Here is a 230,686-nt window from a genome sequence, read left to right on the forward strand (position 1 = left end):
ACGCTGCATGCCCCTCAAACCCCGAATACGCCGCGGTGTATTCACCCTTGCGGAAGTACTCCCGAATCTGCGACACATCCACATCCGGGTGCATGCGCGCGCCCTCGGAATCGGCCACGCAATGCGCCGGCCACGTATCAACAAAATCAGGCTGCTCGGAAAAGTGCGTTCCCGGATCAATATGCCAATCCTGCGTCGCGACAATCACGTCATAGTCGTGCTCAGACTGAAGCAGCTCATTAATTCCGTGCGCCACCTCATCACCGCGTTCGGTGCCCAAGGAACCACCAGGGCAGAAATCATTTTGGACATCAACAATAATCAGTGCTTTGGACATACTTTTAGGGTAGCCACCTCGTGCACTTTGTGCCGCCTGTGGATAACTTCGGCAGTTGCGTGACGCGTCAACGTAGTTATCCACAGATTTTTGAGCTTGCACTAGCGCGGGCTTGCGTTCGCCTTTTAGTGTCGAAGTTATGAAAGGTCAACAGATTTTAGAACTCTTCACCACCAGCGGAGTAACCATCCTCCGCGATGTCTATGAGTGTTCCCCATACGATTTAGACAGTGGCGTGATGAAGCTTTCCACTGCCAGAAAATACGTCAAACTTGCCGATGTACTCTTCGGCCCCACCGACTCTCCCCGTGTCCAGCGAGACGCTGTCGCTCTCGCAGAGCAGAGGGGATTAAGCATCGAATATTTAGAGATAGTCGACAAGCACGCTAAGAAGCTCAAAACCCGCGGTGCTGCCTGGAAACTGCGCGCAGAACTCATCGCTTACGAAGGCACCCTGGACGAAGTTGACGAGCACGGCAAACAGCGTGTCACCGAAGAAGGGGGCGACAAACCCAAACAACGCGGCGTCCGCGTCGGCCGCGCTGTAGACGGACTACGCACGATTAGCATCACCGATACTCAGCGCCGTATTACTGACTTAGAAAAGACCCTCGACGCTGCCATCAAAGACGATGACCAGCCACGCTCCGAGGCATTGCTCGAGCCCTTCTGGGACTTAGTCGAAGGACACGGCACCGGTCTCATCAAGCCCGAATACCGCACCGTCATCGCTATTGGTCTGGATGACTTCGCCAAAGTCTCGTGCGGCAATGGCGACGACGTCATCGTCGCTTTATCCGACGGCACGACGATGACCGGAACTGAGTTCATCAATGCTGCGATGGAAGGCGCTCTGGGCGACAAGCTCTATGTAGGGCTCTTCCATCCCACTGCTGGGCCGGTCAATCTCTACGAAGCACGGTTCGCGTCAGACAAGCTGCGCACTTTAGCCATGGCAGAAAATCTCGTCTGTCCCTGGCCCGACTGTAATATCCCTGCCGATAGGTGCCAAGTCCACCATATCGATGCCCACAAACACGGCGGGCATACGAAACCGTCCAATCTGACGATGTTGTGTAAGTACCACAACGGTGTGAATGATGATGACGGCCCAGCAAAGCCCGGCCGCAAGAAACGAAAACGACCGAGTCGCGGCAGGATGCGCCGCCACCGCGGCAAAGTCCGCTTACAGACCCCAGGCGGAAAACTTCTGGGCAACTCGCACCACCTGAGCAGCATGGGAGCGATGGACCTCATCTAACCGCCTCCGCGCCGCAAGGAGGCAATCACGCGCACCCCGACGAGATATCCGGTCTGGTCGGGCAATTCGGTGATCGCTTTTTAAGAATGCGAACCAGGACAGACCTACTGACGTTCTGGAGGAGCGGCTAAAGCGGGGCATTTAGCGCCCGAGAAACTCGTCCATATATAATGATTCCAGCGTGCACGCCGACGGGTGTTTTAGCCCAGTTGCGCTGCTACGTGCTGGGGCTATAGCTCAGTCGGTTAGAGCCGCGGACTCATAATCCGCTGGTCGCGGGTTCGAGCCCCGCTGGCCCCACAAAATCCCCCTTTCCACAGGTCAGGGGGTTTACTTTTGAGTCGTGTGCCCATGTGGGCAACCTAGCTGCGGAGCCTAACATTCTAGTGAAGCGGCAGAGGGTGAGATTTTGGATTGGCACTGGACGGGCTTCCAAAGTCTACCCTGCGCTTATTCTCAAAATATCTATCTGGGTCGTTCTGAAGAAGCTTGATTCGGCCGACTCTGTGGGCGCTGGTTATGTGCTCAGTTGGTCTGCGCATTGTTGCTCGCTTTCCAGTACAGAAAAGTCGCCCTTGACCGCGTATAGGGGAAGCGGTTCAACGACGATTAGAAAAGCCTAGGCGCACTGTCTGGATAGTGTCATGGTGTGCGCCTAGGCAAGTTTCAATGGGCTTAGCTAAAGGGCCTAGTTAATCAGCCAATCATTAGGGCTGAAGAGTTCAAACTTCACAGATGCTGGCTGCGCGTCAGGCTCAAGGCTGTCGATATTGCTGCGGATTGCCTGGAGGAAGTTGGTGCCGCCGCAGATGTAGACGTCGGCGCCGCCGAGGTTGTGGGCGGAGACATCAAGAAGCTCGCCGTTGCTACGCACTGCCGAAACGAGCTCGCAATTATCCAGCTGACCAGCAAGCGCGCGGATGTGGCCTTCTTGTGCCCAGGACTCGGCGGAGTCATCGGCGTGCAGGTAGAGCACCTCGCGGCTGGTCCTGTTCTGCGCCAGGTGCGCAAGCATGCCCACCATCGGGGTCGAGCCAATACCGGAAGAAATCAGCACGGCTGGGCGGTCGGAATCCTGCAGCACCAGCTCGCCGGCCGCAAGGGTGGCTTCGATGGTGTCACCGACGTCCACGGCCTCACGCAGGTGGTTGGAGACCTCGCCGTCAGTTTCTACGGCGATGCGGTACTGAGTCGAGTCGCCACCGATAATTGAGTACTGGCGCAACTGGCGTGCGCCATCGGGCAGCTTGACGCCCACGGAGGTGTACTGGCCAGGCTGCGGTTCGGTGAAATCGCCTTCGAGGACGTATTCGGTAACGCGCTCGGTCAGCTCGTTCTTTTCGATGACCTTGGCTTCACGGAATACGTCACCTGGCTCAACGCCATCGGATGCGTACAGAATCTTCTCGTGGTCGATGAGGATTCCGGCCATAATCCAGTACACCGCAGACCATGCTTCGGCGACCTCTGGAGTGACGGCCTCGCCAAGGACTTCCGCCACTGCAGCTAGGAGGTGATCGTGGACAATCGGGTACTGGTCTTCGGTGATTCCCAGAGATACGTGCTTGTGAGCGATGCGGTTGAGGAGTTCGACTGGATCCGGTGCGTTGGGATCAACCAACATGGTTGCAAAGGTTGCTACCGATGCAGCCAGAGCCTTTTGCTGTTCGCCAGACTTTTGGTTGCCGCGGTTGAAAGTATCGCGCAGCAGCTCTGGGTGAGCCGCGAACATCTTGCCGTAGAAGGTATGCGCGATGAGCTCAATCTTTTCGCCGACTGCAGGGAGTGTGGCTCTGACGATTTCTTCGTGCGCAGGGGAAAGTCGCTGGGCCTTGGTGCCGGGCTTTGACGTGACGAACATGAAACTCCTCCAAAAGTCAGAAACAAAAGATTAAGTACGACTTTATTCGTGTTTATTAATTCTTCAATATGGGCTTGGTCATATTTGCCCCCGTTGCTAAACATGTGAAGCTTCTTGGAGTGTTTGCACACGAAGAGATTGTGCATGGGCGCAGGACTTTCGCTTTAGTTACCTCGGACGTTCGATTCCAGGAAAATCACCGTATGAAATGTCGCCTGCTGGAAAATATTGATGAGGCTTGCCCCCGGGAATTGGGGGAGAGCACGGGGAAACTGGTCTCGCGGTGTCGTCGATAAGGGCAGACTGGATTCATGAACTATCTACATCCCGATGCCCAAGCCTTCCTGGATTCCACGCGTGATGCGCCGCAATTAGATACCCAAACGCCGGAGAAAAACCGGCAGGACCAATTACGAGCAAGTAGCTCGCGGGGGACAAAGACGGAACTAGCCTCAGTCTTTGATTCGACTATTCGTGGAGTCAACGTGCGGGTATATATCCCAGAAGCTGCCGAGAAAACTGCAGAGGACCAGCCGGTTTTTATTTACTTCCACGGCGGCGGTTGGGTACTAGGGGATGTCGAGGTTTCAGATCCGGCAGTCCGCGATATCGCCGCGGCATCGGAAATGGTCTGCATTAGCGTGGATTACCGTCGTGCGCCAGAGCATCCTTTTCCTGCTGCGTTGGATGATTGCCTGGCAGTAGTCGATGGCGTGCTCGCCGGTGAAACGATGCTGGGAATTGAGCCGAAGCGAATTGCTATCGGAGGTGATAGTGCCGGTGGCAATATTGCGGCGGTGATCGCGCAGGAGCGACGTGAGCAGATTGCGCACCAAGTACTTGTTTATCCGGTCATGGATTTATCAAGCTTGGATACCCCGTCGCATCAGAAATACGAGGACGGCTATTACCTCACGCGCCGGAGGCTGGAATACTTTTATGACGCTTACGCTGGCGGAGCGGACCGGAGCAATGTTCGTATGTCGCCGGGGCTGAACCCGGATCTGGCAGGGCTGCCGCCGGCGACAGTGATTACGGCTGAACATGATCCGTTAGTTAGCGAGGTAAGCAGCTACGCGCGGCGGATGTTGGAGGCCGGCAACACCGTGAATGCCGTGCAATTTAATGGGCAGGTTCATCCATTCGTGCAGGTTGGTGGAGTTATTCGAGATGGGAAAGTAGCGCGCCGGGTGATTGGAACAGAGCTTAAAGCAGCGCTGCGATAGATCTAGTGTGGGTAAACATTACGAGGTAAAGCCTTGGCCCTTACGCCAGGTCAGAGTGATTTTATCGCTAACGGGAGCTTGCGGGTCACCGATGGCGTTGACGCGCAGCCAGTGCATCTCGGCTTCCTCGCGGCGAATCGTCACATAGGAATAGCCGTGGTGGACGAGGTTGACGTGGCGGCAATGTGGGTTGGCGGCTTGGATAATTTGCTGCGCCGCTAGGGTTAGCGGATTGTTCGGTGGAATGCCCAGAATCTCATCCACATTGGGTGCAGATACTGAAGAGCAGACTAGTTCCGCACCCAGTGGGCCGGCGTCTGCAGCTTGGTTTGGTGCATGGAGGGTGTGCGCCCACTCGGTGTGAATATCGCCGGTGAGAAAAAGCGGGTTAGCGCCGGTGTTGTGATGGTGTTTTTCTAGAACCTGCAGCAAGTTGGCGCGTTCGGTGGTGTAGCCATCCCACTGATCGCCATTGAGCGGCAGGTTGTTGATATTGGAACTCAGCGCGTTGGAGACGGAAGAAACATCCGGATTATTGTTTAGTGCTACAAGGTTAAGCGGGGCGAACATCACGGAATTGCCGAGAACATTCTAGGCGACATGAGAAGATTCAATCTTATTGATCAGCCAGTTATATTGTTCACTGCCTAACAATGTGCGCGTCGGGTCGGTAGCAACAGTAGGGGACTTTGTTTGCTCATCGCGGTAGGTGCGCAAGTCCATCAGCGTTAGTTCGGCTAGATCTCCGAAGGTAAACGAGCGGTAGATATGACCGTTTTCAGAAGGGCTCGTTGCACGGACCGGCATCCATTCGAAGTAGGCCTGCATGGCGGCATCGCGCCTAGTGATCCACTCACCTTGCGTGGTCGGGTCGTGGTTTTCGGCGCCGTGGGCCCAGGAATTATTAGCAGTTTCGTGGTCATCCCACACAGCAATCCAGGGTAGGGCGGCGTGCGCTGCCTGGAGATTATCATCGGTGCGGTAGCGCGCATACCGGCGGCGATAGTCATTGAGCGTGCGCAGTTCATGTGCTGGATCGTGCAGACGGACAGGCCCGTTGCCGGCGTATTCACCGGAGGCGTATTCGTAGATGTAGTCGCCGAGGAATAAGGTGGCATCGAAAAGCTCTGCTCTATTGGACATATCCCGATATGCGCTGAAATACCCAGATTCCCAATTGGCGCACGAGGCCACGGCCAAGGTCAGCTGGTCCACCGACGTGCCCGGGGCAGGGGCGGTCTTCGTGCGACCGGTGGGAGATACCTGTCCGGAATAGCTGCCGCTGGTGACAATAAAGCGATAGAAATACACCGTGGCTGACTGCAGGCTAAACGGATCCACGTGGATGGTGTAATCGCGGCTAGAATCTGTGGTGACATCGCCCGTGGCCACGATGGTGTGGAAATCTTGGGTGGAGGAGATTTCCCAGCGCACGGTGACTTGTGCCTCTGGTGCGGTAACGCGCGTCCACAACACCACCGAGTTGGAGATGGGATCGCCCGATGCCACACCGTGGGCAAAAGGCGGCGGTGCCAGCTGCGGCTGTGGCCGATTGGCCAAAGCAGTGGGGATATTGCTGGCGGTAAGCGTGGCCGCAGCTGCGGTGCCAGCAGCCGTGCCAGCGGCGTAGATAATCTTGCGTCGCGAAATCTTTCTCACATCGATATGATGTGCCACCTGTATAAACCCTGCAACCGGACAAGCGGAAGTTCTTGTGTCATTAGCGTGGCGTTAACCTGCTGGGGGTCTTCGACCCGGAACGTCAGGTGTTTACCTAGGTAAGGTTTAGGGCATGAGCGCACTAGACAAGATTTCACAATGGCCAGTAGACAATGTTGCCGGTGCCTTAATCGGACCCAACGGGGTGGAAGCCTTGGGCGATACTGCCCGCGAGTATGACATCAAATCCGTGACCAAACCTGTTGTTGCCCTGGGCGTGATGTTGGCAGTAGAAGAAGGTGCAGTCGAGCTGGACCAACCCGCTGGCCCGGAAGGATCCACCTTGCGACACTTGCTCTCGCATGCCTCCGGCGTGGATTTTGACTCGCGCGAGTCCAAGCGCCCAGTAGAAGACCGCCGCATTTATTCTTCCGCCGGTTACGAGTGGGCTGCCGAGATTGTTGCCGATGCCACCGGCATGGATTTTCCGGTCTACCTCCAAGAAGGCCTATTTGAGCCATTAGGCATGAACTCCACCCGTTTGAAAGGAAGTGCTGGGCACGGGCTTATCTCCAGTGTGGATGACCTGGTGAAATTTGCCTCTGAGGTGCTCAACCCACAGATTATTCACCCGGATACTTTGGCGGAAATGCGCACGGTGCAATTTCCAGACCTGCGCGGCATTGTCCCGGGTTATGGCATGCACCGCCCGTGCCCGTGGGGCTTAGGCTTTGAAATCCATGGAGAGAAAGACCCGCACTGGATGAGTACTAATATGCCTGCCGATGCCGCCGGGCACTTCGGCATGAGTGGTACCTACCTGTGGGTCGCCGATGACTACGCCATGGTCGCACTTGCTGACCGCGACTTTGGCGAATGGGCTAAATCGCTGTGGCAAGAAACCAATGAAGCTATCTGGGCAGAGTTACAAGGCTAGTTTTATGTGGGGTTCAGGACGTAGTCGATGCGGGGGAGTGGAGGAATAACAAAGCCGCGGTGCGCACCTTCGAGAATCTTGATGTGTGCGAGCCGCGGCGATGCTATTAATTTATCTACTTCGTGGAGTACTCCTCGAAGGTTTCTACTGGTGCCTCTGGCTCGTCACCGGTGACTTCTTCCACTGGGGCATCGACAGGCGAAGTGCCTTCGATTGGTGGGGTAATCACGGTGTCACTGAGTGCTTCCGCAGAGTAGCTAAGGAAACCCAAGTGGGACTCGAAGCGGTCAAGGACGTCATCGATGACCTGCTGCTTGTCCACGCCATAGAGGTCGTAGCCTTCAGAACCGGTGTGTGTGAAGACTTCCATGCGGAAGTACTTCTTCATCTGCGGAGCCGGACGGGCACCGAAGATTGGCACGGGGGTTTCTACAGGTGCGACTTCGTAGAGGAAGCTGCGGTGGTCCGGGATTTCTACCTGGAAGGAAGCTTCGGTTAAACCGGTGCCTTCTTGGTAGCGGGTCTCCACGGTGACTTCATAGCCTTCCTTACGGAATTCCTCGGCGGCAGTGCGCAACGCGGGGACCACGGTCTTGGTGCTAAAGCGGTCGGCAGCATCAGTATCTGGGTAAGAGCGCAAGCTGGCCAGACGCTGGCGGATGGTGCGATCCGGGGTGTGACCACCGGTGGATGCTTCGCTGCGGCGGCGACGGGTGTGGCCTTCGCGGTCGGCTCGTTCCATACGCAGCGCGCGGGTAAAGGAAAACATCACCAGATAAGCGACGATGGTTACCGGTAGTGCGAAAATCAGCGTTGCGTATTCCATGGTGACTACGCCACCTGCCATGAGCATGGCAATAGTTAATACTGCGGTGACTATGGCCCAGAAGATGCGCAACCATTTTGGTCCGTCTTCGCCAGGATCCGGAATGGAGGAGGAGAAGTTGGACATGACCATCGCACCGGAGTTGGCAGAAGTCAGGTAGAACAGCAGACCCGACAAGGTAGCCAGACCAACCAGCAGCATGGCGCCGGGGAACATTTCCAGCAAAGCGTACCAGCCCTGCTCAGGGCTTTCGAGCGCGAGGTCGGCGAACTCAGTGTTGTTTTTGAACACGGCCTCGAAGATTGCGGAGTTACCGAAGAGTGAGACCATAACCAGGTCGCACAGGACTGGGATGGTGATTGCGGCGATGACGAACTCACGTAGCGTGCGGCCGCGGGAAATGCGCGCGAGGAAAAGTCCCACGAAAGGACCCCAGGCCAGCCAAAAGGCCCAGAAGAACAGGGTGTTACCGGACATCCATTCAGCGCCGTCAAGTTGGTAGCCCATGGTTTCAGTTAAACGTTCTGGCAATGTCCAGAAGAAGCGGCCAACGTTTTCTACCAAGGTGTTGAGCAAGAATGCGGTCTGGCCAGTGACCAGGATGTAGAGCATCATCGCACCAGCAACCCACAGGTTGAGTTCGGAGATCAGGCGAATTCCTTTGTCCATGCCGGAGGTGCATGCAGCGATGGTGACCACCACGGCAACCAGCACCAGCGCGATTTGCAGGCCCAGCCCCTGCGGCAGGCCGAATAAAATGGAGATGCCCACATTAAGCAGAACCACGCCGATGCCCATGGAAGTGGCAACGCCCATCACGGTGCCGACCAGCACGATGATGTCTAGCACATCACCGGTGCGACCGCGTACACGCTTGCCCAGAAGTGGATACAGGGCGGCGCGGATGGAAAGGGGCATGCCCCATCGATAAGCGAAATAGCCCATCGCCATACCAAGAAGTGAGTACATGGCCCAGCCGCCCATGCCGTAGTGGAACATCGTCCAGATGACGGAATCCTGCAGGGCTTCAGGGCTGCGGGGCTCCGCGTTTGGTGGATCAACATAGTGGCTGATCGGGCCGCCGACGGAGTAAAAGAGCATGTCGATGCCCACGCCGGCCGCGAAGAGCATTGCTGCCCAGGTTAAAAGATTGTATTGAGGTCGGGAGTGGTCTGGTCCCATGCGAACCTTGCCCTCGGGGGAGATCGCCACCCAAATAACAAAGCCGATGACAACGGTAACAGTGACGACATAAATCCAACCGACGTTGACGCCAACCCAGCCCACGATAGTCTTCATCGTGCCGGCAGCGTTGTCAGGGGCGAAAATTGCCCAGATGGAGAAGGCAAGGATGATCAGTGAAGAGGTAACTAGAACTTGCCAGTTAACTTTGGAGCCATTGCGGTCAGCAATCGTGGGACCGTCTTTGAGCATTTCCGCACTGGTTTTGGGAGGACGCTTGTCTTCGCGATCTACCCCTACATTGCTGCGCTGGCTTCCGCCGAGTTTTTCCCTGTTCACTTGTGGTTTGGAACGTTCGTGCTCAGGGAGGCTTGGATCATAAGACTCAGCCATGCATACACACTCTCTTTCCATTATTCAGTATTGAGCTTTTATTGCCGGTGCCAAAATCCAACTCCCCCGTCAATTGACGAGGGAGTGGTGCACGGGCATGCGAGCTAAGACATGTTAACGCCATTGGCGATTAATCAGCAAAGATTAATAAGCTCTTCGCCAAAGTTAATTGATACTATTTTTCGGCCCTTATGTCCTGTATGCGGGGCATAACGGCGTGCTTTTTGGACTCTCAAGTTGGCATTTTGAACGTGAGTAAACTCACCTATCGGCGATTCGTTATTATTCACTTTTAACGTGTATAAGCTCTGCTTTTCGATGCCTACCATGCCGCCCCAGGTAGGGTTGAGGGCATGTCTGCATTAGAAAAGATTGTGCAATGGCCAGCTGACAATGTTGCTGGGGCTTTAATTACGCCTGCGGGGATTGAAACAGTAGGGGACACTGCTCGCGAATACGACATTAAATCTGTTACGAAGCCTGTCGTGGCCATGGGTATTATGCTCGCTGTCGAAGAAGGCGCGGTCGAGCTCGACCAGCCCGCGGGCCCTGAAGGATCGACGCTAAGGCACCTTCTGTCACATGCTTCCGGGGTGGACTTTGATTCCCGCGATGCCAAGCGCCCGGTTGAAGATCGTCGTATTTATTCTTCCGCTGGCTATGAATGGGCGGCGGATATTGTCGCCGACGCCACCGGCATGCCGTTTGAGGAGTACCTGCAGGAAGGTCTGCTGAAGCCGCTCGGGATGAACTCCACGCGCCTAGCGGGAAGTGCCGGGCACGGGCTTATCTCTAGTGTTGGTGACCTAGTGAAATTCGCATCTGAGGTGCTCAACCCTCGGATTATTCACGAGGATACTTTGGCCGAGATGCGCACCGTGCAATTTCCTGAGCTGCGCGGCATCGTGCCCGGCTACGGCATGCACCGTCCATGCCCGTGGGGATTGGGTTTTGAGATTCATGGCGAAAAGAACCCGCACTGGATGGGCGCAAACATGCCGGCCGATGCCGCCGGTCACTTCGGTATGAGTGGCACCTACCTGTGGGTTGCCGGTGATACGGCCATGGTCGCGCTCACTGACCGTGACTTCGGCGAATGGGCCAAACCGCTGTGGCAGGTAACCAACGAAGCGATCTGGGCTGAGATTCAAAGCTGAGATCAATGCCTGACAATTAGCTCCTGGTGAAAACCGTGGCGGTCAGGGTGACGGCAATCCTCAACCTGAACTTTAAGTTTAATAAGTGGGGGTTAAACCGGTTATTGAGGGTTGCCGGTGGGACGCAAGTGGGGCGACAATGCGTTAGAGCACGAAGTTATTCTAAGTGACTGATAGTAACTGATGTTGAGCACAAACAAGCTCAGTCTCGGCTGGTGTCGGGTGGTTTAAATTGCTTCTTCGCTGTGAACGTATATGAGCTCGTAGGGGAAGACGAAGCTCGTCTTGCGTCGTATTAACGCCGTGGTTTCCAAGGTGTCTGTTTTCAACGATCCGCAGACACAATAGGGCCTTAGGCGGCGGCGCCCTATTGCCGTAAGGAGATTCGGCACGTGTCAACAGCAACAGACTTTGCTCAGGCCAATTACATAACCCAGCATGACATGCATGCTGAAAACGCTTGGGCCTTCGCGGCACAATCGGCGCAGCCAGCTGGTGCTTCCAGCTCTGTGCTAGACACTTTGATCGCGGAGGGGAAGCGCGATCAGAGCATGGACGTGCAAACCGCGGTGTTGCGCGTCAGTGGCATGCCCACGCGCCTGCGCCCGGCAATTGAGCGCGCCATGGTGCAGTGCATTTCCACGCAGCCTGAGTACGTCGTCCCCGGCGATGATCCTTTGACCGCGCAGTGGTGCACGCGCTGGTACCGCGATACTGGTTTTGATGATGACCTAGCAACCCTGGCAGCATTTCCAGGCGTAGAGCTGCCTGCACCCCGCGCGGAAAAGTGCGTGGGCTGCCGCCAGGTAATCACCGGCACGGCGCATGAGCTGCGCGCGCTTAATAGCGTTGTGGCTACCTTGGCCGAAGAATTCGGGTTTAGCGCGCGCGTGGATGCGGCCTAAGCGAAGGGATCGAAAATGCGGTCTGGCAAATCAGCGACTGAATCCAGTACGCGCGTCGGGCGGAAAGGGTAGCGGGAGATAGCCGCATCATTCATGATGCCCGTGCGCACCAAAATCGTGCGCATGCCAGCTTCAAGCCCGGCCTTGACGTCGGTGTCCATGCGATCACCTATCATCACGGTGTTTTCGGAGTGCACGCCAATATTATTTAACGCCGAGCGCATCATCACCGGATTTGGTTTGCCCACGTAATAAGGCTCGCGGTTGGTCGCCGCAGTAATCAGAGCAGCGACAGAACCGGTGGCCGGCAAGATACCTTCCGGGGCAGGGCCTGTGACATCTGGGTTGGTTGCAATAAAGCGCGCACCATTGCGAATAAGGTTAATCGCGGTGGTTATGGCCTCAAAAGAGTAGGTCCGCGTTTCGCCTAAGACTACAAACTCAGGATCGTTATCCGTAAGAATCCAGCCTTCCTCGTGCAGCGCAGTCGTCAGTCCGGACTCGCCGATGACAAAGGCAGTGCGGCCGGTGGATTGCTGGGATAGGAACTTCGCCGTCGCCAACGCAGAGGTCCAGATTTTCTCCGGCGCAATATCTAAGCCCTGCGACTTCAACCGCGCGGAGAGGTCTCGCGCGGTCGCCATGGAGTTATTGGTCAGCACCATGAACTTAATGTCATTGTCTTTTAAGGTCTGCAGGAATTTATCTGCACCGGGAACCATCTCACCTTCTTTGATGAGCACGCCGTCCATGTCAGAAAGGTAAGAAATCATTGGTGTGCCTCCACAAATTTGGCTACATCGTCAAGCGTTTCAAGCGCTTGTGCATCGGATTCTTCAAAAACTACGCCCAAACGATCTTCGGCCCGCACGGCAAATTCGATCATATTCAATGAGGTCAAACCCACATCAGCCAAGCGGCGGTCAGGAAGAAGCTCTTCCGTGTCTTCTCCGGTAATCTCGGAAATGAGCGCCAGATATTCTGGTACCCCGGATTTAGCGGTGGAGGCTTGCGGCTGGCCTTGCAGGTGAGCGCGTAATTGAGCACTGAGGTCATTGGACATGGCTTCAAGTCTAGCTTCTACAATGGATGTCCATATGTATCAACGAAATAGGATTGCGGCGGGGTTTCGCGGGCAGCGCCGGAAAAACCGTTCCGCGCAGCGCCTTGTGTATCAGCGATTGCATGATCATGAAACATCACCTGGGCTGCGAAATCTTGATGCCACTGGGGAAGTGGACAATGATGGTGTAGATATCGCATGGTTTGAGGTGGGCAATCCCGATGCCGATGTCACGGTGGTTTTTATCCACGGATATTGCCTCTCCTCGGAGGCGTGGTGTGACCAGGTAGAGCATCTGCGTCCTCGTAGCGACGTTCGCAGTTTGCTTGTCGATGTCCGCGGTCACGGACTTTCTTCTCGCGTCGCGGCGAAATCCTGCACCATTGATGGTGCGGCCGATGACGTGCTCGCTGTGATTTTAGAGCGATTGCCGAAAAACGGCGGGCGCATCGTGGTAGTGGGGCATTCTTTGGGCGGGATGATCGCGCTGAATCTGATTCGCCGTGCTCCTGAGGATATTTTTGAGCGTATTTTCGGCGCTTTGCTGATTTCGACGTCGATGCGTCGGTTCTCCGATAAAGGTGTAACCCGCATCTTGCAATCTAAGCTCGCGAAGTCGTTATATTCAGCCATCGATCGCGTGCCGGATAAATTCAACCGCATTCGTTTTGCAGCCGCGCAAGTTATAGCTCCCACCATCGCCGCGCTAGTTGCGGGCTTTCCACAAATGGAGCGTTTGCAATTCCACGCCGCCATGTTGCTGGACACACCTTTGGCGAGCTTCGTCGGTTATTTTGATGACTTGACTGAGCATGAAGAATTCGCTGCTCAAGACTGTTTACAAAAAATTCGAGGGCAAGCGGTGATTGGTTCCATGGATATCGTCACGCCCATGAGTCAGTCAGAGCTTATCAGCGAGAAGTGGGGCAACGGCGATCTCAAAGTTATTGAGGGATCTGGTCACATGGTGATTTTGGAAGAACCGGGGCAAATCTCGCAGGCTTTAGACGAAGTGCTTGCCGAAGTCTCGCCCCGGCTTCCCTAGGAATTTCCTTAGGCCTTGTTGACAAAACTAGTTTCTCGCGCTTGACTGGTTTCCAATACCTCAACGGGTGCCCAATGCATTGGGCTGAGATGAACGCTGACGCAGCGTTGGACCGTTTGAACCTGTCTGGTTAACACCGTCGAAGGAAGCGAGGACATCGGTGAACTATCCTGCCCACCTTGATTTACGCTGCTATGTAGTTACTGGTTCAGGCACAGACGATGACATTGTGGCAACTGCTGCTAGGGCCGCCGCGGGTGGCGCTGGAGTCATCCAAGTCCGGTCCAAACCGATTACTGCCGCGCGCCTTTTGGGCTTGGCGGAAAAAGTAGCATTGGCGGTCGCCGAGGTAAACCCTGATGCAAAGACACTTATCGATGACCGCGTCGACACCGCTGCTATTTTAATGCGCCGCGGGATTCCCATTTACGGCGTGCACGTTGGCCAAGAAGATATCCCAGTTGCAGCAGTACGCGAGCTGCTTGGACCCGATGCGATTATCGGGCTGACCACGGGAACAGCAGACCTTATTCGGCAAGCCAATGCCTATGCGGACATCCTCGATTATGTCGGCGCTGGGCCTTTCCGTCCCACGCCGACCAAAGACTCGGGGCGCAAACCTATTGGGCTTTCCGGCTACCCGGAATTGGTGGAACTTTCACAGCTGCCGATCGTTGCCATTGGCGACGTCCAGCCGACAGATGTGCGTGACCTTGCAGCGACAGGTATCTCGGGAGTGGCCATGGTGCGTGCTTTTAGCGAAGCACATAAAACCGGCTCGGCCACGCAAGTTGCCGAGCAAGTAATTGCCGATTTCAAGGTTGGAGCGCAAGCAATGGGGGTGCGAGCGTGAGCCGGCACGCGGTAGTGATCGGCGGCGGCATCATTGGGCTTGCGACCTGCTTTGAATTCCAAGAAGCAGGTTTTGAGGTCACGCTCATTGACCCCGATCCGATTTCCGGAGCCACGCATCACGCCGGCGGCATGCTGGCTCCCACGGCGGAGGTGCAGTACCAGCAGCATGAGCTCGTGCCGCTCATGCGCGAGTCTGCCCAGCTGTACCCAGACTTAATCCGACGCGTTGGCCAGCACACCGATTTGCCGACCGGTTATCGCACCGAAGGCACGCTGCTTATCGGTGCCGATAGAGCAGACGGGCAACATCTCACTGAGCTCATCGAATATATGAAAGCAGCGGACCTGGACATTGAGCCGCTGACTACTCGCCACGCACGGCAGCTCGAGCCAGGACTATCGCCACGCATTGTGAAAGTTGCTGCTATCGACGGGGACCACCAACTTGACCCGCGTCTCTTTGCGCGCGCTCTTTATGACGCAGTGCTTTCTCGCGGCGCACAGCACATTCGCGAGGCCGTTGAAACCATCACACCGCAGGCCGTGGGACTGACATCGGGCAAGCGCGTTGCGGTGGAATCCACGGGCGTCGTTGTCCTAGCCGCTGGTTTAGGGGCTGCAAAAATCACGGGCTGGTTCGATGGAGAGCATCCTTTGCAGCTCCGCCCTGTCTACGGCGATATTGTGCGCGTGCGGGTGCCGGAAGCGCTGCAGCCGCTGACCAACTGCGTTATCCGCGGATTCGTGGAAGATCGGCCCATCTATGTCATCCCGCGTGATGATGGCACCGTCACCATCGGCGCCACCAGCCGCGAAGATTCGCCGCACCCACGCACTTCTGCCATCCATGACCTTCTGCGTGATGCGATTCGCGTGGTGCCGGGAATAGAAGAAACTGAATTTCTAGAAGCCACCTGCGGTGCGCGTCCGGGCACCCCGGACGATTTGCCGTACTTGGGTTTGGTGCGCGAGGGCCTGATTATTTCGACTGGGTATTTCCGCCATGGCATTTTGCTGGCAGCTTTAGGCGCGAAATCCGCGGTGGAGCTTGCCACCGGTCAGGAGGCATCGACAAGCGTTGCGGCATGTAACCCTTTTCGGCACGCAGCAAGCACAATCAACGTCTAATTTTTCAAGGAGATTTTTAGTGATTACCTTTAATTTCAATGGCGAGATGGTTGAAACTCAGCCGCAGAGTATCGAGCAGTTCATAAATGAGCGCATCGGTAGCGATAAAGGCGTAGCGGTCGCTGTGGGCGGGGCAGTGGTTCCACGCTCGCAGTGGGACAGGGATATCCAGCCCGGCGATGCCGTTGACGTTCTTACTGCAGTACAAGGCGGCTAGAACGTGTTAACAATTGCGGATAAAACCTTCGCCTCGCATTTGGTGATGGGAACCGGTGGGGCAACTTCGCAGGCGCTGCTGGAAGAATCTTTGGTCGCGAGCCACACCGAGCTCACGACTGTCGCCATGCGCCGTCATCGCGCCACTACCGGTGCGGGCGAGTCCATCTTTGAGATGCTGCGCAGGCTCAACATCGACCTGCTGCCCAATACCGCTGGCTGCCGCACGGCTCGCGATGCTGTACTGACGGCACAGCTCGCGCGCGAAGCCTTGGGCACCTCGTGGGTAAAAGTAGAAGTCATCGCTGATGAGCACACGCTTTTACCCGATACCACCGAGCTTCTCGAAGCCTGCGAGCTGCTGATTAATGATGGCTTCACGGTTCTGGCCTATACCTCGGATGATCCCGTGGTGGCATCACGTTTGGAAGATGTCGGGGTCGCGGCAGTGATGCCTTTGGGCTCACCGATTGGCACCGGCTTAGGCATTTTGAATCCGCATAATATTGAGCTGATCTGCTCTCGTGCTTCTGTGCCAATTCTGCTCGATGCCGGCGTCGGCACTGCGTCCGATGCCGCCCTTGCGATGGAACTGGGATGCGACGGGGTGCTGCTGGCCTCTGCAATTAACCGCGCGCAAGACCCCGTTGCGATGGCCACCGCGATGTACCACGCGGTTGAGGCAGGCCGCCTGGCTGCCACGGCCGGAAGGATTCCGAAGCGGGAGCACGCGGTGGCATCGTCAAGCTTTGATGGCCTGGCAACCTGGTCAGAGCAGGTGCTGTGATGGCCCTGCCTGATTATGAACTACGCCGCATCGCCCGGCACTTGGCCCTGCCCGGATTTGGGCTGGAACAACAAAAACGCCTTCACAATGCGCATGTTTTAGTCATCGGCGCCGGCGGATTGGGATGTCCGTTGATGCAATCTTTGGCATCGGCAGGCGTTGGCACGATTACGGTGATTGATGATGACACCGTGGATATCACCAATATCCACCGCCAGATTCTTTTCGGCGCGGATGATGTGGGCAAGCTGAAAGTCGAAGTTGCTGCGCAGCGCCTAGAAGAACTCCAACCTGGTATTACCGTCAACGCTTTAGCTCAGCGTCTTAACACGGACAATGCTGTGGAGCTGGTGGGTTCTGTTGACCTGGTACTCGATGGCTCTGATTCTTTTAGCACCAAATACCTGGTGGCTGATGCAGCGGAGATAACCGGCACGCCATTGATTTGGGCAACGGTGCTGCGCTTTCATGGCGACCTGGCGCTATTTCACTCCGGCCCGAACTTCCGCGGCGTCGGTCTGCGCGACCTCTTCCCCGACCAACCTGATGCCAACTCCGTGCCCGATTGCGCGACCGCCGGCGTGCTCGGCGCAACCACGGCGACCATGGGTGCCTTGATGGCAACCCATGCCATTGGATACTTAAGCGGGATTGGCGCAACGGAACCGGGGGAAATACTCAGCTATGATGCTTTTCCGCCGATGACGCGAACCTTTAAAGTAGCTGCTGACCCGGAGCGGCCTTTGGCCACTGAGCTACTTCGCACCTACGGCGCCGCGGAGAGCCAAGCCTGCGCTTTAACAACGCGCGCTGCAGAACTGCTTGGCCAAGCTCGGCGCGGGGAATGCATCGCCGTAGATATTCGCGAACCACACGAAGTAATGCTGGCTGATTTACCGGCAGAGATTACAACGCAGAAGCTGCCGTTGAGCTCCATCAACTCCGACGATGAGGTAGCTGACTTCTTCTCCCAACTAGGAGACAGCCAGGTCTTGGTTTACTGCGCGGCCGGACAGCGCAGCAAAAACTTCGTGGAACGCTACCAAGCGGTTGCTCAGCGCACCGGGGTTGTTCTAGAAAGCCTGCCTGGTGGTGTCAACGGGCTATAGCGGCGGTTTTAGAAGGCGTTGTCATCGAAGCTCCAGTGCGTTGCTGGTTGGCCTTCGACCACGGTGAGGCGGCCCCGGTTCTTAGATTTCAATTATTTTCACAATTATAGAGCAAGCTTTCTGGGCGGAAAAGCTATGCGATTGCAGTGTTCGTTTGCGTGAGCATATTCGGCCGACGGAACCGCCGGTAGACAAAGCCTTGGCGTTGATATTTCAAATTCCGTCGTACGGCGAAAAGCAAAGCGCCTGTGCTTCTAAAGGAGAAGCACAGGCGCTTTTTCGCTATTCGACGATTGTGCAGCAGCCACGAGGGACTATCGTGTCGAATATGAGAGCCTTAGTCGATGGCAGGAGCCTCGGTGGTATCTACCGTTGCGGTTGGGTCATCAAGCTTGAGGTCCTTAGCAGCCTTTTCAACTACTGAACGCTCAACCTTGCCATCGCGAGCCAAGCCTTCTAGTACAGCAACGACCACAGACTCAGCATCCGAATTGAAGAAACGACGAGCCGCAGCGCGGGTATCGGCGAAGCCGAAGCCGTCGGTACCCAAAGCAACATAGGTGCCAGGGACGTACGGACGAATCTGCTCGTGCAGGTCGGAGACGAAGTCGGAAACGCCGACGAACGGGCCTTCGACAGATTCCAGCTGCTTGGTCACAAATGGCTTTGCTGGCTCAGCGCCGTGCTGCAAAGCTTCCTTGTTCAAGCGCTTACCTTCACGCGCCAGCTCAACCCAAGAAGTGACAGAGAAGAGGTTAGTCTTCACACCGTATTCCTCATCCAGAATCTTCTGCGCACGCAGGGACTCGTGGACACCGACACCGGAGGCCAAGATGTTGGCTTCCAAGTCGCCATTGCCGACAGTGTTGAATTGGTAGATGCCGCGGTGCAGGCCTTCGACATCCAGGTTCTCTGGCTCTGCTGGCTGGTGTACAGGCTCGTTGTACACAGTGAGGTAGTACATGACACTCTCACCATTTTCACCGTACATACGGTCAATACCACGTGTAACCAGGTGTGCAATCTCGTAGCCGAAAGCTGGGTCGTATTGCAGAACCGAAGGGTTGGTCGACGCCAAGACAGGGGAGTGTCCATCCATGTGCTGCAGGCCCTCACCGGTCAGGGTGGTGCGGCCAGCGGTTGCTCCGATGATGAAGCCACGTGCCATCTGGTCTGCAGCTGCCCAGAATGCGTCGCCGGTGCGCTGGAAACCGAACATCGAGTAGAAGATGTACAGCGGAATCATTGGCTCACCGTGGGTGGCATATGAGGTTGCTGCCGCGGTGAACGATGCCACAGCACCAGCTTCCGAAATGCCTTCGTGCATAATCTGGCCATCGGTTGCCTCGCGGTAGCTCAGCATCAAGTCGTGGTCGACTGGCACGTAGTTTTGGCCACGTGGATTCCAAATCTTCAAGGTTGGGAACCAGGAGTCCATACCGAAGGTACGAGCCTCATCCGGGATGATTGGAACTACGCGCTTGCCCAGTTCCTTATCACGCATGACTTCCTTGAACGTACGAACCAAAGCCATGGTGGTAGCAACTTCTTGCTTACCAGAGCCCTTGCGAACGCTCTTGAGCTTATCGATGCTCGGTGCCTGCAATGGAGTGAAGTTAACACGACGCTCCGGCAGGAAGCCGCCGAGTTCTTTACGACGTTCCAGCATGTACTTAATTTCTGGCGCATCATTGCCAGGGTGGTAGTACGGAGGAACCGCTGGGTCCTTCTCCAAAGCCTCATCGGAGATTGGAATGCCCTGCTTATCGCGGAAGCTCTTGAGGTCTTCCAAGGTTAGCTTCTTCATCTGGTGGGTCGCGTTGCGGCCCTCGAAGTTGTGGCCCAGACCGTAGCCTTTAATGGTAAAGGCCAAGATGACGGTTGGCTTGCCGGTGCCCTTGTTTTCCATGACGTGGTTGTAGGCAGCGTAAATCTTGCGGTAGTCGTGACCACCGCGGCGTAGCGCCCAAATCTCGTCATCGGTCATGTCTTCAACCAGCTTCAAGGTTCGCTCATCGCGACCGAAGAACTCCTTGCGCACATATGCGCCGTCGTTAGCCTTGAAGGTTTGGTAGTCACCATCAGAAGTGGTGTTCATGATGTGGACAAGTGCGCCATCCTTGTCTGCTTCGAGCAGCTTGTCCCATGCGCGACCCCATACGATCTTGGTGACGTCCCAGCCAGCGCCGCGGAAGAAGGACTCCAGCTCCTGGATAATCTGGGTGTTACCACGTACAGGGCCGTCAAGACGCTGCAAGTTACAGTTAATAACAAAGGTCAGGTTGTCCAGCTCGTAGAGCGTTGCCTGGTGGATAGCGCCGCGTGATTCTGGTTCATCCATCTCACCGTCGCCCAAGAATGCCCAGACGTGCTGATCGGAGGTATCCTTAATACCGCGCATCTGCAAGTACTTGTTAAAGCGTGCTTGGTAGATAGCGTTGATTGGGCCTAAGCCCATGGATACGGTTGGAAATTCCCAGAACCATTCCATGCCATGTGGGTGAGGGTAGGAAGGCAGGCCATTGCCTGGGCCACGGGAGACTTCCTGGCGGAAACCGTCGAGGTCATTTTCATCCAAACGGCCTTCCATGAAAGCACGTGCATACACACCTGGGGAAGCGTGGCCCTGGAAGAAGACCTGGTCGCCGCCTGATGGATCGTCTTTGCCGCGGAAGAAGTGGTTGAAACCAACTTCATATAGCGGCGCCGCACCCGCGTAGGTGGAAATGTGTCCACCGACGCCAATGCCCGGACGCTGTCCACGGTGCACCATGACTGCAGCGTTCCAGCGGATCCAACGACGGTAACGCTTTTCCAGTTCCTCATCGCCAGGGAACTCTGGTTCCATGGTGGTAGGGATGGTGTTAACAAAGTCGCTGGACGTGAGTGAAGGAAGGGGCACGCGCTTTGCGGTTGCGCGCTCCAAGAGGCGCAGCATCAGAAAGCGTGCCCGCTCGGTGGATGTTTCATCCAGCAAGCCATCGAGCGATTCCAGCCACTCTTTAGTTTCCTCTGGGTCACTGTCGTGCAGGTACGAGGCAACGCCGTCGCGAATGAGTGGGAAATTGGAATCGCCCTGTAGGGCATCCTTTTCAGCCATTCCATGAACCTCCTGGTTAGGTAAAAATGTTTTGTTCTCCACGATACTCGCAAGTAGGTTACATCGTCGAAAAGTGGTGTGCTTAATCACTAAATATGTCGCGCATTTCACTGTAACTGCGCACGGGTTTGGCGTCAGCCTCTAGCTAAAATCGCAGCAATCGATTAACTTTTGGTTGTGTAAGTGAGAAATCTTGCATCTTTAAAGGTAAGGTGCAATGCAATTGCGAAATGATTTCGTAACTTGTTTTCAATACTAAAGGAGGAATACCACGGTGGCTGACGCTACTGGCGTAACCAAAAACTATGCATCCACGCTCGGCATTACTGAGGGCATGATTGCGCTCGAGACTGGCTGGGACGAAGACTGCGATCCTGCAATCTCTGAAGCTGTTGAGGCTGTTCTGGGAGAAGACTTTCTAGAAGAAGAGACTGATGAGCTCGTTGACGTGGTTGTCATGTGGTGGCGCGAAGATGACGGCGATCTCGTGGACGGCTTGGTTGACGCCCTCCGCCCATTGGGTGATGGTGGCACCATTTGGCTGTTGACTCCTGGTGCAGGAAAACGTGGAACTATTGCTCCAGGTGAAATTTCCGAATCCGCACAATTGGCAGGCCTCGTCCAGACCACCGCAGAGCGTCTCGGTGATTGGCAGGGCAGCTGCTTGGTCGCGCGCGGCGCGATGAAGAAGTAAGAATTAGCCGAAAACACCTTCCAGCCAGGCGATTTGTTTAAGTTAGAAGGTGTGGCTAGTATTCTAAGAGTGCTCATGAGGAAGCGGAAAGCTTTTAAGAGAGCATGATGCGGCTTTAGCTCAGCTGGAAGAGCAACTGGTTTACACCCAGTAGGTCGGGGGTTCGATCCCCTCAGGCCGCACAATTTGAAATCTCGAGACATCCGTTCTACTCACGGTGTCTCGAGATTTTCTTCTTCTGGGGGTTTATTTCGAGGTTGTGGGTCAGCTTCGGTGGATAGATTTGGAAAGCATCTACTGGCGGCGTCAAGTTCGTATTTTCCCAGATTACGCGAGCGTGTGGGTCTATGGCGGTGATGTCGTTGGCGAGGCAAACGAGGACGGCTTCAGGGCCGCCGTGTCTTTCGCCGACGTAGAGCTTTTCGGGCTTACCTTCGTAGTGGAATGTGATTTTCCTTCATTGCCTACTTTGTCTTGATGTAGAAGGTTGTCGGTACCCGTCGAGAAACAGTTGTAGGCCTAGTGTGGTGCGCGACCTTTTAGTGGTCGGGGCGTTTGTTGTTGGAGGAGTTGATGAGCGTGGAGACCTAGTGGTTTAGCCCGCCGACGATTGGGCTCGAAGATGATGGCTGTGCAGACCAGGGTGCGGCGGGAGTGGGCCTCGGCGACGGCCACAATTGGGACGTATCATTTGTGCGGGTGCTCGGGCGTAGTGATATCGGGGCAGAGGAGCGTGGAGTTGAAGTATGCGCTTGATGGTACGTGCGGTGTTCTTCCCGCACTACCGAGTTATCCGTCTCGGTGCACCGATTTAACAATGAAACGTAATGTTAGGTGCCAGAAACGTGAGGCTTCCATTTGCACACGACCATTCGTTGTAGCCTTGGCGAAAAGAAACCGCGGCGCCCTTCAAGACACTGGTCTGTCGGGGGCCGCGGGCTCAATGGTTACTGACTAGCGCTCCCAGACGCGGTGGGAAGCGAGCAGCTCCTCTACCGGCGCAGCCGCCTCGGAGGGAGATGCGACGGCCACGATTCCGGGCTGCTTGACGGCCACACCGGCTGTGTCAAGTGCGGCGGGGGCGTCGTCGCCTGCCAGTACGATTGCCTTCTTGTGCCGCTCGAATTCACCTAACATTGTGGTCACCTCTGGGATAGCAGGCGGGTTTACCACTACGACAGCATCAAACTCAACGGATCGCGCAGTGAGGTACGTGCGGGAGACTGACACTTCTTCGCCGTCAAGGGTGATCGTGCCGCCCTTTGTGGAAACGACCATAGGGATGGTGCCGGCGTCAAAAAGCTCGTTGAGGAGCGAGCCAACTCCCTTCAGTGCTTTCTCCGGACTAACTAGGACCGCTACCTGACGGCCGTCGACAGGCCAAGCCCCGCCCACCTGGGACAGCACGGGCGACGGGCTGACGTCCGCGAGTTCCTGCGGTTGCGGGTGTGGCAGACCTAGGTTGTCTGCGACTGTTTCGGCTAGCCCTTGGTCCACGTGAGCAAGGACGTCGAGGTAGCGCAGCTTGATCGACTCCTCGTAGCATTTGCCCAGTTCGAAGGAGAATGCCTGGGCGAGATGCTGCTGCTCTACTTCGCTGAGCGAGACGTAGAACATGCGAGGTTGAGAGAAGTGGTCCTCGAAGGACGCCGGATTATCCCGGGTAATGTGGCCCTCGACAGGGCGCGGCACGTCGATCAACGCACCCTCGGAGACCGTGGCCTCGGTCGGGTTGCCGGCATCGAGGCTGTTCGGCTTGTAAGGGGCGACGCCCGTGTGGGCGCCCTGTTGGTACATGCCGTCGCGCAGGTTGTCGTTGACTGGGGCGTGGGGACGGTTGATGGGGAGCTGACCGAAGTTCGGCCCGCCCAGGCGGCTGATTTGAGTGTCCAGGTAAGAGAACAGGCGTCCCTGAAGCAGCGGATCGTTGGTGACGTCGATGCCTGGAACCAAGTGCCCCGGGTGGAACGCGATCTGTTCAGTTTCCTCGAAAAAATTGCCAGGATTCTTGTTCAGGGTCAGGGTGCCGATGATCTCAACGGGCGCGAGCTCCTCAGGAACAATCTTCGTCGGGTCCAAAAGATCGATGCCTTCGAACATCTCCTCCTTTGTATCCGGGAAAACCTGGACGCCAAGGTCCCATTGGGGGAACGCGCCAGCCTCGATGGCATCGGCGAGGTCGCGGCGATGGAAATCAGGATCCACACCGCCAGTGATCTGTGCTTCCTCCCATACCTGGGAGTGGACACCGAGACGCGGCTTGAAGTGGAACTTTACCAGGGTGGTCTCCCCGGCATCGTTGATCAGACGGAAGGTATGGACACCGAAGCCCTCCATCGTGCGGTAGGAACGAGGGATTCCACGATCCGACATGTTCCAGAACGTGTGGTGCGTGGCCTCGGTGTGCAGGCCTACGAAGTCCCAGAACGTGTCATGCGCGCTCTGCGCCTGGGGGATCTCCCGGTCTGGGTGCGGCTTGGCAGCGTGGATGACGTCCGGGAACTTGATGCCGTCTTGGATGAAGAAGACGGGGATGTTGTTTCCCACTAGGTCCCAAGTGCCCTCGTCGGTGTAGAACTTCACGCCCCAGCCGCGCGTGTCGCGCACGGTGTCGGCAGATCCGCGGGAGCCGAGCACGGTGGAAAAACGCACGAAGACGGGGGTCTCTTTGCCCTCGGCGAACACTCCGGCCTTGGAGATCGCAGAGGCGTTACCGTTGGCTACGAACACGCCGTGGGCGCCTGCGCCGCGAGCGTGGACCACGCGCTCCGGGATGCGCTCGTGGTCGAAGTGGGTGATCTTCTCGCGGAAGTGGTGGTCCTGCATGAGTAGGGGACCGCGCTCACCCGCACGCAGCGAATGGCTGGTTTCGCTCACCCGGGCGCCCTGGGCGGTGGTGAGGTACTCGCCTTGTTGTGCGCGGGGGTCAGGGTCGCCCGCACCGATGTGGAAAGGGCAGCCAGTAGGCGAGTAAGCGGCCGGGGAAGCCTGCGCATCCGTCCGATTTGGGGGAGCGGTGGGTGTGCTCGGCTCGGGAACCTGGGGGGTGTGGCCGCCTGGGGTGCCGGGGGCCGTGTCGCCTTGTGGGGATGCGGCGGGTTGAGAGGACTCGTTCGTGGTCATTACCTGCTCCTATTCGAGATGGGTGATGTACCTCTCAATACTAGGCACGTCTTAAGGCCGTGTATAGAGCAAACGAAAATCGGGGGCATCTTGCGGGGAAACGAAAGGGGAGACTAATCTGCGACATTAGGATGAAATTGCGTGGTCTCGCTCAGCGTTGAAGCGACCGCACTCACTAGCACAACAGGAATTTCTCCCGCTTCACGAAAGGTCACGGGGGTGATTCCAGAAATGGAAGCGCTGAAAAGGCCGGCGCGTTTCATGGAAATGTCTTGGGGGTTTGCTCCATGTGGGTAGAGGAAAGAACCTGGAGCAGGACAATGAAATCTGCCCGGACAGACAAGACCGCTTTGACCTGACCGGCACTAGGCACAGCAAGCCCGCCGCGATGGTCCCCTCTCTCGAAGATCGGCCAGAAGATTTAGCCGCTGAAGGCGCCAATTTGAGCCACGGACACCGGAAGCCGAGACAACAAACAATCGCTCTAGGAGGCATCGGCTTTTTCACTGTGGAACGCGGCCTAAAATGACCTGGGATGTTTCGGTTGATAGTCGAACGCCGCAATCGTTCTTTGCACACTAAGCTCTTGGGCAAGACGTAAAGAAGGCCTGTGAAAGCGGTTTCAGTACCTCCCGTAGCTATCGCGAATCCACGACGTGCGGCTCAGCTCACGTAGTTAACGGGTTGTCCGTTTTGTTAGAGCACACCGGCGTGATCCTGGCTGAACACTCGAGCATCACTGGGGTCGGCACAATGTGGCAATTTCTTCGCCTGGACCGAGTAAACCGCGACTTTAAGTCACAAGAGCCGAGCCCACGACGGGCGCCTGTCATCGCCTATGCGCGAACACGAATAGACTTTGTGACGGCTTTCTTCTCTGTCTGGGGTCGCGGATGGGCCTTGTCTGACGCGATACGGAGCGAAGTATTGCTTTTGCCGGCCCTTAGGCTAGTGATTGCGGGTGCCAGGAAAAATGAGCCTGCTTGTCACTCAGACCACTAATCGCAGCATCTCGACTAATCTATAAAAGCCGTCTTGCTGATACTAAAACCGATGTTTTCACAGGCGTTGGCGGTTCTCATACCAATGGCCTAGCGGAAGACTTGAGCGGCTCTTGCGAAAATGAACTCATTCTCATCGGCACGCGGGCCGTGGTCGTGGATAACATGGTCTTCACTTGAAACTCCCATCTCAATCACGACCCGGGTTTCAATGACGCGGCTGGAAGGGGCCAAGACCGAAAATCAAAGTAAATGATGACGTAACGCATGTGGCCTGACAATCTCCACGCCCATGGGCCGTACTGTCGGATAGGAGACGGACTTTTACCTTCGACTTAGATGCTGATGCGCCACCGAACCGGGCCGATTTAGCGCCTTTGCTTAAATGATTAAGCCTACGGGAATTAATCACATTACTTAGGGCTGTAGAAACCGTGAGTTTATGCTGGAAGTAACCATCTTCAAAGGAAGGACTGTCGATGTCAGAGTTAAATCGATTACTAAATGATGAATCGATAAATTTACACGCCCGCGCGGCTAGTTGGCGTGAAGCTATCACCAAAGCCGGAGAGCTCTTGGAAAGCAGCGGGGCAATTACTGATGCTTATACACGAGCTATGATTGAGTCTGTTGAAGTCAACGGTCCTTATATCGTTGTCGCGCCAGGTTTTGCTTTTGCCCATGCGCGTCCGTCGGAAGCTGTCAAACGCACCGCTATTTCCTGGGTGCGGTTAGAAACCCCGGTCGCTTTTGGCCACGGCACCAATGACCCAGTTAACCTTATCGTCGCACTCGCTGCCCAAGATGACAAGGCACACACTGCATCCATGAAAGAGCTAGCGAAGCTTTTGGGCAAGAAAGATACCCGCGCCAAGCTAGACACTGTCGCTACTGCCGATGAACTCCGTGAGCTCCTAGAAGGACCGGGGGAAGCGTCGAAACAAGCAGCTGCGAATCCCCAAGGGGCACCAACTGCATCGACAAGAGGTGCATCGCTTAGCGATGCACCGAAGACCGCAACTGTGGAATCGAAAGGCAAAGTGCTCACCGTATGCGGCAATGGTCTGGGCACCTCACTGTTTTTGAAAAACTCCCTGGACGAAGTCTTAATCGATTGGGGCTGGGCGAAACTCATCAACGTCGAAGCCACCGACACCATCTCGGCGAAAGGCCGCGCGAAAGAAGCCGACTTCATCTTGACCTCCGGCGAAATTGCCGCCACCTTGGGCGATGTTGGCGTGCCGGTGTGGGTGATTAAAGACTTCACATCTTTAAGTGAAATCGATGCCGCTCTGCGTGAGCTGTATGCGGTTTAAGTAACTAACAGAAAGAAACGACAATGGATGTAGTTCTTGCCATCGCGCAATTTCTGGTCAATGAAATCCTCGCCGTGCCTGCCTTCCTCATCGGTATTATTACCGCGATTGGTATGGCAGCCATGGGCAAAGGCATTGGCCAAGTACTTGGCAGCGCGATCAAAGCCACCCTGGGCTTTTTACTTATCGGCGCCGGTGCAGGTCTGGTCACCGCGTCTTTGGAACCTTTAGGCGTCATGATTGAAGGCGCCACCGGCATGCGCGGCGTGGTTCCGACCAACGAAGCCATCGCCGGTATCGCCCAAGCGGAATACGGCAGCCAAGTCGCCTGGTTGATGATTTTAGGCTTTGCGGTCTCGCTGCTGCTTGCACGATTTACCCCGCTAAGCTACGTATTCCTCACCGGTCATCACGTACTCTTTATGGCCACGATGTTGACCATCATTTTGGCCACTACGGGGTATAGCACGTGGGTAGTAGTTACCGTCGGCGCAATTCTGCTGGGCATTTTGATGGTTGCGCTACCTGCAATCGCACACCCATGGACCCGCCGCATTACTGGCAATGATTCCATTGCTATCGGCCACTTTGGCACCCTGGGCTATGTTGCTGCTGCTGCCACCGGCAAGGTCGTCGGCGGGAAAGACAAAGCGAAGCAAAGCCCTTCGACCGAAGACCTGAAACTGCCTGAGGGCCTACGCTTCTTGCGTGACTCGATGGTTTCTACCGCGCTATCGATGGCGATTATGTACATCATTTTGGCGCTGCTATTTTTGGCCCGCGCCGGCAAGGAAGAAGCCTTCCAAGCTTTTGAGGGCGGTGCCACTAACGTGGGCAACTTCATCATGCAGTCCGTTACCCAGGGTCTGCAGTTTGGTGTGGCCGTTGCGGTCATCCTCTTTGGTGTTCGCACTATCCTGGGTGAGCTGGTCCCAGCATTCCAGGGCATCGCCGCCAAGGTTGTGCCCGGTGCTATTCCGGCTCTCGATGCCCCAATCGTGTTCCCTTACGCGCAAAATGCTGTGCTGATCGGCTTTATTTCTTCGTTCATCGGTGGTCTAACCGGCCTGGCACTTTTGGCCGTATGGCTCAATCCGATGTTCGGTGTTGCGCTGATTCTGCCGGGCCTTGTTCCGCACTTCTTCACCGGTGGTGCAGCAGGTGTCTATGGCAACGCTACCGGCGGTCGCCGTGGCGCGATGCTGGGTGCGTTTGCCAACGGACTTATCATCACTATCTTGCCGGCCTTCTTGCTTGGTGTGCTCGGCACCTTCGGCGATGCCAATACGACCTTCGGTGACGCCGACTTCGGCTGGTTCGGCATCCTCATTGGCTGGTCCGCGCAGCTTACCGGTGCGCTAGGTCTTATCCTGTGCGCCATCGTAGGTCTTGCAGTACTCGCCCTGGGCTGGTGGTCACAACGCAAGCTTGTCGATGGCAACTGGGACCCCACCCCGTGGCGCGACGTGCCAGCAGGTGCTGCTGAAGCAGCAGGAGATCCGAACGCCGCTTCTGATGGCAACGCGTCCAAGTCCGTATCTGCTGGTCTGACCGCCGCATCGGCGAAATACCCGAAGGTCGCCCCACCACAGGGCGCGCCAACCCCGCCAGCGCCGCAGTACTAGAGGCACTCTCAACCCAGCGCTAAATAAGTAGAACGTGCAGCCAAGAATTCTTAGGCTGCACGTTCCTTTTGCGTAACGCAAGTAGTGAAGTGAGGACGATACCTGCAGTTCCGTTCTTTGCGTAATGCCCGCAGCGAAGCGAGGACATTACGCGCGGTCTTGGGAGCGCTTGTTGAACTTCGCGTAGTGGTCTGGGTGGGAGTCGCCGTAACGTGCACGGCGGCGCCTGGATGCGGCGGTGGTGTGGTTTTCTATTACGGGCTCTGCGTCAGCAGGTTGCGCAGGCGTTTGCTCTGCCGGCGCCTCTTTGGCGTGGGTCTCGGTGGTAACAGGTGCGGCGTGGGTAGAAGCAGTCTCGGTGGAGGTCTCCTCGGAGGTGGCTTGCTCAGCGGGGGTATCGGAGGTGCGGAGGGCTTCTAGCTCTGCTTGTTCTTTCTCGGCGCGGCGACGCTCGCGGATTTCAGAATAGACAAACCAGCCCAAGCCAATGGGTGCGAGGATTCCAAAGGCAATCCACTGATAGCCATAAGACAGGTGGTTTCCGCGATCCATTGACGGCAGTGGAATGGTATTTAGTCCGCCTGGTTGGTCATCGGAAAGCTGCACGAAAGCACTGCTTAAACCTTCCACACCAGTGAAATCCATGATGGTCTCAGCGTTGATGGAATACACCTGCTTGTATCCATCGCGCTCAATGGGGGCATTCGGGTGGATTGCTTCGCCTAGGCGGGCAAAGCCGTTGAGCTGAACTTCGCCGGTGGGAGCAGATTCCAGGTCATCTGGTACTGCGTTGGCTTCACCAGCGGGAATCCACCCGCGGTTGACTAAAATGATGTCGCCTTCAGTGGTCTCAAAAGGCACCAAGGATTGATAAGACGGACCAGAGCTCACCGGGCGCATGCGCAACAAGGTCTCATAGTCATTGAGGTACTGACCCGTAAGAACTACGCGCGTCCATTCTTTGTCTGCGTCGAGCGAACCATCAGCGTTGATAGCTTCTTTGTAATCCACTGGGTCTGCTTCAAAGGCAGCTTCTAGTTGGTGGTTGCGCTCGACGATGTCATCGTCTTTATGCAGCTGCCACGGCGAGAGAATCGTGATGGAGACATAAGTAAAGGCAATGACAAAAAGAGCTAGAAGAATCCAACTCGGCCGAAACGCACCGAGCCACCCAGAGTTCTTCTTTTTTACCTGTTCGCGCATAATGCCCCTAGTCTAGCTGTTGAGAAGGTCTTTAACCCACTCGATAAGCCCAGGCACAGACGCTTCGATTTCTGTTCGCGTGCGGGCAAAATCTGCCTGTGATCCGTAATACGGATCCTCCACGTTTGACCCCTCTGGCGAGCGCGGATCGAAAGAGCGCAGCATACGAATTCGCTCAGGTGAGATGCCCTCGGCCAGAAGACCATCGACGTGGCTATCGTCCATCGCGACGAAGATATCTGCATTGTGGTGCTCAGGTCCCAACTTCGCGGCGCGGTGCTTATCACCGTCGTGGCCAGATTGGCGCAATTCTAAAATGGTGCGCTCATCTGCCTTTTGTCCTGCATGCCAGCCACCCAATCCACAGGAGGAAGTGCGGGTTAAATGTGTAAGACCAGCGGCCTCTAATGCGTCATGTGCAATGACTTCTGCCATGGGAGAACGGCAGATATTGCCAGTGCAGACAAAACAAATATGCAAAGGGTGTGAGGTAGGGGAAGATGACGAGGTAAAAGCATCGGACATATGGCTGTGTTTACCAGCATTGCTGCCAAGTAAGCAATTGGAAGTGGCATATAGGATAGGAGACTATGAGCTCACTTACTTCCGATGCGATGACCGTGGCAGATATTCGCCAGATCCTAGAAACCGCCTACCCGCCATACTTGGCAGAAAAATGGGATGCGGTGGGCCTAATTTGTGGAGACCCTGCAGCGAAGGTAAGCAAAGTCGCCTTTGCTCTAGATTGCACCCAAGCGGTTGCCGAACGCGCCGTGGAAATCGGTGCTGACATGCTCGTTATTCACCACCCGTTGTTGCTGCGCGGTGTGGAATCGGTGGCTGCTGATACCCCGAAGGGCAAGGTTATCCACACGCTGATTCGTGGTGGGGTCGCACTATTTGCCGCTCACACTAATGCTGATTCCGCACGACCGGGAGTCAATGACCAGCTAGCTGAACTTGTCGGCATCACCCCGGGACGTCCAATTGTGCCCAAGGACCCCAAGATCATTGATAAGTGGGGAATGCATGTGCCAGCCGATGCTTTAGAAGCAGTCAAAGCTGCCGTCTTTGAGGCCGGTGCAGGAGCTATTGGAGATTACTCAGAGTGCGCTTTCCAATGGGAAGGCCAAGGTCAATTCACCCCAGGACAAGGAGCAGATCCGCATACCGGAACGGTGGGGAAGCCCTACACCGGTAGTGAGATGCGGGTGGAATTTGTGGCGCCGTCGAATTTGCGGGCACGGATCATCGACAAGCTGCGATCTGCTCACCCTTATGAAGAGCCTGCCTTTGATGTCGTGGAGATGGCACCGACTGCCGACTTAGAGACTGCCTGTGGTTTGGGCCGGATTGGGGAGCTAGATGAGCCCATGACGTTGCGCGAATTTACTCAGCAAGTAGCCGATGCGCTTCCGGAAACCGCGTGGGGTGTGCGCGCTGCCGGTGATCCGGAACGTATGGTCAAACGCGTGGCGGTGTCTTCAGGCTCGGGGGATAGCTTCTTAGATAACGCGCGGGCTTTGGGCGTAGACGTGTATGTCACTTCAGATTTGCGCCACCATCCGGTTGATGAGCACCTGCGCGCGGGCGGTCCGGCGGTTATTGATACCGCGCACTGGGCGAGTGAATTTCCTTGGACGCAGCAGGCTTCGGAAGTAGTTGCTGCAGGCGCTAAAGTGGAATGCGAGATTATTTCACTGCGAACTGACCCCTGGACTATTTCGGCGCACCCGGACGGCGCTTAGTCAACGCATGTGCAATAACGCGGTGTGGTGTACGTGCTGCGCTTGCACAGGGCCGCATTTTAACTAAACAAGGATTTGAAGGAGACCATGATGAAACTGGAACCGAAGAAGCAGCAGGTGCTGTTAGAACTCTCACGCACGATGCGTCTAAACGCCGTTGGCGCGCAGGCACCAGAATTAGCCGAGAAGGCTGATTTAGAAAAGGCTGAAACTGAGCACAAGCGTGCACTTGATGCTGCTGCCGCAGCGCAGATGGCTGTCGACGATGTGGAAAATGACATCCTGCGCATCCAGTCTGATGAGCGCAAGCTGCGCAAGCGAGAGCGCGACGACAAAGCGCAGCTGTCCGCTGCTACCGATCCTGATGTGCGCCGCGAATTAGAACATGACCGTTATGCAGCTAAGTCCCGCATTGCGGATTTGATGAGCGAATTACAAGAAGCGCACAACGAAATCCACGCCCTGCGCAATAACCGCGACGTGCATGGCGCACGCGTGGATGAAGCAGCACGCAAGGTTGAAACCGCGCGACGCGCATTTGAAGCAGCACAGGAAGGAGTTCCTGTCGAACCAGAACGTGATATTGACCGTGAAATCGCCGAGTTGCGCGCACAGTTAGATGACGATGTCTTGGCTGAATTTGAGCGTCAGCGCTTGGAAAATGGCGTCGGTGTTGAAGCATTCAAGGCAGAGAAGACCTGTGGTTCCTGCTCGATGGTGCTGCCACCAGCGGAGCGCGCTGCCATTTTGAATGCGCCCAAAAATGAGATGCCGCAGTGCTCTGACTGTGGTTCCTATTTGGTTCGACCTGCCTAAAGGCACCTCGTCGCACACTTGGTGCGGCATGCGTCGCCAGAGAAATATTTAAGGATTGAATTTAGTGAAGGTCATTATCTACGCAGACGGCGGCTCCCGCGGCAACCCCGGCGTTGCCGGTTCCGGCATCGTTATCTACGCAGCTGACGGTTCGACGATCCTCGATGAGATCGCCTACGTCGTGGGCAAAAAGTCCACCAATAATGTTGCCGAGTACTACGGGCTACTACGAGGGGTTGAACGCGCAAAAGAACTGGGAGCCACCGAGGTGGAGTTTTACATGGACTCCAAGCTTGTGGTGGAACAAATCAATGGCCGCTGGAAAATTAAACATCCAGATATGCAAAAGCTGGCGCTTGAGGCGAAAAAGGTCATCAACTCCTTCGATTCCTTCACCCTTGACTGGGTAGCGCGTGCCAAAAACTCTGTCGCCGATAAATTATCCAATGACGCCATGGACGCCTGCGCTGCGGGCCACCCAGTCGGCATCGTGCGCGACAAGGAAGAAGTGTCGCAAGAGGTTGAGGCGGCACCTGCGGTAGAAGCTGGTGTGAACGCGACTGCGGAGCGCACAGCGGAGCAGTCCTCGACGCTGGATCCGAATGATTGGATGGGAGACCGCGGAGATATCACCCGCTTTGTGCTGTTGCGCCATGGGCAGACACAGATGAGCGTCGACAAGCAATACTCGGGTCACACGGATGTCGAATTGACCGAGCATGGGCAAAAACAAGCCCTTGCGGCAGCCCAGATGCTGGCCAGTCGCGGTATTAAATTCGATGCTATTGTCGCATCCCCGTTGGCCCGTTGCCAGCAGACTGCGAAGGCAGCGGCGCAAGCATTGGGCATTGACGAGATTGAAACTATCGAAGACCTTATTGAGTTGGACTTTGGACAGTGGGAAGGCGAATCTTTCCACGCGGTGGATAAACACGACGGGCGTCGGTTGCAAGAATGGATGAACGATAGCTCAGTCGAATGCCCTGATGGTGAATCCTTACAGCAGCTGCACCGGCGTGTGCGCCAAGTACGCCAGCAACTACAAAAGCGCTATCCCGGCAAGACCTTGCTGGTGGTTACCCACGTGAACCCTATTAAATCCTTTATTCGGCAGGCACTCGATGGCAACGCTGCGGTGTTCGAGAAGGTATTTTTGGGGTTGGCATCGATTAGCGATGTGGAATTTTGGCCCGATGGATCCCTTGTACGCTGCGTAAATGATATTGGGCACCTGGGTGCGCTAGAATAATTTCTCGAATGAGTCGGCCGGGTGAACGCGGCAATCGAACCATCCTGCAGGCCAGGACAGGCGAGCGCCGAGGAAAGTCCGGACTTTATAGAGCACGGTGATTGCTAACAGCAACCCAGGGTGACCTGCGGGCAAGTGCAACAGAAAGTAGACCGCCACGCGCAAGCGCGGTAAGGGTGAAACGGTGCGGTAAGAGCGCACCAGCGTCCCAAGTGATTGGGGCGGCTGGGTAAACCCCACTGAAAGCAAGGCATCATGGCCCGTTACTGGCGGGCCTGATCAGGTGTTTGAGAGCTGCTCGCTCGAACCTGAAGGTAGCCGCTTGAGGCGTATTGGCAACGATGCGTCCAGATGGATGTTCACCGCTGTCCTAGGCTTTGAGCTTGAGGCAGTACAGAATCCGGCTTATAGGCTGGCTCATTCTTATACTTTTTCTTCTCTTTCGCTTTTTGCTTTTGCCCCGCGAAAGTAGGAAATTCTGGAACAATGGGACAGCATGAAGTTATATGCTGCGCACCTCGATTTAAGCTCCATCGCCAACGAGTTTAAAATCCCTCTGGCCTTTGACAACAGTGTTACTGATGCAGCGGCGCATGCGCACGATAGGTTCTCTGCGCTGCGTAAAGATATGCGTGATATACCCCTGGTGACCATTGATCCAAAAGGTTCGATGGACTTAGACCAGGCCGTCTTTATAGATAAACCAGCGAGTGGGGCAGGCTATATCGTCTCCTACGCCATCGCGGATGTTGCCGCGTTCGTCGAACCCGGCGGGGTCATTGAGCGTGAGTCTTTAAGTCGCGGACAAACTATTTATCTGCCCGCGGAGCCGGCACGCCTGCATCCACCGGAGCTTTCTGAAGGGGAAGCATCGTTGCTTCCTGGTGTTGACCGTCCCGCAGTGATGTGGACTTTTCACCTCGATGCAGCCGGTGAGGTAGAAAATTTTCATGCAGAACGCGCGCTGGTGCGCTCGCGTGCGCGCCTAGACTATGAGCAGACCCACCAAGATTTAATGAAAGGTCAGCTGCATTCTTCCATCGCCTTGTTGCCGGAGGTGGGTAAATTACGTCAGGCATCCTCTTTGCGCAGGCACGCGATTTCCTTGCGGTTGCCATCGCAAAGCGTTGAGCTTAACGATGACGGACAATACGAATTAATAATCGAGCCTCGCCATGAAATCATGGACTACAACTCAGAGATCTCACTGCTTACGGGCATGTGCGCGGGCCAACTCATGGCTGAACACGGCGTTGGTTTCTTGCGTACGCTGCCTGCGGCAACGCCGGAAGCAGAGGGGGAATTTCGCCGCGGTATTGCAGCATTAGGCTACGACATCGGCGAGCACAGCATCACGGAATTTTTGCTCTCGATTAATGCCGACGAACCCCGCGGTATGGCGGCGATGCGCCTTGCACAAAGGTTGCTGCGCGGGGCCGATTATGTGTGGCTCGGGGAGGGGGAAGCGGAAATCCATGCGGGCATCGGCGGCTACTATGCCCACGTCACCGCGCCACTGCGCCGATTAGTAGACCGCTTTGGCTCTGAGGTGTGTCTCGCGTTGTGCGCTGGTGAAGAGATTCCACAGTGGGTTGCGGACAAAGCCGACGAAGTTATTTCCTCGATGCGGCGAAGTTCGCAGCTAGCATCGCAGGTGGAAAAGGCCGTGCTGAACTGGCTGGAAGCCCGCGTCCTGCAACCCTGGGTCGGACACAACTTTGAAGCTGTGGTGCTTAGCGCGGATCAGGAAAAGAACAAGGCGTCCGCGTTTCTCACCCAGCCGCCAGTGCTTGCCGATGTCGTGGGCGCCCCGCCCGAGGGCCACAGCGTCCACGTGTCACTGATTACTGCCGATCCCGATGCCCGCGAGGTGAAATTCGCGTGGCCTGCTGATTAAGCTACTGGGCTGCGGATTCAACCACGGCTTCGGTGCCGTGGACAACGGGAACCACGATAAGCCCATCGGCAGCAAAGTCAGCGGCGAAATTCTCCGCGCGCTCACTTGGGACAAAAGTCAACACGGCGTTGGACGTGCCAGCTGAGGCCGCGCGTGCTGAGAGCGCGCGCCGGGCAATGGCTAATTCACCCAGTGCATCCGAGTTGTCGAGACCGTAGTAGGTGCGCAGATCCTGCTGCGAGAGAGCCAAGATAGTGCCAAGATCACTCCACGCACCTGAACGCAACGCACGTGCGACCTGGTGGGTGCGGGTGGTTTCTGCTTCATAAAAGCGCAGCCATCCGGATGCTTCGGCAATAGTGGGCTGGCCTTTGGAACCATGAACCTTGTGCACGGCGTTGAGCCAGTCCAATACCCGCTCTGGAGCATCGGGCAACAGACGCAAAGATTCGGTGCCAAAAGCGTGGCTGGCGTCATCGACGAACTGGCGGCGCTGCGCAATGCCTGCGGCCTGGTCAGGAACATCCGCACCCGCGGGGAAGAGCACAAAAGCACGCTGGGCCCCGGAGATAGGCGCGGCAGCCTTAGTGACCGAATGATCGGCGTAGTCAACGATGCTGACCGAACCTTCTTCGGTGCGCAGTGCCGCAGTATGACGTGCTGGCAAGGAAGGTAGCGAAGAGAAGGTGTCGACTGCCTGCGTGCAGACTTCTGCAATTCGTGCGCGGGTGGGCGGATCTAGCTCGACGTTTTCCGGCAACATCGCGAGTGCTACTGCGACATCGGCAGCTGATAGTGCACCCATGCCGGCATCACGCGGAATATCGCAGACGATCGTAACGTCAGCGCCTGCGGTCTCACGCGAGAGCAGCTGACGGTTAATCATTGTCCAAATAACTCCGCCGACGCGCGCGGCTAAGCCCCCCTGGGGCAGTGGCGGAACCGTCGGGCGGCCTTGCTCATCGATACCTGGCTGTTGTTGGGCAAAGCGCTTGGCCAGCTCATCTAGCTCGATAGCGTCATCGGTGTGCTTTTCACCTTCTGGAGTGGTCTCAATGAGACGCACTTGAACTTTGCCATCGGTACGAGGGGACACTGCGGCCGCGGCACGCAGCTCTGAAATTCCCATGACCACGATGCCGCCGAAGTGCCCCGCGTGCTCACCTGCAATTGACCATGTGCCCGGGGCGCTAGCAACCGCCTGCGCAGTATGTCCTGCGTGTGCGGTGTGTGCTTCCTGCGCGCGCGCGGAAGCTAAAGAAGTGGGTGCGGGCCACATCGGCATGCTGATCGGGCTCCTTGCATGTGGGATAAAAAATTACTGGGTCGAGCTAACTACCTTAATAGTTTAGCGGGCGCGATAAATACCGCGGCGGTAGTGTGGGAAAGCATAAGCCATCAGGTGGCTTTTCTAACAAAGATAACGACCGATAGTTAATTGAGAAGGAGATGCTCATGGCCGCAGAAGGTAGCCAATGGTACTTTGACCCATCCACCGGTGACGTCTCTCAAGGCAAGCAAGCCGGATGGGAAAACCGCATGGGCCCTTATGATTCTGAATCAGAAGCCCGCTCCGCGCTCGAAATTGCAGCTGCCCGCAATAAGGCAGCTGATAACGAAGACGACGAAGATGATGACTGGGGCGAAACCCCATCCTGGAAGAAGTAGCGAAAACTACTTTTCCATCTGTTTCTTTAAAGGTTTGAAGGCTTGCTTGATGTCTTTGATGCAAGCCTCATAATCTTCTAAAGCTTCCAAGCCAATCGCGCGCTCACGCTGATACAACAGGCCGTAGCCAAAGGTATCCTCGCCGCGACGACGTGCGGCTTGCGCTAGGTGCAGTAGTTTGTCGCGCGATGTTACAGAATCCTGGAAATCTCCAAGTACTGACTGCATCTTCTTACAGGCAGCATAAAGCCCCTTGGTTTTCAGCTTGGTAGCAGCACCTGCCGCCTCTGCGGCATAGCGCAGTTTCTTCGCGGCCTTGCGCATGTCGTGGTAATACTCTTCGCGCTCATGCAGCGTCAGCTCATCATTATGCCAATTCTTGCTCGCTTTCTTATGGCGCTTGAGCAGTTTCTGGTAGGCCTCATCCAAGTGCGCAGCTAAGACCCGCTCCATCTCCTTGGCAGCCTTTTTAGCCGCTGCTTTGGCCTCAGCCTTTTCTTCCGTCTCAGACTTCTGCGGCTTTTCGCTTAGCTCTTCAGCTGCTTTATCTTCGTCACCTTCGTGCTCACCATCGGCCTCGAGAGCTTCAGGTGTCTCGAGTGCCTCGGGGGTCTCGGGAGCTGAAGGAACCACTGAGTCGGTGTCTTCGGAGGCGGCATCAACCAAAGGAGATTCAGAATCTTGCTCAGATTCAGGCGCAGCCGTTTCAAGAGGAGGGTGCGCTAAAAGCTCATCGAGGGAGTCGAGCAATTCCAGGTAGCGCTCGGAATCAAGGGCGGCTACAGCCTTGCGGTGTGCGCGGGTGTACTCGCGGCCCATATCGTTGGCGATGTGGTTGCGGGTGTTTTCATCTAAAGTATCGGAATCTTCAGCGGCAAGAAGCGACTGCCAGCGCTGGTCAACAACTTCCGCATCACGGGCAAGACCAAGGATGCTTGCGAGCAACTTCAATTCGGCTTCAATGTGCGCAATCTTGTCGCCACTAATGACACCGTGGAAAGTTTCCATGTGGCTGCGCAGCTCCCGAGTGGCCACGCGCATTTGGTGGATGGAATCCCACTCATCGGCGCGCACCTTCGGGTCATAGGCCACCAGCTTGTCGCGATTTGCAGCAAGTGCTTTGACTACTGCTGCAGCCGGGGACTTTTTATCAACGTCGGGTTTCAGAAGCGATGGTGGCAGGGGAGCGTTATTAATCGAATCGCCCAAAGCCGAAGCGAGTTTGGAAGGTGATGCAGAGACCCGTGCTCCGGCGGCAATAAATTGCTTGGTGGCAGTGCGGATGAAATCGGTACCTTCCTCTGAACCAGGAAGATCGCCAGCCAATTCAATTTCCCACTCGCGCCAGGAGGTTTGCTTACCACCGGGAAGAAAAGAAAACGCGGTGACATGGTCATCACAAAACTCTGCGCGGGCAGCACCAGAAGCATCCACTAAGACTTGTTCGGTGCGCTGGTTATCGACTTGCGCAATAGGCTCGACTGGGTGATTACGGATGATACTGCGCACGTGGGCGAGAAGCTGCGTGGGCACGGTATATACGCCATCAACTGCTTCGCCTAGATCGTGATGAAGTTCCGTGCGACCAGCAGAGCTAGGTAGTTTAATGTGCCAGCCGTCATCATGCCCACCGGTGCGCCGGCGCAACGTGATCTTGGCGCGGGTTAAACGCAAGTCCTTGGTGTCGTAGTAAATGGCAGACAAAGACTCCGAACGCGTAGCTCCGATATCCTCAATACCTGGAAGATCGGTCAACACTGGGGTGGGTAAGTCCTGCGAGACGGAAAATTTCGCTTCAACTTCTAAAAACTTCGAAACTGATTTAGCTGACTTTTCCGTCTTTCCTGGTTGTGCGGACATTGACCCACCCTCTGCTATAAATGCGCTGTTGTAATAGACGTGCTTTCTTTTACCAACCTTACCGTGTCTCATCCCAACTGGCTGGGCGAAGAAAGCTGAAGCGAAAGCTTAGGAAGCAAGCTGATTGCGGCTGGTACGAATGCCAGATTTATCACCGCCAAGGTGCAAGCGCTCTGCGGCATCGACACCATCGATAATGCCGCGCATGTGGTTCATCGAGAGATTCATGCTCGACAAATTAGGGAAGAGGTCTTGGAGGGCTTCTTCTGCATTGGTTTGGCGGCGCGCCAGCGCAGGAAGTGCCCGGGAGGTGATTTCATATTGGCGCTTGTCAGAGCTTTCCTGCTCATCCCGAGTGCTGTTATTAGTACTTTCCTGGTGTTGTTGTGCAGCGGCAATGTTGGCCTCATGCAGCAACTCATGAATCTTGCCGGCATAGGCCAACATGAAGCTGCGCCGATAGGAAGCAGTTTGGCCCTCTTCGGCGGCAAGCTTGGCGCCTTCAGAGTTGGTCATAAACCAGGCCCGCTGGCGATTAAGCGAAGAGAAAAGATCGACGATGTGCTCAGCATCATCGCGGGTCGCCATGACAGTGCAAATACCCAGATCTGATAGCAGCACGGCTGTTCCGCCATTGGCGCAAGCTACTGATGACAGAAGTGACATTTGATGTTTGACCCAGGGCGCAGCAATACGCACGCGCACAGCGACGACTTCTTCGGCGGAAGTTTCTAGCTCATCTAAGACTTGGTCAATGCGATATTGCTGACGCAGATTCTGCGCCTTCGCAATGAGCGCATCTGCTTCATCTTCAAAATGGGTGGACTCGGCCTTCGCTAATAAGCCCTGAATCTTGTCATGCATCTTCTTTTGCTTCGGGTCGCTAAATTGCGGTTCAGCGGAGGAGACCACCTCGGCATCGCGTAGAAAAGGCAGCCGGTAAAGCTTATCCATCCACGCGTGAATCGTGCGCGGCTTTAACGTGGTGGCTAAAGACAAATCGAAGTCGCTGGGACGGTAACTCAGCCAGGCGTAGCGGATTTTCCCAATCCCAATGCGCGCGGGGATTTGGGGTGCGGCTTTTTCTAACACGGCCGCTACTGCAGGGCCTAAAACGTGTTGTAAGTCCAGTGGCATCCAGCCACGTTGAGCTACGGTAATAATGTCGTGGATGAAGGCACGTACTAAATGCGGGTCTAAATGGTGCAGGCGGTTCATAGTAAAATTCCTTTACTTTTAAAACGTTGGGTCAATCTATTTAGACTGCGCACATTCTTTAAAGGTTCACCAAACTCTTTCGGGGTTTTACGTCACCTCGGGTGGGTAGTTTCTACTAAGGTCAAAACTATGAGTAGCCAACACGAATTCGTCCTGCGCACCGTTGAAGAACGCGATATTCGCTTCATTCGATTGTGGTTTACAGATCTCATGGGCGGATTGAAATCGGTGGTAATGAGCCCATCGGAGCTGGAATCAGCTTTCGATGAAGGCGTGGGCTTTGACGGCTCTTCCATTGAGGGCTTCTCACGGATTTCGGAATCGGACAATATTGCGATGCCAGATCCGTCGACTTTCCAGGTCCTGCCCTTTGAACAAGAAGTACCGGATATGCAGGCAGCCCGGATGTTTTGTGATGTGGTCATGCCGGATGGCCAGCCTTCCTTGATCGACCCGCGCCATATTTTGCGCCGGCAAGTCCAGGCCGCGGCAGGCGATGGGTTTACGTGCATGGCATCACCGGAGATTGAGTTCTTCCTTCTCAAGCAGACCATTGATATTGAAGATTTGCAGCCCACCGATAACGGCGGCTACTTTGACCAGGCAACCTACAATGATGTGCCGCTGTTTCGTCGAGAAGCAATCTTAGCGCTGGAATCGATGGGGATTGCGACAGAGTTCTCGCACCATGAAACAGCGCCTGGGCAACAAGAAATCGACCTGCGCCATGCCGATGTCATGACCATGGCCGATAACATCATGACCTTTCGCTACATCATCAAGCAGGTAGCAGTACGTCAAGGGGTAAGTGCGACCTTTATGCCTAAGCCTTTTGAACAGTGGTCTGGTTCCGGCATGCACACCCACCTGTCGCTATTTGAAGGCGAATCCAATGCCTTCCACGATCCAGATGATGAATTTTCTTTGTCTGAAACCGCCAAGCAATTTATCGCGGGCATTTTGGAGCACGCCCCGGAATTCACGGCGATTACCAATCAGTGGTCGAATTCCTACAAGCGCCTGCAATTTGGCAATGAGGCTCCGGGGGCAGCGACCTGGGGAGTCTCAAACCGTTCGGCGATGGTACGGGTTCCTACCTACCGCCTGGGCAAAGAAGAATCTCGCCGCGTGGAAATTCGCTCCGTTGACGCGGGCGTAAACCCTTATTTGGGCTACGCAGTGCTGCTGGCAGCCGGGCTCAAAGGCATTCGCGAAGGCTATGAATTAGGCGATCCAGCTGAAGACGATGTGCATTCACTGACCCGCCGTGAACGCCGCGCGATGGGGTATAAGGATCTGCCCACCTCGTTAGACCACAGTTTGCGCATGCTGGAAGGCTCGGACTTTGTGGCTGAGGTTCTCGGTGAGCACGTCTTTGAATTCTTCCTGCGCACCAAATGGGATGAGTGGCATAGCTACCAAAAGCAGATCACCAAATATGAATTGGCTAATAACCTCAATCTTTAAAAGGACTATTTTTTAATGCGCATCGATTTGCCTTCGCCCGCTACCTTGGGTTTATCGCGTCCTACCGCCGCGCAAGATCTGCAAGATCTGGGCTGGGACACAGATGAGGCCTTGCCGTTGGTGTGGTGCATTGCCTCGGCTGGGGACCCAGACTTGGCGCTTAACACCATGGTGCGCATCTACGCCGCTTTAGAAGACAAAGAGAAAAAGCGTTTGACGCAATCGCTTATCGATGATGAAGCGTTGCGCGTTCGCCTCATCGCGCTCTTAGGCGGCTCAACTGCGCTTGGAGACCACCTCGCAGCGAATCCACACTTGTGGGAGAAACTCGCTTTGCCGCTGCCGGAACCCACCGAGATGATGCAGGAGCTCTTGGGTGTCATCAAAGCCCAACCCGCACGTTATCTGGACGTTGACGCAGGTGAGGGTGCCTCCACCGATCCGGCACAGACGGATCTGTCGACCCCGGGGACGTATCGCGCCGGGATGGAAGAGACAGAAGCACGCCCACTGTTGAAATCGACTTATCGCACGTTAATCATGCGCCTGGCTGCCCATGATTTGGCGGGCAGTTTCTACTCCCGCAAGGGTCAGACGGAAGGCCAACCGACGGTGGAGTTTCGGACGGTCACGGCGTTGACCACCGCGCTTGCCGATGCCGCCTTGACTGCCGCCTTAGCCCTTGCCGTGCGCATGGTGTGTGGCGAGGAGAAATTACCGATGCAGCTGGCGGTTATCGCCATGGGCAAGTGCGGTGCGAAGGAATTAAATTACATCTCTGATGTCGATGTCATCTTTGTGGCGGAGCCCATCGAGATGGGTGATGACGCCGGGCAAAAGGCGATGCGTAAGGCCACGCGCGTGGCGGCAGAATTTAACCGGATTGGCACCAGCTGCTTTTTTGAAGTGGATGCGAATTTGCGGCCCGAAGGAAAATCCGGGGCGCTGGTGCGCACCTTGGATTCGCACATTAAGTACTACACGCGCTGGGCAGAGACCTGGGAATTCCAGGCCCAGCTCAAAGCTCGCCCGCAGACCGGCTTTATGCCACTGGGTAATGCCTACGCGAAGGCTATTGGGCCGATGGTCTGGGAGGCATCGAAACGCGAATCTTTCGTGGAAGATGTCCAAGCTATGCGCCGGCGCGTGCTCGAAAGCGTGCCGGATTCGCTGAAAACCCGTGAGCTCAAACTCGGTGTCGGTGGTTTGCGCGATGTGGAATTTGCCGTGCAGTTATTGCAATTAGTCCACGGCAGGTCTGATGAATCCTTGCGAACGCTTGCCACCGTCGATGCCCTGGATGCGCTTATCGCCGCGGGCTATGTCGGCCGCGATGATGGTAATCAGCTCATTGAGGCATATGAATTCTTACGGCTTCTAGAACATCGTTTGCAACTGGAACGTTTTCGGCGCACGCACACCATGCCGGCCGATGATGATGAAGACACTCTAGAGTGGCTTGCCAGTGTCTCTGGGTTTATGGCCCAAGGCGCAAATTCTGCGGCGACGATGATGAACAAGTACTTAAAGACGGTGCGCCTGCAAATCTCGGAGCTGCACTCGCGCTTGTTCTACCGCCCGCTCCTGAACTCTGTGGTCGCAATGAGCCCGGCCGAACTCAAACTCAGCCCGCAAGCTGCGAAACTGCAGCTGGCAGCACTTGGTTACCAAGCTCCAGACCGCGCCTTCGAGCACCTGACAGCACTGGCTGCTGGTACCTCGCGCAAAGCCCGCATCCAGGCGATTTTGCTACCGACCTTGATGGAATGGCTAGCTGAGACCGCCGACCCGGATGCTGGGTTGCTGAATTACCGCAAGCTGTCTGATGCCGCCTTCGACCGCACCTGGTTCTTACGCATGTTGCGTGATGAGGGCATCGTCGGCAAGCGCTTGATGAGTATTCTAGGAACTTCGCCTTATACCGCGGATTTGATCATCGCGGCCCCTGAGGTAGTCAAGCAGCTCTCGGACGGCTCCGATGGTCCAAAGCTGCTTGACACCACTCCTGAGCAAGTATCTTCTGCGCTGCTTAATGCGGCAAAACGCCACCGCGACCCAGACAAGGCCGTGCATGTGGCGCGCTCTTTGCGGCGGGTAGAATTAGCGCGCATTGCCTCCGGCGACCTGCTGGGTTACTTGGATGTTCAGCAAGTCTGCCGTGAGCTTTCCACCATTTGGGCAGCGGTGTTAGAAGCTGCCTTGCGCGCAGAAATCCGCGGCTGGATGCATGGCGAGGCCCGCCGGTTGGACGAAGCCGGCGAGGAGAGAAAGCCCCGGCCTCTCGCGCGCATTGCCGTGATCGGCATGGGGCGTCTTGGAGGCATGGAATTAGGTTTTGGTTCCGATGCTGATGTCATGGTCGCAGCCGAGCCTGCCCCAGGTATCGAAGAGCCAGAAGCGTTGAAGTGGGCGATAGGGATCATCGATAAGATGCGAACCCGTCTCGCCAAACCCTCCGGTGACCCGCCTTTGGAGGTCGATTTGGGCTTGCGTCCGGAAGGTCGTTCCGGTGCGATTGTGCGCACTATTGAAAGCTTTGACCGCTACTACCGAAAGTGGGGCGAGCCCTGGGAGATGCAGGCGCTGTTGCGCGCGGCATTTTTTGCCGGTGATGAGGAAGTAGGACAGCGGTTTATGGAAGTCATCGATAAGTACCGCTACCCGGAAGACGGTGTTTCTGCCTCTACTATTCGTGAAATCCGCCGTATGAAAGCGCGCGTGGATAATGAGCGGCTGCCGCGTGGGGCTGACCGCAATACCCACACCAAGCTGGGCCGCGGCGGCTTAAGCGACGTTGAATGGACAGTGCAATTGCTCACCATGATGCATGCCCATGAACACCCGGAATTACACAATCCGTCGACTCTGGGCACATTGGACGCCCTTGAAGCAACCCAGGTGCTGCCGGCGGAACAGGTTGAAAGCCTGCGCGAGGCCTGGCTGATGGCGACCGATGCGCGCAATGCGCTGGTACTTGTGCGCGGCAAACGCGTCGACCAGCTGCCGACCCCTGGCCGCCAACTCGCGCAAGTAGCTGGTGCTGCTGGCTGGGACCCCGATGAAAACCAATACTTCCTCGATGCCTACCTCAAAGCCACCCGGCATGCGCGCCGGGTTGTAGACGAGGTCTTTTGGGGCGAAGCGGAATCGCTCGAGCACGGATAGTTGTCCTCGGACCTTCGGTCCTGCGGGCGGCTATCCACAGAAATAGGACCTGCGGGCAACTATGCGTAAGTTCAGCTTCGGCGCAGAGTCTGTGGGACTGTTCGCCCCCTGAGAAATACTCGGATTTAACCCTGATCTTTGCCGCGTACCCTTTCAGGTTGTCGCGAGAGTGCTTAAGCTGGGCAGTGAAGACAAAGACACAGCGGCACTGACACAACTGCACAGCATTTTTGAGCATCCGTTTCATTTACGGAGAAATCCCAGCGGAAGGATTACCGAACACCATGGCACTAATCGTTTCCATCGAGTTAAACAATGCCACCTTTGAAGACCTCGCCACCTTAGTATCCACCGCGGGTGCGGCCGGGGCAGATGAATCCACCACCATTGAAATCGATGAGGAGCAGCAGGTGCTGCGCGTAATCATTGAGGACCCCATCGCACCGGATATTGATACCAGCGACCCAACCTTCTTCACTTTCTTCGATAATGACACCGACGATGACGAAGATGAGGATTTTGGTGAAGACTTCGACGATTCACGCAACTTTGAAGGCTTCGAACCAGACTATGGTCGCCATTCAGGAGGGCCGAGGCCTTTTGATTTGTCTACGGCCATCAATGATTTCATCGACAATTTGAAAGATGAATTGCCGTTTGGACCACCGCGGAGAAATAATCCTGGGCGCTACGAAAGCGATTGGAAGAATCCCAACAAGTTTCCACCGGCGGACTTTCTTTACGGACTAGCTGAGGACTACTTCCGCGATTTTGGTTATCGCGGCAAGAACCGTGGTGACTCTCCCGGTGATTCTCGTGGCAATTTCCGTGGGGAAGACCGTGGCGGGCAGCACCGCGATGATCCAATTCAGGATGATTTTTACACCGACGAGCCTCGGTTCGAAGATTTCGCTGGCAAGAAGAATCCCTTTGGCTCAGCAGGCGGAGGCGACTTTAGCGAGCTGCGTAATGCCGGCGAAGGCTTCTTTAAGGGGCTTTCAGATTTCATCAACGAACAAGTTGATCGCCGCACGGAAAACAGCAAAAGCCGCGGCGGCAGGCGCGGGCGCGGGCCAGTAAATGGCTACGGCAGCTTTACAAATCCTGGTGCTTATGACGATCATCCGGAAGGTACCTCACGCGATGATCAAGACACTGAAGAAAAGCTCAAGGACTTTCGTGATTTTCCAGGGCAGGACTTCTCGAGCGAAGATTTCTCTGGGCTTAGCTATCTCAACGAAGACGACATCGATGGCTTGGATGCCGCTGGCGAAAATGAGGGACAGTCGCGCCGCGGCAATGACGGGGAGTACAGCCCGGGGGACGGCAACCGTCGCGATGAAGACAAGCGTGATGAGGGCACCGATGATGAGAATGAAAGCTAAGTCGGCGTTGGCGTAGAGGCAGCTGAGAGTATCATGCAGGCCTAGAACAAGCTGGAGGCGCGGGAGTATACTTACCCTCGCGCCACCAGCGGCGTCTTATACACCTTGTCTTTACTGACAAAATTTCTAGGAAAAGGACAACGGCACCGAGGATGGCTTTTTCTTCCACAGCCCCATCAGGAAGCCCGCGAAACAGCGGCGGGCAAAACAGCCGCACTAACCGTCACATGGTTACGCAGGCGGTATGGCTGTGGCTGGGTGGAGTTATTGTAATTTCCGTAATTCTTTTTGCCATGATGTCTTACTACGCGTCGAACCATTCGGAAGAAGGCACAGTGACGGTCGGCGAGGCAATCGCGGGGACGCAGTCGGCTGCCGATGCTGATTCGGGTGAGACTGAGAAAGAAAACTCCCAACAGTATCCGGGCTACCGCTTGGTCGAACTGGCAGCAGCGCTGGGCCTGCCAAATGGGGCGGCGCCAGAAGGAGCCTTTGAGATGGGCATGAGTCATGATCAAGCCCGGCTTTATTTGATGGAGTTGGTCAACCAAGCTGTGACCAACGGAGTCTTAACCCCGACTGAGGCCGATGGCGTGATGAAGGCATTTGAAGCGGGGCTAGTCAGCGCACCGGTTAATATCACCGGCGATGATGAAGAAGATGACGCTGAGGACACTGACGATGCCAGCTCCTCAAGTAGTGTCGGCAGCAGCCAGTAAGTTCACTATCGAAAAGAGCTAGGTTTATGATCCTGCGGAGTCTGAAATTTTTATCTTCACCCGAGTCGCCGCAGGAGGTGGGAGAGCAGTCTCCCTATTTTGATGCCGCAGCAACTATCCCCGGTGTCCGTCGTGCCCTAGAACGTGAGCAAAGGCGCGGCGCGCAGCATCTGCGGTGGAAATTAGATCAGGTGGTTCCTGCTGACGCTTCAGGTCAGCGCGTGGACTCGCCGTGGGCGTGGAAACTACCACTGATCAAACATATTAAAAGCCGCGGGGGCATGCGCTTTACCCGTCCGGTGACCTTGATTGCCGGCGACAATGGTTCCGGGAAATCGACCTTTTTAGAATCATTAGCTCTGAATCTGGGGTTTAGTGTCATCGGCGGGCGCTTTGGAAACCCCTATGCACCGAAGGCTACGGGTACAGAAGCCGCATTGAGTTGGTATCTGCGCTGCGAGCTGGATGAACCTATTTTGCGTGGGTACTACCTGCGCTCAGAAACACACCAGCAGATGCTCGCAATAGATAGCGTTGCGGAAGAGGTCGCAGGCCGTAATCACTTGGATCCAACGATGGATCTAAGTTCGCGCTCCCATGGTGAGTCCATCTTTGATGTCCTCGGCGAGCACGTCGATGGCAAAGGCTTGTATATGTTGGATGAGCCTGAAGCAGGCCTATCAGCCGTTCGCCAGATGGCGTTGCTCGCAGAGATTGAGCAGGCAGCAGCACGCGGTGGACAATTTATTATTGCCACCCATTCACCGATTTTGTTGGGAGCGCGCCAGGCTCAAATTCTTGAAATCGGGGAGGATAACGTCGGCTATCCCACATGGGAAGAAACCGAAGCTGTGCGCGCGACGAAGGAATTTTTCACCAACCCGCGCGCTGCGTTGGACTTAGTCTTCGGTGACAGTCTCCATCCGGATCTTCCGGGGGCGAGTGCCGCCGCGCGTTATCAAGATGCCGAGGAGACCGATCGTCCACACAACAAGCACAGCTAGCGCGGCGTAGCGGAAATCCCCCCACACAAAGGCAGTGCCGCCGGAGTGCTTATCCAGCATGATGCCGAAGATCTGCGCGGCAATCATGCCGGCGGTAAACCCACCCATATTGGCAAGACCGGTGGCTGTTGCCACGACATTGCGGTCCAAGGTTTCGCGAATCTGGTCGAAACCATAGTTCGAGGATGGCGAGGACAGCGCCATCAGAATCATCATCGCGATGATAACGGCGAGCCCGCGTGGGCTTGGCGAGGAAAAGAACCACAGCCATGCCAGAAGGTGCAGCAGGGAAAGGACAAACGCGGAGATGTCGCGGTGACGGCCTGACAGTGAAGACAAGCGACCGTGGAATGGGCTGACGATGATCATCGCAATGGAGTTAATGGTCAACACTACGCCGGCTTGGGCCGACGAAAAGCCCATGGCTTCGGTCATCATCGGCACGCCCCACATCATGATGAAGACGAGGTTGGCGTGCAGGCCGGCGTAGTGAATGAAAAAGCCTTGCCACGTCGCGCGCGAGCTTAAAGCCAGCTTCATGCGCTGGCCGATGGACAGTGCGGGCTCGTCTTTTTCTACCGATGGTTCGGAGTATACGCCGGCAGATTCAGGCGAGTCCGCCACCGCAATCGCAGCCACGATGGCAATAAGAATGACAACAGAGCCCAAAGAAACAAAGGCAATGGTCCAGCCAGTAGCGTGCAGTAGCCACAAAAATGGCACGGCAGATAAGAATTGGCCCAGCTGGCCAAAGGCTGCTGTTACGGCCGTAAACATCGGGGTGCGATGCAGAGGGAACCAAAATGGCAACAGCCGCATAACCGACAGGAAGGCGGTCGCGTCACCGGCACCGATGAGCACACGCGCGCCGATAGCAACACCATAAGAGGTAGTTAGGCCCAGGATTAGCTGGCCGATGCCCATGATGATGGCGCCGATGACTAGGAGTCTGCGCGGGCCGAAGCGGTCGATTAATATTCCTGTCGGAACTTGGGCGAGCGCATAAGTACCAATCTGAATTGAGGCAAATACCGCGATGCGGGAGGCATCGACATCGAAACGCGCAATAGCTTCAACACCTGCAACACCGAAGGATGTACGGCCAAAAATAGCGCCAACATACACAGTTAGCGCGGCAATCCAAACGGTTAAAGCTTTAGTCGTTACTACTTCACGAGGGTTGGGGCGGGGATCTTTCTCAAATTCAGGGGTAGACACGTGTGGTAAGTGTACTCCGAGTAAGTAAGGTAAGGAACGTGGACTACATTTCAACGCGCGATAGCACAGCGACCCCAGCGAAGTTTACTGATATCCTGCTCGGCGGATTGGCCCCTGACGGAGGCCTGTACCTACCCACCGAGTACCCACAACTTGATGCCAAGACCCTGGAATCTTGGCGCGAGTTGGTCACAAGCGATGATGAAGCTGGCTACGGCAAGCTAGCTGCCGAGGTACTGAAGCTTTTCATTGATGATATTCCGGCAAAGGACATCGAAGCGATTGCTGCCCGGGCTTATACACACCCGAAATTTAGCTCGCAGGAGATTGTTCCTGTTACCGATCTCGGTGATTCCTTGCTGATTGGTCACCTCTCGGAGGGACCGACCGCAGCGTTTAAAGATATGGCGATGCAGCTTCTCGGTGAGCTTTTTGAATATGAGCTCGCACGCCGTGAAGCTACTTTGAATATCTTGGGCGCAACCTCTGGTGATACCGGTTCTTCGGCGGAGTACGCCATGCGTGGACGCAAGGGCATTCGCGTATTCATGTTGACCCCTGCGGGCCGCATGACTGCTTTCCAGCAGGCCCAGATGTTTGGTCTGGATGACCCTAATATTTTCAACATTGCTCTCGACGGTGTCTTTGATGACTGCCAGGACGTGGTCAAGGCCGTATCTTCTGATGCGCAGTTTAAGGCCGAGCACCGCATTGGTGCGGTCAACTCCATTAACTGGGCACGTTTGATGGCGCAGATCGTCTACTACATCAACTGCTGGCTAAAGGTCACCGAGTCTAATGAGCAGAAGGTGTCCTTCTCCGTTCCAACCGGTAACTTCGGCGATATCTGCGCAGGCCACATTGCGCGCCAGATGGGCCTGCCTATTGACCGTCTGATTGTGGCAACCAATGAAAATAACGTGCTTGATGAATTCTTCCGCACGGGCAACTACCGTCCGCGTCCAGCAGAAGAAACCTTGGCGACGTCTTCGCCATCGATGGATATCTCCCGTGCCTCGAACTTTGAGCGCTTTGTCTTTGACCTCGTCGGCCGCGACGCGGAGAAGGTCGCAGATCTCTTTGGCACCAAGGTCAAAGAAGGCGGCTTTGTCCTTGATACAGAGCTCATCGACAAGGCACGAGAAGAATTCGGTTTCGTTTCTGCTACCTCAGTGCACGCGGACCGTTTGTCCACCATCAAGGACGTGCAGGAGCGCTACAACTACCTGGTGGATCCACACACGGCGGATGGTGTGAAAGCAGCCCTCGATACCCAGGCAGAGCACAATATTGAAACGCCAATTATCGTTCTGGAAACTGCACTGCCGGTGAAGTTTGCACAAACCATCGAAGAAGCCATCGGTGAGGTGCCGCAGACGCCAGAGCGTTTTGCGCACATCATGGATGCAGACCGCTTTGTTACCGACTTGCCTAATGATGTTGGTGCGGTCAAAGACTTTATCACCAGTTCCATTAAGTCTACCGAGGTATAGGAGTATCCCATGGGCCAAGAGCAATCATTGCCGGAGGACTATAACACCGAGTTCGATCCGGAAGCTTTTCTGCAAAAGCTCAAAGAGCAAGCAGCAGCAGAAAAGGCCGGCGAGCAAGAACCAGATAGCGATGAGGGCAAATAAAGCACAAGGTGCCCAAGGGGATAAGCCCCGAGTACTATGAGCTGTGTGATACGGCGCCGAGCATTAAAAGCACTGCAGATTTTCGCAGTTGCTCTAACTAGCCTGCTCATAGCAGCAGGGCTAGTGGCATGCTCGGCGCCGTTTGCTGATCCCATCCAACCGCCCGCTGATGTTGCCACCAATGACACAGGCGAAGAGAACACGGAAGATTCACCGGTTGCAGACGCTGCCAGCGAAGAAGAGCTGCAGGTGCCAAGAGAGCCAATAGAGCTTGCCGATGCCACCCTGACCCCTGAATATTCCCCACTTGCCCCAGGAACCGCAATCGATATTTCTGCGGGCTATCCGCAGCCGGGGCAGTATTTTAACTTCAGTTATTGCACCGTGGCTTATTCTTTCAGCACCGAGGACGGCCGTTCCTTTGCGGTTACGGCCTCACACTGTGGTCAAAAAGGAAACTTGGTGTGGGCAGGAACTCCAGATAATACCTTCGGCTACCCAGCGGAGCCCATCGGGACTTTTATCTACTCCAGCTTGTATTCAGAGAGCGCGAAAAACCTTGATATAGGGTTGATTGAGCTCAACGGGAATCTCGCTAATATCTATGCGCCTCAAGAGATGGATACCCATATCGCTGGCAGGTTAGAAGCGCTCCCAGACTATGTGTGCAAGATGGGGAGGATGACCTATCAAACCTGCGGAGATTTAACCCATCAATCCGCGTCTTCAATTTTGCGCTATGGCGAAGAAGAGATTTCTTCCACCGCCGCACGTGCTGCGGTATGCGCGCGCAATGGGGATTCCGGCGGGCCGGTTTACGCGATGGTGGAGGGCCAAGACATTATCGTAGGGCTTGTCTCTGGAACCACGGTGCATATGGAAGAGGGACAAACCTGTGCGGATGTAGGGGAGATGGAGCTGTCTTTTGTCTCTATCCTGGATATCCACGCAGTGCTTGACCAACTACTCGATTCCCCTATGCAGCTGGCTACACTGTAGGACATGTCTACTCCTGAATACATCCTCAATCTGCGCAAGAACATTGGCCACCAACAGCTCTTCTTGCCGTCCTGCACCATGATTATACTGCGCCCGGCTCCCGCCGGCGCTTCCATCTGGGAAGTACCCAAGGCGCTGCTGGCGCGCCGGGCTGACAATGGCAATTGGGCTCCAGTGACTGGTATTTGCGAACCCGGCGAAGAGGTCGCGATAACGGCTGTGCGCGAGGTCAAGGAAGAAGTCGGCGTAGATGCCAAGGTCGAAGCACTCCTCGGCGTCGGCCTGGTGGGACCTACAACTTTTGATAATGGCGATGAGTGCTTGTTCATGGATACTTCCATGCGCCTTTCGGTTCCTGACGATGCCGAGCCTTTTCTAGCCGATGATGAAAATAGTGAGGTGGATTGGTTTTCCGTCGCGCACCTACCAGATAGCGTTAACCGCCAGCACCGTTTGTTAATTGCGGATGCAGTCGCGCAGATGAAACACCCCGCTGGTTTCCGTCCGCGCATGGGGTATCGCAAGCGCAACGCTTAAAAGGCCTGCTAGCTATCGACTTGTTTTCAATAACGGGATACTATTGAAAATATGTCTACTGGGCACTCTTCTCATCACGACCATGGTCATGGCCACGGACACGGTCATGACCATAGTTTTGTTAACACTCCGCTGAAGGCTTTGACCATCGCATCGGTGGTCACTGGCGTGATTTTCTTCGCGGAATTAATCGGTGGTTTGATATCAGGCTCGCTGGCCTTGCTATCTGATGCCATGCATATGCTCTCCGATGCCGCCGGGCTCATCATCGCGCTAATAGCCGCGCTGATTGGAAGCAAGGAAGCATCGTCACGCGCAACCTATGGCTATCGGCGCGTGGAGGTGCTCGCGGCGCTCTTTAATGCCATCGCCGTGACCCTCGTGGTCATTTTCATCATCGTTCAAGCAATTCGCCGCTTGGGCAGTGATTATGAAATTGACACCGGCATGATGCTGGTCGTGGCATTTATTGGCCTTGTAGCCAATGCGATTTCCGCCTGGGTTCTTTCTTCCCAGCAAGAGCACAGCCTGAATGTTAAAGGTGCATTCTTACACGTGCTGGCAGACCTATTAGGTTCAGTGGCAGTGATTATCGCCGGCCTGATTATCCGCTTTACCGGCTTTACTTTTGCCGACACCATTGCTTCTTTGGCCATTGTCGCTTTTGTTCTGCCACGCGCCTTGGGGCTGTTGTGGAAGACCATCGAGGTCTTACTAGAGCGCGTACCGCGCGACTTGGACCTGCATGAGATTGAAGCTGCTTTGCAAAAGTTGCCCAGCGTGATGATGGTGCATGACTTGCATGTGTGGACCACCGACGGGGTAGAAGCCCTTGCCACCGCGCACCTGGTGGTGGCCCAACACGACTATCAAATCCTGGACCAGGCGCAAGCTACGCTGCGAGAATTCGGCATTGAACATTCCACCATCCAACTAGAACCCGAAGACCACATTCAGCACGAAGACTTCTGTGATTAGCGCGGGCTAATTAAGCGGTGGCTTTCTTCTTAGACTGGTGAAGGTCGAGGAAGCCAAATGCTAGTGAAATAACGCAGACGGTGGTAATCATGGCAAAGCCAACCATGATGGCGTGTGGCCATGCTGCTGAGGTCCCGCGCAGCGTGGCAAAGGCCGCTGCAGTGACCACAGCTAGACCAATCGCTGTACCGATGCGCTGACCCGTTTGCAGCACAGCGCCGGACGAGCCGGCATATTCCTGCGGCACGCTTGCCAGCGACAGCGTTTGGTTGGGGGAGATGACCGAGCCTTGCCCCGCACCAGCGAAGGAAAGAGTGAGCACTAGCCACCATTCAGAGATATCCCACTGGGTAGTTGCCCAGATGAGGATGATTGAAGAGATGAGGCCGAAAATAGCAACGAACATGCCGCCGATGACCACCTTGCGCCCATGTTTAGAGACCAAGCGGCCCGCCACCGTGGATGAGACTGAGTTCAACAACGCTGAAGGAATACCCACGCAGCCGGCAATGAGCGCCGAATAGCCCAGCCCGTTTTGGAAGTACAAGGCCACCAGCACCCAAATGCTGGTAGCGCCCATAAACCACAGCGTCGCGATAATCGTGCCGTTGCGAAAGCTTGAAGCACGGAAGATCTTCAGATCCACCATCGGTTGATTACCCCGTGCGCGGTGGCGACGTTCCCACGCAACCCAGAAGGCAGTAAAGAGTACTCCCAGCGGCAGCAGCGCCCAGCTCCAATTAGAACCGGTGGATTCTACGAATGGGAACAGGACCATGAATACCGCAAGGCCCAAAAGCAATGCGCCAATCGGGTCAAGGGATTTTAGCGCGTTCCACGTGCCGACCTTCTTGCCCGTGCGCATGTCACGCACGCGTGAGAGCAGCGGCCGTGGGAACCACATAAACGCCAAGGCAATGGCCAACATGCCGATGGGGACATTGACCAGCATGGTCAAGCGCCAACCCAGATCAGCCCCGCCTAGTTGGATGAGAAAGCCACCAAAGACTGGACCAATTGCCACGGCAACGCCCACGGTGGCACCGAAGTAACCAAAGGCGCGGCCACGTTCTGGGCCTAGGAAGTATTGCTGAATCATGCCCACACCCTGTGGGTTTAAAAGCCCCGCGCCCACGCCTTGGACAAAGCGCGCAACGTTCAGTGCTTCTGCTGAAGGCGCAAAACCCGCCATGACTGAGGCCAGCGTGTAGACGGTCACACCGATGATAAATATCCCGCCGCGGCCGACCAAGTCACCAGCGCGGCCAGCAGCTACCAGCACCACGCCGAAGGTCAGCGCATAGCCAGAAAGTACCCATTGCACATCTGAATCAGAAGCATCAAGCCCCGCCTGAATAGAAGGCAGGGCAACGTTCACGATAGAAACGCTAATCAACGACATGAATACCGCGACAAGCAGGATGAGCAGGATACGCCAGCGAGCCGGGTCTTTACCGGCCGGATATTCAGTGGTGTTTGCTTCCGATGTCGAGGTATGTGGGGGTCGTGCTTGCGTCATTCTTTACACCCTACTCCAAATCTTTGTTTAAGGGGAAGGGGAGAAAAGCGTCATATCCTGCATTTTTGCGCAGTGCAATTGATTAGCCGAAGGGAAGCCCGCGTACCAACATAATGCGGTACGCGGGCTACAAGATATCTTTCGGACTAGCAGTCGAAGTACATCTCGAATTCTAGTGGGGTTGGACGCAGACGAGTTGGCTCAATCTCGTTTTCGTACTTGAACTTGATGTAGGTATCAATCAAGTCCTCGGTAAAGACATCGCCCTCGGTAAGAAAGTCATTGTCTTCAGAAAGTGCCTGTAGGGAAGCTTCCAAGGAAGTAGGTGCCTGTGGGATGGAAGCTGCCTCTTCTGGTGGCAACTCGTACAGGTCCTTATCAACAGGCGCATGTGGCTCGATGCGGTTCTTGATGCCGTCGATACCAGCCATCATCATGGCAGCAAAGCCCAAGTATGGGTTGCCTGATGGGTCCGGAGCGCGGAACTCAATGCGCTTAGCCTTTGGGTTAGAACCAGTAATTGGGATACGTACCGCAGCGGAACGGTTGCGCTGAGAGTAGACCAAGTTGATTGGTGCCTCAAAGCCCTTGACCAGGCGGTGGTAAGAGTTCAAAGTCGGGTTGGAGAACGCCAAGACCGCACCGGCGTGGTGCAACAGGCCGCCGATGTAGTAGCGCGCGATATCGGACAGTCCTGCGTAGCCAGCTTCATCGTGGAAGAGTGGCTTGCCGTCCTTCCACAAAGACTGGTGCGCGTGCATACCGGAGCCATTGTCACCTGCAAGTGGCTTGGGCATAAAGGTTGCGGTCTTGTTGAAAGCTACCGCGGTGTTTTTGATGACGTACTTGAAAGTCTGGATGTCATCGGCCGCATGCAGCATGGTGTTGAAGCGGTAGTTGATTTCCTGCTGCCCGCCGGAGCCGACCTCGCGGTGGAAGCGCTCAATCTGGAAGCCGACTTCTTGCAAAGCACCGACCATGGCATCGCGAACTTCAACGGTCTGGTCATATGGAGGGGTAGGGAAGTAGCCGCCCTTTTCGCGGTTCTTGTAACCGAAGTTTGGGGTGCCATCAAGGTTCGTGTCCTTACCGCGGTTCCACCAACCCTCGTTGGAATCAACGTGGTAGAAAGCTTGGTGTGCATCCGCCTGGTACTTGACTGAGTCGAAGAGGTAGAACTCTGCTTCGGCACCGAACTGACAGGTATCGGCGATACCGGTGGAGATCAAGTACTCCTCAGCCTTGCGCGCAACGTTACGAGGGTCGCGGGAGAAAGGCTCATGGGTGAAAGGATCATGTACAAAGCACTTAATGTTCAGGGTCTTTTCCGTACGGAAAGGATCGATGTGTGCCGAGTTAGGATCCGGGAACAAGGTCATGTCAGATTCATCGATGGTGGTAAAACCATCAATGGAAGAGCCATCAAAAGCCATTCCTTCTTCAGCGGCGTCCTCATCGAACTCGGAAGCAGGGATGCTGAAGTGATGTTCTTTGCCTGGGACGTCGGTAAAGCGGATGTCAACAAATTTTACGTCTTCATCAGCGATAAACTTCACAATCTCCGAGACGCTGGAAAATGCCATGGTTGCTCCTAAAAGGGTTATTTGTGCGGTAATTTCTACCTCACAAGTCTACGCGCGTCACCGAGTAGACCGTGATAAAACGTGCGCATTATTGCTTAAGTACAATGTCTATGGGTCATTTTAGCGGATTATCTATCACACACTAGAATTTAGCCCTGTCGCCGGCAGAAAATATGCGGATTTTTTGGTGCTGCCCTGGCAAAAGTGGGCTACATCATGTCTGGTGCGAGCAGACTTTCAACTCTTGGCATCGCCACGTAGATTAGTGGCTATGGCGAATAATAAGACGTGGTTGGATGGGCCTAATATCCCAGGTGAGAATGACTTTGACACAGTAGGGCGCTATCCAGGTGAAAACCTTGGACTGCCAGAATCAGGCTCGGGTGCATTGGCCTCGGTGTCCCGACGTGCAGGCGGAGTGTTCATTGACTGGATATTGTGCCTTCTCATCGCCAGTGTTCTTACAAAGTTCACACATATATTAGGCGGAGTATCCACCGCGACCTTCATTTTGTGGATCCTGATGGGCATTGTCTGCGGCATCCTATTTGCCCGTACCCCCGGCATGGCTATGCTGGGCATGGGCGTTGCGCGTATCGATGTTCCAGGAACCACCGTCGGGATTTGGCGCGGCGTTGTGCGCACGCTACTGACCGCGTGCCTATTCCCAGCAGCCATGGTGGACTCCGATGGCCGCGGAATTCACGACCGCGCGACTGGCACCGTCGTTATTCGCGATTAAGCACTGCCCACAGGCCAACGCTTAATCGGCAGGACAAACCGGGCAAGGCAAAAGCATCCCGCTTCACACACTGTGGCTTAGAAACTTCCTTGTGGAAGTTTTGCACAAGGTCTTTAGTGTGAAGCGGGATGCTTTTAAAGTTTTAAGTGCAGCTACCTGCTGGTTAGCTAACTAACCAGCATTACTCTAACCGGTATTACTTGCCTTTGCGCTCTTGAGCGCGACGCATACGACGGTTCATACCGGCCATATTCTGCGCCTGGCGGGGCATCGGACCCTTCGGCATACCTGCGACCTGTCCAGGAGTAGCGTCCATAGCCTCAATTTTGCGGGCTACAGCGTAAACCTCATTTTTGTTGTAGTTACGAGGAAGACGAATCAAGTGGTTGCGTAGCTTGCCCACTGGAACTTCATCTTCGCCGTCGCCAACGTAGACCTCATAGATAGGAACGCCGCCAGCGAGTTTATCGACGCGACGCTTGAGCTGAGTCATCGTAGGCTTGAGACGGTTCTTGTTGCCCTCAGCAACAAGGACCACGCCAGGGTTACCAATAACGCGGTGGATGATGTCCTGCTGGCGGGTCATCGCAATACCTTGCTCGACCTTCCATGCCATACCCACGGAATTCTTCAGCTGATTATCCAGAGCCCAACCGGCGACACCAGGCTGATCTTCGACGCGCTTGTACATATCGCGTTCCAAGCGGCGAGTAAAAATAATCATGGCGATAAGGAAGCCAACGCCTAGGCCCAAAATCAACATGAACCACTGGCCGTTGAATAACAGACCAATTAGGAAAAACAGCAAGCCCATGCCCAAGATGGACAGCAACATCAGCGGGATAAGTGCCTTATCCTGCTTGCGCTGCATCTGGAAGGCTTGCCACATTTGACCGCGGGTTTCCTTGCGCTTAGCGCGCTTTGCCACGCGCTCTTCCTTCTTTGCAGCCTTCACCGCTGCTTTATCTTGACCTTGTGCCATAGTTCCTACTTTAGGGTGGTGGAGGGTGGAAAACAAAAAATCTGCGGCGACCAACCACCCATTCTATAAACAGGCGGCGAACACCGCAGATCTTCTTCTATTGCTTAGCGGATGCTAGCAGTAAATTTATCTGCACCCACTGGGGTCTTTGCCATGCGGGAAGTAACTGGCGTTTCCTCGGAAGGGCCGTACTTCTTCAGCAGAGACGATGCTTCCTGAGCGGTTGCGCCATCAGAAGTTTCTTCCAGGTGCTTGAGATTTTCTGGCAGCTCCCAGCCACGTGCCTTCATCGCCTGGGTGTAGAGCTTGCCCGCGCGGTAAGAAGAACGAACCAAAGGACCAGACATAACGGTAAAGCCCAATTCCTTGGCGTACTCGGAGTGCGCAATGAACTCCTCAGGGCGAACCCAACGCTCAATTGGGTGGAAACGAGGACCAGGACGCAGGTACTGCGTAATGGTGATGATGTCAGTGCCTACGGAGCGCATATCGCGCAGAGCTTCCTGAATCTCTTCCTCAGTCTCACCCATGCCCAAGATCAGGTTGGACTTGGTGATCAGACCGAAGTCGTGTGCCTGCTGCAAAACATCCAAAGAACGCTCATAACGGAATGCCGGGCGGATACGCTTGAAAATACGAGGAACGGTTTCCAAGTTGTGAGCGAAGACCTCAGGGCGAGCCTCAAAGACTTCCTGCAGCAAGTCTGGCTTGCCGGAGAAGTCAGGGGTGAGGTTTTCTACACCCGTGTGAGGGTTCTTCTCGTGGATCTTGCGAACCACTTCAGCATAAAGCCATGCCCCCTCATCTGGAAGGTCATCACGGGTAACACCGGTGATGGTGGCGTAGTTCAGATTCATCTCTTGGATGTTTTCTGCAACGCGACGCGGCTCATCGGTGTCGAGTGCCTGCGGCTTACCAGTGGCAATATCGCAGAAGTCACAACGGCGAGTACAACGGTCACCGCCGATAAGGAAGGTGGCTTCTCGGGACTCCCAGCATTCGTGGATATTAGGACAACCCGCCTCCTGGCAGACAGTGTGCAGGCCAGCGCCAGCAACACGCTTTTTCATGTCCTCATAGCCAGGGCCGGTGCGGACCTGGTTGCGGATCCACCTCGGCTTCTGCTCAATGGGTGACTCCGCATTCTTCTTTTCAATGCGGAGCATCTTGCGTCCTTCAGGCATAATAGTCACAAATTCCACCCTACGTGTTGTGTGATTTTAAATTCAACTAATTATGATACTGACCTCGTATTTTTGACCCCTTGATGGGTGCGCTTAAGGCCTTAATTCTTTCAATCCCACCGGTTGCTGAAATATTCCGAAAACGGACATCGCTACCCGAATAGGGGCAGACTTAAGAACCAGCGTGATCAGCCAAGGAAGACTGCGCGCGTGCTTGGCGCGCTTTCTCATTAGCTAGTTTGATGGGGTCTGCGGCAGAGGCGAAAGTGTGGTCGGCGACGACCATGCGGCCGGCCAAGGCATCGTCAAGCGCAATGAGCAAGGGCTCAACCGCATCATCTACGGTGACATCGCGGCCCAACTCTAGTGCCAGGGTGGTGATATCGGCATCATCAATACCGCAGGCAATAATGTGCTCATAGTAGTCCAAGATATTGTCGCAATTGAGCGCCAGACCATGCATGGTAACCCCACGCGTAATGCGGATGCCTAAGGCCGCAATCTTGCGGTCTCGGTGCGATGCTGCCGGGTCTTTCGCAGCGGTAGTCGATGGCACCCACACGCCTGAGCGACCATCGATACGCCCAGCAGTTGTTACCCCCATTTCCCGAACGGTATGAATAACAGCTTCTTCCAGACGGCGGACATAATCGACGACATCGACAGGCTCTGCCAACTTGATAATCGGGTAGACCACCAACTGGCCCTCGCCGTGCCAGGTAATCCGGCCGCCACGATCAACATTGATAACCGGAAGACCGTTGGTGGGCATATCTTCGGGCTGCGTGCGCTTGCCCGCCGTATACACAGCGGGGTGCTCAACGACCAGCAACGTGTCTGCAACTTCGTCACGTGCGCGCTGCGCTGCGACTTCTGCTTGATAGCCCCAGGCTTCTTGATAATCCATACGACCTAAACGTCTCACCTCTACCGGGGCAGTAGAAGCGCGAATAGAACGATCAGCGGGGAAAAACGGGTCACGCGGAGCAGTCATGTTTTCCCAGTGTAGTACTTGGGGCAAACTGCTCCGCGCTTAAAGGTGCGAAAAGTAAAAAAGGCTTAGATGCCGTTTTCTGCCGCGTATTCATCAGCGGTCATAACCTCGCCGAGTTCTTCAACCTCGACCTCAAACAGCCAACCTTCACCGAAAGGATCATTGTTGATGATTTCATAATCATCATGCACTGCCTCGTTCACAGCGGTCACGGTACCGGTGACAGGGCTGTACAGGTCAGAAACGGACTTGGTGGATTCAACCTCACCACAGGTTTCACCTGCAGTGACGCTATCGCCAACTGCTGGAAGCTCAGCGAAGACAACCTCACCAAGACGGTCTGCGGCAACAGAAGTGATGCCGATGCGAACAGTTTTGCCAACGATTGCGTCCTGAGCGGCGTTAATCCACTCGTGGTCTTCGGAGTAAGTAAATTCTGCAGGTAGGTTAGCCATAGGAACTATCCTTTCATTGACGTGCCTGATCCGCCGGGAATGCAGCGAATAGGTGCATGGGTTGAAGTATCGCTTTCACTTTAGCGCAGCGAAGCACTTTACATGCCACTATCGCACGTTGATATTGCCCCTTCGGGGGTTAAGAGTTTGCCCCCATCGGACATTGAGCAGTGCCTAGGTGCCAGATTTCAGGTCGCGGGCAATGCTGATGACGGCAGCTCGACCTGCCCGGTTAGCTCCTACTGTGGATTGGGAAGGGCCATAGCCAATGAGGTGAAGATTCTTCTTTCCCTTTACCTTTGTGCCCTCAATGTTGATCCCGCCCTTCTCGTTATAAAGGTTCAGCGGGTCCAAGTGCGCCAGGCTGGGACGAAAGCCAATCGCCCAAATGATGGTGTCGACTTCAACTTGGGTGCCATCTGCTTCGATGATGCCGTTTTCGTACAAGCCCTGAAATATCGGCCGGCGATTCAATGCGCCATTAGCGTGTGCTCTTTTTGCATCTTGGTTAAAGATCAGGCCGGTATAAGAAACAATGGAGCGCGGTGCGTTTCCTGCCTCGGTGTGCTTGGTTACCTTGTCGATGGTCTGTCTTCCGCCTTCTTCGGCGGTAAACGATGCCCGGAAGAAAGGCTTGGAGCGGGTGTACCAGTAAGTTTGTTTCGCGACATCGGAGGCTTCAGCCAGTTGCTGCACCGCGGAGATTCCACCGCCGACTACTGCCACGCGCTGGCTGGTGAAATCTTCCATGCGGACATAGTCTTTGGAATGCAACTGGCGGCCTTGGAATTTCTCAATGCCCGGGTACTGCGGCTGATTCGGGTTATTCCACGTTCCCGTGGCGTTGATGACAGCGTCAACCTGCCACGTGGAGCCGGCATAAGGAGAATTTGTACTATCGCTGGTGGATTGTGCCGCTAGTTCGATGCGATAGCCATTCCCAGCCTCATTAACGCTAGCGACAGAAACTGGGCGAATGATGGGCAAGTCCATCTTGGCTTCATAGTCTGAGAAATAGTTCGGGACTGCCTCACGCGCGGGCGTAGTTTTCTTGATTTCGGATTGTTCCATGCCGGGTAAGTCAAAAATCCCATTGACGGTTGCCATGGTCAGTGATTCTTGACGGTGGCGCCAGGCGCCGCCAGCGGATTCTTCTGCATCGAAGACGACAAAGGTGCCCGGGGAGGATTCCTTGCCCCCTTGAGAGGCGGAAGGATTGCCGAGCGCGCTGACAAAATCGCGGCGGGTTAGGTGATATGCGGCTGAAAGACCGGCCTGACCGGCACCAATTACCGCGACAGTTGCATGGAAATTCATAGCTCTCAGCTTACCCGAATTATAGTTGATGTGTCACCTATGTGGGGTGGGTGGGCTGGGAGCTTAAAATGTCAAGGCCTAGTGAAGCTCTATTGGACTGGTGGTGCTGGTTCGACCTCGTCGAGGTTAACGATTTCAAATTCCAGCAAAGTTGCACCGGTTGCTACCGGCTGACGTCCGGTAGAGACGTGCGAAGGCTGACGCTGAGAGCTCCACTGCTGAAAATCTTCCTCAGTCTCCCATTCGGTAACGATGAAGTAGCGATCTTCACCCTTGGTAGGGCGTAGCATCTGGAAACCCTTAAAACCCGGGGCATTATCTACCGAGTGCTTGCGCGCAGCAAAGCGGGCTTCGAGCTCCGGGCCTTGTCCTGCAGGGACTTCAATGGCGTTAATTTTGATTACAGACATGGACACGCTCCTTAGTGCGACTGTTCGACGTCCTAGAAACTTCAAAACCTCAACTAAGGTTTGATGTCCAGCCTAGCGAAAGTTTGATGACCCGTGGGTGCTTGGAGGTGTGAAAACAAACGCACTCCACAAGCATGGCCGCAATCGGTGATGAAGCGGGGCGCTCGTGGAGTGCGAAAGCTAGCTGCGGGTATTACTTCTCGCGGCTATAGAAAGGCGTCTTGGTAACGGTGAAGGGGTAACGCTTGCCGCGAATATCCACTTCTACTTCTGCGCCTTCTTCGAGGTTTGCTGCAGTATCTACCAGTGCCAGGGCAATAGGGTGTCCCAGCGTCGGCGATGGCTGACCCGAAGTTACGGTGCCGACCAACTGCTCGCCGGCATAGATTTCAGCACCGGTGCGCGCTGCACGGCGCTCAGAGGAGGTCAAAGCCTTGATAACTTGCTTAGGGCCTTCTTCCAAGCGTTGACGCAGGATCTCGGCGCCGACGAAGTCAGCGGTCTTCTTCTTAAACGCCACACCCATGCCTGCCTCGACAGGGGTGATATCGCGGGAAAGCTCATTGCCGTACAAAGGCATGCCAGCTTCCAAGCGCAAGGAATCGCGTGAAGCTAAACCGCATGAAGTAACACCATCTTGGTCGATGAAAAGCTGCCAGAGCTTGGTCGCATCGGCGTTGTAGATCATCAGCTCGAAGCCGTCTTCGCCGGTGTAGCCGGTGCGCGCGACGATGGTGTCAACGTCTGCGACTTTGGCCATGGTTGCGGCATAGTAAGGAAGGTTTTCTACTTCTTCCTTGGACTCTTCAGCAACCTGTTCAACTAGAACCTTGGCTGCATTGGGGCCCTGCAGGGCAATCATCGCAACATCCAAGGACTCATTGTTGAGTTCTACATCGAAGCCTTCAATGCGCTGATTAAAAGCTTCCCAAACCACATCAGTGTTGCCAGCGTTTGGCACTACCAAGAACTTGGTATCGGAGAAACGGTAGGAAATTAGGTCATCGATGATGCCGCCGTCTTCAGCAACAATCATGGAGTACTTCGCCTTGCCATTTTTCACGGTCTCCATGTTGGAGATCAGCGCATAGGACAAAAATGCAGCGGCGTCTGGGCCGTTGACCCAAATCTCACCCATGTGCGAGAGGTCAAACATGCCGACTGCATTACGCACTGCGTGGTGCTCATCGAGCTCCTTGCCGTACTTTAGTGGCATATTCCAAGGGCCAAAAGCGGTAAAGGATGCGCCGAGCTTTTCGTGCTCTGCGTGCAGTGGGGACTGGCGTAGTTCTGACATTGATTTAAGCCTCCTCGGTGGAATCGGTGTCGGCATCGAAGTCGAATGCCTCTGGCGGTGGGCAGGAGCACACCAGGTTGCGGTCGCCGTAAGCTTCATCTAGGCGGCGTACCGGTGGGAAGTACTTGTTCAAACGCAGTGAAGGAACTGGCCATGCGGCCTTTTCACGGCTAAAGGAGTACTCCCAATCATCGCTTGAGACTGACAGCGCGGTGTAAGGTGCGTGGCGGATGACCGAATCTTCATATGCGATCTTGCCATCGATGATTTCCTGAATCTCCGCACGGATGGTGCGCATTGCTTCAATGAAACGATCCAGTTCAGCAATATCCTCAGACTCAGTAGGTTCCACCATCAAGGTGCCAGCCACTGGGAATGCGAGGGTAGGAGCGTGGAAGCCAAAGTCGATCAAACGCTTGGCAACGTCTGCTGCAGTAACGCCTGAGGCATCGGTAAGCGCGCGCAGATCCAAAATGCACTCGTGCGCAACAAGACCTTCATTACCGGTGAACAGAATTGGGAAGGAATCGGAGAGTTCGCGCGCAAGGTAGTTAGCACCCAAGATGGCGTGTGCAGTAGCGGAGGTGAGACCCTCGCCACCGGTCATTGCGATGTATGCCCAGGTAATCGGCAGAACACCAGCGGAACCAAACTGTGAAGCAGTAATTGGAACGCCCTGTTCTACTGGGGTTGGGTTAGCAGGATCCAGCTCATCAGCTGCAGCATCCGTTGGCAGGAATGGAATGAGGTGCTCAGCGACACCAATTGGTCCAACACCTGGGCCGCCACCGCCGTGCGGAATGGTGAAAGTCTTGTGCAGGTTCAAGTGCGAGACATCGCCACCGAACTTGCCCGGCTGAGCCCAACCAGTCAAAGCATTCATGTTTGCGCCGTCAATGTAGACCTGGCCGCCAGCGGCATGGATCTTGTCGCAGACTTCGCGCACCTCTGGGTCAAAGACGCCGTGAGTGGATGGGTAGGTGATCATGATTCCGGCCATGTTCTCACCATGCTTGGCGATCTTCGCATCGAGATCTTCTAGATCGATGGAGCCGTCTTCGGCGGTCTTAACCACAACAACGCGCAGATTTGCCAGGGTCGCGGAGGCAGCGTTGGTGCCGTGCGCGGACGCAGGAATCAACACGATATCGCGGTTGGTGTCACCATTTGCGACGTGGTAGCGGCGGATAGCCAAAAGACCAGCTAGCTCGCCCTGGGAACCAGCGTTTGGTTGGATAGAAACCTTGGCGTAGCCGGTCAGCTCAGCCAACCAGCCTTCCAACTCTTCAATGAGCTCACGCCAGCCCTGGGTTGCGTATTCAGGGGAGTAAGGGTGAACATTGGCGAATTCTGGCCAGGTGATGGGTTCCATGGCTGCGGTTGGGTTGAGCTTCATGGTGCATGAGCCCAAAGGAATCATGGTGCGATCTAGAGCCAGATCCTTATCACCGAGCTTGCGCAGGTAACGCATCATCTGGGTTTCGGAGTGAATGGAGTTAAAGATTTCGTGGGTGAGCACCTCGGTGGTGCGGGTGAGTGCCTCAGGCAGTGGGAAATCTGCATTATCTACTGCAGCGGCACCAAAGGCGTCCGCCAAGACAGCAACATCGCCCTGGCTTGCGGACTCACCGAAGGAGACAGAAACCTTATCCTCGCCAATGGTGCGCACCAGGTATCCGGCCTTTTCCAAGCTGAACTTAATGGATGCGGCATCAACGCCGGCAACGGTAACGGTGTCGAAGAACTCCGAGGAAGTAATCTTCAAACCCTGAGTAGTAACTGCACCGGCAAAGGAAGCAGCCAAGGAGTGCACGTGGTTAGCAATCTCCTTCAAGCCTTCTGGACCGTGGTAGACGGCGTACATGGCAGCCACGTTGGCCAGAAGTGCCTGCGCGGTACAAATATTTGACGTCGCGCGTTCACGGCGGATGTGCTGTTCACGAGTCTGCAGCGCCAAGCGGTAAGCAGGACGGCCCTCAGAATCGACCGATACGCCGACCAAACGGCCTGGCATCTGACGCTTTAGCTTGTCAGTTACTGCCATGAAAGCAGCGTGTGGGCCACCAAAGAAGAGCGGCACACCAAAGCGTTGGGAGGAACCAATGACAATGTCTGCACCGAACGAGCCTGGGCCTTCCAGAAGCAGCAAGGACAACAAGTCAGCCGCGACGGAAACAAGTCCGCCGCGGCCATGGATTTCTTCGATAACAGCACGTGGGTCAAAAATATCGCCCTCCGTACCGGTGTAGGCAACTACTGCGCCGACGAGGTCTTCGCCAACCACGCCGTTGCTCAAGTCAGCAATCTCAACTTCGAGGCCAATTGCTCGGGCACGCTCCGCCGCCACGGTGAGAACCTGTGGGTGCAAACGGGCGTCGAGCAGTACGCGGCGGCCCTTCTTGACGGCACGAGACATCAAACCCACGGCCTCAGCAACTGCCGATGCCTCATCCAGCAAAGAAGCATTCGCAATAGGCAAGCCTGTGAGGTCTTGAACCATGGTCTGGAAGTTCAGCAGTGACTCAAGGCGACCCTGGGAAATTTCTGGCTGGTATGGGGTATAAGCGGTGTACCAACCAGCGTCTTCTACCAAACCGCGGCGAATAACAGCAGGGGTGATGGTGTCTGAGTAGCCCTGGCCGTAGAAAGACTTCAGCACGACATTTTTATCAGCGTAAGCGCGAAGCTTGGCTTGTGCGTCGGTCTCACTCAACGCCTGCGGCATATTAAGCGCATCCGTGATGCTAATGGACTGGGGGATTGCTGAGGTGACAAGCGCTTCTACGCTGTCATAACCCACACGCGCCAGCATGTCCTTAGATTCTGTGGCATCTGGCCCAAGGTGGCGGGCAATGAAATCCATAAGTGTCAAACTCCTTTGGAGGAACGATACATTTGTCCAGGCTTGCTAAAGCGACCGCACGAAGGCAGTCAACATTCCTCATTATATGGTTAGCCCCGGCTTTTCATTGCTTTTCTACCCACGCCTAGCCACCGGTTGTAACGGCTCCTGCGAAAGCGCTGTTATAACCAGCATGAACGCTAGATTTGAAGAAAATGTGAAGACTGCAATGCGGATTTGTTAGTTTTTGATACCCCCGAAAACGAGGACTCAGGGAGGGAAAACCACAAAGCCACCATGTAGAAATTTCTACATGGTGGCTTTTGTTTCTAACTCAAACGGCTAGAAGCTACCGTACATTCTGAAACTGGACTTAGAGAGCCAAGTCAGATTCGAAGTTACCGGTTTCAAGGCGGTCCTTGATGGTGGTGATGAAGCGACCTGCATCTGCACCATCTACAACCTGGTGGTCGTAGGTAAATGGCAAGTAGCACATCTGACGGATGGCAATTGCATCCTGGCCATCTTCGGTGATGACCACTGGGCGCTTTTCAATCACAGCGGTGCCCAAGATACCAGCTTGTGGTGGTACCAGAACTGGGGTATCTAGCAGGGCGCCTTCGGAGCCAATGTTGGTCACGGTGAAGGTTGCACCGGTGAGGTCATTTGGCTTCAGCTTGTTGTTGCGTGCGCGGTCAGCCAAATCAGCGATAGCCTGAGCAATCTCCGGCAAGGAAAGATCCTGAGCCTTGTGGATGACTGGGGTGAGCAGACCACGTGGGGTGTCAACCGCGATAGCGACGTTGACATCAGAGTGGTAGGTCATTTCCTTGGTCTCAGGGTTGTAAGACGCGTTGACGTTCGGGTGGGAAACCAAAGCCTCAACGGTTGCCTTAACAATGATTGGCAGGAAGGACAGGTTAGCACCGTACTTATCGACGAATGCTGGCTTCGCCTTCTTACGCAGCGCTGCCACAGTCGTCATATCTACTTCCTGGACGTGGGTCAGCTGCGCGGTAATGTGCAGCGATTCCACCATCTTAGAAGCGGTGATTTCACGGATGCGGTTGACCTTGGCGGTGGTGCCAATCAGTTCCTGCTTGGCTGGATCAACGGACTTGGTGGACCAGTTAGCGCGCTCACCAGCTGGTGCAGCAGAACCGGACTCGGCGCCGCCTTCAGCTGCAGCCAATACGTCCTGCTTACGGATACGTCCACCAACACCGGTTCCTTCAACGGTGTTGAGGTCGATGCCGTGCTTGTCAGCCAACTTGCGTACCAGTGGGGTGACATAAGGGAGGTTGTCGCCGGAGTTAACCTTGGCGGAAGCCTTCGGAGCAGCTTCTTCCTTCTTAGGTTCAGACTTAGGAGCCTCTTCCTTTGGCTCCTCCTTCTTAGGCTCTTCCTCGTCTGCAGCTGGCTCTTCAGCTGGAGCTTCTTCCTTCGGTGCTTCTTCCTTAGGTTCAGCCTTTGGCTCTTCCTTCTTTTCGGAAGCAGCTGGCTTTGCGTTGCCGTCGCCGATGCGCGCGATGACTGCTCCGACGTCGATGGTGTCATCTTCGTCAGCGAGGATTTCTACCAAGGTGCCTGCGACTGGGGATGGGATCTCGGTATCAACCTTGTCGGTGGAGACCTCCAGTAGTGGCTCGTCTACTTCGACGGTGTCGCCGACGGACTTCAGCCACTGGGTGATGGTGCCTTCGGTGACGGACTCACCAAGTTCTGGCATCTCCACATCGGTAGCGTCGCCAGATGCAGCTGGGGCAGACTCCTCAGAAGCGGACTCTTCCTCGTCTGCAGCTGGCTCTTCAGCTGGAGCTTCTTCCTTCGGTGCTTCTTCCTTAGGCTCAGCCTTTGGCTCTTCCTTCTTTTCGGAAGCAGCTGGCTTCGCGTTGCCGTCGCCGATGCGCGCGATGACTGCTCCGACGTCGATGGTGTCATCTTCGTCAGCGAGGATTTCTACCAGGGTGCCTGCGACTGGGGATGGGATCTCGGTATCAACCTTGTCGGTGGAGACCTCCAGTAGTGGCTCGTCTACTTCGACGGTGTCGCCGACGGATTTCAGCCACTGGGTGATGGTGCCTTCAGTGACAGACTCACCGAGCTCTGGCATCTCGACATCAGTAGCGTCGCCAGATGCAGCTGGTGCAGACTCCTCAGAAGCGGACTCTTCCTCTTCTGCAGCTGGCTCTTCAGCTGGAGCCTCTTCCTTCGCAGGAGCGTCGGAAGAACCGGTGGACTCACCCTCCTCACCAATGATTGCGATGACAGCGCCGACGTCAATGGTGTCGTCTTCTTCTGCCTTGATTTCCAGCAAGGTACCGGATACTGGAGAAGGAATCTCAGTATCAACCTTGTCGGTGGAAACCTCGAGCAACGGTTCGTCTGCTTCGACGGTGTCGCCGACAGACTTCAGCCACTGGGTAATAGTACCCTCTGTTACGGACTCGCCCAGCTCGGGCATCTCAACGGAGTACGCCATGAGTAATAAGACTCCTTGAACATTGTAAGAATTTATGGAAGCTTTTAGCCCAGACTACCGCGTAGGCTATTACGTTGCCCGCAGGAGTCCCCTTAAATCTTTGAGGAGGGTTCCGGCTAGCCCCGACTTTAACCCCGCGTAAACGGATATGGGTTGCTTTCAACAGCTTATTGTATGCCGTTTTGATTCTAAATGTTTGCAATGGTGAGTTTCATTGGGCATACAAAAGTTTGATACAACGTCAGTTTCTTGGGGGTAGGTAGTCGCCCACAGCACCCGCGACATATTGCAGCAGCGAGAAGACGCAATGACTAGGATGGACGATTGTGTTTAACCCTTTTCGCAGAAATAGGTCGAAGTCGACCTTGAAGCCACCACGTGCCCCAGGCGATACTATTCGTCAGCACGATGCCCAGGAGCTTCGCGCGTGGGCTGCGGGCCGAGCATTTGTCGAAGCCTTCGTGGAACCAGAAACCGTGGTCAACGAAATGTCGGTTGTTCTGGTCGACGAATCGGGACAATTCATTCGCCGTCCCATCGGTGGACCCAAAGGCATCGATGCCGTAGCAAAGCTTTTAGGCTGTCCCGTCTATGACGTTGAGGAAACCGGCTATCCGCAGCGGATGCGCGAGCGCTCAGAGCGGGAGCGGATTTTGCGCAGGCGCGAAGAACAACGCCAACGCCGTAAAGACTTCGAAGCGCGGGAAGTACGCCGCAAAGAACAAGAGGCCCAAGAAAACGAGGGCTAATAAGAATATCCGTGCCACACAAGACGTGGCACGGATATTTTTACGGGGTGTCTAGCTAAGACAACGTTGTAGATGTCTTAGCTATCTTTTTCCGCAGCGATATCTTGCAGTGCCGCGATGATAGTGCGCGCAGGAACGCCGGTGGCGCGCGGAGTGGTGTAGCCACGAGCAGCGCCGCCATTCCAGGATGGGCCAGCTACGTCAATGTGTGCCCACTGCACATCATCGGTGACGAACTGCGCCAGGTAGGTACCGGCGAATTGCATGCCGCCTTCACGCTTGGCGTTGATATTGCGGATGTCAGCAGCCTTAGACTTGATTTCCTCATCGTGCTCTTCAAGCAGCGGCACAGCCCAAGCATTTTCACCAACTGCGCGGCCAATCTCAGCGACACGGTCGCGGAAGTCCTCAGAGCCCATGACACCAGCGGTGCGGGAGCCTAGGGCCACCATCTGCGCGCCGGTCAAAGTTGCGGTTTCAATCAAGTAATCCGGGTTGTCTTCGCAGGCACGCGCGATGGCATCGGCAAGCACCAAGCGTCCCTCGGCATCGGTGTTAAGAACTTCTGAGGTCAACCCGCCGTAGTGGGTGATGACATCGCCAGGGCGCGTTGCTTCCCCCGAAGGCATATTCTCTGCCAACGGCAGGAAAGCGGTGACCTTAACCGGGATCTCCAGCTTCGCAGCAGCAATCGTTGCACCCGCGACGGCAGCGGAACCACCCATATCCGAAATCATGTCCCACATGCCAGCACCTGGCTTAATCGAAATACCACCGGTATCAAAGGTAATACCCTTGCCCACCAAAGCGACTGACTTCTTGGCCTTCTTTGGACTCCAGCTCAAACGCACCAGGCGGGGAGCACGTGCAGAGCCCTGACCAACGGACAAGATTCCGCCGAAGCCCTGCTTCTTTAGTTCCTTTTCGTCTAAGACCTCAACTTCTAGGCCTGCCTTGGTCCCTTGCTCCTTGAGGTACTTTGCATAAGACGCAGGGTAGAGCTCATTCGATGGGGTATTGGTCAAGGTGCGGGCAAATGCGACTGCTTCTGCGCCGATAACAGCGGCCTCGAAGACTTCTTTGTCTTCTTTAGAGACCACGGTGATCTTCACTGGTGCCTCATCGGCATCTGCCTCAGTCGAGCGAATTCCACGGGTGGAGTAGCCGCCCAAGATTAGACCTTCAACTGTGGCTGCAAGACCAAAGTCTGAAATCGTGGTGGCAACGTGCTTTTCGCCAACCAAAGCACGCGCAACGCTACCGGCGGCGCGGCGCAGGGCTTCATCGTCAAGCTTTTCTGGGTTACCCAAACCAACCGCGACAACCGACTCCGCGTTAACACCCTTAGGCGCTGGGATACGCGTGATTTCATCTGGCTTGCCCTTTGCACCTACGGAAGAAAGAGCCTGCAAGGTTGCTTTGAGCTCAGAGCTTCCCAGCAATGCAGTTCGTGGTAGCTCCAGGCCCTCTTCGCCTTGGAAAGCGGCGATAACCAGGATATTCGCCTTGGATGGAGTCTTCTTCTCTAGCTTTACGGTGGGCAAAGCTGATGCCACGACAGTCACGTGTATGTCCTCCTTGAAGGGATTTTAGAAAATTATCTAACCTCCAAGCTTAACCAAAAACGCAAAGGAGTATGTTAGAGGCCATGACTTCGCTGACATATTCCGTAAATCCGTCCCCTAATCCCACTTCGGAAGAACGATTGGCTGAGATTCTGGCCAATCCTGGCTTTGGCCAGCACTTCACCGATCACATGGTCACCATCGATTGGAACGAGGAGAAGGGCTGGCATGATGCGCAGGTGCGCCCTTATGAAGCCCTTCCGATGGACCCAGCAACCACCGTGTTGCATTACGGACAGGCGATTTTCGAAGGCATCAAGGCTTACCGTCAGGCAGATGGTTCTGTTGCTACCTTCCGCCCAGAGCGCAACGGTGAGCGCCTGATGCGCTCGGCAGAGCGTCTGGCAATGCCGCAGTTGCCTGTCGATGACTTCGTGGAGTCCCTTCGCCAGCTCGTCGAGATTGACCAGGCCTGGGTTCCTGCGGCCGGTGGGGAAGCAGCGTTGTACCTGCGTCCATTTATGATCTCGACTGAGGTTTCCTTGGGCGTTGCTCCAGCGAATACCTACCGTTACTTTGTTATCGCCTCGCCTGCTGGCGCCTACTTCAAGGGCGGCATCAAGCCGGTTTCGGTGTGGCTGTCGACTGACTACGTCCGCGCAGCACCAGGTGGCACTGGCGCCGCGAAATTTGCTGGAAACTACGCAGGTTCCTTACTGGCGCAGGCACAAGCGGAAGAAAAGGGCTGCGACCAGGTTGTCTGGCTCGATGGTATTGAGCGCAAGTACATCGAAGAAATGGGCGGCATGAACCTGTTTTTCGTTTACGGCTCTGGCGATGATGCCACCGTTGTCACCCCAGCCCTGTCAGGTTCCTTGCTCGCGGGTATTACCCGTGAATCTTTGCTGCAGGTTGCTGAAGATATGGGGCTGAAGGTCGAAGAGCGCCGCATCACTGCGCAAGAATGGCGCGACGACGCTGAATCTGGCGCGATGACTGAAGCCTTCGCCGCTGGTACCGCCGCGGTTATTACCCCAGTCGGCAAGGTCTTGGGCAATGATGTTGATTTCCAGGTCAACAACAACGAAGCTGGCGAAATCACCATGGCTTTGCGTGAGCGCCTGACCGGCATTCAGCACGGCGCTGTTGAAGATACCCACGGCTGGTTGCACACCTTGGTGAAGTAGAAATACTTTAAGTCTTAACGTTTAAGCGAAAGTCCCGTTAGAAGAGCTCTTCTAACGGGACTAACTTTTACCAGGGCCAAACGGCCCTGAATTGAATCAAATCGATTGGATTCAATCTTGATTCAAGGCATTGGAGACGCTCACGACTTCATCGCCAACCAGCTCGATGCTTGAGCGAATCAAAGGCAACGCAGCGAGTGCACCGAGGCCCTGACCTGCAGACATATCGAGGTTAAGTAGGGGAGTCAGCTCTAAGTCTTGCAGGGCTAAGACATGGGCAGGCTCAGCGGTGACATCCGCGGCAAAGCACCAGGATGCGGTTCCAGGAGCCATGCGCTCTGCCAGCGTTGCGGCCACAGCAGCGAACATGCCCGAAATCAGCACGGGGGTTCGTCGCGTGGCTGCCTGCGCAATCAATGCGGCCTCGGCAGCTAAGTCGGCGTTACCAATGACTTGCAATAGCTCTTGCGGGCTGGTGGCAAAATTACGAGCCCTAAACATGGCATCGCGAATTACCGCGACCTTGGTCTTCCACATGGCATCAGTAGTGCCCGAACCCGGGCCGACGATGGCTACCGGTTCGGTGCGCGACAGGACACCCATCACGGCTGCAGCGACTGTGGAATTAGCCACTGCAAGATCAGCAGGGATAAGCAAGTCTGTACCTGCATCGATTTCGCGATCGGCGGTGTTCTTGCCCAGTTCCATGGCCGATTGCAGCTGCTCAGGTGACAGACCATTTTCCACGTCAATCGCGCCAGAGGTGATATCCGTCTTGAGCAGTTCGACGCTGGCATCGGCAGCAATTGCTAGTCGATGCACGGGGCCGATACTCGCTTCGACTTCCGCAACCTGCTCACCGGTGGCTTCAGGGGCATACGCCGAAAGGCCGTGTCCTTGGAAAGTGCGCTGCGCAATGCCATTTTCACTGGCGAAAACAATAACGCGAACACGCTGTAGCGCAAGTGGTGGAACTTGTGCTTGGCAACTAGCTAACCACAGTGCAGGATCCGCAAATTTTCCTAAGCTCAGCCCCCGCGGCGTGGCATGTAGTGCAGTTGCAACTGCGGCGCGGGCTTGTGCATCGGGTGCAGGAACAGCGGGAAAATCAAGCATGGATAAATTTTAGCGCTTCACGCGTGGACGAGGAGTACGCCACTTGTATGGCTGGGTTGCACGCGAGTACGCGTAAAAGCCCAGGGAAACACCAGCTTCGGTGGTGCCCGGGAAGGCCTTGCGTACTGCCTTGTTGGAAGAACGTCCCAGGTAGATGCCTTCTACCAACAAGACCACGATGAAGACCATGGCCACGATGGAAGAAATATTGGCAAAGGAAGGAGCGACGGTACCTAAGAACATGATCAGCAGCATGACCAATGCTGCCGGCATTGCCCATTCGTTGATAAAGCGACGTGAGTCTACCCAGTCACGAACAAATGCACGCACTTCGCCCTTATCGCGCGGCATCAAGTAGCGCTCATCGCCAGCTGCCATACGTTCTTGGGTGACGCGGTTTTGCTCGCGTCGCTGCTCGCGCTCTTGCTGCTTGTACTGCTTCCACTCTTCCTTTGACATGGATGCCTTAAGCTTCTTGCGGTTTTGCGCCAGTTGCGCCGAGGAGACTCCACGCGGATCACGCTTTACGCCACGTGCGATTTCCTGCTCATCACGCTTCGGGGTAGGACGTCCTTTTGGAGGGGTATAGCCCTTAGGGAGATTGCCTTCGGTCTCACTGGACTCGAGGGAGGAGGCATCTACTTCGTTGGTTTGAGAGTTTTTATTCTCAAAAACGGAGGAGCCATCTGACTTAGAATCTTTTTGCCACGGTAACTTCACAGTGCTTAGGTTACAAGGCTTTGCCCCAAAGGTGACAATAGCCTCGGGTGTATACGGGGAATAATCCAGGATTATTCCGGGAATAGTTGTCGTATCTTTAGCGTTGTGCAACATAGCCATTGCCATACTCGGGTAAAAATTTATCGACGTTCTTTTGCGAAGATTTAAATCAGAGTAGGGTAGAGGATTATCAGACTGGATAGAAAGTACGGATTTTCCGGACTCGCTATGATGGTCACAGACGATGTATCACACAATTCGACACTCTCGTTTAAGTTAGGGGAGAAACATGACTGCTCCAGCATCTGCAACTGGTGTAATTTTGACCGAGGCTGCTGCTTCTAAGGCAAAGTCTTTGCTTGATCAGGAAGGTCGCGATGACCTCTCCTTGCGTATCGCGGTACAGCCAGGTGGCTGCGCTGGCTTGCGCTACCAGCTTTACTTCGATGACCGCACCTTGGATGGTGACAAGGTTGAGACCATCGGTGGCGTTAACCTGGTTGTTGACAAGATGAGCGTTCCTTACCTGATGGGCGCAAAGATTGACTTTGCCGACACCATCGAGCAGCAGGGCTTTACCATCGATAACCCTAACGCTGGCGGTTCCTGCGCCTGTGGTGACTCCTTTAACTAAGGCAACCTAAAAATAAATAAAGCTCAGCGGCCTCCATACTTTGAATGAAGTAGTGGAGGCCGCTGAGCTTTTCTCTAACGTCACTACCCAGCGAACACCGCTAGGTAGCACGCACTCACGTAACGCGCGACGCGGGATAACACGCGTTACCTAGAGCTTGACTGGGTAATCCTGGCGCTCGATATTCGGGTCGATGCGCTTTTCGACGAAGATGCCGTGCCAGATCATAAAGGACAGCACGGTCCACAAACGGCGTGAGTGATCAGAGATGCCGTCACGGTGTTCCTTGAGCATTTCAAGAACGGCCGCGCGGTCGAAGATGTCATCAGTTTGCGACTGGTTAATCGTATCTTGTGCCCAACCGAAGAGTTCGTCACCAGCGAGCCAGTGACGCATTGGAACTGGGAAGCCCAACTTCTTGCGGTGGAGAACATGTGGGGGAACGATCTGCTCGAGAGCCTTACGCAATGCGTACTTGGTGGTTCCGTGCGCAATCTTGTATTCGTGCGGGATGGTCTCCGCAACCTTGAATACTTCCTTATCCAAGAATGGCACTCGTAGTTCCAAAGAGTTGGCCATATTCATCTTGTCAGCCTTGACTAGGATGTCGCCGCGCATCCAGGTGAACAGGTCCAGGTGCTGCATGCGAGCGACTGGATCCATGTGCTCAGACTGTGCGTAGATGGGCGCGGTAACATCTTCATGGTTCCACTCTGGGCGTGCCCAAGGAATCACGCGCTTAAGTTGCTCGTAGTTAAAGGAGCGGGCATTGCCGTAGTAGCGCTGTTCCATGGTCATGGAGCCACGCTCCAGCAAGGACTTGCCCTTCATGCCGTCAGGCAAGATTCGTGACAGTTTGCCTAGGCCCTGACGCAGTGGGGAAGGGATCTTCTCAAAAGGCGCCAAGGAAAGTGGCTCCTTATAAATGGTGTAGCCACCAAAGAGTTCGTCTGCACCTTCGCCGGAGAGCACTACCTTGACGTGCTTGCGGGCTTCAGCGGCTACGAAATACAGAGGAACCAGTGATGGGTCAGCTACTGGGTTATCCAGGTACCACATGATCTTCGGAATCGCGTCGGCATATTCTTCAGGGGAGACGACCTTAACGATGTGCTCAGCACCGATAGCTGCAGCAGATTCAGCTGCGACATCTACCTCGGAGTAGCCCTCGCGTTCAAAACCAGTAGTAAAGGTCAACAAGTCTGGGTTATGGCGCTTGGCCAAAGCGGCAATAGCAGTGGAGTCAATACCTCCAGAGAGGAAAGAGCCGACGGTTACGTCTGCGCGCATGTGCTTAGCCACGCTGTCTTCCAAAGCTTCGGCGATGCGGTCGTAAAGCTTCTGCTCGTCTTCAACTTTCTCAGTCCGGAACTCAGGCTTGAAGTAGCGGTCGGATGCAACCTTGCCGCCAGGGGACAAGGTAACCGTGCAACCCGATTCCACACGCTGAATATTAGCGTGCAGGGACTCTGGCTCTGGCACATACTGAAGATCGACATAGTGCTCGATAGCGCGCTTGTCTAGGCTCAGGTCTAGATTCAAAGCGTCAGTCATATCAAGAATGGACTTCATCTCGGATGCAAAGACCGTGCCCGCCTCGGTGGTGGCGTAGTACAAAGGCTTAATGCCGAACTGGTCACGTGCTGCGAACATGACCTTATTCTCGGTATCCCAGATAACGATGCCGAACATGCCGCGAAGATGATTCACAACATCTTTGCCCCAGTGGTGGTAGCCGACCACGATAGGTTCCCCGTCACCTTCAGTATTGAAGGTGTAGCCGTAGCCCTTGAGCTCTTCGCGTAACTCAATGTAGTTGTAGATCTCACCGTTGAAGGTCATCGCGTAGCGCTCAGGATTATCTTCAGGGCCCCAGCGAAGAGGCTGGTGGGAGTGCTCCAAGTCGATAATGGACAAGCGGTTAAATCCAAAGACCGCATCATCGTCGTTCCACGTGCCTGCGGCATCTGGCCCGCGGTGGTACATGCATTCCAGGCTTCCTTCAACTGCATTCACAAACTGTGCAGCGGTGCCCTTTGCGGTGAGCATGCTTAAGAGTCCACACATAGGTGACTAGTACTCCTTAATAATTGCGGTCTATTACTTGCCCAATAACTTTACGGCCAAATAGGGCAAAACACTCAACAGGGCGCGGGTTAAAACAGCTTTACCCTTTAAGGTGCAAACTTTAGGATGATACCCCAAATGAATCTATGTGAATTGAATTACAGTAGATGCAAACCAGGTGGGGGTGCTGATGAGCCATTTAGCAGGTCGGGCGGTAACATACTTTTTGAATGCCACTCTCAGGCAGTTCTTATGTTCGCTTCACTGTATGTGAGAAAGCATAAGAACCTGCTTGAATGCACTATCCTCGATGGATAGGAATGCTCTGTGTGCAAGCAGACGCATTTGGGAAGTTTGTGTGGACAGAAAGGTAGAACACACGTGGGACAGCGTAAAGAGCGCACCATTACCCGCAAGGCTGGGCTAGCTGGCGCTTTGGCGCTAGGCGGCGCCGCTTTGGCAGGTTGTGAAGTTGCTCCTCCACAGGCAATGAGTAACATTCTCGGCTTCGGTTGGCCAGACGGTATTACCCCAGAAGCTCACGCCATGCACAACTACTGGATCTGGGTCTGGGTAGTTGCCTGGATCATCGGTATCATCATGTGGGGATTCTTCCTCGTGGCGATCTTCCGTTGGTCTGCAAAGCGTGCAAAGAAGAAGGGCTTCGGAGAGTTCCCTAAGGCCCTGCAGTACAACGTTCCGTTAGAACTCGCCTTAACGGTTATCCCAGTCATTATCATTATGGCTCTCTTCTTCTTCAATGTTCAGACGCAGCAGAAGGTTGTCGCGCTGGACAAGGATCCAGAGGTAACCGTTGACGTCACTGCTTTCCAGTGGAACTGGAAGTTCGGTTACGCCAACTTGGGTGCTGAGATTTCTCCAACCGGTTCTGTATACGAAGGCCGCGATGAAGACCGTCACCAGGCGGCGGAAGCTGCTTCGGTAGACCCAGAAGACATGAAGAACGCGAACCCAATTCACGGACGTTCGATGGGTGACCTTTCTTACCTGAACTACAACGAGATCGAAACCTTGGGCTCCACCGAAGAGGTTCCAGTCTTGGTTCTGCCAACCAACACTCCAATTGAGTTCCGTTTGGCTTCCGGCGACGTATCCCACTCCTTCTGGGTGCCGGAATTCTTGTTCAAGCGCGATACCTACGCTCACCCAGAAGCTAACCAGCAGGAGCGTAGCTTCCAGATTTCCGAAATCACTGAAGAAGGCGCTTTCGTAGGCCGCTGTGCGGAAATGTGCGGTACTTACCACGCAATGATGAACTTCGAGGTTCGTACTGTAAGTCCAGAAGCATTCGAAGAGTACATGCAGTTCCGCATGGACAACCCAGATGCTCCTAACTCTGAGGCACTGGCTTCCATTGGTGAAGAGCCATACGCAACCAGTACTTCGCCGTTCAACAGCTCCCGTGAGGGCACCCGCGAAGGCGACAACTTCGTTGACGCCAGCGCAAAGGCATAAAGGTAAAAGGAGTAACTAGACATGAAACCTAGTGCGAAAACTTTCTACTCAATCGGCGCTTATATCTTTATCGCGCTGCTGTTGTACGCATTCGGCACTGCCTACATGGACAATGACGCTTCCATGGGCGGCGCTGAGTACGTCGGTATCGTGGCGTTGACGATGTCTCTATTGTTGTGTCTGATGCTTGGTGGCTACCTGCACATCACGGAGCGTGGAACCGACGTACTTCCAGAGGACTGGGAAGAAGCAGAAGTCGAGGACGCCGCGGGCATCTACGGTTTCTTCTCCCCAGGTTCCATTTGGCCATTCGCAATGACTTGTGCAATCGGCATTCTTGGCTACGGCCTGGCATTCTACTTCCTGTGGATGATTGTCCTCGGATTGGTTATGTTGGCTTGGTCTGCAACCATGCTGTCCCTGCAGTACGGCCTGCCAAAGGAAAAGCACTAATCGTTTGCTAAGTACGTAACTTCGCGTCAAACTTCTCAAGCCCCCGTCTACCTTGTGTAGGTGGGGGCTTTGATGTGCGTCGGATGATTTCCAAAATAGTTCCGGCAGGTTCAATAAAACTTCAAAACCCCGACGAATTGGTATTCCGCGGGGGCGACGACCTTAATTGCAGGCACTGAACGTGCAGCACGATTTCGGTAAACGTGCACGTTAAAGGGATTTTGCGCCGGGGGTCATCCGAAAGTTGCAAACCAGGCACTGGGGGCATGACTAGGGTGTGATCTTTCTAACATGCCGCGCTGCGGTAGGTGCTTGCAATGTTTGGGAAGGGCTGTACCAGATTCTTTAAGCTAACGAATCCTCACTTTAGGTTCTGGAGTTATGAACCATTGACCTGCATGAACGCGGGGTTAACTTCGTTCGAAGAAAAGAGGCTTTAGCGAGGTTTTCTAAAGGTTCCAAAGGTTCCTGAATAAAAGCTGAATCTGGGCTAGAAAACGCTTGAAGAGATCGGGGGGTCTGAGATGACTTGGGGGTTAAAACCAGACATACTAGTAGGCGTGACGAGCGCAGTTTCAAACCAAGGTATGGCAGCACCACGTGTTGCTACGTTGAACCGACCCAATATGGTCAGCGTAGGCACCATCGTGTTCCTGTCTCAGGAATTGATGTTCTTCGCCGGACTGTTCGCGATGTGGTTCACATCGCGCGCTAACGGCCAGGGCGGCGACTGGGCTGAGCAAACTGCTCACCTCAATGTGCCGATGGGTTTCTTGATCACCACGATCTTGATCCTTTCCTCCGTTACATCTCAGTTGGGCGTCTTCGCAGCTGAAAGGGGTGACGTTTATAAGCTTCGCGTCTGGTACGCGGTAACCATCGTTCTGGGTCTCATCTTTGTGCTCATTGTTGGTTACGAGTGGTACGAGATGATCCACCACGGTGTGACCATCCAGGCCAGCGTATTTGGCTCAGTCTTCTACATTCTGACTGGCTTCCACGCAATTCACGTGTCTGCGGGCATTGTGGCCTTCTTGGTCATTATGCTGCGTACCGCGAAATCCAAGTTCACGCCAGCACAGGCAACCGCCGCTATGGCAGTTTCTTACTACTGGCACTTCGTGGACGTAATTTGGATTGGCGTGTTTGTCGTTATCTACCTAGTTCAGTAGGCCCCGTCAAGGGTTTCAAAACTTAAGTGACGGCCGAAAGCTAATCACTTTTCGCGAAACGAACATAAATAAGGAAAATGATGGATACGAATTCCACTCCAGTTCCCGAGCAGTCAGGGAAGAAGTCCCCAGCTGCGGAGGCAAAGAAGACGCGGCGCAACCGCAAGGTTAAGCGCACCCTCGCTGGTGCGTTTGCGCTTACCGTCGGACTAACTGGCGCAGGTGTATTAGCAACCGCGTTGACCCCAGACGCACAGGTTGCTACCGCGCAGCGTGATGATCAGGCTCTCATCCAAGAGGGTAATGACATCTACGACGTAGCGTGTATCACTTGCCACGGTGCAAACCTTCAGGGTGTAGAGGACCGAGGTCCTTCCCTGATTGGCGTGGGTGCAGGTTCGGTTTACTTCCAGGTTCACTCTGGCCGTATGCCGATGATGTCTAACGATGCTCAGGCGGAGCGCAAGACTCCTCGCTACACCGAGCAGCAGACCCTGGCGTTGGCAGCTTATGTTGCAGCCAACGGCGGTGGCCCAGACATCGTGTACAACGAAGACGGCTCCATCGCGATGGAAGAGCTTCGTGGTGCTAACTACAACGGCCAGATTCAGCCTGAAGACGTTGCCCGTGGTGGCGAACTCTTCCGCATGAACTGTGCGTCTTGCCACAACTTCACCGGACAGGGCGGTTCGCTGTCTTCCGGTAAGTATGCACCGCCTCTGGCTCCTGCAAACGAGCAGGAAATCTACCAGGCGATGCTGACTGGCCCACAAAACATGCCTAAGTTCTCCGACCGTCAGCTTTCTGCTGATGAGAAGAAGGACCTCATTGCTTATATCAAGTCTGCAAGCGAGACTCCTTCTCCAGCCGGTTGGGACCTTGGTGGTCTTGGCCCAGTAGCTGAAGGTCTGGCTATGTGGATTATCGGCATCACCGCTCTGTGTGCTGCTGCAATGTGGATGGGATCGCGTTCATGAGCAATGTAAACAAGAAATACACCGATGACGAACTCAAGGGTATGAGCAATGAAGAGCTCGCCACCCTTGGTACTGAGTTGGATGATGTCACCGTTGCGTTCCGCAAGGAGCGTTTCCCGATTGCTGGTGACCCCGCTGAAAAGCGTGCCGCGCGTGGTATCAACATTTGGTTGGTAATTTCCGTAATCAGTGCACTGGCTTTCTTGGGCATCTACATCTTCTGGCCATGGGAATTTAAGGTCCATGGCGAAGAAGGCCTTATCTGGCACAACCTTTACACTCCGTTGCTCGGTCTAACCGCAGGTATTGCGATTACCGGCCTGGGCATCGCAGTTGTTCAGTTTGTTAAGAAGCTCATGCCGGAAGAGATTTCGGTACAGCGTCGCCACGACGGCCCATCCGATGAGGTTGACCGTCGTACCTTGACCGCACTGCTTAATGACTCCTGGAAGACTTCTACTCTTGGCCGTCGTAAGACCATGCAGGGCCTTCTTGGTGGTGCAGCAGTTCTTTTCGGTTTGGTTGTTGTTGCTCCGTTGGGCGGCATGATCAAGGATCCATGGCGCAAGCGCCACGACCTCAACTACATGGGTGACGGCACCCTGTGGACCTCCGGCTGGACCTTGCACGAGAAGGGCGTCAAGCTCTACTTGGCTCGTGACACCGGTACTATTGCTGAGTTCCACGAAGGTGAGTCTGGCAGCCACTACACGACCCAAGGCGTTTCCCGTCTTGTGCGTGTTCGTCCAGAAGATCTCGCAGCTGGCGGCATGGAGACTGTCTTCCCATTGGCAGCCTCTGACGTCAATGATGGTGACCTATACGATCCTCAAAAGGACGTATACGAGAACCACATGCACTCTATTCACGGTAACCGCAACGCCGTTATGTTGATTCGTCTGCGCCACCAAGATGCGCAGAAGGCAATTGAGCGTGAGGGTCAAGAAGACTTCCACTACGGCGATTACTACGCGTACTCTAAGATTTGTACTCACATCGGTTGCCCAACCTCGCTTTATGAGGCTCAGACCAACCGAATCCTGTGTCCATGCCACCAGTCGCAGTTCGACGCATTGCACTACGGTAAGCCAGTCTTCGGACCAGCTGCACGTGCACTGCCACAGCTGCCGATCACCGTGGATGAAGAGGGCTACCTCGTGGCGCAGGGCAACTTCATCGAGCCAGTTGGCCCGGCATTCTGGGAGCGTAAGTCATAATGAGCAATAAACTCGGAAATATTGGTAATAACCTCGACTCCAGGCTTCCAGCCGCAGGTGTCGTGCGAACCCAGATCAACAAGGTCTTCCCAACGCACTGGTCATTCATGCTTGGTGAAGTTGCACTGTACAGCTTCATTATCTTGTTGCTGACTGGTGTATACCTTGCTCTGTTCTTCGATCCATCGATCACCAAGGTCATCTACGACGGTGCGTACACCCCGTTGAATGGCGTTGAGATGTCTCGTGCATACGCAACCGCACTGGACATTTCCTTTGAAGTTCGTGGTGGCCTCTTTGTCCGTCAGATGCACCACTGGGCTGCACTGATGTTCATGATGGCTATGGTCGCCCACATGTGTCGTATCTTCTTCACCGGTGCGTTCCGTCGCCCACGTGAAGCAAACTGGATTATTGGTTGCTCCTTGATTCTCCTCGGCATGATCGAGGGCTTCATGGGCTACTCCCTGCCAGATGACCTGCTGTCTGGTGTCGGTCTTCGTATTATGTCCGCCATCATCTTGGGTCTGCCGATCATCGGTACCTGGTTGCACTGGGGCATTTTCGGTGGCGACTTCCCATCTGACTTGATGCTTGACCGCTTCTACATCCTCCACGTTCTGATTCTTCCGGGCATCATTCTTGGCCTGATTGCAGCTCACGTTCTGCTGGTCTGGTTCCAGAAGCACACCCAGTTCCCGGGACCTGGTCGTGCTGAGAACAACGTTGTTGGTGTCCGAATCCTGCCAGTCTTCGCTACTAAGGCTATCGGTATGGGTCTGATGACCGCTGGTGTTCTTGCACTGATGTCCGGTCTGCTGACTATTAACGCGATTTGGAACCTTGGACCATACAACCCATCACAGGTTTCTGCAGGTTCGCAGCCAGATATCTACATGCTCTGGACTGACGGTGTTGCTCGTGTCATGCCAGCGTGGGAGCTCTACTTGGGCAACTACACTATTCCATCCGCATTCTGGGTCGCACTTCTGTGTGGTCTGATGGTTGTACTCTTGATTGCGTACCCATTCATTGAGAAGAAGATGACTGGCGACGACGCTCACCACAACCTGTTGCAGCGTCCACGCGATGTCCCAGTTCGTTCCGCAATCGGTGCTATGGCTATTACCTTCTTCCTGTTGGTAACGATGTCCGGTGGTAACGACCACGTTGCGCACTTCTTCCAGATCTCGCTGAACGCGATGACCTGGGTTGGCCGTATCGGTCTGGTAGTTCTTCCTCCGATTGCTTACTGGATTACTTACGCAGTCTGTGTTGGCTTGCAGCGTTCCGACCGCGAGGTCTTGGAGCACGGTATCGAAACCGGTGTCATCAAGCAGCTGCCTAACGGTGCCTTCATCGAAGTTCACCAGCCACTGGGTCCTGTTGATGAGCACGGCCACGCGGTTCCACTGGAGTACTCCGGTTCCTACGTTCCGAAGCAGCTCAACCAGCTTGGTCTGGCTGACTCTGAGGTACAGGGCACCTTCTCCCCAGATGATCCTGACTTGATGCGTCGTGTTCACGAGCACCACGCTGACAACGCCGCAGAAGAAGCAGAGATGCTGCGTCGTCTGAACGAGGCTAACCGTCGTGCAGACGAGGAAAATGGTCTCAACTAACCCGTAATCTTTCGGTTAGAAACTAAAGCGCTCACAACCCGCTGAGTTACTTCTTTTGAAGCAGCACAGCGGGTTTCGCTGTATCTATGACCATTCGGGACGATCCAGTGGTGCATTGTGAGGCCGATGTTCGGTGGCTTCGGTCTTTGGGGGAGTGATGCTTTCTCATTGTTAGTAGAGCTTCCTAGTTGCCTAATCGCAGCGAGAATACCCTTGGAATACTCTTTGTGGCTTGGTCAGAGTCGGCCGTGCGCTAGCGGCTGTGTGGCTTCTGGAATAGGTTTGTCAGGCCGTGGTTTGTTTGAAACCGCAGAGTTGGCGTGTGCGTATGAGGTTCAGGAGGGTGGGGCTTTGGTCCTTTCTAAGACCATCACAAGTCGATAGGCAAGCATGCAGTGGTTGCCATCGCTCTCGTTGCTTGTCGGCATCCGCGATGGTGTTAAGCCCGGTTGTAATAGCGCTGCGCGTGTATGACGGGACTCTGCGGCGTTGACGGGTTCTCATTCGGTACAGATGTGTTTGCACCCGTTCCTATATATAAGGAGAAGGCTTCGCAGGGACGCAGGAAACTGAGTGTAAGTACTAAGGCGCCCTCATGGTCTGGCAGGGTCTGAATCTGTGTCTGTCTTCAACGTGCCGCTGTAGGGAGTTGTGAGGAGTTATAGCAGTGGGTTCCGCTGACGGCGGCTGCGAGCAGCCCAGAGTGCAAACAAAGACGCCTCTGCGGGAATCCGTATCCCGATTCTTGTTAGCTCTCTTTATCTATATATCGGAAACGGGGGAGAAGTATGCGGATAGTGATTGGTCTGTTTTAATAAGTGGGGGATTGCGTCGCGAAATTTTGGCGGTGCTGGGGTCCGGTTAAGGTTGTTAATACTTCACCTTTTACTGGGGTTAGAGCCCAGATTCGGCAAAGTTTTGCGCTTTGTGAGAAAAGCCACGTTTGGGATTTGGTATGGCGTATCCGCAAACGTTTGATTTCTGCTTTCGGTGGAGAACATTGTTTGGCGCTGGCTTTGCCCCAGTAAGTGCGCGGTTTTATACGGGTTTGTGTTGGTAATGAAATTGTTTCAATTTGAAATTACTTTTGGGAAAATTTGGATATCGATAAGATAACGAGACGATAACGGCGCGACACGGACTTCAAAACTCGACAAACTTTGTGATTGTTTCGTAACCTGTTTGAGACATTGCGTTACCGCCCGGTAGCCAATTAAGAAAACAACAACTTAAAGCGTCGTATCTGGTCCCGTCTGAAGAGCGGTGGGGCCGAGCGGAGGATGGTCTCTTAATAGAGAACTTCCAAAGAACGTTAGGCCCACACCTTAGGGCCAGAGCTACGAACACAATAGATTGAGTTCACTTCAATTTGGTACAGCAAGTGCTGCTGTGAATTTTTTCTTTAGATGCTCATCAACTTGTGTTGGTAGTAGGCGCGCAGAATGATTTGGAGTTTATTTCGTGGCACAGCACCGTCGTCAGAACGTTAAGGCCGTTCGTCGCATCGCAGGCACCACCGCTATCGCAGCAGTTGCAACCTTGGCGGGTCCAGCAGCTGCAAACGCAGCAGAGGTAGTAGTTCCTAACACCAACTACTCCTTCAATGTTCAGGGACTGGAGAACGTTCCGAACATCAAGCAGGTCCCAAACATCGACAAGTATGTTCCATCCTTGTCCAACCAGGGTTCCGCTTCTACCACCACCGCTGCTAAGGCTAACTACTCTGCTTCGGCACCAGCTAAGCCAGCAGCTAGTTCCACCGGTCAAAAGGTTGTAGACGCTGTCTACTCCAAGATTGGTGCACCTTACGCTTGGGGCGCTACCGGGCCAAGCTCTTTTGACTGCTCTGGTCTGACATCTTGGGCATACGCTCAGGCTGGCAAGCAGATCCCTCGCACCTCCCAGGCGCAGGCATCTGGCGGTACCCCAGTCGCTATTTCTGACCTGCAGCCAGGTGACATCGTTGCTTACTACGGCGGCGCATCCCACGTAGGTATCTACGTCGGCAACGGCAAGATTGTTGACGCGTTAAACTCGGGCACCCCAGTTTCCGAGCGTCCGCTGAACTACATGCCAATCCACTCTGCAGTTCGTTTCTAAAAACTGCCTAGTGAAATCAAGTCCCCGCTACTTCCAACCGAGGAGGGAGCGGGGATTTGGCGTATCTGGAATGTTACCTGAGTGTTCGCTGGGGTGCTGGCAGCTAATTTGCAGGAACTCGGTATGTTTTGCCTAAAAGTATTCATTAAAGATGGCTGCAGGTTTGAGCACTGTTTTCCCAGCTCAAGGCAAATATTATGGCCTTGGTCAAAGTGGCGATTTAAGCTAGCTATATCGCGGTGCGGATATTATAGTTACTTGGGTATTAATAGCTTTGGTAGTCAGAAAGTCTCATCGTGGCAGTTGTGTTTGGTTCTTCGCGTGGCCGTTTTGTGTCCACAGTCTCGGCATTCGCATTGTGCGCAGCACTTGGCGCACATACCGCTTTTGCACCGGATATCCAGGCGCAAGAAATAGAGAACAACCAAACGCAAGAGGCAGATGACGTTTCAGGCCTCATTGAAGAGGTCAGTAAGGTTGCGCGCGAGGTCTCGGCGAAGAATGAAGAAGTGAAAAGCCTAGAGGACAAGCTTGCGGCTAAAGAAGAAGAGCTCGCGGGCTTGGAGGCGAAAGTCGATGAGTCTACGCGTGCGGCAGATGAAGCCGAGAAGCTGCTTCAGGCCTCACAATCTAATGTCGATAGTATTGCGCAGTCGCGCTACCGCGGCGATACTCTAGATCCGTTTATTGCAACGCTCAATGCCCAAGACCCAACCGCCGCGGTAGAACGCTTGGGCTACCTGGGTGCTATTTCCCGTGGCGCACAGCGGTCGTTGAATTCCATTACTGAGTACTCGCAGGCGGCAGAGTCTGCCCGTGCGCAAGCAGCGGAAGCTGTAGCTAGCGCCGAGAAAATCAAGGCCGAGCTTGAAAAAGAACGTGACTCCGTCATCGCCGATCGTGATGATCTGAAACAACGTCAGCAAGATATCGAAGCGCGCGTGGACGCGCTTAGCCCTGAGCTGCGTGAAGCATGGGAGAACCAGAATAATCCGCTCAGCGGCATTGACCTGGCTGAACTAGGCGCAAATGCTACTGGCGCGGTTGCTGCAGCACTGTCCAAGCAGGGCTCTCCTTATGACTGGGGTGCAACAGGCCCGAATTCTTTTGACTGTTCAGGTTTGATGTACTGGGCTTATCAGCAGCAGGGCAAGTCCATTCCACGTACCTCCCAGGCGCAGATTGCAGGCGGCCAGTCCGTTTCTATTGATGATTTGCAGCCAGGCGATATCGTCGGATATTTCCCAGGCGTGACCCACGTCGGAATGTATATCGGCAATGGCCAGATCGTTCATGCTTCAACTTACGGCGTTCCGGTGCAGGTAGTGCCGGTAGATTCCATGCCGATTTCCGGTGCATCGCGTTATTAATTCACGCGGTAGTGTATTTGTATGCCGCGTACGCTTCTTGTGACCAATGATTTCCCGCCTACTATCGGCGGGATTCAGTCTTATCTTCGAGATTTCATTAGTCTTTTAGACCCCACTGAGGTTGTGGTCTTTGCTTCAACTCAAGATGCCAAAGCCGCGCGGGAGTTCGATAGCCAGGTTGACTACACCGTGGTGCGATGGCCGCGGAACGTCATGTTGCCAACGGCTGCAACTGCTCGCCGTATGCAGGAATTGATTCGCGTGCACGATATAGACACCGTTTGGTTCGGGGCCGCCGCGCCCTTGGCGTTGATGGGTAAGGAAGCTAAGCAGGCAGGGGCTAAGAAGGTTGTTGCCACAACCCATGGCCATGAGGTTGGCTGGTCGATGCTTCCGGGCGCGCGCCAGGCCTTGCGGGTGATTGGCAATCACTCAGATTGCATCACTTATATCTCCCAGTACACCTTGCGGCGCTTTGCTAAAGCTTTTGGCCCGCATCCACAGTGGGTGCATATGCCTTCAGCGGTATCGTTCGAGCAGTTTACGCGCACGCCGGAATCTTCGGCCTTGGCAAAAAAGCATTTTGGGCTTGTCGATGCCCCCAGCGCCCCAGTAATTCTCTGCGTCTCGCGGTTGGTGCCGCGCAAGGGGCAAGATCAGTTGTTGCGCGCTATGGCTTTGGTGCGCAAAGAAGTACCGGAGGCCCAGCTTCTCATTATCGGACGCGGCCGATACCGGAAAACACTTGACGTGTTGGCCCGAATCTATGACCCCACCGCGGTTATTCAAGAAGCTAGAGACAGTGAAGAGCTGGCATTAGCTTTTAGCGCCGGTGATATTTTCGCCATGCCCGTGCGTACCCGCGGGGGAGGGTTAGATGTTGAAGGCTTAGGCATTGTCTACCTCGAAGCCCAAGCGGCAAGCTTGCCGGTGATTGCGGGAAATTCCGGCGGTGCGCCAGAGACGATTACAGAGGAAACAGGTGTCGTCGTCGATGGCACTAGTATTTCCGAGCTAGCAGAAGCGCTAGTAAAGATGCTGCAGGATCCACACGCTGCGGCCGCCATGGGGCAGGCCGGGCGCCGGCATGTGGAGCGCAATTGGACCTGGGATGTCATGGGGCAGCAGCTGCGCACAGCCCTAGAACCCGATTCTTAGGTGGCGCCGCGTAGCGCGCCACGGGGATTCGATTATCTCAAATCTTTCCGGCCGTATATCCTATTACCCATGAATAATGCTTCCCAGCAGCTTGCGATTGGTTTTGATATCGGGGGCACCAATGTACGCGCCGGTTTAGTCAATGACGCCGGTGAGGTTCTTGCTACCCGCACCATGCCAACGGCTGATAATGCAGCTGACTTGGAAGAAAGCATCGAAAAGCTGGTAGCGGAGCTGAGCCCTGGCAACAACATTTCTGGCGTTGGCCTGGCCGTAGCCGGCTTTATTGATCCCACCTGCACTATCGTGCGCTTTGCTCCACACCTGCCATGGCGCAATGCCACGGTTCGGAAGAATCTTGAAGAACGCATCGGCATGCCAGTGCGCTTAGAGCACGATGCGAACTCTGCTGCCTGGGGTGAGGCGCGCTTTGGCGCTGGCCGCAAGGCTAAAGACTGGGTATTTTTCGCTATCGGCACCGGCATTGGGGCAACACTTATGAGCGGTGGGGAAATCTACCGTGGCGCATTTGGCACCGCCCCAGAATTCGGTCACCTCACGGTCGTGCCTAATGGCCGACCTTGTTCCTGCGGCAAACGTGGCTGCTTAGAGCGTTATGCTTCTGGCACCGCGCTGCCAGATACCGCAGCAGAGCTGCGTGGAAGCTATGAAACCACGCTGGCAGAAGACGCTAGCAGCGAAGATATCGTGGCGGCGGCACGCGCCGGTGACCCGCTGGCTATCGCAGTGATGGAAGATTTCGCACGCTGGCTGGGCCTGGGGCTTGCCATGGTCGTCGACGTCTTGGACCCAGAGCTCATTGTCTTGGGCGGGGGAGTCTCTCGCGAATCTGATTTATTTTTGGATCTTGCGCGCAAACACATGCAAGACAATATTGTGGGCGCCGGTTTCCGCGATGTTGCTGAGTTGAAAGTCGCAGTTTTAGGATCTCAAGCCGGAATGATTGGCGCGGCTGATTTGGCGCGCGCGAGTGCTTGCGTATTGTAAAAGTAAGTAGATTTACAGATTCTGCACAGTAAACAACAAAGCAAAGAGCAAGAAAAGGACAAAGAGCCATGGCTATGAACAACCGGTGGTACTGGGCTTTCAAGCACATCCTTTTCGGCCCTGCTCTGCAACTATGGAATCGTCCATGGATCGAGGGAGTAGAGAATATCCCAGCTTCTGGACCCGCGATCGTGGCCTCGAGCCATCAATCGGTCATGGACTCTTTCTACTTCCCGCTGAAATGCCCACGGCAGATTAAGTTCATCGCCAAGGCGGAGTACTTCAACACCCCGGGCTTTGTTGGTCGCATGCAAAAGTGGTTCTTTTCCTCCGTTGGACAGGTACCCATTGACCGCACAGCGAAGTCTTCTGCGGAAGGCATGTTGAACTCGGCTCGGGAAATCTTAAATGACGGCGGCCTGTTTGGTATTTACCCAGAAGGTACCCGTTCACCCGATGGACGTATCTACCGCGGACGCACCGGCATGGCGCGTGTGGCTATGGACACTGGTGTCCAGGTGATTCCTATTGCAATGTTTAATTCCCGCAAAGCCAATCCGATTGGCACCTGGATTCCACGTCCCGTACGCGTGGGAACCCGCGTGGGCCAGCCCATCGATCCTCATGCCTGGGCGAAAGAACGAGGCTTGGACGTAGAAGATCATGAAACCGCTCGGAAATTTACCGACTACTTCATGCTCGAGCTTGCTCAATTAGCTGAGCAACCGTACGTTGATGTTTATGCCTCAGAGGTTAAAGATTCCTTGAAGAAGGGCCTCGGTTATCCGAAGGGTGCTGAACCAACAAAGTGAGTGCACAGAAACGTCTCATGTGGCCAGACGTCGCCAAGGGCATCTCAATCCTTGGCGTCGTCTTGTTACATATTGGTATTGGAGTGCCGGAAGGCGAATCCACCTGGCTTTATCAGGTAAACACCTGGCTCGATCCGCTGCGAATGCCACTGTTTTTCGTGGTTTCCGGGTATTTCTCTACCAAGATTTTGAATTACACCTTGCGCGATGTGTTGATCAAACGCGTGTGGTTTTTCTTCGTTCCTTATCTTTTGTGGGTAAGTATCGAATTGTGGACGAAAAACCTGGAGTGGCAGTGGGTATTTGGCAACGAGCCTTTAAGCTTTAGCGAGCTTGGCCTGAACCTGCTGCTGGGACACAACATGGGTTGGTTCTTGCACGCACTGATTATCTTCAACCTGGTTTTGGTTGCCGTGCGCAAACTGCATCCAGCACTAGCAATGCTCATTAGCTTTACCCCAGTGCTTTTGCTGCCGTTGAATGAGCACATTTACTTCATCGGCAAGGCGCTGATGTACCTGCCGCTATTTTTCATGGGCGTGTACCTACGCCGGGCAATCACAGTCTTTGTTGAAGCTATATGCCGACTTAACGTGGCCGCCCTGTCCTTTGCGGCCATGACTTATGCCGTTGGTTATTTCTCTCGCGATATGTGGAATCAATTCACCGGGGAAGTAGCGCTGCCGTGGTACCTGCCGGGCATGGATTACATGGGACGCGAAGAAATCTTGTTGCTGGTGCGCTTTGTGGAGCAGACCTTCCAGCTGCCGATGGCTTTGGTCATGGCAGTCGCGATTTCTTATATCCCTTTTATTTCTTCCTTCTTCGCGTTTATCGGCCGCAATACTTTGCCGATCTATCTCGGCCACCCGATCGCTTTGACCGTGGGATATCACTACGTTCAAATCGTGGGCAAGTGGGAGATCTCGATGGCTGGCGAGGGCCTGTTGCACAACACGTGGTTCTGGACGATTGTGTGCATCGGTCTAAGTGCCGCCGGCGGATTGATGCTTTGGTCGGTCTCCAAGCTGCCCGTTGTGGGCTGGAGTGTCTACCCGCCAAGTCTGCGCCAGCTGCACACGATGGTTATGCACGCCCCGGTGCTTCGCCAGGCACCAGGCAGGGACTAAGCTATTAAACCGTGCGCTATTTCTACGACACTGAATTTATTGAAGACGGCCGAACCATCGAGCTTGTCTCGATCGGCATTGTCGCAGAAGATGGTCGCGAATACTACGCGGTATCCACTGACTTCGACCCGTCGAAGGCAAATGCTTGGGTGCGTGAGAATGTCCTGGATAAACTTCCCAGCCCACGCGATTCGGTGTGGAAGTCCAAAGACACCATCCGCCGCGAAGTCTTAGAATTTCTCACCCAAGATAAGACCCCAGTTCAACTGTGGGCGTGGGTGGGAGCCTATGACCATGTTGTACTAGCTCAACTCTGGGGCGATATGGCAGGATTGCCGCGCACTATCCCGCGCTTTACCCGCGAGCTACGCCAATACTGGGAATTCGCCGGCCGTCCGCAGTTGCCTGCTATTCCAGATAGCAACCATGATGCTTTAGTAGATGCGCGTCATAATCTTTCCAAGTTTAAGATTTGTGCTGAAGTCCTGCCGTTGTCATCAGGTAATCGGGCTCTGAAATAGTGCTGGGGAGCGCGCACTAGCGATCGCTCCCTGCGCTGTGTGTAGGAAAGACCACCGGGGCCTCGAGTGCGTCCCGCCTGGTGGGATGTGTCTTAAATGGATATTACTAAGCTATGGATGTCACATTCGGTGTGCATCCGTGATTAAATACTAGTTGTGAGCTGGACAGTAGATATCCCTAAAGAAGTACTCCCTGATCTTCCGCCATTGCCAGAAGGCATCGAGGAGAAGTTTCAGGATGCCATCAAGCGAGACGCTAAGCAGCAGCCCAACTGGGATCAAACCCAAGCTGATAACGTTCGCAAGATTCTAGAATCGGTTCCACCGATCGTGGTGGCGCCGGAAGTAGAGGAGCTAAAAAACAAGCTTGCCGATGTCGCCAACGGCAAAGCATTTTTGCTGCAAGGCGGTGACTGCGCGGAGACTTTCGAGGCAAATACCGAACCGCACATTCGCGGCAACATCAAGACTTTGCTGCAGATGGCAGTCGTGCTGACCTATGGTGCATCCACTCCAGTGGTCAAGCTTGCGCGTATTGCCGGTCAGTACGCGAAGCCACGTTCTTCCAACGTCGATGAGCACGGCTTGCTGAGCTACCGCGGTGACATTGTCAACGGTGTAGAACCAACTGAGGAAGCACGCCGCCACGACCCGGCACGCATGATTCGTGCGTACGCTAACTCTTCAGCAGCGATGAATCTCGTGCGTGCACTGACAAGCTCAGGCACTGCGGACCTTTACCGCCTGCATGAGTGGAACCGTGAGTTCGTGCAGACCTCGCGCGCAGGAGCTCGTTATGAGGCTTTGGCTCGTGAGATCGAAAACGGCCTGCACTTCATGAACGCATGTGGTGTTTCTGATGAGACCCTGCGTGCAGCGACTATTTACTGCTCCCATGAAGCATTGCTCAAGGACTATGAGCGTTCGATGCTGCGTCTGGCCAAGGACAGCCGCGGTGAGACCAAGCTTTATGACCTGTCCGCACACCAGGTGTGGATCGGTGAGCGCACCCGCGGGTTGGAAGATTTCCACGTGAACTTCGCAGCACTTATCGGAAACCCAATTGGTCTCAAGATTGGCCCAGGCGTTACCCCAGATGAAGCTGTTGCATACGCTGAGAAGCTCGATCCGGACCGCGTGCCAGGCCGCTTGACGATGGTTACCCGTATGGGCCACGACCGCATCCGCACCGTCTTGCCGGACATTATCCGTGCTGTAGAAGACTCCGGGCACAAGGTTGTGTGGCAGTCTGACCCGATGCACGGTAATACTTTCACTTCCTCGAATGGTTACAAGACTCGTCACTTCGACAAGGTCTTGGATGAGGTGCAGGGATTCTTCGAGGTACACCGTGAACTGGGTACCCACCCAGGCGGCATCCACCTCGAATTCACCGGTGAAGACGTCACCGAGTGCCTCGGCGGCGCAGATGACATCTCCGATATTGATTTGCCGGGGCGCTATGAATCAGCGTGTGACCCACGCTTGAACACCCGCCAGTCCTTGGAGCTGTCCTTCCTGGTCGCAGAGATGCTGCGCAACCAGCGCGGCTAAAGCTCCCCGTTAAAGCTCCCAAGGTCGCTTTAGCAGGCTTCGAAGCACGGCAGTTTAGCCACTAGGTTCGTGGCTCAACCTTAAATAGAGTAGAACGGAGGGCACCACGCACATGCGTGGTGCCCTCCGTTCTCTGTTTAGTTGGTCTTAGCTAGTGGGTATTAGCGGAGAAAGATCGGCGTGCCGCCGTAGTAGCCCGAGCCGAACCACCAGCCGGCGATACCAACGCCTGCGATGATGATGCCGACGATAACCAACCACACAATAAATCCCACCAGCGAGCGATTCGATAGCGGCTTAACCGTTGGCTCACTTTCAGCTGTGGCCGGGGTAGGGGCGTGGCTTTCTTCGCGCGCTGGGGCCTGTGGTGCCTGCGCATGAACCAAGTTAGGTTGAGGCGTCAAACGAGTCTCGGGATAGTTGCTGCTTGCTCCCACGCCAGCAGCTCCTGCGCCAGCTACACCGGCAGCCCCTGCAGCGCTAGCTGTACCGGGAATAACAGGAGGCATGCCAGGAATGCCCTGCGGGCTCGGACGAACCGGCGCATCGGCAGCTGGTGGAGGTCCGTCGTAGCGGGTTTCAAAGCTTAAAGGTTCTCGCTCTCGCGGAAAGTCACGTTCGGAGATACCAGACTCTGCAAGCGGCTCCGGCTCAGAAGGGAGAACGGAGGTCGCGTCCTGGGCTATGTCGCTGCCAAATACTTCCGTCGCGGATTCGGAAGTGTCAATAAAGCCCGTGGGCTCAAAGACATTGGCCGCGTCAATTCCTTGCATATTCGTCGGTGCCGCCGCAGTGCGCGCTGCCGCTGAATTATGAGGAACAGGAACTAAATAGTTCGGAAGGTTTAGCTCTTCAGCGACATCATCCAAGGCCGCGAGAAACTCCCGCGCATCGGCAAAGCGCTCGGAGACATCGGAAGAAGTGGCGGTGGCAACGATGGCATCGATAAGCGAAGGCACCCCAGCAATCCGTGATGAAGGCTTCGGAACATCATTTTCCAACCTGTTCATCGCATGGCCCAAAGGAGTATCGCCAGAAAATGGCACCGTGCCGGTGAGCAGCTCGAATAAGACGATGCCGGCTGAATAAACATCCGATGCCGGCGTGATGTGCTCACCCGTGACCTGCTCCGGCGAAAGATAGGACGCCGTGCCCACGATCTGATTGGACGTGACCGTCTGCGAACTGGTCGCGCGCACCAACCCGAAATCGGCGAGTTTGACCGTGTGATCGCCATTGATCAGCACATTATCTGGCTTGATATCGCGGTGCACCAGGCCCTTATCGTGCACGGCACTTAAGCCGGTGAGCACGGAACGCATTACCGCTACCGCCGCATGCGGAGGCATGGGGCCGCGCTCTGCAGTAAGCTCACGCAACGTGCCACCAGTGATCAACTCCATGATGAGATACACCGGATCGCCTTCAGCGGAGAAGTCATAGACATTCACCAAATTCGGATGCGTCAGCTGCGCCATAGCGCGTGCTTCGCGGCGGAAACGGTGAATAAAGACCGCGTCTTGGCTGTACTGGTCATGCATGACCTTCGCGGCCAATGCGCGTCCAAGGCGCAAATCCACACAGCGGTACACAGTGGACATGCCGCCGCGAGCAATTGGTCGATCAATTCGATACCGGTGCTCGAGGACGTCTCCTACTTCCAACTGTGTCATGGCATCTAGTATGTACGATAAATTAACTATTTAGCCAACCAACGTGACCGCTTATACCCAACTGTAATCTAAAGTAGGGGACGTGATGGAAGAAAATAAAGACTTAAACGCTTTGCTGCAAGGCGATGAACTACTGACCATGCCAGAAGTTGCAGAGGAGCTTGGCATTGCGGTTACGCGTGTTCATGACTTGCTGCACGCGAAGAAGATGGTTGCCCACATCCAAGATGGGCAACGCTACGTTCCGGCCCTGTTTATCAATGGCAAAGGCGCCATAAACAAATATGTCTCTGGCGCCATTACGGTTTTGGCCGATGGTGGTTTTAGCGACGAGGAAATCTTGGAGTATTTGTTTACTGAAGATGCCTCGCTGCCTGGCCGCCCAGTTGATGGGCTGCAAGGACACTTAGCGCGTGAGGTTATTCGTCGCGCGCAGGCGATGGGACTGTAGAGCCACCAGCTGTAGTTGCCTCTTGTGGTGTCGATACCTTTAGGTTCGACACCCCCGTGATCGGCTTGGCGCTGGGATTAAACATCCAGTAGGCTCCCCACCACGACAACAGCAGTGAGCCAAGTACCCACCACCAGGTATAAAGCTGGTGGTTGCCGTCGCCGGAAAATGCCAAAGCCACAAAGATTGAGGCACCGGCAGACAGCTGGATGAGCCAGCGTGGGGGACGGGCCACGCCCAACAGCGAGATGACCGAGGCGAAATACCAAGGCAGCGTCACGGTATTGAACATGAAAGCTACCTGGTAGGCAGCGGGGATACCCAGTATGGCTGCGCGGCGATTTGCTCTAAACAGCCACCATATCACTGCCAATCCCAGCAACATCAAGATGCTGGCTCCTGAACGCATGACGCTCAAGATCTCGTTATAAGTAATGTCCTCATTCAACGTGGTAATCAAGGGCGCCAGAGTATCTGTTGCAACAGTAGGACCGGCTAGGGGATTGATGACCTTAGAGTTGCCGGTAATCTCTGTGAGCCAACCCCATGAGGTACCAGATACCCAGGTAACAGCAGCCACCACGATAATGGTCTCTGCCACGGCGACGAGCCCGGAGACCAGGAAAGCTAGCACTTTATTAAAGCGTTGACCATAGTGGTGCATCATCAGCCACACCACGAAAGGAATCGCAATGAAAGCGGTTGCCTTGAGCGACACAGAGACTGCAATCAGCGCGATTCCGGCGATATAACGATTGTGCAGGCACAGCAAAAGCCCGACGGAGACCAATGCGACCATGGTGGACTCATTGTGCATGCCACCAATAAGGTGCAAAATCATTACCGGGTTAGCCACACCGAGCCACAGCGCCAAAGTGGGATCGCCACCAAGCTTGCGGGCAATCAAAGGAATAGACCAAGCGATAGCCGCGAAACTTAGAACCGAAATCAGCTTGTAGACAAAAACCCCGATGGTGACGTTATCGCCGACCAGACGCGTAACACCCTCGCCCAGCCACAAGTGCAGCGGGCCATAAGGGGTAGTGGTATTGCGCCAGTCCTGGGATACCTCCAACAAGAATGGGCCAGGGTTAACCGCCGGGCCTTCCGTATAAGGATCAAAGCCATCGCGCACCATCGCGCCTTGCATGAGGTAGGAATATACGTCCCGGGAGGACAGTGGCGCAGCCAAGAGCAACGGGGCAATCCATGCCCACATTGTTGTGCGCATTTTCGCAAAAGCTGTTTCATCCACCTGCGCCGAGGGCACAGGGCGGGCTGCTAAAGAAAATTTTGGCGGAGTCGAGGAGGTATCAACCACACCGGTGTTGCGTCGCACGCTGGAGCTGATGAGAAACTTGCCGGCCAAAATCCATGCTGCAATGAGCGCAAACATGCCCACCCAGAATAAAGTCATGCCGATATTACGCCCATGACCGGCAGAGACCACGCTGATATTGAGGGCTTCTAGAATACCGCCGCGATTGCGCGTCGCACCACCTGCATACGACGCAAGGGTGAGCACGATTGTGCCCGCAACACCAAGGGCAAGGGCACTGGGCAGTTTGATAGTCATTGCTTGCTTGACCATGTAAAGATCCTATTTTGCTCGTGCGGTGGACTTGATAGCCAAAGAACGCAGGAGCTCCGTTACCTCGGAATTTACATTCGCGGCAGCAAGGTACTCCAGGCCAGACTGGGTAAGAGCATCAATGCGCTGCTCAATTTCTTCAGACGCCCCAGAGTCTTCAATCATCTGCGACATCTTCGACAACACGCTTGGATCGTCAGTCGCGCCAAGATTTTCGCGCAAGAACTTTGCGGTGGGTGGATCCTGTTCATCGGCACGCTGCAAGGCAATTGCCATCAGTACCGTTCGCTTGCCCTCGCGCAGATCATCACCAGCTGGCTTGCCGGTAACCTGGGGGTCTCCAAAGACACCTAGCTGGTCATCACGAAGCTGGAAAGCGATGCCGATATCGCGACCGTAGCCTCTAAAGGCATCGATTAGCTTGTCTGATGCCCCCGCGATAGCGGCACCCAAATGCAGCGGACGTTCGATAGTGTACGCAGCGGTTTTGAAACGGTTAACCGAATCAGACAGCTCCACCGACTCAATGGCTGCGGCCTCTAGTGACACGTCCAAGAGCTGCCCGCCGATGACCTCAGTGCGCATGGCTCGCCATGGCTCACGAGCCCGTTGTATGGCAGCCTGCGAAATACCGGAGTCTAAGAACATATCCTCGGCCCAAACCAAAGACATATCACCAATCAAAATTGCAGCTGAGCGGCCGAAATCAGCAGAATCTCCCGTCCAGCCCAGCGCACGATGCTGTGCTTCTACCGCGCGGTGCACCGTGGGATTGCCGCGGCGGGTATCGGAGGCATCCACGATGTCATCGTGGATCAGTGCACACGACTGAATGAATTCCAAAGAAGAAGCAGCGCGCAGGACCGCCTGGGGAGCTTCTGAACCTAACAACCCATCAGCGGCCACGAAGCCGGCCCATGCATAGAGAGGGCGGATGCGCTTGCCGCCGTCGAGCACGAAGCGCTCTAGATGCTCAATAGCTTCGGTGACAGGTTTTCCAATTTGTGCGAGCTGAGGCTCCCGGGCTTTCAAAAAAGAGGAGAGTTCAGCACGAACGTGCTTGGGAATCTCGGCTATAGGAAGTTGGGAGAAATCCTCAGAATTATTCATGGCCTTTAGCCTACCTTTAGCATTCCCGACATTAAGAAAGCGGTAGCGGCAATTTCAAGATGGCAAAGGGGCGTTCATCGCCGGGGTAGCGGTACTGGCGGATGACGTCTGTAAAACCCATTGACCGATACAGACTAAAAGCACGGTTAGATTCATTGGGGACTTCAGGCGTGGAAAGCAAAGCCCATTTGCCCGGCGCATTCCACAACAATTCAACCAGGAGCTGTCTGCCCAAGCCATGGCCCTGCATCCGTGGAAGCACGTGGACTTCCGCAACCTCGAAGTAGCTGCGAAGCATCTCGACTTCTTCCGCGGATAATTCGCCTTTCTTACGCAGCGCGAGGCGTAGTTGGCGGTCCCACCACGAATCCGGAGTGCCAATAAAACCGTAGGCAACGCCGATAACTCCAGTCGCGTCTTCAGCGATCAGTGCAGTGAAACCGGGTCGAATAACCTCACGCCGCCAGGAAAATACCCGGCCTTCACGAATGGCGGGGTCATAGCCCATGGCACTGATGTAGATATCCACCAAGGAGTCGGCGTTGAGCGCGAACTCCTGTGGTGAGAGACGGCGGATTGTTAAAGACACAGTCTCTATCTAACAAAACTTTTACTTGTAATGGGTGAGATTGCCCCTGTTGAAGGGAAAAGAGTTGGGACGGTTGCGTCTTGATCGAACATGAACCCGCTGTGGTGTTCGAAAACTTGCAGCGCTGTGTGCATTAGAAACCTTTTCATTGTCGAACATGTGAGCTATAATGTGGGCATGGATGTACGAAGCGGGTTCTAAAGTAAGGCACATAAACACACGGGTTATATCGCAAGCAATAGCGTGAAGGAGGCAAAGCGATGGGACAGGTAATTTCTGCAACAGCTCGACGGGTTCAGCGACAGGGTGGCCAAGGCTCCAAGCGTCAGCGTTTTCTGACCCAGGCCGCGCTTTTGCTTGCTGATGCCCGTGCGGATGCGGCGAATGGACGGACGGATCAGGCGTTGGAGAAGGCATATCAGGCTGGGCTGCGCACAGCTGGCGCCTGTGTGGCAGCTTCCGCAACCGTTTCTAAGCGTCGCCGCTTGCCGACTTCTGCGTGGGATCAATTGAGCCTAGTGGGGGCAGAGGAAGAGGAATGGGCAGATTCTTTCCGTGCTTACTCTCGGACGCGCTCGCGCCTAGCGTCCGGTATTGACCGAGAGGTCGCGGACAAGGTTGTATTTGACCTGATGGACTTGGCGGCTCGCTTTTTGGAAATGGCTGAGACTGGCACTCACGACTTTGATGGAGTCGGTGGCCAAGCGGCATAGGTCTAGTTGCTGCCGAAGTGTGGCGATAATCGTTTGAAAAGGTGACATAGGAAACTGCAACCGCGGGAACTAACTGGTTATTGTGTGCGTTGTATTAGGTAGAACAGGAAATATTGTCACCGAATTGATGATCGGCTGCAGCGATGGCTCGGTTATACTGAAGGTAAACATAGGGTGGCGATTTGCTGAGATAGTTGATACGTAACTTTTTAGCCCGGACTTATTGGAGGAACAGTGTCTCTTTCAGAGCAAGAGCAGCGCGCACTTCGCGAAATTGAGAAGTCCCTGCTTGCTGAGGATCCCAACTTCGGGGCCTCCGTGTCCAGTGCCTCTTCATTTGGTGGCTCCGGCGGTGCCGTAACCCTGCGCGGTGTAGCGCTTGTGGTTGTCGGTTTGGTGATGCTGGTGGGCGGCGTTGCATTGGCGCAGACAAGCTTGTGGTTCGTGCTGCTTTCCATTGCTGGATTCCTAGTCATGTTCGGTGCAGGAGTTTGGATGCTTCGCGGTTCTGGAGATGGTTCCGCGCGTTCTTCTGGGAAGAAATCCAAGTCCGGTGGAGCGGGCTCTGCGAAAGACAGTGGCGCTGCGAGCAAATTAGAAGAAAACTTCCGTCGCCGATTTGAAGAGCGCTAGACACAAGTAGCACTCATTGCCTTAACGGGGTGCGCCCCAGCCGTAGATCCGGCTGGGGCGCACCTCGTTTTGTTTTGCCTTTTTATAATCTCCCACTTTCACCCACCTCAAATCCCCACTATCACCCACCCTGCGCCCAGACAGGGTTCTAGAGTTGCCCGCCCGGCGAGTGGGTTAGTGGGGATCTTCTTTTGTGTGCCAAAATGCCTGTTCGTGTGAGTGAATCGGGGAGAAAGTGGATTAAGCAAACACATTTGTTATTGGTGCAATTGTTGATGATGGGGTAATAGTTGTGTGTTTTGGGTGTGGCTAGAAGTGTTTTGGGGAAATCTCCCCACCAAATTTACAGCTGTTGAACTGCGGTTATGGTTAAAAGTAGAGATAGCTTGCGTGTAAAACTGTTGAAGGTGGGGGAAAGTGGGGTAGAGTGGGGCGCAGCGGGTTAGAAGTGGTGAGAATCTAGCATTCACACCGCTTCATATTCGTGAAGAGGAAACCGGTGTGGTTAAGCAAGGAAGGTGGACCGGGATGTTTCTCGGAACCTACACTCCGAAGCTTGATGACAAAGGTCGACTAACCCTTCCGGCGAAGTTTCGTGATGAGCTAGCTGGAGGGCTGATGGTGACAAAGGGGCAAGACCACTCTTTAGCCGTGTATCCCCGTGAGGAATTCGCGGAAAGGGCACGCAAAGCAGCGGCCGTGTCTCGAACGAATCCAGAAGCGCGTGCGTTTATTCGTAACCTGGCTGCCAGTGCGGATGAGCAAAGGCCTGATGGAAGCGGTCGAATCACACTGTCAGCAGCACACCGTAAGTACGCGAACCTTTCTAAGGAATGCGTAGTTATTGGCTCAGTTGATTTCCTTGAGATTTGGGACGCAGCCGCTTGGGCTGAATACCAGTCGCAAACTGAAGATGCCTACTCGGCAGCTGACGCGGATGATGTTCTCGGCGGCTTGCTCTAGGCGAATGAAAACTAGAGAGAGTGCGTGTAAGGACTCTGTCTGAGGTTGATGTTCTGGTGTACTTCCCCGATATCAGAGCGTCCCTCGGACAGGGCCCTATACGCACTCGATTCATCTCAGGGATTCCTAAAAGGGAGCCCCTGTCAGCAGGAAAGGGGGATATGCCCGTGAGTAATACAGACGTAAATTTCGATATTGAAGACAACCACGGACATGTTCCAGTGATGCGCTCACGCATGGCGGAGCTTATCGCACCTGCTGTGGAGGCAGCTGGTGACAACGCCGTCATCGTTGACGGCACTCTTGGTGCTGGTGGGCACACCGAATTCTTCCTGCGGGCTTTTCCTCAAGCACGAGTCATCGGTGTTGACCGTGATGCCGCATCTTTGGAGCAAGCTACCCAGCGCCTGGCCCCTTTTGGTGACCGCTTTATCGGCGTCAACGAACGCTTTGATGAAATCGGCCGCGCAATTGACGATGGCGAAGGCGAGATATTCGACATCGCGCGCGACAATGGCATCGCTGGTGCACTCTTCGATCTGGGTGCTTCGTCGATGCAACTAGACCAGTCTGAGCGCGGTTTTGCCTACAAAGTTGATGCCCCTCTTGATATGCGCATGGACCCTTCCACCGGCATTACTGCCGCGGATGTGCTCAATACCTATTCCCATGGTGAGCTTGCGCGCATCTTGAAGTTCTATGGCGATGAACGCTTTGCTGGAAAAATTGCTTCGGCAATTTTGAAAGAACGCGAAAGCCACCCCTTTGAAACCTCAGCTCGCTTGGTTGAGCTGCTGTATAACACTATCCCTGCAGCTACCCGACGCACGGGTGGCCACCCAGCTAAGCGGACTTTCCAGGCACTGCGCGTGGAGGTCAACCGCGAGCTAGAGGCCATCGAACAGGTCATTCCAGTTATTACCTCTGGTTTGAAAATCGGTGGTCGGGTTGTTTTCATGAGCTATCAGTCTTTGGAAGACAAACTGGTCAAGTCCATGTTTAGGGAGCTGACCACTTCATCGACGCCAGCGGGTCTACCAATGGACCTACCTGGCACGGCTGCTTCCTTCAAGGCCATTACTCGTGGTTCGGAAAAGGCAACCGAGGCGGAGATTGCTGAGAATTCACGTGCCGCGTCAGTGCGCGTGCGTGCTTTTGAACGATTAGCAGGCGAGCATTCATTTCTTCCACCTGGAACTGGGATAGGGGCTTAAAGAAGATGGCAGATTCGACCACAACCAGGACAAAGAGAACCACTATGGGAACACGCACCAAGCGCGCACAGGGTTCAACGACTGATGTGATGGACCGACCTTCCCGCACACGCACTGCCAGTCGTGAAACTTCCGCGACGGGCGCAGTGAAAACCCGTAGCTCAACTCAGACGCGTACCAATCGTGGAGTGCAAAACACCGCGACGCGAACGGTGTCGCCGACGCGTACTACCCGTCGTGAGGTTCCGCAGATTACGCCCACGCCGCGTAAGTCTCGGCTGGGGTCACGCCAGGTCGTTACTGAGCGCGGGCGTCGTGTTGCGCCGATTAAACAGGTCACGCTATTTTCGCGCTTGTCCGCTGTAGCGATTGCTCTTCTCATCGGTGGTGTTGTTTTAGCGGTGTGGCTCTCAGGTGTCTCAACTTCCCAGACTTTCCGCATCCAGCAGCTGACCTACCAGGAATCGCAACTGAACAACCAGTTGGAAACGCTCAACCGTGACCTTGAACAGGTACGTTCTTCAGCAGATGTTGCTCGCCGTGGTGCAGATGCCAAGATGGGTATTCCTTCCCAGCCAGGCATCGTAGAAGTTGGAGAAGATGGCACAGTGGAAGAGCGTCGTCCTGCCACCGAAGGCACCGAAGCGATTATCGATGTCAACGGGGAACCAGTACGCACAGGACGGGCAACCAGTGATCCACGCGATACTGAGGGCGTGTCGGATGAACTCAACGCGGTTCCGCGCAACCAACAGCAGCGTGTTGGCGATGTTGATGCAGATGATGCGGTTGAATCTCGTCCAACCACTGAAGAAGAATCTGCCAATGCGCCTTTGCCAGTTGGGGAAAACCTGGATTCTCCATATCAGTCTGGTGAATAAGGGATAAGCCTCCCACACCTTAAGGATTGATCCGGCTACAGTCATACGAGAATTCAATTCAGCAAAGGGCAATATTGCACCTTGGGTATTCCTTAACTTTGAGCATCATGAAGGCAGGTGACACACCACTGTGACTCCACCACACTCGGGTGACCCACGGCGCCGTAGCCGAAATGGGGGCAAAGACAGCTCCCGTAATGAGGGGCGCCAAGAAGGTCGCAGTGGAAAAAGCCGCAGGGCATCTTCGCATGCCTCACGGGACTGGTCGACTAAGGACCGGGATAATTACGTAGCGCAACCACCACGTGCACGCAGTGCCAGCGAACGGGAACGAATCCGTGCTGGAGAAGCACGTGCGGGCGCGAGCCACACCGGTCAAGCGCATGGGCCAGCCCAAAGGGCACAAAAAGCACGCCCAGTGCCGGCACCGCAGGCAGTTAAGAAGAAGATGCTCGCGCAGCAGCCGATGATGACTAAGCGCCTGAACTTAGTTATCACCATCTTGGTTATTGTGACCGTAGTGTTGGTAGGGCGTTTGGCATGGGTACAAATTGTCTGGGGGCCAGACTTATCTGCCCGTGCAGAAGCACAGCGCACCCGCGTTTATGTGGAACCCGCACGCAGGGGAGAAGTAGTCGACCGTGATGGTCAGCGCATTGCGTACACCATGGCTGCACGCTCGTTGACAGTATCTCCAACGCGCTTGCGTGATGAATTGCGCGAGCAAGAAGAGATTGAAGCTCGCAATGAAGGTGAGCTGGCGGAAAAGAGCGAACAGGAAACTAATGAATTTCTCGACGACCGGGTTACTACGCGCTTAGAAGAAATGGCTGAGGGAATCCCGAAGGCTATTAAAGAAGCAGGCGCGTCAACCTCTGATGTTGACTCCGACCAGATCATGGATAAATTGCGCGCGGATACGCAATATGAGGTGCTGGTGCGCAATGTCGATCCAGATATTGCTGTAGAAATCGCCAATACCTACCATGGCGTGGCTGCTGACCACCAAGATATCCGTCAATACCCTAATGGTGCGATTGCAGAAAATATCGTGGGCAAGGTGTCCATGGACGGCCAAGGCCAGTTCGGCTTTGAAGCTTCTGGCGATTCGCTGTTGACCGGTATTGATGGCCGTTCCACTGAAGATGTCTCAACCGACGGACAGCTGATTCCAGGTACGGTGCGCGATGAAGTTGAAGCAATCGATGGCTCCGATGTGAAACTGACGTTAGATCTGGACTTGCAAACCTATGTTCAGCAAAAGCTAGAGCAGGCTGTGGACAATTCCCGCGCCAAAATGGGTGAAGCAGTTGTATTAGATGCGGTTACAGGTGAAGTGTTATCGATGGCTAATACCGGAACCATCGATCCGAATAAGGATATTGAAGCCCAGCTTGAAGAAGGCAAGGACTTTGAAAACCGTTCCATTTCGCACCCTTATGAGCCAGGTTCTGTCGCGAAGGTAGTTACTGCTGCGGCCGCGATTGAAGAAGGTGTGACCACGCCGGAGGAAGTCCACCAGGTTCCAGGCTCCATCGATATCGCAGGAGTTAATGTTGCCGATGCGTGGCAACACGGGGTGGAGCCGTACACCACCGCGGGTATCTTTGGTAAGTCGTCCAACGTAGGTACGCTGCAGATTGCGCAGCGCCTGGGCGAGGAGAAGTTCGCTGAGTACCTTGAGAAATTCGGGTTGGGTAAAACCACTGATATCGAATTACCGAATGAATCATCTGGTCTTCTGCCTGCATTAGAACAGTGGTCCGGTGGTACCTTTGCCAACCTTCCAATTGGCCAGGGTATGTCGTGGACGACCTTGCAGATGGCGAGTGTCTATCAGGCTTTGGCGAATGATGGCGAGCTCATTCAGCCACGTATCATCGACTCGATTACGGATGCCGATGGCAAGGAAGTCCCGCAGGATGATCCAGGTACCACGCAGGTGGTATCGCCTGAAACTGCGAAGACCGTGGTGGATATGTTCCGCTCGACGTTCCAGGATGACCCAGCTTATGTGCAAACTGGTACGGCTATGGGCAATGAGATCGAGGGGTATCAGCTTTCCGGTAAGACCGGTACCGCGCAAAAGGTAGACCCAGATACGGGTGCGTATTCGCAAAGTGCGTATTGGATTACTTTCGCAGGCATTGCGCCTGCCGATGACCCCCGGTTTGTCGTTGCCATCATGTTAGATGAGCCCGAAACCGGCACCAATGCCGATGGCTCAGGCGGGCAATCTGCAGCGCCGCTCTTTAGCGACATTGCCGCGTGGTTGCTCAACCGCGACAACATCCCGACGTCACCAGAAGGAAAGCGTTGGGTCATGACGCAGTACTAATCACGGCGGATACAGCACGTATAATAAATACTTTTCTAGATAAATAACCCCACGAAGACTACGAGAATAAGGACGCGAGCGACATGACTACCACGCTTTTCAAGCTAGCGGAGATCGCAGGCGGTGAAATCATTGGTGATGGTGAGACAACCGTAGAAGCCATCACGTTGGATTCCCGCCGAGCAGAAGCGGAATACCTGTTCGCGGCCGTTCCGGGCACCCGTAGCCATGGTGCAACATTCGCAGCAGCAACATCGGCAAAAGCAGTGCTTACCGATGCCGCCGGCGTGGAAATCCTGCACCGTGAATCAGCGGAAGATTCTTTCGACCGTCCCATTATCGTGGTCGAGAATATTCGCGCGGTACTCGGAGAAATCTCAGCCGAGATTTATGGTCACCCGACCAAGAAGCTGACCATTTTCGGTGTTACTGGTACCTCGGGAAAGACCACGACAACATATCTTTTAGAAACTGGCCTTTTAGCCGCAGGCTATTCCACCGGCTTGATCGGTACGACCGGAACCCGGATTAACCGCAAGCCAGTTGAAACGCAGCTCACCACCCCTGAAGCACCAACGTTGCAGGACTTATTCGCACGCATGGTTGCAGAAAACGTCACCCACGTGGTGATGGAAGTGTCCTCACATGCACTGGAGCTAGGACGCGTGCAAGGTGTGGACTTTGCAGTGGGCGGGTTTACTAACCTGTCTCAAGACCACCTCGATTTCCACCCCACGATGGAAGAGTACTTCGCGGCGAAATCAAAGCTTTTCTTAGGCGAAGAGGCGGCACGCAATGCGGTGGTGTGCATTAATGATGAGTGGGGCGAGCGTCTAGCTGATCTAGTTGATGAAGAAAATCGGCCTTTAACCGTGGTCTCTACCACGGGGGCGATTGCCCATACCGGTGACGAGGGCGGCGTGGCCCAGGCTGATGCGATGCTGCGTGAGCGCACTCGGGAACTATTGGTTCCGGGCACAGTGGTGGCGTGGCAGCAGGCGGTACAAGCAACAGGGGGGCAGCAGGTAGCGCTGGAGATTAATCCACCGGAAAATAGTGAGATTATCCAGGCACAAGTCCCTCGTTCCTTTGATTTCGAGTTGCCGCTGCCGGGCGATTTCAACATCGCCAATGCAGGCCTTGCTGTAGGAATGGCGAGCGCTGCAGGTATTGACTTGGATACTTTCATCGCGGCTTTGACCCAGGTGGCAGTACCGGGCCGCATGCAGCGTATCGATGAAGGCCAGGACTTTGTAGCCGTTGTTGATTACGCGCACAAGCCAGCGGCTATCGAAGCAGTATTGGACACCTTGCGCTCGCAGCTCGATTCAGCAGGTCCCAACTCTTTACGGCGTAACGATGCGGAACGCATCGGCGCCGGACGTATTGGCGTGGTTGTCGGCGCCGGAGGAGACCGTGACTCCTCGAAGCGCGGATTGATGGGTGCTGCTGCCGCGAAACGCGCCGATTTCGTGGTGGTTACCGATGATAATCCACGCACCGAAGACCCAGCTCCGATCCGCCAAGCAGTTATGGCTGGAGCAATAGAAGCAGCTGAGAAGGCTGGGCGTGATGTAGAATTCCGCGAAATTGCATCGCGCGCTGAAGCCATTGATGAAGTAGTCAACTGGGCAACTTCCGGCGATGCTGTCATCGTGGTTGGCAAGGGCCACGAAGTAGGTCAGCTCATTGGCGGAACCATGCATCACTTCGATGATCGTGAAGAACTTGCTCGGGCATTACAATCAAAGCGGACAGCGCACCTTAATACTCCCATTACCCCAGAAGCTCGAGATACTGCCGAAGACTCCGATGAGAGGCAATAATGATTGACCTGACTGTGAAAGAGATCGCCGAGATTGTCGGCGGTCGCCTCGACAGTGTCGAAAACCCCGAGGCACTGGTTACCGGCTTTGTCGAATTTGATTCGCGCAAGGTAGCTCCCGGTGGATTATTCCTGTGTTTTCCAGGCGCTAAGGTTGACGGTCATGACTTTGCTGCCAAGGCGGTAGAGCAAGGCGCGGTGGCTGTATTAGCTGCTCGCCCCGTGGGCGTTCCAGCGATCGTTGTCGAACCAACTGGTCGGCTGGAAGGCGATGGCGCCAATGCTGATATCTATGCCAACGACTTAGATGGCTCAGCTGCAGCAGTAGTTCGGGCACTTTCAGACCTCGCGCACTTTGTCACTGGCAAGCTCACTAGCGAAGATGGTCTTAGCATCATCGGCGTAACTGGTTCTGCGGGTAAGACTTCCACGAAGGATCTGATCGCAACTATTTTGCGCCAAGATGGAGAAACCGTAGCTCCTCCGGGTTCATTCAATAATGAAATCGGGCATCCGTATACCGCGCTGCGCTGCGATGCAGACACGAAATATCTCGTGGCTGAACTATCAGCTCGCGGCATCGGCCACATCAAACACCTCACTGATATCGCAACCCCGCGAATCGGTGTGGTGCTCAACGTTGGTACCGCTCACCTTGGAGAATTTGGCTCGCGTGAAAACATCGCACAAGCCAAAGGCGAATTAGTTGAGGCATTGCCTTCGGCTGCCGAAGGTGGCATCGCGGTGTTAAACGCTGATGATTCATTCGTTGCAGCAATGGCTTCGCGCACCAGCGCCAAGGTTGTGACCTATTCTTCGGCGAATCCTCCAGCAGCAGGCGCGGATTACTATGCCACCGATATCACCTTGGATAATGTTGCACGTCCATCCTTTACTTTGCATGCGCCAGGTGCCGCACCGGTATCTGTGACATTGCAGGTCTTTGGTGTTCACCAGGTTTCCAATTCCCTCGCGGCTGCTGCAGCAGCTATTGAGGCGGGTTTGTCTGTGCAATCTGTGGCGGATTCTTTAAGTGGGCATCGAAACGCGTCTGCTCACCGCATGGATGTGCACACCCGCGCTGATGGAGTCACCATTATTAATGACTCCTACAACGCGAACCCGGATTCAATGCGCGCGGCGATTGCCGCACTGGGCTACACCACCTCTGGGCGGCCCGATGCGCGCTCTATCGCAGTACTCGGTGAGATGGGCGAGCTGGGCGATGACGCTATAGAAGAGCACTACCAACTCGGTGCGGAGTTAGCGAAATACGATGTCCATACCCTCATCGTGGTGGGTGAGAGCGTTTATGGCGAGGCAATGGCTAAAGCCGCATCCGAGCGCGGTATAAATACTATGGTTAGCCGGGATATCGATGACGCCATTTGGCACATCGAAGAAGTTCTTCAAACTCCGCCCGCTGGAGTCGAAGACTGGTCTTCACGCGAGTTGAAAGATGTAGTCCTGGTCAAAGCTTCGAATGCGCAACGATTGTGGCTGGTTTCTGAACGCCTACTTAACGGCGAAGATTAAAGGATAGTGTTGAAATAATGATTCAGATAATGGCCTCCGGCGTCATCAGCTTCCTTGTGGCGATCTTCTTTACGCCATGGCTGATCCGCTATTTCTCCAACGCCGGTAAAGGCCAAGAGATTCGTGAGGATGGACCGAAGTCGCACCTGCGCAAGCGCGGTACGCCGACGATGGGTGGTCTGGCCATTTTGGCCGGCATTGTTATTGCTTACTTAGCGGTAAATACCTATGGCTCCATCACCGGAACCGGTGGCTTCACGGTCTCAGGAATCTTGGTTCTAGGCTTGACTTTAGGGCTCGGCGCCTTGGGCTTTGCTGATGACTTCATCAAACTGTTCAAAGCCCGCAACCTCGGGTTGAATAAGACCGCAAAGATTGTTGGCCAGCTCGCTCTAGCTTTGGCCTTTGGTCTCTTGGTGCTGCAATTTGAAGATAGCAATGGCCTAACACCTGCGACGGCTCACATGTCTTTTGTGCGCGATATTCCGACCTTTAATATCGCCGTCGGCCCAACCATTATCGGAATCATCATCTTCCTGGTGTTCATGTTTATTCTGATCGCCGCGTGGTCGAACGCCGTCAACCTGACCGATGGTCTTGACGGCCTGGCTGCGGGTTCTACTGCCTTTGTGATGGGCGCGTACACCATCATTACTTTCTGGCAGTTCCGTAACTCCTGTGAAGTCGGCTTCGTTGCCGGCTGTTACCAGGTGCGCGATCCTTTGGACTTGGCCATTTTGGCGGCTGCCGGTCTCGGTGGTTCCTTGGGCTTTTTGTGGTGGAATGCTGCACCGGCAAAAATCTTCATGGGCGACACCGGTTCCTTGGCACTCGGTGGCCTGGTTGCGGGTCTATCCGTTGCTACTCGCACGGAACTGCTGATGATCATCATTGGCGCACTCTTCGTTGTTGAAGCAGCCTCGGTTGTTATCCAAGTCTTTGTCTTCAAGACCACCGGAAAGCGCTTCTTCCGCATGGCGCCAATTCACCACCACTTCGAAAATGGCGGCTGGCCAGAAACCGCAGTGGTTATCCGTTTCTGGCTGCTCGCTGGCATGGCCGCTATCACCGGCGTAGGAATTTTCTACGGTGAATGGCTCCTGACAACTGGCGCAAGCATCCTTTAAGAAAGGCTATTAGCTTATGACTTCCACACTGAAGCTGCCACGAGTCGTCTTGGTCGCCGGTGGTGGGGTATCTGGGCGCGGATGTGCCGCTATCCTGCGTGAACTCGGCACAGATGTGACCGTAGCTGATGGCAATGCACACACCCGTGAGGAACTAGCTTCCGCACTCGAGGTCAAGACCATTGATCCAGCAGATGTGGACTTTTCCGCATCAGACTATGACATGGTGGTGACTTCTCCTGGCTGGCGTCCTGATTCGCAGCTTCTCCAACAAGCAGCCGCGGCACACATTGAAGTTATTGGCGATGTCGAACTAGCTTGGCGCCTTGACCGCGCTGAAGTCTTTGGGCCCCCACGCACATGGCTGGTAGTTACTGGCACTAATGGCAAGACCACTACCACCGGCATGCTGGCTGCGATGATGCAGGCCAATGAAGCAGAGTCCGGTCTGCGCGCCGCAGCTGCCGGCAATATTGGTGTATCCCTATTTACTGCGCTAGCAGCGCAGCCGCGGGTAGATATTTTGTGCGTCGAGCTATCTTCTTTCCAGCTGCACTGGTCTAATACTTTGCGCCCTGATGTGGGCACCGTGTTGAACCTGGCGGAAGACCACATTGATTGGCACGGCAGCTTCGAGGCTTATGCCCTGGATAAGGCCAAGGCATTGTTAGGCAAGGTTGCCGTTGTCGGCAAGGATGATCCGCGCGTGGTGGACTCTGCAATCAATATTCGCCCGAGTGGGGTAGTCACCAGCTTTAGTGCAGGTATACCGCAAGATGGCGGGGTAGGAGTAATCAACTCCGAAATCGTGGTGGGCAACCCACCGCAGGTTTTAGCTAGCGCCGAAGGAATCGAACCGGCGGGTATAGCTGGTGTTTTAGACGCGTGTGCTGCTGCAGCTGTTGCGCATGCGGCTGGCGCTAGTGCGCAGGCGATTAGCGCGGGCCTAGCTTCTTATCGTGTGGATGCCCACCGCGGGGAAGTAGTGCATAAAGCAGCTGGCATTAAGTTTATTGATAATTCCAAAGCCACCAACCCGCATGCTGCCGATGCAGCTTTAGCAGGGCTAGCCAATGTCATTTGGGTAGCCGGTGGACAGCTGAAGGGCGCTGAGGTCGATGAGCTTATAGCCGCGCATCATAAACAAATGAAAGCCGTGGTACTGCTTGGCCAAGACCGCGACATCCTAGCCCGCGCTTTGAAAGAACACGCGCCAGAAATTGCCGTTGAGGTCATTGAAGACACCGATGGTGAGGAAGCCATGCACCAGGTTGTGGCTGCTGCTATCCAACACGCCGGGGCTGGAGATACCGTGCTTTTGGCACCAGCTGCGGCATCGTTGGATATGTATTCCGGAATGAGCGAACGTGGCGACCTTTTTGCCCACTTTGCAAAAACCCTTTCTCAACGCGAGGAGCTTTAACCATGACGGCCACAAAGCCAGTTGCACCCATGGGAAATGCCCCGCGGCCGAAAGCAAAACAGGGCTGGTTAGCTGGCATTAAAGAATATCTTGACTCGCGCGCCGGCTTAGATTATTTGATGCTGCGCATAATTATCTTTCTGCTCATTGGCATCGGTGTCATCATGGTATTTTCTTCCTCGATGGCGACCTCTTATGTCCAGTCCACCGGCGTGTGGGCTGATGCAATCCGCCAAACTTTGATGGTGTGCCTGGGGCTGTTCATGTTTTGGCTAGCACTGCGCCTGCGCCCATCGTTGGTGCGCAAGCTGGTGCCGTGGGTATTGCTCTTATCCTTTGTCTTGCTCATTGCCGTGCTGATTCCTGGTATTGGTACCGGACGTGAAGAAGTCGGTTCGCAGTCCTGGATCATTATTGGTCCAGCTAGTATCCAACCTTCAGAGCTTGCCCGCGTAGCTATTGGCCTTTACGGCGCGACAGCTTTGGCCGATAAAGTGCATAAAGGCTTTGGCCTTAAAGACCCTTTCACCTTGTACTCGCTGATCGCAGCGGCCATGATGGGTCTGATCATGGCCCAAGGTGACGTCGGCATGGCAGCATCATTTGCCGTCGTGGTTATTTTCACGTTGTTTTTCGCCGGCGTTAACTGGATCGCCATCGCTTTAATTGGTGCTCTCGGCGTTGTAGCCACCATTGCACTGTTTGTTGGCGGCGGCTTCCGCTCGCACCGTTTCCACACTTACTTCGATGCCCTACGCGGAAACTTTCTTGATACCCAAGGCACAGGTTTTCAGTCCTACCAGGGTTATCTCTCCTTGGCAGACGGTGGCTTAACAGGCGTCGGTATTGGCCAATCGCGTGCGAAATGGTTCTACCTCCCCGAAGCTAAAAATGACTACATCTTCGCCATCGTGGGCGAAGAGCTCGGCCTGTTGGGCGGCGCGTTAGTCATCTTGCTTTTCGCTTTGCTTGGCTTCTTCGGAATTCGGACGGCACTGCGGGCACAGAGCCAATTCCAGGCACTCATGGCCGCCACACTGACGGCAGGTGTGGTTGGCCAGGCCTTCTTTAACATCGGCTATGTAGTTGGGCTGTTGCCGATGACCGGTGTGCAGCTGCCGATGATTTCTGCAGGTGGTACTTCAGCGATTATCACCATTGCGTCGATGGGCTTGTTGGCAAATGTAGCCAGGCATGAGCCAATGCAAATCTCGGCGATGCAAAACTATGGCCGGCCACTTTTTGACCGCATCTTTAATATTCCAGAGCCGGATCCCATTGACGGGGCCGCAAAACCAGGACGCCATGGTGCCGCAAGCCGTCGCGCGGCAAGCCGAACCACTGCGCAATTAACAGCAGAGCGCGCCAGTGAAACGGGGGCAGGACGCAACACCGAACGCGAAGTTCTACAACGTAGCCACAACCGCCGAGCAGCAGCCGATGGCACCGAGCAGCATCGGGTAGATGGACGACGCGCCGGTTATAATCGCGATAATGTTCGCTACACGGAGGGCCGACGTGGAGATACCCGCAGGGCACGCGATGCTGAGCGGGAAAAGCGCTTTGGACAAGCAGTGACCGATAATCGTCGCCCACGTGAGAAAAGGTAGGCTAAACCTATGAACAACGCTGAATTATCGGTCGTTATTGCAGGTGGGGGCACTGCTGGCCACATTGAACCAGCCCTTGCAGTAGGCGAAGCATTAAAGACCTACCATGGTGCACGCATTACTGCGCTGGGAACTAAGAAGGGGCTAGAAGGGGAGATCGTCCCCGCCCGTGGTGTTGACCTGCGCATGATCTTGCCAGTGCCAATTCCGCGCAAGCCCAGCGTGGACCTTGTAAAACTGCCATATCGTCTTATCAAAGCGGTGCTGCAAACCCGCGCGGTGTTAAAAGATGTCAACGCGCAAGCAGTATTTGGCACTGGTGGTTACGTTGCAGCGCCTGCTTATATCGCGGCAAAGACCAAGGGATTGCCATTCTATATCCACGAAACCAATGCACTAGCAGGCATGGCAAATAAGTTAGGCGTCAAACTAGGTGGCGTTGGTTTTAACGCTGCGGCCAATTCCGGCATGCCGGGTGATGTCGTCGGCGTTCCTATTCGCGCCGAAATCGGAAAAGACCCAGACGGTGCAGCCGCTGCGCGCGGCCGGCAACAGTGGGGTTTTGATGACTCCAAACAGGTGCTGTTGATTACCGGTGGCTCCCAAGGTGCTGCCTCAATTAACGCAGCGGTGAAAGCAGCATTGCCCGAACTTGTTGAACATGTTCAGGTTCTCCACGCTTATGGCCCGCGTAATGAAGCACCACAGGCCCAAGATGGCTATGTTCCGGTTCCATATATCGAAGATATGGCTGCGGCCTTAGCGGTTGCTGACCTGACTGTGTGCCGCTCCGGTGCGATGACGGTAGCGGAGATTACCGCTGCCGGATTACCTGCAATCTATGTTCCACTGCCGCACGGCAATGGGGAACAGGCGCTTAACTCCCAACATGTGGTTGAAGCGGGTGGCGCCATTATGATTAAAGATTCTGATCTGACCGGGCAAAGGTTGGTTGAAGAAGTAGTAGCTATCGCAGATAACCCTCAACGGCGCGAGGAGATGGTCGCTGCTGCACAAGACAGTGGCGCCGGAGATGTATCCAAAATGCTTGCGGATCGTATTGCTGCTGATGTTAGAAAAGAACAAGAAAAGGAATCCAACTAGGTGACTACCCCAATTGATCTCTCACGTGTTCACATGATCGGCATCGGCGGCTCCGGCATGTCTGGGCTCGCTCGTATTTTGCTTTCCCGCGGCATGGAAGTTTCTGGTTCCGATGTCAAAGACTCCACCCCGGTGGAAGTACTGCGCACCATGGGCGCCAAGATTGCCATTGGGCACAAGACGGAAAATCTTTCACAGCTGGCGGAAAAGCCGACTGTCGTGGTGACATCATTTGCTGCGATTCCGAAGGACAATCCAGAGTTGGTCGCGGCGCACGAAGCACAGATTCCAGTGATTCGCCGTTCGGACTTGCTCGCAGAATTGATGCAGGATCGCACCCAGGTACTCCTTGCCGGTACCCACGGTAAGACATCGACTACCTCGATGGTGGTCTCAGCATTGCAGGCCGCGGGCAAGGATGCTTCCTTTGCTATTGGTGGTCAGCTCAACCGCGCGGGTACGAATGCGCACCACGGCAAAGATGCCATTTTTGTAGCTGAAGCGGATGAATCCGATGCTTCGCTATTGCGCTATTCCCCAGATATTGCAGTCATCACCAATATTGAACCGGATCACTTGGACTATTTCGGCTCCGCAGAGGCCTATTTCCAGGTCTTCGATGATTTCGTGGGACGCATTACGGATACGGGTACGCTTATTGTCTGCCTTGAAGATGATCATGCAGCGGAGTTGGGCCTTCGTGCTCTCGAGCGCGGCGTGCGCGTCTTGGGCTACGGTGGCTCGGCAGCGGTACAGAAGTATGCCGAGATTCCTGTCGGTGCTGAAATTTTGGCTGAAGAAGTAGGGCAAAAGGCAACGACAGTTACCGTAAAACTTCCGTTTAATGAATCTCCTGAAGCCCAGGTGACCTATGAACTACAGATTCCTGGACACCACATGGTGCTAAATTCCACTGCCGCCTTAGTTGCCGGCGAGATCGCTGGCGCCAAGGTTGGGCTTTTGGCTGAGGGGTTAAGCGATTTCACGGGTGTGCGCCGGCGCTTTGAATACCGCGGCACCGGCGGTGACAATATCCGCGTTTACGACGATTATGCGCACCACCCGACTGAGGTGGCAGCAGTGCTCAAGGCAGCGCGCGATAAGGTTGCAGCAGAGGGGCTAGGCGGCAAGGTTGTAGTGTGCTTCCAGCCGCATCTTTACTCCCGCACGATTGAGTTCGCTAAAGAGTTTGGCCAAGCACTTTCGCTTGCCGATGCAGTGGTGTTGTTGGATATCTTCGGTGCCCGGGAAAAGCCGGTCGAAGGGATTTCTTCGCGGATCATTAGCGATGAAATGGCTGATGATGTCGATGTCACGTACGAGCCAGATTTCTCATCTGCCCGCCATACTGTGGCAGAGATGACCAATAGCAATGACCTTGTGCTGACCATGGGTGCTGGATCAGTAACCTTGCTCGCAGCCGAAATCTTGGAGGAGATCCAGGGTTAGATGAAAATTTCCTCCAAGCTCATTGCCGCAATCATCGGTGGTCTAGTTGCACTTAGCGTTGTTATCGGACTGGCGGTGTATTTGCTGCCGATTTTTAGTGTCACCAATGTTGAGATAACTGGCAATGAGCACTCGACCGTTGAGCAGATTGAAGAAGCTGCAGGTGTACCCGACGGGGCTAATTTGTTGCGCGTGAATGCACACGACACAGCGTTGAAAGTGTCGGACTTGCCGTGGGTAGATAAAGCTACCGTGGGTCGCAGTCTGCCCAATACTTTGGTCGTCGAAGTAGAAGAGCGAGTCGTCGCAGCCTATGTCAATGCTGACGATGGCCCGCATCTCATCGATACCAAAGGTCGCGAATTTATCATCGACCAGCCACCGGCAGAAGCAGTAGAGATCACCGGCGAATGGGACTCGGAAACTTTGTCGGACCCGGTTGAAGTTCTTGCGGCAATCCCCACGGAACTGCGTACTCAAATTGAACGTTTAGATGTCGTTGAACCTTATGTGATGCGTGTGCACATGGATGATGGACGAACGATTACCTGGGGTGCGAACGAAGACAATGAAAATAAGGCACGCGCACTAGCTACGGTTTTGCAGATGGAGGGCGATAATTGGAATATTTCTAACCCCTCACTTGTCAGCCGACCCTGATATCCCCGTATGCTAGGGGGCGAGCAAAACCGCATGTCAACAACTCTAAACCCAAGGTTGAGGGTAGCGACACGCGGCGAAATGAACCCGAAAATTACAGCGGTCTCGTCAATGATGGAAACAACGCGTCGATTTCCTCATTGACGGACCAGAAATTCCACGAACGAAAGGTGCTAGCGCCTCTAATGACCACTCCAAGTAATAATCTCGCGGACATCAAGGTTGTCGGTGTCGGTGGTGGCGGAGTAAACGCCGTTAACCGCATGATTGAAGAGGGCCTGAAGGGCGTTCAGTTCATTGCTATTAACACTGACTCCCAGGCTCTGCTCTTTTCTGATGCTGATGTAAAGCTCGACATTGGACGCGAGCTGACCCGCGGCCTAGGCGCAGGAGCAAACCCAGAGGTAGGTCGTACCTCTGCTGAAGACCACAAGTCCGAAATCGAAGATGCACTCGCCGGCGCAGACCTCGTCTTCGTTACCGCAGGTGAGGGCGGCGGCACCGGTACTGGTGCGGCTCCGGTAGTTGCATCGATTGCTAAGAAGCAGGGCTCTTTGACCGTCGGTGTTGTTACCAAGCCTTTCCGCTTTGAAGGTAACCGCCGTACCCGCCAGGCACTCGAGGGCATCGAGGCTTTGCGTGAGGTATGTGACACCCTCATTGTTATTCCGAATGATCGCCTGCTGCAGCTTGGTGATGAAAACTTGTCGATGATGGAAGCCTTCCGTGCCGCCGATGAGGTGCTGCACAATGGTGTCCAGGGTATTTCCGACCTGATTCTTATCCCAGGCATGATCAACGTCGACTTTGCCGACGTGCGCTCGGTTATGTCTGATGCTGGTTCTGCATTGATGGGCGTAGGCTCGGCACGCGGTGATGACCGCGTGATGCAGTCTGCAGAACAAGCTATTAATTCTCCACTGCTGGAATCCAGCATGGAAGGCGCCAAGGGCGTTCTGCTTTCCGTTGCCGGTGGTTCCGATTTGGGTCTGCAGGAAGTTAACCAGGCAGCGATCATGGTTCAGGAAAAGGCTGACGAAGACGTCAACCTGATCTTCGGTACCATCATCGACGACAATTTGGGCGATGAAGTCCGCGTGACCATCATTGCTACGGGCTTCGACGCTGAGGCTAACCTGCAGGGCGTAAATAACAAGAAGGCTGTTGTCCAGGAAAAGGAAGAGCCAAAGCTGGAATCTCGCCCGGGCTCGTTGTTTGATAATCGCGATATCCCAGAGCCACAGGCTGAGCCTGTGCGCGAGGCGCCACGCTACGAACCACGCCACTCCCGCCCATCTGGTGCTGGCCTGTTCACCAGCCGCGAAGATGAGCGTGGCCGTGACCGTGACTATGGTCGCGAGCGTGAGCCAGAACGTGATCGTCGTCGCGCTGGTGGCGATGATCTGGATGTGCCTGACTTCATGCGCTAAGAACGCGCTAGTCTGGTTACATGCCAGTTAATGAGGAAATCTTCCGCCCCGTCCGCATGGTGTTTACCACCCGTGCCGGCGGGGCTTCGGCATCGCCATATCAGTCTTTTAACCTAGGCGATCATGTTGGCGATGACCCCGAAGCGGTAGCCGCAAACCGTCAACGCTTAGTTACAGTCACCGGAGTTGATGACATCGTGTGGATGGAACAGCTCCACACCAACACGGTGACTGTGGTGGATAAAGATACCCCGGTCCCAGTCGAGGCAACCGATGCCATAGTGACTACGACACCACGTCTCGGACTCGGAGTGCTTGTTGCAGACTGTGTCCCGGTTCTTCTTGCTGATTCCAAGGCCAAAGTAGTTGCAGCAGCGCACGCAGGTCGCATGGGGGCGCGCAATGGGATTATCGCCAATACGATTGACAAAATGGTGGAACTCGGCGCAACACCTTCCAATATCCAAGTGCTTTTGGGACCAGCGGCCTCGGGACGCAATTATGAAGTACCCGAAGATATGGCTAATGATGTAGAAGCCCACCTGCCGGGTTCAAAGACCCGTACTGCCAAAGGAACCTGGGGAGTAGACGTCCGCGCAGGCCTGATTCGCCAACTGATGAGCAAAGGCGTTACCGCAATTGAGGCGGATCCCCGGTGCACCATTGAAGACACCGATTTCTTTTCATACCGCCGGGAAGGAAAAACCGGCCGACAAGCGGGCCTCATTTGGCTCGAGGAGGAAAATAAATGACCACCAGCTCCAACGACGTGCACAATGCTGATAACCGCCGTGACGAGCTAGCCGCAGGACTTAAAGAAACCCGCGCGCTGATTGAAAAACTCGCTCAGGAAGCCGGACGCACTGACGTGCCGGAATTGCTCCCAGTGACGAAGTTTCATCCAGCCGCAGATATTGCGTTGCTTGCGGAACTGGGAATTACGGATGTCGCAGAAAACCGCGAACAAGAAGCGCGAGCGAAAGCCGAAGAGCTTCCTGATATGCGTTTTCACATGATAGGCCAAGTACAGACGAAAAAGGCGAACCATGTGGCCCGCTGGGCTCACTCCGTACATTCTGTAGATACAGAAAAGCTTGCGGTCGCTCTCAACCGTGGGGTAGACAACGCGCAGCGCGATATCCTCCCGGTTTTTATCCAGGTCTCTCATGACGGAGATACCGCACGTGGGGGAGTAGCCCCTGAAGGGGTAGAAGAATTAGCGCAAATCATTGAAGATTTGCCAAACTTAGAACTTCGCGGATTGATGGTCGTTCCGCCGCTAGAATCGGATGCTAAGCAAGTATTTACCTCGGTCCGTGAGCTCACCGACAGGCTGGGTGAGCAGCTTAAACGCCCATTGTTACTATCCGCGGGAATGAGCGCAGATTTAGCCGATGCAATTGCATCCGGTACAGATATCGTGCGTGTCGGAACCGGAATAATGGGGGCACGGCCATTAGGTTAAATGGCAACGATAAATACCCGGCATCTCAAAGGGAGTAATGAATGTCTTTTCTGGTAAAGACCAAAGAATTTTTTGGCCTCGCTGAGCCTGAGGCTGGCGTAGACGACGCTTACTACGTCGACGAACCACGCTACGAAACCCAGGGTTCTGCTGCATACACGCCTCGTCCATCGGCATATGCTCACACCATTGCTGAGCCTGAGTACGAACCAACCATCGTTGCTGTCACCGTTGTGGCCTTCAACCAGGCGCAGAAGATTGGTGAACCATTCCGCGATGGCGATGCAGTCGTCTTTGAGGTAACTGACGCTGACTTCGATGTAGCTAAGCGCTTCATCGACTTCGCAGCTGGCCTGTGCTTTGGTCTGCGCGGGAAGATGCTGAACCTAACGCGCGATATGGATACCGACCGTCGCGTGTTCGCGATTGTTCCTGAGGACGCTGTTATCCCGACGGTGGAGCTCGAAGACGTCGCTGGTCTTCGCTAAAACCAAACCAAGTCCTTGATAGAGATGCTAACCCCACCCCAAAAGGTGGGGTTGTGTGGGTTTTAACTACTGCTGATAGGGTTGAAGCGTGACTGCATTCGGAATTATTCTGCTCGCGCTGCTAAGGCTTTATACCTTAGTGCTGATCGTCCGCATCATTATCGAGATGATTCAGTCCTTCTCACGCCAATTTAATCCACCGCGCTGGTTTATGGTTATTGCAGAACCACTGTTTGTAATAACAGACCCGCCGGTCAAGGCGTTGCGAAGGATTGTGCCTCCCATGCAGATGGGTGGTGTCGCACTCGATTTGTCTGTGTTAGTTTTGTTCATTATTTTGCAGCTTTTGCAACTTATTGTGCGCGGCGTTTTCATTGGCTAGTGGCAACATAGATGCCACAATCCTGAAGAAACGCGTAGAAACACAGATGTTTTAACTAGATTTAGGTAACCTAGTAGTTTAGATTTAGAGAAAACGTACATTAATTGAACTTTTTTGGCCGTGATGACAATGTCCTAAGGGATAATGTCCATTAAGGTGAAAGAGAACGAAGTACTTCGGGTCACCGGAGTTCGAACGACTTGAAGGGGAAGAGAAGTCCATGCCACTGTCACCCGCTGACGTACACAATGTCGCATTCAGCAAGCCGCCGATTGGCAAGCGTGGCTACAACGAAGACGAGGTTGATCAGTTCCTCGATCTCGTTGAGGATGCTTTAGCCCAGCTCCAGGATGAGAACTACGAACTGCAAAAGCAGCTCGAGGGTGGTTCTGGTTCTACAAAGGCCGCTGGCGCTGCACCTGCTGTAGATGAGGCTGCTGTACGCAAGTCCGTAGAGTCCGAACTTCGCGCAGAATACGAAAAGAAACTGGCTGACGCTAAGGCAGAAGCCAACAAGGCCAAGGATGAAGCATCCAAGGCTAAGGCTGAAGCTGAAAAGGCTAAGTCCGCGAAGCCTGCAGCAGCTGCTGCTCCAGCCGCAGCTGATAACACCGCTGAGATTAAGGCAGCTCAGGATGAGACCGATAAGGTTCGTCAGGAGCTGGAAGCAGCTAAGAAGGAACTGGAAGCTGCGAAGAAGGAAAACTCCACGCTCAAGGCGTCGAAGTCCTCCTCCGCTGCTGCACCAGCAGCTGCCGCCGCAACCGGCGCTGCAGCAGGTGCGGCTGCTGGCACCACTGGTGCTGCAACCCCAGAGACCCACATGCAGGCAGCCCGCATCTTGGGCATGGCTCAAGACATGGCGGACCGTCTCTCCAACGAGGCACGCGCGGAATCTGATTCCATGCTGACTGAGGCACGCGAAGCTGCTGAAAAGCAGCTGGCTGAAGCTGAGTCTCGTTCTTCCACCCAGCTGTCTGAGGCAGAGGCTCGTTCTAAGAAGCTGGTTGCGGATGCTGAGGCTAAGGCAAAGCAGACTGAGTCTGAAGCGAACTCCCGCGCTGAGGCTCAGATCCGTCAGGCTGAGGACAAGGCTGCAGCACTCGAGGCAGAGGCAACCAAGAAGCACAACGAGGTCATGACTACCATCAAGACCCAGCAGACTGCTCTTGAAAACCGCATTGCGGAACTGCGCACCTACGAGCGCGAGTACCGTACTCGTCTGAAGACCCTGCTGCAGTCCCAGCTGGATGAACTCGAATCCCGCGGCTCTGCGGCACCAAACGGTGACGTTTCCAAGGACGCTAACTAAAAGGCTCAATGACGCCCCTTGGCTGACGCCCTCGGCGCTGCAGTTTAAACGCTGTGGCACCGGGGGTGTTTTCATTAATAGGAGATTAATGTGCTCATTGCAGCATTGGTTTTAGCGCTCATTGCGTTCATAGCGTTTGTAAACTACATCCTGTCCGCGGCAACATGGTCGCTGACCCTAGTCTTTGTGGCTGCCGGTGCGGGGCTGGTGCTCTTTTTCCTGGATTGGTACAAAAAGTCCAGGCGTTAGCGTCGAAGAATTTGACGTTAGGTGTAAACTAAGCAGCGTATGCATTGATCCGGCTATCACCGGGGAGTATTTCGGAAGAAAAGCACAGCTTGCGTGCTGATTAGAACCGGACGGGTGGGACCGAAATATCCTTCACTACCAATGAAGTGGGGCTTTAAGTGCCCAAGCAGGGTGGTACCGCGCACGCACAGTGCGTCCCTGTGGATACACACATCGACGAAGTGAAGGATTAATTAATGGACGTAGGACACGTTTATCCCAAGGTTGATCTGACCGGTGGTTCCTCGAAATTCCCAGAGATGGAAACTGAGGTCCAAAAGTTTTGGGCTGAAGATGACACTTTTAAAGCCTCATTAGAACAAAGCAAAGGCAACCCAGAATATATCTTCTATGATGGTCCTCCTTTTGCTAATGGCTTGCCGCACTATGGTCACCTGTTGACCGGTTATGTTAAAGACATCGTTCCGCGCTACCGCACCATGGCGGGAAACTACGTACCGCGCGTCTTTGGCTGGGACTGCCACGGTCTGCCAGCGGAGTTAGAAGCAGAAAAGCAGCTCGGAATCACCGATAAGGGCCAGATCCACGATATGGGTCTGGAAAAGTTCAATGAGTACTGTGCTTCTTCTGTTCTGCGCTACACCGATGAGTGGGAAGAATACGTTACCCGCCAGGCTCGTTGGGTAGATTTCGAAAACGGCTACAAGACGATGGATCCGAACTACATGGAATCTGTCATCTGGGCGTTTAAGACCCTTTATGACAAGGGCCTTATCTACCAGGGCTTCCGCGTCCTGCCGTATTCCTGGGCTGAGCACACTCCACTGTCGAATCAGGAAACCCGCCTGGATGACTCCTACAAGATGCGCCAGGACCCAACCCTGACCGTAACTTTCCCGGTTACCGGTAATGCGCCAGAAGAGCTTGCCGATGCCGCATTCCTGGCCTGGACGACCACGCCATGGACCTTGCCTTCTAATCTGGCTTTGGCTGTACACCCAGAGGTTGACTACGCGCTGGTACGCGTGGGTGGTGACTCCGAATTTACTGGCCAGAAGTTTGTTTTGGCAGAGGCTCTCGTTGGTTCCTACGCTAAAGAACTGGGCGAAGACCATGAGGTTATGAAGACCTTCAAGGGTGCGGAACTCGAAGGTATTACTTATGAACCAATCTTTGATTACTTCAAGGACCACGCAAATTCCTTCAAGATCCTGTTGGCTGACTACGTCACCACCGAAGACGGCACCGGTGTAGTTCACCAGGCTCCTGGCTTTGGTGAAGACGATATGGCAACCACCGCGAAGTACGGCATTGAGCTGGTCATGCCTGTCGATGACGACGGCAAGTTCACCTCACTGACCCCTGAGTACGAAGGCCAGCTGGTATTCGATGCCAACAAGGACATCATCCGTGATCTCAAGGCCAAGGGCCGCGTCATCCGCCACGTCACCATCGAGCACTCCTACCCGCACTCCTGGCGTTCCGGTGAGCCTCTGATCTATAAGGCAATGCCAGCATGGTTCGTGAAAGTTTCCGCAGTCCGTGACCGTATGGTGGAGCTCAACCACAATGAGATTGAGTGGATGCCAGAGCACGTGCGCGATGGCCAGTTCGGTAAGTGGCTCGAAGGCGCGCGCGACTGGAACATCTCCCGTTCGCGTTTCTGGGGTTCCCCAATCCCAGTGTGGATGTCTGATGATGACAAGTACCCACGCATCGATGTTTACGGTTCCTTGGATGAGCTGGAGCGCGACTTCGGCCAGCGTCCAAAGTCTTTGCACCGTCCACACATCGACGAGCTAGTGCGTCCAAACCCAGATGACCCAACTGGTAAGTCCATGATGCGCCGTGTTCCTGACGTTTTGGACGTATGGTTCGACTCTGGCTCCATGCCATTTGCGCAGGTGCATTACCCATTCGAGAACAAAGAATGGTTCGATACCCACTCGCCATCGGACTTCATCGTGGAGTACATCGGTCAGACCCGTGGCTGGTTCTACCTGCTGCACGTTTTGTCCACCGCACTCTTTGACCGCCCAGCATTCAAGAAGGTTGTCGCCCACGGCATCGTGCTTGGTGATGATGGCCTGAAGATGTCCAAGTCCAAGGGCAACTACCCGAACGTCAATGAGGTCTTTGACCGTGACGGCTCCGATGCCATGCGTTGGTTCCTCATGTCTTCACCAATCCTGCGCGGCGGCAACCTGATTGTCACCGAGCAGGGCATTCGTGATGGTGTGCGCCAAGCACTGCTGCCAATCTGGAATGCGTACACCTTCTTGAACCTGTACGCCTCCGAGGACGCGAAGTTCGATACCAGCTCTGAGAATGTGCTGGATCGCTACATCCTGGCAAAGACTCATGACCTGGTAAAGAATGTCGATGAGGCACTGGCGAACACTGATATCTCCACCGCGACCCAAGAGGTACGCCAGTTCGCCGATGCGCTGACGAACTGGTACGTGCGTCGTTCCCGTGATCGTTTCTGGGAAGGCCAGGAAGCTCACCCAGAGGCATTCAACACCCTCTACACCGTGCTGCACACCGTCTCCCGTGCGGTCGCACCTTTGCTGCCGCACATCTCGGAGGTCATCTACCGTGGTCTGACCGGCGAGCGCTCCGTGCACTTGACGGCGTTCCCGGAGGCAGAAGACTACCCAGCGGATGCCGCACTGGTTGAAGCGATGGATACCACCCGCGCGGTGGCATCTGCTGCAAGTTCTGTGCGCAAGTCCAATAAGCTGCGTAACCGTCTGCCACTTCCAGCTCTGACTGTTGCTGTGGCAGATTCTGGCCAGCTCGAAGGCTTCAAGGACATCATCCGCGATGAGGTCAACGTCAAGGAAGTTATCTTGACCGATGACGTCGACTCCGTCGGCACCTTCGAGGTTGTCTGCAACGCTAAGGTGGCAGGTCCTCGTTTGGGCAAGGATGTCCAGCGTGCGATTAAGAACCTCAAGGCCGGCAACTACACCCGCGAGGGCGAAAACGTTGTTGTTGATGGTGATATCACCTTAAGCCCTGAGGAATACACCGAGCGCTTGCAGGCAGCGGATCCAAAGTCGACTGCACGCATCGATGGTCTTGATGGCCTGGTTGTTCTCAATACCGAGGTCACCGAGGGACTTGAGGCTGAAGGCTGGGCAGCGGATGTTATCCGTGGCCTGCAGGATGCCCGTAAGGCATCTGGCTTTGAGGTCTCCGACCGCATCAGCGTGGTCCTTTCTGTCCCAACAGACAAGAAGGAATGGGCAACCCGTCACGCAGACCACATCGCGGCAGAGACCTTGGCAACCTCCTTTGAGGTCACCACTGAGGCGCTCGAGGGCGAAACCCACAACGTTCTCCCAGACGTTACCGCGAAGGTGGCCAAGAACTAAGGCTATTTCTTAACCTTCGCGTCGTGCCTTGATGAGAGGCTCACACCTGAAGTCCGGCTCTATGTCAAAACCTCTTGTAGGTCTTGGCGAAGAGACGGGCTTTTTCATCTGCAGACCTGAGCGCAAACGTGACGAAGATGATTGCTCAAAACTTCTACCTAGTAGTATTCCGAATGTGAATAGTCAGGGTCAGGTAAGTCTCGTGGCGCCCGCGGTCATGGTGATATCCGGTGCGTCGTTGTACGCGGGTGCTGCGGTGGCGGTGGGGCTCTTTGAAAGCTTTTCGCCGTTTATCGTCGCGTGGTTTCGCGTCGCGGCGGCCGGGGTTATTTTGCTGCTTTTATACCGGCCCAAGCTGCGTGTCTTCGGGGGTGTAGCAGGGCGTAATGCCGCGATCTATGGCGTGATGACGATGGCGATGAATATGTCTTTTTATCAATCGCTGAATCACATTCCCATGGGCACCGCGGTAGCCATTGAGTTTTTAGGGCCCATCGTGGTGGCGGCGTGGGGTTCGAGAGTTCTGCGTGACTGGGTGGCGCTGATTTTTGCAGCCCTCGGTGTGCTCGTGATTTCTGGTGCCACGTGGTCGGATAACGCAGTCGGCATCCTGTGGGCTTTAACAGCCGGGCTATTTTGGGCCGGCTATATTGTCATCTCCAGCCATATTGCCGCAGATCGAGAAAATTCCCGGCAATCCATGGCGGTAGGCTTTAGCTACGCTGGCCTTCTGGCTTTACCAGTGATGTGGTTGATGTGGCCAGAAGACCCAGGGATTCCGGGAATAACGATTATTGGTCTTGCCGCAGGGCTGGGCCTTTTATCGGCAGCCATCCCTTATGGCTTAGACCAGGTGGTCCTGCGCATGGCAGGCCCGAGTCTGTTTGCCCTGCTGCAAGCTATCTTGCCGGTGGTCGCAGCCATTATCGGCGCGATAGCTTTGGGACAGTGGCTAACGCCCGCAGAGATGATCGGCATCGTGCTGATCATGGCCGCGGTGGCGCTGCGCCGTAACTAAGCGCAATTAGTTCGCAACTAAGTGCGTGCGGCAAGCAGTTTGTCCAAGGTGGCTTCGGAGCCAACCTCGTGCAGGCTGCGCAGCGTATCGGCATAAGCGGTGGTGAACTCTTCGTTGTCGACTAAGTCGCCAAAGACTTCGCGGTCGCGCAGAAATGCCAGGATATCCTCGTGGTTACCGGAGGCATTTTCTTTCAGGCGATCGGCCATGCGGTCATTGATAGCAATTGCTTCGCCGTGCTCATCGACGCCTTCGGCATAGCGCGCCCAGGAGGCAACAATCGCTGCCGACAAGGTGACCGGCGCTTGGCCGGATTCGAGGTTTTCACGCACCACGGGCAAGAGCCACTTCGGGATACGGTCAGAAGATTCCGCACATAGGCGAGCCACGGTATCTTTAATCGCAGCGTTACCAAAGCGTGCGATCAGCTGGTGGCGGTAGGCATCCAAATCCACACCCGGCAGTGGGCGCAGGGAAGGAGTGCCTTCATCTTCCATGTACGCCAGCAAGAATTCGGCAAAGCGTGGATCGGCCATGACGTCGTGGACGTAGCGGTGACCAGCCAAGTAGCCGAAGTAGCATAGGCCCTGGTGCGAGGCGTTGAGCAAACGCAGCTTCATCAACTCATAAGGGACAACGTCTTGGACTAGTTCCACGCCAACCTTGTCGAAGGCTGGGCGACCAGCAGCGAATTTATCCTCTAGTACCCACTGGGTGAAGTCCTCACAGACCACAGGCCAGGCATCGACGTAGTCAAGGTCCTCGCGGTCGGCATCGGTGGTCTCAGGAGTAATGCGGTCGACCATGGAATTCGGGAATGGCACGTTCTCATCAATCCAGGTGGCAAGTTCCGCGTCGATTGCACCAGCAAAGCTTAGGAACATGCGGTGTGCCATCTCGCCATTGCCCTGGATATTATCGCAAGACATCACGGTAAAAGGCACGGTGTTTCCAGCGCGCCGGGCGATCAGGCCTGCGGTAATAAGGCCATAGAAGGTGCGCAGGTCATCGGTCTTGCCAGCCTTCAAGTCAGCGATATCGGCAGCTACCTGTGGGTTGTCAAAGTTGAATTCACCGCGCACGTGGTCAAAGTTATACCCTCCCTCGGTAACGGTTAGAGAAACGATCTTGATGGAAGCATCGGCAAGCACTGCGACGGCATTGGCAGGATCTTCCGGGGTGTACAGGTAATCAATGATGGAGCCAATCACGCGCGAGGATTGCTGGCCATCGGGAGTCTTTTCCGTCAGCGTGTAGAGAAAGTCCTGGGACTTGAGTGCGTCGCGCATGCGGATATCGCTGGGCATTACACCCATGCCGATGATGCCGAAGTCCATGGCTTCGCCTTGGAGCATGAGCTTATCGATGTACAACGCCTGGTGCGCACGGTGGAACCCACCGACGCCGAAGTGCACGACTCCAGCAGTGACCTGCGAGCGGTCATATTCTGGGCCCTGAACTGGGAGCTCATTAAGGTTTGCTTGGGAAAGTTGAGTGGTAGTCATAAAAAATTAGGCTCCTTTGGATACTTCAGAAACTTCAGAAAGGGTTTTTACAGCAGGCACGCCGTCAAAGCCAGGCTGGGTACCGCGCAGGCTGTGCGCCATGAATGCGGCGGCGGCGAAAAGCGCGAGGAAGATAAAGATCAGCCCGGTTGCGCCAACGAGTGGGTAGAAGATGGCAACGAGTGCAGGACCTGCTGCTACTGCGCCACCGACGCCCAAGTTGTAGGCAGCCATGGCGGCACCGGGGCGCTCTGGGTTGAGGGAGACAGCGATGGGGGAAAGTGGCACGAAACCTGCCAGGGAGACACCGAAGAGTGCGCCGCAGGCCAAGGTCAGGGCAAAGCCGAGGCCATCCGGCAGGCCGATTTCGACAGAGAGCATGGGGACGAAATAGACCAAAGCCAAGGTCACGCCACAGGATACGGCGCCGGCCCACACGGTGGTCTTGGACCAGCCGAACTTATCGCCGATGCGGCCATAGAAGGGGTTAAAGGGCAGGTTGACCGCATAAATGACGGTGGTGAGAATCAAAAACCATGCCAGCGGCCACTCTAAGCGCTCAGTGAAGTAGGCAGGAAAGAAGACCGCCATGGCGTAGGTGGGAATGGAATTGATGGTGCGGATGTAGACCACAAAACGTGCACGACGGTCTTTGATGAGCAGCTTGAAAGAAGCACCGAGAGTCTCAGAGACATCTTCAGGGTTTTCAACCAGTGCCTTGCGGCCGATGCGTTCTTTGACACCGATGAGCGCGCACACCGCACCGATGATCACCAGCACGAGGGAGACCCACAAGGTTTCATAGAAGCTTAAGTTAAACCACGCCATGGATACTGTCGCGGTCAGCGCACCCAACGTCGGGAGGCCGGCGGAGAAGGCGACGTAGAACCAGCCGGTTGCCGTGCCGAGCTTTTCAGCAGGGGAGACTGCGGTAATCCACACCAAGAAGCCATAGGCGAAGAGTGGATAGCCAAAGCCACGCAGGCCATAGCTTAGGAAAATCAGGGTGGTGGAGCTGCTGGTCAGTGCAAGGAGCAAGAAGGCGAGCTCAAAGACGACCCAGACGCCAGCGCCCAATGCCATCACGCGGCGTGGGCCCCACAGGTCTGATAGCGCAGCGGCGAAGAATGCAGCAATTGCAACCGCGATGCCATAGAGCGTGACCAAAAGGCCAGCGCGGGAGACAGTAAAGCCGTGCTCGGATGAAAGGAAAGGTTCTAAGATATTGGTTTCGACACCATCGCCAATCATGAAGATTGCTAGGCCGATGAAGCCCCAGATGAGTGCGCGCGGGATACCAAGTCTTTCGGTTAATGGTTCCTGTGACATGTAATAGACTCCGTTTCAGTGTAGGACACCGTCACATTTCGTGATGCTGTTAAAACTAACACGGATTTAACAAAATGATGTTATAAATAACGTAATTGATGTTAAAATTCACAGAACTAGTGATGAAAGTAAAGGTGCATCCATGTCTAGCCCCGTAGAATCCCGGCGCGCGGAGATTGTAAATACCGTGCGTGAACACGGGCATGCACGGGTAGATGACCTGTCGCAACGCTTAGGCGTCAGCATTATGACCATCCACCGTGATTTAGACGTGTTGGCCGAAGAAGGCCTGATTGAACGGGTGCGCGGTGGTGCGGAGTTTGTCGAGCCAGAGTTTGCCGAAACCAATGTGGTGACCCGCCGTGAAACTAATATCGCGGTGAAAAAGGCACTCGCTGCGCATGTAGCAGCGCTTATTAATGCTGGCGATATCGTGGCTTTAGATGATTCCACCACGGTTGAATACTGCGTCCCAGATGTCCTAGAAGCACGCCCGATGGGGATTATTACCCATTCCTTGCGGGTGATGCAGCAGGTATCTGCGCAAGCCCCGCAGGTGTTGTTAACTGGTGCGGGCGGAAGGTTTTGCCATGAGACGGGGTCTTTTCTAGGCCAAGCGACGTGCTCCGCGGTAGAAAGGCTCAATGCGACGGTGTCGATTGTCTCGACCACGTGCATTAATGCGGCCGGTATTTATCACCCGGATGAAGATGCGGCGATTACCAAATCTGCTTTTGTGCGTCTAGGTACGCGCAAGATTTTGGTGTCTGATTCCTCGAAATTCGATAATGTCGGCATGCATTTTGTGGCGCGACTGAGCGAATTTGATGACATCATTATTGATAACAACTTAGATGCGGACCAGCGCGCACTTTTAAAGAATACGGGCGCTACCATTCACCTTGTTGAAACATCCGTGCCCACTCCGACGCTGCAGCCACCTTCGGTATTGAAGTAGCCAGAAATAGAAATAGAGCGAGAATTCACAATGACTTATGTTCTTGGCATTGACTCTTCCACGCAGTCGTGCAAAGCGGTATTGGTTGATGCTGCTTCAGGCGAAATCGTAGATCAAGCTCGTGCTAGCCACCCAGGCGGGACGCAAGTAGATCCGGCGGAGTGGATTGCGGCTCTGGACAAGGCCACCGATGGCCTGCTTAAGAAAGCTGATGCCGTCGCCGTTGCTGGTCAACAGCACGGCATGGTGGCCTTGGATAAAGATAATCACACCGTGCGTGATGCCATGTTGTGGAATGATGTGTCCTCAGCTGATGCTGCTGCAGCGCTTGTCGATGAATTAGGTGGCCGCAAAAAGACCGTCGACCTGACGGGTTCTGTGCTGGTGGCTTCTTTTACCGGCACCAAGTTGCGCTGGTTGCGCGATAATGAACCGGACAATGCCCAGCGGGTCTCGAAGGTTGTGCTGCCGCACGATTATCTCACCTGGCATCTAGGTCAGCGCCAGGATTTTACCACCGACCACGGTGATGCCTCCGGTACTGGCTATTACTCCACGCGCGAGCGCCGCTTCTTACCCGAATTAGCTGAGCAATTCTTAGGCCATAGCGTTAAGCTGCCGCGTATTGCAGAGCCCAGTGAGATTGTGGGACGTACTTCTTCGGGTGCTGCGATCGCCGCGGGTACTGGCGATAATATGGCTGCCGCCCTGGGCTTAGATTTGCAGCCCGGTGATGTGTGCGTATCCGTTGGTACCTCTGGTGTAGCGAGCGCCTGGAGTGCAGAAAGCGTACACGATGAAACTGGTTTGGTCACCGGTTTCACCGATGCCACTGGGGCATACTTGCCACTGGCATGTACGTTAAATGGCGCGAAGGTGCTCGATTTCGCAGCCAACCTTTTGGGAGTTGACCACCACGGGCTCTCCGAAATGGCGCTTGCGGGTAATTCTTCAGTAACACTATTGCCGTATTTCGACGGTGAGCGCACTCCCAACCGGCCACATGCCAGCGGATTGCTCACCGGCCTGCGCACCGATACCACCCGTGAGGACTTTGCACGCGGAGTGGTCGAAGGCTTGCTGTGTTCTATGCTCGATGCCATTGAGGCAGTCGAAAAAGCCATGGGACATAAGGCCAAGCGCGTGTTATTAACCGGTGGCGCCGCACGCAGTCAAGCGATGCAACAGCTTGCCCCGAGTATCTTCGGCGTCGATGTCATCTTGCCTGCACCCGGCGAATATGTCGCCTTGGGTGCTGCCCGTCAAGCAGCGTGGGCATTATCTGGTGAAGATGCACCACCGCAGTGGGATCTGGCGGGCACGACAACACATAGCGGTGAAGCTAACCTGGAAACTGTTGCCCGCTATCAGAAACTTCGGGATTTGACCGCGAGCTTCTAGACTTAGAAGTATGCAACGTTGGGTTCTGCACATAGATATGGATGCGTTTTTCGCATCCTGTGAGCAATTAACCCGGCCAACTTTAATGGGCCGACCAGTCTTGGTCGGCGGCATGTCGGGGCGTGGTGTGGTAGCCGGCGCATCTTATGAGGCCCGCAAATACGGTGCGCGCTCCGCGATGCCGATGTATCGCGCCCAACAACTCATCGGCGCCAAAGCAGTTGTGGTGCGCCCGCGCTTTGAGGTCTACCGGCTGGCATCGCAACGCGTCTTTCATTACTTGCAACAACGCGTCGATCTCATCGAACAGCTCAGTATCGATGAGGGATACATGGAACCAGCCGAACTAGTTGGTGCCAGCGCCGAGGAAGTCGAAGCCTGGGCGCATCAAATCCGCGCTGAAATCCGCGAACAAACCGGTTTGCCCGCGTCCATCGGCGCCGGTTCCGGCAAGCAATTTGCCAAGATTGGCTCGGGCCAAGCCAAACCCGATGGCGCCTTTGTGATTCCCGCAGATAAACAAGAGGAAATGCTGCATCCCTTGGACGTGGAAGAACTCTGGGGCGTGGGACCAGTGACCGCCACCAAGCTGCATTCCATAGGTGTGAACACCATCGGGGATCTTGCGCGGTTGAGCCAACGCGAAGTCGAGATTACTCTCGGCACTACTATTGGACCGTCCTTGTGGATGATGGCTCGCGGCGTCGATGACCGCCCAGTAGCCCCGCGCGCTGAATCCAAATCGGTCTCCGCCGAGCACACTTACCCGCAAGATCTCACCACCAAAGACGAAGTCGATGGTGCTTTAGAACGCGCCCTGACCGGTGCGCACCGCCGCTTGTTAAAAGACGGACGCGGGGCGCGTACCGTCACAGTCAAAATGCGCATGGCAGATTTTCACAGTGAGACCAGGTCTTTAACCCTTGGTTATGCCACCGACGATATTGCGACCTTGCGCAAAGCCATGCAATCACTTGCGCGCTACCCAGCAGAACTGGGGCCCATCCGCCTAGTGGGCGTAGGGTTTTCGGGACTAGAATCCGAGCGCCAAGACGTGCTATTCCCCGAACTTGACCAAGCCGTCATCAGCACCGAAACCACCTTCGAAGAAGACACCACTGCCACCAAACGCACCTGGCACGCCACCCAAGATGTCTATCACCCCGACTATGGCCACGGCTGGATCCAAGGAACCGGCCACGGCTTTGTCAGCGTGCGCTTTGAAACCCGCGCCACCGGACCTGGCCCATTCAAGTCTTTCGCAGCCGACGATGAAAAGCTCCAACCCGCCGATCCCGTGGACTCTTTAGCCTGGGACTTAGAAGCCTTAGACCTGGATTGATAATCGCCGAAGCGATTAGCGATTAACGGTTAGCGATTAATCCTTAAAGGAGATTGGACACATCGGTATCCGTTGCCAACGCCGCAAGCAACACCATGCGTGCTTGCCCGGCGCGCAAAGTACCGGTGCCCAAAGCACCCGCCTGCGCAAGCGTGGCCCCGCCGCCGTCGCCGCCATAGGCCAAAGTCACCGAACCTTCAGGAACGTGCGTGGTAATGAGCACGGGGATACCGGCATCCAGGGCATCCTTGACACCTTCGCCCATCTCCGAGCCCATATTGCCTGAGCCCAGACCCTCCACAATGATGCCGTTGATACCGGAGGCAACGGCGGCATCGACAAGCAAGCGCGGCGCGCCGGGCCATGCGGAAATGATGACAACATCCTGACCCGCTAGCGGGGCCAGTGGGAGAGTAGGGCGCGTGCGGATTTTCTGCGAGGTAGCTTGAAACGCCTCCAGCGCGGAAGTATGAGCTTTGAAAGCCCCGCGCGCAGGAATAGTCAGCCCACCAAAACGGATGCTCACCCCCGGCGCACCGTTAGCTGCATAAGAAATAGCATCCGCCAAGTTTTGCGGGCCATCAGATTCAAGGTGATCAAAAGAGCGCTGCGCGCCGGTAATTACCACGGGCTTTTTACCAGTGTGGAAAAGCTCCAAAGCCATCGCGGTATCTTCCATGGAATCGGTGCCGTGGGTAATAACAACCCCGGCGATGGAATCATCGGCAAGCAATGCGTGCACACGCTGCAGCAGATCGTCTAGATCCGTCAACGATAAAGACGAAGAATCCAGACGCACTGAATCAACCGGTGAGATCTCCACGTCGGATGGCGTAGATATCTCATGTGCTGCTTCTACTAGCTCAGCTGCGGAAACGGTGGGCACTAAAGCCCCGTTGGCATCGGTGGTGCAGGCAATGGTGCCGCCGGTTGCTACTACTGCAATAATTTTGGACATAGAGCAAGCTTAAAGCATTGGCGTAAAGTCATTGGTTAAAAGTTTGAAGAAACCCTGTGAATTACAACGCGGGTTCTTTTATCGACCAAGCTGGCCGGTAGGATTGACGAAGAATAAAACCGTTGAAGGAGATTAGTTGATTTTACGTAAACTGACCGCCGGCTTCCTAGCCGCCACCGCTGCTACCGCCCTGGTTGCGTGCTCGTCTGATTCCGAATCTGATTCGGCAGACTCCGCAGAAAGCGCAGCACCAGAAACCCAAGCCGAAGAATCCTCAGATGCTCCGGCGTCTTCTGAACTGCCAACGGCCACTGACCTCAACTCCATCTTGGCCACCGCAACGGACTCTGCAGCTTCCGAAGAAGACAAGGTAAAGACCGTTCAGGGTGGCGAAACTGCGCCTGAGCTGTTTGAGACCATGGCAGCCTCCAAGGCAGAATCCGGCGCTAACTTTGAGGTTGTCGACCCAGTTATCCCTGGTTATTCTCCAGACTCGGTTTTGGCAACGGTTAACTTCACCGTTCCAGAAGAGCCTTCACAAACGGCAGAAAACGTTGAATTCGTCTTCGAAGAAGGCACCTGGAAGCTGTCCCAGTCGTGGGCTTGCACCCTGATCTCAAATACCGTGACCCCAGATCAGGTTCCAGAAATGTGCACTGACGGCACGGTAGACACGGGCTCCAATGAGGTCACCCAGTAAAATCCACCAGGATTTTACTGCCGCTAGAGGGATTTGGCCTTTCGGAATTTATTGGCCTAGCGGGCAACCAGCCCTTCGCAGTTAGGCTGACAATAAAGCGAATGCCCTTCGAGATTGTGAAATCCGAAGGGCATTCGCTTTTTATATCCTTAAGCCTAGGGCCCGTGAGAATCCTTAAGACTCTTGTGCGGCTGGGCTGAACTGCATCCGCGTATTGGTTGATTGCAATACGCGGATTTCTGATTCTTCCGTGCCGTAGGTAACCCGCGTGGCAATATCAATATCGCCGCGAATCGGCAGAGGCTGAGAAAAATCAATGCTCAAATTGCCCGAAGAACGCGTGGTGGAATCTAGCACTTCTAGCTCTCCGCCGTCTTCCATCGTCAAAGCACCCAAAGCAGGGCGCTGGCTAATATCGACTGATAGCTCAGCACCGGTATCGGTGAGCTCTTCCAAGGTGTAGGTGGTGGTCTGTAGCAAAGTAGATTCACCGGAAGTACGTGAATCCAGGGTCCACACGGCCCCCTCGCCAATCTCTTCTTCTGGAAAAACAATCGGCATCGAGGTTAGCTCCACGATGGCTTGCTCCAAGATGGAGCGGGCATCATCGTTAGCTGACTGCGGGGCAGCCAAGCGCAGGGAAGAGACCTGGCCGGCATCATCGGCGCGCCAACCAAACTGAAAGCCATCGCCGGATTCCACATTCAGCGCATCTGTACCGCTATAAGTTGGCGAAGACAACGTCATAAACGCATTGCGTGTAGCAGGGGTTTGTTCCGGATCATCAGTAGCTTCAGAGACTTCCGCACGTAGATCAAAAGCAGTGGTGGCTTCCTCGGGAGCACCGGATTCAAAATTTTCGGCGACGCTCTTTTCTACGACGTCTTGAGAAAATCCTTCGGTTAATTCGAAGTGGGAATTTTGCTCAGTATTAACATCCTCATAGGACAACACTCGCTTGTCGCCGCTGCCGGCGTCTTCGACCGTCACGCGCGCGGCGTCAACGGGCGCTGCGACTGCTTGCTCTACTGCAGGTCCTGGTGGCTCATAACTACAGCCCGTAAGTACTAGTGCCAGGGCAAGAATGGAGGCTTTCACACGCATGCATTCAAACCTACCGGATGGCTGCCTCTACAATGGTTTAGGTGCGCTCAAATGTAAAGATGATGGCAGTGATTGTGATTGTCATTGCAGCAATAGACCAAGCCGTTAAACAGCTGATGCTCAGTTGGCTCAACCCCGGGGAAGCCGTCGCGGTTATCGGTGATTGGTTCCGGTTCTATCTGCTGTTTAATCCCGGCGCGGCCTTTTCCATGGGTGGAGAAGGATCGACCTGGTTATTTACCACCATTCAGCTGGGCTTTGTTATCGGAGTGGCCATTGCCGCACCGCGCATGAAAGACCGCTGGGAAGCAGTAGGTTTAGCTATGCTGGCTGGTGGCGCGTTGGGCAATTTGATTGACCGATTATTGCGCGAACCCGGCTTTTGGTTCGGTCACGTCGTGGATTATATTTCGGTGGGAAACTTCGCCGTATTCAATATTGCTGACGCCTCGATTACGGTAGGTGTGTTTGTATTTATTATTGCCATGTTGACTGAGGAGAGGAGGGCGAAACATGAACAGGGAAGTGCGGACCCTGCCAGTACCTGAAGGTATTGACGGATTGCGTGTGGATGCAGCCTTGTCCAAAATGTTGGGGCTATCGCGCACCATCACCGCAGATTTATGCGTGGAAGGTGCAGTGCTAGTCAATGGCAATACGGTATCGAAGTCAGATCGTTTAAGCGCCGGGCAGTGGGTGGAAGTTACTCTGCCTGAGCCTGCAGCACCGCTGGTTCCTAAAGAAGAGCTGGTCGAAGGAATGGACGTGGTCTATTCCGATGATGACATCATCGCGGTCAACAAGCCCGTTGGTGTGGCAGCGCATCCTTCCGTGGGTTGGGAAGGCCCCACGGTCATTGGTGGGTTGGCAGCGGCAGGTTTTAGGCTTTCTACCTCCGGCCCGCCAGAGCGCAAAGGCATTGTGCACCGCCTAGATGTTGGTACGTCTGGGGTTATGGTGGTTGCTTCTTCCGAACGTGCCTATTCAGCGTTGAAGGCAGCGTTTAAGGAGCGCACAGTGCACAAGACTTATCACGCGCTGGTGCAAGGTTTGCCTGATCCCATTGAGGGCACTATCGATGCCCCTATTGGCCGCCATCCATCATCGGGCTGGAAATTCGCAGTGACCGACGAAGGCAAGCACGCGATTACTCATTACAGTCTGATCGAGGCATTTCGCGAAGCATCGCTTCTCGATGTCCACCTAGAGACCGGCCGCACCCACCAAATCCGTGTGCACATGTCTGCCATTGGCCATCCCTGCTGCGGTGATCCGATGTATGGTTCTGACCCGAACCTTTCCAAGCGTCTGGGGCTGATTCGTCAATGGTTGCATGCGGTCAAGCTCGGGTTTGTGCACCCCGGCACCGGTCGCTGGATTGAGATCGAAACTAGCTACCCAGACGACCTGCAAAACGCTTTGGATGTCCTTCGTGGATAAGGAACCTCATTCTTCGGCGCCTCGGCAGGGTATGGCCAATGTGTCGGAGCGCGTAGTGCGACGACATCCAGGGCTTCGCCATCCGGCATACATCTACCGCCGGCGTCGCATCGCGGCACTGGGCATCTTAGCTTTTATCTTGTTGCTCGTGGTCTTTCTCGCTGGTGCGTGCGGGCCGGGGCCCACCCAGAGCCTGCAAGGCGATCAATTAGGACCTGATCCTGAAGAATCTGCGCAGGAGTATCAACAACGTGCAGCGCAAACTCTCGAAGACGCGCGCAAAGAGACCTATGCTTTGGTCACTTTCAATCCGGCTGTCGATGCCGCTACTGCGGCCGCTGCCGTCGAAGGTGCGCAACGCGCGAGCGCATTGATTACACAGGAAGATTTCGTGCCAATCGAAATTCCTGAGCCCATTGAAGGCGAAAGTCGCGAAGATGTATTTCACCGCGAGGTCGGCACTGAGAAGCTCAACTCCGTGATTATCTACGACGACGCTAAAGCATTGTCAGAAATCGCGCAAGGCGCAGATGTCTTTGCCGTCGAGGCTTCGCCGTCCGATGCTGCGTGGGGAAGTTTCGCTATTAGACCCTTGATGGTGAATGAGACAGGTGACAACTAATGGCCTTTCCCAAGAATCTGAACAAGCTTAAAACCTTCTCCTCGTGGCCCGCGAATTACCGCTTTGCCTATGCCATGGACATTGTCGGCATCTTCGTGTGCCTAGGCTTTTTCCTCTTTGGCAATCAACCAGCGGAAGGCCGGGTTCTCCTCGGCTTGGGCTTTATTGTTTGCCTAGCCCTGGGCTATTTGATGCCCGGCTGGGCTTTAAATGATGAGGAAGAAAAAGCCAAACGCGCCTGGCGGAAATAGTTTCTACTGTTCTTCGCTAGCAGGTAGCTGCACACGCCGGGACTTTCGCCGCATACGCACCATGTCAACCATGTACAGTGCGACTGCGAACCAGATGATGACAAAACCAATCCAGCGTTCAGAAGACATGTGTTCTTGGGTGACAAATACAGCCCACAGCAGCTGCATCGTTGGCGTCATGTACTGCAGCATGCCCACGGTCGACAGCGGCAAGAGTTTTGCGCCTTGGGCGAATAGAATCAGCGGCAATGCCGTAACCAGGCCCGATAGGATGAGCAGTGCAGTGTGGCTTGGCCCTTCAGACAAGAACGTAGACTCGCCATTAGCGCTTAAGTAACCGATGTAGAAAAGCGCAACGGGGGACATCACTAGGGTTTCGGCAGCAACGGAGCCAGCCGATGACACCTGCACCTGCTTTTTCAAAAGACCATAAATGCCAAAAGAGCCCGCCAGAAGCAGCGAAATCCATGGACCCTCGCCGGTCATCAAGGTCAGCCACAGTACAGCGATGGCAGCCACGCCGACTGCAGAAATCTGCAGCTTGCGCAGTTGTTCTTTCAACACGAGCACACCGAGTGCCACAGAGACCAGCGGGTTGATGAAGTATCCCAATGCTGCATCGGCCACGTGCCCGGAGTTGACCGCTAAAACATAGGTACCCCAGTTAACGGTAATGGCCACCGAGGCAGCGCTGAGCCACATCCACGTGCGCCGGCTTAACCGCGTTAGCTCCCGCCAAGTGCCGGTGAAGAGCAGATAGATAATGATTAATACCGCGGTCCAGATGATCCGGTGCGCCAAAATTTCCAATGGGGTTGCTGGGAGCAGCAGTGGGAAGAAGGCGGGAAAGACTCCCCACAATAAATAAGCCCCGATGGCAAATGGCATGGATGCCTCCGAATCAATCAAAGTCTCAAATTGTATTATGCAATTAGCACGTTACTCTAGTGGCGTAATACAGATTGCGCCAAGGTTAATGTGACAGGCCCGTCCGACCCAGCGCGTTCGAACCGAATGTGCCTCGAGCTGGTGATTCCCCCGATGTTGCCTAGATAGCTAGAATGACGATCATGGCCAAGAATTCCTCTTTTGTACACCTTCATAACCACACTGAATTTTCCATGCTCGATGGCATGGCCAAGGTTGATTTATTGGCAGAAGAGGTATCACGACAGGAAATGCCCGCCGTGGGTATGACGGACCACGGCAATATGTTCGGCTCCGACGCTTTCTACCGGCGCATGACCAAAGCCGGCGTGAAACCCATTATTGGTATCGAGGCCTATATGGCGCCTGGTTCGCGCTTTAATAAAAAGCGTCAACTATGGGGTACTCCGGATCAAAAACGTGATGACGTTTCCGCCTCCGGTGCCTATTTGCACCAGACCATGCTTGCAGAAAATGCCACGGGCCTGTCTAATCTTTTTAAGCTTTCTTCTCTTGCTTCCTATGAAGGACAGCTGGGTAAATGGCCGCGTATGGACGCTGAGCTGATTGCCGAACACGCTGACGGCATCATCGCAACGACCGGTTGTCCATCGGGTGATGTACAAACACGTCTGCGCTTGGGCCAATTCGACGAAGCGCTCGAAGCGGCTGCGATGTGGCAAGACATTTACGGCCGTGACAACTATTTTCTGGAGTTGATGGATCATGGCCTGGACATCGAAAAGCGCACGCGTGACGGCCTGCTAGAAATTGGCCGCAAGCTTGACCTGCCACCGCTGGTGACCAATGACTGCCACTACGTGCTGGAATCGCAGGCACCGGCGCACGAGGCTATGTTGTGTGTGCAAACCGGTAAGACCTTCATGGACCCAGACCGCTTTAAGTTCGACGGCACGGGCTACTACATCAAATCAGCTGCACAAATGCGTGAGCTGTGGGACCACATGGTGCCAGATGGCTGCGATAACACCTTGTGGATTGCTGAACGCGTCGAATCTTATGATGCCTTGTGGGAAGAACACACCCACGACCGCATGCCAATTGCCGATGTGCCTGAGGGACACACTCCAACCTCATGGTTGACCCATGAGGTGATGGAAGGACTCAAAGACCGCTTCAACGGTGAAGAGGTGCCTGAGGAATACGTCAAGCGCGCCGAATACGAAATCTCCGTTATCGATATGAAGGGCTACCCGTCCTACTTCCTTATCGTTGCCGAGATCATTAAGCATGCCCGCTCCATCGGTATTTGGGTTGGCCCTGGCCGTGGTTCTGCAGCGGGTGCTTTGGTGGCTTATGCCTTGACCATTACCAATATCGACCCGATTGAACACGACCTGCTGTTTGAGCGATTTTTGAACCCAGAGCGGCCCTCTGCACCCGATATCGATATCGACTTCGATGACCGCCGCCGTGGTGAGATGATCCAATACGCCGCTGAGCGATGGGGCGAAGACAAAATTGCGCAGGTTATTACCTTCGGTACCGTGAAAACCAAGCAGGCCATTAAGGATGCTGCGAAGGTGCACTTTGGCCAGCCTGGTTTCCAGATGGCTGACCGCATCAACGGCGCGCTGCCGCCGGCGATTATGGCGAAAGATATTCCGCTGTCTGGTATTACTGACCCGGAGCATGAGCGCTACTCTGAGGCCACCGAAGTGCGCCAAATGGTCGAAACCGACCCGGATGTTAAAAAGATTTATGACACCGCGCGTGGTCTCGAAGGCGTTGTCCGCCAGGCCGGCGTGCACGCCTGTGCGGTGATTATGGCCTCTGTCCGGTTGATGGACCACATTCCAATGTGGAAGCGCCCTGCCGATGGTGCTTATATCACCGGCTGGGACTACCCAGCATGTGAGGCCATTGGCCTGCTGAAGATGGACTTTCTGGGCCTGCGCAACCTCACGGTTATCGGTGACGCGCTGGCTAATATCAAGAAAAACCGCGGCATTGACCTCAACCTTGAGGACTTGCATGCCGATGACCCGCAGGTGTCCAAGGTCTACGACCTGCTCTCAAGCGGCGATACCCTAGGCGTGTTCCAGCTGGACTCCGGCGGTATGCAAGAGTTGCTGAAGCGCATGAAGCCAACTGGGTTTAAAGATATTGTGGCTTCGCTAGCGCTGTATCGTCCAGGACCGATGGGTGTGAACGCGCACTGGAACTACGCGGACCGTAAGAATGGGCGCCAGGAAATTACGCCTATTCACCCAGAGCTGGAAGAAGCACTGGAAGAAATTCTCGGCGAGACTTACGGCCTGATCGTGTATCAGGAGCAGATCATGCGTATTTCTCAGAAACTTGCGAACTACACCGCTGGTGAAGCAGATGGCTTCCGTAAAGCCATGGGTAAGAAGAAACCAGAAGTACTGGCCCAAGAATATGAGAAGTTTAGCCAGGGCATGTTCTCCAATGGTTACTCCAAGGGCGCGGTCGATGCGCTGTGGGGCACCATTGAGCCTTTCGCGTCGTATGCGTTTAACAAGTCCCACGCCGCAGGCTACGGACTGGTATCCTTCTGGACCGCGTACCTGAAGGCCTACTTCGCGCCGGAGTACATGGCCGCGCTTTTGACCTCGGTGGCGGATAAGAAAGACAAGTCCGCTATCTACTTGGCGGACTGCCGCCACCTTGGCATTAAGGTCTTGCCGCCGGATGTTAACGAGTCCGCTGAGGACTTCGAGGCTGTTGGCGAAGATATCCGCTTCGGCATGGGTGCGATCCGCAACGTGGGCTCGGAAGTGGTGGAATCGATCATCGAGGCGCGCCGGGAAAAGGGTGCTTTCAAGTCCTTCAGTGACTACCTGGATAAGATTTCGCTGATTGCGTGTACCAAGCGCGTGACGGAGTCTTTGATTAAGGCCGGTGCCTTTGACTCTTTGGGGCATCCGCGCAAGGGCTTGATGCTGATTCAAGAAGACGCCGTGGATTCGGTGCAGTCGACGAAGAAGGCGGCGGATAAGGGCCAGTTCGATCTCTTCGCCAGCTTCGGCGGCGATGAAGGTGGATCCGTTTCGACCTTTGCAATCGATGTTCCCGAGGAATCCTGGGACCGCAAGCACGAGCTCGCCCTCGAGCGAGAAATGCTGGGTCTTTATGTCTCTGGGCACCCACTCGATGGCTTCGAAGATGCCCTGGCGGCACAGACGGATACCGCCTTGACCACCGTGGTTGGTGGCGAGATGCGCAATGGTCAAGAGATGATCATCGGCGGCATTATCTCGGCTGTGGACCGTCGTTTCTCTAAGCGCGACGGCTCCCCGTGGGCAATTGTCACCATCGAAGATCACCACGGTGCGCAGGTAGAAATCTTGGTCTTTAACCAGGTCTATTCCTTAGTGGCTCCGCAGATTGTGGAAGATAATATTATTCTGGCCAAGGTTCAGGTGCGTGTGCGTGATGAGCGCACCAGCTTCTTCTGCAATGACATCCGAGTCCCAGAATTAGGCCCAGGAAATGGCGCTGGGTTGCCGCTGCGGCTGAGCATGCGTACGGACCAGTGCACGATGGAAAACATCGCAAAGCTTAAGCAAGTATTGGTCAATAACAAGGGCGATTCGGACGTGTATCTCACCCTGCTCAGTGGCGATGAATCCACGATGATGGTCTTAGGCGACCACCTGCGCGTAGAGCGTTCTTCCAGTTTGATGGGTGATCTCAAAGCCACCATGGGGACAGGGATTTTAGGCTAGACCAAGCGGTTCGCTACTCGTACACCAAACGGGGTAGGAGTAGTGAATATAAATAATGGATGTGCGGGATTCTGAGATAAGGTAGACCACACAGTCTATTTCTTATTAAGGAGAAAACTTCGTGGCACAAAAAATCCGCACTACTCATGTTGGCTCACTCCCACGCACCCCAGAATTGCTGGAAGCAAACCAAAACCGGGCATCCGGTTCGGTGCCAGATGAGGCCTTTTTTGAAATTCTAGAAAAGGCAGTCGATGAAGTCGTTGCCCGCCAGGTAGAGCTGGGCATCGATATCATCAACGAAGGCGAATACGGCCACATCACCTCCGGTGCGATTGACTACGGTGCATGGTGGAACTACTCCTTCTCCCGCTTGGGCGGGCTGACCATGACCGACGTAGACCGCTGGGCAAGCGAGGAAGTTGTTCGTTCCGAACCAGGCAAGCCACGCTTGACCTCTTTCTCGGACCGCCGCGACCGCGCCCTGTTCAACGAGGCATACGAAGATCCAGAATCCGGCATCTTCACCGGCCGCGCCAAGGTGGGCAACCCAGAGTTCACCGGCCCAATTACCTACGTTGGCCAGAAAGAAGTCGAAGCAGACGTCAAGCTGCTCAAGGACGCAATGGCGAAGCACAACGTCACCGACGGCTTCGTTGCGGCACTTTCCCCGGGATCTGCAGCGCGTTTGGCTAATAAGTACTACGAGACCGAGTCCGAAGTTATTCAGGCTTGTGGCGCGGCTCTGTCGCACGAGTACAAGGCCATCACCGATGCTGGCCTGACCGTCCAGTTCGACGCCCCAGACTTGGCTGAAGCGTGGGACCAGATCAACCCAGAGCCTTCCATTGAAGACTTCCGTGGCTTTGTGCGCGAGCGCATCGACGTGCTCAACGAATCCATCAAGGACATTCCTAAGGAACTGACCCGCCTGCACATCTGCTGGGGCTCCTGGCACGGACCACACGTCACCGACGTTCCATTCGGCGACATCCTCGAAGAAATCTTGCGCGCTGAGGTCGGCGGCTACACCTTCGAGGCAGCCTCCCCACGCCACGCACACGAGTGGAAGATCTGGAAGGACGTTGAACTTCCAGACAACGTTTTGCTCTACCCAGGTGTTATCGCGCACTCCACCAACGTGGTTGAGCACCCAGAGCTCGTGGCAGACCGCATTTCCAACTTTGCAGAAGTAGTTGGTCCAGACAAGGTTGTCGCATCGACTGACTGTGGTTTGGGCGGTCGCCTGCACCACCAGATTGCTTGGGCAAAGCTGGACTCTTTGGTCAAGGGTGCAGAAATCGCATCCAAGCGCCTGTACTAAATTCGGGCATACGCAAAAATCCTCCCCAGCAGTTCATTTAAACCGAACTGCGGAGAGGATTTTTAGCGTTTAAGTAACACCAGGCGATTAGAGCTTGAAGCCCATGTTCTTCAAAAAGCCGGCGATCTGGGCGCGCGCCTCAGGGGAGAAGGTCGCAACAATCCCAGCTGCCTGGGTCAAAGAGCCACCAACCGCGAGGATGGCGCCAATGACAGCGAAAATCATGTCGGTGGTTTCATTGCCGCGCATGGACTTCGCGAAATCTGGCACCTTCTCCCAGCGCTCGTCTGCCTTGGCCTCTTCTTCTTCCTTGATGCACTCTGGTGGAGTAGGCATGCCCGAAGAGCCGTAGCCGTTGAGGATGCCAAAGGCTAGTTCCTGTGGACCCATAAACGAAGAACCAACCTTGCCGGCCGCAACGTCTGCCTCATGATCTTCCTTGGCCTTTTCGATGGCAGCCTGGCATTCTGGGGAGTAGCCCTCGCCGCTGATGTGTCCACCAGAAGACAGCGAGCCGGTTTGTGCGGATGCGGCAACTGGCGTCAAGGCAGCCAAAGCAACGGAGCTGGCAGCCACGATGGCCACAGAAAGACGGGAATTACGCATAGAGGACTTCTCCTTGGAAGGCAGAACTAGGAATTATACCTTCCTGAACTTAGCAGGTTGGCCAAGATACCGGTAGGCAAGGGCAAGAAAAAGATGTATTTCTAGCGCGAAGACAGCGAAGATCGCGAAAAGTTCGAAGAACCTTTCGTGCTTCCGCTTGTCGATGGCTCCTTTTCCACCACCGATTCCACCTCATAGATAGTGGTGGTGCCAGAGACCTCATTGCCCACGACTAACAGGTACTCACCATTAGGGGAGTCTTGCTTATCGATGAATGCCAGACCTTCTGGACCTAAGTCGCCAGCGAGCTTGGTGGAGTCGTAGTTATCCTCATCAAAGTCCACGGTGAAATCGCGGTTATTGATGTAAGTCTGGTACTTCGCATTCGCTGGGTCGGTGACATCGTAGACAAAGATGCCGCCGACACGCTCAGCACCGATGAAAGCGTAGGTGCGCTCACCAATGTGGCCGATGGTCAAAGCTTCTGGCTCTGGGCCCTTATTATCGGAGCGATCGTCGAAGTCCGGGTCTTCATTATCAGCGTTGTGGTGGAAGACTCCTGGCTGATTCAAAGATGCAGTGATTTCTTCGAAGTCAGAGCCCGAGTCGAAGACGACGTTGCCGGCTTCATCGTAGATAGAAAACGAGCGTGAGCCATAGGCGTAGAGCTCATCGAAGCACTGCTTTTCTTCATTCCAGCCGGAGACATTAGACAGCTTCAAATTGCCGGCAACCTTCTTATCGCCCAGCGCCTCGGCATCAACATCATCCAGAACACCCTCGCAGACCTGGCCGTTATCGATGACATCGGCAAGCTCAACTTCATCGGTGTATACGCCGGAGCCGCCGTCTTTTTCTTCTACACCCCACTCGCGGGCATCACCTTCGTTTGCTGTGGCAAAGTAGGTCTTGCCGCCAGAAGTAAACGCGTGGATGGAATCCGGCATGCTCAAACCCTTCACCGGGATCGTGCGCAGCTCGGCTTTGTCATCCTTGTTGGAAGAGTCGATAGGAACCTGCAAGTGATCCGCGATGTGCGCAGGTACGACCTTTTCAACCGTGGCTGATGCGATATCGATGATCGCGATGGCATTATTTTCTTGCAGGGTGACAAAAGCCTTACCGTTAGCAGAGGCTACATATTCAGGTTCTAAGTCCAAGGAAGGATTGTTGTGGTGATTTGCCGGGCCGAAGATGCGGATGTCTTCGTGCAGAGCACCTGGGGCATCGAAGGCCTCGAAGCCGGCGGTGCGCACATCAGCCTGGGTGGCTGCTTCCACCATGCCTGGCGCCGGCAGCGTAATGACAGATACTGAACCAGCAGGATCTGCGACATAAGCGGTACCCGCAGCATCTAATTCATTTGATGGCTCACCCTCGTTGGCAACAAGCGCATAAGCACCATCGTCGGTGATGTGCACGTTATCGGGCAAAGCACCGATAGTTACACGCCCCAGCTCGGCTGCGCCCAAGTCATCGGCTGCAGCATCGAAGAAGAGTGCTTCGCCTTGCAGGACCTTGTTGCTTTGTTGCACCGCTGCAACCGCCAGACCATCTTCACGTACAGTAACCGAGTTGATTTCCCTATCCGCGCCCGCGGAGACAGAGCCAATCTTGGTGGGCTTTTGCGGATTAGAAGCATCGAGTACATCAATCTCGCCCGAAAGCGCATTAACGGTCAAGACGCGCTTCGAGCCCGCGTGGAAGGCAACAATCTCAGCTGCTGATTCCGCCAGCTGTCCCGATGCATAGCTTCCGAGGGGAGCCATCTTTACTGAAGCATCGGCAGCAGCGTGCGTGTGAACCGAGTCCACGATGCCGTTGAAGTCTTGCGCTTGGGCAATCGCAGGGGAGATGACACCGCAGCTTAAAGTCACGGCTGCGCACAGGGAGATAGCGCGACGGGAGAAGGACATCCAACACTCCTTGGAAATTATTAATAAGTATCTGAAAACGAACTGTGTAATAGTCGCTTCCGAAGATGATTTCCGAGCAAAGTTTGTATTGAGTGTCCGTGGCTAACAGCTGAATTTCAGATGAATTCACTTATTCAGGGGGCAACGCTCACATCATTGGGTCTAAGGGACTAAAATGCTAGCTCATGAGTACAAGCCAGAAGGTCACTGCAGAAAAATTCGTCCCAGTTCGCGCAAGCGATATTCAACTGGCGCAAGCACGAATTTCTTCTGAGATTGCGCCGACGCCGCTGCAATACTGCCCGCGGCTGTCGGAACAGACTGGCTGTGACGTGTTTTTAAAGCGCGAAGACCTCCAAGGCGTGCGCTCGTATAAGATTCGTGGCGCCTTTTTTGCGATCTCAAATCTCAGCGAGGAAGAAAAAGCCGCAGGTATCGTGACGGCATCGGCAGGAAACCATGCACAAGGTGTGGCTTATGCCTGCAGCACCATGGGCATCAAGGGCAAAATCTTTGTCCCCGGGCCTACCCCGAAGCAAAAGCGCGATCGCATCATGGTCCATGGTGGCGACATGGTGGAACTTGTCGTTACCGGCGCGAACTTTGACGAGGCAGCGGCTGCCGCACACGAAGACGCCGATGCCCGCGGCGCGACATTCATTGAGCCTTTCGATGCCCGCGATACCGTTATCGGCCAAGGAACTGTGGCCGCAGAAATCATCTCCCAACTATCCTCGCAGGGTCGTTCGCTCGATACTGTCATCGTGCCTGTCGGCGGCGGCGGATTGCTCTCCGGTGTCGCCAGTTACTTGGCTGATATGGCACCGCGCACCGGCATCGTGGGAATTGAGCCGGCGGGAGCGGCATCGTTAAGCGCTGCTTTCGAAGCCGATGAACCAGTAACCCTTGATACTGTCGATCCATTCGTCGATGGTGCAGCGGTCAAGCGCATCGGCCAAGTTCCGTACACCATCTTGGATGCCAACCGCGGCCGACTGCACTGGGACACCGTGACCGAAGGAGCCGTATCGACGGAGCTTTTGGAGCTGTACCAAAACGAAGGCATCATCGCCGAACCAGCTGGCGCACTGTCTGTGACCGGCCTGCGTAAGGTCAACCTGCGCCCTGGTTCGACTGTCGTGTGCATCATCTCCGGCGGCAACAACGACGTGCTGCGCTATGCCGAAATCATGGAACGTTCCCTGGTGCATCGCGGACTGAAGCACTACTTCTTGGTGAACTTCCCGCAAGAACCTGGCCAGCTGCGTGATTTCTTGGCTAATATCCTCGGTCCCGATGATGACATCACGTTGTTTGAATACCTCAAGCGCAACAACCGCGAAACCGGTGCGGCGCTCGTAGGTATCGAACTGGGAAGCGCGGCGGGCATTGATGGCCTGCTCGAGCGCATGGAAGCCTCCCGCATCGACTGCCGTCAGCTCAAGCCGGGAACCCCGGAGTATGACTTCCTGGTGGCTTAGTGCACACAGAATATCAACGTCCTGCCACTGATTGCGCGGTTGAGCATGAGATAGAAATCAAGCGTTCGCGCTTTATTTGCCTCATTGGTCGCGTGACAAATGATGTCGAGGCGCGCGAATTCATTGATGCCGCGCGTCAGCGCTTTCCGGATGCGCGCCACCATTGCTCGGCGTATATCTACCACGTCGATGAGTCGCACCCCGTGGAGCGGTCTTCCGATGATGGGGAACCATCTGGCACGGCCGGCAAGCCGATGCTGGATGTTCTCAAAGGCTCTGGGCTGATGGATGTCGCCGCGGTGGTTATCCGCTACTTTGGCGGCGTGAAACTCGGCGCCGGTGGGCTGGTGCACGCTTATGGCGGCGTGGTCAGCGAAGCGATGGAACTTGTCCAGCCCGTGCTGCGCACCACGCGGCATCTGTTCACCTTGGCTGCGCCGCATGCTGATGCCGGCCGCTGGGAAGCTGAGCTTCGCAACCGCGGCTATGAGGTACTCGGCGTGGATTATGCTGCGCAGGCAACCATGACTTTAGCCGTCGCGCCTGGCGAGGAAGAAGCGCTTTTTGATTTCATCGCCGGGCTCACCCAAGCCACAGCAGAACCCAAAGAAGCTGGCACCCAATGGGTGGAAATAGCACAAAGCAATTAATCGACTAGGATATATCCCATGACAATGCAGCCCCGTCCTAATAACCCAATTGAGCTGAAGAAGCAGAAAGTCCGCAAGCACGCCCGCAATGGTGTGATCTCAGTTGCCGCCGGTCTTGGTGGCGGTGTGCTTGCCGCGTTGGTGCTCTCGGGTAGCTTCTGGTTCTGGATGTCTATCGGTTTGGTCGTAGCTGTCGTCGGCGGCGTATCTAACTGGGTAAAGATTCAAAAGATTGTCAACGAAAACAACAGCGGATACTGACGGACTGCCCGTACGCATTGACGCCTGGGTCTGGGCCGTGCGTATGTTTAAAACCCGCGGCGAGGCTGCCGATGCAGTGCGCGCGGGGCATGTAAAGCTCAACGGCAATGCGGTCAAACCTGCCCAGCAGGTCGTGCCTGGTGACCGTGTTCGCGTGTGGAAAAACCACCACGAACACGACTTGGAGATTCTGCGCACCATTCGCAAACGCGTCGGCGCTCCCGTTGCGCGGACGTGCTATACAGACCATGCGCCACCGCCTCCGCCGCCGGAATTTATGCCGGCCGTGCCGCGCCGCGATCCAGGCGCTGGCCGTCCCACGAAAAAGGAACGCCGCGACATGGAGAAATTTCTCGGTAAGCGCCGTTAATTAGCGCCTAATTGCGGCGCCTGTGGATAACTTCGTCATTTGGGTGACGTGTCATGTGAAATTCTCGCTGGTTTTTGAACTTGTTCTGGTGCGGGATTGCGCCGGCTTTTAGTGTCGAAGTTATGAAAGGTTTCCAGCTTTTAGAGCGTTTCTACACAAGCGGCATAAGTATCCTTCGCGATGTTTATGACTGCTCTCCCTATGATCTTGTCAGTAGCGTGATGTCGCTTAAGACTGCGCGTAAATACACTCGCCTTGCCACAGTTTTCTTCGGTCCGGCTGATTCTCCTAAGGTGCAGCGCGACGCTGTTGCTCTCGCCGAAGAGCGCGAGTTAAGCATTGAGTATTTAGAAATGGTCAATAAGCACGCTAAGAAACTTAAAGCCCGCGGTGCCGCGTGGAAATTACGCGCTGAACTCATCGCCTATGAAGGAACTTTTGAAGAAGTCGAGGCGCACGCCAAGAAACGCGTTACTGAAGAAGGTGGCGACACCAAGAAGAAACCGGGGGTGCGCCTTGGCCGCGTTGTAGACGGCCTGCGCACTATTAGCATCACTGATACTCAGCGCCGTATTACTGATTTAGAAAAGACGCTTGATGCTGCCATCACCAACGACGACCAGCCACGCTCCGAGGCATTGCTCGAACCCTTCTGGGACCTCATCGAAGGCACCGGCACCGGGCTTATCCGCCCTGAATACCGCACCGTGATTGCTATTGGTCTTGATGATTTCGCGAAAGTTTCCTGCGGCAAAGGCGAGGACGTCGTTGTTGCTTTATCCGACGGTACGACCATGACCGGCGCTGAGTTCATCAACGCCGTAATGGAAGGCTCACTTGGCGACAAGCTCTATGTCGGGCTCTTTCACCCTACCGCCGGACCGGTCAACCTTTATGAGGCACGCTTCGCGTCCGACAAGCTGCGCACTCTCGCCATGGCAGAGAACCTCGTGTGCCCGTGGCCAGACTGCAACGTACCAGCCGATAGATGCCAAGTTCACCACATCGACGCCCACAAACACGGCGGACACACGAAACCGTCGAATCTGACCATGTTGTGTAAGTACCACAACGGCGTCAACGACGACGATGGTCCGCGGAAGAAACGGAAGCGACCGAGTCCGGGTAAACCCAAGCGCGGCCGGATGCGACGCCACCGCGGCAAAGTCCGCCTGCACACCCCAGGCGGCAAGTTTGTGGGCAACACCCACCACGTGAGCAGCATGGGAGCGATGAACCTCATCTAAGAGTCCTGCGCCGAAACCGCGGTAATTGCCTAAGCCTTGATTAAAATTTGCGGAATAGCGGGGTAGTTGCGCGATCGCTTTTTGGGAAACGAACCGAATCCGCAATGGCGGGTGCGGTGAAAATCGGCGATCCTAAAATCTACCGGGAGAGTCATGCGGAGGCGGACAACAACCGATATTTAACGGGGTTTTCGGAGCTGCTGATTATCAATAGGGAAATAGCTTTAGAAGCTGGGAAACTGGTCGTTATGGAGGCGTGCCTCCGCATGCAAAAGGGGCGCCAAGTGAGCCAAAGGCGCAGGGCGAACAAAGGGCGCAAAGCGGCGAGGAATCTGAATAGATTCCGGGTTTAGCTTGCTAAGCGCGCAGCGAGATTATTGCTTGTTGCGCATGGAGCGTAGAGCCTTCAGGCGGGAGACAAGCCGCTGGCGACGGTCGCTGCGAGTGCCGGTCTCGGCGGTGGCATCGATGTGGGATTCGCCGAAGCGGTTGAGCAAGAGGTCATCGATAAGCCGTACTTGGCCCGGTCGGAAGCGGTACTTCATCGCGTCGTGAACTGTTTGGATATCGTGCTCATTGAGGAGGTTTTCCAACTGCCCCATGGTGGTAATGCCGTTGGTTTCTAGCAAATCAGAGAGCCAGCGGTAGTGCTCAGAACGCGAACGCGGGAAGCGGCCCGTAAGCAGCACCGCCAAAATGCCGGGGAGGGTTTCCGCGGAGATTTGGATATCAGAATCAGTGTGCTCATCAGGATCTTTGAGCGCTGCGATTTCATCGAATTGATTGTCCGCGAGTTCAATCAAGCCAGCGGCCAAAGTAAAGAGCCTATCGACCTGCGGTGGCTGGGCGCCGGGGCCTTGCTTATAGCGAATATCGTGCTCAAATTCGGCCCAGGCATGTTGCAAGACCGTGCGGATTTGCACCTCAAAGCGCATGCCGACGTAGTCAGCTAAATCTTCCATATCTTCGGTCACGCGCAGAACCAAGTGGTGGGAGCCGTAGCCAAAGCCGCCAGCGACACGAGTTTCAGCAGCTTTGTCCACGGATTTAATGACCTCAAAAGAATCCCCAAAAATAGTTAAGGCTTCAGGAATCATCGTGGAGTGAAAGACATTGACGCGCACGCCCACGATGTCGTGGATATCGTCCCATGGGTGTGGATAGACCACATCGCCGTTAGCATTGCGCTTTTTGGCCTTCGCCTTCAACGAGGGCCAAGTCTTGACGCGCGCCGCGACGCGGTCAAAAATCACACCGGCGTCATTGAGGAGGTCTTCGATGGCATCACGAAAATCGCGCGCGGCACGCGGATGCACGCGTACCCATTCGTGGTACTGATTGCTCAGTTTCGAGATGGGTGATTCGGCCATGATGAAAAGCGCTCCTTTGCCAGAAAGCTAAGTACGAAATTCCTGCGGGAATCCATGTGACCATAATAACGGGTAGGCACACGGGCTGGGCCATGACGCAGCGAATCCCGTCAATGCTTTAGGGGCTACATCAATAAAAGCCACGAGGGACTGGGAATCGGGCAAGAGATAGGTCAGTTGCTGGGCGCGCAGAATGCGCAAAAGATGATGGTGCAAGATAGTAAAAGTTTGCGGGTGCGCGAGCCACGCCTGTGCATCAGCGCCACGGACTTTAATTTCCACCCCAGCCGGCAGTCGCGGGCCAAAACGTGCGCTGACAGATCGGGTAGAAAATTCCAGACCGGCCGGAGTGCGGGCGGCGCGTTCTAAATTTAAAGCAGCTAAGTCCCATGCAGCCTGGATGCTCAGCCCTAAGCTATCGAGGCCACGCTGGCTAATCTTGCACCCGCCGGCCTGCAAGCCCACGCGCAGACCCGGCGATAGCGCCAACGTCGCAAGCGAGTCAGAAAACCCATCATCGGATAAAGGCCGCGACTTCACCCAAGACGTTGCGTGCAGGGCCGGAAAGATCTCCCGCACCGAAAACTGGGGCTGAGTCTGCGCTAGGGAGGGGAGAGGACGGGAAGCAAGATCAGTGAGCACGGCAGGGATTCTCCAAAATCTCAGAAAGGTTAGTACCTTTCTAGGACTGCGCGTGCTGCCCAAAGGTTCCGGGATAAAATCTTGAGGAATTTATCCCGGGAAGTACGTCGTTAAAACGGTGGTTCGGTTTCTAACTCTAAGACCTCAAAGAGCTTGGAAGCCGGCCATTTTTCAATGCCCTGGCCCTTCTCATTGAGCTCATCCGCACGCTTTTCCTTCGAAGTGGTCGTTGCCCATTCGCCGAGCACCAAAATGGTGGTCTTCTTAGTGACATTCTTGCCCACCTGGCCGCCGTGGTGCGCAATCCCGTTCCACAACACGCCCTTATCAAAAGGTTCAAAATCGCCGGTCAAAGTGACATGCTGGCCATACAAAGGCGAGTCCTTATCCGCATCAGGATTCGGGTCTGGAATGGTATCCGGGGTAGCCACGGACTCCCACGGGGCGGGGCGGCGCTGGCCCTTCTTCGCAGGCTCTTTCTTCTCCGCCGGCTCAGCCGAACCCCAGGGGTCGGATGAGGTGCGGTCACGGAAATCAGTACCCGCGCCCAAATCTTCAGGAGAAATTGGGGCGGTATCTTTCCGCAGCACCGGCATGATGTGCTCAGCCGACATGGTGCCCAGTTGGAAGCCCTGGGCATCGAATACGTCGCGGATGGTTTGCTCGCCAGCACCGTTCGCGAAAGCCGGCGCGAGGGCGGAGATGATGTGGCCGGCAGCGCGGGCATCGTCAAGCGCATCGTGGTGCTGGAAGCTGCCGAAGCCCACCGCCTTGGCCACGGTAGGCAACTTGTGGTTGGCGACCTTGAGCACTTTGCTTTTCGATGCATACCTCGCCAACGCCAAAGAACACGCCAAAGAAATCTGCGGTACGGGCATCTGGGTACGCAAGAATGCTGAGCGCAAAGCCGTGGAATCGAACTGCGCATTGTGCGCGACGAGGACATCGTCACGCAGGAAAGTCAGCAATTCACCGGCTGCTTCGGCAAAAGTTGGGGCGTCTTTGACATCGTCAGGCGTGATGCCGTGGATGGAGATGTTGACGTCTTCAAAGTGCTCAATCCCTGCGGGCGGTTGGCACAGCCACACTTTGGATTCTGTCTCTTCGCCATTGACAAAACGCACAGCGCCAATTTGGCAAATAGACGCCCAGTTGCCGTTTGCAGTCTCGACATCGACGGCGACAAAGTCCAAGCCTGGGGTAGAGGTGGCGGCAAGCTCACCTGCTGCGGGGCTGCTGTGGTCTTCGGTGATTTTTCCCGAGCGCACATCATTGATCCACTCCGCGCAGCCTTGGGCATCTTGATTTGGAGCAAAGGCGATTGCCCACTCTGCATTCTTAGTATCTGCAAAGCTGATGACAATTCGGCCCGAAGCGGCTGCGGTGGGCTGGACGGCATCGACAGCGTCGATATCTGCCAGGGCAATCTCACGGCGCAATTCGCCCGTTAGCGAGGCTGTTAGCTGCGAGGGAACATAGACCAGGTTGCCCTGGGAAATCGACAACGAAGCTCCGAGTGTTGAAACCGTCACGTTAGGTGCTCATGCCTTTCTGCGAATTTACTGCTGCTCTTCTGCTTCGTCTTCAGACTCTGCAGAAGGGGAGGGACTAAAAACCGGCGGCTCAGTCTGTTTCAAGACTAGAGTCGAACGGGGTTGAACTAAAAGCGTACCCTCTGCCTCTAAGATGGTGTCTTCTTTGGGGTACCCACCGCGGAAAGCAGTGTCGACCATCAATTGCCATTTCGCACCTAAATCTTGCCTAGGCAGTCGAAATTCAATAGCTTCATCATGCGCATTGAACATCATGATGAAAGAGTCATCTTTGATTTTCTGGCCCGCGGGGCCAGGTTCGGTAATGGCATTGCCGTTGAGGTAGACCATCAGGGCCTTGCCAAAATCATGATCCCAGTCATCTTGGTCCATCAATCTTCCCGAAGGCACGAGCCATGCAATGTCGCGGTCGCGAACATCGGCACCAAGCGGGCCGCCGGAGAAAAAGCGCTGGCGTCGAAAGACTGGGTGGTTGCGGCGAATCGCAATGACGCGCTTGGTAAAGGCATAAAGCTCGGAAGGCTTGTCCAATTCCAGTAGTGACCAGTCCATCCAGGCAGTTTCATTATCTTGGCAGTAGACATTGTTATTACCATTTTGTGTACGACCCATCTCATCGCCATGTGAAATCATGGGCGTGCCTTGAGAGAGTAGCAACGTGGTGAGGAAGTTGCGCTGCTGGCGACGGCGCAGGCGCAGAATATCTTCATCATCGGTAGAACCTTCCACGCCGTGGTTCCACGAGCGGTTATGCGATTCACCATCGCGCCCGTCTTCACCATTGGCCTCGTTGTGCTTTTCATTAAAAGAGACCAAGTCGCGCAGGGTGAAGCCGTCATGTGCAGTGATGAAGTTAATCGAGGCAGTCGGGCGACGGCCATTGTTGGCATATAGATCCGACGAACCGGTTAATCGCGATGCAAATTCACTAAGGGTTGCTGGTTCGCCGCGCCAGAAATCGCGCACCGTATCGCGGTACTTACCGTTCCACTCGCTCCAAATTGGCGGGAAGTTGCCCACCTGGTAGCCGTCATGGCCGATATCCCACGGCTCCGCGATGAGTTTAACCTGGCTAACCACGGGGTCTTGCTGGACAAGGTCAAAAAATGTCGCTAGCTTATCGACGTCATCCAGCTCACGCGCCAAAGTCGCTGCGAGGTCGAAGCGGAAACCGTCGACGTGCATTTCCGTAATCCAGTACCGCAAAGAGTCCATGATCAACTGCAAGGAGTGCGGATGGCGGACATTTAAAGAGTTGCCTGTGCCCGTGTAGTCCATGTACTGCGACTTATCTTCATCGACTAGCCGGTAGTAGGCGAGGTTGTCGATACCGCGGAAAGCGATAGTGGGGCCGAGGTGGTTGCCTTCCGCAGTGTGGTTATAGACGACATCTAGGATGATCTCGATTCCGGCAGCGTGGTACGCGCGCACCATCGCCTTGAATTCCGCGACAGCACCACCAGGAGTTGGATCGGCTGCATAATCTTGCTGGGGAGCAAAGAACCCCAAAGTGTTATAGCCCCAGTAATTGCGCAGGCCTAATTGGCGCAGACGGTCATCCTGCAAAAACTGATGAACTGGTAGCAGCTCTACAGCTGTTACCCCTAAGTCTTGGAAATACTTAATGATCGAGGGATGTGCCATGCCAACGTAGGTTCCGCGCAGATGCTCCGGCACATCTGGATGCGTCATGGTCATACCCTTGACGTGGGTTTCATAAATGACGGAGTTAGTTTCCGGAGTGTTCGGGGGGCGGTCGCCCTTCCAGTCAAAGTAAGGATTGATGACCACGGACAACATCGTGTGTCCCAAAGAATCTTCTTCGTTGCGCCCAGTGCCCGCTGGCTCAGCATGTACGTCATAAGAAAAGAGCGAGGCATCGCCGTCGAAGTCGCCTTCGAAGGCTCGGGCATAAGGGTCAACCAAAAGCTTGCTGGGATCGCAACGCAGGCCCTGCTCAGGATCGTACGGGCCATGGATGCGGTAGCCATAGCGCTGGCCTGGCCCCACGGTCGGAAGGTAGCAGTGGAAGACGTGAGCGGTTTCTTCTTCCATCTCAATGCGGACTTCGCTGAGGTCCTCTTCAATCAGGCAGAGCTCTACTTTTTCGGCGATATCCGAAAAGATTGCAAAGTTAGTACCCGCGCCATCAAACGAGGAACCCAACGGGTAAGGAGTTCCTGGCCATGGTTGTGTTATTGAACTACTCGATGCCATCATGAGTGAAAAGCTTAACGCACTCGCATGCTTTTGGCGTCTTATACAGCATCTTTAAATAACTAAGGGGTAACTTGCCGAACCCCGGCGATGATGATTTCTGCGCCTTGCAGCAGCGAAGAGTCCGCGAAGGTGGACTCATCAGCGTCATCGGCGGTGCTGGTTTTGGTCAGCTCTTCGAGCTGGGCGCGGTTTTGATCCATCACGGTAGTGCCCAGTACAAGATGGACCAAAGTTTCAGCGGCGATACGTCGCGCTGAGTCATCAGCGCCAGTTTCGCGCAAGGCGTCGGCGAATTTTTCAGTAAGCTGCGTCCACGTAGGCGAGTCGGCTTGAGAAAGGGCAGCGGTGACTAACTCCGCGCCATCGCGGTGAGCGAGAAGGATTTTCCGCAAATTTGCGACCAGCTCCAAAGTAGAAGCACCATCGAGATGAGTGATAAAACTCGCAGCAATTTCTGCGATCAGCGCTTGCTTATTGGCAACATGCCAATACAGCGCGCCGGGGACCACGCCTAAGGTGGTGGCGATTCTGCGCATGGTCATATCCGCAAAACCGTAAGTATTAAGCAGTTTTACGGCTGTGGTGATGATATCTTCGCGGGTCAATTGCACATTGAGGAAGTCTACCTGAGCATTGTCTAAACGTAGACCGAGGCTAGTGAGGTCTACGCTTGGCGAGGTCTATGTTCACAGCAAGCTTTGAGGATTCCTTAAAGGGCTGGGGAAGTTTGCATTGTTAGGATATAACGCACACGATGTCTGTTGCGATGTATAGATAGGAAGTTTGGCGTCTAAGACTTGAGCCTCTAGTGATGCTCTTGTGATGACCGAATCAGCCTTTGACAGCAAGCACACACTAATACAGGAGAAAACTTGTCTTTTCCACGCCCGATGAAATTGTCCGCCGCCGCACTCGCGCTGGTTACGCCATTTGCTCTCGTTGCATGTGGCTCTGATGAAAGCGAGGAAACGGCTGCGCCATCTACTTCTGCGGTTACTTCCACGGTAGAGGCCACCTCTTCAAAGGAGACCTCTTCTGTAGAGACCACGACGTCGAAGGCCAAGGAAACTTCTGAAGAGGCAGAGCCTACGACTCAAACCCCGGCAGAAACCCAGGAACCTGAAAGCGGGCAGGGAACCGATCCTGCAGCTGCAGCCGGTGCCGCTGATGCTGCGGCTGGTAACCCATTAGCCGCTGAGGAATTGCAGCCGGTTCAAGGTGGCCAACCAGCGGATGAGGCCACCCGCGGAGCCATCTCCAAGCTGGTCAACGGCTGGTATGAGGTAGGCGACATGCGCTCTTACATGCGCTACATCCCAGAGCACACCTGTACTCAGGTGCTTGAGCAAAACCCAGACCTCCACAACGTCGACTACAGCGTCTTCCCACAGATCCCAATGAACCAGGTCAGCGATAACTGGAACGCAGCGGGCGTGCAGTCCATCGACGATCTTGCAGTCAGTGGCGACACTGCTTCTGCGACTGTTACCGTCAACACCGGTGAAGGCGTCGATACCTCAGTCATGCGCTTTAAGAATGAGAGCGGCAACTGGCTGTTCTGTAACTAAGCCGTTTAATTAGTTATTCTTTATTCTCGTGGCACGTATAACTTTTCCCCGCACCGTCGGCTTTGGTGCGGGGCTTTTGGCATTAGTCCTCATCGTCTTTTCCGTCTTCGGACTCTTGTGGGGCCTGTGGCGCCCGGAGATGACAGCAACAGCAGTGGAAGGCGGCGGTTTTGCCATAGATACAACTTCTAATGCGCAATTCCAAGGCTTTGGTGCCTTCGTGCTGGCTACGGCGCTGCTCGCTGGGGCAGTAGCTTTCGGGGTATTTAAATACGCGAAATCCCGCCGCGGTTTAGCAACCATGCTGTATCTGGCTCTGCTGACAGTGCTGGGCTCGCTGGCCTTTTGGTTGGTTGGAGGATTTATTGCACCGACGATGCCAGATGTGACAGCAGAAGTAGGAAGCCAAGTCAGCTGGGTCCCCAGCTTCAATCCAGGGTTAGGGCTGGCAGCTGCGCCCTTTGTGTGCCTGCTGGTCTACTGGTCCGGGTTGTACCTTACGATTGAAAGCTCTAGCGCAGGTGAAGAAGCAACTGCAGCTGTGCCGACAGAGGTCGGGCAGCCCCTGTATTAGATCACTGTATTAAAACGCGATTCAGGGGTGTCCATTCTGTGGGAAGGGATGCCCATTTTCAGCCGGGTCAATAGCGGTCGTATGATAGGTTAAAGCACCTAAACATACTCGTTGGAAAGGCCTGCTCAATGCTGCGCGTCATCGATCTCCGGGGTCGGAAATTAACTACCTCCCAATTGCGCCGAATTATTCCTCGCGGTGGTGTTTCGGTCGCCTCCGTCGTGGAAAAAGTCGCCCCCATAGTCGATGACATCCAACATCGTGGCGCAGCTGCGGCACTGAAATACTGCGAGCAGTTCGACGGTATTCGCCCTGAGGCTATCCGCGTGCCGCAACAGGCCCTAGATGATGCGGTCAAACAGCTTGATCCAAAGATTAAAGAGGCCATCGAGGTCTCCATTGAGCGTGTGCGCAAGGTTCACGCTGAGCAAAAGCCAGCATCGCACACTACTTCTTTGGGCCCTGATGCGTCTGTCACGGAGGTCTTTCGCCCAGTAGAGCGCGTTGGCCTCTACGTTCCCGGTGGCAAGGCTGTGTACCCATCCTCAGTCATTATGAACACAGTGCCGGCACAAGAAGCCGGTGCTTCGACCCTGATCGTTGCCTCTCCGCCGCAGAAGGAATTCGGCGGTCTGCCACACCCAACGGTCCTGGCTACCTGCGCTATCTTGGGCGTGGATGAGGTCTGGGCTGTTGGCGGTGCGCAAGGTATTGCGCTGTTGGCTTATGGCGATGATGAGGCAGAGCTTGAACCTGTCGATATGGTCACCGGCCCAGGCAATATCTTTGTTACCGCCGCCAAGCGCCTGGTGCGTGGACTGGTCGGCACAGACTCTGAGGCAGGACCTACAGAAATTGCTGTGTTAGCCGATGCGTCTGCGAACCCGGTCTATGTTGCCTATGACTTAATCTCGCAGGCTGAGCACGATCCGATGGCAGCGAGCGTGCTCATTACCGACTCGGAAACCCTCGCCGACGCTGTCGCCAAGGAAATCGAGCAGCGTTATACCGCAACGGCGAACGCTGAGCGTGCAGCAGAGGCGTTGCGCGGGGAGCAGTCGGGCATTGTGCTTGTCGATGACATCGAGCAGGGCATTGAAGTAGCCGATGCTTATGCGGCTGAGCACTTGGAAGTACAGACAGAAAATGCCCGCGCGGTGGCAGAGCGCATCAAGCACGCGGGCGCTATTTTCGTCGGTGATTATTCACCTGTGCCGCTGGGCGATTACTCCGCAGGTTCGAACCACGTGCTGCCAACGTCGGGAACTGCGCGCTTTAGTGCGGGGCTGTCCACTCAGACTTTCTTGCGTCCGGTCAACATTGTTGAATACGGCCGCGAGGGTCTAGCAGAAGTAGCTGACGCTGTCGTCAACTTCTCTAATGCTGAAAATCTACCAGCGCACGGGGAAGCTATCCGTGCTCGCTTAGAAGATAACTAAAGGATAGGGACTTTCATGACTGATAATTCTTCTACCAACGTGAGCGTTGATGACTTGCCTTTGCGCGATGAACTGCGCGGTAAGTCTGCCTACGGCGCACCGCAGCTGCACGTGGCCTATCAACTGAATACCAATGAAAATCCGTACTCGCCGTCTGAGGAACTCATTGCGGATTTGATTGCAGAAGTGCGCAAGATCGCCCGCGATCTCAACCGCTACCCAGAACGTGACGCAGTGGAGCTGCGGGAATCACTGGCCAATTACATCACCGGGCAAACTGGGGTAGCAGTCACCAAGGAACAAGTCTGGGCGGCCAATGGCTCCAATGAAATTTTGCAGCAGCTACTGCAAGCTTTCGCGGGCCCGGGACGCAAGGCACTAGGCTTTACTCCGTCTTATTCCATGCACCCGATCTTAAGTGGGGGAACGCAGACGGAATTTATCGAATGCCCACGCGCTGAAGATTTCACGATTGATATCACCGAGGCGCTGGAAAGCATCGATAAGCATGCACCCGACGTGGTGTTTATTACCACGCCAAATAATCCTACGGGCGATGTCACCAGTCTCGCTGATATCGAAACCCTGATTCAGGCTGCCCCGGGCATTGTGATTGTCGATGAAGCTTATGCTGAATTTAGCCCCAGCCCATCCGCTGTGACCTTGCTGGAGAAATATCCCACCAAGCTGGTGGTCTCGCGCACCATGTCGAAGGCTTTCGACTTTGCTGGTGGCCGCGTCGGCTATTTCATTGCTGCTCCGGCGTTTATTGAAGCCGTGATGCTGGTTCGCTTGCCGTACCACCTCTCCAGCCTGACGCAGGCGGCGGCGGTGGTCGCGCTGCGTCACAGTGAAGACACGTTATCGACCGTGGCGAAGCTGTCTTCCGAACGCATCCGCGTGGTTGAAAGCTTGAATAAGCTGGGATACAAAGTCATCCCGAGTGAATCGAATTTCGTCTTCTTTGGCGAATTTGAAGATCAGCACGAAGCGTGGAAGAAATTCCTGGAACGCGACGTGCTGATTCGGGATGTCGGCATTACTGGCTTTTTGCGCACCACCATTGGTTTACCGGAAGAAAATGATGCCTTCTTGGAGGCAGCAGCTGCGATTGTTAAGGAGATCTAAAATGACACAAAGAATTGGCGCAGCTGAGCGCAAGACCTCGGAATCTGATATCCGCGTGGAAATCAACCTCGATGGCACCGGAAAATCAGACATTTCCACGGGCTTGCCGTTTTTCGATCACATGCTCACGGCTTTCGCTACCCACGGCAGCTTTGACCTGACGGTCAAGGCGCACGGCGATATTGAAATCGATGCGCACCACACCGTGGAAGACACCGCGATTGTTTTAGGTCGCGCTTTTGCTGATGCCATTGGCGATAAGAAGGGCATTCGCCGCTTTGGCTCGCAGCTTTTGCCGATGGATGAAGCACTAGTTGAAGCTGTCATTGATATTTCTGGCCGTGCGTACTACGTCATGAATGGCGAGCCGGAAAACTTAGATTGGCAGATCATCGGCGGGCACTATGCCACGGTGATTAACCGGCACTTTTTTGAGACCTTTGCGATTCACTCACAAACCACCTTGCACGTCAATGTGCGTTATGGCCGCGACCCGCACCACATCACCGAAGCGGAGTACAAGGCTGTAGCGCGTGCGCTGCGCCAGGCAGTAGAAAGTGACCCACGGCAAACTGGGATACCTTCTACTAAGGGAGCTCTGTAGACTCCGCCGTGTACCTCGCTGTAATTTTGATGTTTATGGTTGCCGGCATGCTAGTCGGAGGAGCCTGGAGCGCCTATAAGCAAGGTTCAAAATTTTGGACAGTTATGGCAGCAGTCTTGGCTCTAGCCGCAGCTGGTGCCGCAATCGCGTGGATGATAGGAGAGATGCAATAATTGGCTAAAAACAGCAAGAGCTTCAACCGCAATCGACTTCACTCCCTCGATGACGCCACAACCCCTGCGCCGAAGCTAGGGCCAGATGCCACCCAGGCTCCTGAAAAGGTCACCTTGTGGAAGGTTCCTGGTTTCGCACCAACGATGGTGGCCGTGGCAGCAGCTTTTGGCGCTTGGTCGATCTTGCTTCCAGTTGTTCCAACGCAGGTCATTGAAGCCGGCGGTTCACCAGCTCTAGCGGGTGCATCCACCGGTATCTTCATGGCCGCGACTGTTCTCACACAGATTTTCACACCGTGGATGCTGCGGAAGTTCGGTTACCGCCGATTGATGGCGGTATCAGCGTTCATGCTCGGTGTGCCTGCATTGGGACACCTCTTGGGAACAGAAGCATGGGCGGTCTTGCTGTTTTCGGCTCTGCGTGGCACCGGTTTTGGTGCGCTGACCGTTGCGGAATCTGCGCTCATGGCGGAGCTAGTGCCGCTGAAATACCTCGGCAAAGCCACCGGCGTGCTCGGAGTCTTTGTCGGTGCTGCGCAAATGGTCTTCTTGCCCATTGGTCTGTACATGTCTTCCTCGCTGGGCTACGAGGTCACCTACATCACCGCTGCAGTCATAGCGGTTATCGCAGTTGGGATGGTCTTTAGAATCCCGGATATCCATCCCAGGACGGAAACTGAGGGGGCATCGACAAGCGAAAGTGCACGCCCACGCGTTTCCATCTGGAAACTGGTCTTGGTGCCAGCGTTGGGACTTAGCACAATTTCGATGAGCTACGGTCTGGTCTCGTCTTTCTTGCCAGCAACCGTGACCGATATTGACCCTGTCACCGGTGCGACTTTGGGCGGCATCATGCTCTCCATCGTCGGTGGTTCCGCGATGGTCTCGCGCTATTTTGCCGGCTCTGCCGCCGACCGTTTCGGTGAAGCCGGACGCCTCTACATCCCTGGCCAGCTCACATCCTTTGTTGGCATGGCACTGATGGCTGCGGCGATCCTTGCGGGCTGGTCGGTGTGGTGGCTGGTTGTTGCCGCCGCGCTATTTGGCATTGGCTTTGGTGTGGTGCAACAAGAAGCTTTGCTGTCGATGTTCCAGCGCCTACCGCGTACCCGCTCTTCTGAAGCCTCTGCGCTGTGGAATATCTCTTATGATGGCGGTACCGGTGTCGGCTCCATTGTGTTTGCGGGCGTGGTAGCCGGTGCTGGCTACGCTGGTGGTTATGCCGCCGGTGCCGTGGTCATCCTCATCGGAGTGGGACTGACCAGCTTGGACTACGTTGTTGGTAAACACCGTGTAACTGAATACGACAATATTAAAGCTCGCCTCAAGCGCCTGCGAAAGGAAAAATAAATAATGACTTCGAAATCCGTAGCCCTCCTTGATTACGGAGCCGGAAATCTGCGAAGTGCTCAGCGTGCTTTAGAACATGTTGGGGCGAATGTGACCGTAACATCCGATCCGAAAGTCGCGGTAGAAACTGATGGCCTGTTGGTACCAGGTGTGGGTGCGTATGCCGCGTGCATGGCAGGCCTGCGCGCGATTCACGGACCGCGCATCATCGGCCAGCGCCTGGCGGGTGGCCGTCCGGTTCTAGGAATTTGTGTGGGTATGCAGGTGCTTTTCGATGCCGGCAACGAGCACGGCATCCACACCGAAGGCTGCGGGGAGTGGCCAGGCCTGGTGGAACGCCTCGATGCGGAAGTCTTGCCGCACATGGGCTGGAATACCGTGAAGATGGAAAAAGATTCACAACTTTTTGCCGGCCTCGATGAAGATACCCGCTTTTATTTCGTGCACTCATACGGCGTGCGCCGCTGGGAATTAGAAACTGAAATCACCACGCCACCTACGGTGACGTGGGCGCAGCATGAGAAAGATCCGTTTGTGGCTGCGGTGGAAAATGGTCCTTTGTGGGCCACCCAATTTCACCCTGAAAAATCCGGCGAGGCTGGATTGCACCTCTTGCGTAACTGGTTGGAACAACTCTAGGTAGGATATAGCACCATGACCTTTACTTTATTGCCCGCAGTAGATGTTGTTGACGGCCAGGCCGTCCGCTTGGACCAAGGAGAGGCCGGAACCGAAAAGTCTTATGGCACCCCATTGGAATCGGCGCTGAAATGGCAGGAGCAAGGTGCGCAGTGGCTGCACTTTGTGGACTTGGATGCGGCGTTTAACCGCGGCTCCAACCATGAGCTGATGGCAGAAGTCATCTCCAACCTGGACATCAAGGTAGAGCTCACCGGGGGTATCCGCGATGATGCATCGTTAAAGCGTGCATTGGATACCGGCGTGCAGCGGGTCAATATTGGTACCGCGGCCCTAGAAAACCCAGAGTGGATCGCGCGCGTGTTGGCAGAATACGGCGAGAAGATTGCTGTGGATATCGCCGTTCGCAATATCGATGGCCAGTGGCGTACCCGCGGCAATGGCTGGGTCTCTGATGGTGGCGACCTGTGGGAAGTACTTGAACGCCTCGACGCAGCAGGATGCAGCCGCTTTGTAGTCACCGATGTGTCGAAAGATGGCACCTTGACGGGGCCAAATGTTGAGCTTTTGCGTGATGTTGCCATGGCCACTGATGCCAAGATTGTCGCCTCCGGTGGAATTTCGACCTTGGATGACGTTTTGGAGCTGGCGCGCTATGAAAATGAAGGCATCGACTCGGCGATCATTGGCAAAGCTTTATATGAAGGCCGCTTCGATCTCGCGACAGCGCTTGACGCAGTGACTAAGGTAGAGCCATTACCGGAAGAAACCCCCATTGATTTGCTGGAGTCTCGCGAATGACCTCACCGCTAGAGCTGGTTGCCATTGCTGAAGCCGTGGTTGATGATGTCGAACAACTTTTCATCGATGGCTTAGGCGCCCCACCCGCTAGGTTTAAAGGCGAGGGCGATTTTGCCACCGAAGTAGATTTGGCAATCGAGGCTCATCTGCGCAGCTCGCTCACCCAGCTCACCGGCATCCCAGTCTATGGCGAAGAAGGTGGCGGCAACGCCGATTTGAATCAGACCGCGTGGGTTGTGGATCCAGTTGATGGCACCGCGAACTATGCCGCGGGCAATCCTTTGTGCGGCACAGTGGTTTCTTTGGTGCATGAGGCACGACCTATTGTTGCGATTGCTAATTTCCCGCTGCTCAAGCGGCGTCTAGTCGCAGCAGAAGGGATGGAGCTGCGCACTCTGGGTGGTTTGGAGTCCGGCTTTGGCGGTGGGGAAGATGCCTTGCCTTTTGAAGATTCCCGCGGGCACATTGGGTGTTCTTCGCATCTGCCGACACCGCTTTTCGATGATCTCCGGAGCGTGGGCTTGCGCCCACGCATGACCGGCTCGGTGTGCTTGGATTCAGCATTCGTTGCGCAAGGTGTTTTTGACGGCGCGGTGAACTTTTCTCCGCACCCGTGGGATAACGCCGCGGGCGCACTGTTTATCCAGGCAGTCGGCGGAGTTGCCACTGATCCTGAAGGCAACCCCTGGACGGCCTTTTCGCATGGCCTGGTGGTCGGCACGGAACAGGTCCATGCCACCATCCTTGAATCCATCAAGCGTACTGGCGTGGGAACCCGCCAGGTATAGATTTAAAACAAAACTTATTTTAAAAGGAGCTTGCCATGGCTGTGGCAATTCGCGTTATTCCGTGCCTCGATGTTGATCAGGGCCGTGTTGTTAAAGGCGTGAACTTTGAAAACCTGCGCGATGCTGGGGATCCAGTCGAACTTGCGCAACGCTATAACGAACTCGGCGCAGATGAACTGACCTTTTTGGATGTCTCTGCTTCCAAGCACGGACGCGGAACCATGTTGGATGTGGTGCGCCGTACCGCCGACCAGGTCTTTATCCCGCTGACTGTCGGCGGTGGAGTGCGCTCAGCTGACGACGTTCGCGAGTTGCTCCGTGCCGGTGCCGACAAGGTCTCCGTTAATACCTCTGCGATTGCACGTCCGGAGCTTTTGCGCGAGCTGGCTGATATCTTCGGCTCGCAATGCATCGTGTTATCTGTCGACGCGCGCCGTTCCGCAGAGCAGCCATCCGGCTATGAAGTCACCACGCACGGTGGCACCAAGTCTGCTGGTTTAGATGCTTTGGAATGGGCACGTCGTGGCGAAGAGCTGGGAGTAGGCGAGATTTTGCTGAACTCCATGGACGGCGATGGCACCCGGGGCGGCTTTGATATTGAGATGCTCAAGGCCGTGCGTGAGGTAGTTACCGTGCCAGTCATCGCTTCCGGTGGTGCAGGCAAAGCCGCCGATTTCCCACCAGCTGTCGAAGCCGGTGCCCAAGCTGTGCTGGCAGCTTCAATTTTCCACTTCCAGGAAGTTACGATTGCCGAAGTAAAGCAAGAGCTTTCATATGCTGGATATGAGGTGCGCTAGTGACAAATCACACCACAAGCCCAGCAGACTATGACCTGGCACCGGATATTGCCGCGCGTTTAAAACGCAATGAACAAGGCTTGGTTCCTGCAATTGTGCAGGCAGACACCGGCGAAGTACTGATGATGGCGTGGATGGATGACCACGCGCTGGCGCATTCTTTGCACACCCGCAAGGGCACCTATTTCTCTCGCTCGCGTAATGGATATTGGGTGAAAGGGGAGACCTCTGGCAATGTACAAGAGGTAATCGGTGCACGACTAGATTGTGATGGAGACACCATTTTGCTGACTGTTCGTCAGTCCGGTGGTGCCTGCCATACGGGTGATCGGACCTGCTTTGATGCAGATGACTTGCTTTCCCCACAACCTAAGAATCCTTCTTAAGGAGAAGTGATCTTTTTATGGGCAGGCGTATTGGCCCCCTACTTTTTGCCATAGCCGCGATTGTCTTGTGGCTGTCATCCCGCGCTACTTGGGTTACAGCGCACGTAGAAGATGAGCTTTCAGGCGCGCAGACCTTGCCTTTGATTGGCAGCTTCTGGTCGCTAGAGCTCATGGGCCTGACTCTGCTGCTTTTGGCAGGCGTGCTCGCAGGACTTGCTTTGCGCCGAATTGGTCGCCGCATCGTCGGCATCATTGCCGCCCTGGCCGGCGCCGCGGTGGCGTGGGGGCCGCTGCAATTGCTTACCCGTGGTGCTGATCCCCAGCGCGCGCAGAACTTGCTGCAAGCAAGTGAAGCTAATCAAAATGCTGTGGACAATGTCACCATTTCTTCCTGGGCGCAGGTGGTTTCTGTCGATGTTGCCCAGCTTGGTCCCATCTGCGCGGTAGCGGCTGGCGCTGCCGCAGTATTCGGCGGTGTGCTCTTGGCGATGCAGCCGGGGGGAGACAAACCCCGTTCCCACAAGTATGAGACTTCGGCCGCGCGTGAAGAGGCTTTGGCCGAAGACCTGCGCAATTCCCCGGATTCTGGGCGCGTGATGTGGGATGCTCTCGATGCAGATATTGATCCCACGGATTTGCCCCACCAGAAATAGTGCACGATTTCATTTTCCATAGCTTCAACCGATAACCTAGATGTGATTTAGACTTCATTTATCTTGACTTCGGAAACGGGAGGTGTGCCAGTGCCAGCCCCGATTGCTGTGGAAAATATTTTGCGCGCAGCTCTTGATGATGTCGCAGCTCGCGAGGCAGTGGTGTCCTTCCAAGATGTTAAAGCCCGCTCGCGCAGCATGGCTCCACCGCGCGATGCACGCGCCGCGCTATTGCGTACTGGCTGCTCAGTAATTACCGAATTAAAACGCGCAGTGCCTTTCAAAGGGCCAATCGCCAATCTCGAATCGCCGCAGGCTATGGCAAGCCTTGCCACCAAGCTTGAAGAAGTTGGCGTGCATCTGATGGCATGTCAGACCGAAAGGCGCCGGTTCCACGGCTCTTTAGAAGATATGGCAGCAGCGCGCGAAGCCACAACCGTGCCCATGGTCTGCCGCGATGTCATCGTGGACCCGTATCAAATCCATGAAGCACGATGTTATGGCGCAGATGTTGTCACCTTGCAGGTCGCTGTCTTAGAACAAGCCCGCTTGGAATCTCTGCTGGATCGCACAGAATCTTTAGGGATGGTCGCACTGTTAGAAGTGCGCGATCCACAAGAAGTCGACCGCGCCATTCAAGCCGGGGGAACGGTCGTAGGCGTTAATGCATGGTCGGTGACATCAGATGAGCTGCATCGAGAAGCTTTTGCGGATATTGTGCCGGGGTTGCCAGAAAGCGTAATCCGCATTGCCGTGGGTGGGGTTCAAACTTCGAAAGAATTATTAAAGTACGCATCCTTTGGGGCGGATGCCATCATGGTCGGGGAATCAGTAATGACAGCGCAAAGCCCATCGGCTATGGCGCGCAGCTTGGTCGCTACAGGCCAGCACCCAGCGTGCCCATCGCGCAAGGTCTAGTGCCAAAGCTCTATTCGTTTGTGGCACACTGAAGCATGTGCAAACGATGATTTTGGCTAATATTCCCTCTCCGCCGCAAGGCGTGTGGCACCTTGGACCACTTCCCATTCGCGCTTATGCCCTGTGCATTATCGTGGGTATTTTAGTTGCCCTGTGGTTAACGCAGCGTCGGTATACCGCGATGGGCGGCAACTCCGACACGGTGTGGGATGCCGCCATCGTCATCATCCCCGCCGGCATTATTGGCGGGCGAATCTACCACGTCGCCACTGATTACGATAAGTATTTCTGCGCCGACTGCAACCCCGTGGATGCGCTAAAAATTACCAACGGTGGATTGGGCATCTGGGGTGCGGTGGCACTTGGAACCATTGCCGTGTGGGTGATGTTTAAGGTCAAGGGCATCCCGCTAGGGCCATTCGCTGATGCCGTGGCACCAGGCCTAGTGCTCGCACAGGGGATTGGCCGACTGGGTAACTGGTTTAACCAGGAACTCTACGGCGCAGAGACCACCGTTCCATGGGCGCTGGATATCTACTACCGCGTGGATGAAGCTGGACGCAACGCGCCCGTATCAGGCGTCTCGACCGGTGAGGTTATCGCGTCTGTGCACCCAACATTTCTCTATGAGCTGATCTGGAATATTTTAGTCTGCTTGTTTTTGCTGTGGGCGCACCAAGCCTGGAAGCTCGGCCACGGCCGGGTCTTCGCGCTGTATGTCGCAGGCTACACGCTGGGCCGATTCTTCATTGAAAATATGCGCGCCGATGAAGCAACCATGATCTTTGGCTTCCGCATCAACGCGATTGTCTCCGTCGTCGTCTTTGTCATCGGCGTCATTGTCTTCCTGAGCCTCAAGAAAGGACAGGAAACACCGGAGGAAGTCGATCCGAAATACCAGGCCAAGCTCGCAGCAGAAAAAGAAACCGCCGCAGAGGGCCTAGAGAGCTCGAGCGCTGGTAAAAACCTGCATCCATATCCGAAACAGTAAAACAGTCCTACCGGGTACTTTTGTTTCTGTTTGATTCTTTTTGCCTTGTTGGTGGCGAAAGTAATGGCAGCAGCTTTAAAACACGGGTAAGTTGGGACACGTTGAATACCGCTAGAGATAAAGAGGTAAGGCACTCATATGCTGGATAGAAGAACAAAAATTGTCTGTACTCTGGGCCCCGCTGTCGCCAGCGAGGACGCCATTTTACGTCTTGTTCAAGACGGCATGAATGTTGCCCGTCTTAACTTCTCCCACGGCGACCACTCCGATCATGAACAGAACTACCACTGGGTACGTTCTGCAACCGACGCTACCGGCCGTGCAGTGGGCATCCTGGCGGACTTGCAAGGCCCGAAGATCCGCCTAGGCCGCTTTGTTAATGGCGCGGAACAGTGGGATAACGATGAAATCGTGCGCATTACCGTCGAGGATGTCGAAGGTACCCACGATCGTGTCTCCACGACCTATAAGAACCTCGCGAAGGATGCCAAGCCGGGCGATCGCCTGCTTATCGATGACGGCAAGGTAGCCATTGAGTGCATCGAAGTCGATGGCAACGATGTTGTCTGCCGCGTGACCGAAGGCGGACCAGTCTCTAACAACAAGGGCGTATCTTTGCCTGGCATGGATATTTCCGTGCCAGCGTTGAGTGAGAAGGATATCGCGGACCTGCGCTTTGCTTTGAAGCTGGGCGTAGACTTTATCGCTTTGTCTTTCGTGCGTTCGCCTGCTGATATTGACCTGGTTCACGCGATTATGGATGAGGAAGGCCGTCGCGTTCCTGTCATCGCGAAGCTGGAGAAGCCGGAAGCGGTTGATGCGCTTGAATCCATCATCTTGGCCTTCGACGCCGTCATGGTTGCTCGTGGTGACCTAGGCGTTGAGGTCCCACTGGAGCAGGTTCCACTGGTACAAAAGCGTGCCGTGCAGATTGCTCGCGAGAATGCGAAGCCCGTCATCGTGGCAACCCAGATGCTGGATTCCATGATTGAAAACTCCCGCCCAACTCGCGCGGAGGCATCGGATGTCGCGAACGCGGTACTCGATGGTGCAGATGCCGTTATGCTCTCTGGTGAGACTTCTGTGGGCGTTGACCCGCACAACGTGGTGCGCACCATGGCGCGCATCGTGCAGCGTGCAGAGACCGATGGCCGCGTGCCACCGCTATCGCATGTTCCACGTACCAAGCGTGGCGTTATTTCCTACTCGGCGCGTGATATTGCCGAGCGTCTGAATGCGAAGGCAATCGTAGCTTTCACCACCTCGGGTGACACGGCTAAGCGCGTTGCTCGTTTGCACTCGCACTTGCCGCTGTTGGTCTTTACTCCACATGAAGCCGTGCGTTCCCAGCTCGCGCTGACGTGGGGTGCGCAGACCTTCTTGACCAAGGATGTGGAATCCACCGACGCAATGATGTTGGCGATGGATAAGGCACTGCTGGGAATGGAAGACTACGAAGAAGGCGACTTGGTCGTCGTTGTAGCGGGTACCCCGGCTGGTATTGCTGGAAATACCAACATGATTCACGCACACGAACTCGGCGAAGACGTTAGCTAATCACCGCCTCGCTTAAAGCCGCTAGCTCACTGTGAGTTAGCGGCTCTAGTGTTGCGTGGGGGAAGTTACTAGCGGAACCTGTCCGCGCATTAGTATTCGGGCGGTGCGAATCAGCGAGGTTGATGTTAGCTCGCCGTTGTCGTAGTTCGCCGCAGCGATAACCGCGCCGGAAGGCGTGCCCAGGCGGGTATGGGTGAGCTGGCCCGTAATCTCGGAAACCACGGTGCCAGGTACTGCAGCGGCTGCAGCAACACACATCGCTCCCGTTCCTGGAACCGCGAGGTGAGCTTTGCCCATGGAAATCATGCGCACCATGATGTCGACAGATTCGGCATCTAATTGCGAGCCATCCAAGATGGTCGAATTTTGCGGCCGCGCAACAATCGCGATCTTGGGCACCACCTCAGGACATGTGGAAAAGCCCATGGTTTGTGCGCCTGCTTGCCGCAATCGTTCGAGCAATGACATCAAGGGCTTGTTCGCGTCGATGGCTGAAGGAAGCTCTGTACCAGTTAGTCCGACATCGTCCGCGCGCACAATGACAACGGGCAAGGTGGAATCCACCAAGGACACTGTAATTGCCGCGCCATCGTGATCGAAGACGGTAGTAGGAGAACCAGTGGGCAAAAGCCCCGCGGTACGGCTGCCAGCAGGATGCGGATAGGTCAAGGTAATCGCGGATCCCGTGCCAGCAACCCCTGGCAGTTCCACATCACCGGAGATTGCTGCGCGACCATCTTTGACCTCCAAGCCCACTTTTACTGTCTTGGACGTGTTGGTATTAAACAGAGTAAATTCTTGAGTGCCATCGTCGGAGTCAATGATGCCGGCTTCCAGCGCAAAAGGCACAACACCTGAGGACAGGTTGCCGCAATTGCCCGAATAATCAATGTGCGCGGTACCGACTTCGACTTGGCCGAAGGTGTAATCTACATCAATACCTTCACGCGCGCTGGCTTCAACCAACATGACCTTAGATAGCGAGGATATCCCGCCGCCCATGCCGTTGAGCTGGCGTCCATGCGGGTCCGGGGAGCCCATGAAAAGACATAACGCAGCGTCCCTTTCCGCTTCATCAGCTGGTAGGTCGGCTGCGTTAAAGAATAGCCCTTTGCTGGTGCCACCCCGAATAAAGCAGGTATTAATCCAATCGGTCATGGACATTACTGTAGCGGTGGAAAACCCACCGCGTGAGTAATTCGGAACTAAACTATTTTAACCGAAAAACCGGCGCTTTTTCTTCTCCAACGAGCGCGCAGCAGGAGCTTCGCCGGCCGCTTTATCAGGCTCAGCGGTCGAAGAATCTGCAGGCGAGGAAATGGGAGTCGGGACGATCTTCCATACATGCTCGGCATAGTCCGCAATCGTGCGGTCCGCGGAGAAGCGGCCAGACTCGCAGATATTGATCCAGCACTTGCGCGCCCACGCTAGCTTGTCATCGACGTAGTCCTGGGCCATGGCATCGCGGGTGGTGCGGTAATCAGTGAAATCACCGAGCACATAGTAGGTATCTTGGGCGTGAATCCCATAGCCATCCAGCAGACCGGAGCGGATATCACCGAAGAGGCCGGCGTTTTCGGAGCCTAAGGTGGCGTCGACAAGCGCATCGAGCACGCGAGCAAGCCCTGGCACTGAGTTATAAAGCTCGCCCGGGTTGTAGTTCTCTCGCAGACCGGGTAGCTCTTCATTCTTCGCACCAAAGATATACGCATTCTCATCGCCCACAGCCTCAACGATTTCGACATTCGCGCCATCCAAAGTGCCCAAGGTCAATGCACCATTCATCATGAACTTCATGTTGGAAGTACCGGAAGCTTCTTTACCGGCAGTCGAGATCTGCTCAGAAATATCGGCGGCTGGGATGATCTTTTCGGCAGGGGAGACGTTGTAGTTTTCTACAAAGACCACGCGGATGACATCGCGGGTGCGCTCGTCGTTGTTGACGAGCTCAGAGATGGTATTTATCAGCTTGATAACTGCCTTTGCGCGCACATATCCAGGCGCAGCTTTGGCACCGAAGATGAAAGTACGTGGTGGCACTTCTTCGCCGTCCTGGGTGATGCGGAAGTAGAGATCCAGAATGTACAGAGCATTCATCAGCTGGCGCTTGTACTCATGCAGACGCTTGATCTGCACATCGAAGATGGTATCGGGGTCTACTTCTGCGCCTTGGTGCTGGCTTACCCAGGTGGCAAACTCGACCTTGTTGGCGCGTTTTATCTCCATCAACTCAGCCATGACCGCATCATCATTGGCGTAGGTACGTAGTTTTTGCAGGTCGCCGAGGTTGGTCACCCACGTGTCAGAGCCGCTCAAGCGGGTAAGCAAATCCGATAAGCCGGGGTTGCACATCTTCAGCCAACGCCTTGGGGTTACGCCGTTGGTCTTATTGTTGAATTTCTCCGGCCACAGTTCATGCCACTCGCGCAGGGTCTCCGCCTTGATGATATCCGTGTGCAAAGCCGCAACACCATTGATGGAATATGCCGCATAGGACGCAATCCACGCCATGTGCACATGCCCATTGGACACCGGCGCCATGTACTCAATGCGTCCCTGGTCAAGGCCACGTCCAGCCATATCTTCACGGAAGCGACGATCGATTTCGGCAATTAGCTCCCAGATACGCCAAAACAGCTTCTGGAAGATAGATACTTCCCAGGTCTCTAGTGCTTCAGCCAACGTGGTGTGGTTGGTATAAGCAAAAGTCTGGGTCACAACTTCCCAGGCTTCGTCCCAACCCATGCCGTGCTCATCGAGCAAAATGCGCAATAGCTCAGGGATAGCGAGTACTGGGTGGGTGTCATTGAGCTGGATGGAATTGAACTTCGCAAACTGGGTTAAGTCATCACCGTGGTGGCTAATGAAGCTGGAAATCATCTCCTGCAGCGAGGCAGAGACAAAGAAGTACTGCTGGCGCACGCGCAGTACTTTGCCTTCATAGGTGGTGTCATTGGGATAGAGCACGCGGCAGATATCCATGACTTTTTCGCGCTCCACAATCGCTTCGGTAAAGCGCTGGGAATTAAAAGCGTCATAGTCGAACTCAGCGATGGGCTCGGCTTTCCATAAACGCAAGGTGCCTACGTTTTTGGTGTCGTAGCCCGTAATCGGCATGTCATAGGGGATAGCGCGGACATCCATGTCATCGAAATGCACGCGCCACTGCTCAGATGCGCGGCGGACGATGAAATCATAACCATTTTCCATCCACGCATCCGGCTCTTCCTTTTGGAAACCCTGCTCAAAAGACTGACGGAAAAGCCCGTAGCGGTACAACAGGCCATAGCCGGTGACGGGGTAGTCGGAGGTTACCGCCGAGTCGAGAAAGCACGCCGCCAAACGCCCCAAACCACCATTGCCGAGGGCAGCATCGGGTTCGGCCTCAAGGACATCGACAAGTTCGTGGCCGGTATCTTCCATGACCGCCTTGGCCTCATCCACCAATTCAAGGTTGGTGAGGTTATTCAAAAGCGCACGACCTTGCAAGAATTCGGCAGAAAAATAGTGCTGCTGACGACCCTGAGCATAGGCCTTTTTGGTCTTTTCCCAATCGTCTGCAATTTTTTCCATCACCGCAGAAGACAGCCCGGACCATGCCTTGCGGTTGGTGGCAGAGACAGGGGAGACACCGGCTGCAGCGCGAATATGCCCCGGTGCAGACTGAGCAAAGTGAGAACTTTTCATGAGATGAGTTGTCCTTAAGGTGAGGTTTCTTAAGAGATATCTCCTTGAAGCCTAATTGCTCAGCGCACTTATTGCTGGACAACTACATCTGAACGGTTTTAGCGCTTAGCTCTTCGCCAAAAAGGTCAGCACCGCGGCAGCACCGGCAGTAGTCGATGCTTCCACGGTTGGGTCATAGTCCGGGATGAAGTTGGACTGGTGGTTAACCGGTGGGTTATCCAAAAGCTCTTCGGGAGTAGAACCAACTAACCAGAAGTAATACGGCACGCCCCAGGCCTGTGGCAGGTAGCAGAAATCCTCGGAAGCGGTTGCTGGGGTGGCATCGACTACCTTGTCGCCAAAGACGCCGTCGAAGACCTCACGGACGGCAAGCGCAGTGGCTGGGTCATTATCGGTGACCTCACCGTGCGCGAAGTATTCAAAGGTCGGTTTCGCCGGGCTTGCCGATGCCGCACACTCTGCCTCCACCACGCGGTGCAAAGCTTCGTACACGCGCTCTGCCAAGGCAGGGTCGTAGTACCGGGTATTGAGCACGAGCTCAGCTGAATCTGGGATGATGTTATTTTTATCGCCGGAATGTAGCTCGCCGACAGAGATGACGAAGAATTCCCCTGGAGGCACCTCGCGGCCGACAATCGCTTGCAGGCGCACGACAATCATCGCGGCAATCAAAGTAGGGTCAATGGATTTATCCGGCATTGAGGCATGCGCGGAGCGTCCCGCGATACGGATGCGGATGGAATCACAGCCCGCCAGAATCGGTCCTGGGGTAGCTTGTACCTGGCCAGCCGGACCTGGCATGACGTGTTGTGCAAGGCACACATCAGGGCGGGGCAGCTTGTCGATGAGTCCATCGGCAATCATGCGCTTTGCCCCATCGGAAGTTTCTTCTGCTGGTTGGAAAAGCGCGATGAAAGTGCCAGACCATTGTCCGCGCAGCGAATCAATAACGGCACATGCACCAAGTAGGGCAGTAGCGTGCATATCGTGACCGCAGGCATGCATATTGCCATTGGTGGAAGCGAAATCCACGCCGGTTTCTTCGGTGATAGGCAAAGCATCAAAATCAGCGCGCATCAACACCGTCGGCCCTTCGGCGTCACTGCGGAAAATTGCTGCCATGCCAAAGCCACCGATGCCGGTGATCAGCTCACAATCAAACTCGCGCAGCTTTTGCTCAATCTGTGCCGCGGTGCGTTCTTCGTGGTGCGAAAGCTCAGGATGCTGGTGTAGATCCTCATAAAATTCACGCTGCCATTTCAGGTCCGCAGTGTGTGATTTCAGGATTTCAGAAATATTATTCGGGTGAGGCATGATCCATCTTTTTGCTTAGGGTACGCTTACTTTTATGTCACGTATTCAGTTTGATGTTTTAGTCCCACATGCTCAGTCGAAGCAGGTCGGTGAAGTGTTTGAAGAAGCTCTAAAGCGCCTGGTAACAGCACAGCGCATCGACTCCGCAGAGGTAAATATTAACGATACCCCACGTCTGCCTGAGGGTATGGAAGAACAACTGCGCCAAACCTACCGCGATGAACACGATGACCATGACCTCGAAGACGCAGGCGTCTACCGCTACCTCATCAAGCTCGAAGGCGTTAAAGGCTCCCTGAATGAGCTTGGCATGGTGCTCGGCCGCTTGCTCACCCCTCACGCTGTACTGCCGAAGGACTGGGTATTGCTGGAAGATGAAAAGGCACATGAATTGCCTGCCATCTTCCCGTGGGCGTTGGCGGTTAGCCGCTAACGGTGAGCCGCTAAAGCGCTCACCGCTAAGCGAGGGAAGCGGCGAACTTTTCGGCGATTGCACGGCCAGCTTCTTTGAGCTGCTCGTGCATCGTGCCCTGCTGCGAAAGCTGCGCGGACAGCGCACCTTTAGGTTCCGGAGAATCCATCCGGCCGGCCACAATCGCCAAAGTGGCATCAGCATCCTCCGCGATTTCTGCGATGGTGCCCACTACCTTGCCGGTCAACGACTGCTCATCGAAAGCGCCCTCGCCAGTAATGATGAGAGCTGGCTGGTTGGACGCCTTGGCATCGGCAAGCAAACTGCGAAGACCGAGCACATCTGCCACGTGGTGCGCGCCGGGCTCCAGTGAAATATTGCTCTCGGAGCCATAAAGCAGAGACGACAGCCAAGTCAGCCCGACCGGAATGGATCCTGCGGCACCAAAACCTTCGCGCTCGACGTCGATGCCCGTGACCTCACACAATTTCATCAAGGCGCCGGTAAGCAGTGGGATATCCTCCACTGAAGCGCCTTTTTGTTGGCCATACATGCTCGCTGCGTGAAGCGGTGGGCACGTGGTATCTGCCAACAGGGTGTATTTTAAGGCCGCGGCCTTGATATTAAGCTGCGCGGTGTCAATCGCATCGAGTACTACTAGCGGCGCGCCACCTTTCGGCAAAGGTAGCCCGCGCTCATCAAGCGGGGCACCACCTAAAGCAGTGATGATTCCCATACCACCATCGACGGTAGCTGAGCCGCCAAGACCTAACACGATATGTTTTGCGCCGCGGGTTTCAGCATCCGCGATCAAAACCCCGGTGCCGTAGGTATCTGCGTGACGGACGTCCAAGTCATCTTCAACCGCCGGCAGACCTGATGCTGCTGCGACATCGATATAGGCGGTATCGCCGTGCAAGAAATAGTGCGCCGTGGTGAGCCTTCCGCGAGCATCAGTGGTGGGAAGTTCAATTTTTTCCACCCCGGGCCCAGATTGAGCCGCAGCTAAAGTCTGTGCAATGACTTCTGCGGTTCCTTCTCCACCATCGGCCATAGGAATTTGTTTAACCGTAGCCTGAGGAAAAATCTCCACGACGCCTTGGGCGATGCCGCGTGCGGCCTCCGCAGCTGTGGCGGTGGACTTGAATGAGTCAGGGGCGATGACAATGAGCATGCCCCTGATTATAACTGTTGGTTTGCATGCCCAAATATGCCCACTTACCTTTGCTGCTTGCGATATTGGTCATCCAATAGGTAAATTAGTTTCTATCAACCGATATAAACCTGTTGTCAGTTGCCTGTAGAAAGAGCATCTTAATAAAGAAGCACTGCCTTTAACGTGTAAGGAAGGGTCCATTATGAACGTGGATAACAAGATTTCTGAGTACTATGACAAGCTTCTCAAGCGCAATGCTGGAGAACCAGAATTCCACCAAGCAGTCTCAGAAGTCTTGGACTCGCTGAAGATCGTTTTGGGCAAGAACCCGCACTACGCTGACTACGGACTGGTGGAGCGCCTGTGTGAACCAGAGCGTCAGCTGATCTTCCGCGTTCCATGGATTGATGACAATGGCCAAGTTCAGGTCAACCGTGGCTTCCGCGTACAGTTCAACTCCGCTTTGGGCCCATACAAGGGTGGGTTGCGCTTCCACCCATCGGTAAACCTTGGCATCATTAAGTTCCTAGGCTTCGAGCAAATCTTCAAAAACTCCCTGACCGGCCTGCCAATTGGGGGCGGCAAGGGTGGCTCCGACTTTGACCCAAAGGGTAAGTCCGAGCTGGAAATCATGCGCTTTTGCCAGTCTTTCATGACCGAGCTGCACCGCCACATCGGCGAGTACCGCGACGTTCCTGCTGGCGATATCGGAGTCGGCGGCCGTGAAATTGGTTTCCTCTTTGGCCAGTATCGTCGCCTTGCTAACCAGCACGAGTCTGGTGTGCTCACCGGTAAAGGCTTGACTTGGGGCGGCTCGTTGGTACGTACCGAGGCAACCGGCTACGGCACTGTTTATCTAACCGCAGAGATGATGCGCACCCACGGTGAAGCCTTAAGCGGTGCGAAGGTCATCGTCTCTGGCTCCGGCAACGTTGCTATCTACGCTGCGGCAAAGGCGCAAGAGCACGGTGCAACTGTCGTTGCTATGTCTGACTCTTCTGGCTACATCTTGACCCCAGAAGGTGTCGATGTTGACCTCCTGAAGGACATCAAGGAAAACCGTCGCGAGCGAATTAACTCCTATGCGCAGGAAGCCGGCGTGAAGTTCGTCGAAGGCGGCAATATCTGGGAAGTTGAAGCAGATGTCGCACTTCCTTGTGCAACCCAAAATGAGCTGGATGGCGAATCGGCACAGCTGCTGAAGAACAACGGCGTACGCTATGTTGCCGAAGGCGCAAATATGCCATGTACTCCGGATGCAGTTCACGTCTTCCGTGAGGCAGGCATCGCATTCGCACCAGGTAAGGCAGCCAACGCAGGTGGCGTTGCTACCTCCGCACTGGAAATGCAGCAAAATGCATCCCGTGATTCCTGGTCCTTTGCGTACACCGATGAGCGCCTGAAGCAGATCATGACCCGCATCTTCGTTAATGTGTCGACCACCGCTGCAGAGTACGACCGCGAAGGCGATTACGTCGCTGGTGCAAATATTGCAGGCTTCAAGAAGGTCGCCGACGCGATGTTGGCACAAGGCGTTATCTAGGCTCAGCCCTGCATAAACCCTCCTCAACCCACCGAAGGAAGCGCCCCCATGCTTCTTCCGGTGGGTTTTGGCGTGGGAGATGAACCTGAAGTTTAACTTTATATATACTTGGCTCCCATGTACCGCGTATTTGAAAGCATGGATCAGCTGGTCAATCACCTCGAGCAGGCCATGGGTGTTCCCATGACCTCCAATTGCATGGTGCCGCGAAATGAAATGTTGGCACTCCTTGATGAAATGCGTAATGCCATTCCTGTGGAGTTGGATGACGCACAAGACGTCTTGGATAACCAGGACGAAATTATCCGCAGCGCAGAAGAACGCGCTTCTCAAACCATTGCGGATGCTGAGGCTCAGGCTGATGACACTATCGGTCGCGCCGAAGCCGACTCGCAGGCGATGATTGATGACGCCAATCACCGCGCAACCACCGCTATCGGACAGGCGCAAGATCAGGCTGCAAGCATCGTTGAAAGTGCTCGCGCCGAGGCTGAACGCACCGTTGCTAAGGGCAATGAATCTTACGAGCGCGCAGTATCAGAAGGACACGCTGAGCAAGAGCGCTTGGTCTCTGAATCAGAAGTAGTACGCCGCGCCAATGAGGAAGCTAATCGCATTGTCGATACCGCTCACGCAGAGTCCAGCCGACTGCGCTCTGAGTGCGATGAATTTGTAGATTCCAAGCTGGGTGAATTTGAAGAATCACTGACGGGTATTCTGCGCACCATCAATTCTGACCGCGCAGCACTTCGTCGTGGTGCAGGAGCTTCCGGAAACCGCTCTACCCGCGGTGGATATTCTTCCTACGAGCGAGACTAGTAAGACGTTGATTTCGCAGATGCGCTAAGCGCTGCTGAAATCACGGCAGCCACCAAGCCTGGGCCGGCAAGGATCGGCCAGGTGGCAAGAACCGTGCCTAGCTGTTGGAGTGGATTGAGTGATCCGTCAATCAGTGTCATCAGCGCTGTTCCCGCGCTGATGATGCCTCCAATGACCGCCACACTTAAAACTACAGCTCCTGCCGTGTTGCGTGCATAAAACGTGATTGCCGCTGCAGATAAGGAAAAGGCCAAAGCGATAATCATAATCGCGATGTCATAAGGCAAGGGAAAGAGCATGAGCACGAATATGCACACCCCTGCGATGACCGACCTGCGCATGACACCTTTGCGAGTGATGCCATAGTAGTTAATGGCCTGGCGGAATTTGCGCCGAGAGATCTGCTCACACACAAAACTGACGATGATCAGGATTGCCGCAGGCAGTAGCGACCCATAAATCAGCGGCGCCACACTTGAATCAAGACCATTCATGTTGAGCCATACTAGGGCTAAAGTTGCGCAAAAATAAAGCCCAAAACCCTCATTTTGCCTGTACATAGGGCATTGTGACCTCCTAGACAGGTGAAGTACAGAATCCAGGGTAGGCTTAAGGATGTTATGAACTCACCACTGAAATTCAATGTGGCACAACTTTTGCGTGCCAATACGTTTGAACAACGCGAACAAACCGGCCCGGCACCAGAGCGCATTGGCTTAGAAATGATTGCCATCCCCAAGGGCAGCGAAATCACCGTGGAGGCAGATTTCACTCCATTAGGTGAAGGTCTTATGGTTGACGCCCGCATCACCGGCACTTTAGAGGGCGAATGTGCGCGTTGCTTGCTGCCTTTGCAGCGTCCGTTGGATCTCAAGGTCAGCCAGGTCTTTGCAATTAGTGAGGATTTCATCAGCGGCGATCCTGCTGAAGAAGGCGAAGACGTTCCAGCTGTAGTGGGCGAGGAAATCGATCTGCTGCAAACAGTCATTGATGAAGCAGGCATGGTTCTTCCTTTTGCGCCGACGTGCGAAAATGGCTGCGATATCACAACTCCTGAGGGTGTTGAGGTGGGAACTTCAGGCGAGGAAGAAGAGCATGTAGATCCTCGCTGGTCTGGGCTGGAGAAGTTCTTGTGAGCCGGAAGAAGAAAATCAGCGGCGAGCAGGCATTAGAGGAAGCTTTTGCGGCGATTGATACCGCGCCGCTGCTGGCGAGCTTGGATGTAGAACTTGATGAATCTTTCTTGCGTTTGGCATTAACCCACCGGTCTTTTGCCAACGAGCATGGACATCTTCCTAATAACGAGCGCCTCGAGTTCTTGGGTGACGCGGTATTAGGTCTGTCGATTGCTGCGCGCCTGTATGAGAAATACCCGACGCGCCCTGAATCGGATATTTCCAAGATGCGCGCCTCAATCGTGTCGCGCTTTGGGCTCGCCGATATCGCACGCGAGATGGGCTTGGGTGCTTTCATCTTGTTGGGTAAAGGCGAAGCCAACTCCAATGGCCGCGATAAAGACTCCATCCTGGCAGATACCACCGAGGCACTTTTCGGTGCCATTTATCTGCAGCATGGGTTCGAGACTGCACGCCGAGTTATCTTGGCGCTATTTGCGGAAAAGGTCGACGCAGCCGTATCGACCCGCAACCACATGGACTGGAAGACCAGCCTGCAGGAGCTGTGCGCGGAGCGGAAACTGCCCACTCCAGAGTATTCCGCAACCTCGACTGGTCCAGAACACAACCAGGTCTTTACTGCCCAAGTTCATGTTGATGGGCAATTGCTGGGTGAAGGCGTTGGTCCTAATAAAAAGCAGGCCGAACAACAGGCTGCTGAAAAGGCCACTCTTATTATCCGCGTGAAGTAAAAAGCTGAAGTAAAAAGCTGAAGTAAAAATGCGGAGTAATTTTTATGCCTGAGTTGCCTGAAGTAGAAGTCGTTCGCCGGGGTCTTGAACCGCACATCGTGGGGCACACCTTTGATTCCGTTGAGGTGCTGCACCCGCGCGCGAATAGGGGACAAGAAGCCCCTTTAGATGCGATACTGCGCAACCGCCTTGTCAGCGGCATTGAACGTCGTGGCAAGTATTTGTGGTGTCAATTAGACGGCAACACCGACCGTGAAGATGATGTGCTCTTTGTGCATCTGGGAATGTCGGGTCAGCTCCGCATTGGGCATACCGATTCCAAGCACGTGCGTATTCGCGCGCATTTAAGCGATGGCGTTGATTTAAGCTTCATTGACCAACGCACCTTTGGCTACTGGTTAGTAGCTCCTTTAGCCAAAATTGACCACATCGGCCAGGATCCGCTCAGTCCGGCTTTTGACATCGTGGCTGCCGCGCGCAAACTTCGGACTAAGAGGACACACGTAAAAACCGCGCTGTTGGATCAAACAATAGCTTCTGGAATTGGCAATATTTATGCCGATGAAGCGCTCTGGCGCGCGAAAGTATCGCCACTGCGCAAAGCCAATAAGCTACTGCAACGCGAAGCTATCGCGATTTATGAAGCTGCAGTGGAAGTGATGACTGAAGCCCTAGCGCAGGGTGGTACCAGTTTTGATGCGCTTTATGTCAATGTCAACGGTGAATCTGGCTACTTCTCCCGTTCTTTACATGCCTATGGGCGTGCCGATGAACCCTGCGACCGGTGCGGCACAGCATTGAATCGCGTGGTTCTTAATGCGCGCTCGTCTCATTTCTGCCCGCAGTGCCAATGCTAATGTAGTCAAAGTGGCATAAAACACAATCACAGTATTTACTCCACGCTATTAGTCCCTCGACACTGACGTGAAGTCTTTTTCGACCGGCTAATTTCGCGATTGCCGCGCGATGAATCCGGTGCAGATATATAGCGGTATCGCACTGGTTCTGGTGACAAGGGTAGAGAAGAGCAAAGATAGTTTCTAAGCCCATCCCTTTTCATGGTCCTGGGAAGAAATCAGCCGCATGCTTCATTTGACGTGCGGGAAATGCACTTTGTTCGCGCAGTATTGTTGAAAGCATTCATCTGTTTAGCCAATCTAGCTATGTTCTTGCTTGGGCTAGGAATACTTCAAAGATGAATTAACGCGAGCCCTAGTTTGGGAAGGATTAGTCCGCGTTCTCAAGGCTGGAAACTTGGGAGAAATTTCCGTGATTCGGAGCAAAACGGACGCTCTCGAGAGGATGAAGGTATGGAAGATATTCCATTTGTGCCTTCACCCCAGTGTGATTCAGGTTGCTCCAAGTATTGTTTATCCCCTTTAATATTCCTATGACCTTCCTCGAGAATATTGTGGGCACGTTTAATGACGGCCTCTGGACATTCGTGGTGCCGTGGCTTTTGGTGGGCGCGGGTATCTTCTTTGCATTCCGCACTGCACTAGTTCAGTTGCGCATGATTCCTTCCATGTTCAAGTCTGTCGTCGAACGCCCAAAGGGCACCGGTGCTGACGCAGATGAAGAATATGGCGGAATTTCTGCCTTCAAAGCGTTTACCATCTCCGCGGCCTCACGCGTGGGTACTGGCAACGTCGCCGGCGTCGCAGTAGCAATCTCCGTTGGTGGACCAGGTGCAGTCTTTTGGATGTGGATAATTGCCATTTTGGGTGGCGCAACCTCATTTATTGAGTCGACCTTGGCGCAGCTGTGGAAAGTGCGCGATGGTGACAATTATCGCGGTGGCCCGGCTTACTACATGAAAAAGGGCTTAGGCTGGACTCCACTGGCGGTTGTCTTCTCCATCGCGATTGCCTTTACCTTTGGTTTTGTCTACCAGGCCTTCCAGACCAACGCCATCGCTGAGTCTTTGGCAACTTCTTTTGGTAATGACTCCTTTACTTTCCGCGCGATCGTCGGTGTCATTATCGCGGTCGTTTCTGGCTTCATCATCTTTGGTGGTGTTCAGCGCATTGCGAACATGACTCAGATCATTGTTCCTTTCATGGCCATCGCGTACTTGGTCATCGGTCTATACGTGGTCGTCACTAATATCGATGCAGTCCCAGGCGTAATTTCTGATATCCTCTCTCATGCCTTGGGCTTCCAGCAGATTGCTGGTGCTGGTTTGGGCGCGGCCATGATGCAAGGTATTCAGCGTGGTTTGTTCTCCAATGAGGCAGGCGAAGGCTCAGCTCCCAACGCAGCAGCAACCGCAACGGTGTCTCACCCTGTTAAGCAAGGCTTGGTTCAGACCCTCGGTGTTTACTTCGACACCCTGGTTGTCTGCTCGATTACCGCATTCATCATTTTGCTGGGCACCGATTTGGAGTACGGCGGAGAAGCAGAAGGCGTATCGCTGACCCAGATGGCGCTGTCGAACCAGGTTGGTGACTGGGGTATTCACCTGGTGACTTTCATCCTATTCTTCCTGGCATTCTCTTCGATTCTGGGTAATTACTACTTGGCGGAAGCCAACGTTGAATACCTCACCGAGTCACGGACTTGGCTCTTCCTCTTCCGCGCAGTGGTCATCTTCTTCATCTGGTTTGGCGCGGTGGGAACGTTGCCATTTGTCTTCGCACTTGCCGATACCGGTGCCGGTACGATGGTTATTCTTAACATCGCGGCGATTATTCCGCTGTCGGGCGTGGCAATTAAGCTTTTGAAGAACTTCAACCAGCAACGCCGCCAGGGAATTGATCCGGTATTCCACCGGGATATGCTGCCAGAGATTAAAAATATTGAAGTCTGGGACGGCTCTGACCCAGCAACCCGTCGTAGTCTGGATGACCTTAAAGCAAAGGAATAGCAACTCTATGGAACGCATGACCGCCTTCGTTAAAGGAAATGTGCAAGGCGTGGGATTTCGCTGGTGGACTCGCTCGCGTGCCTTAGAGCTGGGGCTCACAGGACATGCGACAAATAAGTCCGACGGACGCGTGCAAGTTGTTGCCGAAGGCCCACGGGAAGATTGTGAAAAGCTGCTGGAGGTACTCAAAGAGCAACCATCTAGCACCAACCGTCCAGGTCATGTAGAAGTTGTAGTCGAACAATGGGCTGCGCCAAAAGGCGAGTCCGGATTCATTGAACGCTAAAAGCCCGGCACGGGGTCGAAAGCTTTAGGCTTTCGACCTGTAGGATTATCACAATGCACTTGAAATCGTTGACGCTTAAAGGATTTAAATCTTTTGCGTCCGCGACGACTTTAAAATTCGAACCCGGAATCTGTGCGGTCGTAGGCCCCAATGGTTCCGGCAAATCCAATGTGGTTGATGCTCTTGCCTGGGTGATGGGCGAGGGCAGCGCGAAGACCCTGCGCGGCGGCAAGATGCAAGATGTCATCTTCGCCGGCGCCGGTGAGCGCAAAGCTCTCGGCCGCGCTGAGGTAACTCTTACCATCGACAATGCTGATGGTGCTCTGCCCATTGACTACACAGAAGTATCTGTTACCCGCCGCATGTTCCGTGATGGAGCAAGCGAATATGAAATCAATGGCGCCAAAGCGCGCTTGATGGATATTCAAGAGCTGCTGTCTGACTCCGGCATCGGCCGCGAGATGCACATCATCGTCGGGCAGGGAAAGCTCGCGGAAATCCTGGAATCCCGCCCCGAAGACCGGCGCAGCTACATTGAAGAAGCAGCCGGGGTATTAAAACACCGCCGTCGCAAAGAAAAAGCCCAACGCAAGCTCACCGGCATGCAGGCGAATCTTGACCGGCTTTCAGACTTGACTGAAGAATTAGGCAAACAGCTTAAACCTTTAGAGCGCCAAGCCCAGGCGGCACAGCGCGCTGCCACGGTACAGGCAGATCTGCGCGATGCCCGTTTGAAGCTAGCTGGCGATAGGGTAGTGCGCGTTCGTGCTGAATTTGCCGATGCCCAGCGTCAAGCAGAACTTTTAGAAGAACAAGTGGCTCTTGCCACTGAGGCACTCGAAGAAGCTACCGGGCAACAGATGGAGCTCGAGGAACAGCTGGGGGAGATTGCTCCCCAGGCTGAGGCTGCCCAAAAGCTGTGGTTTGATTTGTCCACGCTGGTGGAGCGACTTGCTGCGACTTCGCGCATTGCACAAGAACGCGCTAATAACGTTGGCGCTGTCACTGCGTATCAGGGCCAAGACCCAGATGACTTAGAAGCCCGCGCACGAGTCGCAGATGAAGAGCACGCGGAATTAGTTCTTGCAGCTGAAGAAGCAGCAGAAGCCTTAGAATCAATCCGCGAGGAAGTAGCAGAGCGTCGTGAAGCTTTTACCGCAGCGGATAAAGAACATGCAGCTCAGTTGCGCGCTATCGCTGACCGACGCGAGGGCGTGGTCCGACTTATCGCTGAGGAACAAGCATTATCCCGCCAAGTCGAAACCTCTGAGCAGTCACTTGGCCATAGCCAAGACGGCGTTGATGAGGCAGCGAAGAAGTTGCGTGCCGCGCGTGAAGAAGCAGCCGAAGTGGAAAAGAAGCTCGCCGATTTCGATCGGGAGCGCGCTCCACTCGATGAGGCGCATGTTCGTGCATTGAGCGAATCTCAAGCGGCGGATTTACGTCTTGAGCAATTGCGAGACCAACAACGTGAATTTGAACGTGCGGTCTACACCTTGCATTCGCGAATCGAAACCTTAACCAGCACCATCCCGCCCACCACGGAGATTGGCGTTGACTTGCAACCGCTGGGCCAATTGGTATCTACGGCCTATGACGTTGCTTTGGCGGTCGCTTTGGGCGAGTTCGCTGAATCGCATGTCGGCAAGGTCGGTCCAGATCTTCTTGCTGCATTAGAAGATGCTTCACGCACCACCGTCTTTGATAATTCTGGGTCACAAACGCAGTGGCGCATGGACGCCAACCTGCCACCTGGGGCAGCATGGCTATTAGATCACGTGGTTGCAGTACCGGAGATTTCCCATGGCATCACCCGCGTCTTGGCGGATGTGGTGTTAGTAGACGATGTCGATGCTGCCCGTCAGATCGTCGCCGAAGATCCACGCTTGCGCGCTGTAACTCGAGCGGGCGTCATGGTTGGTGAAGGTTGGATCTCTGCTGGCACCGGTGCACAATCAACGGTGGAGGTAGCTTCCAAGATTAAAACTGCGGAGCAAGAGCTAGAAAAAGCTACTCAAGATTTGGAAGAGCTTTCAGGCACGCTAGAAGGTGCAAAACTTGCAGCCGAAGATGCGCGCGTTACCGCAGCGGGTGCAAAAGCAGCGTTGCGGGATCACGACTTGCAAGTAGCCGCGTGGAAACGCGACCACCAGCGTCTTATCTCACAGGTAGAAACCAGCGAGAAGGACCATGAAAAGCTCGCACAGCGAGCAACGGAGTTAGATATCAAGCTGGCGCAGTTGCGTACGCAGCTGGAAGAAGCACGCGATCGACTAGCGCGGGTGGATAAAGATGAGCCGGATACGGAGGCATCGACAAGCGAGCGCGACATGGCATCCCAAGCCTTGGACGCTGCCAAAACCATGGAGATGGAAGCGCAGATGAGCCTGCGCTCTGCCCAAGACAAGGTAGGCCACGCCGCCGGGCGGGGCGATAGCTTGCGCCGATTGGCTGAGCAAGAGCGCCAGGCCAAACAGCGCCATGACCGCACCATGGCGCGCCGCCGCGCACTGGGTGAGCTTGCGCGCACAGTGGCAAGCCATGCAAAGCCATTGAGTCAGAGGGCGAGCGATGCGCTATCCCGCGCCGCAGAATCACGCGACGTACTAGCAACCCAGCGTACGGCGATAAACAACCAGCTCAACGCCGCCAAGCAAACGGTGACAGGTGCGCGCCAACGCTTAGAGCAGCTCACCAACAAGGCCCATTCGGGCGATATTGCCCGTTCGCAGGCCCAAGTTCGCTTAGATGAAGCAGAGGCCAAGATTTCTGAGCAGCTCGGCATCGCGATTGCGGATTTGTTGCGTGGTTACACCCCGGATGATGATTTCGATCGCGCTGCTGAGACTAAGCGTTTGAAGCAAGCCGAAAAGGATTTGAACTCTTTGGGCAAGGTCAACCCCTTGGCGCTGGAAGAATTCAAGGCTTTGGAAGAGCGCTATTCCTTCCTCTCGACGCAGCTTGACGATGTCACCCAAGCCCGCCGCGACTTGGAAGGTGTCATCGAGGACGTCGACGCGCAGATTCTGCAGCTCTTTAGCGATGCTTGGCACGACGTGGAAGCGGAATTCCCGAAGGTCTTTAACACCCTGTTCCCAGGTGGCGAAGGACGGCTCATTCTAACCGAACCCGAATCCTTGCTCACCACGGGTATTGAGGTGGAGGCTCGTCCACCGGGCAAGAAGGTCAAGCGCTTGTCCTTGCTTTCGGGCGGGGAGAAGTCCTTAACAGCGTTAGCTATGCTCGTGGCAATTTTCCGCGCACGCCCCTCACCGTTTTATGTCATGGATGAGGTTGAAGCAGCGCTTGACGATGTCAACCTGCGTCGCCTCATCGCTCTTTTCGAAGAATTGCGCAAGGATTCCCAGCTCATCGTCATTACGCACCAAAAACCGACGATGGATGTCGCCAATGTGCTCTACGGCGTAACCATGCGCGGCGACGGTGTGACGCGAGTTATTTCCCAACGGATGAACCCAGCCCACGCAATGGAGCCAGCTAGCCGTTAAGATAGGGCGCATGGAATCATTCTTAATGTTGTGGATCGGCGTCGCTGTTGTTGTCCTCATTATCCTTATTGCCCTTTTAATCTTGTGGGGCAAAAAACGTGGTGAGGATAAGAAGGTTTCTTTTGACAAGGCTGAGGAAGAGCCAAAAGAGCTAACCCAACAGCAAAAGTCGGGTAATTACCAGGCGCAATCTGGCTTTAACTTTGCTCCCGCACAATCTGCTGAGCCCGTCCCAGCGCGCGAGACCCCTAAGCCCCCGCAGGACTCTGCGGTGCCGCCAGTAGTTCCACCCATCCCGCAGCCGCAAGAAACCGCCGATGAGAAAGAGCCCGCTCAAGAGCAACCCGCTCAAGAGCAGGCAGTTCAGGAACCGGCTGTTTCAGAAGAACCTGCACAGCAAGAACCAGCACAGCAAGAACCTGCTGATGTAAAACCAGCAGAGCCAGAGCTAGAGCCAGTTGAGGCAGAAGTAGCTGAGACAGTCGAGCCAGAAGCTGACGAAGAGCCTACTGCACCCGCTGAACCAGCTGAACCTGCTACCGTCGCGCCCGCGGTAGAAGAAGAGGATTCCCCAATCTTTGACGAGGTTGCCGAAGACCTCGAAGCTGAAGATATTAAGGAAGAAGTTACCGGGCACGAAGAAGCTCAGCAGGCAGCTGAAGCAGCAGAAGCGCAGGCTGATTCGGCTGTAGCAGCACTTGAAGAAACTCCCGTTCCTGAAGAGCCAGCAACTACTCCGGAGCCAACCGAGCCGGTAGAAGAGATTGAGCCAGCTGGCGGTCGCTTGGGTCGCTTGCGTGGACGGTTGTCGCGCTCCCAAAACGCTATCGGCCAGGGCCTTATGGGGATCTTGTCCGCTGGTGACCTTGATGAGGATGCTTGGGAGGAAATCGAAGATACCCTCATCATGGCCGATTTGGGTACGGCCGTAACCATGAAGGTTTCGGAATCCTTGCGCGACAAGATTGCTGAGCGTGGGGTCTCTAGCGAAGCCGAAGCCCGCGCCATGCTGCGTGAGACTTTGATTGAGGTCGGGCGCCCAGAAATGGATCGCTCAATTAAGGCGATGCCACATGAGGGCAAGCCCGCGGTCATCATGGTTGTGGGTGTGAACGGCACTGGTAAGACAACAACCACCGGTAAATTGGCGCGTGTTCTAGTTTCCATGGGGCACTCGGTACTTCTTGGCGCGGCTGATACATTCCGTGCAGCTGCAGCCGATCAGCTTGAGACCTGGGGTCGCCGGGTGGGCGCCTCGACGGTACGCGGAAAAGAAGGCGCGGACCCAGCTTCTGTGGCTTTCGATGCTGTCGCAACCGGCGTTGAACAACAAGTAGATGTAGTCCTTGTTGATACCGCGGGTCGTCTGCACACTTCCAACGACTTGATGGACCAGCTGGGTAAGGTCAAGCGCGTAGTAGAGAAGAAATCCTCAGTCGATGAGGTATTGCTTGTCATCGACGCCACGGTGGGCCAAAACGGATTGATGCAGGCCCGCGTTTTCCGTGAAGTAGTAGACATCACAGGTGTCGTCCTAACTAAGCTGGATGGTACGGCCAAGGGCGGTATTGTCTTCCAAGTTCAAGAAGAGCTCGGCGTTCCAGTCAAGCTTGTGGGCTTGGGCGAGGGTGCCGACCATCTGGCGCCATTTGAGGTAGAAAGTTTCGTCGACGCCCTGCTTGGTGAGCAGTAACCTATCGTACGACCGAAAGCACGCCCCGCACTCTTATTTGGAGTCCGGGGCGTGCTAGTCTTTCTGTGATGACGAATACAAACTCCTCACATTCCGCTGTGCGTATCAGGCACAACGGAACTAATGGCTATATCAATTCGTGGGGCCCGCACCTCTCCGGCGTCATTCCTTGAACTGAGTAGCTCACCCCGTCTTTTCATGTTCATTTAAGAGGAATATCTACTTGCGATGCTTTTTTATGTTTTAGCCCTGTTAGGGCTCACAGTCGCAGCTGCCCCTTTGGCGTCGCGACTTTTAGGGCGCGATGCTGGCTGGCTTCTGTCATTGCCGCTGCTTGCTAGTGCTGGCATGGCAGCGTCGACCTATAGTACCGGGGAGGTACATACCGAATCTGTGCGATGGATGCCGACTATCGACGTGAACTTCTCGTTGCGTCTCGACGGCCTATCCCTAGTGTTTCTGATGCTGGTTCTGGTTATTGGTGCCGGTGTTTTAGCGTATTCGACGCGGTATCTGCACCATAAAGACACTGCCTTTTACTTCTATATCTGTGGCTTCGCAGCATCCATGGCGGTTGTAGTCACCACCGATAATTTGATGGTGTTCTACCTCGCCTGGGAGCTTACGACGCTGTGCTCCTACTTCTTGATTGCCAACTCTGGTGAGAAGGGACATCAACCAGCAATCCGTACTTTGCTGGTGACGGTGCTTGGTGGTCTATTCTTGCTGGGCGCTACCGTAATCATGGTGATCAACGCAGGCACCATGTCAATTTCTGATGTCATTGCCTCACCGATGTGGGCTGAAAACCCTGCGCTTTTGGCAACGGTGGCCTTCTTAATCGCCATTGCAGCTTTTACCAAGTCTGCGCAATTTCCTTTCCAAGCGTGGTTGCCCGATTCGATGGTTGCCATCGCACCAGTTTCGGCTTACCTGCACGCAGCAGCGATGGTCAAGGCAGGTATTTACCTGATTCTGCGCTACTCGCCACTGCTTCACGATGTTCAGTTGTGGAATGTCATGTTGGTGGTTTGCGGCGGTATCACCGCACTCTTCGGTGCGCTCACCGCTATCAAGTGTGATGACTTGAAAGAACTTTTGGCGTATTCCACCATGTCGCAGTTGGGCTTGCTGGTGCTGACCGTCGGTATTGGCACTGATGCAGCAATCACCGCGGCGATTGTCCACACCATCGCACACGCCTGCTTCAAGGCAGCGCTGTTTATGTCGGTGGGCATCATCGAACACGAAACCGGCACGCGCTCGTATCAAAAATTGCGCCACACCCGCATCGTCAAGATGCCGATCACCACGGGCATTATCACGATCGCTGGTGCGTCAATGGCGGGTATTCCATTGCTGCTGGGCTTTGTTTCCAAAGAAGGACTCATCACTGCGAGCTTGGACTCCGGTTTGGCAGAGCCCTTTAAGATTCTGGTCACCGCAGTCATTGTCATCACGTCGATGTTTACCTTCGCATACTCCTTCCGCTACATCATTGGAGCCCGCGGCGCGACCAAGCATTCAATCGCGGAGGCAAATTACCAGGCCGAAGAAGGTGGCTTTGAGCCAGAACCAGTAGAAACTATTACTGAGGCAAAGCCAACCGTGTGGTTTGTTCCAGGCATCCTGGCTCTTGTCACCGTGGTGCTGGGTATCGTTCCTTCCTTGTTGAATTGGGCAGTGGGGCAGGCCGCTATCGCCACCACAACCGATGCTCATGAACCACACCTGAGCATCTGGCATGGCTTTAACATCCCGCTTGCTCTCACCGGCATCATCATTGCCTTCGGCATCATCTTGGTGAACTTCAACCGCGAACTTGCTCGCGCGATGACAAACTTTGGTGCACCAATTTCGGGGCTCTCTGCTGTGGAAAAGATACGCACGGGAATCATTGATTTCGGCGCTAAGTATGCAACTAAACCTTCGGGGACAACGTCTATGCGTCGTCATCTAGTTGTGCCACTATTGATGCTGATTTTGATCACTTTCGTTGGGCTTTTTGCTCTCCGTGATCTGCCAGAAGTCCACCGTGAGACTTCCACCCCAACCGACTGGGTGTTCGTACTCATCATCGGAATTGGTGTCCTGGCGTCCGTTATGGCCAAGTCTCGTCTGACCGTGGTCGTGGTGGTTTCGATTGCTGGTTTCGGTGTGACGCTGTGGTTCTATGCTCTGGGCGCTGCCGATGTTGCGACCACGCAGTTGACCGTTGAAATTTTGACGGTCTGTGTTCTGGTCTTGGTGCTGCACCGCTTGCCGGATCACTTCACTCCGGAAACCCGCAAATTCCACTGGTGGTCCATCGTCTTGTCCGTAGCCGTCGGCGTAAGCGCCACCCTTGCGGTATGGGGACTTACGGGCCGTCGGGACAAGTCAGATGCCGCGCGCCTGTATTTGGAACAAGCACCAAAAGATACTGGTGGTTCCAATATCGTGAACACGATCTTGGTTGATTACCGTGCATTCGATACTTTCGGCGAGCTGACCGTGCTTGGCATGGCGGGCATTGCCATCGCCGTGCTCTTGGCGAAATTCCGCCTGGCACCAGTTCGCGAGACTCTCCTGGACCGCAAGTCGCCGGTCTTTGAAGCATTTGAAAACGCAGTATTCCTGCGTGCAACAGGCAGAGTTATCGGACCAATCATCGTTGCTTTGTCCGTATTGCTCTTTTTCCGCGGTCACTATGAAACCGGCGGCGGATTCGTCGCGGCGCTTGTTGGTGCCGGCGGCATGGCCTTGATGTACCTGTCGGCACCAACCAATGATCGGGCAAAGATTCGTTGGCCATACTTCACGCTGATTGGTTCTGGTGTTGCCTTGGCATCATTGACGGGTCTGGCAGGTTTCGCTGAAGGATCCTTCCTGACCTCACTGCACGTTGAGATCTTCGGAACTCACCAGACCTCGGCGATGATTTTCGACCTGGGCGTCTACCTCGCAGTTCTTGGTGTCATTGTCGCAGCCTTCAACTTGCTGGGCATGCCACGCAAAGGAGATAAAGAATTCCACGTCCTGCTGGACTTGGCCTCTGAGCAGACCTTGCAACGCCGTGGTGAGACTGATGACCACAGGGCACTGGCAGCTATCGCAAACAACAAGACGAAAGAAAGGAGCAAGTAGATGACACTGGCTATTTCCTCAGGCATCCTCATCGGAGGAGCCGTCTACCTGATGCTGCGCCGCGATATGTTGCGTATCGCATTGGGCTTTACCCTTCTTTCGCACGGCATCAACTTAATGATTGTCGCAACCGGTGGCACCTATGCCCGCAACGAGCCTTTTGGCTCGCATACTTTAGAACAAATGGGGTTTGCCGCGGATCCACTTCCACAAGCATTCGTGCTCACCGCCATCGTCATTGGTTTCTCGATTTCGGTGCTGATGTTCGTCACCGCCGCGGTAGGTGATGGCGATGATGCCACCCGTCCAGAACTGGACCTGGATAAGCACAAGGATGTGGTCCTCTAATGTGGTACAGCCCTGATTTAGTGGCCTCGTTGTTGCCACTCTTTGCAGCCATTCCGCTGCTTGCAGCCGGTATCTTGATCGTCTTCCAGCGTGCAAAAATCATGCAAGAAGTAGTCATGTACACCGTGCTGATGGCAGGTCTTATCGGTTCGGGCCTTTTGATTGCTATTACTGCCGATGGCACCGCACTTGCACACCGCGTAGGAAATTGGGATGCACTGGTAGCAATTCCTTTTGCCGTGGATATGTTCGCAGCGTTGATGCTGCTGACAGTGTCGATTCTGGCGGTTGTGTGTGCATGGTTTGCCACCGCCAGTGGATTTTCCAAAGAACCTTTCTTTGCGCCACTGACCTTGGTATTGATGTGTGGCGTTTACGGTGCCTTGCTCACCGCCGATATCTTCAACTTCTTCGTGTTTATCGAAGTCATGTTGCTTCCAAGCTACGGCCTGTATGCAACCACCATCTACCGTCGCGGCGGACGTCAGCAGCTCGCCGGCTTGCGCCTGTTTATCGTTGCTAATCTTTTTGCCTCCAATATGCTGCTCGCTGGCGTCGCCTTGGTCTACGGCACTTACGGTGCGGTCAACCTCGCGCAGCTACAAGGAGCAGCGAAGGAAGAACCCGCCGTCGCGATCGCGATGTCCATCGTCATTTTGGCGATGTTGATTAAGGCATCGGTCGTTCCCGTTCATACTTGGTTGGCCCGAACTTATCCCTACACCAACCCTGCGGTAACCGCGCTCTTTTCGGGCCTGCACACTAAGGTGGGCGTCTACGCTATCTACCGCTGGTACGCGGTCGTCTTTGATGGGGATGCACGATGGCTGTGGATCTTGGTTCTGCTCTTTAGCCTCACCATGGTCATCGGCGTGCTGGGTGCAGTAGGAGAGAAGACCACCCGTGAGATTCTGGCTTTCCATATGGTCTCGCAGTTGGGGTACATCCTCATGGGGGTCGCCCTGTTTACCGAGCTTGGCATGACCGCGGGTATCTTCTACCTAATCCACCACATGATTGTGAAGGCCTCGCTGTTTATGTCGACCGGTGCTGTGGAGGTTGTCTATGGCACGGGCGAACTAGACAAGGTCACCAATATTTCCAAACGCGAGCCCATAATCGCGGTGGCGTTCTTTGCCGCGGCGCTATCCCTGGCTGGTATACCACCGTTTTCCGGCTTCGTCGCGAAGTTCACGTTGTTGATGGGAACCTGGGAAGCAGAGGAGATCTACGCGTTTGTCGCGATGTTGGCTGTCTCGCTTATTACTTTGCTATCCATGCTTAAGATTTGGAAGGGTATGTTCTGGGGCGATAGGAAAAAGCCTGCGCCAATGCCCCGTACTGGACAAGACCCAGACGGACCAGCAGCTACCTTGGCCGGCGGTGTTGCTATTTACCCAGAGCTGCCAGAAGAGGGCTCTTCCGTTGCGGTTAAGGCAGCATCGGATGCGTACATCATCGAAGACACGAAAGATGCCCGCCCACGAATTAAGTTTTGGTTAGCTGCACCAGCAGTGATAACTGCGCTTTTGACGTTGGCTATTGGCGTCGGAGGAGAAGTTCTATTGAACTGGGCAGATACCGCTGCCAACGGTCTGTTGGATACCTCCGTATATGTTGAGGCGGTGCTTGGATAATGGACTATCTAACTTTCCCATTCCGATTTATCGGCTTTTGGCTGTGGTACATCAAAGAATTTACCGTTGCCAACTACTCCGTGTTGAAAGATATTTTGTCACGCGGGCATGACTCAACTCCTGGTGTCGCTAAGTATCCGTGTGAGTCAGAGTCTGAAGCCCACTACACTCTGATTGCAGCTTTAATTACCGTTACCCCAGGTACATTGGTCGTCGGCGCCGCTGCAAATACCGATGAAGGCCAACGCGTGATGTATGTGCACGGAATGTACAACTCGGATCCCGACGAATTGCGGGGGGACTTGCGTGATATGGAAAAGCGCATGCTGCGCGGAGTGATGATCCATCCGCGCTTTTTCTCGGATCGAAAGAAAGAGGCCTAGATCATGGTTCTAAATATTGCAATCGTGGTGGTTGCGCTGACTGTCATTCCCTCTGCCTACCGTATGTTGATTGGTCCCACTCGCGCAGACCGTGTTTCCGCTGCCGATGCTCTGCTCTTCGTGCTAGTGGCCCTAATCGCATTGATTGGCATGAAGAAGGGCTCTGGTTTTACCTTCGACTTAGTCCTTGTCGCCTCGGTCATGGGCTTCTTAGGCGCGGTATCGCTCTCGCGTGCGCTGATGCGAGGTGAGCGCTAATGTCAGCCCTGTTGGTTATCTCAGATATCTTTCTGGTTCTCGGTGCCTTTAACTTTGCTGTCTGTGCAGCAGGCATGTTGAGCTTCCGTGATGTTTACGCACGTATTTCCGTGTTGTCGACAGCCTCTGGATTCGGTGTGACATTCTTGCTCATTGGTGCTTTCTTAAGGGAGCCAATCTGGTGGAATGTGCTCATAGGGCTGGCGGCTATTATCTTGTTATTGGGCACTTCTGCGATTGGTTCGATTTTGATTTCGCGTGCTGCATTGCTGCGCCGGGTAGAAATCGTAGACTGCCATTTCCAGGAAGCAGATCCTTATTTCAAGGACCCTGAAGGATTAGCGCGTGAGCTCTTTATGCGCGAAGATACGCAAGACAGATTGTCCTAAGTCGCTCAAACAACACGCTTTCTAACCCAGCTGGTGCCTTCGGGCGCCGGCTTTTTTATGTCGTATAGGTCACAAAATATTCTTTAATCTATAGGGCTATAGGTATTCTGAAAAATGTACCTATCGAGCTATAGAAAGTGGGAAGAACGTGGATAGCGTTATAGCAGCATCCGGCGATGCTTCGTGGATACTTATGTCGGCATCGTTGGTATTTTTGATGACTCCTGCGCTGGCATTGTTTTACGGCGGCATTTCTTCGCGGCGCAGCGTCATGAACATCATGATGATGAGCTTTGGAGCCTTAGGTGTTGTCTCAGTGGTTTATATCCTGTGGGGCTGGTCCATGTCTTATGGCACCCAGTCTTGGGGCGGGGTAGTAGCTAACCCTGTGGAGATGTTCGGCTTGAAGGATCAGATCATAGATTCATCTGGCGAGTTTGTAGAAGGGGCAAATGGCTACGCCAATGTCATCGACATCGGCTTTCAGCTCACGTTTGCAGTCATCTCCACTGCGCTGATTTCCGGTGCGCTGGCAGAGCGCGTGAAATTTTCTACGTGGCTAGTATTTTCCGGCGCCTGGGCAACCCTGGTGTACTTCCCGCTTGCGCACATGGTCTGGGGCGGCGGGTTGCTCTCCCACACGCAAAATTCCCTGTCCGCGTGGCTTTTTGGCACCGAAGGCGGGGAAGCGATAGTAGCGCCGATTGATTTCGCAGGCGGTACGGTCGTGCATATTTCCGCTGGTACTGCAGCACTCGTGCTTGCTTTGGTCGTCGGCAAGCGCGCGGGCTTTCCTAAGCACCTGTCGCGTCCTCATAACCTGCCGTTTACCATGTTGGGCGCAGCCCTGCTGTGGTTCGGGTGGTGCGGATTCAACGGCGGTTCCGCATTTGCTGCCGATGGACTTGCAGGGCTGGCATGGCTGAATACCGCTGCAGCGGCAGCAGCCGCCATGCTGGGCTGGATGCTCATTGAAACCCTGCGCGATAAAGCAGCCACATCTTTGGGCGCAGCTTCCGGTGTTGTGGCAGGTCTAGTTACCATCACCCCAGCTGCGGGCGCTCTAACCCCGATGACCTCGCTCATCTTAGGGTTTATCGGCGGAATCTTAGGTTGTTTAGGTGTGGGGCTGAAATTCAAGTTCGGCTTTGATGACTCCCTCGATGTCGTCGGCGTTCACCTGGTTGCTGGCCTATGGGGAACCATTGGCGTGGCCTTGTTCGCACGTGAAGGCGGCATGCTTAGCGATGACTACGCATATGGCTTTAAACTGCTCATCATTCAAACACTGATTGCGGTTGTAGCGATGCTCTTTTCCGCAATTGTCACCTACGTTATCGCAGTCGTACTGGGCAAAACCCTTGGTTGGCGCATCGACAAGGAAGCAGAAGCTAACGGCATCGATCTTGACCAACACCGCGAAACGGCCTACGACGTTGTCGGAACAAACAATTTTGCACACGCGGGCGGTAGTATGGATAAAAACGCACCTGTTATTCCATCCCGCACAGATATAAAGGAGTAAACCACCATGAAACTGATTACTGCAGTTCTCAAACCCTTCACTTTGCCGGATGTGCGTGCAGCTTTAGAACACGTAAACGTCCACGGACTGACGGTGACTGAGGCGCAAGGATATGGCCAACAGCGTGGACACAATGAGGTCTACCGCGGTGCAGAATACGCCACTGATTTCGTTCCTAAGATCAAGCTGGAAATTCTCGTGGCTGATGACCGCGTGGATGAGGTTGCAAATGCCATCGTCGAAGCGGCTTATACCGGCAAGATTGGTGACGGCAAGCTATGGGTAACTCCTGTTGAAGACGTCATCCGCGTGCGCACCGGTGAGCGCGGCGAAGAAGCTGTCTAGTGTGATTCTAGAACCACACAAAATTCGCGCCGAGGCTTATTCCTCAGCGCGTGCTTTGATCGATGACCTAGTTATCCCGCCGAATGCTGCTTTGACTGCCACTGGCTCTTTAGCGCGGCAGGAGATGACATCATATTCCGATCTGGACATGGTGCTCATTCATGCCCCCGGTCAACAGCTGGAGGAAGAGGAAGTCGCTGCACTGTGGTATCCCATTTGGGATGCGAAGTATCACCTTGATTATGCGGTGCGCACCCCTGATGAGTGTGCCGCCGTTGCGGAAACCGACGTTGCCGCTGCGCTGAGCCAGCTAGATCTGACCTTTTTGGCCGGTGATAAGCAGCTTGTCGATGAATCCCGCGCGAAGCTCTACGCCACCTGGCGGGTGTCTTTGCAAAAGAACTTCGATAGGTTCATTGATTCCTCGATTGATCGCTGGCGCAGGGCAGGGCCGATTGCCTCGATGACGCGCCCGGAGATCAAAAATGGGCGCGGAGGATTGCGCGACCTGCAGCTCTTGCGCGCGCTTGCCTTGGGAAATCTTTGCGATGTACCTGAGCTGGGCGCGGAACGTGACCTGTTATTGGATGTGCGCGTCTTATTGCACGAGCATTCTCGTCGGCATCGCGACGTGTTGGAACCAGAATTCGCCGCCGAAATCGCAGAAGATTTAGGTTTTAAAGACCGTTATGAGCTTTCTGCTGCCTTGGCGAAGACATCAACGACGATTAGCAATGCAGTCGAACGTGGCCTTTCCACAGCCCGCGGCTTGGTCTCGCGGCGCAGTGTGCACCGCGTGCGCAAACCGCTCGATGTCGATGTGGTTGATGAAGGCGGCTATATAACCCTTGCTCGCAATGCGAATCTCAATGATCCAGGCTTGATTTTGCGCGTCGCTGCGGCGACTGCACGCACGGGTAACCCCGTAAAAAACGGCGTGTGGCAGCGTCTGCGGGACGTGCCGGACTTGCCTGCGCGGTGGCCACGAACCTCAGCTGATGACTTCTTTACGGTACTAACCAGCCCGCAGGTCATTATCGAGATGGATAAGTTTGGTCTGTGGGAGCGCTACGTGCCCGAATGGAACCGCATCCGCGGGGTCTTGCCGCGTGAGCGCAATCATTCCCACACTATTGACTTTCACTCGGTTGAAACGGTGGAGCGGTGCGCGCAGGTACGCACGACAGTCGGTCGGCCAGATCTATTACTGCTGGGAGCGTTATTTCACGATATCGGCAAAGGCTATGGCCGCCCGCACGAGCAGGTCGGTGCAGAGATGGTCACCCGCATGGCACAAAAGCTGGGATTGAATCTTCCGGATCGCATGCGTGTGCAAACTCTCGTCGCAGAGCACACGACTTTGTCGAAGCTGGCTGCGCGCATGGACCCAGAATCAGATGAAGCCCGCAACGCCGTCCTCGATGCGGTGCACTATGACCCCCTAACGCTTGCGCTGCTCACGGTCTTAACTGAGGCCGATTCGAAGGCAACGGGCCCGGGGGTATGGAATCATCGAAAAGCTGCTGCTGTGCATGAGCTTTCTCTACGCGGGTTAAGAATGTTGGATACTTTCGTTCCCGCACGCCCGCGCGTCTATGCCCCGGCCGATATCGGATTGCACACCAACTGGGAAGACAAACAGCTAACGATTTCCTGGCGTGGTTCTTATCAACGCGAGGTTGTACGTCCCCTGGCTGTGGTTGCCGCGCTGGGGTGGGTAGTAACCCAAGCGGCTATGGTGCGCGAGGAAGACGGCTCCTATGCGGCCGAATTTACCGTTCGTGCCCTCCACGAAAGACTCGAGCGAGCCGCTGATGAGGCACGATTTGTACAGGCCTATAAATCTGGGGTCTATTCCACGCTGCCGGAGATTGAGAAGCATCCATCCACGGCCAACTGGCAAGTCGGTGGGGTATTTGAAGTCCGCACTGTGGATCAACGTGCGGTTTTAGGCCATGTGATTGGCAAATTGCCTAATGTAAAATGGTTGACGATGACCTCTCCCGGAGCCACCATGGTGGTGCAAGCAGCGATGTCTGAAACTGTTTCTCGCGCCGCGGTGGTCAGGAATGTGACCGAAGCGCTATCAGGCGGCTAAGCTAGGGTAGTTAAAAAGTTCCCGAACGAAAAGATGTGCTTAAGTGTTCGAGTCACTATCAGATCGCTTACAAACGACGCTGAAGAATCTGCGCGGTAAAGGCAAACTGACCGAAGCAGACATCAACGCCACCGCGCGCGAGATTCGTCTCGCGTTGCTGGAAGCCGACGTGTCTTTGACGGTCGTGCGCGGGTTCATCAAGCGTATTAAAGAACGTGCTGTTGGCGCAGAAGTTTCTGAGGCGCTGAACCCTGCTCAGCAAGTTATTAAAATTGTCAACGAAGAGCTGGTTTCAATCCTCGGTGGCGAAACCCGCCGTCTGCAATTTGCTAAGAACCCGCCGACGGTCATCATGCTTGCCGGCTTGCAGGGTGCGGGTAAAACCACTCTCGCCGGTAAATTAGCCAAGCACTTGGCAGGCCAGGGCCACACCCCGATGTTGGTGGCCTGTGACTTGCAGCGCCCAGGTGCAGTCCAGCAGCTTGAAATCGTTGGTGAGCGCGCAGGCGTTCCTACCTTCGCGCCTGATGCTGGCACCTCGGTTGATGCGCACGACCATGAGATGGGCACCTCGACCGGCGATCCAGTCCAGGTTGCACAAGCAGGTATCGAAGAAGCCAAGCGCGCGCAGCACGACGTGGTCATCATTGACACCGCTGGTCGCTTAGGCATTGATGAAACCCTGATGACGCAGGCGCGCAATATTCGCGATGCCGTCAATCCTGACGAAGTCCTCTTTGTCATTGACTCCATGATCGGTCAGGACGCGGTTTCTACCGCTGAGGCGTTCCGCGATGGCGTGGACTTTACCGGCGTGGTTCTAACCAAGCTTGATGGCGATGCCCGCGGTGGTGCCGCACTGTCGATTCGTGAAGTCACCGGCAAGCCAATCATGTTTGCCTCCACCGGTGAGAAGCTCGAAAACTTCGATGTTTTCCACCCTGAGCGCATGGCCAGCCGTATTCTCGGCATGGGTGACATGCTCAGCCTTATTGAGCAGGCTGAAGCCACCATGGACCACCAAAAGGCCGAGGATGCCGCGCGCAAGCTCGGTTCTGGTGAGCTCACTTTGAATGACTTCCTCGACCAGCTGCTGATGGTCCGCAAGATGGGCCCAATTGGCAACCTGCTCAAGATGATGCCAGGCGGCAAGCAGATGAGCGAGATGGCCGAGATGGTTGATGAGAAGCACATCGACCGCATCCAGGCGATCATCCGCGGTATGACACCAGAAGAGCGCGAAAACCCGAAGGTGCTGAACGCGTCGCGCCGCAAGCGTATCGCTTTAGGTTCTGGTGTTGAGGTCGCAGACGTTAACCAGCTCATCGAGCGCTTCAACGAAGCCAAGAAGATGATGACCAAGATGGCTGGCCAGTTCGGCATGGGTGGCGGTGCTCGCTCTGCGACGAAGAAGAAGCCAAAGGGCCGTAAGGGTAAAAACGGCAAGCGTAAAAAGCCTAAGGGCCCTAGCCGCGGCGGTGGAATGCCGGGCATGCCAGGTATGCCGGGTATGCCCGGTGGTGGCGGTATGCCTTCTATGGAAGAACTGCAGAAGCTGCAAGAGCAGATGGGTGGCGGCGCTGCTGGCGGCGGTTTCCCAGGAATGGGCAACAAGCTGCCCAAGGGCATGGAAAATATCGACTTGAACAATCTCAAGTTTGATAAGTAGCCAGGCCACTGCTTAAGCACACAGCTCGAGCCCCTGACAGAACATACCTGCCAGGGGCTCGAGCTTTTTCGTCTCTATTAAAAGGGGATCGCCAATTTCCCCAACCAGGCCCGGTTTCTAGTTGGGTTCTCTCATTTGCTGGCGATTGCGTTGCCGTGGCGTCTTAGATGAGGTCCATTGCCCCCATGCTGCTCAGGTCGTGCGTGTTGCCCACCAGTTTGCCGCCTGGGGTGTGCAGGCGGACTTTGCCGCGGTGGCGGCGCATCCTGCCGCGACTTGGGCCTTTTCGCTTCTTGCGCGGGCCGTCATCATCATTGACGCCGTTGTGGTGCTTACACAGCATCGTCAGGTTCGAGGGCTTTGTATGACCGCCATTCTTATGCGCATCAATGTGGTGGACCTGGCACCTATCGGCAGGCACGTTGCAGTCTGGCCACGGACAGACGAGATTCTCCGCCATGGCTAAAGTCCGCAGCTTGTCTGACGCGAAGCGGGTCTCGTAGAGATTCACTGGTCCGGCGGTGGGATGGAAGAGCCCGACATAAAGCTTGTCACCCAAGCTGCCTTCCATTGCGGCGTTGATGAATTCGGCGCCGGTCATGGTCGTTCCATCAGATAGTCCGATGATGACTTCGTCGCCCTTGCCACAGGAGACTTTAGCGAAATCGTTAAGCCCGATAGCGATGACGGTGCGGTATTCCGGCTTGATAAGCCCGGTGCCGCCTCCTTCGACTAAATCCCAGAATGGCTCCAGAAGTGCTTCTGAGCGTGGCTGGTCATCATCCTTGATGGCAGTATCGAGGGTCTTTTCTAAGTCGGTGATTTTCCGTTGGGTATCGGTGATACTGATAGTCCGTAGGCCATCGGTGACGCGGCCGACGCGTACGCCGCGTTGTTTGGGTTTGTCGCCGCCTTCTTCGGTGACGCGCTTTTTGGCGTAGGCTTCGACTTCTTCTAAAGAGCCTTCAAGGGCCATGAGTTCTGCGCGTAGTTTCCAGGCCGCGCCGCGAGCTTTTAACTTTCTGGCGTGTTTGTTGACCATTAGTAAGTGATTGGCGCTGAGCTGTCGCTCTTCGGCGAGGGCGATAGCGTCGTGCTGGACACGCGGGGAGTCGCAAGGACTAAAAAGTTCGGTGGCGAGGCGGGCGTAATTTTTGGCGAGGGAAACTTCTATGCCTTCGTCGGATAAGTCGTGGGGTGAAAGCTCATCGAAAAGCCGCAAAAAGCCTATTCCGTGGCTGGTGAGAAGCTTGAATGCTTGCCATATATCGTTCATGACTTCGACACTAAAATGGAAAGCAAGTGTGCGCTAGTTCAAAACAAAAAACCTGTGGATAACTAACATGACGCGTCACACAAACGGTCAAGTTATCCACAGGGGTCCGATCTGGGGCTCTTCGTGCCTCAGACCGAATTACAGCGCGGCATCAGGAAGTGTTTCACCTAAGCCGGGCTCATAGGGGACAGCACCTTCAGGTAATTCTTCTACAGGGGCTTCTTCTACGGGTGCTTGTTCGATGGGAGCTTCCACAGGAGGAACCTCTGCAGGCGGTGCGTCTTGGTAGACCGGTGGTTGTTCTTCGCCGGGTAGTTGTTCGACGGGATCCGGCTGACCGGGGTATTCATTTCCAGGCAAGGTTTCATCTTCGGGTGCTACCGGAGCGCGGGTAAAGCTTGGCTCGCGAGGCTCCGGGATGGGCTGGCCGGCCATGATGGCTGAGATGTAGTCCTCAAAGAGAGGCATCGCCGAATCAGCAAATGCATTCGTGATGTGGTGCATGTCGCGATAGACCACGGTGTTACCGATAACGGTGGGGCACCATTCAGCATCGCAGAACCAATCCGAGGTATCTACCGCAACCATGTTCTGGAAATTCGCCAAGATAGGCGCTGACGGATCCTCAGGGGTGTATACGCGCTCGCGCGCCATGCCACAGCCGATTGGGTCTTCGGTGGCCACGTAGCACTCATCAAACTCACGTGCCATCAGGTTTTCATCAAAGCCCCATGGGTTATCGCGTAGGCCCAAGAAGGGGATATTCGCTTTCTGCAGCTCTTCCCAAAAGCCCACGTAGCCTGCCGGCACCATATCTGGGCCGTGGCCATGCTCGCCTTGAGGTCTAGTGGTATTAGATATAACGAGGTCAGGTTGTGCTTCTCGAATCCTCTCCATAGCTAGGGCGCCCCACTCGGCACAGGCTGGAGTAACACCCGAGGTGTCTCCGATTTCGATCGGGCAATCTTGGCGCAGCAGTGGAACTAGCTTGTAGCCCATACGCTTGCCCAGCTTGTCGAGCCCTGACACCCACTGCTCAGCGTGGGAGCCACCGACTAAATAAACGGTGAAATCAGCATCCGGGTCACCGAAAATACATGGATCACCGTTGACGTCGACATCGAAGAAGGCATCGCCCGGCGCATCCTGACCAATAAAGCAGTGCAAGGTGGAAGTTGGTGGCATAATTCCGCCCACTAGCATCGGATCGGGTTGTACAGAATCAACCTTCGGCACATCGGCTCCGAAATGCGCCATGACACCAGGGTAGGAGACTGGATCCAAGGTATCGTCTTTGAGATTCGAAACAGTGCGGTTCCACACTGGCTGGACCATAAGTAGAGCCACCATGCAGACAGCTACGACGCCACCGCCAAGAACTCGCATTTTGCCAGCGCGGTGCTTCATCGTCGCCAAAGCGCGGTTGACTGGCATGTCATCTGCCAAAGGACGCTTTCCGTGCTGGCGCAGTGGGCGCTCAACAAACCGGTGGGTGAGATCAGCCAGCACCAGCGAGAACGCGATGATGCTGATGCCCAGCCACCATGGAGGGGTCGCAAGGTTCAGGGCTGCAGTCGACAAAATTAGCAATGGCCAGTGCCACAGGTAGAGCGCATAGGCGATATCGCCAAGCCAGCGGGAAAACTTCGAGGCCATAAGCCCAGAGATGCGGCCGCCGGAGCCGCCGCCGACGATGATAAGTACCGCGCCACCGAGCGGCAGCAGCGACAGTGGACCTGGGTACGCAGTGGAATCAGCAATGAGAGCGCCGGTGAAAAACAGGGCAATAAGACCAACGACGGTCATGATATTGCCGAGGAATTCAGAGACCTTGATCTTGGAGCCATAAATAGCCAAGACCGCGCCCAGGGTCAGCTCCCATGCACGTGACCAGGTGGAGTAGTAGTTTTCACCGGTGCCATAAAGCCCATGGCGAGAAGCATAGGCAAAAGACACAATCGTGATGATGATAAGGATTGGTCCAGCGATCTGCTGCACGGTGGGAAAGCGCGATTCGCGCAGACCACCTTTATTCGGGATACGCGTAATTACTGCTAGAGCTAGGGCGAAGATGATGCCCATGAGGTAGAACTGCCCCTGCACAGCCATTGACCACATGTGTTGCAGTGGGGAAGTGTCCGCAGAAGCTGCAGCATAATCAGCGTCTTGCGCTGCCAATTCCCAGTTCTGGAAGTAAAGCAGCGTAGCGGTGATCTGCTGTGCAAACTCCGTGCGCATCAACTGCGGGGTTACAAAGTACACCAAAAGGGCTGTGGCGCCAATGACCAGCACCAAGCTCGGCAGGAGTCGTCGCAAGGTACGCCAAATTGGCCACCATGGGTTCAAGGAAGCATTAGGCTTAGCTGCATACCGCAGCTGCGAGCCTAAGAAGAAGTAACCCGATAGAAGCAGGAAGACGTCCACGCCGCCAGATACTCGGCCGACGAAGACGTGATAAAAGACCACTAGGGCAATCGCAATTCCGCGAAGTCCGTCTAGGTCATAGCGATAACGGAAGTTTCGAACTGCGTCAGTGCTCATCTAAAATCTTATGGTCCGAATCTATATACTTGGGCACACTAATAGTTAGGTGTGCAATAAGTGGCAGGAATTCCGAAACTAGATTACTCGGTCTTTAGCACCAACTCCTATTCGTCCACGCCAATTTTGGGAATTAGCGAAAATCCCTGTAATATAACGCGAGTTGTGTGAAACTGCACGACTGCGTAATGCCGCCACCGACCATGGTCGACCGGCAGTCACACGCAGAAAAATCTCCAAGGGTTGAACCGGCTTGGTAAAAGCCAAGCGCCAGTACTGCCCAGTGACTTAAATAAGTAAGGAGCCAATCATGGCTGCAAAGATCAAGCTTCAGCGTATCGGTAAGGTACGCAACGCACAGTACCGCATCATCGTTGCTGACGCTCGTACCCGTCGTTCCGGCCGCGCAATCGAAAACCTGGGCATCTACCAGCCAAAGGAAGAGCCATCTGTAATCCAGATCGACTCCGAGCGTGCACAGTACTGGATTGGCGTTGGCGCACAGCCAACCGAGCCAGTTCTCGCGCTGCTGAAGATCACCGGTGACTGGCAGAAGGCCAAGGGCCTGCCAGGTGCTGAAGGCACCCTGAAGGTTGCAGAAGAGAAGCCATCCAAGCTGGAGCTCTTCAACGCTGCTTTGGCTGAGGCTAACAACGGCCCATCCGTTGAGGCTGTTTCTGCAAAGCGTGCAAAGGCAAAGGAAGAGAAGGAAGCTAAGGCTGCTGCTGAACTGGCTGCAGAGGAAGCTGCTAAGGCTGCAGAAGAAGAATCTGCAGAGTAATCTTTCCTAGCTGACATGAGCGCCGTTTCCCAATTGGGAAGCGGCGCTTTTGCTCTATTATGCTAATGAACATGGAATTATTGATTGGCCGCGTCATCAAGTCGCACGGTATCAAAGGCGAAGTGTCCGTCGAGGTGACCTCGGACAGCCCAGAGGAGCGCTTCTACCCAGGTGCGGTACTCAACGGCAAGCAAGGCACTAAAGCGCACGAACTAACTATTTCTACCGTGCGCGTACATAAAGGACGCCTGCTGATTACTTTTGAAGAAATCGCAGATCGCACAGCTGCGGATTCCCTGCGCGGAGTGAAATTCTTCGCGCAGCCTCTAGAAGACGAGGATGACGACGGCTTTTATGACCACGAGCTAGAGGGACTTAAACTTGTCCTCGACAGCGAAGTCATTGGTGAAGTCACCGGTATTACCCATGGTCCGGTGCAATCGCTTTTGGAAGCGAAGCTGGACAACGGTAAAGAAGCACTCATCCCATTCGTCGAGGAGATCGTTCCAGAAGTCGATCTGGAAGAAGGCACATGCACGATTACGCCACCGGAAGGGCTTTTAGACCTGTGAGGATTGACGTTGTCACGATTTTCCCTGAGTATTTAGATCCCCTCCGCCATGCGCTTTTAGGAAAAGCTATTGAGCAGGGACGTCTTAGCGTTGGTGTGCATGACCTGCGTTCGTGGGCAACCGGTACACATAAAACTGTCGATAGTGCACCAGCAGGCGGCGGACCAGGGATGGTCATGAAGCCAGAAGTCTGGGGGCCAGCGCTTGACGATGTCGCCGCGGGGACCACCGGTGGCACCGAGCTAGATTCGGCGATGCCACACTTGGACCGCCTGCGTCACGATGAGTTAGAGGGAATCGAAGGCCATTCCTATGCGAACTCCGGCGAGGACTCGAGCCTGCCATTGCTTCTGGTGCCCACGCCGACTGGGAAGCCTTTCACGCAGGACGACGCCCGCGCGTGGTCGCACGAAGAACACATCGTCTTTGCGTGCGGGCGTTACGAAGGCATCGACCAGCGAGTAATTGATGATGCGCATAACCGCTACCGCGTGCGCGAGGTATCCATCGGTGATTATGTGCTCATTGGTGGGGAAGTAGCCGTGCTGGTTATCGCCGAGGCCGTCGTGCGCCTCATCCCCGGTGTGCTGGGCAATAAACGCTCCCATGAAGAAGACTCATTTTCTGATGGCCTGTTGGAAGGTCCGAGCTACACCAAACCACGCGTGTGGCGTGATTTAGAGATTCCTGAAGTCTTAACCTCCGGAAACCACGGGCTTGTAGACAAGTGGCGCCGCGAACAATCCCTGAAGCGCACTTTTGAACGCCGGCCGGAGTTGCTTGCTGGCGCGGAACTGGATAAGCACGACATAAAATATCTGGAGGGACTCGGATGGACATCAGCGTAGACCTTTCGGTGCTGCTTTATCCCTCACAGTGGGAGGCAATCTTAAACGAATTGCCTCCTAAGGCTGCGGACGCCGGGGTAGAGATCGACAACATTGCCGTTGAGCAACTCTATAGTGCGTGCGAGAAAGAAAATGTGCTTGTCGATGACTACTGGCTGCGCCATGGCCAAGCACCCACCGGCGCCGAGGTTTACCGCATCATTGTCAACGGCGCATCTACCTTGCCGCTCAATAAATGCGCGGCGGCAGTTGCGGAGGCCTTCCCCGCAGATACCATTTGGTACGGCACCGCGGAGATCGGTCATACCGAGTTTGGGCTCGGCACGACCTTGGCGTGGACTAAGTCCCCTTAACGTTAAGCACCTGCCGCAGCTCGTGCTCTACCTCCACGAGCTTCGCCGCATCTTCCATGACCTGGTCAATGTCCTTGTAGGCATCGGGAATTTCATCAATCCATTCCTTGCCAGGGCGGTAGACGATGCCTTTCATCCGCGAATCCAGGTCCTCGGCAGTAAAGCGCTTGCGTGCTTCGGTCCTTGAGTAGCGTCGACCAGCGCCGTGCGGTGCCGAGCGCAGAGCCGGGGCAAAACCCTTGCCTTCAACCACATAGGAACGCGTGCCCATGGAACCCGGTATCAAGGCTTTCACGCCGACATCGGCAAGCACTGCTCCCTTGCGTGTTAACCACACATCTTTGCTAAAGTGCTCTTCCTTGACCGTGTAGTTGTGGTGGCAGTTAATGCGTTCTTCCTCCGCCACCTCGGTGCCGATGAAATCGCCCAAGCACTGCGCGAACCTATCCATCATCTCTTCGCGGTTGAGGTAGGCAAAGTGCTGTGCCCAGTGCAGTTCGGTGATATAAGAGTCAAACTCCGCCGTGCCTTCGGTCAAGTAGGCAAGATCCCTATCAGGCAGACGTACCCAGTGCTTATCGCACTGCGTCTGCGCTGCGGCGATGTGCTTCTGCGCAATCTTATTGCCCACGCCACGTGAACCGGAGTGCAAGAACATCCAGACACGGTCTTTCTCATCCAAGCACAATTCAATGAAGTGGTTGCCGCCACCGAGTGAACCAAGCTGCTGACGCCACTTCGGCGAGTGCGAAAGGTCAACGCCATCGCGCTCGGCCATCTGCGCAAGCTCGCGTGCGCGGCGATCCGCAGATCCCTCTAGGTGCCACTCGTTGTAGTTACCAGGCGATAGCGGAATGGCTGCCTCAATGGCATCGCGCAGCGGAACTAAATCTTCCGGCAGGTCGCTGGCGTGAAACTGTGTGCGCACGCCAATCATGCCGCAACCGATATCCACACCGACGGCAGCTGGGATCACCGCGCCGATGGTTCCGAAGACCGTGCCGACAGATGAACCCATACCAACGTGCGCATCCGGCATTAGCGCCACATGCGGGTGGATAAAAGGCATGCCAGCGAGTTGCTTGGCCTGGGTCATCACAGCTGGTTCAAGTACGGAAGCAAAAGCTTCAACGTGGACTTTCTCATTGAACTTGCGTGGTGCGGCCTTCTTCGGGCCGCGAGAACGAGACATGTGTCTTTCTCCTTATGTCGTGGGTACAAAACAAAAAACCGGCGTCAGCAGATGCTGCGCCGGAAAACCGTATTTTTGAAAAACTCAGACCATTTAAGTCTCAGATTTTCTGCGCGCATGCAAAAAGAAGGATAGTTGCAGCTTGTACAGATGCATTGCTGTCTCCTTTAGTCATGAACACGCGAACCCTAAACCTATCCCGCAGCGAGGGTTTTGGCAATAGCTAGGGTGAAAATCGATGGCTGCTAGACTCATTCGAATGATTGCAGCGACTATCGCACAAGAAATTGGGGTTCGCCCCGACCAAGTTGAAACCGCGCTCAAGCTTCTTGCGGAAGGCAATACGGTGCCGTTTATCGCCCGATACCGTAAGGAAGTCACTGGCGGTTTGGATGATACGCAGTTGCGCACGATTGAAACCCGCGCGACGTATCTTCGAGAACTCGAAGAGCGCAAGCAAGCAATTCTGGAAGCCATCGAAGAGCAAGGCAAGCTTAACGATGATTTACGCCGCGAAATCCTCGAATGCGACACCAAGGCGAGACTCGAGGATTTGTACTTGCCGTACAAAAAGCGCCGCAAAACCAAAGCGGATATTGCGCGTGAGGCAGGCTTGGAACCACTGTTGGAAGAACTCATTTCTCAACCAGCCGCTGACCCGCAGGAGCTAGCAAGCAAGTATCTGCGTGAAGGCTTCGAGGATGAGAAGAAGGCACTCGATGGTGCCCGCGCGATCATCATTGACCGCTGCGCACTTGACGCGGATCTGGTGGGACAAGTCCGCGAAGAGATGTTTAGCAGCGGAACGATGGAAGCATCCGTTGTGGCAGGGAAAGAAACCGAAGGTGCGAAATTCAAAGACTACTTTGAGTTCGCCGAGCCGTTTTCCTCCTTGCCATCGCATCGGATCCTCGCGCTGTTGCGCGGTGAGTCTGAGGGCATCTTGCAGCTGAATCTCAATGCCGGCGACGATGATATTTACGAGAATATGATTGCCACCCGGTTTGAGCTAGACCGCAGCTCACAGTGGCTGTCACAGGCTGTGCGTTGGAGCTGGCGCACCAAGCTGTACATCTCAGCTGGGTTGGATGTGCGTATGCGCCTGAAGGAAGTCGCTGAGGAAGGTGCACTGCAGGTTTTTGCTACCAATTTGCGCGACGTTTTGCTGGCCGCACCGGCTGGTCAGCGCGCGACTTTGGGCTTAGACCCGGGATACCGCAATGGCGTGAAGTGCGCCGTTGTGGATCCAACGGGCAAGGTGCTTGATACCGCTATTGTTTACCCGCACCAGCCGCAGAACCAATGGTCTCAAGCAGTGCAAACGCTGTCTTCGTTGTGCGCGTCGCACGGGGTTGACCTTCTGGCGGTGGGCAACGGTACCGCATCGCGTGAATCAGAAAAGCTGGCTGGGGAAGTAGCGGAGCTTATTGCCAAAGCAGGCGGGAAGCGCCCAACCCCGGTCGTGGTGTCTGAATCCGGCGCTTCGGTGTACTCGGCTTCGCAGATTGCTGCCGATGAATTCCCGAACATGGATGTTTCTTTGCGCGGTGCCGTATCGATTGCGCGACGCCTACAGGATCCTTTGGCAGAGCTGGTCAAACTTGATCCGAAAGCCATTGGTGTGGGGCAGTATCAACACGATGTCAACCAAACGGCTCTCGCGCGCACTCTCGATGGTGTTGTCGAAGACGCCGTTAACGGTGTCGGCGTAGACCTCAATACTGCATCGGCGCCGCTGCTTGAGCGCGTTGCCGGAGTAAACCCCACCTTGGCGGATAATATCGTTGCCTACCGCAATGAGAACGGAAAATTTACTACGCGTAAGGAACTCAAAAAGGTTCCACGCCTAGGGCCTAAAGCCTATGAGCAATCCGCGGGCTTTTTGCGCATCACAGGTGGTGCCGATCCTTTGGACAGCTCCGCTGTGCACCCAGAGGCCTACCCGGTGGTACAAAAGATCGCCAAGTCAACAGGCCTTAGCGTCGATGAACTCATTGGCAACACGCGGGTGCTCAACACGCTGCAACCAGCTGACTTTGCTGATGACACCTTCGGTATCCCGACGGTCACCGATATCATCGCCGAATTAGACAAGCCAGGACGCGATCCCCGCCCAGAATTTAAGACGGCAACCTTTAAAGAAGGCGTGGAGAAAATCTCCGACTTGGTTCCAGGAATGATCCTGGAGGGCACAGTCACCAACGTGGCTGCATTTGGCGCTTTCATCGACGTGGGTGTGCACCAAGACGGGATGGTGCATATTTCTGCGATGAGCAACAAGTATGTTTCCGACCCGCACGAAGTGGTCCGCTCGGGCGAAGTAGTCAAGGTGAAAGTTTTGGAGGTCGATGTCGCACGTAAGCGCATTTCTCTTACGCTGCGCCTCGATGAGGATACCAACGCGCCGAAGAAACAAAGCCCGAAGAACTCTGTGAAGCAGCCGAGGCAGCCGAAGCAACCTGCGAAGAAAAAGCCCGCACCACGTGGCTCGATGGCGGATGCTTTAAAGAACGCGGGCTTTTAAAGAGATTTGTAATATACCCGCTGGATGTGCGAGAATTACAAGCTGTTCTATGTAGATGGATATGAACCGGTTAGTTCTACGCTAGGGTCCTCTATCCCAAATTGAAAAGGATTGCCATGAGCAACATTCTTGATAAGGTCAACGCAGCATCGCTGCGCGACGATATCCCAGCCTTCCGCCCAGGTGACACCTTGGACGTTGAAGTAAAGGTTATCGAAGGTAACAACCAGCGTACCCAGCTCTTCAAGGGCGTCTGCATCCGTCGTCAGGGTGCTGGTGTCAGCGAGACTTTCACCGTCCGCAAGGTTTCCTTCGGCATCGGTGTAGAGCGTACTTTCCCAGTACACTCTCCAAACCTGGAGTCCATCACCATCTCCCGTCGTGGCCGCGTCCGCCGCGCGAAGCTGTACTACCTGCGCGATCTGCGCGGTAAGAAGGCTCGCATCAAGGAGCGCCGCTAATAAACGGCTAAGGTCCCTGCTTTTGAAGCAGGGACCTTTTTTAATGCTCAATTAAATTTCTCGAGCACAGCTTTCAGCGTCGCGGGATCGATATCGGCGTCCTGGAGTTCCTGATTGAGCAGTTCTTCGACGCGGCCAAGCTCGCGAGAGATCTTTGTGTACAAAGAATCACCAAGCGTTGAGATGTGGACAAAGACCTGACGTCTATCTGCCTGCCCGACTTTGCGAAAGACCAGCGCGCGCTCGACCATGCGGTCCACCGCGCGGGTGATAGAAGATGCAGCTCCTACGTAGCGCTGCTGCAACTGCGACATAGTCAACCCATCCGATGAAGAAAGCGCATCCAAGATGAGCCACTCGTCGACGCTGAGATCATGCCTTTCGCCGGCAGCTGCGATTTCTTTGACACAAGATTTCGCAGCGAGCAGCAAAGGAATTAATACGGGGGTCGAATCTATCTTCGTTGGTTGAGATTTCTGCATGTCAAGCTCGTTTCCGCTGCGCGGTCCCGGCGGACTCTTTGGTCCGTCATGCATGGCCGTGAGTGAACTAGCCAAAGAAGAACTCAATGCCAGTGCCGGAATTGGCGGCAGACCCGTGGAATTTGTCTACGTGGATGGGGGAGCACCCGTAGATGAAGTGGTTGCAGAGGTTCTCCAGCTGGCACAAGCACGAGAAATCGATGCCATTACGGGCTGGCATATTTCCAGCATCAGGAAGAAATTAGAACCGCTGCTTAATGGGAAAATTCCCTTGAAAGTGACATGTGAAGGTCTCCATTCGTGAATGAATTTCCATATGGAAAAGCTCCATTTGGATGCAATTCCCAAACTATGTGTACCTCAACACGTTAGCAACCGTTTTAGAGGTAAAGCACGTTTAGGCGAGTAATTGTCGCGACGCTAGCTCCTGATAAAGCTTGGATGATTCCAACAGTTCTTCGTGGGTGCCACGGTCTTGGATCTGGTGCTCGTCGATGACCAAGATCTGATCGGCATCAGTAACCGTTGAAAGTCGGTGGGCAACGATGATTACAGTTTTATCCTCTCCGGCGGCGGCAATGGCGTCGAGGATGAGTTGCTCATTTTGGGAGTCCACGGCGGATGTCGGTTCATCGAGAACCAAGATGGGAGAGTCCATCAGTAGCATGCGTGCAAGCGCAAGCCTCTGGCGTTGACCGCCGGATAGCGATACGCCCCGATCTCCGAGTGTCGTATCTAGTCCCTCGGCATCGGCGAAGCGGTCGCGAAGGTTGACCTGGTCTAAGGCTTCCCAGCATTGCTCATCGGTGGCGGAAGAATTTGCCAACTGCAAGTTTTCGCGCACCGTCCCAGCGAGGATTGCCGCTTCTTGTTCGACGTATCCGACCATGGAGCGTACCGATTCGCGAGACAGCGTCGACATATCTTGATTGCCTAGGTAAATTGTGCCGGAGGTTGGGTCATAAAAGCGTTCCATCAATGCAAGTGCTGTAGATTTACCGCCTCCTGATGGTCCCACGAGCGCGGTTTTGGTGCCGGGCGCGACGGTGAAGGAGACATCGTTCAGCACTGGCTTTTTCTCGTCATAAGAAAATGACACTGAGTCGAAAGTAATGGCAGAAGACTTGACTGCGTCTGTGCCCGTGGCATCTTCGAGGGGCTCGTCCATGACAGCATTGATGCGATCAATCGCGCCCATGGCCTGGCGCACGGTAGTAATGGCGCTAAAGATGGTGCCTAGCGGCATGGACGCCATGAACATATACAGCACGAAGGAAACAAGATCAGCGACGGAGATATCCCCGGTGGCAACTCGCGCGCCGCCGATACCTAAGACGATGAGGAAGGAACCTTGCAGCGCGAGCCCGGATACGGGGTTGAGCAAAGCTCCAATCTTGGCCATTTTTACGCCTTCGCGATAAGCCCTATCGGCTGATGCGTGGAGTTCTTTCTCAACGCGACCTTCTGCCCGTGAAGCACGCACGGTACGCACGGCGACCAAGGACTTATCCATGCCGGCACCGAGCTCACCCACGGCCTCTTGGGCACGCTTGGTGTATTTCTGCATCAAGCGGGAGGCAAAAATCACTGCGATGAGTGTGAGCGCAATAACGGCGAGAACAACGAGCAACATCATCACGTCGATGATTGCCATCAGTGCGATGGAGCCAACGATTGTCAGCACAGAAGAGACAGCTTGCACCAAACCGCCAGTAAAGGCGGTGCGCACCAACGTTGTATCGGAGCCGACCCGGGTGACGAGGTCGCCGGTGCGGTGTTTGTCATAGGACATAATCGGCAAGCGGAGTAAATGCGAAACCAGCTCACGCCGGGTGGCAAAGACCGCTGCTTCTGCAGTGCGGGTAAGTAAGAACCACTCCAGGCCGCTGGCAACCGATGACAACACCAAAAGCCCAATGAGCAAGGTGAGCAATGCGCCCATGGGTTGGCCGATGCTTTCAATGATTTGGTTAATCAACATCGGCTGAGCAAGGCCCATCAGTGAGCCTAAAATGGAAAAGACTATCGCGCCGGTAAGTGCTGCTTTGTGATGTCCGAGCATCGACAGCAGCGTGCGAAATGAGTGCGAAGGTTTATCTGACACAGTTTCGAAGTCTAATCGGTGGCCAATTCAATTGCTGCTACGATCAGCGGGGTGAAAGACAATAACGCTGATAGCGACAAGAAGCAGTTGCCATGGATAGTTGAAACCCTTCTCATCGTGGTGGTGGTTTTGGCCGTGGTGGGCCTTCTCCAGGCGTTTGTTGGCCGGCAATACGTCATTCCATCCTCGTCGATGGAACCTACCCTGCACGGATGCGATGGGTGCACCAATGACCGGATCTTGACGGAGAAGATTAGCTACTACGGCTCAGATCCTGAACCCGGTGATGTGATCGTCTTCGAAGGAACTGAATCCTGGAACGCCGGCTGGCAATCCCCGCGTTCTGACAATAGTTTCCTCGCCGCAATTCAAGAGGGGCTTAGCTATGTTTCACTGGCTCCGCCAAATGAAAATAACCTGGTCAAGCGCGTTGTTGCCACCGGTGGTCAAACCGTGCAGTGCCAAGAAGGCGACCCAGCTGTCATGGTTGATGGACAGGCAATCGATCAGTCTTATGTCTTAGATCCACCGACATACCCGGTTGATTCCGAAACCGGCTCTGATGCCTGCGGTGGCACCTACTTTGGCCCGATTACCGTGCCTGAGGATAATGTCTTTGTTATGGGCGATAACCGCACTAACTCAGCGGATTCCCGCGCGCATTCCTTTGATGAATACCAAGGCACTATTCCTTTAGAAAATGTTCGCGGCAAGGTAGCGCTTGTCTTCTACCCATTTAGCCGCATCGGTGGAGTCGATGACCCAGAAATCCAAGGATAATACCTCCCGGAGTGTGTGGTCACTGGTGTGGGAAGCTGTACTGATTATCGGTTTAGCTTTCGCACTGTTGGTCGGCACGCAAGCTTTCATCGGCAGGCCCTATGTCATTCCTTCGGCCTCGATGGAACCTACCTTGCACGGTTGTGAGGGCTGTACCAATGACCGCATCATCGTCGAAAAGCTCAGCTACTACTTTTCACACCCAAATCCGGGCGATGTTGTGGTCTTTGAAGGTCCCGACGCCTGGAATGTTGGGTTTACCGTTGACCGCTCCAATAACGTCATGGTGCGAGGCGTACAAAATCTTGTTGCTGCAGCGGGACTGCGCCCGAACACTAAAAATATTCTGGTCAAGCGCGTTATCGCGACCGAAGGCGATACCGTGCAATGCCGCGAAGGCGATCCCGGTGTTATGGTCAACGGCACCAAAACCAATAATTCTTTCATTAAAAGCCCACCTGATATGGAAATCCCTTCCACGGTTGGCTCGGATGAATGCGGCGGAAAGTACTTTGGCCCGCTGACCGTGCCAGAAGGAAACCTTTTTGTCATGGGCGATAATCGCACCAATTCCTTGGATTCGCGTTATCACTTAGGCGACCAGTTACAAGGCACCATTCCCGTCTCACATGTGAAAGGGCGTGTTCGCGCTGTGTTTTACCCAAGCTTTCACTCGGTAGGCTCCGAGACGGTTTAATATGCGCAAGTTGGTTCAAAAACGCACCTATGAGGTAGCACTTGCGAAAGCGGGCTTGGGGCCTGTCGCGGGAGTAGATGAAGCCGGCCGTGGAGCATGTGCTGGGCCAATCACTATTGCCGCATGCATTTTGCCGGAGAAGATCATTCCCAGCCTTAGCACCTTGACCGATAGTAAGAAGCTCACCGAAAAGCAACGGGAGCAGCTCTTTCCAGCTATTCAAAAGCACGCGCTGGCCTATTCTATCGTGCATGTTGACCCAGCGGATATTGATTATCACGGCATCCAGCACGCTAATGTCTCTGGGATGCGCCGTGCGGTTGCGCGGTTGGATATTCGCCCGCGGTATATCCTGACTGATGCGCTGAAAGTCTCTGGGTTTACAGCGCCATACCTTCCGGTAATCGGGGGCGATTTCGCTATTCGATGCATCGCTGCCGCCTCGGTATTAGCGAAAGTCTCGCGCGACCACATCATGGAAGAGCTGGAAGAACAGTATCCCGGCTATGCCCTGGGCAAACACAAAGGTTATGGCACTGCCATCCATACTGAGGCGATTGAAAGACTGGGGGCCACCCAGATACATCGGATGAGTTATTCCAACGTGGCGAAAGCACATTCACGCTTTGAAGTGACTAAAGTAAACCCAAGCACCGTCGAAGGAGAAAAATAGTGAGCGCTGAAGAACTGGAAAACTACGAGGCAGAAGTAGAGCTTTCTCTCTACCGCGAGTATCGCGATGTGGTTAGTCAGTTTTCTTATGTGGTGGAAACCGAGCGCCGTTTTTACCTCGCTAATGCCGTGAAACTGATTCCGCACACCAATGGCCCAGATGTCTACTACGAAGTACGCATGTCGGATGCTTGGGTGTGGGATATGTACCGCTCCGCGCGCTTTGTGCGCTATGTTCGTGTGATTACCTATAAGGACGTCAACATCGAAGAGCTGGATAAACCGGAGTATATCCTTCCTGAATAGCAGCACCTGTGGATAACTAAGCTTGTAAAACTAGTTATCCACAGTTATGCGTTTTGTAGACGCATCAATCATTGAGTTTCTTCTACCTGTGCCATGAAACTGGTTTATGACCAGTAGAAATGGCAAACAGAAAGAATTCAATGATTAATAAAACCACCAGAAAATCTGCCTTGGGCAAACGCGGTGAAAGATTCGCTGCGGATTTCTACCGCTCCCGCGGCGCGGAAGTTATTGCAGCGAATGTTAATTACGCAGTAGGCGAGATTGACCTTATTGTCCGCGAGAATAATGTCTTCGTCTTCGTGGAAGTTAAGACCAGAACCACGGCGAATTATGGTCTGGCGGAAGCGGTCACCCGACGCAAAATCGCTCGCATGCGTAAAGCTGCAGTGCAGTGGCTCAACGGCCGGCCGATATCTGAGGTGCGCTTTGACGTTGTAGCTTTGCTCGTCAACGGCTCATCATTTGAACTTCAGCATTTCGAGGCGGTGAGCTAGATGGCGCTGGAGTCATGCAAGACCATTGCTTTAGAAGGCGTTATCGGACACATCGTTGATATTGAGGCGAATATCGGCGCAGGGCTTCCCGGTATTCACGTGGTGGGGCGAACAGATACGGCAATCAACGAGTCCCGTCAGCGGATCAAAACCGCCATCATCAACTCACAATTAGCGTGGCCAAAGACCAAAATCGTGGTGTCTTTATCGCCTGCCTCGCTGCCAAAATCCGGCGCGCACTTTGACCTGCCCCTGGCTGTCGCAATTCTGTTAGCGGGGATGAAGGCGCAAGATGAGCAATTAGCTGCCGATGGCTACGCTACCTGGGGTACGGAATCTTTTGCAGAAAAGACTGCGAACACCCTGTTCCTTGGCGAGCTCGGTCTAGATGGCAGCCTGAAGCCAGTACCGGGAATACTCTCTGCGATGGTCGCTGCGCCAAAGCACGGCTATCACACGATCGTGATTCCGCCCGGAAACGCCGGTGAAGCCCAACTCGTTGAAGACACCCGGGTGCTGGTGGCACATAACCTGCGGGAAGTCTTCGAGTGGCTGCGCGGAAACCGGCACTTGAAAACCCCCGAGCACATACCCGCCCCGCAGCGAAATCAAACTCTAGACTTTGCCGATATCGCAGGGCAGCACGAGGCAAAGTTTGCCATCGAGGTAGCTGCTGCCGGTGGGCATCACCTCATGATGATTGGGCCTCCGGGTTCTGGAAAATCGATGCTTGCCGCCCGTATTCCGTCTATCTTGCCGAAGTTAAGCACTGCGCAAGCTGTGGAATCAACCGCCATTCATTCGATTGCCGGATCCATGGGAGAGATCATCGCGCATGCTCCTTTCATTTCTCCGCATGCCTCGCTATCCCGCCCGGCCCTTTTGGGAGGAGGCAGCGGCAACCCACGTCCCGGCGCTGTTAGTCTTGCGCATAATGGAGTTCTCTTCCTTGATGAAGCCAGTGAGATCTCCGCGGCCGTACTTGATAGCCTGCGTGCGCCTTTAGAAGATGGGGAAGTCCGCCTTGCTCGTGCGCAACGCGAAATTACCTATCCGGCGCGCTTCCAGTTGGTCATGGCTGCGAACCCGTGTCGCTGTGCCGCTGAAGACCCATCGAAATGCGTGTGCCGGCCACAGGTGCGACAAACGTACTTGCGCAATATCTCCGGCCCCTTGCGCGACCGTCTTGATATCGCGCTGGAACTAACCAGCCAAGCAGCGGTATTGCATACCGAAGATGAAGAAGCATCGAGCACCATTGCGCAGCGGGTGGCCTTAGCTCGCGATAGAGCAGCTTTACGATGGCAATCCCACGGTCTTGATATCACCCACAACGCCGCTATGCCCTCAACCTATCTGCGGCGACACTGCGCAGCGGATGAATCCGCGATGGCTTTGATGGGGGCTTATCTAGCAGAAGGACAGCTCTCGCAGCGCGGGGTAGACCGGTGCTTGAAACTGGCGTGGACCTTATGCGATCTAGAAGGCGAAGACATCCCCAACCTCGACCACATCGCGCGAGCCCTCAATCTGCGTGGGGAGGGATTTTAAAAATGTTTCTTTGCGATACTCCTGAGCAAGCATGGGTCTATATCAACCGGGTCGTGGAACCACCATCTCGAAATCTTGCGACATTGCTTAGCCAGCACCCAGTTGAGAAAGTCGCCTACGGTATCTACCACCAAGAATCTTGGATTGGGCCAGTTCTTGGGGAATCCGCTGCGCGCCGAGACTGGCTGCGGCAACAGGAAGACCTGGATACCCTGGCACGCATCGGAGCCCGGCTCATCACACCGGAAAGTACTGAGTGGCCAGATTTCGACCGGGCTTTTCGCTTCTTCGGAAATAGTGATGCACCCACAACTTTTGACCGCGAAGCAATCCCGCCTGTGTGCTTGTGGGTGCGCGGCAGACCCTTGAAAGAAACCGCAGCGCAATCAGTAGCGGTGATAGGAACGCGCGCGATTTCGCCCTATGGCACACAAGCAACCAGAAAGGTGGTTGCTGACTTAGCCAAACACCAATGGACGATTGTCTCCGGCGGGGCATTAGGTGTTGATACTGTCGCGCACTCGGCAGCATTAGAGATGCACACCCCGACCATTGCGGTAGCCGCTTGCGGCATTGACTATGACTATCCCGCGCGCAATGCTCCGCTGTTTCATCGCATCGCGCAGACCGGCACCGTGGTCAGCGAATTCGCGCCGGGCACCACGCCGCAGCGCCACCGGTTCTTATCGCGCAACCGCCTAGTCGCCGCGATGACCGCAGGTACCGTTGTCGTGGAAGCAGCTTTTCGCTCCGGTGCGCTAAACACCCTCAACTGGGCGGAAGCACTCGGCAAAGTCGCCATGGCCGTTCCCGGGCCGATTACCACCGCGGGCTCGTTGGGCTGTCACCAGCGCATCCAAGAAAATCGCGCGCAACTGGTCACCAGTGGGGAAGAGATACGTGAGCTCATCGGAAAGATTGGCGAAGCCGATTCCGGCGCGCAGTATGAATTAGACTTCGCCGCCAACCCAGTTCAGTCACTATCGCGCAATGAGCTGAAAGTCTATGACGCGGTTCCGGTCGATAGCGGACACACAGCCGAGGACATCGCACGCGATGCCGGCATGCGCGTTCCTTTGGTCGTCCACCTGTTGGTGATCTTGGAAAAGCAAGCACTTATTCGAAGGGAGGGCAAAAATTGGATTAAACTTCTAAACCATGAGTAATACCCAATTGGTTGAAGCTATTTATGACTTTGCCGAGCACCAGCGCCTGGTACTCGGCAGGTCTGAAGCGACCATTAAGGGATACACCTCAGATTTGCTGGACTTGGCAAAGACCATCGACAGCTTTTCTAGCTTTACTCTTCCTCGTCTGCGCAACTGGCTTGCCGCTGCAGTTGCTGAAGGCAAAGCGCGCTCGACTCTTGCGCGGCGCACTGCTTCGGTCAAAGCCTTTTCCACTTGGGCGGTTAAACAGGGCTATCTGCGCACCGATGAAGCCGCGAAGCTCTCAAGCCCGAAAGTTCCTAAACACCTGCCGAAGGTTTTAGACCCTAAAGAAGCCAGCGCGGCGATGGACAATGCGAAATCTGCAGACGAGCTACACTTGGTGCGCGATACAGCCATGCTCGAACTGTTATACGCCACCGGCATGCGCGTATCCGAACTAACTGGGATCGACCTGCATGAAATCGACTCTTCCCGGCAGACCATTCGCGTGCTTGGCAAAGGTAACAAAGAAAGAATCGTTCCTTTCGGCGATGCTGCCAACACTGCTTTAAATGCGTGGCTTGCGCGCCGGGAGGAACTCGCCAAGGACCCCGATGCGCTATTTGTGGGCACACGCGGAAAGCGCATCGATCAGCGGCAAGTGCGCAGGGTTGTGGAAGCTGCTGGCGAAGTTTCCCCGCACGCATTGCGCCACTCGACAGCAACACACCTTCTCGAAGGCGGCGCAGATTTACGCGTGGTACAAGAACTGCTGGGTCACTCCTCCTTGCAAACCACGCAGGTCTATACTCATGTCACGTCAGAGCGGCTGAAGAAAGTCTTTAACCAGGCACATCCACGGGCTTAAGACGGATAGTCGGAGCAAGCAGCGATAGGGGATTGATGTAATTGTCCTCGCCCGTGCGCGCACCCCAATGCAGGCCTGGGTAGCCATCAAAAGAATGCCCCAGCTTGCCGATGACTTCTCCTTCGCCCACCTGCTCGCCCTGCTTTACCCATGCGTGCACGGGTTGATAGGTGGTGCGAATCCCGCCATGTTGAATAGATACCGTAGGCGTTCCTGCCACCACGCCGGCAAACGCGACGGTGCCATCGCCCGCCGCAAGCACCTCATCGCCAACGCTCAAACGAAGATCCACGCCGCGGTGTCCAGGAAGCCAATTATGTTCCGGTGGGTCATAGGGACGTAAAACGGAAGTTGCATAAGACGCACCGGTAGTGGGGTCCACCCACGCGAGGAGAAAAGGGATAAACAAAAGCCATATTTTTCGCATGGTTTAAGCCTGATTTAGCAGTGGGCAAATGGACAGGGGAACATCGACAAGCACTGCGAAAATGTGGATAACTTGGCCAACTATATGACGGGGCAACAAAATATTGTGGACAACTTTCGCGCCGGTTTGATAAGTGAGAAGGTTCTGTCTAAACTCGTGCGTGCAGTGTGTCAAGAGCATGCTGACTTCGCGCGGCGAAGACAACTCATCGACAAGGTCCCTTCGCGGGTGTTGATTGAGATAGCTTCGCAGCCAGGGTGCGGCAAAACCGCACAATTATTGTACAAAACCGAAACTGAAAGCGAGCGAAACATGGCAGTTGTAACCATGCGCGAGCTCCTCGACGCTGGTGTGCACTTTGGTCACCAGACCCGTCGTTGGAACCCAAAAATGCGTCGTCACATCTTCACCGATCGTAACGGCATCTACATCATTGACTTGCAGCAAACCCTGACCTACATCGATGAAGCATTCGAGTTCGTCAAGGAAACCGTTGCTCACGGCGGTACCGTCTTGTTCGTTGGTACCAAGAAGCAGGCTCAGGAAGCAGTTGCTGAAGAGGCAACCCGCGTTGACATGCCTTACGTCAACCACCGTTGGTTGGGTGGCATGCTCACCAACTTCCAGACTGTCTCCAAGCGTCTGAAGCGCATGAAGGAACTTCAGGCAATGGACCAGGCTGAGGACGGCTACAAGGGCCGCACCAAGAAGGAAGTTCTCATGCTGACCCGCGAGCGCACCAAGCTGGAGCGCGTTCTCGGCGGCATCGCAGAGATGACCAAGGCTCCATCCGCACTGTGGATTGTTGACACCAACAAGGAGCACATCGCGGTTGCTGAGGCTCACAAGCTGAACATCCCTGTTGTTGCAATCTTGGATACCAACTGTGACCCAGATGACGTGAACTTCCCAATTCCAGGCAACGATGACGCAATCCGTGCAACCAAGTTGCTGACCGGCATCATCGCTACCGCTGTTGAAGAGGGCAAGAAGTCCCGCGAAGAGCGTCAGTTGGCAGCAGCTAAGGAAGCTGCTGGTGACACCACTGAGAAGGACGAGCGCGACGCAGCTGAGGCTGCGGCAGAGTCCGACCCAGCATCGGCTGAATAAGCTTATGTGACTTGCCCCCGTGCCGAGTACGGTGACGGGGGCTTGTTGTTGACATAGCCGACGGATGCAATGAAAATCGGCTACGCTATTTTTGTGAACATTGCTTGATTAAACAAGGAGGATCGCCCCGACTATGGCGAACTACACTGCTGCTGATGTAAAGGCACTGCGCGAAGCTACCGGCTCCGGCATGCTTGACTGCAAGAAGGCCCTGGAAGAAGCTGGCGGCGACTACGACAAGGCCGTCGAAATTTTGCGCATCAAGGGCGCAAAGTCCGTTTCCAAGCGTGCTGACCGTGAAGCTACCGAAGGCCTCGTTGCTGTTTCCGGTAACACCATGGTTGAAATCAACTGTGAGACCGACTTCGTTGCAAAGAACGCTGACTTCCGTGCTTTCGCTGACAAGATCGTTGAAGCAGCTGCTGCTGCTAAGGCTAACTCCACTGAGGAGCTCAACGCAGTTCAGGTTGAGGGCAAGGACGTAGCTACCGTCATCGACGAAGAGTCCGCAAAGATCGGCGAGAAGCTGCAGGCACGTCGTGCAGTTACCGTTGAAGGCGACAACGTTGCTGTTTACCTGCACCAGCGTTCCGCTGACCTGCCACCAGCAGTTGGCGTTCTGGTTTCCTACGAAGGCGACGCAGATGCAGCTCGTGCAGTTGCAATGCAGGTTGCTGCGATGAAGGCAGAGTACCTGACCCGCGAAGACGTTCCAGCTGAGATTGTGGAGAAAGAGCGCGAAATCGCTGAAGCTACCACTCGCGAAGAGGGCAAGCCTGAAGCTGCACTGCCTAAGATCGTTGAAGGCCGCCTGAATGGCTTCTACAAGTCCATCGTTCTTCTGGAGCAGGCTGCACTGTCTGACTCCAAGAAGACCGTGAAGCAGGTTGCTGAAGAAGCTGGCACCACCATCACCGGCTTTGTCCGCTACGAGGTTGGCGCTTAAGTTTTAAGCTGATGTGAAAACCCGGCCAGATGCCTGGCCGGGTTTTTGTGTGCCTAATGTAAGATAGAACAGACTCGAAATCACCATCAAGGAGACGTATCCCGTGACCACTGAAAGCCGTCGTACAGCCTATAAGCGCGTGATGTTAAAACTAGGCGGTGAAATGTTCGGCGGTGGGCAAGTCGGCATTGATCCGGATGTAGTAGAAAATGTAGCTCGTCAGATCGCAGAAATTGCTCGTTCCGGCACCGAGGTGGCAGTGGTCATCGGCGGCGGTAACTTCTTCCGTGGAGCAGAACTTTCCCAGCGTGGTATGGATCGTGCCCGTTCTGACTACATGGGCATGCTCGGCACGGTCATGAACTGCTTGGCTTTGCAGGACTTCCTGGGCCAGCTGGACGTTGACTGCCGCGTGCAGACCTCCATCAACATGGCGCAGGTTGCTGAGCCATATCTACCGCTGCGCGCTGTGCGCCACCTGGAAAAGGGACGCGTTGTTATCTTCGGCGCTGGCATGGGTATGCCATACTTCTCCACCGACACCACAGCTGCTCAGCGTGCATTGGAAATTGGTTGTGAGGTTCTATTCCTTGCCAAGGGCGTCGATGGCGTTTATTCCGACGATCCACGCTCTAACCCAGATGCAGAGCTCTATGATGAAATTACTCCACGTGAGGTCATCGAACGCGGCCTGAAAGTTGCAGATGCTACCGCATTTAGCCTGTGCATGGATAACTATATGCCGATTCTCGTATTCAACCTATTGACCGAGGGCAATATCGCCCGTGCCGTCAACGGTGAGCGTATCGGTACCTTGGTTCAGTCTTAGTCTGCTAAATTGAATTCGAATTAATAAGGAGATCACATCATGATTGATGAAATTCAGCTGGAATCAGAAGAGCGCATGGCTAACTCGGTGGAGCACACCCGTGAAGAACTGGTGACTATCCGCACCGGACGCGCTAACCCGTCTATGTTCAACGGTGTCGTTGCCGAATACTACGGTGTTCCAACTCCGATCACGCAGATGTCTTCCATCAGCGTTCCAGAGCCACGCATGCTGCTCATCAAGCCTTATGAGCAGTCCATGATGGGCGAGATCGAAAACGCCATCCGTAACTCCGACCTAGGTGTTAACCCAACCAATGATGGTCAGGTTCTGCGCGTTACCATTCCACAGTTGACTGAAGAGCGTCGTCGTGACCTAGTCAAGGTTGCGAAGTCCAAGGGCGAAGACGGCAAGATTGCTATCCGCAATATTCGTCGTAAGGCCATGGAACAGCTTAAGAAGCTGCAAAAAGATGGCGACGCTGGCGAAGACGAAATCGCTGCAGCTGAAAAGGAAATGGAAAAGATTACCCATAACTACATCGAGCAGGTCGATAAGCTCGTTGCCAATAAGGAAGCTGAGTTGATGGAAGTTTAATCTTCCTTAAGATTCTGTTCCCAGGTGCTGCCGTTGAAGCGGCAGCACTTTTCATATTGACGAAGGGCGACGATGAAAACTGTGCCAAAACCGAAAAATAGTGCCGGGCGTAATCTTCCGGTGGCTATTGGCGTTGGTATTGGGTTAGGTGCACTCGTAATCTTTGCGATGTGGGCTGGCCAGCTAGCGTGGTACATCGTCGTGGCGGCAGCAGTAGCAGTTGCCATGTGGGAAGTGCTGACACGCCTGCGTGAGCACTCTTATCACCTTCCACGCACCTTGATGATCCTCGGCGGTCAGGCAATGGTGTGGAGCTCCTGGCCTTTGGAAACTAAAGGTCTCATGGCGGTCTACGTCATTTCAGTCTTAGCGCTGATGTTTGGCAGGCTCTTTCACAACGGTAGGCATCGCCCGCCGATCAACTACCAGCGGGATATGTCAGTCGGCGTCTTTGTCCTGACCTGGATTCCGATGTTTGGCTCTTTTGCGGCGATGCTATCTGCCACGTCGCAGGGTGCTGCGACCATCTTGGTGTTTATGCTCTGCGTCGTCGCATCTGATACTGGTGGCTATATCACCGGTGTTATGTTTGGTTCGCACCCGATGGCACCAGCGGTTAGTCCGAAGAAATCCTGGGAAGGTTTCGCCGGCTCTATTGTATTTGGCATGGTCACCGGTGCGCTCAGCATTCACTTCTTACTCGAACGCGAAGCCTGGGTTGGCGCGATCATGGGCCTTGGCCTGGTGGTATGCGCGAGCCTCGGAGACTTGGTGGAGTCTCAATTCAAACGCGAACTGGGCATTAAAGATATGTCGAATATCTTGCCTGGCCACGGCGGTCTGATGGACCGCCTCGATGGTATGTTGCCAGCCGCGATGGTTACCTGGGTGGCTATTTCTTTCCTAGGCGTTTGATTTGGCGGCGCAACTCCAGCATGCGCCAGACGCCAATAAGAGCCATAAATAGTGCTCCGCCAATAGCAAAGAGTAAGAATGCGATTCCGGCGGGGAATGCTCCGGACCATGCGAAGATGTTTAGCTCTACCGACTGCTGATTTTGCAGAATGAACACAATCAACAAGATCAGAAGCAGGAAACCGATAATAAGCGCAATCCATGTAGACGCCGCAATAGAACCTTTGACCTTTGTAGGCTGCGCGGGGGTTGGCTCTACCGAGGTAGGTTGTACGGGGGCCGTTTCCCCAGTTGCAGATTCAATTTCGGTGTATTCGAATTCTTCATTAGGCGTAGTCATACTCCTCATTAAATCGCCTGAAATCGGTTTTGCCCACTCAACCCGCCCAAAATTGGGAGAAATAGGCTAAATCATGCGAAGATGTCGGATATGGCGCAACCAATTGAATTAAATTTTACAAAACCCCGTCGCGGGCTTCCTCCGAAGCACTTCGCTGACTACACCCAGGCAGAGCGCATTGAAATCCTAGCTGAGCTGGGTCTGCCAAAATTCCGTGCTAAGCAGTTGGCTAAGCACTACTACGTCCACCACACCGTGGATGTGGAAGAGATGACCGATATCCCAGAGTCCGCGCGCAAGGACATCCAGGAGAAATTCTTCCCACCGCTGATGACCCAGATCCGCGGCTTTTCCACCGACGACGGAGAGACCACCAAGTCCCTGTGGCGTCTGCACGATGGCACCCTGCTGGAATCCGTACTCATGCGTTACCCTGGTCGCGCAACGCTGTGTATCTCTTCCCAGGCTGGCTGCGGCATGGCATGTCCTTTCTGCGCAACGGGTCAGGGCGGCCTGGACCGCAACCTTTCTACCGCAGAGATCGTCGAGCAGCTCCGCAACGCGTCGAAGACCATGGAGGCTGAAGGCAGCCGTTTGAGCAACGTCGTGTTCATGGGCATGGGCGAGCCGCTGGCTAACTACAAGCGCGTTGTGCATGCTGTGAAGCAATTTACTGACCCTGATGGATTTGGGATGTCAATGCGCAACATCACCATCTCCACGGTTGGCCTGGCACCAGCAGTTCGCAAGCTTGCCGATGAAGGCCTGTCATGCACCCTCGCGATTTCCCTGCACACGCCTGACGATGAGTTCCGTAACGAGCTCGTTCCGGTAAACCAACGCTGGGATGTTGAAGAGATTCTGGATGCAGCCCGCTACTACGTAGACAAGACTTCGCGTCGTGTCTCCATCGAGTATGCGCTCATCCGCGACAAAAACGATCAGGATTTCCGCGCAGATATGCTTGGCGAAAAGTTGCACAAGGCACTAGGCTCGAAAGTCCACGTCAACTTGATTCCGCTGAACCCAACTCCTGGGTCCGAGTGGGACGCTTCACCAAAAGATCGTCAGGAAGAGTTTGTTCGCAGGGTAATTGCTCAAGGTGTGCCATGCACCGTCCGCGACACTAAGGGACAGGAGATTGCCGCAGCGTGTGGACAGCTCGCCGCTGAAGAAAGGCAATAATGGACGCACTTCGGATCGAAGGCCTCACCAAGAAATACGGCGACAAGATCGCTGTAGACAATCTCAATTTGAGCATTCCTTATGGCTCAATTTATGGCATCGTCGGTCCGAATGGAGCAGGTAAAACCACGACCTTGACCATGGTCTGTGGAATTACCAAGCCCGATGCAGGTACCGCGTGGATCGCGGGGCATGAAACCGGAACCTTAGAGTCCAAGAAGGCTATGGGCCTTTTAATGGATGGGGCACCGGTCTTTGAAAAGCTCTCTGGTGCTGAATACCTGCAATACCTTGGCGCACTGCGCAGCATGGCCGAGGAAGAAGTCCAAGAACGCAGCAGGGAATTACTTTCAGCGCTTGGGCTTGCCGATGCTGCGACGAAATACATCGGGGACTATTCCGCCGGTATGACTAAGAAGATTCTGCTTGCCGGCGCAATTTTGCATGATCCGGAAGTCCTCATCCTCGACGAACCTCTTGAGGCAGTCGACCCAGTTTCTTCTCGCATGGTGCAGCAGCTTTTGCGCAGCTATGCAGCACGCGGCGGAACCGTCATTCTTTCCTCTCACGTCATGGAGCTGGTCGAGGGACTGTGTGACCACGTAGCTCTCATCAACAATGGGCAAGTCGCAGTAGATGGCCCGCTTGATGAAGTACGCCAGGGCAAATCGCTTACCGATGTCTTCGTCGAGTACGCCGGCGGTGCCAAATTCGACGACTCAACCTTTACTTGGCTGCGGGGGAACTAATGACCTCCACGCTATTTAAACTCCACCGCACGCTGTGGTGGCGCACCATCAAATCCAACCCGACGGTGCTCGTCGCAGGCGGCATGATTTTGGTCTACGGACTTCTTAGCGTCTTGTCTATGGCTTTCGAAGTCAACTCTCCTGAGGCGCTACATGCACCCGTTGCCTTCGGCATGGCCGCGATGTTGATTTTGGCGATGGCGATGCCTGCCAATGAGCAACAAATTACGCAGGAAACTTTCCGTACGCTTCCGATAGACAACTTAAAGCCTGCGATGGCGCTTTCTTCTTTGTGGACCTCGCGCGCGATGCTGACGATATTTTTCACCATTATTTGGGCGGGCTTCGCCTTTACTCAGCTTCCTCTTGTCCAAGGCATTATGTTTATCATTGGCTCTGTTATCGCAGCAGCCACCACGATTGTGTACATGGATGTCATCGCGAAGATCGGCAAATCACGTAAGGAAGTTCTTGGCCTTATCGGCGGTATCGGAGTTATCGCCGTAATATTTTTCGCCGTCAACATCACCAACTCCGCAGCGATGGACCTCCCACTCGATGAGGTCGGCGAGATCTCAGCATGGACCCCGTTTGCGGCGGCAACTGGGTGGGCGACAGGGAGCATCGTCAAGCTGCTCATTGCTGTTGCAACCCTGGCCCTGGGGGTGTGGCTGTGGTGGCGCGATATCGAGGAAGCACCTGCGCGCGTCAAAGACCACGACAAGTCAGATTTAACTTTGCCGTTTGTGCCACATACGCCAACTGGTATCGAATTTGCGCGCAGTCTGCGCTACGTATTCCGTGATAACCGACTTCTGCTGTCAGTGTTGGTCCTTCCGATTGTGGTTATTGTTTTGATGGTGCAATCAACCGCGCAGGGAATTGCGGAGATTTCCTACATCGCAGTGGTCATGAGTGCGCTTCTTGCGGGCTCCATTGCTGTTAATGACTTCGGCTACGACGGGCCGGCAATGTGGGTAAAGATGGTTGCGCCGGTGCCAACTTCGCGGCTTCTACTCGCGCGGCACTGGGCACACATGTGCCTTTCTGCCTTGGTCACCGTAGTTTTTGCAATCATCATTTTGGTGATTCACGGAATCACGAGCGTCACCATGATGGTCTGTTTCGTCAGTATCGGCGTGTTGATGGTCTCAGCCGCACTTTCGTTACTCCTTACTGCATTTAACCCTTATCCGGTTGCACCTCCCGGAACTAGTCCATGGGCAGACAAATCCGGCTATTCGGGTGCCGCCTTTATCGCCGTCTTTGCGCTTATGTTCTTAGGCTGGATTCCTGTTGCACCTGGTGTGGTACTGTTCTTCCTTGGATATCAAGTTTTGGGCATAGCTATCGCGCTGATCGTTCCAGCTGCAATTTACGGTGGCGTTATTGCTCTGGTGACCAAGAATGCGGCCTCGCGTATGCCGAAGGTCTACGCGAAAGCAGGCTCCTGGGTTAATTAAAAGGGAGGTTCTTCATCGTCGAACCCCTGAAGAACCTCCTCGGTAACTTTTTCGCAACCTAGTCAACATCAGTCAATATCTGCGCGAAAGCACGTGCATTGCGTCGACGAGAGTTTTTGGCTTGAGCCACCGTCTGTGCCCACCGCGTCTTGGCATCGCACGTGGGGCCGTTTGGCGTCGTGGCCTCCCATGAACTGGCACTAGGTAGCCAAAAGATCTCGCGGGTAAGGGATCCATGATGTAGAAAGCACGACGGTCCGTCTTCACATTGTGTTGGTGTTGGCACAAGCTGGCGATATTTCGTGCTGACGTTGGGCCCCCGTCGCTGTGGTTACGGCGATGGTCTGTCTGGCTGTGGTGTGCTGAGATATAACGGCAAGCCAGCGGCACGTGCCGTCTAGTCCGACTACTGCTGCATGCTAAGACAATAAGGCGGATGATACTTTCCCGAATCTTTGTTCGATCGAGTGGGCAAAGAAAACCGCTTCCGATTGAACGGAAGCGGCAGGGGATTACTAATTACCTCTCCAGAGCTTGCTTCGAAGCAGGCTTTTCGCGCAGGTGCTCAACGAGGGCAGGGTCAATGTTGATAGCGCGTAGCTCGGCGTCGGATAGTGATGAGTAGTCGCCGCTCAAAGTCTTCTGGTTGTAGTTCCAGTCTGGTTCTACGTGGCCTTCAG

At 54.8% G+C, this 230,686-nt stretch carries 201 protein-coding genes, 2 tRNA genes, 1 other RNA gene, 1 pseudogene and 1 riboswitch (2 of these 206 cut by a window edge); of the genes and pseudogenes, 147 read left to right on the forward strand and 58 right to left on the reverse strand.

Annotation, left to right across the window (positions count from 1 at the left end):
• Positions 1 to 337, reverse strand: partial view of an isochorismatase family protein gene (locus tag CSTAT_RS04315; protein WP_075722601.1) — the 5' portion only. 227 nt of this gene lie to the left of the window's left edge; only the first 337 of its 564 coding nucleotides appear in the window; it begins with the start codon at positions 335 to 337; its stop codon lies off the left edge, out of view.
• 139 nt (positions 338 to 476) lie between these two features.
• Between CSTAT_RS04315 and CSTAT_RS04320 the strand changes: the two genes are divergently transcribed.
• Both CSTAT_RS04320 and CSTAT_RS04325 read left to right on the forward strand, forming a co-directional pair.
• Positions 477 to 1,598: an HNH endonuclease signature motif containing protein gene (locus CSTAT_RS04320; protein WP_075722602.1), complete on the forward strand. Its 1,122-nt coding sequence runs from the start codon at positions 477 to 479 to the stop codon at positions 1,596 to 1,598.
• 226 nt (positions 1,599 to 1,824) lie between these two features.
• Positions 1,825 to 1,898, forward strand: a tRNA-Ile gene (locus CSTAT_RS04325).
• Between the two features lie 388 nt (positions 1,899 to 2,286).
• Here the strand turns inward: CSTAT_RS04325 and CSTAT_RS04330 are convergent.
• The gene (locus CSTAT_RS04330) at positions 2,287 to 3,459 is read right to left on the reverse strand and encodes a globin domain-containing protein (protein ID WP_075722603.1); all 1,173 of its coding nucleotides are present in this window, start codon (positions 3,457 to 3,459) and stop codon (positions 2,287 to 2,289) included.
• A gap of 311 nt (positions 3,460 to 3,770) precedes the next feature.
• On the opposite strand from CSTAT_RS04330, the gene CSTAT_RS04335 reads away from it, so the two are divergent.
• The gene (locus CSTAT_RS04335) at positions 3,771 to 4,685 is read left to right on the forward strand and encodes an alpha/beta hydrolase (RefSeq protein WP_075722604.1); all 915 of its coding nucleotides are present in this window, start codon (positions 3,771 to 3,773) and stop codon (positions 4,683 to 4,685) included.
• Between the two features lie 18 nt (positions 4,686 to 4,703).
• Here the strand turns inward: CSTAT_RS04335 and CSTAT_RS04340 are convergent.
• Positions 4,704 to 6,362 (reverse strand): annotated as a pseudogene (locus CSTAT_RS04340) (alkaline phosphatase D family protein).
• A 115-nt stretch (positions 6,363 to 6,477) separates the two neighbouring features.
• On the opposite strand from CSTAT_RS04340, the gene CSTAT_RS04345 reads away from it, so the two are divergent.
• Positions 6,478 to 7,281, forward strand: coding sequence for a serine hydrolase domain-containing protein (locus CSTAT_RS04345; protein WP_075722605.1), 804 nt, complete (start codon positions 6,478 to 6,480; stop codon positions 7,279 to 7,281).
• 115 nt (positions 7,282 to 7,396) lie between these two features.
• Here CSTAT_RS04345 and betT read toward each other — a convergent pair whose 3' ends face one another.
• Complete coding sequence (gene betT / locus CSTAT_RS04350) at positions 7,397 to 9,682, reverse strand: choline BCCT transporter BetT (RefSeq protein ID WP_075722606.1); 2,286 nt, start codon at positions 9,680 to 9,682, stop codon at positions 7,397 to 7,399.
• A gap of 353 nt (positions 9,683 to 10,035) precedes the next feature.
• Between betT and CSTAT_RS04355 the strand changes: the two genes are divergently transcribed.
• Together CSTAT_RS04355 and CSTAT_RS04360 are read left to right on the forward strand one after the other, a co-directional pair.
• Positions 10,036 to 10,839, forward strand: a complete 804-nt coding sequence (locus tag CSTAT_RS04355) for a serine hydrolase domain-containing protein (RefSeq protein WP_075722607.1) — start codon at positions 10,036 to 10,038, stop codon at positions 10,837 to 10,839.
• A 392-nt stretch (positions 10,840 to 11,231) separates the two neighbouring features.
• Positions 11,232 to 11,744 (forward strand): hypothetical protein, encoded by a 513-nt coding sequence (locus tag CSTAT_RS04360; protein ID WP_244892900.1) that lies wholly within the window; start codon positions 11,232 to 11,234, stop codon positions 11,742 to 11,744.
• Here the strand turns inward: CSTAT_RS04360 and CSTAT_RS04365 are convergent.
• The gene (locus CSTAT_RS04365; RefSeq protein WP_075722608.1) at positions 11,741 to 12,517 is read right to left on the reverse strand and encodes an HAD-IIA family hydrolase; all 777 of its coding nucleotides are present in this window, start codon (positions 12,515 to 12,517) and stop codon (positions 11,741 to 11,743) included. The two genes, CSTAT_RS04360 and CSTAT_RS04365, sit on opposite strands and share 4 nt — an antisense overlap.
• On the reverse strand, positions 12,514 to 12,807 hold the full coding sequence (locus CSTAT_RS04370; RefSeq protein ID WP_075722609.1) for an acyl carrier protein: 294 nt from the start codon (positions 12,805 to 12,807) through the stop codon (positions 12,514 to 12,516). The genes CSTAT_RS04365 and CSTAT_RS04370 overlap by 4 nt, the downstream gene beginning before the upstream one ends.
• A gap of 34 nt (positions 12,808 to 12,841) precedes the next feature.
• On the opposite strand from CSTAT_RS04370, the gene CSTAT_RS04375 reads away from it, so the two are divergent.
• From CSTAT_RS04375 to CSTAT_RS04400, 6 genes are all read left to right on the forward strand, one after another.
• Positions 12,842 to 13,852 carry an alpha/beta fold hydrolase gene (locus CSTAT_RS04375; protein ID WP_075722610.1) on the forward strand — a complete coding sequence of 337 codons (1,011 nt, stop codon included), beginning with the start codon at positions 12,842 to 12,844 and terminating at the stop codon, positions 13,850 to 13,852.
• Between the two features lie 53 nt (positions 13,853 to 13,905).
• A riboswitch (TPP riboswitch) is annotated at positions 13,906 to 14,018 on the forward strand.
• Positions 14,013 to 14,705 carry a thiamine phosphate synthase gene (locus CSTAT_RS04380; RefSeq protein ID WP_075722611.1) on the forward strand — a complete coding sequence of 231 codons (693 nt, stop codon included), beginning with the start codon at positions 14,013 to 14,015 and terminating at the stop codon, positions 14,703 to 14,705. Its footprint overlaps the riboswitch before it by 6 nt.
• Positions 14,702 to 15,835 carry a glycine oxidase ThiO gene (gene thiO / locus CSTAT_RS04385; RefSeq protein ID WP_075722612.1) on the forward strand — a complete coding sequence of 378 codons (1,134 nt, stop codon included), beginning with the start codon at positions 14,702 to 14,704 and terminating at the stop codon, positions 15,833 to 15,835. Before CSTAT_RS04380 ends, thiO begins: the two co-directional genes overlap by 4 nt.
• A gap of 19 nt (positions 15,836 to 15,854) precedes the next feature.
• Positions 15,855 to 16,052 (forward strand): sulfur carrier protein ThiS, encoded by a 198-nt coding sequence (thiS, locus tag CSTAT_RS04390; RefSeq protein ID WP_075722613.1) that lies wholly within the window; start codon positions 15,855 to 15,857, stop codon positions 16,050 to 16,052.
• Between the two features lie 3 nt (positions 16,053 to 16,055).
• Positions 16,056 to 16,838, forward strand: coding sequence for a thiazole synthase (locus CSTAT_RS04395; protein WP_066838215.1), 783 nt, complete (start codon positions 16,056 to 16,058; stop codon positions 16,836 to 16,838).
• Complete coding sequence (locus tag CSTAT_RS04400) at positions 16,835 to 17,947, forward strand: ThiF family adenylyltransferase (protein WP_419186551.1); 1,113 nt, start codon at positions 16,835 to 16,837, stop codon at positions 17,945 to 17,947. The genes CSTAT_RS04395 and CSTAT_RS04400 overlap by 4 nt, the downstream gene beginning before the upstream one ends.
• A 337-nt stretch (positions 17,948 to 18,284) precedes the next feature.
• On the opposite strand, the gene aceE is transcribed toward CSTAT_RS04400, so the two are convergent.
• Entirely contained in the window at positions 18,285 to 21,047 is a 2,763-nt protein-coding gene (gene aceE / locus CSTAT_RS04405; protein ID WP_075722615.1) for a pyruvate dehydrogenase (acetyl-transferring), homodimeric type, read from the reverse strand.
• A 274-nt stretch (positions 21,048 to 21,321) separates the two neighbouring features.
• Here aceE and CSTAT_RS04410 point away from each other — a divergent pair, with 274 nt between their 5' ends.
• Together CSTAT_RS04410 and CSTAT_RS04415 are read left to right on the forward strand one after the other, a co-directional pair.
• The gene (locus tag CSTAT_RS04410; RefSeq protein ID WP_066793022.1) at positions 21,322 to 21,741 is read left to right on the forward strand and encodes a DUF3052 domain-containing protein; all 420 of its coding nucleotides are present in this window, start codon (positions 21,322 to 21,324) and stop codon (positions 21,739 to 21,741) included.
• Between the two features lie 109 nt (positions 21,742 to 21,850).
• Positions 21,851 to 21,923, forward strand: a tRNA-Val gene (locus tag CSTAT_RS04415).
• Between the two features lie 772 nt (positions 21,924 to 22,695).
• Here CSTAT_RS04415 and CSTAT_RS04425 read toward each other — a convergent pair.
• Complete coding sequence (locus tag CSTAT_RS04425; protein WP_075722617.1) at positions 22,696 to 24,864, reverse strand: catalase; 2,169 nt, start codon at positions 24,862 to 24,864, stop codon at positions 22,696 to 22,698.
• Between the two features lie 1,480 nt (positions 24,865 to 26,344).
• Between CSTAT_RS04425 and CSTAT_RS04440 the strand changes: the two genes are divergently transcribed.
• Both CSTAT_RS04440 and CSTAT_RS04445 read left to right on the forward strand, forming a co-directional pair.
• Positions 26,345 to 27,181, forward strand: a complete 837-nt coding sequence (locus CSTAT_RS04440; RefSeq protein WP_075722620.1) for a PTS sugar transporter subunit IIAB — start codon at positions 26,345 to 26,347, stop codon at positions 27,179 to 27,181.
• A 23-nt stretch (positions 27,182 to 27,204) separates the two neighbouring features.
• The gene (locus CSTAT_RS04445; protein ID WP_066793030.1) at positions 27,205 to 28,806 is read left to right on the forward strand and encodes a PTS ascorbate transporter subunit IIC; all 1,602 of its coding nucleotides are present in this window, start codon (positions 27,205 to 27,207) and stop codon (positions 28,804 to 28,806) included.
• A 147-nt stretch (positions 28,807 to 28,953) separates the two neighbouring features.
• On the opposite strand, the gene CSTAT_RS04450 is transcribed toward CSTAT_RS04445, so the two are convergent.
• The gene (locus CSTAT_RS04450; RefSeq protein ID WP_075722621.1) at positions 28,954 to 30,009 is read right to left on the reverse strand and encodes an SURF1 family cytochrome oxidase biogenesis protein; all 1,056 of its coding nucleotides are present in this window, start codon (positions 30,007 to 30,009) and stop codon (positions 28,954 to 28,956) included.
• A gap of 12 nt (positions 30,010 to 30,021) precedes the next feature.
• A complete protein-coding gene (locus tag CSTAT_RS04455) occupies positions 30,022 to 30,534 on the reverse strand; it encodes a low molecular weight protein-tyrosine-phosphatase (RefSeq protein ID WP_075722622.1) in 513 nt (170 codons plus the stop codon).
• A gap of 65 nt (positions 30,535 to 30,599) precedes the next feature.
• Here CSTAT_RS04455 and CSTAT_RS04460 point away from each other — a divergent pair, with 65 nt between their 5' ends.
• The 5 genes from CSTAT_RS04460 (at position 30,600) to CSTAT_RS04480 (ending at position 35,719) form a co-directional block, all read left to right on the forward strand.
• Positions 30,600 to 31,757 carry a Nif3-like dinuclear metal center hexameric protein gene (locus CSTAT_RS04460; protein WP_075722623.1) on the forward strand — a complete coding sequence of 386 codons (1,158 nt, stop codon included), beginning with the start codon at positions 30,600 to 30,602 and terminating at the stop codon, positions 31,755 to 31,757.
• A 90-nt stretch (positions 31,758 to 31,847) separates the two neighbouring features.
• On the forward strand, positions 31,848 to 32,573 hold the full coding sequence (locus CSTAT_RS04465) for a zinc ribbon domain-containing protein (RefSeq protein ID WP_075722624.1): 726 nt from the start codon (positions 31,848 to 31,850) through the stop codon (positions 32,571 to 32,573).
• Positions 32,574 to 32,637: 64 nt separating this feature from the next.
• The gene (locus tag CSTAT_RS04470) at positions 32,638 to 33,822 is read left to right on the forward strand and encodes a bifunctional RNase H/acid phosphatase (RefSeq protein ID WP_075722625.1); all 1,185 of its coding nucleotides are present in this window, start codon (positions 32,638 to 32,640) and stop codon (positions 33,820 to 33,822) included.
• Between the two features lie 9 nt (positions 33,823 to 33,831).
• An RNA gene (gene rnpB / locus CSTAT_RS04475) (RNase P RNA component class A) lies at positions 33,832 to 34,246 on the forward strand.
• Positions 34,247 to 34,318: 72 nt separating this feature from the next.
• A complete protein-coding gene (locus CSTAT_RS04480) occupies positions 34,319 to 35,719 on the forward strand; it encodes an RNB domain-containing ribonuclease (protein WP_075722626.1) in 1,401 nt (466 codons plus the stop codon).
• Position 35,720: 1 nt separating this feature from the next.
• Here CSTAT_RS04480 and CSTAT_RS04485 read toward each other — a convergent pair whose 3' ends face one another.
• Positions 35,721 to 37,004 carry a galactokinase family protein gene (locus tag CSTAT_RS04485; protein ID WP_075722627.1) on the reverse strand — a complete coding sequence of 428 codons (1,284 nt, stop codon included), beginning with the start codon at positions 37,002 to 37,004 and terminating at the stop codon, positions 35,721 to 35,723.
• Between the two features lie 170 nt (positions 37,005 to 37,174).
• Here CSTAT_RS04485 and CSTAT_RS04490 point away from each other — a divergent pair, with 170 nt between their 5' ends.
• Positions 37,175 to 37,387 carry a hypothetical protein gene (locus tag CSTAT_RS04490; RefSeq protein WP_075722628.1) on the forward strand — a complete coding sequence of 71 codons (213 nt, stop codon included), beginning with the start codon at positions 37,175 to 37,177 and terminating at the stop codon, positions 37,385 to 37,387.
• A gap of 6 nt (positions 37,388 to 37,393) precedes the next feature.
• Here the strand turns inward: CSTAT_RS04490 and CSTAT_RS04495 are convergent, their stop codons facing one another.
• On the reverse strand, positions 37,394 to 39,247 hold the full coding sequence (locus CSTAT_RS04495) for a CYTH and CHAD domain-containing protein (RefSeq protein ID WP_075722629.1): 1,854 nt from the start codon (positions 39,245 to 39,247) through the stop codon (positions 37,394 to 37,396).
• 108 nt (positions 39,248 to 39,355) lie between these two features.
• A complete protein-coding gene (locus CSTAT_RS04500) occupies positions 39,356 to 40,465 on the reverse strand; it encodes a DUF2786 domain-containing protein (protein WP_075722630.1) in 1,110 nt (369 codons plus the stop codon).
• A gap of 129 nt (positions 40,466 to 40,594) precedes the next feature.
• Between CSTAT_RS04500 and CSTAT_RS04505 the strand changes: the two genes are divergently transcribed.
• The 5 genes from CSTAT_RS04505 to CSTAT_RS04525 all read left to right on the forward strand — a co-directional run bounded on the left by CSTAT_RS04505 (position 40,595) and on the right by CSTAT_RS04525 (position 48,205).
• Positions 40,595 to 41,932 carry a glutamine synthetase family protein gene (locus tag CSTAT_RS04505; protein ID WP_075722631.1) on the forward strand — a complete coding sequence of 446 codons (1,338 nt, stop codon included), beginning with the start codon at positions 40,595 to 40,597 and terminating at the stop codon, positions 41,930 to 41,932.
• A 15-nt stretch (positions 41,933 to 41,947) separates the two neighbouring features.
• Positions 41,948 to 45,097, forward strand: a complete 3,150-nt coding sequence (locus CSTAT_RS04510) for a bifunctional [glutamine synthetase] adenylyltransferase/[glutamine synthetase]-adenylyl-L-tyrosine phosphorylase (RefSeq protein ID WP_075722632.1) — start codon at positions 41,948 to 41,950, stop codon at positions 45,095 to 45,097.
• A gap of 284 nt (positions 45,098 to 45,381) precedes the next feature.
• Positions 45,382 to 46,482, forward strand: a complete 1,101-nt coding sequence (locus tag CSTAT_RS04515; RefSeq protein WP_075722633.1) for a hypothetical protein — start codon at positions 45,382 to 45,384, stop codon at positions 46,480 to 46,482.
• 152 nt (positions 46,483 to 46,634) lie between these two features.
• Entirely contained in the window at positions 46,635 to 47,201 is a 567-nt protein-coding gene (locus CSTAT_RS04520; protein WP_075722634.1) for a hypothetical protein, read from the forward strand.
• 77 nt (positions 47,202 to 47,278) lie between these two features.
• Positions 47,279 to 48,205 carry an AAA family ATPase gene (locus CSTAT_RS04525; protein WP_244892901.1) on the forward strand — a complete coding sequence of 309 codons (927 nt, stop codon included), beginning with the start codon at positions 47,279 to 47,281 and terminating at the stop codon, positions 48,203 to 48,205.
• Here the strand turns inward: CSTAT_RS04525 and CSTAT_RS04530 are convergent.
• On the reverse strand, positions 48,101 to 49,423 hold the full coding sequence (locus CSTAT_RS04530; RefSeq protein ID WP_075722636.1) for an MFS transporter: 1,323 nt from the start codon (positions 49,421 to 49,423) through the stop codon (positions 48,101 to 48,103). The two genes, CSTAT_RS04525 and CSTAT_RS04530, sit on opposite strands and share 105 nt — an antisense overlap.
• A 38-nt stretch (positions 49,424 to 49,461) precedes the next feature.
• Here CSTAT_RS04530 and thrC point away from each other — a divergent pair, with 38 nt between their 5' ends.
• From thrC to CSTAT_RS04555, 5 genes are read left to right on the forward strand one after another with little or no spacing between them, the layout of a single operon-like run.
• A complete protein-coding gene (thrC, locus tag CSTAT_RS04535) occupies positions 49,462 to 50,916 on the forward strand; it encodes a threonine synthase (protein ID WP_075722637.1) in 1,455 nt (484 codons plus the stop codon).
• 9 nt (positions 50,917 to 50,925) lie between these two features.
• On the forward strand, positions 50,926 to 51,060 hold the full coding sequence (locus CSTAT_RS04540) for a cell division protein (RefSeq protein ID WP_066838079.1): 135 nt from the start codon (positions 50,926 to 50,928) through the stop codon (positions 51,058 to 51,060).
• 45 nt (positions 51,061 to 51,105) lie between these two features.
• Positions 51,106 to 52,059, forward strand: coding sequence for a trypsin-like serine protease (locus tag CSTAT_RS04545; RefSeq protein ID WP_244892902.1), 954 nt, complete (start codon positions 51,106 to 51,108; stop codon positions 52,057 to 52,059).
• 3 nt (positions 52,060 to 52,062) lie between these two features.
• Complete coding sequence (locus tag CSTAT_RS04550) at positions 52,063 to 52,596, forward strand: NUDIX hydrolase (RefSeq protein ID WP_075722639.1); 534 nt, start codon at positions 52,063 to 52,065, stop codon at positions 52,594 to 52,596.
• Positions 52,597 to 52,647: 51 nt separating this feature from the next.
• Positions 52,648 to 53,574 carry a cation diffusion facilitator family transporter gene (locus tag CSTAT_RS04555; RefSeq protein WP_075722640.1) on the forward strand — a complete coding sequence of 309 codons (927 nt, stop codon included), beginning with the start codon at positions 52,648 to 52,650 and terminating at the stop codon, positions 53,572 to 53,574.
• Positions 53,575 to 53,584: 10 nt separating this feature from the next.
• On the opposite strand, the gene CSTAT_RS04560 is transcribed toward CSTAT_RS04555, so the two are convergent.
• Together CSTAT_RS04560 and glnA are read right to left on the reverse strand one after the other, a co-directional pair.
• Complete coding sequence (locus tag CSTAT_RS04560) at positions 53,585 to 55,093, reverse strand: MFS transporter (RefSeq protein WP_075722641.1); 1,509 nt, start codon at positions 55,091 to 55,093, stop codon at positions 53,585 to 53,587.
• A gap of 146 nt (positions 55,094 to 55,239) precedes the next feature.
• Entirely contained in the window at positions 55,240 to 56,676 is a 1,437-nt protein-coding gene (glnA, locus tag CSTAT_RS04565; RefSeq protein WP_066793081.1) for a type I glutamate--ammonia ligase, read from the reverse strand.
• Positions 56,677 to 56,947: 271 nt separating this feature from the next.
• On the opposite strand from glnA, the gene CSTAT_RS04570 reads away from it, so the two are divergent.
• Positions 56,948 to 57,418, forward strand: coding sequence for an RDD family protein (locus CSTAT_RS04570; protein ID WP_075722642.1), 471 nt, complete (start codon positions 56,948 to 56,950; stop codon positions 57,416 to 57,418).
• Positions 57,419 to 57,614: 196 nt separating this feature from the next.
• Here CSTAT_RS04570 and CSTAT_RS04575 read toward each other — a convergent pair whose 3' ends face one another.
• The 9 genes from CSTAT_RS04575 to sucB all read right to left on the reverse strand — a co-directional run bounded on the left by CSTAT_RS04575 (position 57,615) and on the right by sucB (position 69,381).
• The gene (locus CSTAT_RS04575) at positions 57,615 to 58,400 is read right to left on the reverse strand and encodes a DUF4191 domain-containing protein (protein ID WP_075722643.1); all 786 of its coding nucleotides are present in this window, start codon (positions 58,398 to 58,400) and stop codon (positions 57,615 to 57,617) included.
• 104 nt (positions 58,401 to 58,504) lie between these two features.
• Positions 58,505 to 59,566, reverse strand: a complete 1,062-nt coding sequence (gene lipA / locus CSTAT_RS04580) for a lipoyl synthase (RefSeq protein ID WP_075723798.1) — start codon at positions 59,564 to 59,566, stop codon at positions 58,505 to 58,507.
• 190 nt (positions 59,567 to 59,756) lie between these two features.
• Positions 59,757 to 60,578 carry a lipoyl(octanoyl) transferase LipB gene (gene lipB, locus CSTAT_RS04585; protein ID WP_075722644.1) on the reverse strand — a complete coding sequence of 274 codons (822 nt, stop codon included), beginning with the start codon at positions 60,576 to 60,578 and terminating at the stop codon, positions 59,757 to 59,759.
• A gap of 65 nt (positions 60,579 to 60,643) precedes the next feature.
• Positions 60,644 to 61,033, reverse strand: coding sequence for a glycine cleavage system protein GcvH (gene gcvH / locus CSTAT_RS04590; RefSeq protein ID WP_066838103.1), 390 nt, complete (start codon positions 61,031 to 61,033; stop codon positions 60,644 to 60,646).
• A gap of 174 nt (positions 61,034 to 61,207) precedes the next feature.
• Entirely contained in the window at positions 61,208 to 62,350 is a 1,143-nt protein-coding gene (locus CSTAT_RS04595; RefSeq protein WP_075722645.1) for an FAD-dependent oxidoreductase, read from the reverse strand.
• 89 nt (positions 62,351 to 62,439) lie between these two features.
• Positions 62,440 to 62,760 (reverse strand): antibiotic biosynthesis monooxygenase family protein, encoded by a 321-nt coding sequence (locus CSTAT_RS04600; RefSeq protein WP_075722646.1) that lies wholly within the window; start codon positions 62,758 to 62,760, stop codon positions 62,440 to 62,442.
• 193 nt (positions 62,761 to 62,953) lie between these two features.
• Positions 62,954 to 64,057 (reverse strand): glycine cleavage system aminomethyltransferase GcvT, encoded by a 1,104-nt coding sequence (gene gcvT, locus CSTAT_RS04605; RefSeq protein WP_075722647.1) that lies wholly within the window; start codon positions 64,055 to 64,057, stop codon positions 62,954 to 62,956.
• Positions 64,058 to 64,061: 4 nt separating this feature from the next.
• A complete protein-coding gene (gcvP, locus tag CSTAT_RS04610) occupies positions 64,062 to 66,920 on the reverse strand; it encodes an aminomethyl-transferring glycine dehydrogenase (RefSeq protein WP_075722648.1) in 2,859 nt (952 codons plus the stop codon).
• A 352-nt stretch (positions 66,921 to 67,272) separates the two neighbouring features.
• Positions 67,273 to 69,381 carry a 2-oxoglutarate dehydrogenase, E2 component, dihydrolipoamide succinyltransferase gene (gene sucB / locus CSTAT_RS04615; protein ID WP_075722649.1) on the reverse strand — a complete coding sequence of 703 codons (2,109 nt, stop codon included), beginning with the start codon at positions 69,379 to 69,381 and terminating at the stop codon, positions 67,273 to 67,275.
• A 326-nt stretch (positions 69,382 to 69,707) separates the two neighbouring features.
• Here sucB and CSTAT_RS04620 point away from each other — a divergent pair, with 326 nt between their 5' ends.
• A complete protein-coding gene (locus CSTAT_RS04620; protein ID WP_075722650.1) occupies positions 69,708 to 70,130 on the forward strand; it encodes an oxidoreductase in 423 nt (140 codons plus the stop codon).
• Positions 70,131 to 70,207: 77 nt separating this feature from the next.
• Here CSTAT_RS04620 and CSTAT_RS04625 read toward each other — a convergent pair whose 3' ends face one another.
• Entirely contained in the window at positions 70,208 to 71,695 is a 1,488-nt protein-coding gene (locus CSTAT_RS04625; protein ID WP_083640678.1) for a leucyl aminopeptidase, read from the reverse strand.
• 83 nt (positions 71,696 to 71,778) lie between these two features.
• Here CSTAT_RS04625 and CSTAT_RS04630 point away from each other — a divergent pair, with 83 nt between their 5' ends.
• Complete coding sequence (locus CSTAT_RS04630; RefSeq protein ID WP_075723799.1) at positions 71,779 to 72,882, forward strand: branched-chain amino acid aminotransferase; 1,104 nt, start codon at positions 71,779 to 71,781, stop codon at positions 72,880 to 72,882.
• 111 nt (positions 72,883 to 72,993) lie between these two features.
• Here CSTAT_RS04630 and CSTAT_RS04635 read toward each other — a convergent pair whose 3' ends face one another.
• Together CSTAT_RS04635 and CSTAT_RS04640 are read right to left on the reverse strand one after the other, a co-directional pair.
• The gene (locus tag CSTAT_RS04635; protein WP_066793101.1) at positions 72,994 to 73,998 is read right to left on the reverse strand and encodes a nicotinate-nucleotide--dimethylbenzimidazole phosphoribosyltransferase; all 1,005 of its coding nucleotides are present in this window, start codon (positions 73,996 to 73,998) and stop codon (positions 72,994 to 72,996) included.
• A gap of 9 nt (positions 73,999 to 74,007) precedes the next feature.
• Entirely contained in the window at positions 74,008 to 74,718 is a 711-nt protein-coding gene (locus CSTAT_RS04640; RefSeq protein ID WP_066793103.1) for a DUF3043 domain-containing protein, read from the reverse strand.
• A 289-nt stretch (positions 74,719 to 75,007) separates the two neighbouring features.
• Here CSTAT_RS04640 and CSTAT_RS04645 point away from each other — a divergent pair, with 289 nt between their 5' ends.
• Positions 75,008 to 75,352: a HesB/IscA family protein gene (locus CSTAT_RS04645; RefSeq protein ID WP_066793105.1), complete on the forward strand. Its 345-nt coding sequence runs from the start codon at positions 75,008 to 75,010 to the stop codon at positions 75,350 to 75,352.
• A gap of 150 nt (positions 75,353 to 75,502) precedes the next feature.
• Here the strand turns inward: CSTAT_RS04645 and asnB are convergent, their stop codons facing one another.
• A complete protein-coding gene (gene asnB / locus CSTAT_RS04650; protein WP_066793107.1) occupies positions 75,503 to 77,419 on the reverse strand; it encodes an asparagine synthase (glutamine-hydrolyzing) in 1,917 nt (638 codons plus the stop codon).
• Between the two features lie 381 nt (positions 77,420 to 77,800).
• On the opposite strand from asnB, the gene ctaC reads away from it, so the two are divergent.
• The 14 genes from ctaC (at position 77,801) to CSTAT_RS04720 (ending at position 93,989) form a co-directional block, all read left to right on the forward strand.
• Complete coding sequence (gene ctaC, locus CSTAT_RS04655) at positions 77,801 to 78,895, forward strand: aa3-type cytochrome oxidase subunit II (RefSeq protein ID WP_075722652.1); 1,095 nt, start codon at positions 77,801 to 77,803, stop codon at positions 78,893 to 78,895.
• A gap of 21 nt (positions 78,896 to 78,916) precedes the next feature.
• Positions 78,917 to 79,348, forward strand: a complete 432-nt coding sequence (ctaF, locus tag CSTAT_RS04660; protein ID WP_066793113.1) for an aa3-type cytochrome oxidase subunit IV — start codon at positions 78,917 to 78,919, stop codon at positions 79,346 to 79,348.
• 560 nt (positions 79,349 to 79,908) lie between these two features.
• Complete coding sequence (gene ctaE, locus CSTAT_RS04665; protein ID WP_287134564.1) at positions 79,909 to 80,520, forward strand: aa3-type cytochrome oxidase subunit III; 612 nt, start codon at positions 79,909 to 79,911, stop codon at positions 80,518 to 80,520.
• Positions 80,521 to 80,597: 77 nt separating this feature from the next.
• The gene (gene qcrC / locus CSTAT_RS04670; RefSeq protein ID WP_075722653.1) at positions 80,598 to 81,497 is read left to right on the forward strand and encodes a cytochrome bc1 complex diheme cytochrome c subunit; all 900 of its coding nucleotides are present in this window, start codon (positions 80,598 to 80,600) and stop codon (positions 81,495 to 81,497) included.
• Positions 81,494 to 82,714, forward strand: a complete 1,221-nt coding sequence (qcrA, locus tag CSTAT_RS04675) for a cytochrome bc1 complex Rieske iron-sulfur subunit (protein ID WP_075722654.1) — start codon at positions 81,494 to 81,496, stop codon at positions 82,712 to 82,714. The genes qcrC and qcrA overlap by 4 nt, the downstream gene beginning before the upstream one ends.
• Entirely contained in the window at positions 82,714 to 84,336 is a 1,623-nt protein-coding gene (gene qcrB / locus CSTAT_RS04680; RefSeq protein ID WP_075722655.1) for a cytochrome bc1 complex cytochrome b subunit, read from the forward strand. Before qcrA ends, qcrB begins: the two co-directional genes overlap by 1 nt.
• A gap of 1,461 nt (positions 84,337 to 85,797) precedes the next feature.
• Positions 85,798 to 86,436, forward strand: a complete 639-nt coding sequence (locus CSTAT_RS04685) for a C40 family peptidase (protein WP_075722656.1) — start codon at positions 85,798 to 85,800, stop codon at positions 86,434 to 86,436.
• Between the two features lie 296 nt (positions 86,437 to 86,732).
• Positions 86,733 to 87,806 carry a C40 family peptidase gene (locus tag CSTAT_RS04690; RefSeq protein ID WP_083640681.1) on the forward strand — a complete coding sequence of 358 codons (1,074 nt, stop codon included), beginning with the start codon at positions 86,733 to 86,735 and terminating at the stop codon, positions 87,804 to 87,806.
• Positions 87,807 to 87,827: 21 nt separating this feature from the next.
• Entirely contained in the window at positions 87,828 to 88,964 is a 1,137-nt protein-coding gene (locus CSTAT_RS04695) for a glycosyltransferase family 4 protein (protein ID WP_075722657.1), read from the forward strand.
• Between the two features lie 69 nt (positions 88,965 to 89,033).
• Positions 89,034 to 89,972: an ROK family glucokinase gene (locus CSTAT_RS04700; protein WP_075722658.1), complete on the forward strand. Its 939-nt coding sequence runs from the start codon at positions 89,034 to 89,036 to the stop codon at positions 89,970 to 89,972.
• Between the two features lie 74 nt (positions 89,973 to 90,046).
• The gene (locus CSTAT_RS04705) at positions 90,047 to 90,784 is read left to right on the forward strand and encodes a lysophospholipid acyltransferase family protein (protein WP_066793124.1); all 738 of its coding nucleotides are present in this window, start codon (positions 90,047 to 90,049) and stop codon (positions 90,782 to 90,784) included.
• On the forward strand, positions 90,781 to 91,914 hold the full coding sequence (locus tag CSTAT_RS04710; protein ID WP_075722659.1) for an acyltransferase family protein: 1,134 nt from the start codon (positions 90,781 to 90,783) through the stop codon (positions 91,912 to 91,914). The genes CSTAT_RS04705 and CSTAT_RS04710 overlap by 4 nt, the downstream gene beginning before the upstream one ends.
• An 11-nt stretch (positions 91,915 to 91,925) precedes the next feature.
• Positions 91,926 to 92,435, forward strand: a complete 510-nt coding sequence (locus CSTAT_RS04715; protein ID WP_075722660.1) for a polyadenylate-specific 3'-exoribonuclease AS — start codon at positions 91,926 to 91,928, stop codon at positions 92,433 to 92,435.
• Between the two features lie 156 nt (positions 92,436 to 92,591).
• On the forward strand, positions 92,592 to 93,989 hold the full coding sequence (locus tag CSTAT_RS04720) for a class II 3-deoxy-7-phosphoheptulonate synthase (protein WP_075722661.1): 1,398 nt from the start codon (positions 92,592 to 92,594) through the stop codon (positions 93,987 to 93,989).
• A 161-nt stretch (positions 93,990 to 94,150) separates the two neighbouring features.
• Here CSTAT_RS04720 and CSTAT_RS04725 read toward each other — a convergent pair whose 3' ends face one another.
• The gene (locus CSTAT_RS04725; protein ID WP_075722662.1) at positions 94,151 to 95,662 is read right to left on the reverse strand and encodes a protein kinase domain-containing protein; all 1,512 of its coding nucleotides are present in this window, start codon (positions 95,660 to 95,662) and stop codon (positions 94,151 to 94,153) included.
• Between the two features lie 85 nt (positions 95,663 to 95,747).
• On the opposite strand from CSTAT_RS04725, the gene CSTAT_RS04730 reads away from it, so the two are divergent.
• Complete coding sequence (locus tag CSTAT_RS04730) at positions 95,748 to 96,113, forward strand: Rv2175c family DNA-binding protein (RefSeq protein WP_075722663.1); 366 nt, start codon at positions 95,748 to 95,750, stop codon at positions 96,111 to 96,113.
• Here CSTAT_RS04730 and CSTAT_RS04735 read toward each other — a convergent pair.
• From CSTAT_RS04735 to CSTAT_RS04745, 3 genes are read right to left on the reverse strand one after another with little or no spacing between them, the layout of a single operon-like run.
• On the reverse strand, positions 96,082 to 97,704 hold the full coding sequence (locus CSTAT_RS04735; protein ID WP_075722664.1) for an alpha-(1->6)-mannopyranosyltransferase A: 1,623 nt from the start codon (positions 97,702 to 97,704) through the stop codon (positions 96,082 to 96,084). The genes CSTAT_RS04730 and CSTAT_RS04735 overlap by 32 nt on opposite strands.
• Before the next feature lie 9 nt (positions 97,705 to 97,713).
• The gene (locus tag CSTAT_RS04740) at positions 97,714 to 98,814 is read right to left on the reverse strand and encodes a polyprenyl synthetase family protein (RefSeq protein ID WP_075722665.1); all 1,101 of its coding nucleotides are present in this window, start codon (positions 98,812 to 98,814) and stop codon (positions 97,714 to 97,716) included.
• Positions 98,815 to 98,845: 31 nt separating this feature from the next.
• Complete coding sequence (locus CSTAT_RS04745; protein WP_075722666.1) at positions 98,846 to 99,403, reverse strand: GNAT family N-acetyltransferase; 558 nt, start codon at positions 99,401 to 99,403, stop codon at positions 98,846 to 98,848.
• 260 nt (positions 99,404 to 99,663) lie between these two features.
• Here CSTAT_RS04745 and CSTAT_RS04750 point away from each other — a divergent pair, with 260 nt between their 5' ends.
• The 23 genes from CSTAT_RS04750 (at position 99,664) to CSTAT_RS04855 (ending at position 126,603) form a co-directional block, all read left to right on the forward strand.
• A complete protein-coding gene (locus CSTAT_RS04750) occupies positions 99,664 to 100,116 on the forward strand; it encodes an SAV_6107 family HEPN domain-containing protein (RefSeq protein ID WP_075722667.1) in 453 nt (150 codons plus the stop codon).
• 234 nt (positions 100,117 to 100,350) lie between these two features.
• A complete protein-coding gene (locus CSTAT_RS04755; protein ID WP_066793140.1) occupies positions 100,351 to 100,749 on the forward strand; it encodes a DUF3040 domain-containing protein in 399 nt (132 codons plus the stop codon).
• 528 nt (positions 100,750 to 101,277) lie between these two features.
• Positions 101,278 to 101,712, forward strand: a complete 435-nt coding sequence (gene mraZ, locus CSTAT_RS04760) for a division/cell wall cluster transcriptional repressor MraZ (RefSeq protein ID WP_003845214.1) — start codon at positions 101,278 to 101,280, stop codon at positions 101,710 to 101,712.
• A gap of 161 nt (positions 101,713 to 101,873) precedes the next feature.
• The gene (gene rsmH / locus CSTAT_RS04765) at positions 101,874 to 102,926 is read left to right on the forward strand and encodes a 16S rRNA (cytosine(1402)-N(4))-methyltransferase RsmH (protein ID WP_075722668.1); all 1,053 of its coding nucleotides are present in this window, start codon (positions 101,874 to 101,876) and stop codon (positions 102,924 to 102,926) included.
• A gap of 44 nt (positions 102,927 to 102,970) precedes the next feature.
• Complete coding sequence (ftsL, locus tag CSTAT_RS13800; RefSeq protein ID WP_244892903.1) at positions 102,971 to 103,807, forward strand: cell division protein FtsL; 837 nt, start codon at positions 102,971 to 102,973, stop codon at positions 103,805 to 103,807.
• A 466-nt stretch (positions 103,808 to 104,273) separates the two neighbouring features.
• Positions 104,274 to 106,145 (forward strand): peptidoglycan D,D-transpeptidase FtsI family protein, encoded by a 1,872-nt coding sequence (locus CSTAT_RS04775; RefSeq protein WP_075723801.1) that lies wholly within the window; start codon positions 104,274 to 104,276, stop codon positions 106,143 to 106,145.
• Positions 106,146 to 106,228: 83 nt separating this feature from the next.
• A complete protein-coding gene (locus tag CSTAT_RS04780; RefSeq protein ID WP_066793144.1) occupies positions 106,229 to 107,971 on the forward strand; it encodes a UDP-N-acetylmuramoyl-L-alanyl-D-glutamate--2,6-diaminopimelate ligase in 1,743 nt (580 codons plus the stop codon).
• Positions 107,971 to 109,506: a UDP-N-acetylmuramoyl-tripeptide--D-alanyl-D-alanine ligase gene (locus CSTAT_RS04785; RefSeq protein ID WP_075722669.1), complete on the forward strand. Its 1,536-nt coding sequence runs from the start codon at positions 107,971 to 107,973 to the stop codon at positions 109,504 to 109,506. Before CSTAT_RS04780 ends, CSTAT_RS04785 begins: the two co-directional genes overlap by 1 nt.
• Positions 109,507 to 109,523: 17 nt before the next feature.
• Positions 109,524 to 110,633, forward strand: a complete 1,110-nt coding sequence (gene mraY, locus CSTAT_RS04790; RefSeq protein WP_075722670.1) for a phospho-N-acetylmuramoyl-pentapeptide-transferase — start codon at positions 109,524 to 109,526, stop codon at positions 110,631 to 110,633.
• A gap of 16 nt (positions 110,634 to 110,649) precedes the next feature.
• Positions 110,650 to 112,056 (forward strand): UDP-N-acetylmuramoyl-L-alanine--D-glutamate ligase, encoded by a 1,407-nt coding sequence (murD, locus tag CSTAT_RS04795; RefSeq protein ID WP_075722671.1) that lies wholly within the window; start codon positions 110,650 to 110,652, stop codon positions 112,054 to 112,056.
• Positions 112,057 to 112,058: 2 nt separating this feature from the next.
• Positions 112,059 to 113,666 carry an FtsW/RodA/SpoVE family cell cycle protein gene (locus tag CSTAT_RS04800; RefSeq protein WP_075722672.1) on the forward strand — a complete coding sequence of 536 codons (1,608 nt, stop codon included), beginning with the start codon at positions 112,059 to 112,061 and terminating at the stop codon, positions 113,664 to 113,666.
• 9 nt (positions 113,667 to 113,675) lie between these two features.
• Entirely contained in the window at positions 113,676 to 114,770 is a 1,095-nt protein-coding gene (murG, locus tag CSTAT_RS04805) for an undecaprenyldiphospho-muramoylpentapeptide beta-N-acetylglucosaminyltransferase (RefSeq protein WP_075722673.1), read from the forward strand.
• Positions 114,771 to 116,219: a UDP-N-acetylmuramate--L-alanine ligase gene (murC, locus tag CSTAT_RS04810; RefSeq protein WP_075722674.1), complete on the forward strand. Its 1,449-nt coding sequence runs from the start codon at positions 114,771 to 114,773 to the stop codon at positions 116,217 to 116,219.
• Positions 116,220 to 116,879: a cell division protein FtsQ/DivIB gene (locus CSTAT_RS04815; protein ID WP_075722675.1), complete on the forward strand. Its 660-nt coding sequence runs from the start codon at positions 116,220 to 116,222 to the stop codon at positions 116,877 to 116,879. It abuts the gene before it with no gap.
• Positions 116,880 to 117,064: 185 nt separating this feature from the next.
• Positions 117,065 to 118,309 (forward strand): cell division protein FtsZ, encoded by a 1,245-nt coding sequence (gene ftsZ, locus CSTAT_RS04820; protein WP_075722676.1) that lies wholly within the window; start codon positions 117,065 to 117,067, stop codon positions 118,307 to 118,309.
• A 20-nt stretch (positions 118,310 to 118,329) separates the two neighbouring features.
• Entirely contained in the window at positions 118,330 to 119,061 is a 732-nt protein-coding gene (gene pgeF, locus CSTAT_RS04825; protein WP_066793164.1) for a peptidoglycan editing factor PgeF, read from the forward strand.
• Complete coding sequence (locus CSTAT_RS04830) at positions 119,058 to 119,774, forward strand: YggS family pyridoxal phosphate-dependent enzyme (RefSeq protein ID WP_156845096.1); 717 nt, start codon at positions 119,058 to 119,060, stop codon at positions 119,772 to 119,774. The genes pgeF and CSTAT_RS04830 overlap by 4 nt, the downstream gene beginning before the upstream one ends.
• Positions 119,775 to 119,815: 41 nt before the next feature.
• Entirely contained in the window at positions 119,816 to 120,262 is a 447-nt protein-coding gene (locus CSTAT_RS04835; RefSeq protein ID WP_075722677.1) for a cell division protein SepF, read from the forward strand.
• Between the two features lie 88 nt (positions 120,263 to 120,350).
• The gene (locus CSTAT_RS04840; RefSeq protein ID WP_066840775.1) at positions 120,351 to 120,644 is read left to right on the forward strand and encodes a YggT family protein; all 294 of its coding nucleotides are present in this window, start codon (positions 120,351 to 120,353) and stop codon (positions 120,642 to 120,644) included.
• Between the two features lie 220 nt (positions 120,645 to 120,864).
• A complete protein-coding gene (locus CSTAT_RS04845; RefSeq protein ID WP_075722678.1) occupies positions 120,865 to 121,956 on the forward strand; it encodes a DivIVA domain-containing protein in 1,092 nt (363 codons plus the stop codon).
• Between the two features lie 90 nt (positions 121,957 to 122,046).
• Entirely contained in the window at positions 122,047 to 122,205 is a 159-nt protein-coding gene (locus CSTAT_RS13585; RefSeq protein ID WP_169833255.1) for a hypothetical protein, read from the forward strand.
• 236 nt (positions 122,206 to 122,441) lie between these two features.
• Positions 122,442 to 125,585 carry an isoleucine--tRNA ligase gene (ileS, locus tag CSTAT_RS04850; RefSeq protein ID WP_075722679.1) on the forward strand — a complete coding sequence of 1,048 codons (3,144 nt, stop codon included), beginning with the start codon at positions 122,442 to 122,444 and terminating at the stop codon, positions 125,583 to 125,585.
• A 217-nt stretch (positions 125,586 to 125,802) separates the two neighbouring features.
• Positions 125,803 to 126,603 carry an EamA family transporter gene (locus tag CSTAT_RS04855; RefSeq protein WP_075723803.1) on the forward strand — a complete coding sequence of 267 codons (801 nt, stop codon included), beginning with the start codon at positions 125,803 to 125,805 and terminating at the stop codon, positions 126,601 to 126,603.
• Positions 126,604 to 126,620: 17 nt separating this feature from the next.
• On the opposite strand, the gene CSTAT_RS04860 is transcribed toward CSTAT_RS04855, so the two are convergent.
• Positions 126,621 to 128,108 (reverse strand): mannitol dehydrogenase family protein, encoded by a 1,488-nt coding sequence (locus CSTAT_RS04860; RefSeq protein WP_075722680.1) that lies wholly within the window; start codon positions 128,106 to 128,108, stop codon positions 126,621 to 126,623.
• A 6-nt stretch (positions 128,109 to 128,114) separates the two neighbouring features.
• Positions 128,115 to 129,437, reverse strand: coding sequence for an RbtT/DalT/CsbX family MFS transporter (locus tag CSTAT_RS04865; protein WP_075722681.1), 1,323 nt, complete (start codon positions 129,435 to 129,437; stop codon positions 128,115 to 128,117).
• Between the two features lie 142 nt (positions 129,438 to 129,579).
• Between CSTAT_RS04865 and CSTAT_RS04870 the strand changes: the two genes are divergently transcribed.
• The 3 genes from CSTAT_RS04870 to CSTAT_RS04880 are packed head-to-tail and all read left to right on the forward strand — an operon-like array spanning position 129,580 to position 133,138.
• A complete protein-coding gene (locus CSTAT_RS04870; RefSeq protein ID WP_075722682.1) occupies positions 129,580 to 130,395 on the forward strand; it encodes a DeoR/GlpR family DNA-binding transcription regulator in 816 nt (271 codons plus the stop codon).
• A 30-nt stretch (positions 130,396 to 130,425) separates the two neighbouring features.
• The gene (gene xylB, locus CSTAT_RS04875; RefSeq protein ID WP_075722683.1) at positions 130,426 to 131,796 is read left to right on the forward strand and encodes a xylulokinase; all 1,371 of its coding nucleotides are present in this window, start codon (positions 130,426 to 130,428) and stop codon (positions 131,794 to 131,796) included.
• 10 nt (positions 131,797 to 131,806) lie between these two features.
• Complete coding sequence (locus CSTAT_RS04880; protein WP_075722684.1) at positions 131,807 to 133,138, forward strand: DNA polymerase IV; 1,332 nt, start codon at positions 131,807 to 131,809, stop codon at positions 133,136 to 133,138.
• Between the two features lie 43 nt (positions 133,139 to 133,181).
• Here CSTAT_RS04880 and CSTAT_RS04885 read toward each other — a convergent pair whose 3' ends face one another.
• On the reverse strand, positions 133,182 to 134,096 hold the full coding sequence (locus CSTAT_RS04885; RefSeq protein WP_075722685.1) for an asparaginase: 915 nt from the start codon (positions 134,094 to 134,096) through the stop codon (positions 133,182 to 133,184).
• A 136-nt stretch (positions 134,097 to 134,232) separates the two neighbouring features.
• On the opposite strand from CSTAT_RS04885, the gene CSTAT_RS04890 reads away from it, so the two are divergent.
• Positions 134,233 to 134,796, forward strand: coding sequence for a WKL family lipoprotein (locus CSTAT_RS04890; RefSeq protein ID WP_066793183.1), 564 nt, complete (start codon positions 134,233 to 134,235; stop codon positions 134,794 to 134,796).
• 174 nt (positions 134,797 to 134,970) lie between these two features.
• Here CSTAT_RS04890 and CSTAT_RS04895 read toward each other — a convergent pair whose 3' ends face one another.
• Positions 134,971 to 135,900: a hypothetical protein gene (locus tag CSTAT_RS04895; protein ID WP_075722686.1), complete on the reverse strand. Its 930-nt coding sequence runs from the start codon at positions 135,898 to 135,900 to the stop codon at positions 134,971 to 134,973.
• Between the two features lie 59 nt (positions 135,901 to 135,959).
• On the opposite strand from CSTAT_RS04895, the gene lspA reads away from it, so the two are divergent.
• From lspA to CSTAT_RS04915, 4 genes are read left to right on the forward strand one after another with little or no spacing between them, the layout of a single operon-like run.
• A complete protein-coding gene (lspA, locus tag CSTAT_RS04900; RefSeq protein ID WP_075722687.1) occupies positions 135,960 to 136,448 on the forward strand; it encodes a signal peptidase II in 489 nt (162 codons plus the stop codon).
• Complete coding sequence (locus tag CSTAT_RS04905) at positions 136,414 to 137,340, forward strand: RluA family pseudouridine synthase (protein ID WP_066840802.1); 927 nt, start codon at positions 136,414 to 136,416, stop codon at positions 137,338 to 137,340. Before lspA ends, CSTAT_RS04905 begins: the two co-directional genes overlap by 35 nt.
• A gap of 55 nt (positions 137,341 to 137,395) precedes the next feature.
• Positions 137,396 to 137,962 (forward strand): hypothetical protein, encoded by a 567-nt coding sequence (locus CSTAT_RS04910; protein WP_244892904.1) that lies wholly within the window; start codon positions 137,396 to 137,398, stop codon positions 137,960 to 137,962.
• Positions 137,962 to 138,213: a hypothetical protein gene (locus CSTAT_RS04915; RefSeq protein WP_075722688.1), complete on the forward strand. Its 252-nt coding sequence runs from the start codon at positions 137,962 to 137,964 to the stop codon at positions 138,211 to 138,213. The genes CSTAT_RS04910 and CSTAT_RS04915 overlap by 1 nt, the downstream gene beginning before the upstream one ends.
• Before the next feature lie 3 nt (positions 138,214 to 138,216).
• On the opposite strand, the gene rarD is transcribed toward CSTAT_RS04915, so the two are convergent.
• Positions 138,217 to 139,101: an EamA family transporter RarD gene (gene rarD, locus CSTAT_RS04920; RefSeq protein WP_066840808.1), complete on the reverse strand. Its 885-nt coding sequence runs from the start codon at positions 139,099 to 139,101 to the stop codon at positions 138,217 to 138,219.
• A 182-nt stretch (positions 139,102 to 139,283) separates the two neighbouring features.
• Here rarD and dnaE point away from each other — a divergent pair, with 182 nt between their 5' ends.
• Entirely contained in the window at positions 139,284 to 142,853 is a 3,570-nt protein-coding gene (gene dnaE / locus CSTAT_RS04925) for a DNA polymerase III subunit alpha (protein WP_075723804.1), read from the forward strand.
• A 121-nt stretch (positions 142,854 to 142,974) separates the two neighbouring features.
• Positions 142,975 to 144,177 (forward strand): cobalamin-independent methionine synthase II family protein, encoded by a 1,203-nt coding sequence (locus tag CSTAT_RS04930; RefSeq protein WP_066793196.1) that lies wholly within the window; start codon positions 142,975 to 142,977, stop codon positions 144,175 to 144,177.
• Between the two features lie 87 nt (positions 144,178 to 144,264).
• Here CSTAT_RS04930 and CSTAT_RS04935 read toward each other — a convergent pair whose 3' ends face one another.
• Positions 144,265 to 144,783 (reverse strand): hypothetical protein, encoded by a 519-nt coding sequence (locus CSTAT_RS04935; protein ID WP_075722689.1) that lies wholly within the window; start codon positions 144,781 to 144,783, stop codon positions 144,265 to 144,267.
• A 101-nt stretch (positions 144,784 to 144,884) separates the two neighbouring features.
• Positions 144,885 to 146,699: a choice-of-anchor I family protein gene (locus CSTAT_RS04940; RefSeq protein ID WP_075722690.1), complete on the reverse strand. Its 1,815-nt coding sequence runs from the start codon at positions 146,697 to 146,699 to the stop codon at positions 144,885 to 144,887.
• A gap of 185 nt (positions 146,700 to 146,884) precedes the next feature.
• Between CSTAT_RS04940 and ilvA the strand changes: the two genes are divergently transcribed.
• The 5 genes from ilvA (at position 146,885) to CSTAT_RS04965 (ending at position 150,708) form a co-directional block, all read left to right on the forward strand.
• On the forward strand, positions 146,885 to 148,180 hold the full coding sequence (ilvA, locus tag CSTAT_RS04945; protein WP_075722691.1) for a threonine ammonia-lyase IlvA: 1,296 nt from the start codon (positions 146,885 to 146,887) through the stop codon (positions 148,178 to 148,180).
• Positions 148,180 to 148,830, forward strand: coding sequence for a YigZ family protein (locus CSTAT_RS04950; RefSeq protein WP_075722692.1), 651 nt, complete (start codon positions 148,180 to 148,182; stop codon positions 148,828 to 148,830). Before ilvA ends, CSTAT_RS04950 begins: the two co-directional genes overlap by 1 nt.
• An 18-nt stretch (positions 148,831 to 148,848) precedes the next feature.
• The gene (locus CSTAT_RS04955; protein ID WP_066793206.1) at positions 148,849 to 149,091 is read left to right on the forward strand and encodes a hypothetical protein; all 243 of its coding nucleotides are present in this window, start codon (positions 148,849 to 148,851) and stop codon (positions 149,089 to 149,091) included.
• Positions 149,063 to 149,461: an RNA-binding S4 domain-containing protein gene (locus CSTAT_RS04960; RefSeq protein ID WP_075722693.1), complete on the forward strand. Its 399-nt coding sequence runs from the start codon at positions 149,063 to 149,065 to the stop codon at positions 149,459 to 149,461. Before CSTAT_RS04955 ends, CSTAT_RS04960 begins: the two co-directional genes overlap by 29 nt.
• 122 nt (positions 149,462 to 149,583) lie before the next feature.
• Complete coding sequence (locus CSTAT_RS04965; protein WP_075722694.1) at positions 149,584 to 150,708, forward strand: HNH endonuclease signature motif containing protein; 1,125 nt, start codon at positions 149,584 to 149,586, stop codon at positions 150,706 to 150,708.
• A 374-nt stretch (positions 150,709 to 151,082) separates the two neighbouring features.
• Here the strand turns inward: CSTAT_RS04965 and CSTAT_RS04975 are convergent, their stop codons facing one another.
• The 5 genes from CSTAT_RS04975 to CSTAT_RS04995 all read right to left on the reverse strand — a co-directional run bounded on the left by CSTAT_RS04975 (position 151,083) and on the right by CSTAT_RS04995 (position 157,104).
• Positions 151,083 to 152,078 (reverse strand): GTP pyrophosphokinase, encoded by a 996-nt coding sequence (locus tag CSTAT_RS04975; protein WP_075722696.1) that lies wholly within the window; start codon positions 152,076 to 152,078, stop codon positions 151,083 to 151,085.
• 27 nt (positions 152,079 to 152,105) lie between these two features.
• Complete coding sequence (locus tag CSTAT_RS04980) at positions 152,106 to 152,720, reverse strand: hypothetical protein (RefSeq protein WP_244892905.1); 615 nt, start codon at positions 152,718 to 152,720, stop codon at positions 152,106 to 152,108.
• 110 nt (positions 152,721 to 152,830) lie between these two features.
• Entirely contained in the window at positions 152,831 to 154,252 is a 1,422-nt protein-coding gene (locus CSTAT_RS04985) for a 3'-5' exonuclease (protein WP_075722697.1), read from the reverse strand.
• A gap of 27 nt (positions 154,253 to 154,279) precedes the next feature.
• Positions 154,280 to 156,493 (reverse strand): glycogen debranching protein GlgX, encoded by a 2,214-nt coding sequence (glgX, locus tag CSTAT_RS04990; protein ID WP_075722698.1) that lies wholly within the window; start codon positions 156,491 to 156,493, stop codon positions 154,280 to 154,282.
• A 59-nt stretch (positions 156,494 to 156,552) separates the two neighbouring features.
• Positions 156,553 to 157,104: a TetR family transcriptional regulator gene (locus CSTAT_RS04995; RefSeq protein WP_075722699.1), complete on the reverse strand. Its 552-nt coding sequence runs from the start codon at positions 157,102 to 157,104 to the stop codon at positions 156,553 to 156,555.
• A 261-nt stretch (positions 157,105 to 157,365) separates the two neighbouring features.
• Here CSTAT_RS04995 and CSTAT_RS05000 point away from each other — a divergent pair, with 261 nt between their 5' ends.
• From CSTAT_RS05000 to pyk, 15 genes are all read left to right on the forward strand, one after another.
• Positions 157,366 to 158,061 carry a hypothetical protein gene (locus CSTAT_RS05000; RefSeq protein WP_244892906.1) on the forward strand — a complete coding sequence of 232 codons (696 nt, stop codon included), beginning with the start codon at positions 157,366 to 157,368 and terminating at the stop codon, positions 158,059 to 158,061.
• 28 nt (positions 158,062 to 158,089) lie between these two features.
• The gene (locus tag CSTAT_RS05005) at positions 158,090 to 158,635 is read left to right on the forward strand and encodes a hypothetical protein (protein WP_066793216.1); all 546 of its coding nucleotides are present in this window, start codon (positions 158,090 to 158,092) and stop codon (positions 158,633 to 158,635) included.
• 128 nt (positions 158,636 to 158,763) lie between these two features.
• Positions 158,764 to 160,074, forward strand: a complete 1,311-nt coding sequence (gene hisD / locus CSTAT_RS05010) for a histidinol dehydrogenase (RefSeq protein WP_075722701.1) — start codon at positions 158,764 to 158,766, stop codon at positions 160,072 to 160,074.
• Positions 160,075 to 160,089: 15 nt separating this feature from the next.
• Entirely contained in the window at positions 160,090 to 161,202 is a 1,113-nt protein-coding gene (locus CSTAT_RS05015; RefSeq protein WP_066840840.1) for a histidinol-phosphate transaminase, read from the forward strand.
• Position 161,203: 1 nt separating this feature from the next.
• A complete protein-coding gene (gene hisB, locus CSTAT_RS05020) occupies positions 161,204 to 161,806 on the forward strand; it encodes an imidazoleglycerol-phosphate dehydratase HisB (protein WP_066840842.1) in 603 nt (200 codons plus the stop codon).
• A gap of 173 nt (positions 161,807 to 161,979) precedes the next feature.
• Complete coding sequence (locus CSTAT_RS05025; RefSeq protein ID WP_083640687.1) at positions 161,980 to 163,329, forward strand: MFS transporter; 1,350 nt, start codon at positions 161,980 to 161,982, stop codon at positions 163,327 to 163,329.
• A 3-nt stretch (positions 163,330 to 163,332) separates the two neighbouring features.
• A complete protein-coding gene (gene hisH, locus CSTAT_RS05030; RefSeq protein ID WP_066840844.1) occupies positions 163,333 to 163,968 on the forward strand; it encodes an imidazole glycerol phosphate synthase subunit HisH in 636 nt (211 codons plus the stop codon).
• Positions 163,969 to 163,983: 15 nt separating this feature from the next.
• Complete coding sequence (gene priA, locus CSTAT_RS05035) at positions 163,984 to 164,769, forward strand: bifunctional 1-(5-phosphoribosyl)-5-((5-phosphoribosylamino)methylideneamino)imidazole-4-carboxamide isomerase/phosphoribosylanthranilate isomerase PriA (RefSeq protein ID WP_066793225.1); 786 nt, start codon at positions 163,984 to 163,986, stop codon at positions 164,767 to 164,769.
• Entirely contained in the window at positions 164,766 to 165,557 is a 792-nt protein-coding gene (locus CSTAT_RS05040; RefSeq protein ID WP_066793227.1) for an inositol monophosphatase family protein, read from the forward strand. Before priA ends, CSTAT_RS05040 begins: the two co-directional genes overlap by 4 nt.
• Positions 165,558 to 165,592: 35 nt before the next feature.
• The gene (hisF, locus tag CSTAT_RS05045) at positions 165,593 to 166,354 is read left to right on the forward strand and encodes an imidazole glycerol phosphate synthase subunit HisF (protein WP_066840849.1); all 762 of its coding nucleotides are present in this window, start codon (positions 165,593 to 165,595) and stop codon (positions 166,352 to 166,354) included.
• A complete protein-coding gene (hisI, locus tag CSTAT_RS05050) occupies positions 166,354 to 166,740 on the forward strand; it encodes a phosphoribosyl-AMP cyclohydrolase (RefSeq protein WP_066793231.1) in 387 nt (128 codons plus the stop codon). Before hisF ends, hisI begins: the two co-directional genes overlap by 1 nt.
• 17 nt (positions 166,741 to 166,757) lie before the next feature.
• Positions 166,758 to 167,393: a TIGR02234 family membrane protein gene (locus tag CSTAT_RS05055; RefSeq protein ID WP_066840853.1), complete on the forward strand. Its 636-nt coding sequence runs from the start codon at positions 166,758 to 166,760 to the stop codon at positions 167,391 to 167,393.
• Between the two features lie 90 nt (positions 167,394 to 167,483).
• The gene (locus tag CSTAT_RS05060; protein ID WP_066793235.1) at positions 167,484 to 168,311 is read left to right on the forward strand and encodes an indole-3-glycerol phosphate synthase TrpC; all 828 of its coding nucleotides are present in this window, start codon (positions 167,484 to 167,486) and stop codon (positions 168,309 to 168,311) included.
• Between the two features lie 37 nt (positions 168,312 to 168,348).
• Complete coding sequence (lgt, locus tag CSTAT_RS05065; RefSeq protein ID WP_066793236.1) at positions 168,349 to 169,302, forward strand: prolipoprotein diacylglyceryl transferase; 954 nt, start codon at positions 168,349 to 168,351, stop codon at positions 169,300 to 169,302.
• 138 nt (positions 169,303 to 169,440) lie between these two features.
• Positions 169,441 to 170,859: a pyruvate kinase gene (pyk, locus tag CSTAT_RS05070; protein ID WP_075722702.1), complete on the forward strand. Its 1,419-nt coding sequence runs from the start codon at positions 169,441 to 169,443 to the stop codon at positions 170,857 to 170,859.
• Between the two features lie 45 nt (positions 170,860 to 170,904).
• On the opposite strand, the gene CSTAT_RS05075 is transcribed toward pyk, so the two are convergent.
• The 3 genes from CSTAT_RS05075 to CSTAT_RS05085 all read right to left on the reverse strand — a co-directional run bounded on the left by CSTAT_RS05075 (position 170,905) and on the right by CSTAT_RS05085 (position 175,860).
• Positions 170,905 to 172,017: a PrpF domain-containing protein gene (locus CSTAT_RS05075; RefSeq protein WP_083640690.1), complete on the reverse strand. Its 1,113-nt coding sequence runs from the start codon at positions 172,015 to 172,017 to the stop codon at positions 170,905 to 170,907.
• A gap of 57 nt (positions 172,018 to 172,074) precedes the next feature.
• A complete protein-coding gene (locus CSTAT_RS05080) occupies positions 172,075 to 174,546 on the reverse strand; it encodes a glycogen/starch/alpha-glucan phosphorylase (protein ID WP_075722704.1) in 2,472 nt (823 codons plus the stop codon).
• Positions 174,547 to 174,651: 105 nt separating this feature from the next.
• Positions 174,652 to 175,860 carry an amidohydrolase gene (locus tag CSTAT_RS05085; RefSeq protein ID WP_075722705.1) on the reverse strand — a complete coding sequence of 403 codons (1,209 nt, stop codon included), beginning with the start codon at positions 175,858 to 175,860 and terminating at the stop codon, positions 174,652 to 174,654.
• A gap of 34 nt (positions 175,861 to 175,894) precedes the next feature.
• Here CSTAT_RS05085 and CSTAT_RS05090 point away from each other — a divergent pair, with 34 nt between their 5' ends.
• On the forward strand, positions 175,895 to 176,293 hold the full coding sequence (locus CSTAT_RS05090; RefSeq protein ID WP_066793244.1) for a hypothetical protein: 399 nt from the start codon (positions 175,895 to 175,897) through the stop codon (positions 176,291 to 176,293).
• 25 nt (positions 176,294 to 176,318) lie between these two features.
• Here CSTAT_RS05090 and CSTAT_RS05095 read toward each other — a convergent pair whose 3' ends face one another.
• Positions 176,319 to 177,446 (reverse strand): glycerate kinase, encoded by a 1,128-nt coding sequence (locus CSTAT_RS05095; protein WP_075722706.1) that lies wholly within the window; start codon positions 177,444 to 177,446, stop codon positions 176,319 to 176,321.
• A gap of 184 nt (positions 177,447 to 177,630) precedes the next feature.
• Here CSTAT_RS05095 and gdhA point away from each other — a divergent pair, with 184 nt between their 5' ends.
• Together gdhA and CSTAT_RS05105 are read left to right on the forward strand one after the other, a co-directional pair.
• Positions 177,631 to 178,971 (forward strand): NADP-specific glutamate dehydrogenase, encoded by a 1,341-nt coding sequence (gene gdhA / locus CSTAT_RS05100; RefSeq protein ID WP_066793248.1) that lies wholly within the window; start codon positions 177,631 to 177,633, stop codon positions 178,969 to 178,971.
• Between the two features lie 117 nt (positions 178,972 to 179,088).
• A complete protein-coding gene (locus tag CSTAT_RS05105) occupies positions 179,089 to 179,790 on the forward strand; it encodes a DivIVA domain-containing protein (RefSeq protein WP_066793250.1) in 702 nt (233 codons plus the stop codon).
• On the opposite strand, the gene CSTAT_RS05110 is transcribed toward CSTAT_RS05105, so the two are convergent.
• The gene (locus CSTAT_RS05110) at positions 179,787 to 180,284 is read right to left on the reverse strand and encodes a transporter (protein ID WP_066793252.1); all 498 of its coding nucleotides are present in this window, start codon (positions 180,282 to 180,284) and stop codon (positions 179,787 to 179,789) included. The genes CSTAT_RS05105 and CSTAT_RS05110 overlap by 4 nt on opposite strands.
• Positions 180,285 to 180,410: 126 nt before the next feature.
• Here CSTAT_RS05110 and CSTAT_RS05115 point away from each other — a divergent pair, with 126 nt between their 5' ends.
• From CSTAT_RS05115 to ffh, 17 genes are all read left to right on the forward strand, one after another.
• Positions 180,411 to 180,926 (forward strand): YceD family protein, encoded by a 516-nt coding sequence (locus CSTAT_RS05115; protein ID WP_075722707.1) that lies wholly within the window; start codon positions 180,411 to 180,413, stop codon positions 180,924 to 180,926.
• Positions 180,923 to 181,657, forward strand: a complete 735-nt coding sequence (rnc, locus tag CSTAT_RS05120; RefSeq protein WP_066840876.1) for a ribonuclease III — start codon at positions 180,923 to 180,925, stop codon at positions 181,655 to 181,657. Before CSTAT_RS05115 ends, rnc begins: the two co-directional genes overlap by 4 nt.
• 44 nt (positions 181,658 to 181,701) lie before the next feature.
• Positions 181,702 to 182,514, forward strand: coding sequence for a bifunctional DNA-formamidopyrimidine glycosylase/DNA-(apurinic or apyrimidinic site) lyase (gene mutM / locus CSTAT_RS05125; RefSeq protein WP_066793258.1), 813 nt, complete (start codon positions 181,702 to 181,704; stop codon positions 182,512 to 182,514).
• A 533-nt stretch (positions 182,515 to 183,047) separates the two neighbouring features.
• Positions 183,048 to 184,523, forward strand: a complete 1,476-nt coding sequence (locus CSTAT_RS05130; RefSeq protein WP_075722708.1) for an alanine/glycine:cation symporter family protein — start codon at positions 183,048 to 183,050, stop codon at positions 184,521 to 184,523.
• Between the two features lie 7 nt (positions 184,524 to 184,530).
• Entirely contained in the window at positions 184,531 to 184,809 is a 279-nt protein-coding gene (locus tag CSTAT_RS05135; protein WP_075722709.1) for an acylphosphatase, read from the forward strand.
• Positions 184,810 to 184,862: 53 nt separating this feature from the next.
• Entirely contained in the window at positions 184,863 to 188,318 is a 3,456-nt protein-coding gene (smc, locus tag CSTAT_RS05140; RefSeq protein ID WP_075722710.1) for a chromosome segregation protein SMC, read from the forward strand.
• A 10-nt stretch (positions 188,319 to 188,328) separates the two neighbouring features.
• On the forward strand, positions 188,329 to 190,011 hold the full coding sequence (gene ftsY / locus CSTAT_RS05145) for a signal recognition particle-docking protein FtsY (RefSeq protein ID WP_075722711.1): 1,683 nt from the start codon (positions 188,329 to 188,331) through the stop codon (positions 190,009 to 190,011).
• A gap of 228 nt (positions 190,012 to 190,239) precedes the next feature.
• Positions 190,240 to 193,137 carry a DUF4040 family protein gene (locus CSTAT_RS05150; protein ID WP_075722712.1) on the forward strand — a complete coding sequence of 966 codons (2,898 nt, stop codon included), beginning with the start codon at positions 190,240 to 190,242 and terminating at the stop codon, positions 193,135 to 193,137.
• On the forward strand, positions 193,138 to 193,485 hold the full coding sequence (locus CSTAT_RS05155; RefSeq protein WP_066793270.1) for a sodium:proton antiporter: 348 nt from the start codon (positions 193,138 to 193,140) through the stop codon (positions 193,483 to 193,485). It abuts the gene before it with no gap.
• Complete coding sequence (locus tag CSTAT_RS05160) at positions 193,485 to 195,122, forward strand: monovalent cation/H+ antiporter subunit D family protein (protein WP_075722713.1); 1,638 nt, start codon at positions 193,485 to 193,487, stop codon at positions 195,120 to 195,122. The genes CSTAT_RS05155 and CSTAT_RS05160 overlap by 1 nt, the downstream gene beginning before the upstream one ends.
• Positions 195,122 to 195,505 carry a Na+/H+ antiporter subunit E gene (locus CSTAT_RS05165; protein ID WP_082869549.1) on the forward strand — a complete coding sequence of 128 codons (384 nt, stop codon included), beginning with the start codon at positions 195,122 to 195,124 and terminating at the stop codon, positions 195,503 to 195,505. The genes CSTAT_RS05160 and CSTAT_RS05165 overlap by 1 nt, the downstream gene beginning before the upstream one ends.
• A 3-nt stretch (positions 195,506 to 195,508) precedes the next feature.
• On the forward strand, positions 195,509 to 195,763 hold the full coding sequence (locus CSTAT_RS05170; protein ID WP_066793276.1) for an MrpF/PhaF family protein: 255 nt from the start codon (positions 195,509 to 195,511) through the stop codon (positions 195,761 to 195,763).
• Positions 195,763 to 196,152, forward strand: a complete 390-nt coding sequence (locus tag CSTAT_RS05175) for a cation:proton antiporter (RefSeq protein WP_075722714.1) — start codon at positions 195,763 to 195,765, stop codon at positions 196,150 to 196,152. The genes CSTAT_RS05170 and CSTAT_RS05175 overlap by 1 nt, the downstream gene beginning before the upstream one ends.
• 148 nt (positions 196,153 to 196,300) lie before the next feature.
• A complete protein-coding gene (locus CSTAT_RS05180; RefSeq protein ID WP_075722715.1) occupies positions 196,301 to 197,677 on the forward strand; it encodes an ammonium transporter in 1,377 nt (458 codons plus the stop codon).
• 6 nt (positions 197,678 to 197,683) lie between these two features.
• Complete coding sequence (locus tag CSTAT_RS05185) at positions 197,684 to 198,022, forward strand: P-II family nitrogen regulator (RefSeq protein WP_066793282.1); 339 nt, start codon at positions 197,684 to 197,686, stop codon at positions 198,020 to 198,022.
• Position 198,023: 1 nt separating this feature from the next.
• The gene (locus tag CSTAT_RS05190) at positions 198,024 to 200,120 is read left to right on the forward strand and encodes a [protein-PII] uridylyltransferase (RefSeq protein ID WP_244892907.1); all 2,097 of its coding nucleotides are present in this window, start codon (positions 198,024 to 198,026) and stop codon (positions 200,118 to 200,120) included.
• A 43-nt stretch (positions 200,121 to 200,163) separates the two neighbouring features.
• Complete coding sequence (gene ffh / locus CSTAT_RS05195) at positions 200,164 to 201,789, forward strand: signal recognition particle protein (RefSeq protein WP_075722716.1); 1,626 nt, start codon at positions 200,164 to 200,166, stop codon at positions 201,787 to 201,789.
• Positions 201,790 to 201,952: 163 nt separating this feature from the next.
• Here ffh and CSTAT_RS05200 read toward each other — a convergent pair whose 3' ends face one another.
• The gene (locus tag CSTAT_RS05200; protein WP_075722717.1) at positions 201,953 to 203,065 is read right to left on the reverse strand and encodes an HNH endonuclease signature motif containing protein; all 1,113 of its coding nucleotides are present in this window, start codon (positions 203,063 to 203,065) and stop codon (positions 201,953 to 201,955) included.
• A 138-nt stretch (positions 203,066 to 203,203) separates the two neighbouring features.
• Complete coding sequence (locus tag CSTAT_RS05205) at positions 203,204 to 205,606, reverse strand: acyltransferase family protein (RefSeq protein ID WP_075722718.1); 2,403 nt, start codon at positions 205,604 to 205,606, stop codon at positions 203,204 to 203,206.
• 310 nt (positions 205,607 to 205,916) lie between these two features.
• On the opposite strand from CSTAT_RS05205, the gene rpsP reads away from it, so the two are divergent.
• The 4 genes from rpsP (at position 205,917) to CSTAT_RS05225 (ending at position 208,160) form a co-directional block, all read left to right on the forward strand.
• Complete coding sequence (gene rpsP / locus CSTAT_RS05210) at positions 205,917 to 206,387, forward strand: 30S ribosomal protein S16 (protein WP_066793290.1); 471 nt, start codon at positions 205,917 to 205,919, stop codon at positions 206,385 to 206,387.
• A gap of 71 nt (positions 206,388 to 206,458) precedes the next feature.
• A complete protein-coding gene (rimM, locus tag CSTAT_RS05215) occupies positions 206,459 to 206,959 on the forward strand; it encodes a ribosome maturation factor RimM (protein ID WP_075723808.1) in 501 nt (166 codons plus the stop codon).
• Positions 206,956 to 207,807, forward strand: a complete 852-nt coding sequence (gene trmD / locus CSTAT_RS05220) for a tRNA (guanosine(37)-N1)-methyltransferase TrmD (protein WP_066840898.1) — start codon at positions 206,956 to 206,958, stop codon at positions 207,805 to 207,807. The genes rimM and trmD overlap by 4 nt, the downstream gene beginning before the upstream one ends.
• A complete protein-coding gene (locus CSTAT_RS05225; RefSeq protein WP_066793296.1) occupies positions 207,792 to 208,160 on the forward strand; it encodes a hypothetical protein in 369 nt (122 codons plus the stop codon). Before trmD ends, CSTAT_RS05225 begins: the two co-directional genes overlap by 16 nt.
• Here CSTAT_RS05225 and CSTAT_RS05230 read toward each other — a convergent pair.
• Positions 208,147 to 209,352, reverse strand: a complete 1,206-nt coding sequence (locus CSTAT_RS05230) for an RtcB family protein (protein WP_075722719.1) — start codon at positions 209,350 to 209,352, stop codon at positions 208,147 to 208,149. The genes CSTAT_RS05225 and CSTAT_RS05230 overlap by 14 nt on opposite strands.
• A 259-nt stretch (positions 209,353 to 209,611) precedes the next feature.
• Between CSTAT_RS05230 and CSTAT_RS05235 the strand changes: the two genes are divergently transcribed.
• Together CSTAT_RS05235 and rplS are read left to right on the forward strand one after the other, a co-directional pair.
• Positions 209,612 to 211,876, forward strand: a complete 2,265-nt coding sequence (locus CSTAT_RS05235; RefSeq protein WP_075722720.1) for a Tex family protein — start codon at positions 209,612 to 209,614, stop codon at positions 211,874 to 211,876.
• A gap of 116 nt (positions 211,877 to 211,992) precedes the next feature.
• On the forward strand, positions 211,993 to 212,337 hold the full coding sequence (gene rplS, locus CSTAT_RS05240; protein WP_066793300.1) for a 50S ribosomal protein L19: 345 nt from the start codon (positions 211,993 to 211,995) through the stop codon (positions 212,335 to 212,337).
• Between the two features lie 47 nt (positions 212,338 to 212,384).
• Here the strand turns inward: rplS and CSTAT_RS05245 are convergent, their stop codons facing one another.
• Positions 212,385 to 212,819, reverse strand: coding sequence for a MarR family winged helix-turn-helix transcriptional regulator (locus tag CSTAT_RS05245; RefSeq protein ID WP_075722721.1), 435 nt, complete (start codon positions 212,817 to 212,819; stop codon positions 212,385 to 212,387).
• Here CSTAT_RS05245 and CSTAT_RS05250 point away from each other — a divergent pair.
• Entirely contained in the window at positions 212,818 to 213,123 is a 306-nt protein-coding gene (locus CSTAT_RS05250; RefSeq protein ID WP_075722722.1) for an ABC transporter substrate-binding protein, read from the forward strand. The two genes, CSTAT_RS05245 and CSTAT_RS05250, sit on opposite strands and share 2 nt — an antisense overlap.
• Positions 213,124 to 213,216: 93 nt before the next feature.
• Here the strand turns inward: CSTAT_RS05250 and CSTAT_RS05255 are convergent, their stop codons facing one another.
• Positions 213,217 to 214,923 carry an ABC transporter ATP-binding protein gene (locus CSTAT_RS05255; RefSeq protein WP_244892908.1) on the reverse strand — a complete coding sequence of 569 codons (1,707 nt, stop codon included), beginning with the start codon at positions 214,921 to 214,923 and terminating at the stop codon, positions 213,217 to 213,219.
• Positions 214,924 to 214,974: 51 nt separating this feature from the next.
• On the opposite strand from CSTAT_RS05255, the gene lepB (CSTAT_RS05260) reads away from it, so the two are divergent.
• The 8 genes from lepB (CSTAT_RS05260) (at position 214,975) to CSTAT_RS05295 (ending at position 221,445) form a co-directional block, all read left to right on the forward strand.
• The gene (lepB, locus tag CSTAT_RS05260; protein ID WP_066797502.1) at positions 214,975 to 215,703 is read left to right on the forward strand and encodes a signal peptidase I; all 729 of its coding nucleotides are present in this window, start codon (positions 214,975 to 214,977) and stop codon (positions 215,701 to 215,703) included.
• Complete coding sequence (gene lepB / locus CSTAT_RS05265; RefSeq protein WP_075722724.1) at positions 215,681 to 216,400, forward strand: signal peptidase I; 720 nt, start codon at positions 215,681 to 215,683, stop codon at positions 216,398 to 216,400. The genes lepB (CSTAT_RS05260) and lepB (CSTAT_RS05265) overlap by 23 nt, the downstream gene beginning before the upstream one ends.
• 1 nt (position 216,401) lies before the next feature.
• Positions 216,402 to 217,073 carry a ribonuclease HII gene (locus tag CSTAT_RS05270; RefSeq protein ID WP_075722725.1) on the forward strand — a complete coding sequence of 224 codons (672 nt, stop codon included), beginning with the start codon at positions 216,402 to 216,404 and terminating at the stop codon, positions 217,071 to 217,073.
• On the forward strand, positions 217,073 to 217,378 hold the full coding sequence (locus tag CSTAT_RS05275) for a DUF2469 domain-containing protein (RefSeq protein ID WP_003845360.1): 306 nt from the start codon (positions 217,073 to 217,075) through the stop codon (positions 217,376 to 217,378). The genes CSTAT_RS05270 and CSTAT_RS05275 overlap by 1 nt, the downstream gene beginning before the upstream one ends.
• Positions 217,379 to 217,518: 140 nt before the next feature.
• Positions 217,519 to 217,875: a YraN family protein gene (locus CSTAT_RS05280; RefSeq protein WP_066793317.1), complete on the forward strand. Its 357-nt coding sequence runs from the start codon at positions 217,519 to 217,521 to the stop codon at positions 217,873 to 217,875.
• On the forward strand, positions 217,876 to 219,426 hold the full coding sequence (locus tag CSTAT_RS05285; RefSeq protein ID WP_066793320.1) for a YifB family Mg chelatase-like AAA ATPase: 1,551 nt from the start codon (positions 217,876 to 217,878) through the stop codon (positions 219,424 to 219,426).
• A gap of 2 nt (positions 219,427 to 219,428) precedes the next feature.
• Positions 219,429 to 220,592, forward strand: a complete 1,164-nt coding sequence (gene dprA / locus CSTAT_RS05290) for a DNA-processing protein DprA (protein ID WP_075722726.1) — start codon at positions 219,429 to 219,431, stop codon at positions 220,590 to 220,592.
• Positions 220,585 to 221,445 (forward strand): tyrosine recombinase XerC, encoded by an 861-nt coding sequence (locus CSTAT_RS05295; RefSeq protein ID WP_075722727.1) that lies wholly within the window; start codon positions 220,585 to 220,587, stop codon positions 221,443 to 221,445. The genes dprA and CSTAT_RS05295 overlap by 8 nt, the downstream gene beginning before the upstream one ends.
• On the opposite strand, the gene CSTAT_RS05300 is transcribed toward CSTAT_RS05295, so the two are convergent.
• Positions 221,420 to 221,872 (reverse strand): M23 family metallopeptidase, encoded by a 453-nt coding sequence (locus CSTAT_RS05300; RefSeq protein WP_066793327.1) that lies wholly within the window; start codon positions 221,870 to 221,872, stop codon positions 221,420 to 221,422. The two genes, CSTAT_RS05295 and CSTAT_RS05300, sit on opposite strands and share 26 nt — an antisense overlap.
• 312 nt (positions 221,873 to 222,184) lie before the next feature.
• Here CSTAT_RS05300 and rpsB point away from each other — a divergent pair, with 312 nt between their 5' ends.
• The 5 genes from rpsB (at position 222,185) to CSTAT_RS05325 (ending at position 226,269) form a co-directional block, all read left to right on the forward strand.
• Positions 222,185 to 222,982 carry a 30S ribosomal protein S2 gene (rpsB, locus tag CSTAT_RS05305; protein ID WP_075723809.1) on the forward strand — a complete coding sequence of 266 codons (798 nt, stop codon included), beginning with the start codon at positions 222,185 to 222,187 and terminating at the stop codon, positions 222,980 to 222,982.
• 133 nt (positions 222,983 to 223,115) lie between these two features.
• The gene (gene tsf / locus CSTAT_RS05310) at positions 223,116 to 223,928 is read left to right on the forward strand and encodes a translation elongation factor Ts (RefSeq protein WP_066793329.1); all 813 of its coding nucleotides are present in this window, start codon (positions 223,116 to 223,118) and stop codon (positions 223,926 to 223,928) included.
• 142 nt (positions 223,929 to 224,070) lie between these two features.
• Positions 224,071 to 224,757: a UMP kinase gene (pyrH, locus tag CSTAT_RS05315; protein ID WP_066797507.1), complete on the forward strand. Its 687-nt coding sequence runs from the start codon at positions 224,071 to 224,073 to the stop codon at positions 224,755 to 224,757.
• Between the two features lie 39 nt (positions 224,758 to 224,796).
• Positions 224,797 to 225,354 (forward strand): ribosome recycling factor, encoded by a 558-nt coding sequence (frr, locus tag CSTAT_RS05320; protein ID WP_066793331.1) that lies wholly within the window; start codon positions 224,797 to 224,799, stop codon positions 225,352 to 225,354.
• A 72-nt stretch (positions 225,355 to 225,426) separates the two neighbouring features.
• A complete protein-coding gene (locus tag CSTAT_RS05325; RefSeq protein ID WP_066793334.1) occupies positions 225,427 to 226,269 on the forward strand; it encodes a phosphatidate cytidylyltransferase in 843 nt (280 codons plus the stop codon).
• Here the strand turns inward: CSTAT_RS05325 and CSTAT_RS05330 are convergent.
• The gene (locus CSTAT_RS05330) at positions 226,247 to 226,609 is read right to left on the reverse strand and encodes a LapA family protein (RefSeq protein WP_075722729.1); all 363 of its coding nucleotides are present in this window, start codon (positions 226,607 to 226,609) and stop codon (positions 226,247 to 226,249) included. The two genes, CSTAT_RS05325 and CSTAT_RS05330, sit on opposite strands and share 23 nt — an antisense overlap.
• Positions 226,610 to 226,699: 90 nt before the next feature.
• Between CSTAT_RS05330 and rlmN the strand changes: the two genes are divergently transcribed.
• Genes rlmN through CSTAT_RS05345 form a run of 3 tightly spaced genes read left to right on the forward strand, consistent with a single transcriptional unit; the run spans position 226,700 to position 230,006 of the window.
• The gene (rlmN, locus tag CSTAT_RS05335) at positions 226,700 to 227,794 is read left to right on the forward strand and encodes a dual-specificity RNA methyltransferase RlmN (RefSeq protein ID WP_066793340.1); all 1,095 of its coding nucleotides are present in this window, start codon (positions 226,700 to 226,702) and stop codon (positions 227,792 to 227,794) included.
• Complete coding sequence (locus tag CSTAT_RS05340; RefSeq protein WP_075722730.1) at positions 227,794 to 228,543, forward strand: ABC transporter ATP-binding protein; 750 nt, start codon at positions 227,794 to 227,796, stop codon at positions 228,541 to 228,543. Before rlmN ends, CSTAT_RS05340 begins: the two co-directional genes overlap by 1 nt.
• Positions 228,543 to 230,006 (forward strand): ABC transporter permease, encoded by a 1,464-nt coding sequence (locus tag CSTAT_RS05345; protein ID WP_066793346.1) that lies wholly within the window; start codon positions 228,543 to 228,545, stop codon positions 230,004 to 230,006. Before CSTAT_RS05340 ends, CSTAT_RS05345 begins: the two co-directional genes overlap by 1 nt.
• 519 nt (positions 230,007 to 230,525) lie before the next feature.
• Here CSTAT_RS05345 and CSTAT_RS05350 read toward each other — a convergent pair.
• A protein-coding gene (locus tag CSTAT_RS05350) for a DUF2631 domain-containing protein (protein WP_066793350.1) crosses the window boundary here: on the reverse strand, positions 230,526 to 230,686 show its end. The gene runs 280 nt beyond the window's last position; only the last 161 of its 441 coding nucleotides appear in the window; its start codon lies off the right edge, out of view; the stop codon is at positions 230,526 to 230,528.

The sequence above is a fragment of the Corynebacterium stationis genome (assembly GCF_001941345.1).
Taxonomy (GTDB): Bacteria; Actinomycetota; Actinomycetes; order Mycobacteriales; family Mycobacteriaceae; genus Corynebacterium; species Corynebacterium stationis.

Coding starts and splice junctions, on each gene's coding strand:
- CSTAT_RS04320 (WP_075722602.1), top strand. CDS start 477: ATGAAAGGTCAACAGATTTTAGAACTCTTCACCACCAGCGGAGTAACC.
- CSTAT_RS04330 (WP_075722603.1), bottom strand. CDS start 3,459: ATGTTCGTCACGTCAAAGCCCGGCACCAAGGCCCAGCGACTTTCCCCT.
- CSTAT_RS04335 (WP_075722604.1), top strand. CDS start 3,771: ATGAACTATCTACATCCCGATGCCCAAGCCTTCCTGGATTCCACGCGT.
- CSTAT_RS04345 (WP_075722605.1), top strand. CDS start 6,478: ATGAGCGCACTAGACAAGATTTCACAATGGCCAGTAGACAATGTTGCC.
- betT (WP_075722606.1), bottom strand. CDS start 9,682: ATGGCTGAGTCTTATGATCCAAGCCTCCCTGAGCACGAACGTTCCAAA.
- CSTAT_RS04355 (WP_075722607.1), top strand. CDS start 10,036: ATGTCTGCATTAGAAAAGATTGTGCAATGGCCAGCTGACAATGTTGCT.
- CSTAT_RS04365 (WP_075722608.1), bottom strand. CDS start 12,517: ATGATTTCTTACCTTTCTGACATGGACGGCGTGCTCATCAAAGAAGGT.
- CSTAT_RS04370 (WP_075722609.1), bottom strand. CDS start 12,807: ATGTCCAATGACCTCAGTGCTCAATTACGCGCTCACCTGCAAGGCCAG.
- CSTAT_RS04375 (WP_075722610.1), top strand. CDS start 12,842: ATGTATCAACGAAATAGGATTGCGGCGGGGTTTCGCGGGCAGCGCCGG.
- aceE (WP_075722615.1), bottom strand. CDS start 21,047: ATGGCTGAAAAGGATGCCCTACAGGGCGATTCCAATTTCCCACTCATT.
- CSTAT_RS04425 (WP_075722617.1), bottom strand. CDS start 24,864: ATGACCACGAACGAGTCCTCTCAACCCGCCGCATCCCCACAAGGCGAC.
- CSTAT_RS04440 (WP_075722620.1), top strand. CDS start 26,345: ATGTCAGAGTTAAATCGATTACTAAATGATGAATCGATAAATTTACAC.
- CSTAT_RS04445 (WP_066793030.1), top strand. CDS start 27,205: ATGGATGTAGTTCTTGCCATCGCGCAATTTCTGGTCAATGAAATCCTC.
- CSTAT_RS04450 (WP_075722621.1), bottom strand. CDS start 30,009: ATGCGCGAACAGGTAAAAAAGAAGAACTCTGGGTGGCTCGGTGCGTTT.
- CSTAT_RS04455 (WP_075722622.1), bottom strand. CDS start 30,534: ATGTCCGATGCTTTTACCTCGTCATCTTCCCCTACCTCACACCCTTTG.
- CSTAT_RS04460 (WP_075722623.1), top strand. CDS start 30,600: ATGAGCTCACTTACTTCCGATGCGATGACCGTGGCAGATATTCGCCAG.
- CSTAT_RS04465 (WP_075722624.1), top strand. CDS start 31,848: ATGAAACTGGAACCGAAGAAGCAGCAGGTGCTGTTAGAACTCTCACGC.
- CSTAT_RS04480 (WP_075722626.1), top strand. CDS start 34,319: ATGAAGTTATATGCTGCGCACCTCGATTTAAGCTCCATCGCCAACGAG.
- CSTAT_RS04485 (WP_075722627.1), bottom strand. CDS start 37,004: ATGCCGATGTGGCCCGCACCCACTTCTTTAGCTTCCGCGCGCGCGCAG.
- CSTAT_RS04490 (WP_075722628.1), top strand. CDS start 37,175: ATGGCCGCAGAAGGTAGCCAATGGTACTTTGACCCATCCACCGGTGAC.
- CSTAT_RS04495 (WP_075722629.1), bottom strand. CDS start 39,247: ATGTCCGCACAACCAGGAAAGACGGAAAAGTCAGCTAAATCAGTTTCG.
- CSTAT_RS04500 (WP_075722630.1), bottom strand. CDS start 40,465: ATGAACCGCCTGCACCATTTAGACCCGCATTTAGTACGTGCCTTCATC.
- CSTAT_RS04505 (WP_075722631.1), top strand. CDS start 40,595: ATGAGTAGCCAACACGAATTCGTCCTGCGCACCGTTGAAGAACGCGAT.
- CSTAT_RS04510 (WP_075722632.1), top strand. CDS start 41,948: ATGCGCATCGATTTGCCTTCGCCCGCTACCTTGGGTTTATCGCGTCCT.
- CSTAT_RS04515 (WP_075722633.1), top strand. CDS start 45,382: ATGGCACTAATCGTTTCCATCGAGTTAAACAATGCCACCTTTGAAGAC.
- CSTAT_RS04520 (WP_075722634.1), top strand. CDS start 46,635: ATGGCTTTTTCTTCCACAGCCCCATCAGGAAGCCCGCGAAACAGCGGC.
- CSTAT_RS04540 (WP_066838079.1), top strand. CDS start 50,926: ATGGGCCAAGAGCAATCATTGCCGGAGGACTATAACACCGAGTTCGAT.
- CSTAT_RS04550 (WP_075722639.1), top strand. CDS start 52,063: ATGTCTACTCCTGAATACATCCTCAATCTGCGCAAGAACATTGGCCAC.
- CSTAT_RS04555 (WP_075722640.1), top strand. CDS start 52,648: ATGTCTACTGGGCACTCTTCTCATCACGACCATGGTCATGGCCACGGA.
- CSTAT_RS04560 (WP_075722641.1), bottom strand. CDS start 55,093: ATGACGCAAGCACGACCCCCACATACCTCGACATCGGAAGCAAACACC.
- glnA (WP_066793081.1), bottom strand. CDS start 56,676: ATGGCATTTTCCAGCGTCTCGGAGATTGTGAAGTTTATCGCTGATGAA.
- CSTAT_RS04570 (WP_075722642.1), top strand. CDS start 56,948: ATGGCGAATAATAAGACGTGGTTGGATGGGCCTAATATCCCAGGTGAG.
- CSTAT_RS04575 (WP_075722643.1), bottom strand. CDS start 58,400: ATGGCACAAGGTCAAGATAAAGCAGCGGTGAAGGCTGCAAAGAAGGAA.
- lipA (WP_075723798.1), bottom strand. CDS start 59,566: ATGCTCCGCATTGAAAAGAAGAATGCGGAGTCACCCATTGAGCAGAAG.
- lipB (WP_075722644.1), bottom strand. CDS start 60,578: ATGACTGCTCCGCGTGACCCGTTTTTCCCCGCTGATCGTTCTATTCGC.
- gcvH (WP_066838103.1), bottom strand. CDS start 61,033: ATGGCTAACCTACCTGCAGAATTTACTTACTCCGAAGACCACGAGTGG.
- CSTAT_RS04595 (WP_075722645.1), bottom strand. CDS start 62,350: ATGAATTTCCATGCAACTGTCGCGGTAATTGGTGCCGGTCAGGCCGGT.
- CSTAT_RS04600 (WP_075722646.1), bottom strand. CDS start 62,760: ATGTCTGTAATCAAAATTAACGCCATTGAAGTCCCTGCAGGACAAGGC.
- gcvT (WP_075722647.1), bottom strand. CDS start 64,057: ATGTCAGAACTACGCCAGTCCCCACTGCACGCAGAGCACGAAAAGCTC.
- gcvP (WP_075722648.1), bottom strand. CDS start 66,920: ATGGATTTCATTGCCCGCCACCTTGGGCCAGATGCCACAGAATCTAAG.
- sucB (WP_075722649.1), bottom strand. CDS start 69,381: ATGGCGTACTCCGTTGAGATGCCCGAGCTGGGCGAGTCCGTAACAGAG.
- CSTAT_RS04630 (WP_075723799.1), top strand. CDS start 71,779: ATGACTTCGCTGACATATTCCGTAAATCCGTCCCCTAATCCCACTTCG.
- CSTAT_RS04635 (WP_066793101.1), bottom strand. CDS start 73,998: ATGCTTGATTTTCCCGCTGTTCCTGCACCCGATGCACAAGCCCGCGCC.
- CSTAT_RS04645 (WP_066793105.1), top strand. CDS start 75,008: ATGACTGCTCCAGCATCTGCAACTGGTGTAATTTTGACCGAGGCTGCT.
- asnB (WP_066793107.1), bottom strand. CDS start 77,419: ATGTGTGGACTCTTAAGCATGCTCACCGCAAAGGGCACCGCTGCACAG.
- ctaF (WP_066793113.1), top strand. CDS start 78,917: ATGAAACCTAGTGCGAAAACTTTCTACTCAATCGGCGCTTATATCTTT.
- qcrC (WP_075722653.1), top strand. CDS start 80,598: ATGATGGATACGAATTCCACTCCAGTTCCCGAGCAGTCAGGGAAGAAG.
- qcrA (WP_075722654.1), top strand. CDS start 81,494: ATGAGCAATGTAAACAAGAAATACACCGATGACGAACTCAAGGGTATG.
- qcrB (WP_075722655.1), top strand. CDS start 82,714: ATGAGCAATAAACTCGGAAATATTGGTAATAACCTCGACTCCAGGCTT.
- CSTAT_RS04695 (WP_075722657.1), top strand. CDS start 87,828: ATGCCGCGTACGCTTCTTGTGACCAATGATTTCCCGCCTACTATCGGC.
- CSTAT_RS04700 (WP_075722658.1), top strand. CDS start 89,034: ATGAATAATGCTTCCCAGCAGCTTGCGATTGGTTTTGATATCGGGGGC.
- CSTAT_RS04705 (WP_066793124.1), top strand. CDS start 90,047: ATGAACAACCGGTGGTACTGGGCTTTCAAGCACATCCTTTTCGGCCCT.
- CSTAT_RS04725 (WP_075722662.1), bottom strand. CDS start 95,662: ATGACACAGTTGGAAGTAGGAGACGTCCTCGAGCACCGGTATCGAATT.
- CSTAT_RS04730 (WP_075722663.1), top strand. CDS start 95,748: ATGGAAGAAAATAAAGACTTAAACGCTTTGCTGCAAGGCGATGAACTA.
- CSTAT_RS04735 (WP_075722664.1), bottom strand. CDS start 97,704: ATGGTCAAGCAAGCAATGACTATCAAACTGCCCAGTGCCCTTGCCCTT.
- CSTAT_RS04740 (WP_075722665.1), bottom strand. CDS start 98,814: ATGAATAATTCTGAGGATTTCTCCCAACTTCCTATAGCCGAGATTCCC.
- CSTAT_RS04750 (WP_075722667.1), top strand. CDS start 99,664: ATGGGACAGGTAATTTCTGCAACAGCTCGACGGGTTCAGCGACAGGGT.
- mraZ (WP_003845214.1), top strand. CDS start 101,278: ATGTTTCTCGGAACCTACACTCCGAAGCTTGATGACAAAGGTCGACTA.
- rsmH (WP_075722668.1), top strand. CDS start 101,874: ATGCCCGTGAGTAATACAGACGTAAATTTCGATATTGAAGACAACCAC.
- ftsL (WP_244892903.1), top strand. CDS start 102,971: ATGGGAACACGCACCAAGCGCGCACAGGGTTCAACGACTGATGTGATG.
- CSTAT_RS04775 (WP_075723801.1), top strand. CDS start 104,274: ATGATGACTAAGCGCCTGAACTTAGTTATCACCATCTTGGTTATTGTG.
- CSTAT_RS04780 (WP_066793144.1), top strand. CDS start 106,229: ATGACTACCACGCTTTTCAAGCTAGCGGAGATCGCAGGCGGTGAAATC.
- CSTAT_RS04785 (WP_075722669.1), top strand. CDS start 107,971: ATGATTGACCTGACTGTGAAAGAGATCGCCGAGATTGTCGGCGGTCGC.
- mraY (WP_075722670.1), top strand. CDS start 109,524: ATGATTCAGATAATGGCCTCCGGCGTCATCAGCTTCCTTGTGGCGATC.
- murD (WP_075722671.1), top strand. CDS start 110,650: ATGACTTCCACACTGAAGCTGCCACGAGTCGTCTTGGTCGCCGGTGGT.
- CSTAT_RS04800 (WP_075722672.1), top strand. CDS start 112,059: ATGACGGCCACAAAGCCAGTTGCACCCATGGGAAATGCCCCGCGGCCG.
- murG (WP_075722673.1), top strand. CDS start 113,676: ATGAACAACGCTGAATTATCGGTCGTTATTGCAGGTGGGGGCACTGCT.
- CSTAT_RS04815 (WP_075722675.1), top strand. CDS start 116,220: ATGAAAATTTCCTCCAAGCTCATTGCCGCAATCATCGGTGGTCTAGTT.
- ftsZ (WP_075722676.1), top strand. CDS start 117,065: ATGACCACTCCAAGTAATAATCTCGCGGACATCAAGGTTGTCGGTGTC.
- pgeF (WP_066793164.1), top strand. CDS start 118,330: ATGCCAGTTAATGAGGAAATCTTCCGCCCCGTCCGCATGGTGTTTACC.
- CSTAT_RS04830 (WP_156845096.1), top strand. CDS start 119,058: ATGACCACCAGCTCCAACGACGTGCACAATGCTGATAACCGCCGTGAC.
- CSTAT_RS04835 (WP_075722677.1), top strand. CDS start 119,816: ATGTCTTTTCTGGTAAAGACCAAAGAATTTTTTGGCCTCGCTGAGCCT.
- CSTAT_RS04845 (WP_075722678.1), top strand. CDS start 120,865: ATGCCACTGTCACCCGCTGACGTACACAATGTCGCATTCAGCAAGCCG.
- ileS (WP_075722679.1), top strand. CDS start 122,442: ATGGACGTAGGACACGTTTATCCCAAGGTTGATCTGACCGGTGGTTCC.
- CSTAT_RS04855 (WP_075723803.1), top strand. CDS start 125,803: ATGGTGATATCCGGTGCGTCGTTGTACGCGGGTGCTGCGGTGGCGGTG.
- CSTAT_RS04860 (WP_075722680.1), bottom strand. CDS start 128,108: ATGACTACCACTCAACTTTCCCAAGCAAACCTTAATGAGCTCCCAGTT.
- CSTAT_RS04865 (WP_075722681.1), bottom strand. CDS start 129,437: ATGTCACAGGAACCATTAACCGAAAGACTTGGTATCCCGCGCGCACTC.
- CSTAT_RS04870 (WP_075722682.1), top strand. CDS start 129,580: ATGTCTAGCCCCGTAGAATCCCGGCGCGCGGAGATTGTAAATACCGTG.
- xylB (WP_075722683.1), top strand. CDS start 130,426: ATGACTTATGTTCTTGGCATTGACTCTTCCACGCAGTCGTGCAAAGCG.
- CSTAT_RS04880 (WP_075722684.1), top strand. CDS start 131,807: ATGCAACGTTGGGTTCTGCACATAGATATGGATGCGTTTTTCGCATCC.
- CSTAT_RS04885 (WP_075722685.1), bottom strand. CDS start 134,096: ATGTCCAAAATTATTGCAGTAGTAGCAACCGGCGGCACCATTGCCTGC.
- CSTAT_RS04895 (WP_075722686.1), bottom strand. CDS start 135,900: ATGCGTGTGAAAGCCTCCATTCTTGCCCTGGCACTAGTACTTACGGGC.
- lspA (WP_075722687.1), top strand. CDS start 135,960: ATGATGGCAGTGATTGTGATTGTCATTGCAGCAATAGACCAAGCCGTT.
- CSTAT_RS04905 (WP_066840802.1), top strand. CDS start 136,414: ATGAACAGGGAAGTGCGGACCCTGCCAGTACCTGAAGGTATTGACGGA.
- CSTAT_RS04915 (WP_075722688.1), top strand. CDS start 137,962: ATGGCCTTTCCCAAGAATCTGAACAAGCTTAAAACCTTCTCCTCGTGG.
- rarD (WP_066840808.1), bottom strand. CDS start 139,101: ATGCCATTTGCCATCGGGGCTTATTTATTGTGGGGAGTCTTTCCCGCC.
- dnaE (WP_075723804.1), top strand. CDS start 139,284: ATGGCCAAGAATTCCTCTTTTGTACACCTTCATAACCACACTGAATTT.
- CSTAT_RS04935 (WP_075722689.1), bottom strand. CDS start 144,783: ATGCGTAATTCCCGTCTTTCTGTGGCCATCGTGGCTGCCAGCTCCGTT.
- CSTAT_RS04940 (WP_075722690.1), bottom strand. CDS start 146,699: ATGTCCTTCTCCCGTCGCGCTATCTCCCTGTGCGCAGCCGTGACTTTA.
- ilvA (WP_075722691.1), top strand. CDS start 146,885: ATGAGTACAAGCCAGAAGGTCACTGCAGAAAAATTCGTCCCAGTTCGC.
- CSTAT_RS04955 (WP_066793206.1), top strand. CDS start 148,849: ATGACAATGCAGCCCCGTCCTAATAACCCAATTGAGCTGAAGAAGCAG.
- CSTAT_RS04965 (WP_075722694.1), top strand. CDS start 149,584: ATGAAAGGTTTCCAGCTTTTAGAGCGTTTCTACACAAGCGGCATAAGT.
- CSTAT_RS04975 (WP_075722696.1), bottom strand. CDS start 152,078: ATGGCCGAATCACCCATCTCGAAACTGAGCAATCAGTACCACGAATGG.
- glgX (WP_075722698.1), bottom strand. CDS start 156,493: ATGATGGCATCGAGTAGTTCAATAACACAACCATGGCCAGGAACTCCT.
- hisD (WP_075722701.1), top strand. CDS start 158,764: ATGCTGCGCGTCATCGATCTCCGGGGTCGGAAATTAACTACCTCCCAA.
- CSTAT_RS05015 (WP_066840840.1), top strand. CDS start 160,090: ATGACTGATAATTCTTCTACCAACGTGAGCGTTGATGACTTGCCTTTG.
- hisB (WP_066840842.1), top strand. CDS start 161,204: ATGACACAAAGAATTGGCGCAGCTGAGCGCAAGACCTCGGAATCTGAT.
- hisH (WP_066840844.1), top strand. CDS start 163,333: ATGACTTCGAAATCCGTAGCCCTCCTTGATTACGGAGCCGGAAATCTG.
- priA (WP_066793225.1), top strand. CDS start 163,984: ATGACCTTTACTTTATTGCCCGCAGTAGATGTTGTTGACGGCCAGGCC.
- CSTAT_RS05040 (WP_066793227.1), top strand. CDS start 164,766: ATGACCTCACCGCTAGAGCTGGTTGCCATTGCTGAAGCCGTGGTTGAT.
- hisF (WP_066840849.1), top strand. CDS start 165,593: ATGGCTGTGGCAATTCGCGTTATTCCGTGCCTCGATGTTGATCAGGGC.
- CSTAT_RS05055 (WP_066840853.1), top strand. CDS start 166,758: ATGGGCAGGCGTATTGGCCCCCTACTTTTTGCCATAGCCGCGATTGTC.
- pyk (WP_075722702.1), top strand. CDS start 169,441: ATGCTGGATAGAAGAACAAAAATTGTCTGTACTCTGGGCCCCGCTGTC.
- CSTAT_RS05075 (WP_083640690.1), bottom strand. CDS start 172,017: ATGACCGATTGGATTAATACCTGCTTTATTCGGGGTGGCACCAGCAAA.
- CSTAT_RS05080 (WP_075722704.1), bottom strand. CDS start 174,546: ATGAAAAGTTCTCACTTTGCTCAGTCTGCACCGGGGCATATTCGCGCT.
- CSTAT_RS05085 (WP_075722705.1), bottom strand. CDS start 175,860: ATGCCTCACCCGAATAATATTTCTGAAATCCTGAAATCACACACTGCG.
- CSTAT_RS05090 (WP_066793244.1), top strand. CDS start 175,895: ATGTCACGTATTCAGTTTGATGTTTTAGTCCCACATGCTCAGTCGAAG.
- CSTAT_RS05095 (WP_075722706.1), bottom strand. CDS start 177,446: ATGCTCATTGTCATCGCCCCTGACTCATTCAAGTCCACCGCCACAGCT.
- gdhA (WP_066793248.1), top strand. CDS start 177,631: ATGAACGTGGATAACAAGATTTCTGAGTACTATGACAAGCTTCTCAAG.
- CSTAT_RS05105 (WP_066793250.1), top strand. CDS start 179,089: ATGTACCGCGTATTTGAAAGCATGGATCAGCTGGTCAATCACCTCGAG.
- CSTAT_RS05110 (WP_066793252.1), bottom strand. CDS start 180,284: ATGAATGGTCTTGATTCAAGTGTGGCGCCGCTGATTTATGGGTCGCTA.
- CSTAT_RS05115 (WP_075722707.1), top strand. CDS start 180,411: ATGAACTCACCACTGAAATTCAATGTGGCACAACTTTTGCGTGCCAAT.
- mutM (WP_066793258.1), top strand. CDS start 181,702: ATGCCTGAGTTGCCTGAAGTAGAAGTCGTTCGCCGGGGTCTTGAACCG.
- CSTAT_RS05130 (WP_075722708.1), top strand. CDS start 183,048: ATGACCTTCCTCGAGAATATTGTGGGCACGTTTAATGACGGCCTCTGG.
- CSTAT_RS05135 (WP_075722709.1), top strand. CDS start 184,531: ATGGAACGCATGACCGCCTTCGTTAAAGGAAATGTGCAAGGCGTGGGA.
- smc (WP_075722710.1), top strand. CDS start 184,863: ATGCACTTGAAATCGTTGACGCTTAAAGGATTTAAATCTTTTGCGTCC.
- ftsY (WP_075722711.1), top strand. CDS start 188,329: ATGGAATCATTCTTAATGTTGTGGATCGGCGTCGCTGTTGTTGTCCTC.
- CSTAT_RS05150 (WP_075722712.1), top strand. CDS start 190,240: ATGCTTTTTTATGTTTTAGCCCTGTTAGGGCTCACAGTCGCAGCTGCC.
- CSTAT_RS05155 (WP_066793270.1), top strand. CDS start 193,138: ATGACACTGGCTATTTCCTCAGGCATCCTCATCGGAGGAGCCGTCTAC.
- CSTAT_RS05160 (WP_075722713.1), top strand. CDS start 193,485: ATGTGGTACAGCCCTGATTTAGTGGCCTCGTTGTTGCCACTCTTTGCA.
- CSTAT_RS05165 (WP_082869549.1), top strand. CDS start 195,122: ATGGACTATCTAACTTTCCCATTCCGATTTATCGGCTTTTGGCTGTGG.
- CSTAT_RS05170 (WP_066793276.1), top strand. CDS start 195,509: ATGGTTCTAAATATTGCAATCGTGGTGGTTGCGCTGACTGTCATTCCC.
- CSTAT_RS05175 (WP_075722714.1), top strand. CDS start 195,763: ATGTCAGCCCTGTTGGTTATCTCAGATATCTTTCTGGTTCTCGGTGCC.
- CSTAT_RS05185 (WP_066793282.1), top strand. CDS start 197,684: ATGAAACTGATTACTGCAGTTCTCAAACCCTTCACTTTGCCGGATGTG.
- CSTAT_RS05200 (WP_075722717.1), bottom strand. CDS start 203,065: ATGAACGATATATGGCAAGCATTCAAGCTTCTCACCAGCCACGGAATA.
- CSTAT_RS05205 (WP_075722718.1), bottom strand. CDS start 205,606: ATGAGCACTGACGCAGTTCGAAACTTCCGTTATCGCTATGACCTAGAC.
- rpsP (WP_066793290.1), top strand. CDS start 205,917: ATGGCTGCAAAGATCAAGCTTCAGCGTATCGGTAAGGTACGCAACGCA.
- rimM (WP_075723808.1), top strand. CDS start 206,459: ATGGAATTATTGATTGGCCGCGTCATCAAGTCGCACGGTATCAAAGGC.
- CSTAT_RS05225 (WP_066793296.1), top strand. CDS start 207,792: ATGGACATCAGCGTAGACCTTTCGGTGCTGCTTTATCCCTCACAGTGG.
- CSTAT_RS05230 (WP_075722719.1), bottom strand. CDS start 209,352: ATGTCTCGTTCTCGCGGCCCGAAGAAGGCCGCACCACGCAAGTTCAAT.
- CSTAT_RS05235 (WP_075722720.1), top strand. CDS start 209,612: ATGATTGCAGCGACTATCGCACAAGAAATTGGGGTTCGCCCCGACCAA.
- rplS (WP_066793300.1), top strand. CDS start 211,993: ATGAGCAACATTCTTGATAAGGTCAACGCAGCATCGCTGCGCGACGAT.
- CSTAT_RS05250 (WP_075722722.1), top strand. CDS start 212,818: ATGTCAAGCTCGTTTCCGCTGCGCGGTCCCGGCGGACTCTTTGGTCCG.
- CSTAT_RS05245 (WP_075722721.1), bottom strand. CDS start 212,819: ATGCAGAAATCTCAACCAACGAAGATAGATTCGACCCCCGTATTAATT.
- lepB (WP_075722724.1), top strand. CDS start 215,681: ATGACCCAGAAATCCAAGGATAATACCTCCCGGAGTGTGTGGTCACTG.
- CSTAT_RS05270 (WP_075722725.1), top strand. CDS start 216,402: ATGCGCAAGTTGGTTCAAAAACGCACCTATGAGGTAGCACTTGCGAAA.
- CSTAT_RS05280 (WP_066793317.1), top strand. CDS start 217,519: ATGATTAATAAAACCACCAGAAAATCTGCCTTGGGCAAACGCGGTGAA.
- CSTAT_RS05285 (WP_066793320.1), top strand. CDS start 217,876: ATGGCGCTGGAGTCATGCAAGACCATTGCTTTAGAAGGCGTTATCGGA.
- dprA (WP_075722726.1), top strand. CDS start 219,429: ATGTTTCTTTGCGATACTCCTGAGCAAGCATGGGTCTATATCAACCGG.
- CSTAT_RS05295 (WP_075722727.1), top strand. CDS start 220,585: ATGAGTAATACCCAATTGGTTGAAGCTATTTATGACTTTGCCGAGCAC.
- CSTAT_RS05300 (WP_066793327.1), bottom strand. CDS start 221,872: ATGCGAAAAATATGGCTTTTGTTTATCCCTTTTCTCCTCGCGTGGGTG.
- rpsB (WP_075723809.1), top strand. CDS start 222,185: ATGGCAGTTGTAACCATGCGCGAGCTCCTCGACGCTGGTGTGCACTTT.
- tsf (WP_066793329.1), top strand. CDS start 223,116: ATGGCGAACTACACTGCTGCTGATGTAAAGGCACTGCGCGAAGCTACC.
- pyrH (WP_066797507.1), top strand. CDS start 224,071: ATGTTAAAACTAGGCGGTGAAATGTTCGGCGGTGGGCAAGTCGGCATT.
- frr (WP_066793331.1), top strand. CDS start 224,797: ATGATTGATGAAATTCAGCTGGAATCAGAAGAGCGCATGGCTAACTCG.
- CSTAT_RS05325 (WP_066793334.1), top strand. CDS start 225,427: ATGAAAACTGTGCCAAAACCGAAAAATAGTGCCGGGCGTAATCTTCCG.
- CSTAT_RS05330 (WP_075722729.1), bottom strand. CDS start 226,609: ATGACTACGCCTAATGAAGAATTCGAATACACCGAAATTGAATCTGCA.
- rlmN (WP_066793340.1), top strand. CDS start 226,700: ATGGCGCAACCAATTGAATTAAATTTTACAAAACCCCGTCGCGGGCTT.
- CSTAT_RS05340 (WP_075722730.1), top strand. CDS start 227,794: ATGGACGCACTTCGGATCGAAGGCCTCACCAAGAAATACGGCGACAAG.
- CSTAT_RS05345 (WP_066793346.1), top strand. CDS start 228,543: ATGACCTCCACGCTATTTAAACTCCACCGCACGCTGTGGTGGCGCACC.